179 protein-coding genes, 1 tRNA gene, 1 pseudogene and 4 other annotated features (1 of these 185 only partly in view) are annotated in these 186,514 nt (G+C 44.5%); of the genes and pseudogenes, 162 read left to right on the top strand and 19 right to left on the bottom strand.

Annotated features, from left to right (window positions below; all coding sequences use genetic code 11):
- Nucleotides 1-305, top strand: a 305-nt coding sequence (locus ATL39_RS07300) for an IS3 family transposase (RefSeq protein ID WP_147419341.1), incomplete at its 5' end; no start/stop codon positions are given.
- A 184-nt stretch (nt 306-489) separates the two neighbouring features.
- Here the strand turns inward: ATL39_RS07300 and rpsD are convergent.
- The 3 genes from rpsD to hisJ form a co-directional block, all read right to left on the bottom strand.
- Nucleotides 490-1,092 carry a 30S ribosomal protein S4 gene (rpsD, locus tag ATL39_RS07295; RefSeq protein ID WP_120192627.1) on the bottom strand — a complete coding sequence of 201 codons (603 nt, stop codon included), beginning with the start codon at nt 1,090-1,092 and terminating at the stop codon, nt 490-492.
- 247 nt (nt 1,093-1,339) lie between these two features.
- On the bottom strand, nt 1,340-1,798 hold the full coding sequence (locus ATL39_RS07290) for a GAF domain-containing protein (protein WP_245960939.1): 459 nt from the start codon (nt 1,796-1,798) through the stop codon (nt 1,340-1,342).
- A 17-nt stretch (nt 1,799-1,815) separates the two neighbouring features.
- The gene (hisJ, locus tag ATL39_RS07285; protein ID WP_120192625.1) at nt 1,816-2,631 is read right to left on the bottom strand and encodes a histidinol-phosphatase HisJ; all 816 of its coding nucleotides are present in this window, start codon (nt 2,629-2,631) and stop codon (nt 1,816-1,818) included.
- A 278-nt stretch (nt 2,632-2,909) separates the two neighbouring features.
- Between hisJ and ATL39_RS07280 the strand changes: the two genes are divergently transcribed.
- The 12 genes from ATL39_RS07280 (at nt 2,910) to argH (ending at nt 18,888) form a co-directional block, all read left to right on the top strand.
- Complete coding sequence (locus ATL39_RS07280; protein WP_120192624.1) at nt 2,910-4,598, top strand: septation ring formation regulator EzrA; 1,689 nt, start codon at nt 2,910-2,912, stop codon at nt 4,596-4,598.
- A gap of 127 nt (nt 4,599-4,725) precedes the next feature.
- Nucleotides 4,726-5,868 carry a cysteine desulfurase family protein gene (locus tag ATL39_RS07275; RefSeq protein WP_120192623.1) on the top strand — a complete coding sequence of 381 codons (1,143 nt, stop codon included), beginning with the start codon at nt 4,726-4,728 and terminating at the stop codon, nt 5,866-5,868.
- On the top strand, nt 5,869-7,074 hold the full coding sequence (gene thiI, locus ATL39_RS07270) for a tRNA uracil 4-sulfurtransferase ThiI (RefSeq protein WP_120192622.1): 1,206 nt from the start codon (nt 5,869-5,871) through the stop codon (nt 7,072-7,074).
- Between the two features lie 23 nt (nt 7,075-7,097).
- Nucleotides 7,098-8,678: an amidohydrolase gene (locus ATL39_RS07265; RefSeq protein ID WP_120192621.1), complete on the top strand. Its 1,581-nt coding sequence runs from the start codon at nt 7,098-7,100 to the stop codon at nt 8,676-8,678.
- A gap of 59 nt (nt 8,679-8,737) precedes the next feature.
- Nucleotides 8,738-9,751, top strand: a complete 1,014-nt coding sequence (gene sppA / locus ATL39_RS07260) for a signal peptide peptidase SppA (protein WP_120192620.1) — start codon at nt 8,738-8,740, stop codon at nt 9,749-9,751.
- Nucleotides 9,752-9,766: 15 nt separating this feature from the next.
- Nucleotides 9,767-10,363: an RDD family protein gene (locus ATL39_RS07255; protein ID WP_245960938.1), complete on the top strand. Its 597-nt coding sequence runs from the start codon at nt 9,767-9,769 to the stop codon at nt 10,361-10,363.
- Between the two features lie 70 nt (nt 10,364-10,433).
- Complete coding sequence (gene tpx, locus ATL39_RS07250) at nt 10,434-10,934, top strand: thiol peroxidase (protein ID WP_120192619.1); 501 nt, start codon at nt 10,434-10,436, stop codon at nt 10,932-10,934.
- Between the two features lie 174 nt (nt 10,935-11,108).
- Nucleotides 11,109-12,098 (top strand): class I SAM-dependent methyltransferase, encoded by a 990-nt coding sequence (locus ATL39_RS07245; RefSeq protein ID WP_120192618.1) that lies wholly within the window; start codon nt 11,109-11,111, stop codon nt 12,096-12,098.
- 131 nt (nt 12,099-12,229) lie between these two features.
- The gene (locus ATL39_RS07240; protein WP_120192617.1) at nt 12,230-13,423 is read left to right on the top strand and encodes an acetate kinase; all 1,194 of its coding nucleotides are present in this window, start codon (nt 12,230-12,232) and stop codon (nt 13,421-13,423) included.
- Nucleotides 13,424-13,556: 133 nt separating this feature from the next.
- Entirely contained in the window at nt 13,557-15,935 is a 2,379-nt protein-coding gene (locus ATL39_RS07235; protein WP_147419340.1) for a Lon protease family protein, read from the top strand.
- Between the two features lie 365 nt (nt 15,936-16,300).
- Nucleotides 16,301-17,515, top strand: a complete 1,215-nt coding sequence (locus tag ATL39_RS07230) for an argininosuccinate synthase (protein WP_120192615.1) — start codon at nt 16,301-16,303, stop codon at nt 17,513-17,515.
- The gene (gene argH / locus ATL39_RS07225) at nt 17,512-18,888 is read left to right on the top strand and encodes an argininosuccinate lyase (protein ID WP_120192614.1); all 1,377 of its coding nucleotides are present in this window, start codon (nt 17,512-17,514) and stop codon (nt 18,886-18,888) included. The genes ATL39_RS07230 and argH overlap by 4 nt, the downstream gene beginning before the upstream one ends.
- An 86-nt stretch (nt 18,889-18,974) precedes the next feature.
- On the opposite strand, the gene ATL39_RS07220 is transcribed toward argH, so the two are convergent.
- A complete protein-coding gene (locus tag ATL39_RS07220) occupies nt 18,975-19,436 on the bottom strand; it encodes a universal stress protein (RefSeq protein ID WP_120192613.1) in 462 nt (153 codons plus the stop codon).
- 175 nt (nt 19,437-19,611) lie between these two features.
- On the opposite strand from ATL39_RS07220, the gene ATL39_RS07215 reads away from it, so the two are divergent.
- From ATL39_RS07215 to ATL39_RS07205, 3 genes are all read left to right on the top strand, one after another.
- Nucleotides 19,612-20,370 (top strand): SDR family oxidoreductase, encoded by a 759-nt coding sequence (locus ATL39_RS07215; protein WP_120192612.1) that lies wholly within the window; start codon nt 19,612-19,614, stop codon nt 20,368-20,370.
- A 77-nt stretch (nt 20,371-20,447) separates the two neighbouring features.
- Nucleotides 20,448-21,131, top strand: a complete 684-nt coding sequence (locus ATL39_RS07210; RefSeq protein WP_120192611.1) for a metal-dependent hydrolase — start codon at nt 20,448-20,450, stop codon at nt 21,129-21,131.
- 274 nt (nt 21,132-21,405) lie between these two features.
- Entirely contained in the window at nt 21,406-22,716 is a 1,311-nt protein-coding gene (locus tag ATL39_RS07205) for a CBS domain-containing protein (RefSeq protein ID WP_120192610.1), read from the top strand.
- Between the two features lie 97 nt (nt 22,717-22,813).
- On the opposite strand, the gene ATL39_RS07200 is transcribed toward ATL39_RS07205, so the two are convergent.
- Nucleotides 22,814-23,134, bottom strand: a complete 321-nt coding sequence (locus tag ATL39_RS07200) for a YtpI family protein (RefSeq protein WP_170146864.1) — start codon at nt 23,132-23,134, stop codon at nt 22,814-22,816.
- 92 nt (nt 23,135-23,226) lie between these two features.
- On the opposite strand from ATL39_RS07200, the gene ATL39_RS07195 reads away from it, so the two are divergent.
- From ATL39_RS07195 to rplT, 27 genes are all read left to right on the top strand, one after another.
- Nucleotides 23,227-24,186 carry a DHH family phosphoesterase gene (locus ATL39_RS07195; protein ID WP_245960937.1) on the top strand — a complete coding sequence of 320 codons (960 nt, stop codon included), beginning with the start codon at nt 23,227-23,229 and terminating at the stop codon, nt 24,184-24,186.
- Nucleotides 24,187-24,319: 133 nt separating this feature from the next.
- The gene (dnaE, locus tag ATL39_RS07190; protein ID WP_120192608.1) at nt 24,320-27,628 is read left to right on the top strand and encodes a DNA polymerase III subunit alpha; all 3,309 of its coding nucleotides are present in this window, start codon (nt 24,320-24,322) and stop codon (nt 27,626-27,628) included.
- A 103-nt stretch (nt 27,629-27,731) separates the two neighbouring features.
- Nucleotides 27,732-28,970, top strand: coding sequence for an NADP-dependent malic enzyme (gene ystJ, locus ATL39_RS07185; RefSeq protein ID WP_120192607.1), 1,239 nt, complete (start codon nt 27,732-27,734; stop codon nt 28,968-28,970).
- Between the two features lie 175 nt (nt 28,971-29,145).
- Entirely contained in the window at nt 29,146-29,994 is an 849-nt protein-coding gene (gene accD / locus ATL39_RS07180) for an acetyl-CoA carboxylase, carboxyltransferase subunit beta (RefSeq protein ID WP_120192606.1), read from the top strand.
- A gap of 22 nt (nt 29,995-30,016) precedes the next feature.
- Entirely contained in the window at nt 30,017-31,006 is a 990-nt protein-coding gene (gene accA / locus ATL39_RS07175; protein ID WP_120192605.1) for an acetyl-CoA carboxylase carboxyl transferase subunit alpha, read from the top strand.
- 109 nt (nt 31,007-31,115) lie between these two features.
- Nucleotides 31,116-32,075, top strand: a complete 960-nt coding sequence (pfkA, locus tag ATL39_RS07170; protein WP_120192604.1) for a 6-phosphofructokinase — start codon at nt 31,116-31,118, stop codon at nt 32,073-32,075.
- Between the two features lie 36 nt (nt 32,076-32,111).
- On the top strand, nt 32,112-33,866 hold the full coding sequence (pyk, locus tag ATL39_RS07165) for a pyruvate kinase (RefSeq protein ID WP_120192603.1): 1,755 nt from the start codon (nt 32,112-32,114) through the stop codon (nt 33,864-33,866).
- A gap of 89 nt (nt 33,867-33,955) precedes the next feature.
- Complete coding sequence (locus ATL39_RS07160; protein WP_120192602.1) at nt 33,956-34,345, top strand: FxsA family protein; 390 nt, start codon at nt 33,956-33,958, stop codon at nt 34,343-34,345.
- A gap of 121 nt (nt 34,346-34,466) precedes the next feature.
- Nucleotides 34,467-34,943 carry a DUF441 domain-containing protein gene (locus tag ATL39_RS07155; RefSeq protein WP_120192601.1) on the top strand — a complete coding sequence of 159 codons (477 nt, stop codon included), beginning with the start codon at nt 34,467-34,469 and terminating at the stop codon, nt 34,941-34,943.
- Nucleotides 34,944-35,272: 329 nt separating this feature from the next.
- Nucleotides 35,273-36,388, top strand: coding sequence for a citrate synthase (citZ, locus tag ATL39_RS07150; protein ID WP_120192600.1), 1,116 nt, complete (start codon nt 35,273-35,275; stop codon nt 36,386-36,388).
- A 116-nt stretch (nt 36,389-36,504) separates the two neighbouring features.
- Nucleotides 36,505-37,773, top strand: a complete 1,269-nt coding sequence (gene icd / locus ATL39_RS07145; RefSeq protein WP_120192599.1) for an NADP-dependent isocitrate dehydrogenase — start codon at nt 36,505-36,507, stop codon at nt 37,771-37,773.
- A gap of 24 nt (nt 37,774-37,797) precedes the next feature.
- Nucleotides 37,798-38,742, top strand: a complete 945-nt coding sequence (mdh, locus tag ATL39_RS07140) for a malate dehydrogenase (RefSeq protein WP_120192598.1) — start codon at nt 37,798-37,800, stop codon at nt 38,740-38,742.
- A 165-nt stretch (nt 38,743-38,907) separates the two neighbouring features.
- Nucleotides 38,908-39,618: a response regulator transcription factor gene (locus ATL39_RS07135; protein WP_120192597.1), complete on the top strand. Its 711-nt coding sequence runs from the start codon at nt 38,908-38,910 to the stop codon at nt 39,616-39,618.
- Nucleotides 39,615-41,366 (top strand): two-component system histidine kinase PnpS, encoded by a 1,752-nt coding sequence (gene pnpS, locus ATL39_RS07130; RefSeq protein WP_120192596.1) that lies wholly within the window; start codon nt 39,615-39,617, stop codon nt 41,364-41,366. The genes ATL39_RS07135 and pnpS overlap by 4 nt, the downstream gene beginning before the upstream one ends.
- A gap of 289 nt (nt 41,367-41,655) precedes the next feature.
- Complete coding sequence (gene polA / locus ATL39_RS07125) at nt 41,656-44,283, top strand: DNA polymerase I (protein ID WP_120192595.1); 2,628 nt, start codon at nt 41,656-41,658, stop codon at nt 44,281-44,283.
- A 14-nt stretch (nt 44,284-44,297) separates the two neighbouring features.
- Nucleotides 44,298-45,122: a DNA-formamidopyrimidine glycosylase gene (gene mutM / locus ATL39_RS07120; RefSeq protein ID WP_120192594.1), complete on the top strand. Its 825-nt coding sequence runs from the start codon at nt 44,298-44,300 to the stop codon at nt 45,120-45,122.
- A 17-nt stretch (nt 45,123-45,139) separates the two neighbouring features.
- The gene (gene coaE / locus ATL39_RS07115) at nt 45,140-45,736 is read left to right on the top strand and encodes a dephospho-CoA kinase (RefSeq protein ID WP_120192593.1); all 597 of its coding nucleotides are present in this window, start codon (nt 45,140-45,142) and stop codon (nt 45,734-45,736) included.
- Nucleotides 45,737-45,872: 136 nt separating this feature from the next.
- Nucleotides 45,873-46,901, top strand: a complete 1,029-nt coding sequence (locus tag ATL39_RS07110) for a glyceraldehyde-3-phosphate dehydrogenase (RefSeq protein ID WP_120192592.1) — start codon at nt 45,873-45,875, stop codon at nt 46,899-46,901.
- 264 nt (nt 46,902-47,165) lie between these two features.
- Nucleotides 47,166-47,552, top strand: a complete 387-nt coding sequence (speD, locus tag ATL39_RS07105) for an adenosylmethionine decarboxylase (RefSeq protein ID WP_120192591.1) — start codon at nt 47,166-47,168, stop codon at nt 47,550-47,552.
- A 137-nt stretch (nt 47,553-47,689) separates the two neighbouring features.
- On the top strand, nt 47,690-48,154 hold the full coding sequence (gene nrdR / locus ATL39_RS07100) for a transcriptional regulator NrdR (protein WP_120192590.1): 465 nt from the start codon (nt 47,690-47,692) through the stop codon (nt 48,152-48,154).
- Nucleotides 48,155-48,223: 69 nt separating this feature from the next.
- Nucleotides 48,224-49,639, top strand: coding sequence for a replication initiation and membrane attachment family protein (locus tag ATL39_RS07095; RefSeq protein ID WP_170146863.1), 1,416 nt, complete (start codon nt 48,224-48,226; stop codon nt 49,637-49,639).
- A gap of 11 nt (nt 49,640-49,650) precedes the next feature.
- Entirely contained in the window at nt 49,651-50,583 is a 933-nt protein-coding gene (dnaI, locus tag ATL39_RS07090) for a primosomal protein DnaI (RefSeq protein WP_120192588.1), read from the top strand.
- Nucleotides 50,584-50,772: 189 nt separating this feature from the next.
- Entirely contained in the window at nt 50,773-51,882 is a 1,110-nt protein-coding gene (gene mqnC, locus ATL39_RS07085; protein ID WP_120192587.1) for a cyclic dehypoxanthinyl futalosine synthase, read from the top strand.
- 349 nt (nt 51,883-52,231) lie between these two features.
- Entirely contained in the window at nt 52,232-54,166 is a 1,935-nt protein-coding gene (thrS, locus tag ATL39_RS07080) for a threonine--tRNA ligase (protein WP_120192586.1), read from the top strand.
- A gap of 67 nt (nt 54,167-54,233) precedes the next feature.
- Nucleotides 54,234-54,369 (top strand) — a sequence feature (ribosomal protein L20 leader region).
- Nucleotides 54,370-54,435: 66 nt separating this feature from the next.
- Nucleotides 54,436-55,056, top strand: a complete 621-nt coding sequence (gene infC, locus ATL39_RS07075) for a translation initiation factor IF-3 (protein WP_245960936.1) — start codon at nt 54,436-54,438, stop codon at nt 55,054-55,056.
- 37 nt (nt 55,057-55,093) lie between these two features.
- The gene (gene rpmI / locus ATL39_RS07070; protein WP_120192585.1) at nt 55,094-55,285 is read left to right on the top strand and encodes a 50S ribosomal protein L35; all 192 of its coding nucleotides are present in this window, start codon (nt 55,094-55,096) and stop codon (nt 55,283-55,285) included.
- Nucleotides 55,286-55,340: 55 nt separating this feature from the next.
- Nucleotides 55,341-55,697 (top strand): 50S ribosomal protein L20, encoded by a 357-nt coding sequence (gene rplT / locus ATL39_RS07065; protein ID WP_120192584.1) that lies wholly within the window; start codon nt 55,341-55,343, stop codon nt 55,695-55,697.
- A gap of 75 nt (nt 55,698-55,772) precedes the next feature.
- Here the strand turns inward: rplT and ATL39_RS07060 are convergent, their stop codons facing one another.
- Nucleotides 55,773-56,165: a sigma-w pathway protein ysdB gene (locus ATL39_RS07060; protein ID WP_308215456.1), complete on the bottom strand. Its 393-nt coding sequence runs from the start codon at nt 56,163-56,165 to the stop codon at nt 55,773-55,775.
- Nucleotides 56,166-56,333: 168 nt separating this feature from the next.
- On the opposite strand from ATL39_RS07060, the gene ATL39_RS07055 reads away from it, so the two are divergent.
- The 17 genes from ATL39_RS07055 to uvrC all read left to right on the top strand — a co-directional run bounded on the left by ATL39_RS07055 (nt 56,334) and on the right by uvrC (nt 76,047).
- Entirely contained in the window at nt 56,334-56,816 is a 483-nt protein-coding gene (locus ATL39_RS07055; protein WP_120192583.1) for a dUTP diphosphatase, read from the top strand.
- 102 nt (nt 56,817-56,918) lie between these two features.
- Nucleotides 56,919-58,007, top strand: coding sequence for a M42 family metallopeptidase (locus ATL39_RS07050; protein WP_120192582.1), 1,089 nt, complete (start codon nt 56,919-56,921; stop codon nt 58,005-58,007).
- Nucleotides 58,008-58,139: 132 nt separating this feature from the next.
- Nucleotides 58,140-58,904 (top strand): TrmH family RNA methyltransferase, encoded by a 765-nt coding sequence (locus ATL39_RS07045; RefSeq protein WP_120192581.1) that lies wholly within the window; start codon nt 58,140-58,142, stop codon nt 58,902-58,904.
- 347 nt (nt 58,905-59,251) lie between these two features.
- Entirely contained in the window at nt 59,252-60,286 is a 1,035-nt protein-coding gene (gene pheS, locus ATL39_RS07040; RefSeq protein WP_120192580.1) for a phenylalanine--tRNA ligase subunit alpha, read from the top strand.
- A gap of 11 nt (nt 60,287-60,297) precedes the next feature.
- Nucleotides 60,298-62,721, top strand: coding sequence for a phenylalanine--tRNA ligase subunit beta (gene pheT / locus ATL39_RS07035; protein ID WP_120192579.1), 2,424 nt, complete (start codon nt 60,298-60,300; stop codon nt 62,719-62,721).
- 177 nt (nt 62,722-62,898) lie between these two features.
- Nucleotides 62,899-63,165 (top strand): cell division protein ZapA, encoded by a 267-nt coding sequence (zapA, locus tag ATL39_RS07030; protein ID WP_120192578.1) that lies wholly within the window; start codon nt 62,899-62,901, stop codon nt 63,163-63,165.
- A gap of 3 nt (nt 63,166-63,168) precedes the next feature.
- Entirely contained in the window at nt 63,169-63,717 is a 549-nt protein-coding gene (locus ATL39_RS07025) for a CvpA family protein (RefSeq protein ID WP_120192577.1), read from the top strand.
- An 87-nt stretch (nt 63,718-63,804) separates the two neighbouring features.
- A complete protein-coding gene (gene polX / locus ATL39_RS07020; RefSeq protein ID WP_120192576.1) occupies nt 63,805-65,538 on the top strand; it encodes a DNA polymerase/3'-5' exonuclease PolX in 1,734 nt (577 codons plus the stop codon).
- A 15-nt stretch (nt 65,539-65,553) separates the two neighbouring features.
- Entirely contained in the window at nt 65,554-67,911 is a 2,358-nt protein-coding gene (locus tag ATL39_RS07015; RefSeq protein WP_120192575.1) for an endonuclease MutS2, read from the top strand.
- A gap of 41 nt (nt 67,912-67,952) precedes the next feature.
- Nucleotides 67,953-68,363, top strand: coding sequence for a DUF350 domain-containing protein (locus tag ATL39_RS07010; protein WP_120192667.1), 411 nt, complete (start codon nt 67,953-67,955; stop codon nt 68,361-68,363).
- Between the two features lie 240 nt (nt 68,364-68,603).
- Entirely contained in the window at nt 68,604-70,307 is a 1,704-nt protein-coding gene (locus ATL39_RS07005; protein WP_120192574.1) for a long-chain-fatty-acid--CoA ligase, read from the top strand.
- A gap of 171 nt (nt 70,308-70,478) precedes the next feature.
- Nucleotides 70,479-71,081, top strand: a complete 603-nt coding sequence (locus ATL39_RS07000) for a fatty acid metabolism transcriptional regulator FadR (RefSeq protein ID WP_120192573.1) — start codon at nt 70,479-70,481, stop codon at nt 71,079-71,081.
- Between the two features lie 19 nt (nt 71,082-71,100).
- On the top strand, nt 71,101-71,874 hold the full coding sequence (locus ATL39_RS06995) for an enoyl-CoA hydratase (protein WP_120192572.1): 774 nt from the start codon (nt 71,101-71,103) through the stop codon (nt 71,872-71,874).
- Between the two features lie 21 nt (nt 71,875-71,895).
- Nucleotides 71,896-72,669 (top strand): electron transfer flavoprotein subunit beta/FixA family protein, encoded by a 774-nt coding sequence (locus ATL39_RS06990; protein WP_120192571.1) that lies wholly within the window; start codon nt 71,896-71,898, stop codon nt 72,667-72,669.
- A 13-nt stretch (nt 72,670-72,682) separates the two neighbouring features.
- Nucleotides 72,683-73,657, top strand: coding sequence for an electron transfer flavoprotein subunit alpha/FixB family protein (locus tag ATL39_RS06985; RefSeq protein WP_120192570.1), 975 nt, complete (start codon nt 72,683-72,685; stop codon nt 73,655-73,657).
- A 163-nt stretch (nt 73,658-73,820) separates the two neighbouring features.
- On the top strand, nt 73,821-74,135 hold the full coding sequence (gene trxA / locus ATL39_RS06980; protein WP_120192569.1) for a thioredoxin: 315 nt from the start codon (nt 73,821-73,823) through the stop codon (nt 74,133-74,135).
- Between the two features lie 127 nt (nt 74,136-74,262).
- Nucleotides 74,263-76,047 carry an excinuclease ABC subunit UvrC gene (uvrC, locus tag ATL39_RS06975; protein ID WP_120192568.1) on the top strand — a complete coding sequence of 595 codons (1,785 nt, stop codon included), beginning with the start codon at nt 74,263-74,265 and terminating at the stop codon, nt 76,045-76,047.
- 46 nt (nt 76,048-76,093) lie between these two features.
- On the opposite strand, the gene ATL39_RS06970 is transcribed toward uvrC, so the two are convergent.
- Nucleotides 76,094-76,474 carry a DUF2507 domain-containing protein gene (locus ATL39_RS06970; protein WP_120192567.1) on the bottom strand — a complete coding sequence of 127 codons (381 nt, stop codon included), beginning with the start codon at nt 76,472-76,474 and terminating at the stop codon, nt 76,094-76,096.
- A gap of 109 nt (nt 76,475-76,583) precedes the next feature.
- Here ATL39_RS06970 and ATL39_RS06965 point away from each other — a divergent pair, with 109 nt between their 5' ends.
- The 55 genes from ATL39_RS06965 to ATL39_RS06695 all read left to right on the top strand — a co-directional run bounded on the left by ATL39_RS06965 (nt 76,584) and on the right by ATL39_RS06695 (nt 133,300).
- Nucleotides 76,584-77,936, top strand: a complete 1,353-nt coding sequence (locus ATL39_RS06965) for a TrkH family potassium uptake protein (protein ID WP_120192566.1) — start codon at nt 76,584-76,586, stop codon at nt 77,934-77,936.
- A gap of 402 nt (nt 77,937-78,338) precedes the next feature.
- On the top strand, nt 78,339-78,947 hold the full coding sequence (locus tag ATL39_RS06960; RefSeq protein WP_120192565.1) for a succinate dehydrogenase cytochrome b558 subunit: 609 nt from the start codon (nt 78,339-78,341) through the stop codon (nt 78,945-78,947).
- A 38-nt stretch (nt 78,948-78,985) separates the two neighbouring features.
- Entirely contained in the window at nt 78,986-80,764 is a 1,779-nt protein-coding gene (gene sdhA / locus ATL39_RS06955; RefSeq protein ID WP_120192564.1) for a succinate dehydrogenase flavoprotein subunit, read from the top strand.
- On the top strand, nt 80,764-81,531 hold the full coding sequence (sdhB, locus tag ATL39_RS06950) for a succinate dehydrogenase iron-sulfur subunit (protein ID WP_120192563.1): 768 nt from the start codon (nt 80,764-80,766) through the stop codon (nt 81,529-81,531). Before sdhA ends, sdhB begins: the two co-directional genes overlap by 1 nt.
- Nucleotides 81,532-81,618: 87 nt before the next feature.
- Nucleotides 81,619-82,071, top strand: a complete 453-nt coding sequence (locus tag ATL39_RS06945; RefSeq protein WP_120192562.1) for an acyl-CoA thioesterase — start codon at nt 81,619-81,621, stop codon at nt 82,069-82,071.
- Between the two features lie 344 nt (nt 82,072-82,415).
- The gene (locus tag ATL39_RS06940; RefSeq protein ID WP_120192561.1) at nt 82,416-82,679 is read left to right on the top strand and encodes a phosphocarrier protein HPr; all 264 of its coding nucleotides are present in this window, start codon (nt 82,416-82,418) and stop codon (nt 82,677-82,679) included.
- Complete coding sequence (ptsP, locus tag ATL39_RS06935) at nt 82,679-84,406, top strand: phosphoenolpyruvate--protein phosphotransferase (protein WP_120192560.1); 1,728 nt, start codon at nt 82,679-82,681, stop codon at nt 84,404-84,406. The genes ATL39_RS06940 and ptsP overlap by 1 nt, the downstream gene beginning before the upstream one ends.
- 157 nt (nt 84,407-84,563) lie before the next feature.
- The gene (locus tag ATL39_RS06930) at nt 84,564-85,031 is read left to right on the top strand and encodes a MarR family winged helix-turn-helix transcriptional regulator (RefSeq protein ID WP_245960935.1); all 468 of its coding nucleotides are present in this window, start codon (nt 84,564-84,566) and stop codon (nt 85,029-85,031) included.
- Nucleotides 85,032-85,067: 36 nt separating this feature from the next.
- Nucleotides 85,068-85,883, top strand: coding sequence for a glutamate racemase (racE, locus tag ATL39_RS06925; protein WP_120192559.1), 816 nt, complete (start codon nt 85,068-85,070; stop codon nt 85,881-85,883).
- 23 nt (nt 85,884-85,906) lie between these two features.
- Entirely contained in the window at nt 85,907-86,665 is a 759-nt protein-coding gene (rph, locus tag ATL39_RS06920) for a ribonuclease PH (protein ID WP_120192558.1), read from the top strand.
- 1 nt (nt 86,666) lies between these two features.
- Complete coding sequence (locus ATL39_RS06915) at nt 86,667-87,260, top strand: XTP/dITP diphosphatase (RefSeq protein WP_120192557.1); 594 nt, start codon at nt 86,667-86,669, stop codon at nt 87,258-87,260.
- Between the two features lie 13 nt (nt 87,261-87,273).
- Nucleotides 87,274-87,789, top strand: coding sequence for a metallophosphoesterase family protein (locus tag ATL39_RS06910; RefSeq protein ID WP_120192556.1), 516 nt, complete (start codon nt 87,274-87,276; stop codon nt 87,787-87,789).
- 161 nt (nt 87,790-87,950) lie between these two features.
- Nucleotides 87,951-88,027, top strand: a tRNA-Arg gene (locus tag ATL39_RS06905).
- Nucleotides 88,028-88,351: 324 nt separating this feature from the next.
- Entirely contained in the window at nt 88,352-89,251 is a 900-nt protein-coding gene (gene ilvE / locus ATL39_RS06900; protein WP_120192555.1) for a branched-chain-amino-acid transaminase, read from the top strand.
- An 11-nt stretch (nt 89,252-89,262) separates the two neighbouring features.
- Nucleotides 89,263-89,523, top strand: a binding site (T-box leader).
- Between the two features lie 151 nt (nt 89,524-89,674).
- Nucleotides 89,675-91,345: an acetolactate synthase large subunit gene (ilvB, locus tag ATL39_RS06895; protein WP_245960946.1), complete on the top strand. Its 1,671-nt coding sequence runs from the start codon at nt 89,675-89,677 to the stop codon at nt 91,343-91,345.
- Nucleotides 91,342-91,863, top strand: a complete 522-nt coding sequence (gene ilvN, locus ATL39_RS06890; RefSeq protein ID WP_120192553.1) for an acetolactate synthase small subunit — start codon at nt 91,342-91,344, stop codon at nt 91,861-91,863. The genes ilvB and ilvN overlap by 4 nt, the downstream gene beginning before the upstream one ends.
- 33 nt (nt 91,864-91,896) lie before the next feature.
- Nucleotides 91,897-92,919 carry a ketol-acid reductoisomerase gene (gene ilvC / locus ATL39_RS06885; protein WP_120192552.1) on the top strand — a complete coding sequence of 341 codons (1,023 nt, stop codon included), beginning with the start codon at nt 91,897-91,899 and terminating at the stop codon, nt 92,917-92,919.
- A complete protein-coding gene (locus tag ATL39_RS06880; protein ID WP_120192551.1) occupies nt 92,906-94,453 on the top strand; it encodes a 2-isopropylmalate synthase in 1,548 nt (515 codons plus the stop codon). Before ilvC ends, ATL39_RS06880 begins: the two co-directional genes overlap by 14 nt.
- A gap of 27 nt (nt 94,454-94,480) precedes the next feature.
- Complete coding sequence (gene leuB / locus ATL39_RS06875; RefSeq protein ID WP_120192550.1) at nt 94,481-95,563, top strand: 3-isopropylmalate dehydrogenase; 1,083 nt, start codon at nt 94,481-94,483, stop codon at nt 95,561-95,563.
- A 22-nt stretch (nt 95,564-95,585) separates the two neighbouring features.
- Nucleotides 95,586-97,001 (top strand): 3-isopropylmalate dehydratase large subunit, encoded by a 1,416-nt coding sequence (gene leuC / locus ATL39_RS06870; RefSeq protein WP_120192549.1) that lies wholly within the window; start codon nt 95,586-95,588, stop codon nt 96,999-97,001.
- A gap of 15 nt (nt 97,002-97,016) precedes the next feature.
- Complete coding sequence (leuD, locus tag ATL39_RS06865) at nt 97,017-97,604, top strand: 3-isopropylmalate dehydratase small subunit (protein ID WP_120192548.1); 588 nt, start codon at nt 97,017-97,019, stop codon at nt 97,602-97,604.
- A 99-nt stretch (nt 97,605-97,703) separates the two neighbouring features.
- Entirely contained in the window at nt 97,704-98,726 is a 1,023-nt protein-coding gene (locus tag ATL39_RS06860) for a tetratricopeptide repeat protein (protein WP_120192547.1), read from the top strand.
- A 105-nt stretch (nt 98,727-98,831) separates the two neighbouring features.
- Nucleotides 98,832-100,178 (top strand): trigger factor, encoded by a 1,347-nt coding sequence (gene tig / locus ATL39_RS06855; protein ID WP_120192546.1) that lies wholly within the window; start codon nt 98,832-98,834, stop codon nt 100,176-100,178.
- Nucleotides 100,179-100,436: 258 nt separating this feature from the next.
- Entirely contained in the window at nt 100,437-101,708 is a 1,272-nt protein-coding gene (clpX, locus tag ATL39_RS06850) for an ATP-dependent protease ATP-binding subunit ClpX (protein WP_120192545.1), read from the top strand.
- Nucleotides 101,709-101,949: 241 nt separating this feature from the next.
- Complete coding sequence (lon, locus tag ATL39_RS06845) at nt 101,950-104,274, top strand: endopeptidase La (protein ID WP_120192544.1); 2,325 nt, start codon at nt 101,950-101,952, stop codon at nt 104,272-104,274.
- Nucleotides 104,271-104,858: a ribosome biogenesis GTP-binding protein YihA/YsxC gene (yihA, locus tag ATL39_RS06840; protein WP_120192543.1), complete on the top strand. Its 588-nt coding sequence runs from the start codon at nt 104,271-104,273 to the stop codon at nt 104,856-104,858. The genes lon and yihA overlap by 4 nt, the downstream gene beginning before the upstream one ends.
- A 227-nt stretch (nt 104,859-105,085) precedes the next feature.
- On the top strand, nt 105,086-106,486 hold the full coding sequence (hemA, locus tag ATL39_RS06835) for a glutamyl-tRNA reductase (RefSeq protein WP_120192542.1): 1,401 nt from the start codon (nt 105,086-105,088) through the stop codon (nt 106,484-106,486).
- A 15-nt stretch (nt 106,487-106,501) separates the two neighbouring features.
- On the top strand, nt 106,502-107,332 hold the full coding sequence (locus ATL39_RS06830; protein WP_120192541.1) for a cytochrome C assembly family protein: 831 nt from the start codon (nt 106,502-106,504) through the stop codon (nt 107,330-107,332).
- 35 nt (nt 107,333-107,367) lie between these two features.
- Complete coding sequence (gene hemC, locus ATL39_RS06825; RefSeq protein WP_120192540.1) at nt 107,368-108,300, top strand: hydroxymethylbilane synthase; 933 nt, start codon at nt 107,368-107,370, stop codon at nt 108,298-108,300.
- The gene (locus ATL39_RS06820) at nt 108,297-109,079 is read left to right on the top strand and encodes a uroporphyrinogen-III synthase (RefSeq protein WP_120192539.1); all 783 of its coding nucleotides are present in this window, start codon (nt 108,297-108,299) and stop codon (nt 109,077-109,079) included. The genes hemC and ATL39_RS06820 overlap by 4 nt, the downstream gene beginning before the upstream one ends.
- Nucleotides 109,072-110,058 (top strand): porphobilinogen synthase, encoded by a 987-nt coding sequence (hemB, locus tag ATL39_RS06815; protein ID WP_120192538.1) that lies wholly within the window; start codon nt 109,072-109,074, stop codon nt 110,056-110,058. Before ATL39_RS06820 ends, hemB begins: the two co-directional genes overlap by 8 nt.
- Before the next feature lie 114 nt (nt 110,059-110,172).
- Nucleotides 110,173-111,462 (top strand): glutamate-1-semialdehyde 2,1-aminomutase, encoded by a 1,290-nt coding sequence (gene hemL / locus ATL39_RS06810; protein WP_120192537.1) that lies wholly within the window; start codon nt 110,173-110,175, stop codon nt 111,460-111,462.
- Between the two features lie 66 nt (nt 111,463-111,528).
- Nucleotides 111,529-111,749, top strand: a binding site (T-box leader).
- A 66-nt stretch (nt 111,750-111,815) separates the two neighbouring features.
- Entirely contained in the window at nt 111,816-114,461 is a 2,646-nt protein-coding gene (locus tag ATL39_RS06805; RefSeq protein WP_120192536.1) for a valine--tRNA ligase, read from the top strand.
- Nucleotides 114,462-114,542: 81 nt separating this feature from the next.
- Nucleotides 114,543-115,838 carry a bifunctional folylpolyglutamate synthase/dihydrofolate synthase gene (locus tag ATL39_RS06800; protein WP_120192535.1) on the top strand — a complete coding sequence of 432 codons (1,296 nt, stop codon included), beginning with the start codon at nt 114,543-114,545 and terminating at the stop codon, nt 115,836-115,838.
- A 90-nt stretch (nt 115,839-115,928) separates the two neighbouring features.
- Complete coding sequence (locus tag ATL39_RS06795) at nt 115,929-116,690, top strand: prepilin peptidase (protein ID WP_120192534.1); 762 nt, start codon at nt 115,929-115,931, stop codon at nt 116,688-116,690.
- Between the two features lie 38 nt (nt 116,691-116,728).
- Nucleotides 116,729-117,421, top strand: a complete 693-nt coding sequence (radC, locus tag ATL39_RS06790; RefSeq protein ID WP_120192533.1) for a RadC family protein — start codon at nt 116,729-116,731, stop codon at nt 117,419-117,421.
- Nucleotides 117,422-117,656: 235 nt separating this feature from the next.
- Nucleotides 117,657-118,703: a rod shape-determining protein gene (locus ATL39_RS06780; protein ID WP_120192531.1), complete on the top strand. Its 1,047-nt coding sequence runs from the start codon at nt 117,657-117,659 to the stop codon at nt 118,701-118,703.
- 17 nt (nt 118,704-118,720) lie between these two features.
- Nucleotides 118,721-119,653, top strand: coding sequence for a rod shape-determining protein MreC (mreC, locus tag ATL39_RS06775; RefSeq protein WP_120192530.1), 933 nt, complete (start codon nt 118,721-118,723; stop codon nt 119,651-119,653).
- Nucleotides 119,653-120,174 (top strand): rod shape-determining protein MreD, encoded by a 522-nt coding sequence (mreD, locus tag ATL39_RS06770; protein ID WP_120192529.1) that lies wholly within the window; start codon nt 119,653-119,655, stop codon nt 120,172-120,174. The genes mreC and mreD overlap by 1 nt, the downstream gene beginning before the upstream one ends.
- A 78-nt stretch (nt 120,175-120,252) precedes the next feature.
- The gene (minC, locus tag ATL39_RS06765) at nt 120,253-120,954 is read left to right on the top strand and encodes a septum site-determining protein MinC (protein WP_170146862.1); all 702 of its coding nucleotides are present in this window, start codon (nt 120,253-120,255) and stop codon (nt 120,952-120,954) included.
- A 63-nt stretch (nt 120,955-121,017) separates the two neighbouring features.
- Complete coding sequence (gene minD / locus ATL39_RS06760) at nt 121,018-121,815, top strand: septum site-determining protein MinD (protein ID WP_120192527.1); 798 nt, start codon at nt 121,018-121,020, stop codon at nt 121,813-121,815.
- 147 nt (nt 121,816-121,962) lie between these two features.
- Nucleotides 121,963-122,121, top strand: a complete 159-nt coding sequence (locus ATL39_RS17405) for a hypothetical protein (protein WP_170146861.1) — start codon at nt 121,963-121,965, stop codon at nt 122,119-122,121.
- A gap of 67 nt (nt 122,122-122,188) precedes the next feature.
- The gene (locus ATL39_RS06755; protein ID WP_170146860.1) at nt 122,189-123,673 is read left to right on the top strand and encodes an Rne/Rng family ribonuclease; all 1,485 of its coding nucleotides are present in this window, start codon (nt 122,189-122,191) and stop codon (nt 123,671-123,673) included.
- Nucleotides 123,674-123,737: 64 nt separating this feature from the next.
- Nucleotides 123,738-123,811: a sequence feature (ribosomal protein L21 leader region), on the top strand.
- A gap of 13 nt (nt 123,812-123,824) precedes the next feature.
- On the top strand, nt 123,825-124,133 hold the full coding sequence (gene rplU, locus ATL39_RS06750; RefSeq protein ID WP_120192525.1) for a 50S ribosomal protein L21: 309 nt from the start codon (nt 123,825-123,827) through the stop codon (nt 124,131-124,133).
- A gap of 12 nt (nt 124,134-124,145) precedes the next feature.
- Nucleotides 124,146-124,475 (top strand): ribosomal-processing cysteine protease Prp, encoded by a 330-nt coding sequence (locus ATL39_RS06745; protein WP_120192524.1) that lies wholly within the window; start codon nt 124,146-124,148, stop codon nt 124,473-124,475.
- A 6-nt stretch (nt 124,476-124,481) separates the two neighbouring features.
- Nucleotides 124,482-124,766 (top strand): 50S ribosomal protein L27, encoded by a 285-nt coding sequence (gene rpmA / locus ATL39_RS06740; protein WP_120192523.1) that lies wholly within the window; start codon nt 124,482-124,484, stop codon nt 124,764-124,766.
- 65 nt (nt 124,767-124,831) lie between these two features.
- Nucleotides 124,832-125,569 (top strand): MBL fold metallo-hydrolase, encoded by a 738-nt coding sequence (locus ATL39_RS06735; protein WP_120192522.1) that lies wholly within the window; start codon nt 124,832-124,834, stop codon nt 125,567-125,569.
- A gap of 222 nt (nt 125,570-125,791) precedes the next feature.
- Nucleotides 125,792-126,778, top strand: coding sequence for a PstS family phosphate ABC transporter substrate-binding protein (locus ATL39_RS06730; protein WP_245960934.1), 987 nt, complete (start codon nt 125,792-125,794; stop codon nt 126,776-126,778).
- A 101-nt stretch (nt 126,779-126,879) separates the two neighbouring features.
- Nucleotides 126,880-127,818, top strand: coding sequence for a phosphate ABC transporter permease subunit PstC (gene pstC / locus ATL39_RS06725; protein WP_120192521.1), 939 nt, complete (start codon nt 126,880-126,882; stop codon nt 127,816-127,818).
- Nucleotides 127,819-128,727, top strand: coding sequence for a phosphate ABC transporter permease PstA (pstA, locus tag ATL39_RS06720; protein ID WP_120192520.1), 909 nt, complete (start codon nt 127,819-127,821; stop codon nt 128,725-128,727).
- Between the two features lie 39 nt (nt 128,728-128,766).
- A complete protein-coding gene (pstB, locus tag ATL39_RS06715) occupies nt 128,767-129,570 on the top strand; it encodes a phosphate ABC transporter ATP-binding protein PstB (protein ID WP_245960944.1) in 804 nt (267 codons plus the stop codon).
- Between the two features lie 17 nt (nt 129,571-129,587).
- Nucleotides 129,588-130,241 carry a phosphate signaling complex protein PhoU gene (gene phoU / locus ATL39_RS06710; protein ID WP_120192518.1) on the top strand — a complete coding sequence of 218 codons (654 nt, stop codon included), beginning with the start codon at nt 129,588-129,590 and terminating at the stop codon, nt 130,239-130,241.
- A gap of 196 nt (nt 130,242-130,437) precedes the next feature.
- Nucleotides 130,438-132,441, top strand: coding sequence for a chemotaxis protein CheA (locus ATL39_RS06705; RefSeq protein ID WP_120192517.1), 2,004 nt, complete (start codon nt 130,438-130,440; stop codon nt 132,439-132,441).
- Nucleotides 132,442-132,451: 10 nt separating this feature from the next.
- Complete coding sequence (locus tag ATL39_RS06700; protein ID WP_120192516.1) at nt 132,452-132,916, top strand: chemotaxis protein CheW; 465 nt, start codon at nt 132,452-132,454, stop codon at nt 132,914-132,916.
- Nucleotides 132,917-132,934: 18 nt separating this feature from the next.
- Nucleotides 132,935-133,300: a response regulator gene (locus ATL39_RS06695; protein ID WP_120192515.1), complete on the top strand. Its 366-nt coding sequence runs from the start codon at nt 132,935-132,937 to the stop codon at nt 133,298-133,300.
- A gap of 59 nt (nt 133,301-133,359) precedes the next feature.
- Here ATL39_RS06695 and ATL39_RS06690 read toward each other — a convergent pair whose 3' ends face one another.
- Nucleotides 133,360-134,565 (bottom strand): DUF418 domain-containing protein, encoded by a 1,206-nt coding sequence (locus ATL39_RS06690; RefSeq protein WP_120192514.1) that lies wholly within the window; start codon nt 134,563-134,565, stop codon nt 133,360-133,362.
- 269 nt (nt 134,566-134,834) lie between these two features.
- On the opposite strand from ATL39_RS06690, the gene ATL39_RS06685 reads away from it, so the two are divergent.
- The 7 genes from ATL39_RS06685 (at nt 134,835) to ATL39_RS06655 (ending at nt 141,311) form a co-directional block, all read left to right on the top strand.
- Nucleotides 134,835-136,007 (top strand): FtsW/RodA/SpoVE family cell cycle protein, encoded by a 1,173-nt coding sequence (locus tag ATL39_RS06685; RefSeq protein ID WP_120192513.1) that lies wholly within the window; start codon nt 134,835-134,837, stop codon nt 136,005-136,007.
- An 85-nt stretch (nt 136,008-136,092) separates the two neighbouring features.
- Nucleotides 136,093-136,734, top strand: coding sequence for an SDR family oxidoreductase (locus ATL39_RS06680; RefSeq protein ID WP_120192512.1), 642 nt, complete (start codon nt 136,093-136,095; stop codon nt 136,732-136,734).
- A 125-nt stretch (nt 136,735-136,859) separates the two neighbouring features.
- On the top strand, nt 136,860-137,393 hold the full coding sequence (gene resA, locus ATL39_RS06675; protein WP_120192511.1) for a thiol-disulfide oxidoreductase ResA: 534 nt from the start codon (nt 136,860-136,862) through the stop codon (nt 137,391-137,393).
- A gap of 206 nt (nt 137,394-137,599) precedes the next feature.
- Nucleotides 137,600-138,718, top strand: coding sequence for a D-alanyl-D-alanine carboxypeptidase family protein (locus ATL39_RS06670; RefSeq protein WP_170146859.1), 1,119 nt, complete (start codon nt 137,600-137,602; stop codon nt 138,716-138,718).
- Between the two features lie 13 nt (nt 138,719-138,731).
- Nucleotides 138,732-139,316 carry a CPBP family intramembrane glutamic endopeptidase gene (locus ATL39_RS06665; protein WP_120192509.1) on the top strand — a complete coding sequence of 195 codons (585 nt, stop codon included), beginning with the start codon at nt 138,732-138,734 and terminating at the stop codon, nt 139,314-139,316.
- Between the two features lie 37 nt (nt 139,317-139,353).
- On the top strand, nt 139,354-140,715 hold the full coding sequence (mgtE, locus tag ATL39_RS06660; protein WP_120192508.1) for a magnesium transporter: 1,362 nt from the start codon (nt 139,354-139,356) through the stop codon (nt 140,713-140,715).
- Nucleotides 140,716-140,774: 59 nt separating this feature from the next.
- Nucleotides 140,775-141,311: a hypothetical protein gene (locus tag ATL39_RS06655; protein ID WP_147419339.1), complete on the top strand. Its 537-nt coding sequence runs from the start codon at nt 140,775-140,777 to the stop codon at nt 141,309-141,311.
- 46 nt (nt 141,312-141,357) lie between these two features.
- Here ATL39_RS06655 and ATL39_RS06650 read toward each other — a convergent pair whose 3' ends face one another.
- Nucleotides 141,358-141,801: an RrF2 family transcriptional regulator gene (locus ATL39_RS06650; protein WP_120192506.1), complete on the bottom strand. Its 444-nt coding sequence runs from the start codon at nt 141,799-141,801 to the stop codon at nt 141,358-141,360.
- A gap of 122 nt (nt 141,802-141,923) precedes the next feature.
- Nucleotides 141,924-142,577 (bottom strand): potassium channel family protein, encoded by a 654-nt coding sequence (locus ATL39_RS06645; protein WP_120192505.1) that lies wholly within the window; start codon nt 142,575-142,577, stop codon nt 141,924-141,926.
- Nucleotides 142,578-143,005: 428 nt separating this feature from the next.
- Here ATL39_RS06645 and ATL39_RS06640 point away from each other — a divergent pair, with 428 nt between their 5' ends.
- The 6 genes from ATL39_RS06640 (at nt 143,006) to queF (ending at nt 146,439) form a co-directional block, all read left to right on the top strand.
- Nucleotides 143,006-143,305, top strand: a complete 300-nt coding sequence (locus ATL39_RS06640; protein WP_120192504.1) for an IDEAL domain-containing protein — start codon at nt 143,006-143,008, stop codon at nt 143,303-143,305.
- A 146-nt stretch (nt 143,306-143,451) separates the two neighbouring features.
- Nucleotides 143,452-143,988: a dCTP deaminase gene (gene dcd, locus ATL39_RS06635; protein WP_120192503.1), complete on the top strand. Its 537-nt coding sequence runs from the start codon at nt 143,452-143,454 to the stop codon at nt 143,986-143,988.
- Nucleotides 143,989-144,086: 98 nt separating this feature from the next.
- Nucleotides 144,087-144,755, top strand: coding sequence for a 7-cyano-7-deazaguanine synthase QueC (queC, locus tag ATL39_RS06630; protein WP_120192502.1), 669 nt, complete (start codon nt 144,087-144,089; stop codon nt 144,753-144,755).
- Nucleotides 144,755-145,198, top strand: coding sequence for a 6-carboxytetrahydropterin synthase (locus tag ATL39_RS06625; protein WP_120192501.1), 444 nt, complete (start codon nt 144,755-144,757; stop codon nt 145,196-145,198). Before queC ends, ATL39_RS06625 begins: the two co-directional genes overlap by 1 nt.
- A complete protein-coding gene (queE, locus tag ATL39_RS06620) occupies nt 145,195-145,914 on the top strand; it encodes a 7-carboxy-7-deazaguanine synthase QueE (protein WP_120192500.1) in 720 nt (239 codons plus the stop codon). Before ATL39_RS06625 ends, queE begins: the two co-directional genes overlap by 4 nt.
- Nucleotides 145,915-145,962: 48 nt before the next feature.
- Entirely contained in the window at nt 145,963-146,439 is a 477-nt protein-coding gene (gene queF / locus ATL39_RS06615) for a preQ(1) synthase (protein WP_120192662.1), read from the top strand.
- Between the two features lie 32 nt (nt 146,440-146,471).
- On the opposite strand, the gene ATL39_RS06610 is transcribed toward queF, so the two are convergent.
- The 3 genes from ATL39_RS06610 to ATL39_RS06600 form a co-directional block, all read right to left on the bottom strand.
- Nucleotides 146,472-146,936: a YtxH domain-containing protein gene (locus ATL39_RS06610; RefSeq protein WP_120192499.1), complete on the bottom strand. Its 465-nt coding sequence runs from the start codon at nt 146,934-146,936 to the stop codon at nt 146,472-146,474.
- Nucleotides 146,933-147,385: a DUF948 domain-containing protein gene (locus ATL39_RS06605; RefSeq protein ID WP_120192498.1), complete on the bottom strand. Its 453-nt coding sequence runs from the start codon at nt 147,383-147,385 to the stop codon at nt 146,933-146,935. The genes ATL39_RS06610 and ATL39_RS06605 overlap by 4 nt, the downstream gene beginning before the upstream one ends.
- A 200-nt stretch (nt 147,386-147,585) precedes the next feature.
- The gene (locus ATL39_RS06600) at nt 147,586-147,879 is read right to left on the bottom strand and encodes a 4a-hydroxytetrahydrobiopterin dehydratase (protein WP_120192497.1); all 294 of its coding nucleotides are present in this window, start codon (nt 147,877-147,879) and stop codon (nt 147,586-147,588) included.
- Between the two features lie 226 nt (nt 147,880-148,105).
- Here ATL39_RS06600 and accC point away from each other — a divergent pair, with 226 nt between their 5' ends.
- The 17 genes from accC to ATL39_RS06515 all read left to right on the top strand — a co-directional run bounded on the left by accC (nt 148,106) and on the right by ATL39_RS06515 (nt 165,561).
- A complete protein-coding gene (gene accC / locus ATL39_RS06595) occupies nt 148,106-149,455 on the top strand; it encodes an acetyl-CoA carboxylase biotin carboxylase subunit (RefSeq protein WP_120192496.1) in 1,350 nt (449 codons plus the stop codon).
- A 40-nt stretch (nt 149,456-149,495) separates the two neighbouring features.
- Nucleotides 149,496-150,125, top strand: coding sequence for a TetR/AcrR family transcriptional regulator (locus tag ATL39_RS06590; RefSeq protein WP_120192495.1), 630 nt, complete (start codon nt 149,496-149,498; stop codon nt 150,123-150,125).
- Between the two features lie 13 nt (nt 150,126-150,138).
- Nucleotides 150,139-150,657, top strand: a complete 519-nt coding sequence (gene accB / locus ATL39_RS06585) for an acetyl-CoA carboxylase biotin carboxyl carrier protein (RefSeq protein WP_120192494.1) — start codon at nt 150,139-150,141, stop codon at nt 150,655-150,657.
- An 80-nt stretch (nt 150,658-150,737) separates the two neighbouring features.
- Entirely contained in the window at nt 150,738-152,285 is a 1,548-nt protein-coding gene (locus ATL39_RS06580; RefSeq protein ID WP_120192493.1) for an acyl-CoA carboxylase subunit beta, read from the top strand.
- 14 nt (nt 152,286-152,299) lie between these two features.
- On the top strand, nt 152,300-154,342 hold the full coding sequence (locus tag ATL39_RS06575) for a methylmalonyl-CoA mutase family protein (protein WP_120192492.1): 2,043 nt from the start codon (nt 152,300-152,302) through the stop codon (nt 154,340-154,342).
- Entirely contained in the window at nt 154,332-156,482 is a 2,151-nt protein-coding gene (scpA, locus tag ATL39_RS06570; protein WP_120192491.1) for a methylmalonyl-CoA mutase, read from the top strand. The genes ATL39_RS06575 and scpA overlap by 11 nt, the downstream gene beginning before the upstream one ends.
- 13 nt (nt 156,483-156,495) lie before the next feature.
- Nucleotides 156,496-157,518 (top strand): methylmalonyl Co-A mutase-associated GTPase MeaB, encoded by a 1,023-nt coding sequence (gene meaB, locus ATL39_RS06565; RefSeq protein WP_120192490.1) that lies wholly within the window; start codon nt 156,496-156,498, stop codon nt 157,516-157,518.
- A 99-nt stretch (nt 157,519-157,617) separates the two neighbouring features.
- The gene (locus tag ATL39_RS06560; RefSeq protein ID WP_120192489.1) at nt 157,618-158,673 is read left to right on the top strand and encodes an EAL domain-containing protein; all 1,056 of its coding nucleotides are present in this window, start codon (nt 157,618-157,620) and stop codon (nt 158,671-158,673) included.
- Nucleotides 158,674-158,688: 15 nt separating this feature from the next.
- The gene (locus ATL39_RS06555; protein ID WP_170146857.1) at nt 158,689-159,300 is read left to right on the top strand and encodes an NAD(P)H-dependent oxidoreductase; all 612 of its coding nucleotides are present in this window, start codon (nt 158,689-158,691) and stop codon (nt 159,298-159,300) included.
- The gene (locus ATL39_RS06550; RefSeq protein WP_120192487.1) at nt 159,297-160,187 is read left to right on the top strand and encodes a fumarylacetoacetate hydrolase family protein; all 891 of its coding nucleotides are present in this window, start codon (nt 159,297-159,299) and stop codon (nt 160,185-160,187) included. The genes ATL39_RS06555 and ATL39_RS06550 overlap by 4 nt, the downstream gene beginning before the upstream one ends.
- Before the next feature lie 88 nt (nt 160,188-160,275).
- On the top strand, nt 160,276-161,319 hold the full coding sequence (locus ATL39_RS06545; protein ID WP_170146856.1) for a LacI family DNA-binding transcriptional regulator: 1,044 nt from the start codon (nt 160,276-160,278) through the stop codon (nt 161,317-161,319).
- Nucleotides 161,320-161,359: 40 nt separating this feature from the next.
- The gene (locus ATL39_RS06540; protein WP_120192485.1) at nt 161,360-162,484 is read left to right on the top strand and encodes an AI-2E family transporter; all 1,125 of its coding nucleotides are present in this window, start codon (nt 161,360-161,362) and stop codon (nt 162,482-162,484) included.
- Between the two features lie 18 nt (nt 162,485-162,502).
- Nucleotides 162,503-162,874 carry a rhodanese-like domain-containing protein gene (locus ATL39_RS06535; protein WP_120192484.1) on the top strand — a complete coding sequence of 124 codons (372 nt, stop codon included), beginning with the start codon at nt 162,503-162,505 and terminating at the stop codon, nt 162,872-162,874.
- 55 nt (nt 162,875-162,929) lie between these two features.
- Entirely contained in the window at nt 162,930-163,274 is a 345-nt protein-coding gene (locus ATL39_RS06530) for a hypothetical protein (RefSeq protein WP_147419338.1), read from the top strand.
- Between the two features lie 142 nt (nt 163,275-163,416).
- Complete coding sequence (locus ATL39_RS06525; RefSeq protein WP_120192482.1) at nt 163,417-164,172, top strand: serine aminopeptidase domain-containing protein; 756 nt, start codon at nt 163,417-163,419, stop codon at nt 164,170-164,172.
- Nucleotides 164,173-164,197: 25 nt separating this feature from the next.
- Nucleotides 164,198-165,043: a YitT family protein gene (locus ATL39_RS06520; RefSeq protein ID WP_120192481.1), complete on the top strand. Its 846-nt coding sequence runs from the start codon at nt 164,198-164,200 to the stop codon at nt 165,041-165,043.
- 53 nt (nt 165,044-165,096) lie between these two features.
- Nucleotides 165,097-165,561, top strand: coding sequence for a BsuPI-related putative proteinase inhibitor (locus ATL39_RS06515; RefSeq protein ID WP_120192480.1), 465 nt, complete (start codon nt 165,097-165,099; stop codon nt 165,559-165,561).
- 28 nt (nt 165,562-165,589) lie between these two features.
- On the opposite strand, the gene ATL39_RS06510 is transcribed toward ATL39_RS06515, so the two are convergent.
- Both ATL39_RS06510 and ATL39_RS06505 read right to left on the bottom strand, forming a co-directional pair.
- A complete protein-coding gene (locus ATL39_RS06510) occupies nt 165,590-165,895 on the bottom strand; it encodes an AzlD domain-containing protein (protein ID WP_120192479.1) in 306 nt (101 codons plus the stop codon).
- Nucleotides 165,888-166,607 carry an AzlC family ABC transporter permease gene (locus ATL39_RS06505; RefSeq protein WP_120192478.1) on the bottom strand — a complete coding sequence of 240 codons (720 nt, stop codon included), beginning with the start codon at nt 166,605-166,607 and terminating at the stop codon, nt 165,888-165,890. Before ATL39_RS06505 ends, ATL39_RS06510 begins: the two co-directional genes overlap by 8 nt.
- Before the next feature lie 71 nt (nt 166,608-166,678).
- Here ATL39_RS06505 and ATL39_RS06500 point away from each other — a divergent pair, with 71 nt between their 5' ends.
- Complete coding sequence (locus ATL39_RS06500) at nt 166,679-167,233, top strand: helix-turn-helix domain-containing protein (RefSeq protein ID WP_120192477.1); 555 nt, start codon at nt 166,679-166,681, stop codon at nt 167,231-167,233.
- Between the two features lie 13 nt (nt 167,234-167,246).
- Here the strand turns inward: ATL39_RS06500 and ATL39_RS06495 are convergent, their stop codons facing one another.
- The gene (locus ATL39_RS06495; RefSeq protein ID WP_120192476.1) at nt 167,247-167,699 is read right to left on the bottom strand and encodes a GNAT family N-acetyltransferase; all 453 of its coding nucleotides are present in this window, start codon (nt 167,697-167,699) and stop codon (nt 167,247-167,249) included.
- Nucleotides 167,700-167,788: 89 nt separating this feature from the next.
- Nucleotides 167,789-168,634 carry a Cof-type HAD-IIB family hydrolase gene (locus ATL39_RS06490; RefSeq protein WP_120192475.1) on the bottom strand — a complete coding sequence of 282 codons (846 nt, stop codon included), beginning with the start codon at nt 168,632-168,634 and terminating at the stop codon, nt 167,789-167,791.
- A gap of 164 nt (nt 168,635-168,798) precedes the next feature.
- On the opposite strand from ATL39_RS06490, the gene ctaG reads away from it, so the two are divergent.
- From ctaG to fabF, 15 genes and pseudogenes are all read left to right on the top strand, one after another.
- Complete coding sequence (gene ctaG / locus ATL39_RS06485) at nt 168,799-169,716, top strand: cytochrome c oxidase assembly factor CtaG (RefSeq protein WP_120192661.1); 918 nt, start codon at nt 168,799-168,801, stop codon at nt 169,714-169,716.
- 76 nt (nt 169,717-169,792) lie between these two features.
- Entirely contained in the window at nt 169,793-170,350 is a 558-nt protein-coding gene (locus ATL39_RS06480; RefSeq protein ID WP_245960932.1) for an SCO family protein, read from the top strand.
- A 16-nt stretch (nt 170,351-170,366) separates the two neighbouring features.
- Nucleotides 170,367-170,540 carry a hypothetical protein gene (locus tag ATL39_RS17400; RefSeq protein ID WP_170146855.1) on the top strand — a complete coding sequence of 58 codons (174 nt, stop codon included), beginning with the start codon at nt 170,367-170,369 and terminating at the stop codon, nt 170,538-170,540.
- Between the two features lie 12 nt (nt 170,541-170,552).
- A pseudogene (locus ATL39_RS06475) lies at nt 170,553-170,867 on the top strand (redoxin domain-containing protein); the annotation flags it as partial.
- A gap of 245 nt (nt 170,868-171,112) precedes the next feature.
- Nucleotides 171,113-172,144 (top strand): N-acetyl-gamma-glutamyl-phosphate reductase, encoded by a 1,032-nt coding sequence (gene argC, locus ATL39_RS06470; protein WP_120192473.1) that lies wholly within the window; start codon nt 171,113-171,115, stop codon nt 172,142-172,144.
- A gap of 27 nt (nt 172,145-172,171) precedes the next feature.
- On the top strand, nt 172,172-173,404 hold the full coding sequence (argJ, locus tag ATL39_RS06465; protein WP_120192472.1) for a bifunctional ornithine acetyltransferase/N-acetylglutamate synthase: 1,233 nt from the start codon (nt 172,172-172,174) through the stop codon (nt 173,402-173,404).
- A gap of 12 nt (nt 173,405-173,416) precedes the next feature.
- The gene (argB, locus tag ATL39_RS06460) at nt 173,417-174,196 is read left to right on the top strand and encodes an acetylglutamate kinase (protein ID WP_120192471.1); all 780 of its coding nucleotides are present in this window, start codon (nt 173,417-173,419) and stop codon (nt 174,194-174,196) included.
- 11 nt (nt 174,197-174,207) lie between these two features.
- The gene (locus tag ATL39_RS06455) at nt 174,208-175,383 is read left to right on the top strand and encodes an acetylornithine transaminase (protein ID WP_245960931.1); all 1,176 of its coding nucleotides are present in this window, start codon (nt 174,208-174,210) and stop codon (nt 175,381-175,383) included.
- A 23-nt stretch (nt 175,384-175,406) separates the two neighbouring features.
- Nucleotides 175,407-176,489 (top strand): carbamoyl phosphate synthase small subunit, encoded by a 1,083-nt coding sequence (locus tag ATL39_RS06450; RefSeq protein WP_120192470.1) that lies wholly within the window; start codon nt 175,407-175,409, stop codon nt 176,487-176,489.
- Nucleotides 176,482-179,655: a carbamoyl-phosphate synthase (glutamine-hydrolyzing) large subunit gene (locus ATL39_RS06445; protein ID WP_120192469.1), complete on the top strand. Its 3,174-nt coding sequence runs from the start codon at nt 176,482-176,484 to the stop codon at nt 179,653-179,655. Before ATL39_RS06450 ends, ATL39_RS06445 begins: the two co-directional genes overlap by 8 nt.
- 4 nt (nt 179,656-179,659) lie before the next feature.
- Nucleotides 179,660-180,619 carry an ornithine carbamoyltransferase gene (gene argF / locus ATL39_RS06440; RefSeq protein WP_120192468.1) on the top strand — a complete coding sequence of 320 codons (960 nt, stop codon included), beginning with the start codon at nt 179,660-179,662 and terminating at the stop codon, nt 180,617-180,619.
- A gap of 161 nt (nt 180,620-180,780) precedes the next feature.
- The gene (locus ATL39_RS17395; RefSeq protein ID WP_170146854.1) at nt 180,781-180,948 is read left to right on the top strand and encodes a hypothetical protein; all 168 of its coding nucleotides are present in this window, start codon (nt 180,781-180,783) and stop codon (nt 180,946-180,948) included.
- A gap of 19 nt (nt 180,949-180,967) precedes the next feature.
- The gene (locus tag ATL39_RS06435) at nt 180,968-181,156 is read left to right on the top strand and encodes a ComZ family protein (protein WP_120192467.1); all 189 of its coding nucleotides are present in this window, start codon (nt 180,968-180,970) and stop codon (nt 181,154-181,156) included.
- A 120-nt stretch (nt 181,157-181,276) separates the two neighbouring features.
- Nucleotides 181,277-182,212, top strand: coding sequence for a beta-ketoacyl-ACP synthase III (locus ATL39_RS06430; protein ID WP_120192466.1), 936 nt, complete (start codon nt 181,277-181,279; stop codon nt 182,210-182,212).
- Between the two features lie 32 nt (nt 182,213-182,244).
- On the top strand, nt 182,245-183,489 hold the full coding sequence (gene fabF / locus ATL39_RS06425) for a beta-ketoacyl-ACP synthase II (RefSeq protein WP_120192465.1): 1,245 nt from the start codon (nt 182,245-182,247) through the stop codon (nt 183,487-183,489).
- 36 nt (nt 183,490-183,525) lie between these two features.
- Here the strand turns inward: fabF and ATL39_RS06420 are convergent, their stop codons facing one another.
- Together ATL39_RS06420 and ATL39_RS06415 are read right to left on the bottom strand one after the other, a co-directional pair.
- Nucleotides 183,526-186,069 (bottom strand): CBS domain-containing protein, encoded by a 2,544-nt coding sequence (locus ATL39_RS06420; protein WP_120192464.1) that lies wholly within the window; start codon nt 186,067-186,069, stop codon nt 183,526-183,528.
- A gap of 11 nt (nt 186,070-186,080) precedes the next feature.
- On the bottom strand, nt 186,081-186,365 hold the full coding sequence (locus ATL39_RS06415; RefSeq protein ID WP_120192463.1) for a hypothetical protein: 285 nt from the start codon (nt 186,363-186,365) through the stop codon (nt 186,081-186,083).
- A 52-nt stretch (nt 186,366-186,417) separates the two neighbouring features.
- Between ATL39_RS06415 and ATL39_RS06410 the strand changes: the two genes are divergently transcribed.
- Nucleotides 186,418-186,514: the beginning of a hypothetical protein gene (locus tag ATL39_RS06410; protein WP_120192462.1), read on the top strand. It continues 104 nt past the right edge of the window; only the first 97 of its 201 coding nucleotides appear in the window; the start codon lies at nt 186,418-186,420; the stop codon falls past the right edge of the window.

The raw sequence follows: 186,514 nt of genomic DNA, 5'->3' as shown, positions 1-186,514 counted from the left end.
CCATTCATTCAGACCAGGGCTGGCACTATCAGCACCGGGCCTGGACCACCTTGTTGAAAACCAACCGTGTGTTTGCCAGCATGTCCCGGAAAGCGACCTGCGCAGACAACGCCCCGATAGAAAATTTCTTCGGGCTGTTAAAACAGGAAATGTACTATGGAAAAGAGCTTGTCTCCTACGAAGAGCTCAAACAAAGGTTGGAAGCCTATATTCATTACTACAATCACGATCGGATCAAATTAAAATTGGCTGGCCAAAGCCCGGTGAAGTACCGAACATCGACCAGCCAACTCGCTGCATCATAAAACTTTAACTTTTAGGGGTCACTACCGTTTGGCTGCTTTTTTGTTTAGCTGTGGAAAACCAGGGAAAGAGCGTACTTTTTCATTTACCCTATGGCTGTGCCCTTAAAGGAGCGCCTGCTGGTTATTAAATAGAGTATGGACGATATAAAATAAAAAAAAGCAGCCGGACGGCTGCTTTTCTTTATTAACGGGAATACCACTCAACAATAAGGGCTTCCGTAATTTCTGCAGGAAGTTCAGAACGCTCTGGGTAACGATCAAGCGAACCTTCCATTTTTTCTTCGTCAAAGCTGACGAAGTCAGGCTTGTAGCTGTTTACATCCAAAGCTTCTTTAATAGAAGTAAGGTTGCGTGACTTTTCGCGAAGGCCGATAACCTGGCCTGGCTTTAAGCGGTAAGAAGGAATATCTACACGCTTGCCGTCAACAGTTACGTGGCCGTGGGAAACGAGCTGGCGTGAACCACGACGCGTACGTGCAAGACCGAGGCGGTACACGATGTTGTCAAGGCGTGCTTCAAGAAGAACCATGAAGTTTTCGCCGTGAACACCCTGCATTTTGCCTGCGATTTCGAAAGTGCGGTGGAACTGACGCTCATTTAAGCCGTACATGAAACGAAGCTTCTGCTTTTCCTGAAGCTGAAGGCCGTATTCAGTAAGCTTTTTGCGTTGTGTTGGTCCGTGCTCACCTGGTGCATAAGGTCTTTTTTCTAATTCTTTTCCTGTGCCGTTAAGAGAAATTCCATAACGACGTGACTTTTTCCAAGATGGTCCTGTATAACGTGACATACAAGTAATCTCCTTTATAATAAAATAGTTGAAAAAAGAGCAACGTTGGCAATCTCCCGCTATGCCCATTTTATTTTCATGTATCTTCACCTCGACAGCTGGAGGGTACGCAATACACCTTACACTCCTAAAGAGCATAGGAATAAAATGTAGAAATATCGAACATGGCAGGCTTACCCTGGCTGTCTTTTTGCACAAAGACCATTATATCCTTTTAAAGCTGTCAAGTCAATAGAAGGAAGGGATGTTAAATATGCTTTAAAAGAACAGCAGCAAATTCTTCCAAAATCTTCTGATCTTCTTCTGAAAAACGGTTTTGTTCCGGGCTGTCCACGTCGAGTACTCCGAGAAGGACACCGTTTTTTACAAGAGGTACGACAATTTCAGAAGCGGAGGCGCTGTCACAGGCAATATGACCCGGAAAGGCATGGACATCTTCAACGCGCTGCGTTTCAAACGTCTGAGCGGCCGTGCCGCATACTCCTTTTCCTATGGCAATACGAACGCAGGCTGGAAGACCCTGGAAAGGTCCTAGAATAAGTTCATCCTCTTTTTGGGAATACAAATAAAACCCGGCCCAGTTGACTGAAGAGAAATGCTCGTACAGTAAAGCAGAAGCATTGGCCAGGTTAGCTGTTTGATCGGTCTCTCCTTCTAAAAGGGCGTCAAGCTGTTTGTTTATGAGGTGCAGCGGGGCAATATGCATATTCATATCTCCTTTATTTATAAATGAATGTTTTTATCAATATAAAGATCCGTAACGCCTTGAAACAGCTCAGCGGGCTGATGGGCATCTGACCCGTATACAAGGGGAATCTGATGCTTAAGTGCTTCTTTTATGATCCATTCAGGTGGGTAGGGCTCCCTGCAGAGAGGCTTAGCCGTGCCTGCGCCGTTATAGTCAAGCTCCATATGCTGCTCTTTAACGGCATACAGAATCTGATGGACTAAATCGGCAGGGTACTGTTTCAGCGGGAATTTACGCTGGAATTTGTGAACGAGCGTCATGTGGCCCAGCCGTCCGGGTTTGAACGGCCCAAGATCCGCTTTCACAGACAGCAGAACCGTTTCAAAGTATAAACGAGCCGCAGCATCTGCTGACCCAGTCTGAGTTACTAATGAAGAAAAAAATTCAGGACTGTAATCCATGCAGGTATATTCTCCATCAGCTAACAGAAAATGAGTAGAAAGAATGCTGTCATCCAAATGCGGCCCATACGTAGTAAGAAACTGTTCTGTCTCTTTTTCATACCTTTCAATATAATCGACTTCCAGGCCGGTGAAGATCGTGATATCGTTTTTATAGGATTTTTTAATGTTTTCCAGCTTCATCAAATAAGCTTCCAGGTCTGATAAAGACATTGCGCTGTCTTTATCAGGTACAGTGTCAGTAAATCCCTCAGGCAGAGGAGCATGTTCGGCGAAAGTTAAAGTAGTTATTCCTCCTGCCGCAGCTTTTTCAATATACTCTTCCAGAGAGTGGGACGTGCCGTGGGGACAGAATGGCGTATGGACGTGGCCATCGCGCTTTGGGTTCATAAGACTTCATCCTTCCCGGATTTATAATACCGGATAATATTTCTGAAATATTTATGTAACGAACTCTCACACGAGAGCCTTTACATGTTATCATAAAGTCATTGATTAAAAAAATAAACAAACCATGAATACATGTTTTCTGATAGAAGCTTATGTTCTTTGACAGAGAAGAAACAACAGCTGCCATATTGATTCATGTATACATATAAAAGCACGAGCAGTGCCGCATTAAAAATATAATTCAAACATATGTTGTTGAAACTGGAGTGAAAAATGGAATGGAGTTTATCCTTTTAGCTATTTTGGTGATTGTTGTAGCTGTTGTTATTTATGGAACCCTCTCAAGAAGAAAAATATACAAAGATGTAGACAGGCTGGAAAATTGGAAAATCGAACTGGGAAGCCGGCCGGTCGCAGAAGAAATTGCTAAAGTAAAAGGATTGAAAATTTCCGGAGAAACGGAAGAAAAATTTGAACTTTGGCGTAAAGACTGGGATGATATCGTCGGCACACACATTCCTGATATTGAAAAAGCTCTCTTTGATATTGAAGAGCAGGCCAATAAATATCGGTTTGGAAAAGCGAGAGAGCTGGTTACGGCGGTAGAGAACCAGCTTCAGGATATAGAAGCGCAGATAGACGTTATTTTTAAAGAAGTCGATGAGCTTGTGCACAGCGAGAAAGAAAATGAAGCAGGGATTTCTGAAACACAGGCAAAATTTGACGCGATGTCAAGGCACCTTCTGCAGCACTCTCTGTCACTTGGAAAAACAGCACCGGTTTTTGAGGAACGAAAAACGGAAATGAAGCAGGCACTGGTTTCGTTCGAAGAAGACCGGGAGGCAGGCAATTACACATCAGCCCGACAGACGCTGAAACAGGTCGATCACGATCTGGAAGTACAGAACGCCCAGATGAAGGAAATTCCCGTTTTACTAAAAGACCTGGACATGGAACTGCCTTCTGAACTCAGGGAACTGCAGCGCGGTGTAGAGAACATGGAAGGCCAGGGCTATCCGCTCGGACATCTCTCGTTATACGAGCAGATTGAAGAATATAAACAGGAACTGCCCGCTTTAAAAGAAAGCTGTGAAGAGTTTGAGCTGGAAAAAGTAAAAGACAGAATTGAAGAAATAAGAAGTTTCATGGAAGCAACCTACGAAATGCTTGAAAAAGAGGTTGATGCCCGCGGGGCCGTACAGGCAGAAATACCGCAGCTTGAAGAACAGCTGAGAAAATTAAAAGAAAAGCTGGCAGACCTTCAGCGCGAAGAAGCGAAGGTTGAAGTCAGCTACTTAATTCCAATGGAAGATAAAGAGCAGCATGACAGACTGGCAGTGAAAATGGACGATACGATTAGAAACTGGCGTTTATTCCAGGATGCTAATCTTAACCGGACCCAGACGTTTTCGGAACAGCGCAGCCAGCTTGAAAAACACCGTAAGGAATGGAGCGGCCTTACGAAAGAAATTCAGCAGCTCAAAGACAGACTGTACACGCTTCGTAAAGACGAAAAGAAAGCACTGGACACTTTTGCTTCCGTAAAGCGCCAGCTGCTGGAAGATGAAATGCTTCTGCAGCGTTCGTTTATGCCGAGAATTCCATCCCCGCTTTTAAATGACCTGGATGATGCGGATGAGAACGTAAAAGCAGCAGAACAGACATTGGATGAAGTGCCGGTGGAAATTGCCCGCGCCAATGCAGATGTCGATGAAGCAGACAAGAGTGTACGCCGCTTTCATCAGCGCCTGATCGCCACGCTTGAGCAGGTCAGAATGGCGGAGCTTGCCATTCAATATGGAAATCGTTACAGAAGCAGCGATGCTGAGCTCCATGAGCAGTTCAAAGAAGCAGAAAAGCATTTCCATAAAGGCCGTTACGATGACGCTGTTAATACAGCTGTCGGGGCAATGGAAAAGAAGAATTCAAATATACGTGAAGTGCTGCTGGAGTTTGGAAAGCAGTAGAAGAAAAAGCCGTCTCTGGCAGACGGCTTTTTTTGTTTCGCGAAAACGTACATCATGCAGGAAATGTGGTAGGATATTACGTTGAGAAGAGTATAATGAACGAAGAAAAATAGAAAGGCAGGACGCCATGATTTATTTAGACAACAGCGCAACAACAAAGCCTTGGCCGGAAGTGATGGAAACATTTATAAAAGCTTCCGGGGACTATTTCGGCAACCCCTCCTCTATGCACCAGCTGGGAAAGGATGCGGGCATTCTGCTGAGTAAAGCAAGGGACTCCGCTGCCTCTATGCTTGGCGTGGAGGCCGAAGAAGTTATATTCACGTCAGGCGGCAGCGAATCGAATGCTCTGGCAGTTCAGGGTACGATGAAGGCTCTTGCTTCCAGGGGGAAGCATGCCGTTACTACAGTAATGGAACATCCGTCCGTATTAAAGCAGTTTCAGGACCAGGAAAAACAGGGAGCTGAAGTGACGTATTTACAGCCTGGATCTGATGGTCGTATCACTGCTTCACAGGTTATACAAGCTCTGCGTAAAGATACTGTACTTGTATCTATTATAAGAGTACAAAATGAAATAGGAACCGTGCAGCCGATAGAAGAGATAGGGCGGGAGCTGGCGGCATTTCCTAAAATATATTTTCACACAGATGATGTACAGGGAGCCGGAAAGCTGCCTATTGACCTGACCTACGTCGATCTGTACTCCCTTTCTTCCCATAAATTTCACGGAGTAAGAGGAGCGGGGATTCTTGTAAAGAAAAAAGGGAAAAATCCGGCGCCGCTGATAATGGGAGGCGCCCAGGAAAACGGAATGAGAGCGGGTACGGAAAATGTTCCGGCGGCTGCGGCCATGGTGAAAGCCCTCCGTTTAAGCCGGGAAGCTTATCAGGCATCGAATGGAAGGCTGCGGGAGCTGCATAACAAGATGACGAATCATTATCAGGGGATGACAGGAGTGGAAATTAATACACCTGCATCCGGCAGCGTGCCGTATATTTTAAATATTTCTGTTAAGCACTCCAAGCCGGAAGCTATAGTAGAGGAGTTATCCGGCCGCGGAATTTATATATCATCAAAGTCTGCGTGCTCTTCTAAAGAAAAAAACACTGATTCAGTACTTGGCGCATGCGGCTATACGAAAGAGCGTGCAGAAACAGCCCTTCGAATCAGTTTAAGTGCAGAAACGACAGAACAGGATATAGATGAGCTGCTTAGAGCATGCAGCAGCATCTTTCCTGCTGTTCAATTAGTTGTAGGAGGAAAATAAATGATATTTGATCATATAATCGTGAGGTACGGGGAACTTGCTTTAAAGGGACAGAACAGAAAGTTGTTCGAAAAACAGCTTTTGCACAATATCCGCCAGGTGATAACTGCTTTTCCGGATGTGAAAGCAAAAAGAACCTATGGCAGAATTATCATTGAACTGCATGGAGAAAATGGCTCAGAAGTAGCGGAAAAAATCCGTTTTGTTTTTGGTATTTCTTCTTTAAGTCTGGCAGCAAAAGCGGAAAACAGCATCGAGTCCATACGCAGTACAGCTTTAGCTGTATTTAAAGCTTACGATGGATCAAAAAATACATTCAAAGTGAGCGCAAGAAGAGCGTACAAAAATTTCCCGGTATCTTCGCAGAAAGTAAATCCAGCCGTCGGTGGATGGATACTAGAACATACTGAAGAAACGTCGGTCGATGTCCATCAGCCGCAGGTAGAACTAACTATTGATATTAGAGAACAGGGAACGTATATCAGCTGCGGACGGATTTCCGGTGCTAAAGGTCTTCCGGTTGGATCCGGAGGCCGCGGCCTGTTAATGCTCTCCGGCGGTATCGACAGCCCGGTAGCGGGTTATCTTTCTCTAAAACGAGGCGTTACGATTGAAGCAATTCATTTTCACAGTCCGCCTTATACAACCAGCCATGCCCTTCAGAAAGTAAAAGATGCAGCCGAAGTGCTGTCGGCATACGGGGCGGATATCAGGCTGCACATTGTTCCTTTTACCAGTATTCAAACAGGCATCAGGGACCATATTCATTCAAGCTATCAAATGACGGTGACGAGAAGAATGATGCTTCGCATCGCTGAGAAAGTAGCTGGAAGAGAAAATATCCAGGCGATTATCAATGGGGAGAGTATCGGCCAGGTAGCATCCCAGACGATTGAGAGCATGTATACTATTAATGAAGTAACAACTATGCCGGTTATCCGGCCGCTGGCCGCCATGGATAAAGAAGATGTAATGGAACTGGCAGAAACCATTGGTACCTATCCTATATCAATTCGTCCATATGAAGACTGCTGCACGATTTTTCTTCCGACAGACTCTGTTACAAAGCCCCTGAGGGGGAAAGCCTCCCGCTTTGAAAACCATTTTCATTACGAACCTCTCGTGGAAGAGGCGGTGCAGCAAACAGAAACGATAACGATATCTGCTTCGGCCGCATCGGCAGGCGGCATTGATTCACTTCTTTAATTAAATACAGGGAGGAAATAGCAATGGGAACACTCTGGCACGGCGGGACAATCTATACGATGAAACAAGAAGGCGACAAGACGGAAGCGGTTTACACAGAAGCGGAAGAAATAATTATGACCGGCTCCGTAGAGGAATTGAAAAAAAAGTACGCTGGTCAAATAGACCGGGAGGAAGATCTGGAAGGTGCCGTTCTTTATCCGGGATTCACTGACAGTCATCTCCATATGATCGGCCTCGGGGAAACAATGCTCACTCTTGATTTATCCGGATGTGAAACAGCAGAGGAAATGCAGCGGCTGATCGTTGATAAAGCAGCTCTCCTGAAGGAAGGCGAATGGCTTATAGGAGAAGGCTGGAATGAAAATAAGTTTCCGGATCGTAAAATTTTTCATAAGCAGGAGCTTGATCAGCTGGCGCCGCATAACCCGATGATTCTGACACGGATCTGCCGTCATGCAGCGCTTGCTAATACCGAAGCGCTGAAGAAGGCTTCCATACATGAAGAGACACCCGATCCTCCGGGCGGAATGATCGTTAAGGATGCCAAAGGAACGCCTACCGGTTATCTGCTCGATCAGGCTGCCGATATGGTTAAAGAGGTAATGCCGCCTGTTACGAAAGAGTATTTGGAAAAGGCGCTTACGCTTGCAGTTGATCACATGCTTTCGATGGGTTTAACAGGCGGACACACGGAGGATTTAAATTATTACAACAGCTTTCAAGAAACGTATGAAACGTTTTACAAAGTGCTGGGAGAAAAAAGAGCGCTTCGTGCAAACCTGCTCGTGCACCACGAAGTAGCAGAGGAACTGTTTGCAGAAGAGCCCCCTGTACATCCGTTTGTAACGTTTGGCGCAGTGAAAATATTTTCAGACGGTGCACTGGGAGGGCGGACTGCCTGGCTGAAAAAGCCCTACAATGATGCTCCGGATACTTCTGGTATGGCTATACACAGCGAAAATGATTTTTTGGCTATTGTCAGGCGGGCAAGAGAAGCCGGAAAAGAAGTAGCGGTACATGCTATAGGTGACAGGGCACTGGAACTGGTAGTTACTGCAATGGAAAAGTATCCGGTGCCGGCCGGGAAAAGGGATCGAATTATTCACGTACAGGTAGCAGATAAGCCGCTGATTAACCGTTTGAAACAGCTGTCTGTCATTTTGGATCTGCAGCCAAGCTTTGTGCTCTCCGATTTTCCCTGGGTCGAAGAAAGACTTGGGTCCGCAAGAATGCCTTATTCGTTTGCGTGGAAAACCCTGCTGGATGAAGGTCTTATCTGTGCAGGAGGATCAGATGCTCCGATAGAATCCGCAGATCCGTTGGAAGGGATCTTTGCTGCCGTGGCGAGACGGCGTCCGGACGAATCACATGACGGCTATATGCCGGACCAGAAACTGTCTGTATTTGAGGCAGTTCGTCTATACACGAGAGGAAGCGCGGAAGCTGTCGGTCTTGAAGAAGAGCTGGGCTGTATTGCTCCCGGATATAAATCTGATTTTACCGTACTGGATCAGGACTTATTTTCCATCCCGGTAAACGCTATATTAAGCACAAACGTAATCGGCACTGTTGTAGGTGGAAGCTGGCAGTATAGAAGATAATGGAAAGACGCTGGAAATAACGAAATGCCTGTGAGAGAATAGCAAAGAGGAGGGATAGCATGAATTTTAAAAGATGGATTGCGTTGGTAATAGCAGCCATTGTTATTGTTGTTTCCATTGGATTTCAGGCAGTTTCCTCTCTTGCAAGCGCTAATTGGAGCGAATTTGCAGGAGGAGGAAGCCAGACCGGAGGAATGGAAGGAATTGAAGAAGAAGAGCTCCAGGCGGGAGATGGCTCCGGGAATACAATTGCCGTGCTCGACCTGCAGGGTGTGATCCAGGATACTGGGGAAGGCTCGCTGTTTGATGCAGGCGGCTACAATCACCAGGAGTTTTTACACATGCTGGAACAGGCAGGAAGCTCTAATGACGTGGATGGAATTATTCTAAAAGTGAATACTCCAGGCGGCGGTGTAGTGGAGAGTGCAGAAATACACGACGCAATTGTCAGCGTTCAGGAGGAACACGAGAAGCCGGTGTATATTACGATGGGAAACCAGGCAGCATCGGGCGGTTATTACATAGCAGCTCCTGCTGACAAAATTGTGGCCCACCCTGCTACAATCACAGGCTCAATAGGCGTTATTATGCAGAGCATCAACTATTCCGAGCTGGCAGATAATATTGGAATTGAAGAAAATTCCATTACCAGCGGAGAGTTCAAAGACATTATGTCTCCAGGAACAGAAATGACAGAAGAAGATGAAGCAATTCTTCAATCCATAGTAGATGACATGTACGATGATTTCGTTCAGGTTATCGTTGACGGCCGGGGTATAAACGAAGAAGAAGTCCGCGAAATCGGAGACGGACGTATTTATACCGGCGAACAGGCCCGGGATCTTAATCTCATTGATGAACTTGGCACGATGGATGATACGATAGCGTTTATGGAAGAAGAACAAGATCTGGAAGGAGCCCGCGTTGTACAGTATGGAGCTGGATTTTCCGTTAATTCATTTGTAGGAGCAGGAGCGAGAAGCCTGTTTGTTCAAGATGCGGAACTGCTTGGTATAAAAGAACTTCTGACCACATCTAATTCTCCACGGGCTATGTATTTATACACGGACTAGAGAGGAGGGGTGACAGTGGCTGATGATAAGAAACACGAGGATGAAACTCGGGAACCGGACCAGTTAAAAGATAATGAATCACATCCGGCAGAAAACACAGAAAGACATAACGATACAGCCGGCGGTGAAGAAGAACATTCGTCAAAAGACAGAACTTCTTCCAATCCGGCAGAAGGAATTAAACCGCTGCAGCGCTACGCTGGTTTTTGGATGAGATTCTGGGCTTATTCTGCAGACCTGCTGATCGTTTTTGCGGTAAATGGTATTCTGCTCAGTCCGCTTGCGTTTTTTAATGCAGGATCGGTTTCGCTTTTGGAATTCTTTACGATTCAGGGCCTGTTAAGCGGACTCGTTATGTACTTGTATTTTTTGATTATGACAAAAATAACCGGGCAGACGCTTGGAAAAATGATTTTCGGACTTAAAGTAGTGCGAAAAGATATGCTGCCTCTTCGCTGGAGTGACTTATTTTTCAGGGAAGTAGTCGGCCGTCTGATTCACCGGCTGCTCGTGTTTACTAATGTTTTGTATCTGGTGGTGGCTTTTACAGATGAAAAGCAGGGAATTCATGATATTTTCTCTGATACGAGAGTAATTCACGCTGAAAAATAAGAGCGGCCGTTTATTCATTTAGGATAACAGGGTATAGTACTAATTAGACTAACTTACAGGAGGAATTTCCATGACCAACGTTACATTTAAAGGAAGCCCGGTTACGCTTCGAGGTGCGGAAGTAAATGAAGGCGACCTCGCCCCGGACTTCAGCGTTCTTGCAAATGATTTATCCGAAGTGAAAATGTCCGATTTCGAAGGGAAAGTGCGCTTAATCAGCGTCGTACCTTCTATTGATACAGGTACATGCGACAAGCAGACCAGACGGTTTAATGAAGAAGCGGCTGAGCTTGATAATGTACAGATATTAACGATCAGCAACGATCTTCCGTTTGCGCAGAAGCGCTGGTGCGCGGCAGCGGGAATAGATAATATACAAGTAGTATCTGATCATCGTGATCTATCTTTTGGTGAAAGCTACGGCGTTGTGATCGATGAGCTGCGTCTGCTGGCACGCTCCGTATTCGTTATAGACAGCGAAGGAGTAGTTGCTTATAAGCAGATTGTACCGGAAGTATCCGAACATCCTGATTATGAAGCAGCACTAAAGCATGCTAAAAGCCTGATTTAATAAGAATTGATCATAAAGAAGCCTCTACAATGTTGTAGAGGCTTTTATGATGCGGGGATTACATTATTTTTAAACAGCCGTCGGCTTCAATGGTGGAGGATCGACTTAAGGTCTGATATACTATCACACGTTATGAAGCAAGGGTACGAGGCATGAATTATGGGAGGAAAGAAAATGGCAGAACAAACGAATACAGAAGCGTTATATGAGTGGATCGATCAAATGACCGGGGCGGTGCAGCAAAGCCTGGGCTTAACTTATTTGGAAGCATTGGCGGAAGCCGGAGAAAATCTTCTTCAGCAGGAGGTTGTTCAGTCGCTTCCCGACGAACAGAAAAAGGAGCTCCAGAAAAAGCTTGAAGCTGGCCTTCCGCCTGAAATGAAACGTGAAGAGATAAGAAAAGCCTTCCAGCTGGCCGTTATAAAGGGAATGAAAGAAAATGTGCAGCCGCATCATGCGATGACGCCGGACGCGGTAGCTATGTTTATGGGTTATCTGGCAGAAAAGCTGACAGCTAAAAAAGAAATAAAAGCTGTAATGGATCCTGCTGTAGGAACAGCCAACCTGCTTACGGCAGTGTTAAATCAGCTGAATAAAGAGGTAGTGGCATACGGGGCAGAGGTAGACGAAACCCTGCTGAATATTGCCTACGTTCTTTCCAACCTGCAGGAACACACCGTAGAACTGTTTCATCAGGACAGCATTGAAAAGCTACCGGAGATTCCGGCAGATCTCGTTGTTACCGACCTTCCTGTAGGATATTATCCTAAACAGGAAGCAGCAGCGCAGTATGAATTAAATGTAACAGGCGACCAGCCTTACGTGCATCATCTTATGATAGAAAGCACGTTAAAGGAATTAAAAGAAAATGGAGTCATGCTCCTGCTTGTGCCAAACTTTATTTTCGAGAGCGATCAGTCGGAGGATCTGCAGCGCGTCATTAAAAAATATGCATTTACTCTGGGGCTGCTGCAGCTTCCGGGTTCCATGTTTAAAGATCAGCAGTTTGCCAAAAGTATTTGGATTATACAAAAAAGAGGTCCGAATGTCAGACAGCCCGGACAGGCACTGCTTGCAGAAATGCCCTCATTTTCAAACCGCGAAGCAATGATAGAAATGATGAAAAGTATTGACAACTGGTTTAAAGAAGAAGGATTTTCTTAATGCACTGCGATAGGAACCGCTTACAAATATAAGCTTGAATGGCCTGATGCAATAGGGTTTTCTTGCTTTTTATCTGTTGAAATGTTTAAATAGAAAAGGTTTGAAAGAAAGTAGAAAAAGGGGCGCTTTACATGCCGAAAATTATGGCTATCAATGCTGGGAGTTCATCGTTGAAATTCCAGCTCCTTCATATGCCGGAAGAGAAAATTATTGCAAAAGGTTTAGTAGAACGGATTGGAATGGATGGTACAGTGATGGCGATTGAATTTGATGGGGAAGAACACACTGTTCATCCCGCTATCAATGATCATGCTGACGCTGTAAGAGAAATGCTTGCGTTTTTGACTGAAAAAGAAATTATTCAATCACTCGATGATATTAATGGAATCGGTCACCGGGTCGTCCATGGTGGCGAGAAGTTCTCCGCTTCTGCTTTAATGACCGATGACATGATAGCGGAAATTGAAAAGCTGAGTGAATTGGCTCCTCTTCATAATCCGGCGAATATTATGGGAATTAAAGCATTTAAACAGGTGCTTCCGAATGTTCCTTCTGTGGCAGTATTTGACACGGCTTTTCATCAAACGATGAAAAAGGATAAGTATTTATACAGTATTCCTTATGAGTATTATGAAAAATACGGTATCCGTAAATACGGTTTTCATGGCACGTCCCACCAGTATGTAGGAGAAAGAGCTGCGGCGATGCTTGGCAAAGACGAAAAAGATGTCAAAATTATTTCCTGCCATATTGGAAATGGTGCGAGTATTGCTGCAATAGACGGAGGAAAGTCCGTGGATACATCGATGGGCTTTACCCCGCTGGCAGGCGTAACCATGGGGACTCGGTCTGGAAACCTGGATCCTGCTCTTATTCCGTATATCATGGAAAAAGCAGGCAAAAGTGCAGAGGAAGTTATTCACGTATTGAACAAAGAGAGCGGCATGCTTGGATTGAGCGGGTTCTCAAGCGATCTTCGTGATATCGATGAAGCAGCCAAAGGTGGAAATGAACGCGCCGAGACAGCAATGAACGTATTTGCTTCACGTATCCATAAATATATCGGTGCGTATGCTGCAAGCATGAACGGGGTAGATGCTGTTGTCTTTACGGCAGGCGTCGGCGAAAACAGCATCACCGTAAGAGAAAAAGTAAGCAGAGGGCTTGGCTTCATGGGTATTCATTTCGATGAAGAACGAAACCAGACACGGGGAAAAGAAGCAGAAATCAGTGCAGAAAATTCTCCCGTTAAAATCTTTGTTATTCCAACCAATGAAGAAGTAATGATCGCACGGGACGCTCTGGCGTTCAGCGGGCAGCAGTAGAGTAATAAATATAAACCGGCACCTTTACTGGCAGTCACCTCTGCCAATAAGGGTGCCGGTTTTTTTTCAGGAATGCAGGAAATACACCCGTCGGAGAGAAAGGTATATACATACCAAAAAAGGAGTGATTGTATTGATCTGCCGTCAAGATTTAATTCTGTCTCCGGAACAGTTAGCTGCAAGGTGTGATCCGGATAGTTTCTCTTTCGAAACAACAAAGGAACTAAAAAAAACACCTATTGAACTAATTGGACAGGGGCAGGCCCAGGAGGCTATGGAATTTGGCCTGCAGATGAAGCATGACGGCCATCACATCTTTTTAGCCGGTCCGGGCGGTACCGGAAGAACGACATTTGCCCGATTAAAAACAGAGCAGGCTGCAGTAAAGCAGGCCGCTCCTGCCGATATTGTTTATATACATAATTTTGATTTTCCAAGCACTCCGGCTTTTATCGAGTTTCCGGCAGGGGAAGGGAATCTGTTTGCCGCTCATCTAGAAGAAATGATGAATGAAATCAAGGAGGAAATTAACAAAGCGCTGACTGGCGACAGCTTTGAACAGCAGAAAATGAACATGGCGCAGATACAGGAAAACGAACTTCACGATAAATGGCAGGAATTAGAAAAAAGAGCACTGGATCAGCAGTTCGCACTGGATAAAAAGCAGCAGGGAGTAGTAGCTGTACCGCTGACAAAGGAAGGGGTGCCTCATTCTGAGGAGTCTTTTCAGGAACTGGACGAAACCACGAAGCAGAAAATAATGGAGAAAAGCAAAATTCTTACGAAAGATGTGAATGCTACGTTAAGACAGCAGCAGATCATGCGCCGGTCCATTAAAAAGAAGTGGCAGGATGCAGAAGAACTGATGGTCGGCCGCGCGGTCTACGGGCCTATTGAAGAAATGATAGAGGCTTATACTGGTGTACCGAAAGCTGTTGCGTATATAGAAAATATCCGAAGTGAAATAATAAAAAAATGGAAGACATTGTTTCATGAAAAAGATGAAAAAAACAGAGGAGATATTCCAGTCATATTTTCGGTCAATGTCCTGGTCAGCCATAAAAAAGAACAGGGCGCTCCTGTGATTTATGAAACGTACCCTTCCTATGCCAACCTGTTTGGAAAAGTGGATCAGAAACCAGTGCTGCCGAGTTTGGAGACAGACTTCAGCATGCTTACAGGCGGAGCCCTTCATAGAGCAAATGGAGGCTTTCTTATTTTGGAAGCGGCTGAGCTGTTGTCCCATCCATACAGCTGGCAGGCTCTAAAGCAGATGCTGCGGTCCGGGCTGCTGAGGATGGAAGCTCTGGCTGATGAAGCGGCTGGTGTTTCCCGAAGCCTTCTAAAACCGGAACCGCTGCCGGTTAATATGAAAGTCATTTTAATCGGTACGGCTTCCTTGTTTGATTATCTTTTTCAGACGGATGAAGTATTTCGAAAGCTGTTCCGCGTCAAGGTTGAGTTTGAAACTAGTATGGATCGTACGTTCAGGCATATAGAGGAATATGCGGCTTTTATTGCCTATATCTGCCGCCGGAATCAGCTTCTGCATGTGCATAAACAGGCGCTGGCTAAAATCATCGACTACAGCACGCGCCTTGTTAATGACAAAAGAAAGCTGTCGGCACGCTTTCATCTCATCGCAGAGTTATTAATGGAGGCGGATTACTGGGCGCGTAAAGACGAAGCGGCTTTCATTAAGGCGGAACATATAAAGCGTGCCCGGAATGAAAAACAAAGCAGAACCAATCAAATGGAAAAATTAATGCAGGACGCGATTGATGAAGGTACGATTATGATATCCACAGATGGGAAGGCAGTCGGCCAGATTAATGCCCTTGTTGTCTCCAAAAGAGGAGAGCTGTCATTTGGGCTGCCTACAAGAGTTTCCGCCAGAACGTACGTCGGCCGAAACGGAATCGTTAACATAGACCGGGAATCTTTTTTAACCGGGCCGATCCATACGAAAGGGCTGCACATTCTTTCCGGCTATCTGCAGGCAGAATTTGCACAGGATGATCCACTGCCTTTGGCGGCAAGCATTACTTTTGAACAATCGTATAACATGGTAGATGGAGATAGTGCATCAAGTACGGAACTTTATGCCCTTCTGTCTTCTCTGGCACAAATCCCGCTTAGACAGGACATTGCGGTTACCGGCTCTGTTAACCAGTTTGGGGACGTGCAGCCAATCGGCGGCGTCAATGAAAAAATCGAAGGGTTTTACGCTGTATGTAAACGAAGAGGATTAAGCGGTACACATGGGGTGATAATCCCAAAGCTCAACAGCAGAAACCTGATGCTGCGTAATGAAATAATTGAAGCGGTAGAGAAGGGACTTTTTCATATTTGGGCTGTATCTTCTATAAAAGAAGGAATGGAAATTTTAACCGGTGTTCCCGGGGGAGAAAGAACGGCGGATGGATTGTATGAAAAGCAAAGTGTATACGGAATGGTGCAGCAGCGTATTACCGCAATGGTGAATAAAATGAAGAAAATAGATAGAAAATAGTAAAAAGACGATTTATATTAGCTTTTATAACATATAATGCAGTTTTTATGCATGATGGTTTATAAAGCGAAAAGATAAATAAATAAATAATCGGCATAAACCCTCTATTTATAAAGGAAATATACTGATTTTTAACAAACGCTGTAGATTCAAAAATAAATTTTTATGCTTTTTTATGAATAAGTGTTGCAAAAGCGAATAGAAGTTGTTAAAGTAATAAATAGCAAAGGACGCCGCTGAGAGCGTGCCAAAGTAAGAGGATAAAACCTCTTATATTTTTTGCAGGCGAATGTATAAAAATAATAAAGTCAGTATGAATATTCAATCACACATGGATAAGAGTTATATAAATGGAGGGAAAGAGAATGGCAAAGAAAAAAGTAGTATTAGCATATTCCGGAGGACTTGATACATCGGTGGCAATTCAATGGCTGAAAGATAACGGCTACGACGTTATTGCAGTAGGATTGGACGTAGGAGAAGGAAAAGACCTTCAGTTTGTAAAAGATAAAGCGTTGAAAGTCGGCGCAATTGAATCAATCAGCATCGACGCGAAAAAAGAATTTGCGGAAGATTTTGTACTTCCCGCTATGCAGGCACACGCAATGTATGAATTGAAATACCCGCTCGTTTCAGCTCTATCGAGACCGCTTATTTCCAAAAAGCTTGTTGAAATCGCAGAAGAATACAATGCAGATGCGGTAGCTCACGGCTGTACAGGAAAAGGGAACGACCAGGTAAGATTTGAAGTTTCCATTCAGGCACTGAACCCTAACCTGGAAGTTATTGCTCCAGTAAGAGACTGGGGATGGTCAAGAGATGAAGAAATTGACTATGCCAAGCAGCACAATATTCCAGTTCCTGTGGATCTTGACAATCCTTATTCCGTAGACCAGAACTTATGGGGAAGAAGCAACGAGTGCGGCATTCTCGAAGATCCTTGGGCTACACCGCCGGAAGGTGCTTATGATTTAACTACACCGCTTGAAAAAACGCCGGACGAAGCGGATATTATTGAAATTGAATTCAAACAGGGCAAGCCCGTCGCTATCGATGGTAAAGCGTATGAACTTGATGAGCTCATTCTTCATCTGAACGACGTAGCAGGCAAGCACGGCGTCGGCAGAATTGACCACGTGGAAAACAGAATGGTCGGCATTAAGTCCAGAGAAATTTACGAATGCCCTGGTGCTACTACGCTTTTAACTGCTCATAAAGAACTTGAAGATATTACGCTTCCTAAAGAAGTAGCACACTTCAAGCCGGTTATAGAAAAGAAAATTGCCGAGCTTATTTATGAAGGTCTCTGGTTCTCCCAGCTTAGATCAGCTCTTCTTGCTTTCCTTGAAGAAACGCAGACCAGCGTTACCGGCCTGGTAAGAGTTAAGCTGTTTAAAGGACATGCTATTGTAGAAGGAAGAAAATCCGACTTGTCCCTTTATAACGAAAATCTTGCCACCTATTCTACGGGTGACGAATTTGATCACAGTGCAGCAGTTGGATTTATCAGCCTATGGGGCCTTCCAACAAAAGTTCACAGCCAGGTTAATAAAAACGGTGTGAAGGGTGTTAATGTATGACAAAGCTTTGGAGCGGAAGATTTACGAAAACAGCAGAAGAATGGGTGGATGCCTTTGGGGCATCCATCTCTTTTGATAAAGAGCTGGTAGAAGAAGATATTGAAGGAAGCCTGGCTCACGTGGAAATGTTGAATAAAACCAGTATTCTAACAGACGAAGAAACCGGGAAGATTAAAAAAGGACTGCAGAAAGTAAGAGAAAAGGCGAGAGCCGGTGAATTGGAGTACAGCGTTCAAAACGAAGACATTCATTTGAACATTGAGAAATTCCTAACCGATGAAATCGGTCCGCTCGGCGGTAAGCTTCATACGGGCCGGAGCCGGAACGACCAGGTGGCAACCGACATGCACCTGTATTTAAACAAGCAGACAAAGGAAATTATAAAAAGTTTAAAAAATATGCAGACGGCGCTTGTAACCCAGGCGGAAGCGCATGTAGAAACAATTATTCCCGGGTACACCCATTTGCAGAGGGCCCAGCCGATATCTTTTGCCCATCATCTGATGGCGTATTTCTGGATGCTTCAGCGTGATGTTGATCGTTTTGAAGACAGCTTAAAGCGTGTGAATCTGTCACCGCTTGGAGCTGGGGCGCTGGCGGGAACGACGTTTCCTATCGACCGCCACTATTCAGCGGAGCTGCTCGGGTTTGACGGAATTTACGAAAACAGCCTCGATGCCGTAAGCGACCGGGATTTTATTATTGAGTTTATGAGTGCCTCAGCAATGAGTATTATGCATCTATCCAGACTCGCAGAAGAGATGATTCTCTGGTCCAGCCAGGAATTCCGCTTTGTGGAGCTTGATGATGCATTTGCTACCGGCAGCAGTATTATGCCGCAAAAGAAAAATCCGGATATGGCGGAGTTAATCAGAGGGAAAACGGGCAGAGTCTATGGCAATTTATTCTCTATGCTTACCCTCTTAAAAGGCCTCCCGCTTGCGTATAATAAAGACATGCAGGAAGACAAAGAGGGCATGTTTGATACGGTGCGCACAATAAAAGGGTCATTAAACATTTTTACCGGCATGATTGAATCGATGACGGTCAATACAGAAGTTATGAATAAAGAAACCCACTCTGATTTTTCCAATGCTACAGAGCTGGCTGATTACCTGGCGACCAAAGGTATGCCGTTCCGGGAAGCTCATGAAGTAGTTGGAAAACTGGTGCTGACCTGCATTCAACAGAATATTTTTCTATTGGACCTCTCTCTGGAAGAGTATAAAGCAGCAAGCTCTCTGTTCGAAGACGATATTTATGAAGTGTTAAAGCCTTCTACAGTAGTATCAAGAAGAAACAGTGCAGGCGGAACAGGATTTGACCAGGTTCGTCATGCGATTGGCCTTGCCAAAGGAAAACTGGCAGAATAATGAACTCAAAAAAAGCCTTCACCATTCAAATTGGTGAGGGCTTTTTGTGTCTTCAACATAGATTTCAGTCGGTTCTCAGGCCGTAGTTACGAAGGAGGCTGATCAGGATGATTCGCTGTACGTACGATAAGAACATCGCACTTTGCCTGTCTGGCAATAGCCTCTGATACACTCCCTATAAATATACGCTCTACGGCGTTCAGGCCTGTTGCTCCTGTAATAATTAAGTCCGTTTTTGTTTTTCGGGCAATATCTTTTGGTATTTTTACTTTTGGGGAACCAAAATCGAGCACCGTTGTTACATCGGTTAATCCTGCGTCTTTCGCTTCTGCTGCATATTTGTCCAAAAGGTCCTGGCCGTATCCTTCCGCCCGGGCAACAACTGCCCTGTCATAATGCTCGACCGTAGCGAAAGTACGGGTGTCAATAATATGAGCAATAGTTAACGCTGCCTTGTATTCGTCCGCAAGCTCCATCGCTTTTTTGAATGCAGTTTTTGCCTCCTGCGAACCGTCTACGGCTACTAGTATATGCTGGTATTTGCCCATGGTCATCCTCCTTTTGAAGAGTGTACGACAGTAGATACCTTTAGTATATCACATGGATGAAAGCGCTGAACATGAGCACAATATTTTTACGGAAGCCCGAAAGCATAGTATGATGATAAAGGATATTGAACAGGAAAGTATACATAGAAAGATCGTGTTATGAGGAGGACTAATCATGCGCCATGCACTAGTTACAGCAGGATCAAAGGGACTGGGGCGGAAAGTAACAGACATGCTGCTGGAAAAGGGCTACTCTGTTACCATCAGCTACAGAAATGACAAAAAAGCGGTGGAGAAATTAAAGGCGGACTGGGCCGGGGCAGAGGAGCGTCTGCAGTGTATAAATGCAGATATTACAAAACCTGCTGATATTAAACAGCTGGTTCAGAAAGCGAAAGAACAATTCGGCAGGATTGATCTGCTGATTAATAATGCAGGACCGTATATTTTTGAACCAAAAAAGCTGATGGATTATGAGCCGGAGGAATGGCACGAGATGATAGAAGGAAATCTGAGCTCTATGTTCTATCTTTTAAAGGAAACAGTACCGATTATGAGAGAACAGCACTATGGCAGAGTTATAGCGTATGGTTTTCAGGGAGCCGGGCAGGCGCCCGCGTGGCCCTATCGTTCGGCATACGCAGCCGCTAAATCGGGCCTTTCCTCTCTTGTGAAAACCACAGCGGTGGAAGAGGCGGAAAATGGGATAACGATAAATATGGTATGCCCGGGCGTCATTACATCGGAGTACAAAGAAGCCGGCATAGAAGATGCCAGACCGGTAAAGGACAACAGTATTCCAGTGGGACGTCCGAGTACCGGCGGGGATATAGCCCGGACGATTTTATTTTTATGTGAAGAAGACTCCGATATGATTACCGGTACGGTGATGGAAGTGACCGGCGGGGTGGACGTATTACATAAGCGCAGGTAACTTTTGTTTAAAATTCGTAGAAGAAAGGTATACAAAAGGGAGAAATAAATCGAGACAGAACAAAAGGAGTGTTGACGTTGAAAGTAACCTACCATGGACATTCAGTAGTGAAAATTCAAACGAACGGCAAAACCATTCTAATTGATCCTTTTATTACGGGAAACGGTTTAACAGATCTTGAGGCAGAGAAAGTGGAAGCAGATGTGATTCTGCTGACACATGGTCATAATGATCATCTCGGCGATACAGAAGATATTGCAAGAAGAAGCGATGCGCTGATCGTAGCGCCGTTTGAGCTGGCTACTTATTTAGGATGGAAAGGTCTTAACACCCACCCTATGCATATTGGCGGAGCCTATACGTTTGATTTTGGAAAAGTGAAATTCACCCAGGCTTTTCATGGTTCCTCCTTTATGGACGAAGAAACGCAGACCATTACGTATATGGGTATGCCGGCCGGAATCCTTTTTGAAGCTGAAGGAAAAACCATTTATCATATGGGGGATACCGGGTTGTTTTCCGATATGAAAATGATAGGTGAACGCAATAACATTGATCTGCTGTTTGTCCCAATCGGCGATAACTTTACGATGGGACCGGAAGACGCAAAACAGGCAGTAGAGTGGATAGGACCGAAATTCACGGTACCGATTCATTACAACACGATGCCGCCGATTAAGCAGGATCCGGAAGCTTTTGTTTCTTCCATTTCCCCGGCTGAGGGAGCTGCATGGAGTGCCGGCGAAGGCACCGACTTATAAAAACTGTAACAGGATGAAGCTGTTTTCCGGAGACGGAAAGCAGCTTTTTTTCGTTACATGAATAGAACAGGTTTTCCAAAGCTCCGTTTTCAGGAGCAGCTGTATTAATAATGAGTGGCGGAAAAGCCGGCTGTTTTATACAGCGGACAGAAGAAACACCTGACAGAAAGAGGTTAGTTGAATTGTATATAACAGAAACGTATAATAAGAGTAATACAGTTTGAAACGATAAAGAAAAAAGGTATAGAGGTTTGGGAAAAGAGGAGGCTTGAACATGACAACAAAGCATGAACAAATTCTCCACCATATTACGGATCTGGATGTGGGAGAGAAAATATCGGTGCGGCGGATAGCGAAAACGCTGGAGGTAAGTGAAGGTACCGCTTACCGGGCTATTAAAGAAGCAGAAAATCAAGGGCTTGTCAGCACAATCGAGCGGGTTGGGACCATACGTATTGAAAAGAAGCAAAAAGAAAACATAGAAAAACTTACCTATGCAGAAGTGGTCAATATTGTAGACGGACAGGTGCTGGGTGGACGTAATGGACTCCATAAAACGCTGAATCGATTTGTAATCGGCGCGATGAAGCTGGAAGCGATGATGCGGTACGTAGAAGCCGGGAATCTGCTGATTGTTGGAAACCGCTATCAGGTGCATAAGCTGGCCCTGGAGGCAGGAGCAGCTGTGTTGATTACGGGCGGGTTTGATACAAACGAAAATGTTATCACGCTTGCCGATGAACTCGGACTTCCGGTCATTACGACAAGCTACGATACCTTTACGGTTGCAACGATGATTAACCGGGCCATTTATGATCAGTTAATTAAAAAAGAAATTGCGATTGTGGATGATATTCTCATTCCTCTTCAGGATACGTATTACATGACAACCGACAATACGGTTGATAAATGGCATGAAATGAACGGACGTACCGGCCACAGCCGTTATCCGGTAATCAGTGAAGATATGAAAGTGCAGGGAATGGTAGCAGCCAAAGATGTTCTTGGAGCGCAGATGACAACTCCAATCGAAAAAGTAATGACTAAATCCCCCATTACCGTAAATGAGCGGACAAGTATCGCTTCTGTCGCCCACGTCATGGTATGGGAGGGGATTGAACTTCTCCCTGTTATTGATGATCACCGTCACCTCCTTGGCGTGATCAGCCGCCAGGATGTGCTCAAAGCGCTGCAGATGGTACAGAGACAGCCGCACGTAGGAGAAACGATTGAAGACCTCGTTACAAGTCGTTTTCATGAAACGGAACCGGGCTCGGAATATGTATATAAGTGTGAGCTGAGTCCGCAGATGACCAATCATCTTGGAATGATCTCCTATGGCGTTCTGACCACTCTTGTAACGGAAACAGGCAGTCGTCTGCTGAAGCAGTACAAACGCGGCGACATTTCTGTAGAGAATATTACAATCTATTTTATTAAGCCTGTACAAATTGAAAGTACAATTGATTTAAAAGGGAAAATGCTTGATGTAGGAAGAAAAAATGGGAAAATTGATGTAGAGCTTTACCATAAGGGTGCTATTGTTGGAAAAGCATTAATGATGGCACAGCTGCTAGATCGATAAGTACAGCGGGGCAGACAGAGCAGTTTTTAAGACCATAAAAAACAGGCAGCCGGTTTCTGTAAGAACGGCAGCCTGTAAATGGCGGTATACAAAATAATTAAGAAGGTTCCCGTTGATTACGCTCCTGCTCAACTTCTTTAGCAGCATAAGGCTTGTATAATTTATAAGCCCGCATGCCAAGCAGAATATTTGCTGCTCCGAGAAGGGTAAATATGCTTCCAATAATAATATCCACAAGGCCGCGGTTCGTAAACAACAGCAGCAGCCCTACTGAAGCAAGCGCTGTGCCGAGGCTGATATTTGCTTTAGTCTGCGTCCACCGTTTCAGGCCGGGAGAAGAGGCACGGAACGCTTTTACTTTTTGAAAAAGGTAGAATGCCGCAGAAACGACAATCAGAATAATAAAAAACTGGGACAAGTAAATCTCTCCTTTCTTAGCAGCTTCATTGTACCTTTTTATAAAGACCGTCCGCAATACTCACTACAGAACATTAGAAAAGGAGAATTAGTATGAGCAGTATAATGCAGCAAATATATGAAGCGATACAAAGCTATGAGAACATTGTTATTTTAAGGCATGAAAAGCCGGATCCGGACGCCCTTGGCTCACAGGGAGGTCTTGCCGCTTTAATCAAGCATAACGAACCGGCAAAGCATGTAGTCATGCAGGGGGAGGACGAGCCGGGCCTCTCTTTTCTAGTGTCTATGAGTGAAGAAACAGCAGCCCTGCTTGAAAAGTCCCTGTATATTATCTGTGATACAGCAAATAGAGAACGAATAGATGGAAGCGGATGGGATAAAGCAGGACAGATGGCTAAAATTGACCACCATCCCGAAGTGGACGTATATGGAGAGCCTTCCTGGGTGGATACCAAATCAAGCTCGACGTGCGAAATGATGATGTCTTTTGCACTGTGGCTCAAAGAAGAAAAAGCCTGGGAGATCCCGGCGGAAGCCGCCCGGCTTTTCTACGCGGGCATTATCGGCGATACGGGGCGCTTCCAGCATTCCAACACAACTCCAAAAACGCTGCAGATGGCTGCGGAAGCATTGAAGTATCCAATTGATCCGGCTTCCCTTTTTGCCGGATTCTACAGCAGTGAAGAAACGCTCGTCCGTCTTAAAGGAAAAGTGCTGTCTGACTTTGAACTATCTGCGAACGGTGTAGGAGTGATGTATTTAACGCAGTCTCTTCTCAAGGAATATAACGTAACCATAAACGGCTCCTCTGCACTGATGAATGTGTTCGCTGATGTGGAAGGCATTAAAGCGTGGGTTTTCTTCGTGGAAAATGAAGATGGCAGCTATCGGGTAAGGCTCCGCTCTAAAAGAATAGTTATCAATGAATTAGCCGCCCGTCATAACGGGGGCGGACATCCTAATGCTTCCGGGGCAAAAGCAGAGGATCTGGCAGAAACAAAAGCAATCATAGAAGAGTTAAACAGTCTCTGTCAGGAGCAGCAGACTTAATCCTTTGAAATGAAACATTTTTACTCACTGGCCGCCTTTTATAAGGCGGCTTTGTGCCATGTAGATTTCTTGTTTTTGGAAAAAAAGCGGGGCATACTAAAGAAAGAACAGTGATCAGGAAAGGAGGGTAACGATGAAGGAAGTAAGGCTTCATATACATAGCGAATACAGTCTGTTGTACAGTACGGCCCGTATAAACAAACTGGTTGAAACGGCCGGGTACCATCGTATAGAAGCTCTGGGTCTTACAGACACCAATACAATGTTTGGAGCAGTGCCATTTTATAATGCCTGCATGGAAGCAGGGATCAAGCCTGTTATTGGAATAGAGCTCACGCTCAAAGGGGTGCACCAGGACGCATTCTGCCTTTCTCTATACGCCGAAAATGACAAAGGCTATCAGGAATTGATGCGTTTGTCTTCGGAAAGCCAGCGCAGGTCCTTATCCCTGGATGATCTAGCGGGAAGAACAGATCATTTATTTGCTGTTCTTCCATGGGAAGAAAGTGAAGCGGCGTACTGGATCCGGCTTAAAGAAAAAGGCTGGGTGAAAGATACGCTGGAAAAATACAAAGATACAGTAGCAGCGGGAAGGCTTTATCTAGAGTGGCCGGAAGAAGAAGGTACAGCCGGCCTGGAAGAGTGGAAAGAAGCCGCACGCTCCTTTGATCTGCCGGTTGTTGCAGGAAACAATGTCCGAATGGCGGATCAAAAAGAATACAAAGCATTAATAGCACTCCAGGCTGTGAAACAAGGGATTCCTGTGCGGGAGATGGATCGGAGTGACATTCCGGAACATGCGCTCACGCCTTTTCCCCAGGAGTCGGAAATGCAGCGCGAAGCTGCCGCGAACGCCGTGCGGATTGCTGATGCCTGCGCTGTCACCCTCCGCCCATCGACGCCTTCACTGCCCTCTTTTCCTCTTCAATATAAAAATAATTCAGTCGAAGAATTAAATTACTTATGCCGGGAAGGTTTGAAAAAAAGGTTCAGCGTCCCTTCCGCTCAAGCGGAAGAAAGGCTGACCTATGAATTAACTATTATAGAAAACACCGGATTTGCCGATTATTTTCTAATCGTGCAGGATTTTATACAATTTGCCCGGACAGCCGGTATTGCTGTAGGGCCGGGAAGAGGATCTGCGGCAGGATCCCTTGCCGCCTATGTGCTGGAAATAACAGATGTGGATCCCTTGAAGCATGAACTTTTGTTTGAACGTTTTTTAAATCCGGACCGGATCAGTTTTCCGGATATTGATATTGATTTTCAAGATGACCGGCGCGATGAAGTGATTCGATATACGGCGGAAAAGTACGGTGTTTCCCACGTAGCACAGATCGGCACCTTCGGAACGTTTGGGGCTAGAGCGGCGATCCGTGATATCGGAAGAATACTGGAAACGCCGCAGGCGCTGATCGAAAAACTGGCCGGCTACATCCCCGCCCAGCCGGGCCGCCAGAAAACCATAGCGGAAACAATTCAGGAAAACGCAGACATGAAAGCATTTATTACACGGGAAAAAGCGGCTGCAGCTGTGATGAAACTGGCTGCTCAGATAGAGGGAATGCCCAGGCATACTTCAGTACATGCCGCCGGTGTTATTGTCAGCAGACACGAATTAACAGATCATGTTCCACTGCTTTACAAAGAGGGCAATGTGCCGGTAACTCAATATCCTATGGGAGTACTCGAAGCACAGGGATTGACGAAAATCGATTTCCTCGGCCTGAGGAATTTATCGATGCTGCAGCGTATGGAAGAATTGATAAAACGAAAAGATCATCAGTTTTCGCTTCGGAACCTGTCTCTTGATAACGCCGCGGCTTTTGCCCTGCTGGCTCAAGGAAACACAGATGGCGTCTTTCAGCTGGAGTCCGACGGAATGAAAAAAGCCCTTCAGCAGATCCGTCCGGATCGATTTGAAGATATTACAGCGGTAAACGCATTGTACCGTCCGGGTCCAATGGAGTTTATTCCTAATTATGCAGCCCGTAAACATGGGAAAGAAAAAACGGAGTTCCCCCATCCGGATCTGGAGCCGATTTTAGGCGACACCTATGGGGTTATTGTTTATCAGGAACAAATTATGCAGATAGCTGCACTGATGGCCGGATATTCCTATGGACAGGCTGATCTTCTCCGGCGGGCGGTCAGCAAGAAAAAAAGAGAAGTGCTGGAAAAAGAGAGGGAAGCGTTTATTAGCGGAGCTGTGCAGAAGGGATACAGTTCGGATACGGCTTCGAATGTGTATGATACGATCGTCCGTTTTGCCGATTACGGCTTTAATAAAAGCCACGCTGTTGCATACAGCGTTATCTCCTATCAGCTGGCTTATATAAAAGCCAACGAGCCGGCCGTTTTTTATACGGTCCTTCTGACTCTTCACGTGCACAATAAAAGCAAACTCGGTCAGTACAAAAGGGAAGCGGAAAAGAGCGGAATCACGTTTCTGCCTCCCTCTATAAACAGAAGTTATTCTACGTTCAAACTGGAAAAAGAACAGATTCTGTTTGGATTTAACATGATCAGGCAGGTTGGAAACAAAGCAGTGTATTCGCTTATAGAAGAACGGAAAAAAGGGCCGTTTAAAGACTTAATTGACTTCTGTATCCGTGTTAACATAAAAGAATTTGGACGAAGCGGTCTGGAAATGCTCATTAAATCCGGAGCCTGTGATGAATGGGGTAAAAACCGGACGGTGCTGCTTGCCTCTATTGACCGTGCTCTGGAGTTTGCCGGGTTTCAAAGAGAGCTGGGAGGTCTTATCGATTCCGGAGACGAGGATTTCCGTTATGTGGAGGCCGAACCATATACCGCCAAGGAAGCTTACGAAGCAGAAAAAGAAGCAACCGGCCTTTATTTAAGCGGACATCCTCTGGATGAATACAGCCATTTTCTGCCTTCCTATCAACTGGCAGAACTGGGAAATATTAAAGAAGGCCTGAAAAAAATATGGGTCGCAGGTATTGAAGAAGAGTGCAGGGAAATCCGGACAAAAAAGGGAGAAAAAATGGCATTTCTTACGATAACGGACGGAGATGCTTCGGCAGAAGTAGTAATATTTCCATTTGTCTACCGGAAAGTCAGGCCGCTGATCGAACAGAGAGTACCGATGCTCATCCAGGGAAGAACAGAAGCAAAGGGACGCAGCCTCCAGATTATTGCAGAAGCTGTCCTGAGTCTGCCGGAACTCCATGCCCAGAGCCGGTCTATGCTCTGGTTAAAAGTAGACGAACACCTGGAAAAACAAGGCGTAATAAAACAGGTGAAAAAAGTAGTAAACCAGTATCCTGGTCCTGTGGCTGTGAACGTTTTTTATGAACGTACAAGAGAGACAGTGCAGCTGGGCAGTCATTTGAAAGCATCGCCAAACCTCCATTTTATGAAAGAAATGGAAAAATATATTCCGAAAGAATTTATTGTTTTTAAACCCTCGGAATGATGAACTAGTTTGTTTGATCTGTTATAATTAAAGAAGTTTTGCAAGTTATCGAAAAACTTGCCCTATAGAGTAAACGCAGTTATATAAAAGGAGAGTGGATTACGTGCCAACGACAAGAGAAGAAGCCCTTCATATTCATCGAGCAAATCAGGGGAAGCTTGAATCAGGAATTAAAGTACCCGTCCGCAATTCCAGAGACTTAAGTTTAGCGTATTCACCGGGTGTGGCTGAACCGTGTAAAGCTATCTTTGAAGACAAGCAGAAAGTATTTGAATATACGATGAAGGGAAACATGGTTGCTGTTGTGACAGATGGTACTGCCGTGTTAGGTCTTGGAAACATCGGTCCCGAAGCTTCTCTTCCCGTAATGGAAGGAAAAGCTGTCCTTTTTAAATCGTTTGCAGGTGTAGATGCATTCCCAATCTGCCTTGATACAACAGATGTAGACAAAATTGTAGAAACCGTTAAGCTGATGTCACCAACTTTCGGCGGCGTTAACTTAGAAGACATAGCGGCTCCTAACTGCTTTATTATAGAAGAACGCTTAAAAAAAGAAACGAACATACCTGTATTTCATGACGATCAGCATGGAACAGCCATCGTTACAGCAGCCGGCCTGATTAACGCATTGAAGCTTAACGGCAAGCCGATTTCTGAAATCCGCGTTGTGATTAATGGAGCCGGATCTGCTGGTATTGCCATTATCAAGCTTTTGCAGCGTCTTGGCGTACGTGACGTTATTCTCTGTGATTCCAAAGGGGCTATTTATGAAGGCCGTTCTTTTGGAATGAATGACGTAAAAGCAGCGGTTGCTAAAGTAACAAATAAAGATAAGGCTTCAGGAGAACTTAAAGATATCATCAAAAATACAGACGTATTTATCGGGGTATCCGTAGCAGGCGCATTGACAAAAGAAATGGTACAGACAATGAATGCAGATCCTATTATTTTTGCAATGGCCAACCCGGATCCGGAAATCATGCCTCATGAGGCTAAAGAGGCCGGAGCCCACGTAATTGGAACAGGAAGATCAGACTTTCCTAACCAGATTAATAACGTTCTTGCATTCCCGGGTATTTTCAGAGGAGCGCTTGACGTAAACGCTACGCACATTAACGAAGAAATGAAAAAAGCAGCCGTATATGCCATCGCTGATTTAATTGCAGACAACGATCTTTCGGAAGATTACGTTATTCCGAATCCATTCGACGGAAGAGTTGCCCCTGCAGTGGCAGCAGCCGTAGCTAAAACAGCAATGGAAACAGGAGTAGCCCGTAAAGAAGTTGATCCGGAGGAAGTGGCTGAAAAAACACGCCGCCTTTCTATTATCGATAAAGATTAATTTAAAATTTATTCCCATATATAACAGGCTACGTGATAAAATAAGAGAAATGTTTACGGAAAGAAAGCGATCGTTAACGCATATCGGTCGCTTTCTATCCGTTTATTTGTGAATCTGCTTATTTCTGTTTTAAAAAAATAGACATTCTTTATAGGAAAGCAAAGAAGGTGTACGCGTGTTAAAAGATTTTTTTAATAAAAAAAGAAGATATGCTACAGTGCCTCCTGAAAGGCAGCAGCCTGCCAGTATGAATGAAGGAGTTATGACAAAATGTCCTTCATGTAAAACCATTGTTTACACGAAAGAACTGCGTAAACATCAAATGGTATGCATGAACTGCCAGCATCATATGCCGATTACTGCTCCGGAGAGAATTGAAGGCCTTTTCGACGAGGGCACTTTTTCCGAGATCAATACGTATTTGGTTTCTTCGGATCCGCTCGGTTTTCCTGACTACATGAAAAAAGTAGAACAGGATAAGAAAAAAACAGATCTGCATGAAGCGGTCGTTACCGGAAAAGGAACAATAGACAGTCATCCTGTCGTAGCCGGCGTTATGGATTCCAGGTTCCGCATGGGAAGCATGGGATCGGTAGTAGGAGAAAAAATAGCACGTGCTATTGAAGAGGCCGCAGCTGATGGCGTACCGTTTGTTATGTTTTCTTCTTCAGGCGGGGCAAGAATGCAGGAAGGTGTGCTTAGTTTAATGCAGATGGCAAAAACAAGCGCTGCTTTAAAGAAGCTGGACCGTGAAGGGCTGTTGTTTATATCTATCATGACACATCCCACTACCGGAGGAGTTTCAGCAAGCTTTGCTTCTCTAGGTGATTATAATTTTGCAGAGCCTGGCGCATTAATTGGGTTTGCGGGCCGCCGTATTATTGAACAGACGATCAGGCAGGAACTGCCGGAAGATTTTCAGACAGCTGAGTTTCTTTTGAAGCACGGCCAGCTTGATGACGTGATATCACGAACAGATATGAGAGAAAAACTGAGCGCCATTCTGGCTATTCACAGAACGTAATATAGAGAAAGGAGGAGGCTGCATGAACCATCTTCCCTTTGAGAAGCCCGTAGTGGAGCTTCGTGAGAAAATCAACGAACTAAAAGAATTTACAAAAGATAAAGAAATAGACATGAGTGGAGAAATAGATAAGCTGGAAAGCCGCCTGGAACAGCTTGAAGACGAAATATATGGTAATTTAAAGCCATGGCAGCGCGTCCAGATTGCAAGGCACGCAGAGCGGCCGACTTCGCTTGATTATATTAATGAGCTGTGCACAGGATTTATGGAAATGCATGGCGACCGGCTGTACGGAGACGATGAAGCCATTGTAGGCGGCATTGCATTTTATCACGGGCGTCCGGTAACCGTTATCGGCCACCAGCGGGGCAAAGACACGAAAGAGAATCTGCGCCGGAATTTTGGTATGCCGCATCCGGAAGGATACCGAAAAGCGCTCCGCTTAATGAAGCAGGCGGAGAAATTCAATCGGCCGATTATATGCCTGATTGATACAAAAGGCGCTTATCCCGGAAAAGCTGCAGAAGAGCGAGGCCAAAGCGAAGCAATTGCCAGAAACCTCCTGGAAATGGCTGGATTCAGCGTTCCGATCGTCAGCATCGTTATCGGTGAAGGCGGAAGCGGCGGAGCTCTTGCTCTGGGAGTAGGCAATCACATTCACATGCTGGAGAATTCTACATACTCTGTTATTTCTCCGGAGGGCGCAGCCGCATTATTATGGAAAGATTCCGCTCATGCAAAAAAAGCAGCGGAAACCATGAAAATTACAGCACCTGACCTCAAAAAAATGGAAATTATTGATGAGGTTATTCCGGAAATCAGGGGAGGCGCCCATCATAATGTAGCAGAGCAGGCGAAGCAGATAGATAAAATACTAAAAGCTTCAATAGACGAGCTGAATAAGATGAGCGGGGAAGAACTCATTGAGCAGCGCTACGAAAAGTTCAAAAATATCGGGGAATTTAACGATGACAGCGCTATCATTCCTGCAGATAACCCTAGTGCTTTCTGACTTAACAGCAGAAGGCACTTTTCCTTTTGATCTAAAAAAAAGAAAAAGCTACATTTTTCATGAATGAGATGGTAACGTATAATACGATGTGGAAGGGGATAATTTAAAAATGAAACGTATCGGAGTATTGACCAGTGGAGGAGACTCTCCCGGCATGAATGCTGCTATTAGAGCGGTCGTAAGAAAGTCGATTTTTCACGGCCTGGAAGTATATGGCGTGAAAAACGGCTATGCCGGCCTGATAAGCGGGAATATTGAACAAATGCAATTAGGTGATGTCGGTGATATTATCCAAAAAGGCGGCACGAAATTATATACAGCACGATGTGAAGAATTTAGAACACCCGAAGGCCGGGAAATTGCAGTAAATGAATTAAACAAAAAAGGAATCGAAGGCCTTGTCGTTATCGGAGGCGATGGTTCCTTCCGAGGTGCACAGAAGCTTACAGAGCTTGGTTATCCTACTATCGGAGTCCCGGGTACGATTGATAATGATATTCCAGGTACTGATTTCACAATTGGATTTGACACGGCTCTTAACACAGTCATTGATGCAATTGATAAAATACGTGATACCGCCACTTCCCATGAGCGTACGTATGTAATCGAAGTAATGGGTAGAAATGCCGGAGATCTTGCTTTATGGGCAGGTCTTGCTGACGGGGCAGAAACGATTATTATTCCTGAAGAACCTTACGATATGGAGCAGATACTCGCCCGTTTGGATCGCGGCAATCAGCGCGGCAAGAAACACAGCATTATTATCGTTGCAGAAGGAGTAGGCAGCGGTCCTGAGTTCGCTAAAAGGATTGAAGACGCTACACAGCTGGAAACAAGAGTTACTGTTCTCGGCCACATTCAGCGTGGAGGCTCGCCGACCGGCTCAGATCGTGTGCTTGCCAGTCGTCTTGGTGCCAGGGCAGTGGAGCTTCTAATCGAAGGGAAGCAGGGTGAGATGGTAGGAATCCGTGAGAATAAAATTGTATCGCAGAGCATCGAAAGCGCACTTAGTCAAACGCACACCATTGATAAAGATATATACCGTCTTTCCCAGGAATTATCTATATAATCCAGAAACAATGTATTAAATACTAGGAGGAATAAGATGAGAAAAACAAAGATAGTTTGTACTATAGGACCGGCAAGTGAAGACCCGGTGATCCTGGAAAAATTAATGAAGGCCGGCATGAATGTCGCCAGGCTGAATTTCTCTCATGGCGATTTTGCTGAACATCAGGCACGAATTGATAATCTTCGTGAGGTTTCGGCAAGGCTGGAAAAAAACGTAGCGATCCTTTTAGATACGAAAGGTCCCGAAATCCGTACCCACACAATGGCCGGCGGCGCCATTAACCTGGAAAAAGGACAAGATCTGATTGTGTCAGCTGAGGAAGTAGAAGGCACGACTGAAAAAATTTCCGTAACCTATGCAGGGCTTTCTGATGATTTGGAGCCAGGCAAGAAAATTCTTCTTGATGATGGATTAATTGAACTGGAAGTACTTGAAATACAAGGAAAAGACCTTCGTACAAGAGTGCTCAATAACGGAGAGCTGAAGAATAAAAAAGGCGTTAACCTTCCTAATGTCAGCGTAAATCTTCCGGGTATTACCGATAAAGACGCAGCTGACATTGAATTTGGTATTAAGCAGGGTGTGGACTTTATTGCTGCTTCTTTCGTCAGAAGAGCATCTGATGTACTTGAAATAAGAGAACTTCTTGAAAAGCATGGAGCAGAAGACATTCAAATTGTTCCAAAGATCGAAAATCAGGAAGGAATTGACAATATAGATTCCATTCTTGAAGTATCGGATGGTCTGATGGTAGCCCGTGGAGACCTTGGCGTAGAAATACCGCCGGAAGATGTACCGCTTGCCCAGAAAGAGCTGATCAAAAAATGTAATACGCTGGCAAAACCGGTTATTACCGCCACTCAGATGCTTGATTCGATGCAGCGCAATCCTCGTCCGACAAGAGCAGAAGCAAGTGACGTAGCGAACGCTATCTTTGACGGCACGGACGCTATTATGCTGTCCGGAGAAACAGCAGCTGGTGATTATCCAGTTGAATCTGTTCAGACGATGAGCAATATCGCCCGCAAAACGGAAACAGCATTAAAGTATAAAAACATTTTAAGCCAAAGAACGAAAGAAAGCCGGGTTTCGATTACAAACTCTATCAGCCAGGCTGTTTCCCACACGGCTTTTAATTTAAATGCTGCCGCTATTTTATCTGCTACGGAAAGCGGAAATACTGCAAGAATTGTATCTAAATACCGTCCGGAATCACCGATTATTGCGGTATCGAGCAATCCAGGCGTTGTAAGAAAACTTGCGCTCGTCTGGGGAGTTAAGGCTATTCATGGCGCTGCAGCAAAAACAACGGATGAGATGCTTGATATCACCGTAACAGAAGCGCTGAAAAGCGGCCGTGTAGAACATGGAGATCTTGTTGTCATTACCGCAGGTGTTCCTGTAGGTGAATCAGGAACGACAAACATTATGAAAGTTCACGTGATTGGTGAAGTTGCTGCTAAAGGACAGGGCATTGGCAGAAAAACGGCTTCCGGCAAAGTAGTCATTGCCAAAAACGCTGAAGAAGCAAAACAGAAGATGGTACCCGGGGCTATTCTGATAACGTATGGCACAGATAAAGATATGATGCCGGCATTCGAACAGGCCTCTTCCGTTATTACAGAAGAAGGCGGATTAACTTCGCATGCAGCCGTAGTCGGACTTACGCTCGGTATTCCTGTAATCGTTGGAGTAGACCAGGCTACAGATTTATTTGAAGACGGAGAAGAAATTACAGTGGACGGCGCACGCGGCGATATTTACCGCGGCCACGCAAGCGTCCTTTAAAGAAATGTACGGTAAAAAGCCGCCCTGCTATACGGGGCGGCTTATTCCGTATATAATAAATAAATAAGAGAAAAAAAGGAGAGAATTAAATGAAATGGCTCCTCTTGCTGCTTATCATCATTCCAGCCGCTGAAGTAGGCGTGCTCATTCTCGCAGGAAATGTTATTGGAATCTGGCCGACGATAATTCTTATTATTCTTACAGGTATTATAGGTGCATGGCTGGCTAAAAAAGAAGGTCTGCAAACGATTAGAACTGCCCAGCTGCAGATGCAGAACGGAGAAATTCCAGGCAGCCTTGCAATGGACGGGGCATGTATTCTGCTTGGGAGCGCATTTTTGCTTACTCCCGGTTTTATAACAGACTTGACCGGCTTTTTGCTTCTTCTCCCGGTAACTCGCGGTTCGGCCAAAGCTCTTTTCCAAAAGATATTGAACCGGATGCTGCGGAACGGAACAGTGGTTGTAACAAGAAGGTAAGTGAAATACGATCCGGCCCGCTTGGAAAAGTGGGCCTTTTTTTGCTTATAGAACGAAAAGAGGCGTCCGGATCTTTACATATGGATGGAAAAGAACCATTTTAGAGAGGGAAGGGATTGGAATGTTTTCATCGGGTTCACTTTTTATGCTGGTTCTGTTGGCAGTCAGCATTATTGCAAAAAACCAGACGTTGATTATTGCTATTGTTGCGTTACTGGTTATTCATTATGCAGGACTGGGTGATAAAGTATTTCCGTTTATGCAGTCTAAAGGTATCACGATAGCGGTTACTATTCTTACATTTACGGTTCTTATCCCTATCATGACCGGGGAAATCGGATTCAGCCAGCTTGGGGAGGCAGCCAGATCTTCCTACGCGTGGATCGCACTTGCCGCGGGCATAGCGGTAGCCGTTATAGCTAAAGGCGGGGTGGTGCTCCTTGCAAACGATCCGCATATTACAGCGGCCCTTGTATTTGGAACCATTCTGGCTGTTGTTTTGTTTAATGGAGTTGCTGTGGGTCCGCTTATCGGAGCAGGCATTGCCTATACAGCGATGAAAGTGGTGGAATTCTTTTCTTCGTCCGGAGCCGGATAATGAGAAGAACTTCCTGCATCAGCCCTCACAGAGAGGAATGTTATTTTTTTGTGTACTTTGATTCACAAATTCATGAAATATGGTTATAATGAGTAGGTGAAAGTCCTTCCTACATAGTTAGCTTATAATGAATCTCACCTATATCAGGAATCCGGAATGATGATGATTATGATCGAGCCTTTAAGGGAAGGGTACTCTGTGTAGTAAACAGACTAACCATTCTAGTTAAAAAAAAGAGTGGCACTTTTTACAATTCATGGAAATGTAAGCATTTTCGATTTTCAAAGAATTTGGAAATCATACTTTAAGGTAAAGGAGATGTTTTTAAAATGAGTACAACACGCGGTCTTGAAGGGGTAGTAGCAACTACCTCAAGCGTCAGTTCCATCATTGATGATGTCCTGACTTACCAGGGATTTGATATTGATGATCTTGCAGATAATGCTACATTTGAGGAAGTGATTTATTTACTTTGGAATGGACACCTGCCAAAGGAAAATGAATTAAACGAACTCACTAAAGATCTTGCTGCAAATATGGATGTTCCAAAAGAGATATTTGACTTTATGAAACAGTATCCAATCGAAAAAGTACATCCGATGGCTGCGCTTCGCACAGCTGTATCCCAGCTCGGCTTGTATGATGACGAAGCAGATGAAATGAACGAGGAAGCGAATAAGCGTAAAGCAGTAAAGATTCAGGCGCAGATTCCTGCAATCGTTACGGGCTTCTCCCGCATTCGTGAAGGAAAAGAGCCGATCGCTCCAAAGGCAGACCTTGGTTTTGCAGCTAACTTCCTTTACATGCTGAATGGGGAAGAGCCGGACGAAACGTCTATTACAGCGTTTAATAAAGCGCTCGTTCTTCATGCTGATCATGAGCTGAACGCTTCCACATTCACTGCACGTGTCTGTGTAGCAACACTCTCCGATATTTATTCCGGTGTGACATCGGCTATTGGAGCTTTAAAAGGCCCGCTGCACGGCGGTGCCAACGAAAAAGTTATGGCTATGCTTTCTGAAATCGGTGAGCCGGATAAGGCTGAAGATTACATTAAAAAAGCTATGGCGAACAAAGAAAAAATCATGGGATTTGGACACCGTGTCTACAAGCAGGGCGATCCAAGAGCGAAGCATCTGCGTGATATGTCCGAGCGCCTTACGAAAGTAACCGGCGAAACGAAGTGGTATGATATGTCCTTGAAAGTAGAAGAAGTTGTAACCAATGAAAAAGGTCTTCTTCCAAACGTGGACTTCTATTCTGCTTCTGTTTACCACAGCCTTGGCATTGATCACGATTTGTTTACCCCTATCTTTGCAACAAGCCGTGCTTCCGGCTGGCTGGCCCATATTCTGGAACAGTACAGCGATAACCGCTTAATCCGCCCACGCGCTGATTATGTAGGACCGGATAAGCAGAAGTACGTGCCGATGGATCAAAGATAATAGCGGCATTGCAATAGTAAGAGAATAAAGGATTTCCTTTATTCTCTTTACTCTGCCGCAGGACAACATTAAAATAAATAGTGGTTCACTTATTCTAAGTAGGAGGTTTTTTTGAAATGGCTAATGGACAAAAAATTACAACAAATGACGGAGTATTAAACGTACCAAATAATCCGGTAATTCCTTATATTGAAGGTGACGGTATTGGACCGGACATCTGGGCTGCAGCTGAAAAAGTATTGGATGCTGCCGTTGAGAAAGCTTACAATGGCGAAAAGAAAATCCACTGGAAAGAAATTCTCGTTGGAGAAAAAGCATATAACAAAACAGGAGAGTGGCTTCCGGAAGAGTCCCTTGAGGCAATCCGTGAATACCTTATTGCTATCAAAGGACCATTAACTACTCCAATCGGCGGAGGAATCCGTTCATTGAACGTAGCCCTGCGTCAGCGTCTGGATCTTTTCACGTGCCTTCGTCCTGTTCGTCACTTCACTAATGTACCTTCACCAGTTAAGCGTCCTGAAGACGTTAACATGGTTATTTTCCGCGAGAACACGGAAGATATTTATGCAGGAATTGAGTACAAGCAGGGAACAGATGATGCGAAGAAGGTTATTGATTTTCTTCAGAAAGAAATGGGAGTAACCGGCATCCGCTTCCCTGAAACATCCGGTATTGGAATTAAGCCTATCTCTAAAGAAGGTACAGAGCGCCTTGTCCGCTCAGCAATTGATTATGCACTTGAAGAAAATCTTAAGACAGTAACGCTTGTGCATAAAGGTAACATCATGAAGTTTACGGAAGGTGCCTTTAAGACATGGGGCTATGAGCTTGCTGAAAGAGAGTACGGCGAAAAAGTCTTCACATGGGCTCAGTATGATGAAATTGTAGAAAAAGAAGGAAAAGAAGCAGCAAATGAAGCACAGGATAAAGCAGAAAAAGACGGCAAAATCATCGTAAAAGATTCGATTGCTGATATCTTCCTTCAGCAGATTCTTACACGTCCAAAAGAATTTGATGTTGTAGCAACAATGAACCTTAACGGTGACTATGTATCTGATGCTCTTGCAGCACAGGTCGGCGGTATTGGTATTGCACCTGGTGCAAACATTAACTATGAAACAGGCCACGCGATCTTTGAAGCAACACACGGTACAGCTCCTAAGTATGCAGGACTTGATAAAGTGAATCCATCTTCTGTTATTCTTTCCGGAGAGCTTATGCTCCGCCACCTAGGCTGGAACGAAGCAGCTGATCTTGTACTTGGTTCTATGGACAAGACCATTGCAAGCAAAGTAGTAACATATGACTTTGCCCGTTTAATGGATGGCGCTACGGAAGTAAAATGCTCTGAATTTGGAGATGCTCTTATCAAAAACATGTAATTACGATACTGGGAGGAAATAAAGATGGCTATTAAACGCAGAAAAGTATCCGTTATCGGTAGTGGTTTTACAGGTGCAACAACAGCTATAATGACTGCTCAGAAAGAACTTGCAGATGTCGTTCTTGTCGACATTCCTGACATGGAAGGCCCGACTAAAGGAAAGGCTCTTGATATGCTTGAGTCGACGCCTGTTCAGGGCGCTGATGTGAACGTAACTGGAACATCAGACTATAAAGATACAGCAGGTTCTGACGTAGTAGTTATTACAGCCGGTATTGCCAGAAAGCCCGGTATGAGCAGAGATGATCTTGTAAACACCAATGCAAAAATAATGAAGTCGGTAACGCGGGAAATTGTTAAGCATTCTCCGGAGTGTTATATTATTGTTCTGACAAATCCGGCGGATGCGATGACGTACACTGTGTATAAAGAATCTGGTTTTCCTAAAAATCGTGTTATCGGGCAGTCAGGCGTATTGGATTCCGCAAGGTTCCGCACGTTTGTTTCTCAGGAGCTCGGCTATTCTGTAGAAGATGTACAGGGCTTTGTTCTTGGCGGACACGGCGATGACATGGTGCCTTTAATCCGTTATTCCAGCGTAGGAGGCGTCCCGCTTACTTCTCTTCTTTCCCAGGAAAGAATCGATGCTATCGTCGAAAGAACGAGAAAAGGCGGCGGCGAAATCGTTTCCCTTCTTGGAAACGGGAGTGCGTATTACGCACCTGGAGCTTCTATTACACAAATGGTGGAAGCTATCCTGAAAGATAAGAAGCGTATCATTCCTACTATTGCCTATCTTGAAGGCGAATACGGCTATAATGATCTTTATCTTGGTGTTCCTACCGTTCTTGGCGGCGATGGCATCGAGAAGATTATTGAGCTTGATCTCACAGAAGATGAAAAGACGGCCATGGCCAAATCGGTTGAATCAGTTAAAGCTGTTATGGAAGCCCTGCCTGCTGAATAATACAAAAAACGGTTCCCTTCAAGGGAGCCGTTTTTTTATTATTATAAAAAGATAAGAATTTGAGCAAACGGAAGAAAGTATAGTAAGATAGAAGAAAAGAAGAAGAAATTCGTTCAAAGTTATGCTTTTATAATTAGGGTATATAAAAGCGAATGGGGGAAAAAAATGGCACAGCGGTTGTTGGTTGTTGATGATGAAGAGTCAATTCTTACGTTAATTACGTATAATTTAAAGCAGGCAGGTTTTACAATCGATACGGCTTCGGATGGAAAAGAAGCCCTGCAGAAAGCGAAAAGTGAATCCTACGACTTAATTGTTCTGGATTTAATGATACCGGAGATGGATGGTCTTGAAGTCTGCAGGCAGATACGCCAGGAAAAATATCATATGCCGATCCTGATGCTTACGGCAAAAGATGATGAATTTGATAAAGTGCTGGGTCTTGAACTTGGGGCAGATGATTATATGACGAAGCCTTTCAGCCCGAGAGAGCTTGTTGCGCGGGTGAAGGCTATTCTGCGTCGTGTTGACAATACAGCAGGCACCGAAGTGAAAGAGGAAGTGAAAAAGAAAGTAATTGGGCATCTGACGATCTATCCGGATAACTATGAAGTTATCGCAGATGGCAAGGCGTTGGAACTGACTCCGAAAGAATTTGAACTGCTATTGTATTTAACAAATAATAAAGGACGGGTTCTTACAAGAGATCAGCTGTTGAATGCCGTATGGAATTATGAATTTGTCGGCGATACACGCATTGTAGATGTACATATCAGCCATCTTCGTGAAAAAATCGAACCAGCTGCCAAGAAACCAACTTTTATCAAAACGATAAGAGGACTGGGGTATAAATTTGAGGGACCTCCTTCCGCATGAAGCGATTTCGGACGAGATTGATTCTTGGCATTATAACAGCTATCTTTTTTGTACTTGTTTCATTGGGGTTTTTAATCAGTAACTTAATGCAGGGGTATTACACGGACCAGCTGGTGGAACGTTTGAGTAAAGAAGCCCGGTTTACGGCGACGGCCATAACAGAACTAAACCAGGAAGAGTGGCAGGCATTTGCAGACAGAGTGGAAGAGGATCTGGAAGTGCGCGTCACTATTTTAAACAATAACGGCGGGGTAATAGGTGATTCGACCGCAGAAGCTTCTGAAATGGAGAATCATTTAGAACGACCGGAGATCCAGAATGCGGGAGAAGCAGATGGATATCATATCAGAGTGAGCGAAACGTCCGGAGAAAGACTGCTTTACTATGCCGAGCCTTTTGAAGACGGTTATGTCCGGCTGGCATTCCCGATGGATCAGGTGGAAGCTGTAAACACGCAGTTGTATTGGATTATTACAGCCAGCTTTGCTGTCGCTTTCATTATTATCTCAACGATTGCGTTTAGAATTGCCAACCAAATGACGGCCCCCATTGACGAAGTATCCAGCGTGGCGCGGGAACTGGCAAAGGGTAATTTTAAAGCGAGAGCATACAGCAACTCGAAAGATGAAATCGGCCAGCTCACCCGGTCAATGAACATGACGGCGTATAACCTTGATCAGATTACGTCGAGCTATCAGTCCCAGCAGGAGCGGCTGGAAGCGTTAATTGACCACATGGGAAGCGGGTTGATATTTATAAGCAACCGCGGCGACATAACGCTGATTAATCAATACTGCAAAGATATTTTTGAAGTAGATACGGATGAATGGCTGGACTACTTATATTATGAAGTTATTGAAGAAAAAAACCTGATTAAATTAATCCAGGAAATCTTTTTAACAGAAGTAAAAGTCCGCGATCAGGTGCAGCTTGCCGCTGCGTCGGGAATTAAGCACTATGACGTTTACGGAGCGCCTATTTTAGGAGATCAGGATAAAATACGTGGAATTGTATTAGTCATGCACGATATTTCAGAATTGAAGAAGCTGGAAAATGTGCGCAAGGATTTTGTAGCAAATGTCTCTCATGAATTAAAAACGCCGGTTACTTCTTTAAAAGGCTTCGCCGAAACGTTATTGGATGGAGCCATGCACGACCCGGAGTTAACCAGGCAGTTTCTGGAAATAATATGGAATGAGAGCGATCGTCTTCAGGATTTAATTTCTGATCTTCTCGAGCTTTCCCGGATCGAACAGGAGCATTTTAATTTGTATATGCAGGATATTGCTCCTTTGTCATTAATCGGAGAAGCGGTCAGCCTGCTGCGCCCGAAGTTTGAATCCAAGTCTCATCATATCGATATTCAGTGCGATGAAAATATTGTTATGAGAGGGGATGCAGGACGGCTGAAGCAGGTAATGATAAATTTGGTGGACAATGCTATCAGCTATACGCCGGATCACGGCTCCATCCAAATTCTAATTACCCAGTCAGAAACAGAAACGCTTTGGAGAATCCAGGATTCAGGTATAGGGATTGCAAAGGAAGAGCAGCCCCGGATTTTTGAAAGGTTTTACCGTGTTGATAAAGCAAGAAGCAGAAATTCAGGAGGAACAGGCCTTGGCCTGGCGATCGTCAAGCATCTTGTGGAGGCTCATAAAGGAAAAATAAGAGTGGAGAGCCAAGTAGGGGAAGGGACAGCTTTTATTATTTCTTTTCCTTCCCATACCAGCAGGCAGGATTTCTAAATATTTACAAACAATTTACAATGAATCAATAAATGATTTACGTTCAGCGGTTATGATGAAATAGAACGGTTTCCTCTTCTGGAGATTTTATACCTCATCCCTTAAAATCTTTAGTGGAGCAACATCCCCTTAAAGACGAGTGCCCCCCCTTGGGCCTCGTCTTTTTCTTTGTCTTTCTGCAGCAGCGGGAATAAAAAGCGTCCGGGCATGCACTGCTTTTCCCTCTCTGGTAAAAGGAATGTATGATAAAATATAATAGGTATGAAAACGGGATGACGGAGGTTTTATCGTGAATAAACTAGTATTAATTGATGGAAATAGTATTGCCTACCGGGCTTTTTTTGCCCTGCCTCTTTTAAACAACAAAAAAGGCGTGTACACAAACGCTGTGTATGGTTTCACAACGATGCTTCTCAAAGTGCTGGAAGAAGAAAATCCTTCCCACCTTTTGGTTGCCTTTGATGCAGGTAAAACAACGTTTCGGCATGAAACGTTTAAAGAATATAAATCAGGACGGCAGAAAACGCCGGGAGAACTTTCGGAACAGCTTCCATTGATGAGAGAACTGCTGGAAGCATTTGATATTGCCTATACGGAAGTGAAAAATTACGAGGCCGATGATATTATCGGTACGCTGGCTTCCAAAGCGGAAAAAGAAGGCTGGGACGTAAAAATATATTCCGGTGATAAAGATCTGCTGCAGCTTGTCTCAGAGAAAACGAGTGTGGCGTTAACAAAAAAAGGGATCACAAATGTAGAAACGTACACACCTGAAGCGATGCAGGAACGCTATGGTTTTGAGCCGGCACGAATTGTTGACATGAAAGGATTAATGGGAGACAGCTCGGATAATATTCCCGGCGTTCCGGGAGTCGGGGAAAAAACGGCTTTAAAGCTTCTGCATGAATTTGGCACGATAGAAAAGGTGCTTGATTCTATTGACCAGATTTCCGGAAAGAAAATGAAGGAACGCCTGGAAGAAAACAAAGAACAGGCGATGATGAGTAAGCAGCTGGCTGTTATTGAAACGAATGCGCCGTTAACGGTAACTATAGAAGACGCTGCGCGAAAAGGTTACAACACGGATAAGATTATTGCTTTGTTTAAAGAGCTGGAGTTTGAATCGTTACTTAATAAATTTGATACAGAAGAAGAAGCGTCGCAGGAATTGGAGGAGATCCATTTCACAACGGTGGAAAAAGAAGTCACGCAAGAGATGCTCGCTTCTCCTTCTGCGCTGATTGTAGAAGTACCGAGTGAAAATTACCATGAAGCCGACATTTGGGGAATTTCCATTGTTAATGAATCAGGAGCCTATTATATTTCAACGGAAGCGGCTTTAGCTTCCGATGCCTTTAAAGTATGGGCTGCAGATCCAAAACAGGAAAAATATATGGCGGATACGAAACGTGCCGTAGTGGCCCTTGGATGGAAAGGCATTGAACTTGCAGGTGTTACCCACGACATTCTCATTGCCTCCTACCTGATTGATCCATCCGCCGGCTCCCATCAGGTGGCAGATATTGCTGAACGGAATGCGCAGAAGAAAATAGACAGTGATGACGCGGTTTTCGGGAAAGGTGCAAAGCGCGGCCGACCGGATGAGGATAAGCTGTCAGAGCATTTAGTGCGCAAAGGACTTGCTATATTTGAGTTGAAAAATGTCCTTGAAAAAAAACTGAAAGAAAACGAACAGTTTGAGCTGTTTAAAGATCTGGAACTGCCTCTTTCTCTCATTCTTGGAAAGATGGAGAAAACGGGTATTACGGTAGATACAGATCAGCTGAAAGCGATGGGAGAAGAACTGACGGGCCGGCTGCAGACGCTGGAAAAAGAAATACATGAACTTGCGGGAACAGAATTTAATATTAATTCGCCTAAACAGCTGGGGCCGATTTTATTTGAAAAACTGGGGCTTCCTCCCTTGAAAAAAACGAAGACAGGCTATTCCACTTCAGCTGATGTACTGGAGAAGCTGGCCGATCAGCATGAAATTATTCCTAAACTGCTATTGTACAGGCAGGTATCGAAGCTGCAGTCTACCTACGTGGAAGGTCTTTTAAAAGTAGTACATGAGGATACTCATAAAATACACACAATGTTTAACCAGGCACTGACCCAGACAGGCAGGCTGAGTTCCACCGAGCCCAATCTGCAGAATATTCCCATCCGCCTTGAGGAAGGCCGGAAAATCCGTAAAGCCTTTACTTCTTCGGATAAAGGCTGGAGCATTCTGGCCGCGGACTATTCTCAGATTGAACTGCGCGTGCTTGCCCATATTGCAGGAGATGAAGGTCTGCTGGAGGCGTTCCGCAATGAAATGGACGTCCACACGAAAACTGCCATGGACGTATTTCATGTAAAAGAAGAAGATGTAACAGGAAACATGCGCAGAAGTGCCAAAGCGGTAAATTTCGGCATCGTTTATGGTATATCCGATTACGGCCTTTCCCAGAGCCTTTCAATTCCAAGGAAAGAAGCTCAGGAATTTATCGACCGGTATTTAGCAAGCTATCCGAAAGTCCGTGACTACATGGATTCTATTAAAGAACAGGCACGAGAATATGGGTATGTAACGACTCTTTTAAATAGACGTCGGTATCTTCCGGAAATAACAAGCAGCAATTTTAATAGAAGAAGCTTTGCGGAGCGTACGGCGATGAATACCCCCATTCAGGGGACGGCTGCAGATATTATTAAAAAAGCTATGGTAGATGTAACACATGCGCTGGAAGAAAAGCAGCTGGAAAGCAGAATGCTTCTTCAGGTACACGATGAATTGATTTTTGAAGTGCCGGAGCATGAACTAAAAGAAATGGAAGCACTCGTGCCGGATGTTATGGCGAGGACTATGAAGCTGGACGTTCCATTAAAAGCAGATGTTTCCTACGGGGACACCTGGTACGATGCAAAATAAGGAGAGCATAGGAAATGCCTGAACTTCCAGAAGTAGAAACAGTGAAAGAAACATTAAATCACCTGGTAGCAGGAAAAACGCTTGAAAAAATAGAGGTCGGCTGGCCGAAAATGATCAAACGGCCGGACGATGCGGAAGCGTTCGTCATGATGCTGTCCGGCCAGAAAATCCACCGGGTGGCAAGAAGGGGCAAATTTTTATCTTTTGTTCTCGATGATTATGTGATGGTATCGCACCTTAGAATGGAAGGGCGTTACGAAATGGCCGCCGGCAGCGAGCCGGATAAACACACTCATGTGCGGTTTCATTTCACCGACGGCACAGAGCTGCGCTACCGGGACGTCCGAAAGTTTGGTACGATGCACATTTTTAACCCCGGTGAAGAACAAACAAGTCTGCCGTTGTCACAGCTGGGACCGGAGCCGGTAAACGATCCATCTTTTACACCGGCCTACCTTCAGCAGATATTCGCAAAAACGAGCCGGACGATAAAAACAGTACTGCTCGATCAACGTGCCATAGCAGGGCTGGGCAATATCTACGTCGATGAATCATTATTCCGGTCAGGCATTATGCCCAACAAAAAAGCCAGGCTGTTAAATAACGGGCAGATAGCAGGCCTTCATAAAGAAATAACAGCGACCATTGCCGAAGCTATAGCGAGCGGAGGAAGTTCCGTGCGTTCCTATGTGAACGGCCAGGGAGAAATGGGAATGTTTCAAAATCAGCTTTATGTGTATGCACGAAGGGATGAACCCTGCAAACAGTGCGGCACGCCTATAGAGAAAATGATAGAAGCAGGCAGGGGCACTCATTACTGCCCATCCTGCCAGAGATAAAGTAAAGGAGCGATTCGGTGATTATCGGGCTTACAGGGGGCATTGCTACAGGAAAAAGCAAGGTGGCCGGTTTGTTAATGAAACAGGGGCTGCCCGTAGTGGATGCAGATAAAGTAGCGAGAGAAGTAGTGGAACCCGGGGAAAAAGCGTACAGTCAAATAATAGATCATTTTGGCACTGAGGTGCTTGAAAAGGATGGATCTATTAATCGAAAAGAATTAGGAAGGATAATCTTTTCGAATCAGGAAAAACGGGAACTGCTTAATCAGATTGTTCATCCGGCAGTACGCCAGCGAATGATAGAAAAAAAAGAAATGCTGCAGAAACAGGGACACAATCATATTGTATTTGATATTCCGCTGCTGGTGGAAAGTAAACTGCAGCACATGGTAGATCTGGTCGTGTTGGTATACACTGATCCTGCTTCCCAAATAAAGCGGTTAATGGAACGAGATAACCAGGGAGCAGAAGATGCAGAAAGTCGGATAGCCTCCCAGATGCCAATAGATGAAAAGAAGCAGCACGCTGATGAAGTGATTGACAACAGCGGTTCAGAAGACGAAACTAAGGAGCAGATTCTTCAGCTCAGCCGCAAATATCAATGGATAATATAAGCAGAAACAGGAATTACATGACTCAATGTAATTCCTGTTTTTTTCGGATATGAGGTTTCATTTATTGGTTATTATGTTATACTAATCACATAAAACACCTATTAGTATATCACAATTAATGAGGAGGCCTCTCTGCATGAAAGCAAAAGTAGCGATTAACGGTTTTGGCCGCATAGGCCGCATGGTATTCCGCAAGGCAATATTGGATGATGAACTTGAAGTAGTAGCGGTGAATGCAAGCTATCCTGCGGAAACACTGGCTCACCTTATTAAGTATGACACAATACATGGTAAATTCGAAAAAGACGTAAGAGCAGAAGATGGAAAATTAATTATTGATGGGCAGACCGTGACGCTTCTTCAAGATAGAGACCCGGAAAACCTTCCATGGAAGCAGATGGAAATAGATGTAGTAATAGAAGCAACAGGCAAATTCAAAACAAGAGAAACAGCCGGGCTGCATTTAAAAGCCGGCGCAAAGAAAGTAGTTATTACAGCTCCGGCTAAAGAAGAAGACGCTACTATTGTTATGGGAGTAAACGAAGAGGAGTACAACCCGGCCGAGCATCATATTATCTCCAACGCCTCCTGTACGACGAACTGTCTTGCCCCGGTAGTAAAAGTGCTGGACCGCTCGATCGGAATTGAAAGCGGATTAATAACTACGATTCACTCGTATACAAATGACCAGAAAAATATTGATAACCCCCATAAGGATTTGAGACGCGCCAGAGCATGCGGGCAGTCTATTATTCCGACTTCCACAGGAGCGGCCCGGGCTATTTCAAAAGTACTGCCCCAGATGGAAGGTAAAATGAATGGGATGGCTCTGCGGGTGCCGACTCCAAATGTGTCTTTAATCGATATCGTTATTGATACGAAAAAAGAGGTGACCGTGGAGGAGGTAAATGAGGTGCTCCGCAGTGCTTCTGAAAATGAAATGAAAGGCATTATCGGTTTCAACTATGACCCGCTGGTTTCGATAGACTACAACGGCGATGAGAACTCTGCTATTATTGACGGTTTGTCTACGATGGTTATCAATGACAGGCAGATTAAAGTGCTTGCCTGGTACGATAACGAATGGGGCTATTCCTGCCGGGTTGTCGATCTGGTGCGTTATGTTGGGAAATCGGTACAGAAAAGCTCTATGATAAGTGCTTGATAAAATAAGAAAAAACAGGACAGCACCTGCTGCTCCTGTTTTTTTGCTGCTGAAAAAGGGTAATGGAAAATACAGCTCATCATTGCAAAATCATTCTAAAAAACGTATACTAACTTTTGTGAATATGTCTCAGGCATGCTTCATTTATATGTAGCAGTAAGGGTTAGGACCTCATTTGGACTAACTTTCCCCCAAGGTTGCAACGTTAGTATAATGAAAAGAATCCGCGGCATATGATATTTATAGTAAAGGGGGAGTCCGCCCATGGATACAATGGGAAGACACGTTATAGCTGAATTATGGGGCTGTAACATTGATAAATTAAACGACAGAGAAGCAATGGAAAATGTGTTTGTGAATGCAGCATTAGAAGCTGGAGCAGAAGTCAGAGAGGTGGCTTTTCACAAGTTTGCGCCTCAAGGCGTAAGCGGAGTAGTCATTATTTCAGAATCCCATTTGACGATTCACAGTTTTCCGGAGCATGGATATGCAAGCATCGACGTTTACACCTGTGGTGACACCATCGATCCTAACGTAGCGTCTGATTATATAGCTAAAGCTTTAGAAGCAACAGAAAAAGAAACGCTGGAGCTTCCAAGAGGAATGGGTCCGGTACAGGCAGAAAAATCAAAAGCAAAAGCAAAAGTATAATAAAAGCATAGATGAACCCCGTCTGAAGGCAGTGCCCCAGATGGGGTTTTTCGTTACTGTCCAGGCTTTTGGAAAAGTGATATGATAAGAACAACGACTATAAGCATGCGAGGCTAAGCAGATGCGGAGATGATAGAATGAAATGTCCTGCCTGTCATTCTAATAATACAAGAGTGCTGGATTCAAGGCCAAGCAATGAAGGAAAATCAATCAGAAGGCGCCGGGAGTGCGATACCTGCCAGTATAGGTTTACGACATTTGAGATGGTCGAGGAAATGCCTCTCGTCGTCGTGAAAAAGGGAGGAGCCCGGGAAGAATTCAGCCGGGAAAAAATCCTGCGCGGTCTGATCCGGGCATGTGAGAAACGTCCGGTAGCTCTTGAAACGCTGGAATCTATTGTAAATGACGTAGAGCAGCAGCTTCGAAGTGATGGGAAATCAGAAATTAAAAGCGAAGATGTAGGAGAGCTGGTAATGGAGAGACTGGCCGGGGTTGATGATGTCGCCTACGTAAGGTTTGCTTCCGTATACCGGCAGTTTAAAGATATCACCGTATTTATAAACGAGTTAAAAGAGTTAATTAGTAAGGATGAAAAAAAATAAATGGTTTCAACAGCCGGGCGTTTCATGCCCGGCCCGTTGAATTTGTTAAGAATTAGGGGGCGTTCTGTAATGGCTTTGTATTGGAAAGAGCTGTTACCGGCAGATAGTTTTACAATTCGGATCAAACAGGAAAATAAAGAGCATTCCAGTAAAGTAATTACCTCGCTGTATCAGCCTTTAATAGGCATTTATGCCGCCTCGTTATATCAGGTTCTTACAAACAGGCTGGAAAAAGATAAGTACAGCTGTGATGAAACATCCCATCGTGACTTGATGGCACAGATGCAGCTCCCGCTGCATCACATCGTGGAAGCGCGGAAAAAACTGGAGGGCATCGGTTTATTAAAAGTGTTTAAAAAAGAACAATCAGATCCGCCCTGCTTTATTTATGAAATTCAGCCGCCATTAAGTCCGGAGGAGTTTTTTAAAGACGATGTGCTCAGCGTGTTTTTATTTAACCGGCTGGGGCGCGAAAAGTATCGTCACATCAGGGAACGCTTTATTCTTCCGGCATGGGAGAGTTCTTTATATAAAGACGTTACCTCTTCTTTTGACCAGGTGTTTACGTCTCTTCACCAATCAGAAATGAAGATGACAGAAGAAATTTTCAGCGAAAACAATGAAATCGATCTTTTATCAGCCGAAGGCGGACCGGGGATTGATATTAAAGCCCAGACATTTGATATGGATCTGCTTTATGCCGATCTGCCTGCCTTTATTAATAAAGAAAAGATAAAATCAAGTGATAACATACATGCTATTAAGCGGCTGGCCTTTTTATACCGGATGGAGCCTTTGGATATGAGCAAAGAAATTCAGCGCTCTCTTGATCAGAATGAAGAACTTGATCTTGATGCCCTTCGGAAAAAAGTGCAGGAATGGTACCGCTATGAATATGGATCAGAGCCGCCGGCGCTGGGGTACCGCACACAGCCGGAGGAATACCGGATAATGAAAGACCAGGCCCCTGTAACCGGAAAAGAAAAAATGATTAAGTACTTTGAGGAAATTTCACCTATGGCTCTTCTGGAAAGTGTTTCGGAGGGAGCAAAGGTGCCTGCCGGAGATGTGAAAATTGCCGAGGCGCTGTTATTTGAATACAAGCTGCAGCCCGGGGTTGCCAATGTGCTGATTGACTACGTGCTGCGTATCAATAACATGAAGCTAAATTCTGCGTTTGTACAGAAAATTGCAGGGCAGTGGACACGTGCGAAAGTGACGACTGTAAAAGAAGCGATGGAGCTTGCCAGCAAAGAAAATAAAGCTCAGAAAGAACGCAAGGACCAGCCTCCTAAAGAGTACGGATCCAGGTTCGGGAGGTCCTCCGCCCCTAAGCCGGGTACTGTCCCAAAGTGGCTGGAAGAACAAAAAGCAGGTCATGTAAGCAAGGTGGAACAGACGCCGGAAGAAGTATCGAAATGGGAAGAAGAGAAACAGCTGTTTAAAGAACGGTTGAAACAATGGAAAGAGAAATCGGAAAGCTGAGGTGACGCTCAATGGATCCTATTAAATCATCCCTTGATAAGTGGATGAATCAAAAAGAATGGCGGAACAGGTATAATATGCTTCGTGACGAAGTATTGAAAGATCCGCGTATTCTTGAATTTAAATCAAAGCACCCGGATCTTACGAACGGTGATTTAGAGCGTAATATGATGAAGCTTTTTGAGTACAAGCGGGAGCGGGATCACTGCGATAACTGCCCGGGTCTCGATTTGTGTCCTAATATGATGCAGGGCTACCAGCCCGAGCTTACCGGAAGCGGACGGGAATGGAGCGTAGCCTACCATAAGTGCTCTTTAAAGCTGCAGTATGATGAAAAAGTAAAGCACCGCCGGCTGATAAAAAGTCTATACATTCCTTCAGAAGTGGTGGAAGCGACATTTGATGATATTGAACTGGACAACTCAAGCCGGTCGGAAGCCGCAAGAAAAGCGATTGAGTTTGTAGAAGGTGCAGAGCCGGGAAATAACGCCAAAGGCCTTTACTTTCACGGGAAGTTTGGTGTTGGAAAGTCCTTTATTATGGGGGCCGTGGCGAATGCGCTGGCAAAGCGCAGTATATCGACCATAATTGTGTACGCCCCGGATTTTTTCAGGGAAATGAAAGAAGCACTTTCAACCGGTACCACCCAGGAGAAAATAGACAGCATAAAAAAAGTGGACGTGCTTATTTTGGATGACATCGGGGCAGAAACGACGTCTGCCTGGATCCGTGATGATGTGCTAGGCGTGATCCTGCAGTATCGTATGATGGAAAAACTTCCTACTCTGTATACGTCCAACTATAATTATAAAGAATTGGAAAATCACCTGTCCTATTCACAGCGCGGTGGCACCGAAGACATGAAAGCAAGCCGGATTATGGAACGAATTAAACATTTAACGGAAGCTGTTCATGTGGATGGGGATAATAAGCGGAGTATTTAAAAAAAGCGTAAAGAACGTTTTTATTTTCGCCTTATTTGTAAAAAATGAGTGTTTATTTTGAGTGTATGGATTGGGAAAATGACTGGAAATTATGATACCATAAAATAGTAATCGAATATGGCAGTGTACAGGATAAATAAAGCTGTTGAACAAACGCGGTATAACTTGATTAATGATGGAGGTTTTACGATGAGTATAGATTCTATTCTGGACCGTGCCCTAAAAGGGGAACGCTTAACGATGGAGGATGCTGTCCGCTTGTACGAAAGCGATGAGATCGAAAAAATGGGGGCAGCAGCCAATAAAAAAATGCAGGAATGGCATCCGGAGCCTGTTACGACATTCGTAGTAGGACGAAATGTTAACTATACCAATCTCTGCGACACATACTGCAGATTCTGCGCCTTCTACCGCAGGCCGGGATCTTCAGAAGGCTATGTTCTTTCTGATGAAGAAATTTTCCAGAAAATCCAGGAAACATCTGACGTAAATGGAACAGAAATTTTGATGCAGGGTGGTACAAACCCGGACCTTCCATTCAGCTACTATACAGATTTATTAAGAAACATAAAAAAACGGTTCCCAAATATTACGATGCACTCTTTCTCTCCGGCAGAGATCTACAAAATGGTGGAAGTGTCGGGGCTTACGCTTGAAGAAGTTCTTACGGAACTGCATGAAGCCGGCCTGGATTCCCTTCCCGGCGGAGGCGCAGAAATTTTAACAGAAGAAACAAGAAAGAAAGTCAGCCGTCTGAAATCCACCTGGAAAGAATGGATTGACTGCATGAAGACAGCTAAAAAAGTAGGCATGCACGGCACGGCTACGATGGTTATAGGGCTCGGGGAATCTAATGAAGAGAGAGCGCTTCACCTGCAGAGAGTCCGTGACGCGCAGGACGAAGCCGACTGCTTTCTTGCTTTTATTTCCTGGACGTTCCAGCCGGATAATACTAACCTGAAGGGTGAAATTATTACGTCGGAAGGTTATCTTCGTAACGTTGCGATTTCGAGGCTGTTTCTGGATAACATTTCCAACTTCCAGTCCTCCTGGGTAACCATGGGACCAGTCACAGGAAAGAAATCTCTTGAATACGGCTGCAATGATTTTGGAAGCACGATGATGGAAGAAAACGTTGTATCTGCTGCAGGGACTACGCATAAAGTTAATACGAACGAAACGCTCCGCCTGATCCGCGAAGCAGGTAAAATCCCGGCCCAGCGTGATACGAAATACAATGTGATTCACCGTTTTGACGGTGAATCCAAAGCCGAAAAAGATTTTGTGATGCAGAACTAAAGCAGGAAATGGTTCTTGCTTTTCCCTGAAAGAGTTATTATAATAATCATCAGTTAAACATGAGATGCAAAGAAAAGGATATGAAAAGAATCAGGCCTCTTATACAGAGAAAAAAGCAGCAGCTGAGAGCTTTTTAACGAGACATTCTTTTTACCACCTTGGAGCAGCAGCGGGGAACAACAAGTATCCGCTGCCGGCCCCCGGACGTTACCCGGACTTGAGCTGGTTCTGCCTGTAAGGCGGAACGGGAACAAGGGTGGAACCGCGAGATGAATCGCCCCTTATCACATAGGGGGCGTTTTTTTGTGTTTACAGAGAACAAACAGTCAGTATTAAAGGAGATGGCATAATGGCAGAGCAGCTTACATTTATTTTTCCGGATGGTGCAGCAAAGGAATTTCCGTCCGGCAGTTCATTTGAAGAAATCGCATCATCGATCAGCCCGGGTCTGAAAAAACAGGCGCTGGCAGGTAAATTGGACGGGGTGCTTATTGATCTAAAGGAACCGCTCCAGCAGGGCGGTACAATTGAAATTATTACGTACCAGCAGCCGGAAGGGCTGGAAATTCTTCGTCACAGTTCCGCCCACCTTCTCGCCCAGGCAGTGAAGCGTCTGTATCCGGATGCAAAATTCGGTGTTGGTCCCGTCATCGAAAATGGTTTTTATTACGATATGGATTTATCTCATTCCTTAACGCCGGAAGATCTGCCGGTAATTGAAAAAGAAATGAAAAAAATTATTGATGAAAACCTTCCTATAGTCCGCAGAGAGGTAAGCCGGGAAGAGGCACAAAGCTTGTTTAAAGAACTTGGGGATGATCTCAAACTGGAGCTTATTGATGCTATTCCGGAAGGAGAGACCGTTTCCTTGTATGAGCAGGGGGAGTTTGTTGATTTGTGCAGAGGCGTTCACGTTCCGAGCACGAGTAAACTGAAAAAATTCAAGCTGATGAGTATTTCCGGAGCCTACTGGCGCGGAGACAGCGACAATCAAATGCTGCAGCGCATTTACGGAACGGCGTTTGTAAAACAGACAGAACTGGATGAGCATTTAAAAATGCTTGAAGAAGCCAAAGAGCGCGACCATCGTAAGATCGGCAGAGAGCTTGATATTTTTGCGCTCAATCAAAAGGTAGGACAGGGGCTTCCGATGTGGCTTCCGAAAGGAGCGACCATCCGCCGCACAATTGAACGCTATATCGTTGATCTGGAAGAAAAGCTCGGATACGATCATGTCTATACTCCTGTACTCGGAAGCTCGGAGCTCTATAAGACGTCCGGCCACTGGGATCACTATCAGGATGATATGTTTCCTCCAATGGAAATGGATAACAATGAAACTCTCGTGATCCGGCCAATGAACTGTCCGCATCACATGATGGTATATAAACAGCAGATGCACAGCTATCGGAATCTGCCGGTACGTATTGCAGAGCTTGGCACGATGCACCGCTATGAGAAATCAGGTGCCCTGTCCGGCCTGCAGCGCGTCCGTGCAATGACCCTTAATGATGCCCATATTTTTGCAAGACCGGACCAGCTGCTGGGAGAGTTCAAGCGTGTAGTAGAGCTGATCCAGAGAGTGTATGATGACTTTGGCATTAATGATTATCATTTCCGGCTTTCCTATCGCGATCCGGAAGATAAAGAGAAATATGTAGACAATGATGCTATGTGGGACAAAGCTCAGAGCATGTTAAAAGAAGCAATGGACGACATGAAGGTGGATTACGTGGAAGCAGAAGGAGAAGCGGCTTTTTATGGTCCAAAGCTTGACGTTCAGGTAAGAACGGCTCTTGGCAAAGAAGAGACGCTTGCGACTGTGCAGCTCGACTTTCACCTGCCGGAGCGGTTTGACTTAACGTATGTCGGCGAAGATGGTGCAGAGCACCGCCCGGTTGTAATACACCGCGGAATTGTATCTACGATGGAACGTTTCGTTGCTTTTCTTCTGGAAGAATACAAAGGGGCACTGCCAGTATGGCTGTCACCGGTCCAGGTGAAGGTCATTCCGGTGTCGCTGGATGCCCACATGGAATATGCCGAGCGCGTGCAGGAAGAACTCCGCCGCACCGGCGTAAGGGTAGAACTCGATGTGCGGGAGGAAAAGCTTGGCTATAAAATCCGCGAATCCCAGATGAAAAAAATTCCCTACACGCTTGTGCTGGGTGATAAAGAACAGGATGCCGATGAAGTGAATATACGAAGCTACGGCAGCCAGGATACTCACACTGCAAAGCTCGGTGCCTTTATTGCTTCGATATCAGAAGAGATAACTAAATAAATTAAACAAGGCACGTTGACACTGTATAATCCATATGGTATTCTTTCCTAGTGTCAAAAAACGAAACCAAAGCAAGAAGAAGCACCCGCTTCTCACCTGAACGGCGCAACTCGCAGCTGCCAGGTATTATGGTAAAGCAATATAACCATTTATGAGACAGATTTCAGGGTGCATGGTACGTTCATGCACCCTTTTTATATGCTTTTGTCTCATTTGAGTGATCTGGTCCCGTTTTATAGAACGGCAGACAGATATAAAGTTGCGCATAAGTGCTGAGGTTCAAAAAAATTCGGAGGTGGCTCATTATTCGTAAAGACGTTAAGCTTAATGATGGAATTCGTGCACGTGAAGTTCGGTTAATTGATGCAAATGGCGATCAGCTTGGTGTGAAATCTAAGTCTGAAGCACTTGAATTAGCCCAAAAGGCGAATCTTGATTTGGTTTTGGTTGCTCCTAATGCAAAACCTCCTGTATGCCGTATTATGGACCACGGAAAGTTCCGTTACGAACAGCAGAAGAAAGACAAAGAAGCACGTAAAAAGCAAAAAATTATCAACATCAAAGAAGTCAGGCTGAGCCCGAACATTGAAGAGCACGATTACAACACAAAGCTCCGCAATGCCAGAAAATTTCTGGATAAAGGCGATAAAGTCAAAGCTGCTATTCGTTTCCGTGGAAGAATGATTACTCATTCCGACATCGGGAAAAAAGTGCTGGATCGTCTTGCTAAAGACTGTGAAGACGTCAGTACCATTGAAACGAAGCCCAAGATGGAAGGCCGCAGCATGTTCCTCATTTTGGCACCTATATCAGATAAAGATAAGCCTGCATCTGATAAAGAAAAACCTGTATCTGATAAAGATAAAAAAGACACAAACGAAAAAGCGTAAAGCCTATCGTTTTATCACATGCTAAGGAGGAAATAACATGCCTAAAATGAAAACTCACAGAGGAGCTGCAAAGCGCTTCAAAAAGACTGGTTCTGGTCAGCTTAAGCGTGGACACGCTTATACAAGCCATATGTTCCGCAACAAATCTGAAAAGCAAAAGCGCAGATTGAGCAAACAGGGCTTGGTGCATCCAACAGACCAAAAGCGTATCCAACAGCTGCTTCCATAAACAACTAACGATTAATTGAAACGATAATAAATAGAAATTAAAGGAGGGATGGACGATGCCAAGAGTAAAAGGCGGATATGTGGCACGTCGTCGTCGTAAAAAGGTTTTAAAACTTGCAAAGGGGTATCATGGTTCCAAACACCGTTTATTTAAAACGGCTCAGGAACAGGTAATGAAATCACTTCAGTATGCATACCGGGACCGCAGACAGCGGAAGCGCGAATTCCGTAAGCTTTGGATTACGCGTATCAACGCAGCTGCACGCTTGAACGGACTGTCTTACAGCCGTTTGATGCATGGCCTCAAGCAGGCGGATATTCACATGAACCGCAAGATGCTTGCTGATCTTGCTGTAAATGACGAAAAAGCTTTCACAGCACTTGCTGATCAGGCAAAAGCTAAATTAAAATAAACTACAAAAAAGGACGGGCCTGATGGCTCGTCCTTTTTTTGTATGAAAACCGGGAAACATGCTGACTATCTGCTTTTATGGTTCGGACTTATTAATGAATTCCTTAATGGGGCTTTTCCAGATCAGTTCGGCATTGGGATAGTTGGAATGAATTTCTTTTTCCATAAATTCAAAGTCCTTGCGCTGGAGTCCCTGCAGAGCTTCACGGTCCAGCACCCATATGGATATAGAAACCACATCAAAGGAAGTAGAAGTGGATCCCAGATATTTTTCCCCTTCAAACATAACCCCTTTATACGTAATAAGAAAATTTTTCCGGACGTTTTTAACATCATCCAAAAAATAAAAATATTTTTTGCTGTGCGCCATTTCCAACTTGCGTTTGGGATTTTTAAAGTACTGCACAGCTGTATATACAATAATCACTAGAGCAATGAGAAGCAGCAGGCGCAGTAATAGTGCCATCATATAATAGTTCCTCCCTTGCTTACAGTTTGGGACAATCAACCGGCGGTTACGCCGCGGCATCTGTTCTTGTCACATTATACGTTTATTCATTCATTCTTACCAGAATATACGATAGAATAGAAAGAACGTTTCACCAGAAACCAGAATAATACGAAAGAAGGACTAACCATGCAGTCATTATATGCGATTCAAAGAGAGCTCGATGAAAAAATATTAGCCACACACGGCCTGGAAAGAAACAGAGAGACATTTTTACAAAAGCTGCTTGCATTTCAAGTAGAACTTGGAGAACTTGCCAACGAAACCCGCTGCTTTAAATTTTGGAGCCTGAAGCCTGCTTCCAGCCGCGACGTCATTCTGGAGGAATACGTTGACGGCATTCACTTTTTATTATCCATGGGTATTGACCAGCAGTGGGAGGCTGTCCCTGAAACTGGAATTTCCAAAGATTCGGCTCTGCCACAGCACTTTCAGGATGTGTACGAAGCTTCCGCAGAATTGAGCCGAAGTCTGTCCGATGACTCATTTATGCAGCTGTTTAAAGAATATCTTCTGCTCGGGGAAAAGCTGCAGTTTTCTAAAGACGAAATCGTGGAGGCCTATAAAAAGAAGAACGAAACAAATCATAGAAGACAGCAGGAAGGCTACTGAGGAAAAGACCTCCTGCTGAATAAAAGAAATTGTTTGAGTATCGAAACAATTCCTTTTATACTAAGAATGGTGAAGATACTACATATTGAGAGGGGAACAAACATGGCTGAATTAGAACCAACGCTCCAAATGCTGAAGGACTTAACAGATGCAAAAGGAATTCCCGGAGATGAAAAAGAACCAAGAGATGTTATGAAACAATATATTGAGCCTTTCGCCGATGAGGTCACAACCGACCGCCTCGGCAGCCTGATCGCCAAAAAAACAGGGAAAAAAGGCGGTCCCCGTATTATGATTACAGGGCACCTTGATGAAATCGGCTTTATGATTACAACAATTGATGATAATGGATTTTTAAAATTTCAAACGGTCGGGGGCTGGTGGAGCCAGGTTATGCTCGCCCAGCGCGTAACGGTAATGACTCGTAAAGGCAGCATTACAGGAATTATCGGATCAAAGCCGCCGCATATCCTTCCGCCGGAACAGCGTAAAAAATCGGTGGAAATTAAAGATATGTTTATTGATATCGGTGCTTCAAGCAAAGAAGAAGCTGAATCATTCGGCGTGCGCCCGGGAGACTCTGTCGTTCCGATCTGTGATTTTACAGTGATGAACAACGAGAAATTACTGATGGCAAAAGCATGGGATAACCGTATCGGATGTGCCATTGCTATTGAAGTATTAAAGCGTCTTGAAAAGATCGACCACCCAAATGAAGTTTACGGTGTAGGGGCTGTGCAGGAAGAAGTCGGCCTGCGGGGCGCTAAAACGGCAGCGAATAAAGTAAAGCCTGATATCGGATTCGCTGTAGATGTTGGCATTGCCGGAGATACACCTGGAGTGACGAGCAATGATGCAGCAGCAAAAATCGGAAAAGGCCCGCAGGTGCTGATTTATGATCATTCGATGATAGCACACAAAGGGCTTCGTGACTTCGTGACGGATATTGCCGATACGTACTCCATTCCATACCAGTTTGACGCCATGAGCGGCGGCGGAACAGATGCCGGTTCCATTCATTTGTCAGGTGAAGGGGTGCCTTCGCTTGCGATAACCGTACCTACCAGATATATTCATACCCACGCAGCGATTCTGCACCGCGATGATTTTGAGCACGCAGTTCAGCTGCTTGTAGAAATCAGCAAAGCATTGGATGAAGACAAAGTAAAAGCAATTGTATTCGATAATTAAGAAGCTGTCAGCGGCCTGCAGGGATTCCCTGCAGGCTTTTTTATAAAACATAAATAATTATGTAAAAACCGCCTGATTCAAGGTAAGATAGAGGATGAATAAAAGAAGCCGGTACAAAAGGAGAACAGCCTGTTGAAACAAATAGATTCTACAAAAAACACTACTGTTAAATTAATTAAACAGCTGACAAAACGAAAAAAACGCGAAAAAGAGCAGCTTTTTGTTATAGAAGGCCGGCATCTTGTTGAAGAAGCCCTCGTTTATGGAAATTTAATTACAGATATTTTTGTGATAGCAGATGAGCTGCTTCCACCTGAAGAAAAAAGGAAAAATATTCCTATTACTATCGTTACAGAGGCTGTTATGAAAGATATGAGTCAGACCGTGACGCCGCCCGGTATTATTGCGCTCTGTCAGATGATACCCGATGAAGCCGTTGAACCGGAAGAGAATGAGATGTATGTTCTGGTCGATAACGTGCAGGATCCCGGGAATCTAGGGACGATTATCCGAACCGCCGATGCGGTGGGAGCCAAAGCCGTCATTCTCGGTGAAGGCACGGTAGACGTGTATAACGATAAAGTGATCCGGTCCACCCAGGGGTCATTTTTTCACGTGCCTGTTCTGCAGGGGGAGCTCGAAGACTGGATAAAGCGCTGCCGCGATAATAGTATTCCGGTATTTGGTACTTCTCTTCAGGGGGGAACAACGCATACAGCAATTGAGCCGCAGCCGGGATTTGCCCTGATCATAGGCAACGAAGGGGCCGGTGTGAATGAAAAACTGCTGGAAAAAACAGACCAGAATATTTACGTGCCGATTTACGGAAAAGCCGAATCCTTGAATGTTTCGGTAGCAACCGGCATCCTTTTATACTATCTGCACAAAGTAAATTAGCAGGACGGTTGCAAACAAAAGCATTATTATCTATACTTTACTGTATTCATATAAAAAGCATTGAAGGAAACAAGTAGTCCATTAGCCGCCATACAGGGAAAGAATGCCTTAGACTGGAAGCATTCTGATGTGCAGATAATGGATGAATTCAGTCCAGAGCCGGAGCCGGAGTAGAGAAATCCAAAAGGTGTCCCGTTTGGCAGCACGTTACGCTGTATAAGTGATTCCTGCCGGCAGCGGCAGGATTAACAAGGGTGGTACCGCGAGCTTTCGTCCCTTTCCGGGAGGAAGGTTTTTTTATTTGTCCAAAACACGCGTAGAGCGATTATACGGCAGGAGGAAATAAAATGATTGAACGATTACAGGCACTTTTAAGCGAGGCGCTGGAAGAATTAAACCAGGCAGCAGATAAAAAAGATGTAGAAAAGGTGCGGGTGAAATACTTAGGAAAAAAAGGCCCCATTACAGAAGTATTAAGAGGAATGGGAAAGCTTTCGGCAGAAGAACGGCCTAAAGTCGGCCAGGCTGCGAATGATGTGCGCGGCGAAATCCAGGAAAAACTGGACGAAAAAAATCAATCCCTTGAGGCGGAGGAATTAAATAAACAGCTTGCCGGGGAAACAATTGACGTAACGCTTCCGGGTGATACGGTTAAACAGGGATCGAGGCATCCTTTGACGGCAGTAGTAGAAGAAATTGAAGATATTTTTATCGGCCTTGGTTTTTCCGTTACAGAGGGGCCGGAAATTGAGACGGATTATTATAACTTTGAAGCGCTGAACCTGCCGAAAGAGCATCCGGCACGTGATATGCAGGATTCTTTTTTCATAACGGAAGATCTGCTGCTCCGCACCCAGACGTCGCCGGTCCAGGCACGTACGATGGAAAAGCATGAGGGACGCGGCCCGGTCAAAATCATCTGCCCTGGTAAAGTGTACCGCCGCGATGATGACGACGCGACCCACTCCCATCAGTTCATGCAGATCGAGGGACTGTACGTGGATAAGAATATCCGCATGAGTGACCTGAAAGGAATCCTGGAGGCATTTGTGAAGAAATATTTTGGCGAAGAGCGGACCATCCGCCTGCGCCCGAGCTTTTTTCCTTTTACTGAACCCTCTGTAGAAGTCGATGTAACGTGCGGTATCTGTGGTGGAAGCGGCTGCCGTATGTGTAAACAGAGCGGGTGGATTGAAGTGCTTGGTGCCGGAATGGTGCATCCAAAGGTACTTGAAATGAGCGGATTTGATCCTGAGGAGTACAGCGGATTTGCTTTTGGAATGGGTGTAGAACGTTTTGCCCTTTTGAAGTACGGTATTGATGATATTCGTCATTTTTATACAAATGACATGCGTTTTTTAAATCAATGGAAGCAGATATAAGGAGGGATTAGATGTTAGTTTCATATGAATGGCTGAATGAATATGTAGACGTACGGGATGTTACCCCGGAAGAAACAGCAGAGCGTCTTACCCGCGGAGGGATTGAAGTAGACGCTGTTTATAAAAGAACCGAGCCTATTGAATCGGTTGTCGTAGGCGAAATACTCTCTGTAGAAAAGCATCCGGAAGCTGATAAGCTCAACGTCTGCCAGGTAAACACCGGTTCAGGCGAAAACCAGATTGTCTGCGGAGCTGCTAACGTAGCAGCGGGCACGAAAGTGGCTGTAGCGCTGCCCGGCGCTGTTCTGCCAGGTAATGTATCGATTTCTTCTACAGAGCTTCGGGGAGTCGCTTCAGAAGGAATGATCTGCTCCCTGCAGGAGCTTGGCATCGAGCAGAAACTGGTAGCCAAAGAATTTACAGATGGCATTTACATTTTTCCAGACGGAGTAGAAACCGGAAGTAGTGCAGTAGAAGCTCTGCAGCTTCATGACACGGTGTTGGAGCTTGATCTTACACCGAACAGGGCTGACTGCCTGAGCATGCTTGGAACGGCGTATGAGGTTGCTTCTCTTTTAGACAGAAAAGTAACGCACCCGAATACCCAGGTAGAAGAGCATGGAGAAAAAACAGAGTTACCCGTCAGCGTCAGCGTTGAAAACGAAAAGGATGCTCCTTATTATAACGCCAGGGTCATCAGCAATATTAAAATTAAACCTTCTCCCGTATGGATGCAGAACCGTTTAATTGCTGCCGGCATTCGTCCGATCAATAATGCGGTGGATATTACAAATTATATTTTGATTGAGTACGGACAGCCGCTGCACGCATTTGATCTGGATCGTTTCGGCTCCAGGGAAATCGTCGTGCGTCGTGCGGAAATGAATGAGAAAATGGTAACGCTCGATGAAACAGAACGTGAACTTTCACCCGAATACCTCGTTATTACAAACGGTACAGAGCCGACAGCCCTGGCCGGCGTCATGGGGGGAAGCTTTTCAGAAGTGCAGGAGGATACTACAACGATTCTTTTGGAAACAGCGGTGTTTGATCCGGCATTAGTCAGAAAAGCATCAAAAGATATGGGACTGCGCAGTGAATCCAGCGTTCGTTTTGAAAAAGGAATTGATCATTTACGGGCAGACGAAGCAGCTGACAGAGCGGCAGCCTTACTTGTGGAACTGGCCGGTGGAGAAGTCCAGAAAAGCGGGTCAGTTCATGATTCCAGAGACCGTTCTCCGAGGATTGTTCAGACGAGGACAGAAAAGCTTCATACTATGCTCGGCCTTCCCCTGAACACGGAAGAAATTGCAGCGGTCTTTGACCGGCTGGGCTTTCCTTATAAAGAAGCAGACGGAACTTTTGATGTGGAAATACCATCAAGAAGATGGGATATTTTTATCGAAGCGGATCTCGCAGAAGAAGTAGCACGGCTGTATGGGTATGATGAAATTCCATCTACCCTGCCCGCGGGAGCTTTAACCCCGGGGTCTCTTACAAAAGCCCAAAAGCAAAAACGAAAGGTGCGCCGTTTTCTGGAAAGTGCGGGATTAAATGAAGCGGTCACGTATTCCTTAACATCTCCGCGGATGATTGAAAGGTTTTTATCCGGAGGTCCGGGGTATCCGATCAAAGTCACGATGCCGATGAGCGAAGAAAGAAGCACCATGCGGTCGAGCCTGGTTCCTCATCTGCTTGATGTTATTCAATACAATCAAAACCGCCAAAATGCAGATACGGCTGTTTTTGAAGTAGGTTCAGTGTTCCGAAGCACTGAAGAGACACTCACAGGCCAGCCGGAGGAATTTGAATATGCTGCCGGCGCCGTCACTGGTAAATGGAGTGAGGCGGGCTGGAGAACAGCCAGACAGGAAACCAGCTTTTTCACGGTCAAAGGAATTGTTGAAAACCTGCTTGTAAAACTTGGCTGGGGACAGGATGTACGTTTTGAAAGAACCTCAATGAAGGATATGCATCCGGGACGGAGTGCAGATATTTATGCGCAGGGTACGTTCATAGGCTACGTCGGCCAGATTCATCCATTAGTGCAGAAAGAATGGGATATAAAAGAAACGTACGTATTTGAACTGCACTTGGGAAAGTTGATTGCTTCAAAAGAAGAGCCGGTCGCCTATACCCCGATCCCCCGCTTTCCTTCCATTACAAGGGACATTGCTCTTGTAGTAGATACGGAAGTAGAGGCAGGAGCGGTGCAGAAAGCGATTGAAGAAACAGGAAGTCCCCTGTTAAAACATGTTTCCCTATTTGACGTATATGACGGGGAACATATGGAAGCAGGGAAAAAATCTCTGGCATTTTCACTCATCTATTTTGATCCGGACCGCACCTTGGCTGAGGAAGAAATGCAGCAGGCCCATCAAAATGTACTCCATCATGTAGAAAAAACATTTCATGCCAATTTAAGAAAACAATAAGAAACGCCCGGGCCGGCTCTTCCGTATACAGGAAGGGCCGGTTTTTAACAGGCAGTGCATAACTGCACTGCTGTGCTGGAATATCAGGCCCCGGCAGAAAGGTGGGAAACATTTTTCATTGGTTGGCGATTCTGTTATGATTAAGTATAGGATTTGCTTAGATCAGGGGGCATGACGATGGCTGAGGAAAAAGATAAATACAAAACGACCGTAACGATATATGGACAGCAGTACACAATTGTTGGAGATGATCCACCCGAACATGTAAGAAAAGTAGCGAAAGCCCTGACAGAAAAAATGAAAGAACATAAATCTTTGAATCCGTATTTGAATACGACCAGACTGGCCGTATTAACAGCAGTCAATCTGGTGGATGAGAATTTAAAAATGAAAGACGAGTACAAAAACGAGCAGACTATCCAAGAAGAAAATGAGGACAGATAACACATGCTTATAAATATACTGATTCTTCTTTTTCTAATCGGCAGCTTTTTTTCCGGATTAAGAAAAGGATTTATCCTGCAGTTTGTTTCTTTGGTGAGTTTTCTTCTCGCTTTAGTCATTGCTTTTTATTTCTATGAAGACACGGCCGCCTGGCTCAGGCAGTGGATACCGTATCCCGGATTTCTGCAGGATTCCGGAAGCCAGAACGTGCAGTTTTTATCAGCGACTTTTGACATGCAGACGTTTTTCTATTCAGCCATTGCTTTTATAGCGCTGTTTATTGTGGCCAAAATAATCATGCAGATGCTTGGTTCTATTTTTAACGTTATATCGGGTATTCCTCTTGTGAGTATGCTTAACAAATGGCTGGGCGGACTGCTGGGAATAGTAGAGACGTATGTAGTGCTGTTTATACTCCTTGTCGCTTTTTCGCTCGTGCCGGTAGAACCAATTCAACAGGCCATAGCACAGTCAGGCATGGCTCAGTATATGATTTATGATACGCCTTATTTATCCCAGTGGCTTCAAAACCTGGGAGTGCAGGGTCTCTAAAAGAGCATATGCCGAAAGGCTTGTCGTTAATAAATGAAAAAGCTTCTCTTCAAGAGAAGTTTTTTCTACTTTTAATGGAGGAAAACAATGAATAAAAAAGAAATTATCAATCATTTAGAACGTATTGCTGTATATATGGAAATAAAGGGTGAAAATACATTTAAAATTTCTGCTTATCGGAAAGCGGCCCAGGCGCTTGAAAACGATGAACGCTCCATTAATGATATCGAGGATGTGGCGAAGCTCTCCGGCATCGGCAAAGGAACAGCCGGTTTAATAAATGAAGTAAAAGAACATGGTGATTCCGAGCTCCTCCAGACGCTGAAAAAAGAAATACCGGAAGGGCTGCTGCCGTTATTACGTCTTCCCGGACTGGGCGGGAAGAAAATAGGAAAGCTTTATCAGGAATTAGGAATTACTAATGCAGCCGACCTGAAAAAAGCCTGTGAGGAAAATCAGATCCGTGAACTTGCCGGATTTGCTGCCAAGTCAGAAGAGAAAATAATGAAAGCTTTAGAAGAAATGGGAAGCAGGCCGGAAAGACTTCCCATTCCGCTTATGCTGAAAATGGCGGATTCCTTTGAAGAAAAGCTTGCCGCTGTAGAAGGTATGCACCGCTACGCCCGTGCCGGCAGCTTAAGAAGACTGGAAGAAACCGTTAAAGATATGGATTATATCATCTCAACGGATAATCCTGCGCGTGTGAAAGAACAGATAAAAGCGTTCTCCGGTATTTCCAGCGTTATCGCGGATGGAGATACAAAGCTGTCCCTGGAGCTGGAAGGAGAAGAATATCCGGTACAGGTAGACGTGCGGATGATTGAAGACGAGGCCTTTGCGACGACCCTTCATCATTTTACCGGTTCGAAAGATCACAACGTGAAGATGAGGCAGCTCGCAAAATCAAACGGGGAACGGATCAGCGAATATGGAATCGAAAACGTGGAAAGCGGAGACGTCCAAACGTTTACAGACGAAGCAGCTTTTTTCGGATATTATGGGATGCAGTACATCCCGCCTGAAGCAAGAGCCGGCAAAGATGAGCTGGACGTTTACAGCAATCCCCGTGAAGACCTCACGCTCCCCCTTATCCGGGGAGACATGCATATGCATACAACCTGGAGTGACGGCGCCCAGTCTGTGGAGGAAATGGCAGAGGAAGCGAGAAAAAGAGGCTATGAATGGATAGCTATTACCGATCATTCCAAGTTTTTAAGAGTAGCCCACGGTCTGGATGAAGATCGTATTCTCAGACAGATTGAAGAAATAAAAACAGTGAATGAAAAATATACAGATCTGCAAATATTTGCCGGTATTGAAATGGATATTCGTCCAGACGGCATTCTTGATATCGAGGACACTGTTCTGGAACAGCTGGATATAGTAATTGCCTCTATTCATTCTTCGTTTTCCCAGGAAAGGTCTGTCATTATGGAACGGTTTGAATCTGCGCTTACTTCTCCACACGTGGACCTGATTGCCCATCCTACGGGCCGTTTAATAGGAAGAAGGCCCGGGTATGATGCAGACCTGCCTAAGCTGATTAAACGTGCAGCGGAAACGGGTACGGCACTGGAACTGAATGCCAACCCGAACCGGCTTGATCTATCGGCAGAATGGCTGAAAAAAGCGGCAGAAGCAGGAGTGGCGCTGGCAGTTAATACAGATGCCCACAATCCGGAGATGATGGACGATATGGAAATAGGCACCGGCATCGCCAGAAAAGCCATGCTCCGTCCGGGACAGGTACTCAATACATTAACAGCGGCGGAATTAACGGACTACCTGCGGGAGAAAAAAGAAAAACGCCGGCTTCAATAAGAAAGGAAGATGACAATGAACGATAGAGTCCTTCGGGTGCTCGAATACAACAAGATGAAAGATCAGCTGAAAAAACATGCTGGATCTTCATTAGGAAGAGCTGAAATTGATCAAATGAAGCCGTTGACATCGGTGGACGACATAAAGCATGCCATGACCATTACGGAGGAGACACACCGTGTTGTACGCTTAAAAGGACAGGCCCCTCTCGGCGGCATTAAAGATGTATTTGCCCATATCAAACGAGCGCAGATCGGCGGCGTATTGAACGCATGGGAGCTTCTTGAAATAGCGGATACTATTTATGCTGCAAGAAGAGTCAAATCCTTTATCGATAAAATGACAGAGGACGGCATTGAACTGCCCGGTCTCGATGAAATCACGGGAGCGATTACGGTCCTGACAGATGTAGAACGGTCTATTAAACAATCGGTGGATGATAATGGAGAGGTAATGGACAGTGCCACTCCCGCTCTGCGCAGCATACGACAGCAGATCCGGGGCCAGCAGGCGTCCATCCGTTCCAAGCTTGACCAGCTGACTAAATCGCAGGATCAGCAGAAAAAGCTATCTGATTCGATTATTACTATACGGAATGACCGGTATGTAATTCCCGTCAAACAGGAGTACCGCGGATCATTCGGCGGGATTATCCATGATCAATCGGCCTCCGGAGCGACTTTGTTTATTGAACCGCAGTCTGTCGTTACGATGAACAATATGCTTCGGGAAGCCCGTGGCAAAGAAAAGATTGAAATTGAAAAAATACTCCGGGAGCTATCCGCTGAAATCCAGGAAAATGGAGAAGAACTGCTGGAAAACACCCGGACGCTCGGCTATGTCGATTTTATTTTTGCCAAAGGGTATTACGCCCATGACTTAAAAGCGACGCAGCCGAAGGTAAACAGCACGGGCCATTTTCAATTCAAAAAAGCGAGACATCCGCTTATTGACGCAGAGGAAGTTGTACCAATTACGGTGGAACTTGGTGGAGATTTCTCCTCTCTTGTTATAACCGGACCCAACACTGGCGGTAAAACGGTCACGCTGAAAACAGCGGGGCTGCTGACGCTGATGGCGCAGTCCGGTCTGTTTCTTCCAGTAGAGGAAAATTCGGAAGCTGCTGTATTTGAGTCTATTTACGCGGATATAGGGGATGAACAGTCCATTGAACAAAACCTGAGTACTTTTTCATCCCACATGACCAACATTGTAGATATTCTTGGAAAAATTGATCACCACAGTCTGGTATTATTTGACGAAATCGGTGCCGGCACCGATCCTACGGAAGGTGCGGCTCTGGCTGTTTCGATTCTCGATTACGTTTATAATAAAGGCGCTTCCCTCATTGCCACTACCCATTACAGTGAGCTGAAAGGGTATGCCTACAATCGGGAAGGGGTTATGAACGCGAGCGTGGAATTTGACGTAAACACGCTCCGGCCGACCTACCGTCTGCTGATTGGTGTACCGGGGCGCAGTAATGCTTTTGCCATATCCAAACGCCTGGGTCTGAGTGATGACATTATTACGGCAGCCGAAGCGGAAGTGAGTACAGACAGCAGGCAGATGGAGCAGATGATAGCATCCCTTCAGGATAGGCAGCTGTCTGTAGAAGAACAGGAAAAGCAGGCGACCGCGCTTCGAAAAGAAGCCGAATCGCTGCAGAAGGAATTAGCTGAAAAAGTCCAGCGGGTGGAAGAAGAAAAAGAAACTATCTTCCAAAAAGCGCGCGATGAGGCAGAAAGCGAACTCTCTGCTTCAAAAAAACAGGCAGATGAAATTATCCGTGAGTTAAGAGAGCTTGAGAAACAAGGCCATAATGTAAAAGAACATCAGCTAATTGATGCCAAGTCGCGCATGGATAAAGCACAGCCGGCTCCTACAAAACGCATGAAGCAAATAAAAAGGCAGGCTGAAAAAACCGATACGATTAAGTCCGGAGATGAAGTAAAGGTATTAAGTTTCGGACAGAAAGGCCAGGTGCTGGAACAGCTGAATGAAAATGAATTCCAGGTTCAGCTGGGCATTATGAAAATGACGGTTAATAAAAGCAACATGGAGAAATTGAGCAGTTCTAAAGAAAAAACTCCTCTTCGCAATGTCCGCTCCGTGACGACCAGTGCCCCGGTAAAGCCCGAGCTTGACCTGCGCGGGCAGCGCTATGAAGATGCCCTGCGTCAGGTGGAGAAATATTTGGACGAAGCCGTTCTCGCAGGATATGGGCAGGTTCATATTATTCATGGAAAAGGAACAGGAGCGCTGCGCAAGGGAGTGAAAGAGTACCTGAAAAAACATCCCAGTGTAAAAAGCACCCGTGACGGGGGAATGAATGAAGGCGGTATAGGAAATACAGTTGCGGAACTAAAATAATAACTCACGCCGCCTGAGGCAGAGAAGGGAAGGTGGCAGGCCTGGAAGCCATACTGCAGACGCCATTCGGGCAGACAGCTGCCAACTACAGCGTAGCACTGCTCTCACTTATCGTATTTTTAGCTGTGTTTGAAACAATAACCCCCTATAACAATTGGGAAGAAATAAAAAAAGGTAATATTGCTGTAGCACTTGCCACCGGAGGAAAGATCTTCGGCGTTGCCAATATTCTTCACTTTTCCATCCTGCATAACGATCAGATATTAACGACTATTGTGTGGGGTTGTCTCGGATTTGTGCTGCTGATTATCAGTTATCTTGTGTTTGAATTTTTAACTCCTATGTTTAAAGTAGATGAAGAACTTGCAAATGATAATAGAGCGGTCGGCTTGATTGCATTTATTATTTCCGCGGGGCTGTCTTTTGTTATAGGAGCAGGGATACTAAGCTGATATAAAGGAGGAAGATAATGGAGCGGTTAGCAAAAATATTAATCATCTGCTGTGCCGTGTTTTTTGCAGCAGGCTGTATCTATTTATTTTCTTCATTATAGGAAAGAAATGGGCCGTCCTCAGGATAGAGCCCATTTTTTTACATTTATCTCTTTATAATTGTAAGCGTTTCCATTATAATAATTGTATAGAGTGCTTCTTTACGTATTCCTGTGTCCACATTTAAAAGGGGGATTTAAAATGGAAGAAAAGCATGCATGGCTGTCCCATTACCCAAAGGAAATACCTGTAAGTATTTCCTATGACGAAAAAACGCTGCACTCTTACCTTGAAGAAACGGCTGTTAATCAGCCGCATCGTGAAGCACTTCACTTTATGGGAAAAGATATGACATACCGGGAGGTTTATCATGAAGCCCTCAAGCTCAGCAGCCAGCTGAAAAAGCTTGGTGTAGTGAAGGGGGACAGGGTAGCGATTATGCTGGCGAATTCCCCTCAGGCAGTAATTTGTTATTATGGAGCTCTGATGACCGGGGCCATTGTGGTGCAGACGAATCCGCTGTATGTGGAACGTGAACTCGAGCATCAAATGAACGATTCCCAGGCGAAGGTTATGATCTGCCTGGATTTAGTATATCCGCGTGTACGGGCCGTCAGAAGCAGAACCTCACTTGAACACGTGCTTGTCACAAGCATTAAAGATTATCTTCCCTTCCCTAAAAAAAATCTATATCCACTCGTGCAGCGGAAAAATGCAGCTCTTGCAAAGCAGATCGAGTATGACAGCACGACGCACCGGCTGAAAAAAATTATGGCAGAGGGAAAACCGGAAAAGCCGGACATTTCTTTTAATCCTAAAGAAGATATTGCTCTTCTTCAATATACCGGAGGAACAACGGGGCCTGCAAAAGGGGTCATGCTGACACATTATAATTTAGTAGTAAACACTATGCAGAGCAGTGCATGGATGTATAATATTGATCGAAAAAAAGAAACAATTATGGCTGCACTGCCGTTCTTCCACGTTTACGGCATGACAACAGTAATGAATATCAGCATTATGCACGGAGCAAAAATGATTATCGTGCCCCGCTTTGAGCCGGTCCCTATTTTAAAAGCAATTCAAAAGCATAAAGTGACCGTTTTTCCGGGAGCGCCAACGATGTATGTTGGGCTGATTAATGAACCGACCATTAATAAATACGATCTTTCCTCTATTGAAGCCTGCCTGAGCGGATCTGCTCCGCTTCCTCTCGAAGTGCAGCAGACGTTTGAAAAGCTGACGGGAGGAAAGCTCGTAGAAGGATACGGGCTTACTGAAACGTCTCCGGTAGCTATTTCTACGCCTATCTGGGGGAAACGAAAAGAAGGAAGCATAGGTATTCCCTGGCCTGACACGGAAGCGGCTATTTATGATCCGGAAACAGAAGGTCCGGCACCGGCAGGAAAAATTGGAGAAATTATGCTGAAAGGCCCTCAGGTGATGAAAGGCTATTGGAACAGGCCCGAGGATACGGCGGCTGTGTTTCATGGGAACTGGTTTCTGACCGGTGATATGGGATACATGGACGACGAAGGCTACTTTTATATTGTCGACCGCAAAAAAGATATGATCATCGCCGGAGGCTTTAACATCTATCCAAGAGAAATCGAAGAAGTACTATATGAGCACGAAGCAATAAAAGAAGCCGCCGTTATCGGCGTACCGGATCCGTACCGTGGAGAAACGGTAAAAGCGTTCCTCGTTTTTAAAGATGGCAAAAGTGCCTCAGATGAAGAAATGGAAGCATTCTGCAGGGAGCATCTGGCTTCCTTTAAAGTGCCGAGACAGTTTGAACGAAGAGAAGAACTTCCGAAAACAATTATCGGTAAAGTATTAAGACGGGTTCTTGTTGAAGAAGAAGAAAAAAACACAAAAGCAAAAGAAATGCAGAAAGGCAGCTGATCTGTCTGATATGTGCGGAAAAGTCCGGTCCTGGAGCCGGGCTTTTTTTTCACGTGGAGAATCTACGGAATAAGGCTTGACACTCCTTTGAATATTATCTATGATGAAGCTAGACATATAATGAATGAACAGTCATTCACTATTAATACATTGTAAAAGGGGCGTTCTGCCATGGGGAAACGAAAAGGTCCCAAATATGAACAAATTATAGAAGCGGCAGTAGACGTAATAGCCGAAAACGGCTACTACAATTCCCAGGTATCCAAAATAGCAAAGCGGGCCGGTGTAGCGGACGGTACGATTTATCTTTATTTTGCAAATAAAGAAGATGTGCTGATTTCCGTCTTTGAAGAAAAAATGGGCCAGTTTATTACGAATATTAAAGACGAGCTTACGTCCCGGCTGTCAGTTGAGGAAAAGCTTCATTCACTCGTAGCCAACCACTTCCGGCAGCTTTCGTTAAGCAGAAATCTGGCTATCGTGACGCAGCTTGAATTAAGGCAGTCGAGCAGCCATCTGCGCAAGCAGATCAATGATATTTTAAAAGAATATCTTCTTATTATGGATGGGCTGATTGAAGAAGGAAAAGCAACGGGCGTTTTTTCAGATGATTTAAATGAAAAGCTGGCCCGGCAGATGATTTTCGGCACGATAGATGAAGTTGTTACGACCTGGATTATGAATGAATACAGGTATGACCTGAATGAATTAGCTGCTCCCGTAGCTTCCATGCTTCTTCAGGGGTTTGGTGCAAACGTGCGCGCAAAACAATAGATAGAAAGCAGGGATAAGGATGGATCATTTACAATGGCGGGTGGAAGATCATGTCGCCCATATCGTTTTTGAGAGGCCGCCGGCTAACGCTCTGGCTGCCTCCGTCCTTTCAGAACTAAGCGTAGTTCTGGATGAGATTGAATCAGATACACAAGTACATGCAGCCGTGCTGTATGGGGAAGGCAGATTTTTTGCAGCCGGGGCAGATATTAAAGAATTCACAAATGTGGAAACGAGCAGTGGGTTTTCAGATTTAGGCACAAACGGGCAAAAGGTATTCGATAAAATGGAAGCCCTTACAAAGCCGATTATTGCGGCTATTCATGGAGCAGCTTTGGGCGGAGGACTGGAAATGGCGATGGCATGCCACTTGAGAGTGGCTACAAAAGATGCCAAGCTCGGCCTTCCGGAAACCACATTAGGGCTCATTCCAGGCTATGCGGGAAGCCAGAGACTTCCTGAGCTGGTCGGACGGCCTAAAGCAGGCGAGATGATATTAACCGGCCTCCCCATTACCGGAGAAGAAGCAGAACGCTGGGGTCTTGTAAATAAAGCAGTGCCTGAAGGTGAACATGTGAAAGCGGCTGTTGAAATAGCCCGTCATATCGCTTCGAAAAGCCGTATAACGACAGAAATGGGACTGGAGCTTCTGCGGTATGCTATACCATCTTCGAGAGAAGAAGGCAGTAAAAAAGAAGCAGAACTGTTTGGGCGGGCTTTTGCGAGCGAAGATGCAAAAGAAGGCATCCAGGCATTTATTGAAAAGCGGAAGCCGGCTTTTAAAAACAAATAAAAAATTAGGGAGGAACACAGAATGAACATATTTGTATTAATGAAAAGAACGTTTGATACGGAAGAGAAAATAATAATTGAAAATGGACGTATTGATGAAGAAGGGGCGGAATTTATCGTTAACCCGTACGATGAATATGCGCTTGAAGAGGCTATCGTATTAAAAGAGGCACACGGGGGAGAAATTACGGTGGTGACCGTAGGGGAAGAAGAAGCAGAAAAGGAACTCCGGACAGCTCTTGCCATGGGGGCTGATAAGGCTGTGCTCCTTAATATGGAAGATATGGATGAAGCTATCGACCACTATACAATTGGAGAAGTGTTAACCGCTTATTTTAAAGACCAGGAAGCAGATATTATTCTAGGCGGCAACGTAGCTGTCGATGACGGTGCCGGACAGGTAGCTTCCAGGCTGGCGGAAGGACTGCAGATGAATCAGGTGACGACTATTACAAAGCTCGATATTGAAGGAACAAAAGTAACTATTGAACGGGATGTGGAAGGCGATGTAGAAATCGTAGAGACATCGCTGCCGTTATTAGTTACCTGCCAGCAGGGTTTGAATGATCCGAGGTATCCTTCTCTTCCGGGAATTATGAAAGCAAAGAAAAAGCCGCTGGAAACAATAGATTTTGATGATCTTGATTTGGATGAAGAAGAAATTGCAGCGAAAACAACGACTACCGACCGTTTTCTGCCTCCGGAAAAAGGAGCAGGGAAGATTCTGGAAGGTTCTACGGAATCACAGGCACAGCAGCTCGTTGAACTTCTGAAATCAGAAGCAAAAGTAATATAAAGGAGAGATCATAATGGCCAGGAAAATTCTTGTACTAGGAGAAACGAAGGAAAATGAATTAAGAAACGTATCGTTTGAAGCAATAGCAGCGGCGCATAAAGCAGCAGAAGGCGGAGAGGTAGTCGGTGTTTTATTCGGTGAAGGAGCCGCCTCGCACGCAGAAGCAATGATTCAGCACGGCGCGGACCGTGTCATCGTGTCAGAAATGGATGAATTAAAGCAGTACACGACGGACGCATATATGCAGGCAATGGAGCAGGTATGCGAGGAAGAGCAGGCGGAAGGGCTTGTTATCGGCCATACGTCCAGCGGAAAAGACCTGGCTCCCCGTCTGTCGAGAAAATTAAGCTCAGGGCTAATTACAGACTGCGTGGAAATAGAAGGGGAAGGAACAAATGCTCAGTATATCCGTCCTGTTTATTCCGGTAAGGCATTTGAGAAAATAAAGATGGAAGATGGTTTTCTATTTATAACAATCCGTCCGAACAACATCCCAGCGCTGGAAGCGGACAGCAGCAGAAGCGGAAATATCGATACGAAAACCTTTACCATTTCCAATCTGCGTACGATTATTAAAGAAGTAGTCAAAAAGAGCACGGGAGGCATCGATTTAGCTGAAGCCAACATCATTGTTGCCGGCGGAAGAGGCGTAAAAAGTGCGGAAGGCTTCAAGCCGCTAGAAGAGCTTGCCGGTGTTCTCGGCGCAGCCATCGGGGCGTCACGCGGTGCCTGTGATGCCGATTACTGCGACTATGCGCTGCAGATCGGACAGACGGGTAAAGTAGTTACACCGGATCTGTATATTGCAGCCGGCATCAGCGGAGCTATTCAGCATCTGGCAGGAATGTCCAATTCAAAAGTAATTGTGGCGATTAATAAAGATCCTGAAGCGCCTATATTTGAAGTGGCTGACTATGGCATTGTCGGGGATTTGTTTGATGTTATTCCTGCTTTGACAGAAGAGTTTAAAAAAGTCACGGCTTCTTAGAAACCAGCCTGCCGGAACCGGCAGGCTTTTCAATTGCAGCGCCCGGGTTTAGACAAATAATGAGCGGGTAAAGAAAACTCAGGCAATCTATTAGCCACAATTTATACACAATGCTATAATATGCATTAGCTTAATAAAGCTACTTAAAAGGAGGACCACACAAATGGCAATTGTAACAGCTACTGATCAAAACTTTTCAACTGAAACGTCTGAAGGCGTTGTATTGGCGGACTTCTGGGCTACTTGGTGCGGACCATGTAAAATGATCGCTCCAGTACTTGAAGAAATCGATACAGAAATGGGCGACAAAATAAAGATCGCAAAATTAGATGTTGACGAAAACCAGGAAACGGCCGGAAAGTACGGCGTAATGAGCATCCCTACTCTTCTCGTTTTTAAAGACGGCGAAGTAGTGGATCAGGTTGTAGGCTTTCAGCCGAAAGAACAGCTTGTTGAACTATTAAATAAACACATTTAATATGCCTGAAAAAGCCGCTGATCAATGATCAGCGGCTTTTTATTATACTTAAAGAAGTATTCTTTGCACACAAACATATTTTCGCTTTATACTACGAGAGAAGAATGAAGCGAAGAGGTGTTCCGGAATGAATACAATAAAAGAAAAGTTGACCGTGCTCCCGGATCAGCCGGGCTGTTACTTAATGAAAAATAAGCACGGCACTGTCATATATGTAGGAAAAGCGAAAGTCTTAAAAAACAGGGTCAGATCTTATTTTACTGGTTCCCACGATGGAAAAACCCAGCGGCTCGTTGGAGAAATAGAAGATTTTGAGTATATTATTACGTCGTCCAACCTTGAGGCACTGATTCTGGAAATGAATTTAATCAAGAAATACGAACCGAAATACAATGTACTGCTAAAAGATGATAAATCCTATCCTTACATTAAAATCACAAAAGAGGAACATCCCCGTTTAATTACAACGAGAAAAATAAAAAAGGACGGCGCCAAATATTTTGGCCCTTACCCTAATGCAGGTGCAGCCAACGAAACCAAAAAACTTCTCGACCGCCTGTATCCTATGAGGAAATGCCGGACGATGCCGGATAGAGTCTGCCTTTATTATCATATAGGACAGTGTCTTGCCCCCTGTGAATTTGATGTATCCAGGGAAACCAATCAGAAAATGGTGCAGGATATTACGAAGTTTTTAAATAACGGCCATCAGCAGGTGAAAGAAGACCTGCGTGTGAAAATGCATACGGCTTCAGATGAATTGAATTTTGAGAGGGCCAAGGAGCTCCGCGATCAGATTCACCACATTGATTCCGTCATGGAAAAACAAAAAATGAATATTAATGATACGGTCAATCGTGATATTTTTGCCTACTCTGTCGATAAAGGCTGGATGTGTGTGCAGGTTTTTTTCATCCGCAGCGGAAAAATGATCGAGCGCGACGTATCCGTTTTCCCTTACTATCAGGAACCGGAAGAAGATTTCCTGACGTTTCTGGGTCAGTTTTATCTCAGGGAAGATCATCTAAAGCCGAAGGAAGTATTTATTCCAATAGGGATCAATCAGGAAATGGCCGGCCAGCTGTTAGAGATAAAAGTAGTGCAGCCTGCCCGGGGAAAGAAAAAAGAGCTGGTGGAGCTGGCAGAGCGCAATGCAGCCCATGCTCTTAAAGAACGTTTTTCCCTTATTGAGCGTGATGAAGCAAGGACGGTAAAAGCGGTGGAAGAGCTGGCAGAAGCTATGCAGATTGATATGCCGCACCGGATAGAATCGTTTGATAACTCCAATATCCAGGGCACCGACCCAGTAGCGGCAATGGTTACATTTATGGACGGCAAGCCTTTTAAAAAAGAATACCGGAAATACAAAGTAAAAAGTGTTACCGGCCCGGATGATTATGCTTCCATGAAAGAAGTTATACGGCGCCGCTATACCCGTCTCCTGAAAGAATCACAGCCGCTCCCGGACCTGATCCTGGTGGATGGAGGCAAAGGGCAGCTGAGTGCTGCGCTGAGTGTTATAGAAGATGAACTGGGCATGAATGTGCCGGTAGCAGGGATGGCGAAGAATGACAAACACAATACGTCCGAACTCATTATGGGAGACCCGCCTGCCGTCATACCGCTGAAACGGAACAGCTCTTCGTTTTATCTTCTGCAGCGTATCCAGGACGAAGTCCACCGCTTTGCTATTACATTTCACCGGCAGACAAGAGGAAAAACAATGTTTTCTTCCGTATTGGATGACATTCCGGGTGTCGGTGAAAAACGTAAACGGGCTCTTTTGAAACATTTTGGCTCAATGAAAAATATGAAAGAAGCCACGGTAGATGATTTTCGGGCCATAGCCATACCGGACAGCGTGTCCAGGGAACTGTTGAAACGGCTTCAAGAAGCACCGGCACCTAAATAAAAAGGAACTGCTGCATTTTTATCTGCGGCGGTTCCTTTTTCCTGTGCTATTCTTTATCCCAGCGGATATAAAAAATATGATCTTCTTTTTTTTCGTCCATATATGTTTCAGCAGCAGCATTTTTTAATTCAGACAGCTGTTCGGCGAGAAATCCCGCCTCGAGTAGAAATGAATATGTATTATTGGTAGGCTGAAGCTTCAACTGCAGCTCCCGTTTTTTTTCATGAATAAGCTGAAGTTCTCCCCAGTAGGCTTTGTTAAAAAATTCCATAATTTCTTCTATAGAGTCACACGGGTATTTACGGGCAAGGGATTTCCCTGCCCAGTATAATATTTCGGGCTCGTCATGCCCCAAAAGTTCCGGCAGAAGCGTTTCTCTGAGCAGAGCATAGCCAAATTCAGGGGAAGTACTGTTAGTGTCTGACATAATGGCCTCCTTTTCTGTCTTTATTATACAGGCTTGAAGCTGAAATCTCTATAGATTATAAAAAGCATAAATGATATACTGATGTCCGAAATCCAGCGGAGGTTGAGGCATGAAAAAATTTACCAGCGCATTTATGACTCCTTTTAGAATGATCATTTTTTCATATATAGTATCCATGCTTATATTCAGTGTTCTGCTGTGGCTTCCGGTATCCCATAATCCCGGGGTGGAGCTTGGTTACCTGGACTCCTTGTTTACTTCTGTTTCGGCAGTAAGCGTAACCGGCTTGACCGTTATCAACGTACCGGAAACGCTGAGCTACACGGGAGTATTTTTTCTGGCCCTGGCCATGCAGGTGGGCGGCATCGGTATAATGTCCCTCGGAACTTTTGTATGGATGCTTTTAGGCAGAAAAATTAATTTGTCCCAGCGGCTGCTTATTATGGTGGATCAGAATCAGTACCAGTTTTCCGGTATGGTAAAGCTGATGAGAAACATTCTTCTTCTGGCCCTGGCTATTGAAGCAGTTGGGGCTTTTATTCTGGGAACTTATTATATCCAGTATTTCGACTCGATCGGCCAGGCTTATTATCAGGGGGCGTTCGGCGCTTTAACTGCCTTTACGAACGCAGGGTTTGATGTGACCGGCCAGTCCCTGATCCCGTTTGCAGATGATTACTATGTACAGCTGATAGTAGTTCTTCTTATATTTGCAGGCGCCATCGGATTTCCTGTACTGATGGAAGTTAGAGAATATCTTTCTTCCAATAATAAAGACTTCCGCTTCAGCCTGTTTACCAAAGTAACGGTTACTACTTACTTTCTCGTGTTTATTATAGGCGTGATCGGCATTCTGCTGCTCGAAGCGAATGTGTATTATCAGGGAATGGCCTGGCATCAGCAGGTATCTTCCGCTATTTTTCATTCAGCTTCTTCCAGAAGTGCGGGTTTATCAACGATGGATGTGTCGGCCTACTCTCTTCCTACGCTTTTGTTTGTCTCCTCGCTGATGATTATTGGAGCAAGCCCGTCAAGCGTGGGAGGCGGCCTGCGAACAACTACGCTGGCTGTCATGTTTTTAACAATCCGCAGCTTTGCTCTGGGTAAAGAAGAAGTAAAAGTGTTCGGCAGACAGGTTCACCCGGAGGATAAACAAAAAGCGTTCATTGTTTTGTCATTTTTTCTCGTAGGGGTATTCGCCGCCGTGCTGTGTATCAGTGCACTTGAGCAGAATAATACAAACGTAGAGCTGATTGATATTATCTTTGAAGTTAGTTCGGCATTTGGTACGTGCGGCTTAACCACAGGCATTACAGATGATTTATCAAGACCAAGCCAGTTAGTGCTGATGCTGTTGATGTTTGTCGGACGGGTAGGGATTCTTGCCTTTCTGCTCTCCGTAAAAAGAAAAGAAACGAAGTCTTATTATAAATATCCAACTGAGCGTATGATTATAGGTTAATAGATAATAAAAAAACCTCCTTTCCCTTTAAATTACCATTAGGGAACAGGGGGTTTTTGTATATTTTGTTTATAAAGCCATGTATCCGTTTTCTTGACTCACTGTAAAAGTGGGAGTACAATAAATGTGTTGAAGTACAATGCGCGCTGTGATTACGAAAAACGTAAAATGGATAAATGATTACGTATCCGGCACTGCTTTCGTTTTTCTGAATGGCAACGAACTTGAGAATGACCGCTTTGTTTTTTGTTCCATTACATAAGGTGACAACCAAACAGCTTTGTACATGGGCTGTTTTATTTTGTGGGGCATTTTCTATTCGGTCTGAAAGGGATGGTGAAAAAGCAGACGTTACATCAGGAATCACCAACAAAAATGGAATAATTTTAGGAGGATATTTGCATGGCTGAAAACCGTGAATTTTTTAACCGCAGACTTCATTCTTTGCTTGGAGTCATCCCCATCGGATTGTTTTTAATCCAGCACTTTGTCGTGAACCATTTTGCCACTCGTGGAGCCGAGGCTTTCAATCAGGCTGCGCACTTCATGGAGCAGCTGCCTTTCCGCTATTTTCTGGAAATTTTTATTATCTTTCTTCCAATTCTGTTTCATGCTATCTACGGTTTGTTTATCGTTTTTCAAGGAAAAGCGAATACAAAACGGTTTGGATATTACCGTAACTGGATGTTTCTGCTCCAGCGTATTACCGGCGTATTTTTACTTATCTTTATTACCTGGCACGTATGGGAAACGAGAATTGCGGCTATGTTTGGGGAAACAGTAAATTATGATATGATGGCTTCAATACTAAGTAACCCGTTCATGCTTGTTTTCTACATTCTTGGTGTCGTAGCAGCAACGTTCCACTTTTCCAATGGTCTATGGTCATTTATGGTTACCTGGGGCATTACAGTAACACCACGTTCCCAGCAGATTTCCACTTATGCAACAATCGGGCTGTTCGTTGTATTAACAATCGTTGGATTAAGAGCCATTTTTGCATTTGTATAAGTCCTTAGACTGTCAATTAATTAAGGAGAGGGTCAATTATGAGTAACGGCAAAATTATTGTAGTCGGTGGAGGTCTGGCCGGCCTGATGGCGACAATCAAATCAGCAGAAGCAGGCATTCAAGTGGATTTATTCTCTATTGTTCCTGTAAAGAGATCGCACTCTGTTTGTGCCCAGGGCGGAATTAACGGCGCTGTTAACACAAAAGGGGAAGGCGATTCTACGTGGGAGCACTTTGATGATACAGTTTACGGAGGCGACTTTCTTGCCAACCAGCCACCGGTAAAAGCAATGACAGAAGCGGCTCCTGGGATTATTCATTTAATGGACCGTATGGGAGTTATGTTTAACCGGACAGCTGAGGGGCTGCTTGATTTCAGAAGATTCGGCGGCACCCAGTATCACCGCACAGCATTTGCTGGGGCAACGACCGGACAGCAGCTTTTATATGCGCTGGACGAGCAGGTAAGACGCTACGAAGCAGCCGGTCTTGTTAATAAGTATGAGGGCTGGGAATTTCTTTCTGCTGTTCTTGACGATGAAGGCACCTGTAGAGGGGTAACCGTGCAGAATCTGAGCTCTCATGACGTAGAGACGTTCCGTGGAGATGCGGTTATCATGGCTACCGGCGGTCCTGGAATTATGTTCGGAAAATCAACCAACTCCATGATCAATACTGGATATGCAGCTGCAGCTCTTTACGAGCAGGGCGTTTATTATGCAAATGGAGAATTTATTCAAATTCATCCTACCGCCATTCCAGGAGATGACAAACTCCGTCTTATGAGTGAGTCAGCACGTGGAGAAGGCGGCCGTGTATGGACATACAAAGACGGAAAACCGTGGTATTTCCTTGAAGAGAAATACCCGGCATATGGTAACCTTGTTCCGCGTGATATTGCCACCCGTGAAATCTTCGATGTCTGTGTAGAGCAGAAGCTTGGCATCAACGGTGAAAACATGGTATACCTTGACTTATCTCATAAAGATCCAAAAGAACTCGATGTTAAGCTTGGCGGCATCATGGAAATTTACGAAAAGTTCATGGGTGATGATCCTCGTAAAGTGCCAATGAAAATTTTCCCTGCCGTACACTATTCAATGGGCGGCATGTGGGTCGATTATGACCAGATGACCAATATACCCGGCTTATTCGCTGCCGGCGAATGTGATTACTCTCAGCACGGTGGAAACCGTTTAGGTGCAAATTCGCTTCTCTCCGCTATTTACGGTGGAATGGTCGCAGGTCCTAAAGCGGTGGAATATATGAACGGGCTCGAGAAATCTGCTGAGGATATGAGCAGCGAAATCTTTGACCGTTCCAAGCAGAAGGAAGTAGATGAGTTTGAAAAAATTATGAACATGGACGGCAAAGAAAATGCCTATGTGATTCATAAAGAACTCGGTGAATGGATGACGGATAACGTAACGGTTGTTCGTGACAATGAAAAGCTCCTCAAAACAGATGAAAAAATCCAGGAACTTATGGACCGCTGGGAAAACATCAATATTAATGATACGTCCAGATGGAGCAACCAGGCTGCCTCTTTCACACGCCAGCTCAAAGGAATGCTTAATCTGTCCAGAGTTGTTACGATGGGTGCCTATCATAGAAACGAAAGCCGTGGAGCCCACTACAAGCCGGAATTCCCGGATCGTAATGACGAAGAGTTTTTGAAAACAACAAAAGCGAAGTACAACCCTGCGAAAAAGGGACCTGATTTTGAATACGAGGAAGTGGACGTTTCTCTTATTAAGCCTCGTAAACGCGACTACTCCCAGAAAAAAGCAGGTAAAAAGGAAGGGGCCGGAAGTTAATGAGTGAAAAGACCGAAAACAAAGTAATCCGGTTTGTTGTCACAAGACAAGAAGGACCGGATGAACCTTCATATAAACAGGAATTTGAAATTCCCTACCGACAGAACATGAACGTTATTTCGGCACTTATGGAAATCCGCAGAAACCCGGTAGATGCCCAGGGTAATCCGACATCTGCAGTTATCTGGGATATGAACTGTCTCGAAGAAGTCTGTGGAGCCTGTTCTATGGTAATCAATGGCAAACCACGCCAGTCCTGCACAGCGCTTGTCGATCAGCTTGAGCAGCCGATTCACCTGGAGCCGATGAAAACATTTCCTGTTGTCCGCGATCTTCAAATTGACCGGTCACGGATGTTTGATTCTCTTAAAAAGGTCAAAGCATGGATTCCGATTGATGGAACATATGACCTTGGACCAGGACCAAGAATGGCAGAAAACAAGCGTCAATGGGCTTATGAATTGTCGAAGTGCATGACGTGCGGTGTCTGTCTGGAAGCCTGCCCGAACGTTAACGATAATTCTGACTTTATCGGACCGGCAGCTCTTTCCCAGGTGAGATTATTTAATGCTCATCCAACCGGCGAAATGAACAAAGAAGAACGTTTAAAAGAGCTGATGGGAGATGGAGGCATATCAAGCTGCAGTAACTCACAGAACTGTGTGCAGTCCTGCCCGAAAGGTATTCCTCTTACCACTTCTATCGCTGCGCTTAACCGCGACACAAACATTCAGTCCTTTAAGAGCTTTTTCGGCAGTGACAAATAATCATTGAACCCTGGCCGGTGCGGATTATATCTGCGCCGGTTTTTTTATGCAGCAAAAATACGAGATGTACAAAAAAGGAGCAGTTATATGGGTACCCCATCTTATATCGGTGATTGGACAGAGTGGGAGAAAGATTTCTCCTTTTACAATGAAACAAAAGTAAGGTTCTCGGAGACTGATGCTTTCGGACATCTGAACAATACGAACGCATTTGTTTATTTTGAAGAGGTCAGACTTGAATTTTTTAAAAAAGCAGGCTTGATGCAGCAGTGGCTGGCCCCGGATTCCGAAAAAATGATTGTAGTAGCGGATATGCACTGTGATTATATAAAGCAGGTATACTTTGATGAATCATTGAACATTTATATGAAAATAGCCCGTATCGGCAACAGTTCCGCAGATGTGCATTATTTAGTGAAAAACAAAAACGGAGAGAACTGCTTAACAGGCAGGGGGGCGGTCGTCCAGATATCCAAGGAAACCGGGTCCTCTCTTCCGTGGAGCGATGACGATAAAGAACGAATGAACAGCCTTCAGTGAACGCCGGTATTATTTCATTTCTTTTATAATAAGTTGCTTGTCTAGAGAAATGACAAGTGTTAAAATAATTGTTGGATAAATATTCGCTCAATATGCTGGCGGTAAATAAGCGTGTAACTGATTAGATCAGGCATGAGTAGGGAAAAGCTGAAAATAGTCCCTTGTATTATCTGCAGAATACAGAGATTTTCAGCTGCATATACTCATGCTTTTTTTAATCACCTGGCGCTGCTCTGCCGGCTTTTCGTGAACAAACTATTTATCTTTTACTTGACCGCCAGGGTCAATACTTAGTATGTTTATGAAAGCGATATAAATGAAAGTAAAGAAAAGGGGAATTTGACATGAAAGAAAAAACATTCAATATTACGAACGATACTGGGATCCACGCACGCCCTGCTACACAGCTGGTAAACAAAGCAGGCCAATTTTCCTCTGATATTACATTAGAGTACAATGGCAAGTCCGTAAACCTTAAGTCCATTATGGGAGTTATGTCTCTTGGAGTCGGCAAAGGTGCTGAAGTAACAATCAAGGCGGATGGTTCTGACGAAGATGAAGCAATGAATGCTATTGAAGAAGTAGTAAAGGAAGGGCTTGGGGAGTAATGTCACAGAGCCTGACAGGAATTGCAGCTTCTAAAGGCATCGCCATGGCACCGGCCTTTATACTGGAGCAGCCTGACATGGATATTCAAAAAAAGTCCGTCTCCGACGTGGAACAGGAAGCAGCCCGTTACAAGAAAGCAGTAGCGACTGCTAAAGAAGAACTTACTTTAATTAAAGATAAGACTTTAAAAGAAATGGGCGAAGACAAAGCAGAGATTTTTTCTGCCCATCTGCTTGTTTTGGAAGATCCGGAACTGATCGATGCTGTAGAAGCAAAGATCAAAGAAGGCGTTAATGCTGAATTTGCAATGAAGGAAGTATCCGACATGTATGTTTCCATGTTTGAGAGCATGGACAATGAGTACATGAAAGAACGCGCTGCAGACATTAAAGACGTATCAAAGCGGGTACTGCTTCATCTGCTTGGCATGGAAAACACGAGTCTTGCTGAGATTGATAAAGAAACAGTTATTATTGCAGAAGACTTGACTCCTTCTGACACAGCACAGCTTAATCTGGCCTACATTAAAGGGTTCGCCACCGATATCGGTGGAAGAACTTCCCATTCGGCTATCATGGCAAGATCTATGGAAGTTGCTGCTGTCGTTGGAACAAAAGAAGCTACTTCTTCTGTTCAAACCGGCGACTTTGTCATTATTGACGGATTAGAGGGAACTGTACTTGTTAATCCTGATGAGAAGACAATTTCGGAATACAAAGAGAAAAAAGAGGCGTTCGCCCGCCAAAAAGAAGAATGGGCGAAGCTTATTAATGAAACGTCTGTAACGAAAGATGATCATCATGTAGAGCTTGCTGCTAATATCGGCACGCCTCAGGACATGGAAGGTGTTCTTGCAAACGGCGCAGAAGGCATCGGCCTTTACCGTACAGAATTTCTTTATATGGGACGCGATGAACTGCCTACAGAAGAAGAGCAGTTTGAAGCTTATAAGTCTGTTTTGGAAAAAATGGATAACAAACGTGTGGTTATCCGCACGCTTGATATAGGTGGAGATAAAGAGCTTCCGTATTTAGATCTTCCTAAGGAAATGAATCCATTTCTCGGTTTCCGTGCTATCCGTCTCTGCCTCGAAAAAACCGACATGTTCAAAACACAGCTGAGAGCTCTTCTACGTGCCAGCGCTTACGGGAAATTAAGCATTATGTTTCCTATGGTAGCTGCTATTGAAGAGGTAAGACAGGCCAAAGCTATTCTACAGGAAGTGAAAGAAGAGCTTACGGCCGGCGGCACTGAAGTCAGTGATGCCATTGAAATCGGCATCATGGTGGAAATTCCATCTACTGCTGCGGCGGCAGAAATTTTTGCCAAAGAAGTAGATTTCTTCAGCATTGGAACAAACGATTTGATTCAGTATACGATGGCTGCAGACCGGATGAGCGAAAAGGTAGCTCATTTATACCAGCCGTATCATCCGGCGATTCTCAGACTCGTAAAGAACGTTATCGATGCAGCTCACAAAGAAGGCAAATGGGCCGGAATGTGTGGAGAAATGGCTGGAGAACCAACAGCTGTACCTCTTCTGCTCGGACTTGGGCTCGATGAGTTCAGCATGAGTGCCACATCGGTACTTCCGGCAAGAAGCCAGATCCGCCAGCTTTCAAAGAAAGAAGCAGAATCATTAGTGGAAGAAGCGATGACACTGTCTACTTCTGCTGAAATTGCTGAGCTGGTTCAAAAGCGTGGATTTATTACAGAAGAAATGTAATAAAAAGCTGCCTCTTTCCGGGGGCAGCTTTTTTTCTATGTCCAATAACCGTCACATGATAGGTACAGCACGCTTGATTTTGCTTCATACGACTTGCAATAAAGAGCGAAACAAGCGAAAATATACAGAGACCCGAAAGGAAGGGAGGAAAACAGTGGTGAATCGACAGCAAGTGTCTCAAATCGAAAAGTCGCTTCGGCATGTTTCCTACATCGTAAAGCAGAAGGGAAGAGAAATTCTTAATGAATTCCCTATAACACCTCCTCAGTTTGTCGCTCTGCAGTGGCTTCAGGAAGAGGGGGATATGACGATCGGCGAACTTTCGCAGCGCATGTATTTAGCGTGCAGCACGACTACTGATTTGATTGACCGGATGGAAAAAAACGAACTGGTAGAACGTGTGAAAGACGCAAAGGACCGCCGTGTAGTAAGAATTCACCTTTTAGAAAAGGGAACCGTTATTATTAAAGACGTGATTAATGAACGCCAGATTTATTTAGAAGGCGTGTTGTCTGAAATGTCACCTGAAGAGGTATTGTCAATTGAACAGGGAATGGCAGCTCTTCAGGAAAAAATGAATCAGTTAAAAGGTACAGCAGATAAAGAACCAGCCGATACAAAATAATTATGTACAATTTCTAACAGAAAACGAGGGAAAAGTGTGGAAAGACCGATTGGAGTAATTGATTCGGGGCTGGGAGGCCTCACTGTAGCAAAAGAAATCTCAAGACAGCTTCCTAAGGAGAGGATGGTATACATAGGCGATACTGCCAGATGTCCCTACGGCCCACGTCCTGTTGAAGAAGTCAGGGCATATACATGGGAAATGATAGACCGGCTTCTTGAAGAAAACATAAAAATGCTTATTATTGCCTGTAATACAGCTACTGCGGTAGTTCTGGAGGAAGTGAAAGAATCGCTTACGATTCCGGTGATTGGCGTAGTTCAGCCGGGAGCTATTACAGCCTTAAAAGTGACGGCGAACAATCATGTAGCTGTTATCGGTACAGAGGGTACCATTGCAAGCGGGGCTTATAACGAAGCGCTGCATACGATTAATGCCAACGTAAAGGTAGACAGTATTTCCTGTCCGCCGTTTGTTCCCCTGGTGGAGAATGGCTATACGGATAAAGAAGAAGCAATTGAGGTAATTACAAATACGCTCCAGCCGTTATTATCTTCCTCTTTTGATACGATGATTCTTGGATGCACCCATTACCCTCTGCTGCAGGAATTGATTCAGGAAGTAGTAGGAGAGAACATCTCCCTAATCAGCTCGGGGGATGAAACGGCCAGAGAAGTTAGCACCATCCTGCACTACAACAACGATTTAGCCTCGGAAGAAGCACTGGAGGACAATATTTATTACACTACAGGTCCGGCAGAATCGTTTAAAGAAATGGCAGAAGAATGGCTGCAAAATGATGAACTGGCTGTATATTCAATACAATTAAGCAAAACAAGCGCGCAAAAATAGAGAGCGGCAAAAGGGGAAAAAGTATGTTCCGTATTGACCAGAGACAAGAAAATGAATTAAGACCCGTAACGATAGAAACAGATTATCTAATGCATCCGGAAGGTTCTGTACTTATTACTGTCGGTGATACAAAAGTAATCTGTACGGCAAGCATTGAAGACAGAGTGCCTCCTTTTTTAAGAAATTCAGGCAAGGGCTGGATTGCTGCGGAATATTCGATGCTTCCAAGAGCCACAGCCAAAAGAAATATTAGAGAAGCAGCAAAAGGAAAATTGACCGGAAGAACAATGGAAATTCAACGTTTAATCGGCCGGTCTCTGCGATCGGTAGTAGATTTAAGCGTATTGGGAGAACGGACAATATGGATAGACTGTGATGTTATTCAGGCAGACGGCGGCACGAGAACTGCTTCCATAACGGGTGCATATGTAGCGATGGTTATGGCGCTGCAGGGTCATGTGAAGAAAAAGAAAATTAAGTCTCTGCCAATAACCAACTACCTCTGTGCCGTATCAATCGGTATTGATAAAGAAGAGCGTGCCCTGCTGGATTTATGCTATGAAGAAGACGCCGCAGCATTGGTTGATATGAACGTTGTTATGACAGGCGACAGGGAACTTGTAGAACTGCAGGGAACCGGAGAAGAATCCACCTATTCAAGAGCCCAGCTCAACGCGATGCTCGATCTGGCTGAAAAGGGAGCGGATGAACTTTTTTTAGTTCAGGCTGAAGCACTAAAGGAGATTCTGCCTTTTAAAAAAGATGAAACAAAGGAAGTATAAAATGAAAACACTTATTATTGCTACAAAAAATAAAGGAAAAATTGCTGAATTCAACGATATGCTGCAGGATCGGTGGGATGTAAAATCACTTCTTGATTATGATATTGCAGATATCCCCGAAAATGGAAGCACATTTGAAGAAAATGCTGCAGCAAAAGCAGAAGCGGTCGCTTCGATGTTTGGATGCATGGCAGCGGCGGACGACTCGGGTCTTGAAGTGGACGCCCTCAATCAGGAGCCAGGGGTGTATTCTGCCCGGTATGCGGGTCCTCAAAAAAACGATGAAGAGAATATAAATAAGCTGCTCCAGGAACTAAAAGGTGTTCCCGAGGAAGAAAGAACGGCACGATTTGTCTGTGTAATTGCAGTAGCCGTTCCAGGGGAAAAAACAATCACGTTTAGAGGGAGCTGTGACGGAGTCATCCATCCTGTAAAAGAAGGCGCTAACGGATTCGGGTACGACCCAGTGTTTTTTCTGCCCTCCTACAATAAAACGATGGCCCAGCTCTCCAGCGTACAGAAAAATGAAATCAGCCACCGTGGCAAAGCGTTAAAGCTGGCTGCAGACTATATTTCCAACACAATGAATGAATAAAGGCGGGAATGGAATGAAAGCATTAATCGTAAGCGATACACATGGAAGCAAAAAAGAACTGCAGCGTGTATTGGATCGGCACAGGGAGGAAGTCCATACTGTAATTCACTGTGGTGACTCCGAACTCCTCAGGGATGACGAAATTCTCTCCGGCATTCATATTGTCGAAGGGAATGTGGATACGCCGGGTCAATTTCCTACGGAGGTGTCTGTTGAAGTGGAAGGCATTACAATATATGCCTCACACGGCCATCTGCTGAACGTAAAAAGCGATATTAAACCTATAGCGAAAGAGGCAGAAAAAAACGGTGCCAGCCTGGTCTGCAGCGGACACAGTCATATAGCAGCGGCCGAAGTCTACCAAAACCGTCTATTTGTAAATCCCGGCAGTTTATTAATGCCAAGGACGCGGATGGAGAAAACATATGCTCTCGTAGAATTTCCTGCCCCTACAGAGGCAAATGTGAGGTTTTATGAAGAGTATTCCGGAAAAGAAGTAGAAGAGCTGTCCGGGCATTTTTTTCTATAATAAAAATGCCTGGGTTCCGCCGTATCTAAATAGAGATACGGAAGGGACAGTTCCGCTTAAATAGTTGGATTGAACTACAAGTTTCTTTACAAACAGCATTGACTTTATGGTGAAGATATATTAATATAAATCTTGTCGTGAAAAACGACAGAACATATAATGTCTCAGTAGCTCAGCAGGATAGAGCAACGCCCTTCTAAGGCGTCGGTCGCAGGTTCGAATCCTGCCTGGGACACCAAAACTAATATTCCGAACAGCATCTGTGCAGATGCTGTTCTTTTTTGTTTGAACATATAATAAAAGCGGATACATTAGGAGCATACCGGCTAGTCTTCCCGGCTGTAATGAAAAGTAATACGAATCGTCAAAATATTTACGAAAAACGGTTGACCCTTTAGTACAAACGGAGTAATATGGATTTCAACGCACTGTTTGTATACAGGGGAAATACATTTGGCTTTTCCGTGTGTACAAATAAAAGATAGAACCGTCTAAGATGTAACTTGAAAGCAAAGTCCTGATGGTTCCTTATATTGAGTTCAAACATCAGGAGTGGTTAATGATGAAAGATCAGTGGATTTATTTAAGCGGCGAATTTGTAAAAAAAGAAGATGCCAAAATTTCCGTCTATGATCATGGTTTTCTATATGGTGATGGCGTATTTGAAGGTATCAGGGTTTACAGCGGCAATGTATACAAACTTGATGAACATTTAAAGAGGTTGTATAATTCTGCCAAGTCGATTATGCTGGACATTCCCCATTCTTCTGAAGAGATGACAGAAATTATATTGGAAACCCTTCGTAAGAATGACCTTCAGGATGCTTATATTAGACTGGTTGTATCCAGGGGAGTCGGAAATCTAGGGCTGGATCCTGCATCATGTTCTTCTCCGCAGATTATAGCGATTGCAGAAGAACTGGCTATTTATCCAAAAGAATTTTATGAAAATGGGCTTGATATTGTAACAGTGGCCACCCGGAGAAACAGCCCGGATGTGCTCAGTCCGAAAGTGAAATCATTAAATTATTTAAATAATATACTTGTTAAGATAGAGGCAGGACTTGCAGGAGTCAGCGAAGCCCTTATGCTAAACAGCGAAGGCTATGTAGCAGAAGGTTCTGCAGACAATATTTTTATTATTAGAAACAATACGCTGTACACGCCTCCCGGCTATATTGGTGCGCTGGAAGGAATAACCAGAGCTGCGATTATGGAATTATCTGAAGAATTAGGTTATACTCTTAAAGAAGAACCTTTTACCAGACATGATGTATATACAGCAGATGAGGTATTTCTAACCGGAACGGCTGCAGAAGTTATTGCAGTTGTTAAAGTGGACGGCCGAATAATCGGTGACGGAAAGCCCGGATATCATACGAATGTGCTGCTGGACGGCTTCCGCCGGAAAGTTGTACAGGACGGTGTGAAAATTTACTCTGCAAATGAAGTTAAAGCCTAATAATTATATATAGAAATGCGTTGAGAAGGATAAGTAGTTGTCAGACCGTATTACTACAGAGAACCGTTGATTGCTGAGAAACGGTGTAAACGCTGAGAATGAACTCCCCTTTGAGCGCCTGGATGAACGTTTATACTATTAATCCGGGCCGTGTGAAGCACACACTTCACATGTTATCAAATGAGTGATCCGTAAAAGGATTACTGCTGAGGCGGTAAAGATTTACCGCGAAATAAGGGTGGTACCGTGAAAAGAATCTTTTCGCCCCTTTGGCCTATATAACTATAGGCTGATTGGAGTGGAGAGATTTTTTTGTGTATAAAAATTCCGGGCGATAGAGCGATAGGCTAATAAGGAGGGCTAGCAGTGAATACAAAAGTAAAAGAAGAAAATGGTCGTGAATTGAAGGTGGAAAATCAGCAGATGTCAGGATCGAGCATGCTGATCCAAGCATTAGCGAGAGAGAAAGTAGACGTCATTTTCGGATATCCCGGCGGAGCTATTCTGCCAACCTATGACGAAATTTACCGCACAGGGATCAGACACATTCTTGCCCGGCACGAACAGGGAGCTATTCACGCTGCAGAAGGATATGCAAGAGTGTCCGGAAAACCAGGCGTATGCGTTGTTACTTCCGGCCCGGGAGCCACAAATGTGATCACGGGTATCGCGGACGCCATGATTGATTCGCTGCCGCTTGTCGTTATTACAGGCCAGGTAGCTACTTCGGTTATTGGAACAGATGCTTTTCAGGAAGCCGACATTATCGGAGTAACAATGCCTATTACGAAACACAATTTTCAGGTAAGAAACGTAAATGACCTTCCAAATATTATTAAAGAATCTTTTCACATTGCCACCTCCGGACGACCGGGACCTGTGCTGATTGACCTGCCTAAAGATGTGTCTATTGCGATTGGTGAATTTAATTATGATGAACCACTCGATCTTCCAGGATATCAGCCGACAAAAATTCCGAACAGGCTGCAGATTCGTAAGCTGGCTGAGGCGGTAGCAAAGGCTAAAAAACCGGTTATCTTAACAGGGGCGGGTATTCTCCATGCCGGCGGCTCGGAAGAAGTACTTGAATTTGCGGAGAATCAGCAGATACCGGTAGCGAGCACGCTGCTTGGACTAGGAGCATTCCCGGGGGATCATGAACAATTTCTTGGAATGGGCGGTATGCACGGAACGTATTCAGCTAATATGGCACTGCATGAAGCCGATCTATTAATTAATATTGGTGCCAGGTTTGACGACCGGCTTACAGGCAGGCTTGATGCTTTTGCACCATATGCCACCATTGCCCACATTGATATCGATCCGGCAGAAATCGGTAAAAACGTGGAAACGCATATTCCTATTGTAGGAGACGCTAAAGAAGCGATGCGAATGCTCAATGAAGAAGCGAAGACGAACTGTGAATGCGGTGATTGGAAAGAGACGATTAAAGAGTGGAAGGCGGAATATCCGCTCTGGTATACAGAGGATGACGAGCTGTTGAAGCCGCAGCGCCTGATTGAGATGATTTACGAAGAAACGAACGGCGATGCGATCATTACAACAGATGTGGGCCAGCACCAGATGTGGTCTGCCCAGTTCTACAAATTTCCTAAGCCGAATCAGTGGGTTACTTCCGGTGGTCTCGGAACGATGGGATTTGGTTTCCCATCAGCAATCGGAGCCCAGTTTGCAGAGCCTGACAAAACGGTCGTTGCCGTTGTCGGGGATGCAGGCTTCCAAATGACTGCGCAGGAGTTGTCGATTCTGCAGGAATTAAACCTTCCGGTAAAAATCATCATTGTAAACAACGCATCTCTTGGAATGGTAAGACAATGGCAGCAGCTTTTCTACGAAGAGCGCTATTCCAACTCACTATTCCCTATTCAGCCGGACTTCGTAAAGCTGGCGGATGCTTACAATGTTAAGGGATGGAAAATCGAAGACCCCGCGGAAATGCAGGATATTCTAAAAGAAGCTCTTGCGTACGACGGTCCGGTTCTGCTTGACTGCAGAGTCCATAAAGTAGAAAACGTATATCCAATGATTGCTCCAGGAAAAGGCCACCATGAGATGGAGGGAATCAAACCATGAGAAAAACAATCGTTGCAACCGTAAATAATACGTCCGGAGTAATGAACCGAATAACGGGACTGTTTGCCCGGCGTAATTTTAATATTGAAAGCATTACTGTGGGCATGACTGAAAACCCACGGGTCTCCCGGATGACTTTTGTTATGAATGTTGACGATCAGCGGGGGCTCGACCAGGTTATTAAACAGCTTAATAAGCAGGTCGACGTGCTGAAAGTAAGGGATCTAACCGATGAAGCGATTGTTGCGAGAGAACTTGCCTTAATCAAGGTGCTTTCTCCCCCGCAGCAGCGTGGAGAATTAACAGATCTTATTCAGCCGTTCCGCGCCTCGATTATTGATGTGAGCCGCGAAAGCATTACGATTCAGGTTACCGGCGATAACGACAAGGTAGAAGCACTGATTGACTTGGTGAAACCTTATGGAATTAAAGAATTGGCAAGAACCGGGATTACCGCCTTTAAGCGTGACACTAAAAAAGGCGTTATAGATAGTCCAAAGTATTCTGTTATCAACTAAAAAATTGCAAACACTAAAGGAGAGAATGTAAAAATGGCTAAAGTATTTTATAACGGGGATGTAAATGAAGGGGTACTTCAGAATAAGACAGTAGCAGTAGTAGGTTATGGTTCACAAGGACACGCACACGCACAGAATCTTCGTGAGAGCGGTGTAGATGTCGTAATCGGCCTGCGCCAGGGAAAATCCTGGGATAAAGCGAAAGAAGACGGGTTTACTGTCCTTTCTGTAAAAGACGCTTCCGAGAAAGCGGATGTTATCATGATCCTTCTTCCGGATGAATACCAGCCAACCATTTATAAAAACGAAATTGAACCACAGCTGAAAGAAGGCAAGGCGCTTGTATTCGCGCACGGTTTTAACATTCACTTTAACCAGATCGTTCCACCATCAAATGTGGACGTATTTATGGTAGCTCCTAAAGGACCGGGCCACATTGTCCGCCGTACGTATGAAGATGGAGCAGGCGTTCCTGCATTAATCGCTGTATATCAGGATGCAACAGGATCTGCAAAAGATACAGCCCTTGCTTATGCAAAACAGATCGGTGCAGCCAGAGCAGGCGTTCTGGAAACAACGTTCCAGGAAGAAACGGAAACAGATTTATTCGGTGAGCAGGCTGTCCTTTGCGGAGGAACTTCTGCATTGGTAAAAGCCGGTTTTGAAACACTGGTTGAAGCCGGATACCAGCCTGAAGTAGCTTACTTCGAGTGTCTGCATGAACTGAAGCTTATCGTTGATTTAATGTACGAAGGCGGTTTAGCCGGAATGCGCTATTCTATCTCTGACACAGCTCAGTGGGGAGATTTCCAGGCAGGCCCGCGTATCGTAACAGAAGATACAAAACAGGCTATGCGTGACGTTCTTACCGATATTCAAACCGGCCGTTTCGCTAAAGGATGGATTCTTGAAAACCAGGCAAACCGTCCAGAATTTAATGCTACAAACGATAGAGAAAACAACCATTTGATTGAAGAAGTCGGTAAGGAACTCCGCGGCATGATGCCGTTTGTGAACAAACAATCTAAGGGAGTGGTGGGCAGTGCGAAAAATTAACGTCTTTGACACGACGCTGCGAGATGGAGAACAATCACCGGGCGTGAACTTGAACTTTGAAGAAAAAATGCAGATAGCCACCCAGCTTGAAAGGCTCGGAGTGGATATTATGGAAGCTGGTTTTCCAGGAGCTTCTGAAGGCGATTTTAAATCGGTTCAGGCCATTGCCAACACGATTAAAAACAGTTCAGTAACCGGACTCTCCAGATCCATCAAAAAAGAAATTGATACGTCGTGGGAAGCGTTAAAAGGAGGAGCGGAGCCAAGAATTCATTTATTCTTGGCAACCTCGCCTATTCATATGGAGCATAAGCTCCGCATGAGCCCCCAGCAGGTGATAGACACAGCTGTAGATTCTGTTAAATATGCAAAAGAACGTTTTGCAAAAGTACAGTGGTCTGCAGAGGATGCCTGTCGCTCAGATATTCATTTTCTTGCAGAAATTATTGAACAGGTGATTGATGCAGGCGCAGAGGTAATTAACCTTCCGGATACCGTCGGCTATATTACACCAAAAGAAATTTTTGAAATGTTCAGCTACCTGAAAAAAACAGTACCGAACATTGATAAAGCAAATCTTTCCGCACACTGCCATGATGACCTGGGATTAGCTGTAGCCAACTCTCTTGCTGCCATTGAAGCAGGTGCAGATCAGGTGGAATGTACGATTAACGGCATCGGCGAGCGGGCCGGTAACGCTTCTTTAGAAGAAATTGCCGTGGCGCTTCGAATCCGTCAGGATTATTATAATGCGGAGACGGGATTAACGCTCAAAGAAATTAAGCGCAGCAGTACGATTGTAAGTTCCTTAACCGGAATGGCCGTACCTAACAACAAAGCTGTTGTAGGAGACAATGCCTTTGCCCACGAAGCAGGCATACATCAGGACGGTGTTCTAAAGGAAAAAACAACGTATGAAATTATTACTCCTGAACTCGTTGGTGTACATGCCAATAGAATGGTGCTTGGAAAGCATTCCGGACGTCATGCCTTTAAAGAAAAAATTACTGATCTTGGGTATAACACAAGTGAAGATGAGTTAAACAAAGTATTCAAAGCATTTAAGTCGTTGGCGGATAAGAAAAAAGAAATCACTGATGAAGATATCTTTGCCTTGATGACAGAGGAAAAAGCCGGCGAAGCTGTAAAATATTATGAAGTAGAAACACTTCAGGTGAATTATGGAACAAACAATATACCAACTTCCACTGTAACTATGAAAATACCGGACGGCTCTATTGTAGAAGAAGCAGCCACCGGCTCAGGAAGCGTAGAAGCGCTCTACAATACGCTTGAACGTATAATTGATAGAAAAATCAAGCTGAAAGACTACCGGATCCAGTCTATTACCGGAGGCCGGGACGCGCTGGCAGAAGTATTTGTACGGGTTGAATTCGACGGTGAAGAAACTACCGGAAGAGGCACGGCAAATGACGTTCTTGAAGCTTCTGCAAAGGCTTATATTAACGCAGTAAATAGAATTATGAATCGTTCAAGCCGGGACAAAACGAAAATGGAAACCATCCACGTTTAACGGCTGTCACTAAGGAGAGAGCCTGTTATGAAAAAAAATATTACAGTACTTCCCGGAGATGGAATCGGCCTGGAGGTCGTGCAGTCGGCTGTGGAAGTGCTTGAAACAATCGGCACGATATACGGGCATGACTTTGCCTTTGACTATGCAGATATTGGGGGAAGCGCCATTGACAAGCACAATGATCCGCTTCCTGCTTCTACTATTAAAGCCTGCAAAGCAGGAGATGCAGTTCTTCTAGGCGCAGTCGGCGGCCCGAAGTGGGATCAGCTGAGCGGCGATATGAGGCCGGAAAAAGGTCTTCTTCGTATTCGGAAAGAACTGGATCTTTTCGCCAATCTTCGACCTGTTATCGGATTTGACAGTCTGTCTGATTCTTCCACTCTTCGTAAAGAAGTGATTACCGGGATCGACTTAATGATCGTGCGTGAACTGACAGGCGGCCTGTATTTTGGGGAGCCTCGGGAACGCCGCGAAGAAAATGGTGAAACGATAGCTGTGGATACGTTAATATACAGCCGTTCTGAAATAGAAAGAATCATCCGCAAAGGCTTTGAGCTTGCTCAGGTACGAAGCAGAAGAGTAACATCTGTGGATAAAGCCAATGTATTGGAAACAAGCAGGCTCTGGAGAGAAATTGCAGAGGAAATAAGCACAGAATACCCGGATGTTGCATTAGAGCATATGCTGGTTGATAATGCTGCTATGCAGTTGATTAGAGATCCACAGTATTTTGATGTTATTGTTACAGAAAACCTGTTTGGAGATATATTAAGTGATGAAGCGTCTATGCTTACAGGTTCTCTTGGAATGCTACCTTCTGCAAGCATGAGTGCTGAAGGACCCGGTTTGTATGAACCGGTTCATGGTTCAGCACCTGATATTGCAGGACAGGATAAGGCGAATCCGCTGGCAGCGATTTCGTCTGCTTCCATGATGCTGAAATATGCGTTTGGTTTGTCAGAAGAAGCACTTGCTGTCGATAAAGCGATAGATCAGGTGCTCAATGAAGGCTTTCGTACCGGCGATATTGCCAGAGAAGGCGAAGCAGTGAAAACAACTTCGGAAATAACGCAGAAAGTTATAGAAACTCTGCGTTCTAAATTATAAAAGATAGAGAGGGTGTAGTTCGATGCAGCCAAAAACGATAATAGAAAAAATTTGGGATACGCACGCAGTGATGTCCGAAAAAGGTAAACCGAACCTTATGTTTATTGACTTGCACATGGTTCATGAAGTAACGTCACCCCAGGCTTTTGAAGGACTTCGTTTAGCTGGTCGAAAAGTACGCCGTCCTGATCTAACATTTGCAACAATGGATCATAATGTACCGACCCAGAACCGAATGTCCATTACAGATTCGATTGCAAAAAAACAAATGGAAACTCTTGCCAACAATTGTGAAGAGTTTGGTATTGATATTGCGGATCTTAACAGCCCGAACAATGGTATTGTCCATATTATTGGACCGCAGATGGGGCTGACCCAGCCTGGAAAAACAATAGTATGCGGAGACAGCCATACGTCCACTCACGGAGCCTTCGGTGCGCTTGCGTTTGGAATCGGAACGAGTGAAGTGGAGCACGTACTTGCCACCCAGACGATCTGGCAGTCAAAGCCTAAAACAATGGAGGTTCGTGTAAACGGACGCCTTAATCCCGGTGCTACTGCAAAAGATATTATTTTAAGCATTATTGCAAAGCACGGTGTTGACTTTGGTACCGGCCACGTTCTTGAATTTACCGGCGAAGCGATCCGCGGATTGACTATGGAAGAGCGTATGACTATATGCAACATGTCGATTGAAGCAGGTGCTAAAGCTGGTTTGATTAGTCCGGATCAGGTAACGATTGACTATTTGAAAGGCCGTGAAAAAGTACCGGACGGAGAAGCTTTTGAAAAGCTCGCTCAGGAGTGGAGAGACACGGCTTCCGACGAAGGTGCTGTATACGATGCGGTCGTAGAGATGGATAGTGAAGAAATCGAGCCTATGGTTACATGGGGAACAAATCCTTCCCAGGGAATCGGCATTCATAAGCAGATTCCTGACCCTGCCAATGCTGAGTCGGATCACGACCGCAGAGCAATCCAGCAGTCGCTTGACTATATGGATTTAAAACCGGGAATGAAAATGACTGAGGTAGAAATACAGCATGTATTTATCGGTTCCTGTACAAATTCAAGAATAAGCGATTTAAGAGCCGCTGCGAAAATAGCAGAAGGCAGAAAAGTAGCAGATGGCGTCCGCGCTCTGGTTGTGCCGGGTTCACAGGCAGTGAAAATGCAGGCGGAATCAGAAGGATTGGATAAAGTATTTCTTGAAGCCGGCTTTGAATGGAGAGAATCTGGATGCAGCATGTGCTTAAGCATGAATCCGGATTTTGTGCCTGAAGGAGAACGCTGTGCCTCTACGTCCAACCGTAACTTTGAAGGCCGTCAGGGTAAAGGCGCCCGCACCCATTTGGTCAGCCCTGCTATGGCAGCAGCTGCCGCAGTGGCCGGCAGGTTTGTAGATATCCGTGATTTAAAAAAACCATCGCTTCAATAAAGGAGGGTAATAAAAATGGAACCAATTATTGTGCATGAGGGTAACACAGCGGTACTGCCGCGTGTAAACGTTGATACAGACCAGATCATTCCGAAACAATTTTTAAAAAGAGTAGAACGCACAGGATTTGGACAGTTTCTGTTTTTTGACTGGCGCTTTTTAGCTGACGGAACGCCGGATCCTTCGTTTGAATTAAATAAGCCGGAAGCAGAAGAAGCAAGTGTCCTGCTGGCAGATCACAATTTTGGATGTGGTTCTTCAAGAGAGCATGCGCCGTGGGCTCTGCAGGATTATGGTTTTCGTGTTATTATTGCTCCAAGCTTTGCGGATATTTTTTATAACAACTGTTTTAAGAATGGCATATTAACAATAAGACTTCCGGAAAAACAGGTTTACGAACTGATGGATAATGGGAAAGAAGAGTATTATAAACTCAAAGTAGATCTGGAGCATCAAACGATTCAGGACAGCAAAGGTTTTGAAGCTGGTTTTGAAATTGATCCATACTGGAAAGAAATGCTTTTAAAAGGCTGGGACGAAATCAGCCTGACGCTTCAGTATGCAGATCATATTGATGCTTATGAAAAGCAAAGAGGGATTTAAGCGGCGGCCTACAAGGCCGTCTTCCTTTTTGTATGGCTGCTGACGGGTATTATGATTTTCAGATAGAGACCGATAGAAGAGAGAAGGGAGGGGAAATGAGTGGATGCATTTAAAGAAAAAGGAAATATTGTTCCATTTCCAGGGGCTGTTGATAAATTAATTACAGATGGGCTGCATGCATTAAAGCAGGCTGACAAGTCGGAGGCAGAGTCTTTTTTTCAAGAGGCATTAATGCACGATCCTGAGCATGAAGAAGCTGCCTATGGACTGCTCCTTGCCTATGCAGAAACCAACCAGCTTACAAAAGCCAGGCTTCTGGCTGAAGAAATGATGAAAAAAGACAGCGGGGATTATTACGAAATTCTCCAGGTTTATGTTTCTGTGCTGGCTCAGCTGGAGCAGTATGAAGAAGTAATTATAACGCTTGAAGCGGTCATGACTGAAGAAGATATTCCGTCCAAGTTAAAAAAAGAACTTGAACATCTGCTGACGGTTTCTAAAAATATGCAGCGTACTATAATAGAAGCGAATGAAGAAAGCCGACTTCCTATTACATATGAAGCAAATGAGCCGGAATGGGTACCGATGCTTAGAAGCGGCTCTCCTGAAGAGAAAATGGCTGTGCTTCAGGAATTAAAGCAGCAGCGTTCGCTTCAGTCTCTTCCTTACATACAGACCCTTTTGACAAGTGAACATACTTCCCCTCTTTTAAAGAGTTTTCTAGTACTGTTATTAAAGGACTGGGAAGTAGAAAGAACGATAGAAGTAAATAAATTAAACCGGCAGGGGGAGTTTGCTCCTGAAACGCTTCCGGATATTAACAGCAGTACGTCCTATCTGGAGGCCACGGCTGCGCTGGAGCAGGTTATAGGAGAAAAAGATCCGACGTTAATGCAGCATATTATTCATCTGCTTCAGCAGATGCTGCTGTATTATTATCCTTTTCCACCATCCGTGCAGATTTCAGCTCTTTCTGCTATGCTTCATTATGAAGCTGCTGTTCAGTCCGGATATGACATGCAGGTGGAAGCAATATGCCAAAGCTATGATGTCAGCGTTCATGATTTTCAGGCTGTGCATCGGGATTATGAAAGAATTCAAAAGCAATTAACAACAATATAGCCGTATCAGCGCCTGAATTGGCTTTTATGATTGAAAAGACTAAGTGATATGTTATAATGTAGTGGTTGTCAAAAACGGATATAAGAATGTTGGAGGGACAAATAAATGAGTGTCAATTGGGAAAAATTAGAAGGAAATCAAGGTGTACTGACAATTGATGTAGCGTCAGAGAAATTTGACGAAGCATTGGATCAGGCTTTTACAAAAGTAAGAAAACAGGTGAACGTTCCTGGATTTAGAAAAGGGAAAATTCCACGCAAAATTTTTGAACAGCGTTTCGGCGTTGAATCATTATACCAGGATGCCCTGGATATCGTTCTTCCTGATGCTTATGCATCTGCTGTTGACGAAGCAGGAATTGAGCCGGTCGACAGACCGGAAATTGATGTGGATCAGGTAGAGCAGGGCAAAGACGTTATTTTTAAAGCAACTGTTACCGTGAAGCCTGAAGTGAAGCTTGGCACATACAAAGGACTTGAAGTTGAAAAGTTCGATGTAACTGTCACAGAAGACGAAGTACAGGCAGAGCTTGACCAGCTTCGTGAGAAGCAGGCAGATCTTGCTGTTGTAGAAGATGGAGAAGTACAGGAAGGCGATACTGCTATTCTTGACTTTGAAGGATTCGTTGATGGAGAGCCATTTGAAGGCGGACAGGCGGAGAACCATTCACTTGAAATTGGTTCCGGCCAGTTTATTCCTGGATTTGAAGAACAGTTAATCGGATTAAAGCCGGGTGCTGAACAGGACGTAGAAGTAACGTTCCCTGAAGAGTACCATGCAGAAGATCTTGCAGGTAAAAAAGCCGTATTTAAAGTTAAGCTGCATGATATTAAGCGCAAAGAACTTCCTGAGCTTGATGATGACTTTGCTAAAGATCTGGAAGAGCACGAAGCAGAAACAATTGATGAATTAAAAAGCAGCGTAGCGCACAAGCTTGAGCACGATAAAGAGCACTCCAAAGAACATCACGATAGAGATACAGTAGTAGAGCTTGCTGCTGAGAATGCTTCTGTTGATATTCCAGAGGCAATGGTAAGCACAGAAGCAGACCGTATGCTTCAGGAATTCAGCCAGCGTCTTCAGTCCCAGGGCATGTCCATGGATATGTACTACCAGGTGACGGGATCTGATGAAGAAGGCATGAAAGAACAGTTCAAAGAAGAAGCTGAAAAGCGTGTGAAAATGAACCTTACGCTTGAAGCTGTAGCCGATGAAGAGAAGCTTGAAGCATCTGATGAAGATGTGGAAGCGGAACTTGATAAAATGGCGGAAATGTACAAGCGCTCTAAAGACGAAATTAGAAATCTTCTTGCTATGCAGGGCGGAGACGACGCTATTAAAGGCGACCTTCGCATTCAAAAAGCGATCGACTTTCTTGTTGAACACAGTGTAACTGTGGAAAAGAAGGAAGAAGAAGCGTCTGAAGCTGAAGAAGCAGAAGAGAAAGAATAATAAAGAAATGCTGTCCTGTAAGTATCGATTACTTTCAGGGCAGTTTTCTACATAAGTACTAAAAAAGAGATACACATAGAAGAACGTATTGTTTTATATTCATGCTCATTTTATGATACAATGCAGTCCATGATATAAATTCATAAATTAGCCATAAATCAAAGATAAATGGCAGCTGATAGATAAGCTGCTCTCTTTTATGACTAACATATAATAAGTATAATAATGAGCTTTAAAAACATGTAAGGGGTGAACGAATTGTTTAAATTCAATGAAGAAAAAGGTCAGCTTAAATGCTCCTTTTGCGGAAAAACACAGGACCAGGTCAGAAAGCTTGTAGCAGGCCCTGGTGTTTATATATGCGATGAGTGCATTGAACTATGTACGGAGATTGTAGAAGAAGAACTGGGTACAGATGAAGAAGTGGAATTTGAAGAAATTCCTAAGCCTTCTGAAATTAACGAAATTCTGGATGATTATGTTATTGGACAGGAACGAGCCAAACGTTCGCTTTCAGTAGCTGTATACAATCACTACAAACGGGTTAATTCTGTTAAGAAAACCGATGATGTAGAGCTTGCGAAAAGTAACATCTGCCTTATCGGTCCTACGGGAAGCGGTAAAACCCTTCTTGCACAGACGCTTGCCAGAGTTTTAAACGTACCATTTGCGATTGCAGATGCGACATCTCTGACAGAAGCCGGCTATGTAGGGGAAGATGTGGAAAACATCCTCCTTAAACTAATCCAGGCAGCGGATTATGACGTGGAAAAAGCAGAAAAAGGCATTATTTATATCGATGAAATCGATAAAGTAGCCAGAAAATCTGAAAACCCATCTATTACAAGAGACGTTTCAGGTGAAGGTGTGCAGCAGGCTCTTCTAAAGATTCTCGAAGGTACGACGGCAAGTGTTCCTCCACAGGGCGGACGCAAGCATCCACACCAGGAATTTATCCAGATTGATACAAGCAACGTATTGTTTATCTGCGGTGGTGCTTTTGACGGTATCGATCAAATCGTAAAACAGCGTTTAGGTAAAAAAGTAATCGGCTTTGGTTCTGATTCGGAAAAAGAAGAGCTTGCAAAAGAAGAGTACATGAGCAGAATTCTTCCGGAAGACTTGTTAAGATACGGTCTTATTCCTGAATTTATCGGACGTCTTCCTGTTATCTCCAGCCTTTCTACATTGGATGAGCAGGCGCTGATTGAAATTTTGACACAGCCTAAGAATGCGCTTGTTAAACAATTCCAAAAGCTGCTTGAACTTGATGACGTAGAACTTGAATTTACTGATGATGCGCTTCGGGAAATTTCGATTAAAGCAATTGAAAGAAAAACGGGCGCACGTGGACTTCGTTCTATTATTGAAGGAATTATGCTGGACGTTATGTATGATCTGCCTTCTAAAGAAGAAGTGGTCAAGTGTGAAATTACAGCTGAATGTGTGACCGGAGATGCTACGCCAATTTTAAAAACTAAAGACGGCGAAATAGTGCCTCTCAAAGGTGAACCAAAAGAAAGCGCGTAATACTACAAATGAAAGTCAAACCGCTTTGGGTTTTAGTGAATCCCAAAGCGGTTTTTCCTATATAATGCCAAATTCTATAAATGAGAGCATTCTTACTCAATACGCCGGCTTCATTAGACAACCGTGCAGGAGTGGGATAAAATAAAGGTACTGTGCATATACTGCAGCAGGGTAGTTATCCTGCTGTTTCATTACATAGAATGACAGCTTATATAGAGATAGAGACCGGAGGTGCTGACAATTGACAGAATCAAACAATAGAACGATACCACTTTTACCACTAAGAGGACTTTTAGTTTTCCCAACGATGGTGCTGCATTTGGACGTAGGAAGAGACAAATCCGTCCAGGCATTAGAGCAGGCTATGGTGGAAGACAGCGAAATACTACTCACGAGCCAGGTGGATTTATCAGTAGATGAGCCTGGTGCAGATGATATGTACCAGGTAGGTACGATGGCAAAGGTAAAGCAGATGCTTAAGCTCCCCAACGGCACTATCCGTGTGCTGGTCGAAGGACTGGAGCGGGCAAAAATTGAAAGATTTACGCAAAAGGAAGAGTATTTTCAGGTGGAAATGTCGATTTTATCGAATGTGGAGGAAAGCAATCCTTCTGAAGAACTCGCATTAATGCGCAATGCCCTGGAGCAGTTTGAAGAATATATCCGTTTATCCAAAAAAGTATCAAAAGAAACTCTTCAATCCGTTCAGGACATAGCAGAACCGGGCCGATTCGCGGATATCGTCAGTTCCCACCTTCCGTTGAAAGTCGCTGAAAAGCAGGAACTTCTGGAAACGGTTTCCGTTAAGAAAAGACTGCAGCGTATTCTGGATATCTTAAATAATGAAAAAGAAGTTCTCGGTCTGGAACAAAAAATCGGCCAGACGGTAAAGAAATCAATGGAAAAAACACAGAAAGAATATTATCTCCGCGAACAGATGAAAGCCATTCAAAAAGAACTGGGCGACAAAGATGGTAAAGACGGCGAAGTTGGAGAACTCCGTGAAAAAATTGAACAGTCCGATATGCCCGATCAGGTACTGACTAAAGCCTATAAAGAGCTGGACCGCTACGAAAAGATGCCGTCCACAGCGGCGGAAAGTTCCGTTATCCGTACGTATATAGAGTGGCTGACTTCCATTCCATGGAAAGAAGAAACGCCGGACCGCCTGGACGTGAACCATGCCCAGAAAATTCTTGACGAGGACCATTACGGTCTTGAGAAAGTAAAAGAACGGGTGCTGGAGCATTTAGCTGTTCAGGAGCTTACCAACTCGCTGAAGGGGCCTATTCTCTGTCTGAGCGGCCCGCCGGGAGTCGGTAAAACATCACTGGCTAAATCGATTGCGCGCGCACTAGAGCGTAAGTTTGTCCGTGTTTCCCTTGGCGGAGTGCGTGATGAAGCGGAAATTAGAGGTCACAGACGCACGTATGTAGGAGCGATGCCGGGACGTATCATTCAGGGCATGAATAAAGCCGGCTCCACCAACCCGGTATTCCTGCTGGATGAAATTGATAAAATGGCAAGTGATTTTAGAGGAGATCCGTCTTCCGCCATGCTTGAAGTGCTTGATCCTGAGCAGAATAATTCATTCAGCGATCATTATATTGAAGAAACGTATGATCTGTCGAAAGTGCTTTTTATTACGACAGCAAACAATATTTCTGCTATACCGGGTCCTCTTCTGGACCGTATGGAAATTATCCCGATTGCCGGTTACACGGAGCTTGAAAAAGAGCGTATTGCCATCGATTATTTATTTCCAAAGCAGCTGGAAGCCCATGGCCTCACAAAGAGCAAACTGCAGATCAAAGACGATTCCATGATGAAATTAATCCGTTATTATACAAGGGAAGCAGGAGTCCGGAGTCTGGAAAGAGAAATAGCTAAAGTGTGCCGGAAAGCCGCGAAGAAAATAGTAGCAGGCGAGAAGAAGCGTGTCGTGGTTACGGAAAATACGATTGAAGAGATGCTCGGACGTCCTAAATTCCGGTACGGCCAGGCAGAGATAGAAAACCAGGTAGGAACGGCTATGGGACTTGCCTACACTACAGCCGGCGGCACCGTTCTTTCCATTGAAGTGTCGCTTGCAAAAGGAAAAGGCGATTTAAGCCTGACCGGTAAACTCGGAGACGTAATGAAAGAATCCGCACGTGCTGCTTTCAGCTATACGAGAGCCAACGCGGAACAATTAGGTATTTCTCCGGATTTTTACAAAGAGTATGATATTCATATTCATGTTCCCGAAGGCGCTACGCCAAAGGATGGCCCATCGGCGGGAATCACGATTGCTACTGCTTTGATTTCTGCTTTCACCGGCAAACCCGTTAAGAAAGAAGTGGGAATGACCGGAGAGATAACGCTGAGAGGAAGAGTGCTTCCGATAGGCGGGCTTAAAGAAAAAGCAATGAGCGCTCATAGAGCCGGGTTAACAACAATTATTATTCCAAAGGACAACGAAAAAGATTTGGAAGATATACCGGAAAGCGTTAGAAAAGGACTTACCTTTATACCGGTTTCCCAGTTAGATGAAGTATTAGAACACGCGTTGGAGGAAAAAGAATGAAAGCCAATCAAGCAGAGCTTGTAATTAGTGCAGTAGCTGAAGAACAGTATCCCACAATGGATCTTCCGGAGATTGCCATGGCCGGAAGGTCCAATGTAGGGAAATCTTCTTTTATCAATACCCTGCTCAATAGAAAAAACCTGGCAAGAACGTCGTCTAAGCCGGGAAAAACGAGAACCCTTAATTTTTATTTGATTAATGAAATCCTGATGCTTGTGGACGTTCCTGGATACGGCTACGCAAAAGTTTCCAAAACAGAACGAGCAGCATGGGGGAAAATGATTGAAACGTATTTAGGAGAGCGTGACCAGCTCTGCGGAGTTACGCTTATTTTGGATGTAAGGCATGCACCAAGCGGTGAAGATGTGAGAATGTATCAATATTTAAAGCATTTTGAACTGCCTGTTGTCATAATTGCTACAAAAGCGGACAAAGTCACTAAAAATAAACGGCCCAAGCACGTGAAGCAGATAAAAGAAACGCTTGGTCTGCATAAAGAGGATTCGGTCGTATTGTTTTCCTCGGAAACCGGCCAGGGAAAAGAAGAAGCATGGGGTGCTATTAACAGGCTTAGAGCAAAATAATTATGCAGCGAGATGTCGTTTGCTGTTCACATTTCTTTTTTTCGTTTATAATAAATCATGTTATAATAGAATTATTCTAAATAAGAAAAGCGTTCAGCTTCTTTAATATGAACGAAAAAAATGGTATAACTATAAGAGTATGAAAGCGTATGTAAAAAGTAAAATGCTGTTACATACTTACATTCTCTGTGAAATAGTGCAGCTTATTTATTAGGGGTGAACAATACATGCATATTCTCGTTGCAGGATTAGATTATAAAACAACCCCCGTTGAGATCAGAGAGCAGCTTGCTTTCCAGGATGGAACGCTGCCGGAAGCTCTTCACAGCCTTAGTGGAATGAAGAGTATTCTGGAATGCACTATTATTTCCACCTGTAACCGTACGGAAGTATACGCTGTTGTTGATCAGCTTCACACGGGACGCCAATATATTAAACAATTTCTTTCCCAGTGGTTCGATCTTCCAAAAGAAGAGTTCGGCCCTTATTTAACAATACGTGAAAATGATGCTGCGATTCAGCATTTATTTAAGGTAGCAACCGGTCTTGATTCCATGATTCTGGGAGAAACACAGATTCTCGGCCAGGTGAAAAACAGCTTTTTCACTGCCCAGGACTCAGAAGCAACAGGGACTATTTTTAACGAATTATTTAAGCAGGCTATTACGTTCGCGAAAAAAGCCCATAATGAAACGGAAATTAATGATAACGCCGTGTCGGTAAGTTACGCAGCAGTAGAACTGGGACATAAAATTTTTGGAGATTTTTCGAATAAGAACGTCCTGATTCTCGGTGCGGGAAAAATGAGTGAACTAACGGCCCGTCATTTGTATTCCAGTGGTGCAGCGGAAGTAACCGTTTTAAACAGAACGTTTTCCAAAGCGGCAGAGCTGGCAGACCGGATTTTCGGCCGGGCGCTGGAAATGGATCACCTCCAGCAGACGCTGGAGAGCGCGGATATTGTGATTTCCTCGACGGGTTCAAAGGAATACGTGATCGATCGTAAAATGATGGAAACGGCTCTGAAAAAACGCAGAGGCCGGCCGCTGTTTATGATCGATATCGCCGTTCCAAGAGATTTGGATCCGGAGCTGAACGATCTTGATAATATTTTTCTTTATGATATTGATGATCTTCAGGGAATTGTGGAGTCTAATCTTTCCGAGCGGAAAGTCGCGGCAGCTAAAATAGAAGACATGATGCAGGACCAGCTTCTACAGTTTAAAGAATGGGTGGATACTCTGGGCGTCGTGCCTATTATTTCAGCTCTGCGGAGCAAAGCTGTCTCTATTCAGGCTGACACAATGGACAGCATCGAGCGAAAGCTTCCCGACTTAACGGAAAGAGAGCGTAAAATTCTTCGTAAGCACACTAAAAGCATTGTCAATCAAATGCTGCGTGATCCTATCATGCGTGCAAAAGAGCTGGCAGCTGAACCTGACGCTGAGCAGTCTCTTGCTTTGTTTACAGAAATATTTGCTCTTGAAGAGGAAATTGCCTCTGCTAAAGAAGTAGAAAGCATCCAGCATAAACAGAATTTACAAATAGAAGAAGATAGACAAATAGCACAAAAAAAACCGCCTTTGCTGCCGTACGCCTATGCAAAGGATGTTACTCTCCGAGTATGAGAGGAGTTATCGTAGATGGTTGCAGCAGCTAATACTATTTATGTCGTAACCATTGTTCTTTATAGTTTGAGCCTGCTTGGCTATTTTTTCGATTTTCTACAGACGAACCGGAAGGCAAATCGCATTGCCTTCTGGCTTCTAACTGTTGTCTGGCTGCTGCAGACCTCATTTTTTATTATAAGAGCTGTGCAATACGACAGACTTCCCGTTATTACACCCTTTGAAGGGTTATTTTTTTATGCATGGCTTTTAGTTACCTTTTCTTTAATTATTAATCGATTGTTCCGTGTAGATTTCCTCGTTTTTTTTGCCAATGTGATTGGCTTTGCGATGCTTGCTTTCAGCTTGTTTGCTCCCGACGGAGATATACCTAATGAGTTAAATGAACTTTTAATTTCTGAGCTGTTGATTATTCACGTTACGTTAATTATTATTTCCTATGCTGCCTTTACCCTTGGCTTTGCATTTTCCAGCCTTTATCTGCTGCAGCATAAGCTTCTAAAAAGAAAAAAATGGGGAAATCGGCTTCTCCGGCTTGAAAATCTGCCAAAAATGGAAACTCTTACTTTTTACTCGACCGTGGCCGGTGTACCATTGTTAATGCTCGGTATTATTTTAGGATTTATATGGGCAAGTATTCAATTTCAAACCCTGCCATGGACGGATGCCAAAGTAATTGCTTCTGCTGTTCTGCTGCTCGTGTACAGCTGGTATTTATATCTTTGGGCTGTAAAGGACCAAAGAGGTTATAACATGGCCGTGTTAAATATCATTGGGTTTTTACTGCTGTTGACTAACTATTTTCTTTCAAGTGAACTGACCGAATTTCATATGTGGTATTTGTGAAATAGGAAGATACTATAGACGTTGTGGAGGATGACATGAGAAAAATTATTGTAGGTACAAGAAAAAGTAATCTTGCGATAAAGCAGGCAGAGTGGGTAATCGACGCGTTAAAGCGTGCCGGAGCCCCGTATGAATTTGAAATGAAAAAAATTGTTACAAAAGGCGACAAAATTCTGGACGTTACTCTCTCTAAAGTAGGGGGAAAAGGCCTGTTTGTAAAAGAAATTGAACAGGCAATGACGGATGGGGAAATTGATTTTGCCGTACACAGTATGAAAGATATGCCCGGTGAGCTTCAGGATGAGTTCACGTTAGGTGCTATCACGAACCGGGTGGACCCAAGAGACGTGTACATTGCCAATGACCATGTGCCGTTTTTGGAGCTTCCGGAAGGAGCGGTCGTCGGAACAAGCAGTCTCCGTCGTTCTTCTCAGATTCTCGCGAAACGTCCTGATTTAAAGATTCAGTGGATCCGTGGAAACATTGAAACGAGACTCCGCAAACTGAGGGAAGAAAATTATGATGCGATTATTTTAGCGGCGGCCGGCCTGGAACGAATGGGCTGGGACCCGGAAATGGTTACAGAATTTCTTGATCCCGATCTTTGTCTGCCGGCGGTAGGACAGGGGGCGCTCGGTATTGAGTGCCGTGCCAACGACGATGAGGTAATCTCTCTTCTGCAGAGTATCCATGAAACAGAAGTAGCTCAGAGAGTACGCGCCGAGAGAGCTTTTCTGAAAGCAGTAGAAGGTGGATGTTCCGTACCCATAGCCGGCTATGCCACGATGGAAAAGGAACAGATTCACCTTACCGCTTTAGTAGGAACACCTGATGGCAGAATTATTCTTCAGGAAAAAAGAGAAGGTACTGATCCTGAAAAAATTGGCAGAGACGCAGCGGAAACGCTGCTTGCACGAGGAGCAAAGGATATTCTTGATGACGTGAGAGCAGAGCTGGATAATCAGTGAGCCTTTCCTTAAACGGAAGCAGAATTTTGATTACAAGGCCTTCTCATCAAAGCAGCCTGTTGGCGCAGCCGATAGAGCGCAGCGGCGGCAGGCCGGTAGTTATACCGCTGATTGGAGTGGAACGGCTGCCGCTGTCTGCAGATGATCGGGAAAAAATTAAAAAAATGTATATGTACGAATGGTTTGTTTTTACGAGCGTAAATGCGGTACATTATTTTATGGAAACATTAAAACAAGAAGGTCATTCTTTTCCAAGTCATGCAAAAATAGCTGCGGTCGGATCCAAAACAGCCCGTTCACTTACGGATGCGGGTTTATCGGTGGAGCTGATGCCGGAATCCTACACGGCGGAAGCCCTGTCAGAGACGCTGGCTTCCAGTTTAAAAAAGGGAAGCCGTATTCTTTTTCCGAAAAGCCGGATCAGCCGCGATACGATTACAGCACGTCTGCAGGCGGAAGAAAAACCAGTTGACGCGATCGATGTGTATACAACGGCACCGGTAACTGGAAATATAGAACCCCTGCAGCACGTCATTCTTCATAATGAAATTGACTTTATTACGTTTACAAGCCCTTCCGCCGTCAGAGCATTTCTGGATGGGGTAAGCGGCCTGCCTCTTGAAAACTGGTCTCCTATTCCGGTTATATCGATTGGCCCGGTGACGTCTGCCGAAGCAGAAAAGCATGCATTTAAACAAATATATACCGCCGATCCTCATACGATTGAAGGAATGATGGATCTGCTTTTGAAACTTTCGAAGGAGGATTTTGATGAGTGATTTACAGTTTCGGAGACACCGCCGTCTCCGCTCGACACCTGGTATTCGAAAAATGGTTCGGGAAAACGAAGTGAAAAAAGAAGACTTGATTTTTCCTATTTTTGTAGTGGAAGGGGAAAAAGTAAAAAACGAAGTCCCATCCATGCCGGGAATTTATCAGGTATCTCTTGATATTCTGGCGCAGGAAACCAATAAGCTGGAACGCCACGGTGTGCCGGCAGTAATGGTCTTCGGCGTTCCCAATGAAAAAGACGAATATGGATCTCAGGCATATGCAGAAGAAGGCATCGTACAGCGGGCTATCGGCGTTATTAAAGAAAATAATCCCACGTTAACGGTTATCGCCGATACATGTCTCTGCCAGTATACCGACCACGGACACTGCGGTGTGATTAGAGATGGAGAAATTCTTAACGATGAATCCCTTCAGTTACTAACGGAAACGGCCGTCTCCCAGGCGAAAGCCGGAGCAGATATTATTGCGCCTTCCAATATGATGGACGGATTTACGGCAGCGATCCGCCGCGGTCTAGATAATGCAGGTTTTGTGCACACGCCGATTATGTCCTATTCGGTTAAATATGCTTCTGCATTTTATGGTCCTTTCCGGGATGCTGCCCACAGCACGCCTTCCTTTGGTGACCGGAAAACCTATCAGATGGACCCGGCGAACCGCGAGGAAGCACTGCGGGAAGCCCGTTCTGATGTGGAAGAAGGTGCCGATTTTCTTATTGTAAAGCCGGCTCTTTCCTATCTTGATATTATAAGAGAAGTGAAGGATGCTACAGGATATCCAGTAGTAGCCTACAACGTATCCGGGGAGTTTGCGATGCTTAAAGCAGCGGCTCAAAACGGATGGATTGATGAAAAAGCAGTCGTGATGGAAAAGCTTGTCAGCATGAAGCGGGCAGGTGCGGATCTGATCGTTACGTATTTTGCATTGGACGTAGCCAAGTGGATCGATGAAGAACTATATTAGAATATACTGCCTGACTGCGCTGCAGCAGGCAGTTTTTCCTTATTAAAGAAAAGTCGCAGAAGAAAACGGCTTTTGTTATTCTGGTAGTAGATTATAAAAAGGGAAGTGACAGCAATGAAATCCTATGAAAAATCCTCAGCTGCTTTTGAGCAGGCAAAACCGTTAATGCCGGGCGGCGTGAACAGCCCTGTGCGTACATACAATTCGGTGGGGCATCCTGCTGTGTATATGCAGAGCGGTAAAGGTTCTAAAATAACCGATCTGGATGGAAATGAGTACATTGATTATGTTCTATCGTGGGGCCCGCTCATTTTAGGGCACGCCCAGGACCATGTCGTGGAGCAGTTAAAGGCAGTGACTGAAAAAGGCACAAGCTTTGGTGCATCCCATGTGATGGAAATAAAGCTTGCCGAACTGGTTATTGATAGAGTGCCTTCCATCGAAGTGGTACGAATGGTCAATTCCGGCACAGAGGCCACCATGAGCGCTCTCCGTCTTGCGCGCGGTTTTACCGGTCGTGACAAGATTCTTAAAATGGAAGGCTGTTACCATGGCCACGGCGATTCTCTTCTAATCAAAGCCGGATCCGGCGTAGCTACTTTAGGCCTTCCGGACAGCCCGGGAGTTCCGGCATCGGTTGCATCCAACACGCTGACCGTGCCGTATAATGATCTGGCCAGCCTGCAGAAGGCATTTGATGAATACGGTGATGAGATTGCTGCCGTGATATTGGAGCCGGTCACAGGCAATATGGGGGTAGTGCTTCCGGAAGAAGGATTTTTGGAAGGCGTCAGAGATATTACTAATCAACATGGCAGCCTGCTGATCTTCGATGAAGTAATGACTGGCTTTAGAGTCGGCTATCACTGCGCTCAGGGTGTTTATAACGTAACGCCGGACATAACGTGTCTCGGGAAAGTTATTGGCGGAGGACTTCCTGTAGCGGCTTACGGCGGCAGACGCGATATTATGGAGCAGATAGCACCGAGCGGGCCGATTTATCAGGCCGGCACGCTGTCTGGAAATCCGCTTGCTATGACAGCGGGATTCGAAACATTAAATCAGCTGAAGCCGGAAGATTACGATACATTTGACCGTCTTGGCACGCTTCTGGCCGACGGCCTGCATGAAGCAGCCCAAAAGCACGGTATTCCCCACCATATTAATAAAGCCGGATCGATGGTTGGGTTTTTCTTTACGGATGAAAAAGTCGTTGATTTTAAAACGGCCAAAACCTCAGACCTGGAAATGTTTGCGGCATACTTTAGAGAAATGATGGCCCAGGGAGTTTCGCTTCCTCCTTCTCAATTTGAAGGCATGTTTCTTTCAACTGCCCATACAGAAGAAGATATTGAAAATACGGTAAAAGCCGCCGAAAAAGCTTTTTCCGTGATTAAAAAATAAAATTAATTTGCATTGACTGGCAGGCAGGGCTCTGCTTAAAATAGAAGCATACCAATCAGCATAAATAAGAAAGCATAGATAGGGAAGAGTAAGGATCCCGCGCTTGCACAGAGAGAAGGCAGCCCAGCTGAAATGCCTTTCCTGCGCGGATCCTGAAGGTCGCCCCGGAGCTTTTCCTTTGAATAAAGTAGGAGGAAACGGCAGGTACCGTTATACCTAAGTGTGTGAAGCTGGCAGACAGCGTCACAAATAAAGGTGGTACCGCGTAAACTCTTTTCGTCCTTTGCAGACGAGAAGAGTTTTTTTATTTGGGCAAAAAGCACGGTGACTTTCTAATAAAGGAGAACGATAAGATGGATAAGGTAAACCAGACAGATATGCCGACTAAGTATGACCCGCAGGCTACTGAAGCGAAATGGTATCCCTACTGGACAGAGGGAGAATTTTTTAAGGCGGAAGGAAAAGGGGATAAAGAACCCTACACCATTGTTATTCCACCTCCTAACGTAACAGGAAGGCTTCATTTGGGCCACGCCTGGGACACAACGCTGCAGGATATTATTTCCCGCTTAAAGCGTATGCAGGGCTATGATATGCTCTGGCTGCCGGGCATGGACCATGCCGGTATTGCCACGCAGGCTAAAGTGGAAGGAAAACTGAAAGAAGAAGGAACAAACCGTTATGAAATGGGACGGGAAGCCTTTCTTGAGAAGTCCTGGGAATGGAAAGAAGAGTATGCAGATTTTATCCGGGAGCAGTGGTCCAAGATTGGTCTTTCCCTCGATTATTCGAGAGAGCGGTTTACTTTGGATAAAGGACTGTCCGATGCGGTGCGTAAAGTCTTTGTTACTCTTTATAATAAAGGGCTGATCTACCGCGGAGAATATATTATTAACTGGGATCCGGATACGAAAACAGCTCTCTCTGATATAGAAGTTATCTACAAAGATGTGCAGGGCTCTTTTTATCACATGGCCTATCCATTGGCGGACGGAAGCGGATCGATTGAAGTAGCGACCACGCGTCCGGAAACGATGCTCGGTGATACGGCCGTTGCCGTTCATCCAAAAGATGAACGCTATGCCCATCTAATCGGAAAAAAAGTAAAGCTGCCGATCGTCGGCCGCGAGATAGAAATTATTGCAGATGATTATGTAGAAATGGACTTCGGGTCCGGTGCTGTTAAAATTACGCCGGCGCATGATCCGAATGACTTTGAAATGGGAAACAGACATAATCTGGAGCGGGTACTCGTCATGGATGAGTCTGGAAAAATGAATGAAAATGCTGCGAAATATGAAGGAATGGACCGTTTTGAATGCCGCCGCCAGATTACAGCAGATCTGCAGGAGCAGGGCGTGCTGTTTAAAGTGGAAGATCACATGCATTCGGTCGGCCATTCGGAACGAAGCGGTGCTGTCGTAGAACCGTATCTATCCACGCAGTGGTTCGTGGATATGAAGCCGCTCGCTGCAAACGCAATCGCTCTCCAGCAAAAAGAAGAAAAAGTACATTTCGTGCCGGAGCGCTTTGAAAAAACGTACCTGCACTGGCTCGATAATATTAGGGACTGGTGCATATCCAGGCAGCTCTGGTGGGGCCATCGCATTCCTGCCTGGTACCATAAAGAGACCGGCGAAATGTATATCGGCATGGAAGAACCGGCGGACGCGGAAAACTGGGAACAGGATGAAGACGTACTGGACACCTGGTTCAGCTCAGCGCTTTGGCCTTTTTCCACGATGGGATGGCCGGACGAGCAGTCGGAGGATTTTAAAAGATTCTATCCGACTAATGCGCTCGTAACCGGATATGACATTATCTTTTTCTGGATTTCCCGGATGATTTTTCAGGGACTGGAATTTACCGGACAGCGTCCGTTTGAGGACGTGCTGATTCACGGACTGGTTCGGGACAGTGAAGGCCGGAAGATGAGTAAATCACTTGGCAACGGCGTTGATCCAATGGACGTCATTGAAAAGTATGGTGCTGATGCACTGCGTTTCTTCCTTGCTACCGGCACGACACCGGGCAACGACCTGCGTTTTCAGTGGGAGAAGGTAGAGGCCAACTGGAACTTTGCCAATAAAATCTGGAATGCCTCCCGTTTTGCACTGATGAACATGGACGGCCTCGCTTATGACGAAATCAGCCTCGAAGGCGAAAAGACAATGGCCGACCGCTGGATTCTGACAAAGCTTCAGGATACGGTCCAAAGCGTAACCCGACTAATGGATCAGTATGAATTTGGAGAAGTAGGCCGCCTGCTGTATAACTTTATCTGGGAAGACGTATGTGACTGGTATATTGAAATGGCTAAGCTGCCGCTTTACGGAGAAGATGACGTTCAGAAGCGCATGGCCCGTTCGGTACTGGCCCACGTACTTGACCAGACGATGAGGCTGCTGCACCCGATCATGCCGTTTATAACCGAAGAAATCTGGCAGCACCTTCCTCATCAAGGGGACTCTATTACGGTAGCAGCATGGCCTGTCGTAAACCATGACCTGATCGATGCTCAGTCCGTTGAAGATATGGAGCTGATCAAGCGCATCATCCGCTCGGTACGAAATACTCGTGCAGAAATGAACGTAGCACCGAGCAAGGAAATTGAACTGCTTATTAATGCCGCTTCCGAAAAAGAACTGCAGCAGCTCCTGCGCGGACAGGAATATCTGGAGCGCTTCTGTAATCCGGAAAAACTGACGATTGATACAGGCCTGCAGGCACCGGAAAAATCGGTGTCCCACGCACTGACCGGAGCAGATCTTTATATGCCGCTCGCCGGGCTGATACAGCTGGATGAGGAAATTGCCAGGCTTCAAAAGGAAAAAGAAAAGCTGGATAAAGAAGTAGAACGGGTGCAGAAAAAGCTTGCCAATGAAGGTTTTACGAGCAAGGCACCGGCACATGTAGTTGAAGAAGAAAAGCAGAAACAGCAGGATTATGCGGATAAACGCGATAAAGTGGTGGCCCGCATGGAAGAACTGCAGCAGTAAATAAAAACAGGAAAGGGAGGCGTGAAACCCTCTCTTTTTTTCTTTCATATATGAACAGCCTGAATAGAAAAGAGGGATAGCATGAAGACGTATAAAGAAGCAAGAGCATGGCTGGAGGACAGAAAAAAATTCGGCATACACCCGGGGCTGGAGCGGATGACTATGCTGATGGAAGGCCTGGGCAATCCTGAACGGAAAATGAAAAGCGTCCATATTGGAGGCACGAATGGAAAAGGATCCACGACTGCTTTTCTAAGAAATATCCTGGAGGAGTCAGGCATGGAAGTAGGTACGTTTACTTCCCCCTATATAGAAACATTCAGAGAGCGGATCGCGGTGAACGGGGAACCAATAAGTGAAGAAGCTTTTCTGGAAGCTGCCAATGTAGTGCGTCCCATTGTAGAATCGGTGGAAAAGTCGTTGTTCGGCCCGCCGACCGAATTTGAAGTAGTTACAGCGATTGCCGCCCGCTACTTTTCTTCCAAAGCCTTTCCGGATGTAGTGATATGGGAGGTAGGACTGGGCGGAAGGCTTGACTCTACTAATGTCATGCTGCCGCTTATAAGCGTAATTACCAATATCGGACACGATCATCAGCATATTCTTGGGGATACAGTAGAAGAAATCACCAGAGAAAAAGCCGGCATCGTTAAATCGGGAGTCCCATTGATCACATGTGAAGAAAAGCCGGAAAGTCTGGAGATTCTGGAGGAGTCTGTATCGGAAAAATTCACGAAAATGTATCAGCTCGGCAGAGATTTTCATATCGAGAGTATAGTGCCACATCAAACGGGAATAACGTTTTCGTTTCAATCTGTATTTTTAAAAAAGCTCGACGAGGTCCAGCTTTCCATGCTGGGACCACATCAAGCTAAAAATGCTGCCGCTGCTGTGATGGCGGCGAGATATCTTAAAATGTATTATGCGTTCCCGGCAGAGGATGATAACATTCTCCGCGGGCTGCAGAAAACGAGCTGGCCGGGAAGGCTTGAAGTGGATCAGGAAAGAAAAATAATTATCGACGGTGCTCATAATAAAGAAGGAATGGCAAGCCTGACAGAGGCACTGCGTGCTCATTTTTCAAAAGATACTTTTCACTTTATTATTGGTACAACAAAAGAAAAAAACGTGGAGGATTTTCTGCATCCCCTTGAAAGCATGAACGCAGCAACGGTATCTTTAGCCGGCTTTGATTTTGAACGGGCCGCCGAGCCGGAAAATCTGAAAACGGAAAGTCTTTCCGGGACGCCGACTGCATATGATACCTGGCAGACTGCAGCAGCAGAAGTGGAAAAACTGCGCCGGCCTGGAGAATGGCTTGTGATGACCGGTTCTTTGTATTTTATATCCGCTGTGCGGAAAGAATGGAAGCTCTGATAAAGAGCTTCTTTTTTCGTGGAAAAAAGCTTAAAATAGTTCTTTAGTTATGGTATTATATAATCATTAAAAGAAAGGAGAACAAAATATGTGATTGTGATTTGGTACAGTTTAGTTATTGGCAGCGTGATGGGCTCATTTACGAATGTAGTCGGCCTCCGTCTTCCAAAAAAAGAGTCGCTTCTTTATCCTGCTTCCCACTGTCCTTCATGCAGACGTTCTATCGCAAAAAAGGATTTAGTTCCTGTTCTTTCTTATTTACTGCTGAAAGGAAAATGCCGGTACTGCAGGGAAGGCATTTCTTTTCTTTATCCGTTTATGGAACTGGCAGCCGGTATACTGTTTGCGGCAGCCTTTATCCGATTCGGCTGGGAATGGGAACTCGCGCTCATACTTATTGTTGTGCTGGTTTTATGCGCCGCAGTCGTGAGTGACCTCGTGTATATGATTATTCCGGATCGACTGCTTCTTGCAGGAACAGGAGCGGCGGCGGCTGTTAAGCTGGCCTCCGGGACATTCAGTGAACTGGCATCTTCTGCGGGAAATGGTCTGCTTGTATTTTTACTGCTGTATATTTTTGCTGTGTTGACTAAAGGCGGGCTGGGCGGCGGCGATATAAAGCTGTTTGCTTTTATTGCTTTTGCCGTCGGCCTGCCGGCAGCGGTGCTTACTGTATTTCTAGCAGCAATCACTGGAACGGCCTGGGGACTATTCAGGCTCTGCACGAAAAAAATGAACCGCAGACAGTTATTTCCATTTGCTCCTTTTATCGCTTCGGCCTGCTTAACCGCTGTTTATGCCGGCACCCCTTTTTATACATGGTACAGTCACTGGATTGGCCTCTCCCCTTAATTACCACCTCTTATTAACTTTACGAAAAGGAGACATGCATGACTTCCCCCCTTATTTTTAAAGACATTCCCAAAACAGAGCGTCCAAGAGAAAAAATACTCAAAAATGGTGCAAGATCCCTCTCCAACCAGGAACTGCTTGCTCTTATGCTGCGGACCGGTACAAAAGAAGAATCCGTTATGGTACTGGCTCAAAGGCTGCTTTATACGTTCGATGATTTATCTTTTCTAAAAGAAGCTACGCTTGAAGAACTTCAGACGGTTAAAGGAATAGGAAAGGGGAAAGCGGCGGAATTAAAAGCCGCTTTGGAACTGGGCCGCCGCTTATACACTTATAAAGCGGAAGAGAAATACACGATTCGTTCTCCTGAGGATGTCGCCGATTTTGTCATGGAAGACATGCGGTTTCTAAAACAGGAGCATTTTGTTGTCCTTGCCCTGAATACGAAAAATCAGGTCCTGCACAAACAGACATTGTTTATTGGCAGCCTTAATTCCAGTATCGTTCATCCCAGGGAGGTGTTTAAAGAAGCGCTGCGCCGTTCTGCCGCCTCGATTATCTGCCTGCACAACCATCCTTCCGGTGATCCCTCGCCAAGCAGGGAAGATATTGATGTAACCAAGCGTCTGGCAGAATGCGGGAGGCTGCTTGGCATGGAAGTTCTCGATCACGTTATTATTGGAGATGAAACGTTTACCAGCCTCAAAGAAAAGGGACATATTACACAATAATAAATAAAAAATGCCCCAGCCGCTTGATAGGCCGGGGTATTTTTATTACGATAACAGGAAGAAAAATAGGCAGATCTTCTCCTAAAAAAACAAGAGGCGGGTCTATGTTTTTGAGTTCATTTTGCGTATAATGAAGAATAGTGGTTAAGACGGTGAAAAAAATCCGAAATACATCCGGATGCCGGACTGCCACATCGGCGGTGCAGATTTACAGGAGTTGAAGGGAGATACATAGATGTTTGGTGGTTTTACAAAGGATTTAGCAGTAGATTTAGGAACGGCAAACACATTAGTATTTGTTAAAGGTAAGGGAGTTATTGTCCGTGAACCTTCGGTTGTAGCGATCCGGAAGGATACGAATACAATAGAGGCGGTGGGGACGGCTGCTAAGAATATGATAGGCAGAACACCAGATAACATTGTCACTCTCCGCCCAATGAGAGATGGGGTCATCGCCGATTTTGACACGACCACCACGATGATGAGGCACTTTATAAATCAGGCACAGAAGACAAAAAGCTTTTTCAGCAGGAAGCCTAATGTGATGGTGTGTGTTCCCTCAGGGATTACTTCAGTGGAAAAAAGAGCGGTGGAAGATGCAACCAGACAGGCCGGGGCAAAAGAGGCGTACACGATAGAGGAGCCTTTTGCAGCTGCCATTGGTGCGGATCTCCCCGTTTGGGAGCCTACCGGAAGCATGGTAGTGGATATTGGCGGCGGAACGACAGAAGTTGCCGTTATTTCGCTTGGGGGCATTGTTACGAGCCAGTCTATCCGGACTGCTGGAGATCAGATGGACAGCGATATCATCCAGCATGTTAAAAAAACGTACAATGTGCTGATAGGCGATCGTACAGCGGAATGGGTGAAAATGGAACTGGCTGCAGCGTCCAGACAATCGGAAGAGGAGCCTGCTGAAATTAATGTCCGCGGCCGGGATTTATTAACCGGATTTCCAAAGACAATCACCTTAACATCAGGAGAAATTACGGAAGCGATGAAAGAAACCATCGGTGCTATCGTCAATGCCGTGAAGAGCACCCTGGAAAACACACCGCCTGAACTTGCAGCAGATATTATGGATCATGGTATACTGTTGACCGGCGGAGGCGCCCTTTTGAAAAACATGGATAAGATATTAAGCGAGGAAACCAATATGCCTGTGCATGTGGCAGAAAATCCGCTGGACTGTGTAGCTCTGGGTACCGGCAAAGCGCTGGATAACATAGAGCTGTTCCGTACAAAAGACAATTCCTCGTTTAGTTCTTATCGAAACAAGTAGCAAAGCAGGTGGGCAGGATGCCACAATTTATTAACAACAAACGGTTAATTGTACTAATGGTCAGTATTATTATTTTAGTTGCGGTCATCGGTTTTTCGATGAGGGACCGGGACAATATTTCTCTGCCCGAACAGCTTTTCCGGGACGGGGCAGGTTTTGCCCAGTCGGTATTAAGCAAACCGGCTTATATTGCAGTTGATTTTTTCACTGACGCAAGTTTTCTGCTGAATGTATACCAGGAAAACCAGACATTAAAAGCCAGAGTAGATGAAGCAGCTTCTATCTCAGCTGAATTAGCCGGTGTGCGCCAGGAAAATGAAACACTCCGGGAAATGGTGGACCAGGAAGAAAGCCTCACAGATTATTCGATTCGGGCAGCGCAGGTTATTCACAGATCACCCGATCACTGGACGGAAACCATCGGTATTGATAAAGGGTCCCAGAACGGGATAGAGCCGGATATGGCGGTTATGACGCCTGAAGGCCTGATCGGACGTGTGCAGTCGACATCGCAGTTTACTTCTACGGTACAGCTTTTGTCTGACGGTGATGACAATAATCGGGTATCTGCCATGGTAACGACAGATGGCGACCCCGTGTATGCATTTATCGAAGGCTGGGATGAAGAACGTGAAGGGCTTATGCTGCGGAAGATAGAATCGGATGCAGAGATTGAAGAAGGCCAGCTGGTCAGCACATCCGGTCTTGGAGGTATCTTTCCAAGAGGCCTCGCTGTTGGTGAAGTAGTAAGCGTTGAGCCCGATGAGTACGGCTTAACATATAACGCACTCGTGGAGCCCGCAGCCGGTTTTTATAACATTGAACAGGTTACGGTAATTGAGCGGAGCAGCGAAAGCCTGGATGAAGGTCTTGAAGAAGAAGCAGAAACATCAGAAGAAGAGGAAGAGGAAGAAGAGCCTGTAGATGGAACAGAAGAGGGTGGAGGCTGATGGTTAGATATCTCCTTCCCTTCCTTGTGTTTTTTTCCTTCCTCATAGAAGGCACATGGTTTCAAATATTTGTGAACACATCCGCCGGGGGAGTTGAGTGGGTACCCCGTATTACGCTTCTGCTGGTCATATTTACATCCATTTACAGGGGGCCGGGAGCTGGAATTATACTTGGATTATTTGCCGGCGCCCTGTATGATCTTACTTATACGGATTTATTGGGATTGTATATTTTCAGTTTTGGACTTGTGGCTTACTTATGTTCCTATCCCTTCCGCGGCATAAAGAGCAGTCTGCTGCTTCAGCTTTCCGTTGTGGTAGGAGCCCTCGTTATTTTTGAATGGATGACATATGGCATTTATTATGTTGCTGACTATACGGATGTGATATTTGCCGACTTTTTTGTATGGCGTCTTATGCCTTCCCTTCTTTTGAACACAGCAGCAGCAGCGCTTTTGTACCTGCCATTACAGAAGCTGTTCATTTACATTGAAAAAAGCGAAAAGATATGGCAGAGATAAAACTTACGTAACGATTAAAATAAGGCGGTCGACAGGGGAAACCCGGAAAATCGACAGCTTAGGATGAGGGGTGAAAAAATGGAACAAAGCTCCGGAAGCCAGTATATTACAATTAAAGGCACGAAGCAGGGCTTAACAATCTTTCTGGATGATCAATGCGACTTTAATGAATTGATGAAAGGATTGGAAGAAAAAATCAGCAATGAACAGCAGCTGGTTAATGACGGTCCTAAAGTAGCAGTGAAAGTGAACGCCGGTTACCGGTATATTAAAGAAGAGCAGGAAAGAGACATAGCAAAAGTCCTTTCCAAAACAGCCACGATTGAAATGAAAGAGCTTGAATCCTATGTAATGACAAAAGAGGAAGCCAAACGCATCAGGGAAGAGGCCTCCATTACGTCATTTTCAAGCATTGTCCGTTCCGGACAGGTGCTCCGTGCAAAAGGGGACATTGTTCTTCTGGGGGACATTAACCCCGGAGGCACCGTAGAAGCCACCGGTGATATTTATGTACTTGGTGCCTTAAAAGGAATTGCACGCGCCGGGATTGACGGAAAGAAAGATGCAGTAATCTGTGCCTCTATTATGAGACCGAAGCAGCTTTCAATTTCCGATAAGTATTATCATGCCCCGGAACGTCATGAACAGCAGGAGGACCTGCTTTCCGAACCGCTTTATGCATATTATGAGCAGGAAAAAGATGAAATTCTTTTTGAGAAAATGAAAGTATTGACGTATTATACGTCTCGAAGAGATAAGAAAACTGCAGATGTAAAGTAATAGTCAGCAGCAAAAATCGTACCATAACAAATTTCATGTTTTTGCATGAAAGGAGGAATTACAGTGGGAGAGGCTTACGTTATTACATCAGGAAAAGGCGGAGTTGGTAAAACAACAACTTCCGCAAATATAGGAGCTGCTCTGGCTCTGCAGGGCAAAAAGGTTTGTATGCTCGATACCGATATCGGCCTGCGCAACCTTGACGTTGTGATGGGGCTGGAAAACCGGATTATTTATGATCTGGTTGATGTAGCAGAAGGCCGCTGCCGTGTGCAGCAGGCTTTAATTAAAGATAAGCGGTTTGACTGCCTGCATTTAATTCCTGCCGCCCAGACAAAAGACAAGTCAGCGGTCAGCCCGGAACAAATGAAGGAAATTATTGATTCTCTTCGGGAAGATTATGATTTTATTCTGATTGACTGTCCTGCCGGAATCGAACAGGGATACAAAAACGCTGTGGCAGGAGCAGACCATGCTATTGTCGTTACGACACCTGATACAGCAGCGGTTAGAGACGCGGACCGCATTGTAGGACTGCTTGAACAAGAAGGCATCACGCCGCCCAGACTGGTTATTAACCGTGTAAGGCAGCACTTATCTGATTCCGGCGAGATGCTGGATGTGGATGATGTGACGTCAACACTTGCTATTGATCTGCTGGGAGTTATCGTAGATGAAGACGACGTGCTGAAAGCAGCTCACAAAGGCGAGCCGATTGCGATGAACCCTAACAGCAGGGCGTCTATCGGCTATCGGAATATTGCGAGGCGCATGATGGGTGAATCAGTTCCGTTGATGTCATTAGAAGAGAAAAAAGGCTTTTTCTCCAAAATGAAAAAATTATTCGGCATGAAAGCATAATGGAGAGAGTCCCCCTGAAAGGGACTCTTTTTTATGGCGCCTGCTCCTGTAAAGCAGACTATTCTATACTTATGCCGGGTTATGGTATACTAAAAGAAGAAAGTACACTAAAGTCCTGCGAATGAATCAACAAAGGAGACGTTACCTATGGCTGTTATTGATCTGCTTTCTCCTGATGAAAAAAAGAAAGCAAGCCAGCTTACAGAAAAAATATACCAATCCGGTTCGATTGAAAATGATGACTGGAAAAAATACACTACTCAGCTTACGCTTTTGTACGAAAAAGCTAAAAATAGAAAGCTGTAGACAGGCTCCCGTCATAACGGGGGTTTTTTTGTTGAAAAACCTCAGCTGCAAAAGGAGGAACGATACGATGAAAGAATTGATTTTTAATACGGCTACTTCGGAAAAAAGAGCGGTTCTTCTGGAAGATGGAGAGCTGGCAGAAGTACATATCGAACAACCGGATGAAACAAAAACGGCTGGGGATATTTATATTGGACGTGTGAAAAATGTGGTACAGGGAATGCAGGCAGCTTTTGTAGATATCGGCCGGGAAAAAAATGGATTTCTCTATAGGGATGAGCTTCTCTCCTACCGCCGCCTGGACGAACCTTATGCCAGAAAAGAAAAACGCAGTATCAATGAATTTATTACGCAGGGCCAGCTTGTGGCAGTTCAGGTGGAAAAAGAAGAGTTTGGAGAAAAAGGGGCAAGGTTAACTGAAAATCTCTCTTTTGCCGGAAAGTACAGTGTGTTTATGCCTAACGGTAACTATATCGCTGTTTCCAAAAAAATTCATCCGGAAACCGAAAGAGAGGCATGGCGTACGAAAGCTGCAGAAGTATTAGAACAGCAGGAGGGAGCAGTTATCCGTACGAATGCAGGCGATAGCAGGTGGGAAGTGGTTAAAGCGGATATTATGCTGCTTAAAGAAGAGTGGAGCGAACTGGAAAAAGCGGCAGGTAAAATGAAACAGCCGGGTCTATTAAAAAAAGGAAGCGGGCTTGCAGAAAAGCTGTTGAAAGATTATCCGGCTGTCCAGCTGAGCCGGATTGTAGTAGATAACGCAGAAGAAGCAGAGCGGATCCGCCGTCTGCTCCGCTATGAAGAAAAAGATACGAACAAAATGGTAACATACCGCGGACGTGAAAATGTATTCAGCCATGAAAAGCTTGATAAGCCGCTGGAACGGCTGCTGCTTGACCACGTATGGCTGAAAAACGGCGCCTCCCTGAAAATTGATAAAACAGAAGCAATGACCGTAATCGACGTGAATACTGCACGATTTACGGGGAAAACGAATGTAGCGGAAACAATAAAACAGACAAATGTAGAGGCGGCAAAAGTAATTGCGAAGGAGCTAAGGCTTCGTGATATAGCAGGAATAATCGTTATCGATTTTATTGATATGAAACGAACGGAAGACAAAGAAGAAGTAACCGACTGCTTGAAGCAGGCTTTAAAAAAAGACCGGGCGCTGACAAATGTACTTGGTATCAGCCGGATCGGTCTTCTTGAAATGACAAGAAAAAAAACGGCCCGCAGCCTGCACGACCGGCTGTTTGAACCGTGCCGGCCCTGCTCTGGAAGCGGGAAGATAAAAAAAGCACAGACTATCGTTTACGAAGCAGAGCGCCTCCTGTACGAATACCGAGAAGTCGAATCAGAGGCGGTTCTGCTGACGCTGCCGTTCCATGCCGCGGAATGGCTTGAGAAAGACGGACAGCATCTGCTTGACTTCTGGAAACAGCTCTTTCCATTCTCCATATCAATTTCCAGTGCGCAGAGCCTGCGTCCGGAAATAAGTTTTGCCGGAACCGCAGAAGAGGTGTCAAAACGGCAACAAGAAAGATAAAGGAAGAATTGACACTCCCTCTGCCAATATGGTATTATTTCATAGTTAGTCGTTTGGATTAGCACCCAAACTACAACCGCACATGACTAGGTTTTCAAGTCCTTTCAGGCACCTAAAGTGGCGAGTCTTAGTAAAACAGGAGGTGCAAAGTATGTACGCAATTATTGAAACAGGCGGAAAGCAGATCAAAGTAGAAGAAGGACAGGAAGTCTACATTGAAAAGCTGGATGCGGAAGCTGGAAATTCTGTAACATTTGAAAATGTAGTATTTGTCAGCGGTGATGATGCAAAAGTAGGAGCTCCATTTATTGAGGGCGCTACAGTAACAGGCAAGGTCGAAAAGCATGGCCGCGCCAAAAAAATCATCGTCTATAAGTTCAAGAAAAGAAAGAACTATCGTCGTAAGCAGGGTCATCGTCAGCCTTACACTAAAGTAATTATCGACAAAATCGATCTTTAGGATAGGAACGATATGATAAAAGTAACGATTAATAGAAGAAATGATCAATCCATCTATTCTTTTTTAATGTCAGGCCATGCCGAATCGGGTCCGTACGGATACGATTTAGTATGTGCAGGAGCATCAGCTGTTTCTTTTGGAGCAGTGAATGCTGTTACGGCTTTATGCGAAGCCGAGCTTGAAATTGATTTAGGAGACAACGGCGGATTTTTACAGTGCATTCTTCCGGAGGATGAAAGTTCACCGGAAGCACAGATCCTGCTCGAAGGCATGATTGTTTCTCTTCAAACGATTGCCGCTGATTACAGCGAGCACATCAGCATTTCCGATCACGGGAGGTGAAGACATATGTTGAGATTAGATCTTCAGTTTTTTGCATCGAAAAAAGGTGTAGGTAGTACGAAGAACGGTCGTGATTCCAAATCAAAGCGCCTTGGTACGAAGCGTGGAGACGGGCAGTACGTAACAGGTGGTTCTATCCTTGTTCGTCAGCGCGGAACCCGTATCTATCCAGGTACGAATGTAGGAATCGGCGGCGACGATACATTGTTTGCCAAGATCGACGGCGTAGTGAAATTTGAGCGCCTCGGGAAAAAACGCAAGCAGGTAAGCATCGTAGCAAAAGAAGCATAGTAGTATAAGCACTGTCTCTATCGTTATAGAGGCAGTGCTTTTTTACATAGAATGGAGGGAAAGAAATGAAAATAACAGTAGTGGGGTTCTGGCATGCGTATCCGGAGGCAGGGGAGGCGGCTTCCGGCTATCTCATAGAAGAAAACGGCTTCAGCGTATTAATAGACTGCGGCAGCGGAGTGGTTTCCAACGTCCAGCGCTATATAAAATTAGAACATATTGATGCGGTGGTAGTTTCTCATTATCATAATGATCATGTAAGCGATATTGGAGCTTTTCATTACTTCCGTCTTCTGCAGCCTTATATTCAAACTGCCCCGGCAAAGCCTGTGCGGGTTTTCGGTCATAGGGACGATCGCAATGGTTTTTCCGGACTTTCTTATAAAAACATTGTAGAAGCAGAAGCATATGATGAAAATACCCCGCTTCAGATTGGACCGTTTGTTTTTCAGTTTTATCCTGTTCAGCACGCGGTTCCCTGTTTTGCTATGAGAATCCAGGGAAACAGCGGCTGCCTGTTTTATACAGCCGATACGTCCTATTTTGAAAAAATGGCGGAGTGGGCAGAAGGCGCTGATTTGTTAATAGCAGAAGCCAGCCTTTACAGCGGCCAGGATGGTTCAGGACCCGGCCACATGAACAGTGTTGAAGCCGGCCGGCTTGCAGCGCATGCTGAAGTAAAAGAACTGCTTCTTACTCACCTTCCGCATTTTGGAAACCATCAGCAGCTCGTGAAAGAAGCTGCTTCTGTATATGACGGGATGATTCATTTAGCCGCTTCCGGATGGAATAAAACGATATAAAAATTTTCCCTTCCAATAAAAGTTGGATGGGATTTTTTTATTTAAACCTTGTTCTGACGGGGAATAATCGTTGGATGAACTTTGCATTTACATAATCTTTACAATACGCCTATTTTGGCTTAACAATTCTCTTCTATACTAGCAATTGTGAGCAGGAGAGATAATTTACTCCGCACTCAGCAACACTACTTAGACAATGAGAGAAAAAGGGGAGAAAACATTATGCGTATGAAAAAAGGTTGGATGGCTCTATCACTTGCAGGACTTATGGCAGTTTCCGCATGCGGAGGCGGCGGAGAAGAAACAGAAGAGGAAGCATCCGGTTCCGGAGAAGGCTCTGGGGAAGAAGCTGCTTCAGGTGAAGGAGAGAACGAAATCGCTATTGACGGATCTTCAACCGTTTTTCCAATAATGGAAGCTGTCTCTGAAGAATATCAAGCCGAAAATCCGGATATACGGGCGCCAATCGGTGTTTCGGGCTCCGGTGGTGGATTTGAACGGTTTATCGGTGGAGAAACCGATTTAAGTAACGCGTCCAGAGACATTGAAGATGAAGAAGTGGAACAGCTTGAAGAAGCTGGTATTGATTATATTGAACTGCCGTTAGCCTACGACGGATTATCCGTTGTTGTAAGCCAGGAAAATGATTTTATTGACTCGCTTACAGTAGAAGAGCTTCAAACCATTTTCATGGATGGAGAAGCTGAAACATGGAGCGATGTTAACTCTGAATGGCCTGATGAGCCAATTGAGCGTTTCAGCCCTGGTACCGATTCAGGAACGTTTGATTACTTCGTTGAAGAAGTGCTCGAAGATGGAGATATTTCCCGTGACGCCCAGTTGTCAGAAGATGATAACGTACTGGTTACTGGAGTGCAGAGCAATCCAAACGCAATTGCCTACTTCGGATACGCTTATTACGCAGAAAACCAGGATTCCTTAAAAATTGTACCGATTGATAATGGAGACGGCCCAATTGAGCCGACAGAAGAAACAATTAATGATGGCACCTATGAGCCGTTGTCCCGTCCCCTTTTCACTTATGTAAAAACGGAATCCCTGCAGGAAGAACACATTTTGGACTACGTGAACTTTACCAATGAAAATGCAGGAGAACTTGCTTTGGAAGTTGGCTATATTAACCTGACAGACGAAGAGTATGAAGAGAATGCACAAATGATTGAAGAAGCTGCAGCGGACGCCGAGTAACCGTAGATAAATTAACAGGTGAAAGCGAGACGAACCCAGTCTTGCTTTTCTCCTTTTTATAAAGACTAACTAAGTATATATGGGGATCAAGGGGGATCATAATGGAAAACCGTCCAAAAAAGTCGATAAGCCAGCAGATTGAAGAAAAGTCCTCAAACCGTGGGCTGACAAATGCAGCAGAAAAAATTATGCCAAAGTTATTTCTAACATGTGCTGTTATATCGATTTTAACTACTATTGGTATTGTCGTTACACTTATGGCAGAAACATTTACTTTTTTCTCAACCGTTTCTATTGTAGAGTTTGTTACAAGTCCGGACTGGTATCCGGTATTTTCGGAACCGGATTTTGGTATCAGGCCGCTGATTATAGGAACACTGATGATTGCAGTTATTGCGATGGTTATAGCTATTCCTATAGGACTCGCAGCCGCCATTTTTCTGAGTGAATATGCAAGTGATAAAACACGGAGAACGATTAAACCTATTTTGGAAGTATTAGCTGGAATTCCAACGATCGTATACGGATTCTTTGCTTTAACTTTTGTTACACCGGTTCTGCAGAATGTTATCCCAGGACTGGGAGTATACAATGCACTCAGCCCGGGTCTGGTAGTAGGCATTATGATTATCCCTATGGTGGCCAGCCTTTCTGAAGATGCGATGAGTGCGGTTCCCGGATCGATGAGAGAAGGCGCCTACGCGCTCGGTTCCACAAGATTAGAAGTGGCAATGAAAGTGGTCGTACCGGCAGCTCTTTCCGGTATTCTGGCATCTTTCGTACTCGCTATCTCAAGAGCGATTGGGGAAACGATGATTGTTACAGTGGCAGGCGGTGCAAATCCAACAACCGATATGGATATTACGAATGCCGTACAGACAATGACTGCTTATATTGTGCAGGTAAGCCTCGGAGACGTAGGATACGGTACGACAACGTACTACAGTATTTACGCTGTCGGCATGACATTGTTCCTTTTCACCCTGCTGATGAACGTCATTGCCTATTTTATATCGAAGCGATTCAGGGAGGTTTATTAAATGGCTCTACCAGAACAGGATGCAGCAACTGTAGCGGATTATCCTGAAGTAGAAGATAATTCAAATGAAAAAAAACGTCAATTAAAAAATAAAATATTCAAAGGTATATTTTTCGGAGCCGTCCTATTCAGCCTGCTTATGCTGTTGATATTATTAGTACGGATATTCACTCAGGGAATTGGTTTTTTAAACTGGGAATTTATGACTTCCTTTGCTTCAAGAAACGCAGATGAAGCAGGAATTCAAGCTGCTATTGTCGGTACGTTCTGGATGATGGTCGTTACCGCGCCGGTTGCTTTCGTACTCGGTGTCGGTACGGCAGTCTATTTGGAAGAATATGCACCTACAAACAAATTTACTGCTTTGATCCAAATGAATATTTCCAATCTGGCAGGCGTTCCTTCTATTGTATTTGGACTGCTCGGCCTGACTATTTTTGTAAGAGAACTTTCCATGGGACGAAGCGTGCTGGCCGGTGGACTTACGATGGCGCTTCTTATTCTGCCCATTATCGTAGTTGCTTCCCAGGAAGCGATCCGTTCCGTTCCTTCAGAAATGAGAGAAGCATCTTTTGGTATGGGAGCAACAAAGTGGCAGACAATGTTCCGTATTATTTTTCCAGCGGCTCTGCCCGGTATATTAACAGGGAACATACTTGCCCTGTCCCGTGCTATAGGAGAAACAGCTCCATTAATTATGATAGGTGCATTAACCTACATCGCATTTTTGCCGGATAATGTATTTTCACAGTTTACGGTTATGCCTATTCAAATATTCAACTGGACGAGCAGACCACAGGAAGAGTTTCACTTTATTGCAGCAGCAGGAATTATTGTTCTGCTTGCTATGCTTTTACTAATGAATTCCATCGCCGTGTGGATTCGAAATAAATTCCAACAAAGATTCTAAGGGGGATCCACAATGCAATCTGAAAAAAAGAGGGATACTATGCTGCAGACGGAGGATAATCGTTCAACCAATCAGGTGAAAAAAGAAACAAGCAATGTTTATAAAGTTGATAAGTTAAATCTCTGGTATGGAAAAGATCAGGCGCTGAAAGATATCACACTCGACATTCCCGAAAAAACAGTAACGGCTATTATCGGACCTTCCGGCTGCGGAAAATCAACATTTATTAAAACGTTGAACCGTCTGACAGAAATGGTTCCGATTGTAAAAACATCAGGTGAAGTCTACTATCGTGATAACAATATTTTTAATAAGAAATTCAGCGTCGAAAAATTAAGAACCAAAGTAGGGATGGTATTTCAAAAGCCGAATCCATTTCCAAAATCCATCTATGAAAATGTGGTATACGGCCCGAGAATCCACGGGATTAAAGACAAGAAAGTCCTTGATGAAATCGTAGAGAGAAGTTTAAAAGACGCGGCTTTATGGGATGAAGTAAAAGACAGGCTGAAAGAGAATGCGTTTGGTCTTTCAGGCGGACAGCAGCAGAGACTCTGCATCGCACGCTGCCTGGCAATTGAACCAGACGTGTTGTTAATGGACGAACCGACTTCTGCTCTGGACCCTATTTCTACATTAAAAATAGAAGAGCTGGTTCAGGAATTAAAGAAGAAGTACAGCATCATTATTGTAACTCACAATATGCAGCAGGCAGGTAGAATCTCTGACCGGACCGCCTTTTTCTTAAATGGGGAAGTCGTGGAGTATGATGACACATCCAATATTTTCTCTTCGCCGCAGGATCAGCGGACCGAAGACTATGTATCCGGACGTTTCGGTTAAGAACGGAGGTACAGCAGATGAATGTACGAAGTACGTATGAACAAGAATTGGCTTCGCTGCAGGATGAAGTATTCAATCTGGGTAAGGAAGTCATCCAAACGTTTGAACGTGCTATGGAACTTCTTGATAAAGGAAAAGGACATCTGCTGCAGGACATTATAGACTATGATAAAGTAATCAATAAAAAAGAGCTTGAAATCCATGATAAAGCGACATTAATGATTGCGAAGCAGCAGCCGGTAGCTACTGATCTTCGAACTACCATTGTAGCTTTGAAGATATCGAGCGACCTGGAGCGTGTGGGAGATCTTTCCATTGATATTATAAAAGCTTCCAGGCGGATGACTGCTTTTCAGCCCGAGCATAAAATAGAAGAAATGCGGGAAATGGCTTCTATCGCAGTTTCTATGCTGGATCGGGCGCTGTCGGCCTATAAGCATAAAGATTTAATGACAGCTCAGCAGATTGCGGTTCTGGACGATAAAGTTGATGCAAAATATAAAATGTTTGTACGTGGACTATTCGCTATGTCTATTGAGCAGAATGAAATAGAAAACATCGCCCAGCTTGCTTTTATCGGGCGGTATATTGAACGGATTGCAGATTATGCTACCAACCTGGCGGAATGGATTGTTTATGAACAGAACGGCCAGCATTTTGATCTGAATTAAAACACTGTAAAACGTATCTTCATTAGAAGATACGTTTTTTCTATTTTCAAATCTATTTTATTACATAAGGTTTTATAGTAAATTTCTATGGTCAAGGAAACAGAAATACTTAAATAATCATAAGAGAATGCCGATAGTTAGTAGGAAGGACTCCATAAGCAGCAAAGAAATAGAGGACGTGGAGAAGGGAGAAACCGTGGATAATAAAGAATATTTGACATTGTTTATTGAAGAAAGCCAGGAGCATCTGCAGGCTGTAAATACACACCTGCTGGAGCTTGAGAAAAATAACGGCAGTAAAGACATTATCAGTGAAATCTTCAGGTCTGCCCATACGCTGAAAGGAATGGCAGCTACGATGGGCTTTGAAGATCTGGCACATTTAACCCATCATATGGAGAATGTGCTCGACCAGATTAGAAACGATCAGCTGACAGTGACGCCGGCTGTTCTGGATGTTGTTTTTGAATCGGTGGATGATCTGGAATATATGATCAATGATATATCCAGCGGAGGAAGCGGGAAAAAAGATGTACAGGGGGCAGCTTCGAAGCTTGAAGCTCTTCTTGCTGGAGACAAAGCAGCAGAAACTGCATCAGCTTCAAATGTTTCTCCTGAAAAGCACTCAGTGATACCGGAGTATGATCAGTACGAATGGGCAGTAATACAGGAATCAGAAGAGCAGGGATACCATGCACTCTGCCTGAACGTTACGCTGGACGAGCAGACGATGCTGAAAGCAGCCCGGGTATTTATGGTATTTGGCGTAGTAGAAAAAGCCGGGGAAGTAATCAACTGCCAGCCGGCAATGGCTGATCTGGAAGCGGAAGCGTTTGAAAATGAATTCACTGTTACGCTTATCACAAAAGAAGAGCCTGAAAACCTGCAGGCACAGATTGCCGGAATTTCGGAAGTAACAGATGTTCATGTTCATGTTGTGAAAAAAGAAACAGTCCAGACGAAACATGAGGAGCAGAGTATAACAGAAGAAAAAAATCAGGAGCTTTCGCCGCCTTCCAATAAAGCGGAAATGCCGCAGCGGCAGACAGAAGCTGTGAAAACCGTGCGGGTTAACACAGATCGCCTTGATAAGCTGATGAATTTATTTGAAGAGCTTGTCATCGACAGAGGCAGGCTTGAGCAGCTATCTGCAGAACTTAAACACAGTGAACTAACTGATACAGTAGAACACATGTCCCGTATATCCGGTGATTTGCAGACGATTATACTTACGATGAGAATGATGCCGGTCGAAAATGTATTCAACCGTTTTCCGCGCATGGTTCGTTCGCTGTCAAAAGAACTTGGTAAAAAAATTGAACTCGATATTGTTGGTGCGGATACAGAGCTTGACCGTACAATAATTGACGAAATTGGAGATCCTCTCGTACACCTGCTGCGTAATTCACTAGATCATGGAATTGAAACGCCGGAGGTACGAAAACAGGCAGGAAAGCCGGAAACCGGCACGGTAACTCTTCGTGCCTACCACAGCGGCAACCATGTTATGATCGAAATGGAAGATGACGGGGCAGGTATTAATAAAGAAAAAGTCATAGATATTGCATTGTCAAAAGGAATCATCGCTGCAGAAGATGTAGAGAAAAAGACGGATCAGGATATTTACGGCCTTTTATTTGCTTCCGGTTTCAGTACGGCAGCCGAAGTTACAGATATTTCAGGACGCGGAGTAGGGCTTGATGTGGTAAGAAACACATTCGAGTCGCTGGGAGGAATCGTATCGGTTGATTCAGAGCCCGGTAAAGGTTCTATTTTTTCGATTCAGCTTCCGCTGACGCTTTCTATTCTGGATGTCATGCTCGTAGAGGCCGGAGAGGAAAAATATGCAGTTCCGATTTCATCTATTGTAGAAACAGCCATTATTACCAAAGATAATATTTTCCATTCACATGGCCAGCGTGTTATTGACTTCCGCGGCAGAATTATTCCGCTGCTTTCGCTGCATCAAGTGTTTGCTATTCCAGGTTCCCAGGAAGAACGCAGCCAGCATTCTATCGTTGTTATTAACAAAGGCGGTAAAATCGCGGCTTTGATGGTTGATCATTTAGTAGGCAAGCAGGATATCGTTCTGAAATCACTGGGACCTTTTCTTCCGGATATAGCGTCCATTTCAGGTGCAACTATTTTGGGAGATGGAAACGTAGCGTTAATAGTGGATGTAAATACGCTGATAGCGTAAGGAGGAGAAAATGGAACCAGAACAGTTGGAGCATACCGAGGAAGCTGTATTAACAAAAGTTATTGTATTTCAACTCAATGAAGAAGAATTTGCTATTGATGTGCGGAGAATCCAGTCTATAGAAAAAGTGAAAAGTATTACCCGTATTCCCGGATCTGCAGCTGCTATAGTTGGAGTAATGAACCTGCGCGGTATTATTACTCCCGTTATTGAAGTAAGAACCCTTTTTCAGATACAGGGCAGGGAAATGGACGAACATACGAGAATTCTTGTACTCGTCCGGGAAGAGTACGAAGCAGGGCTTATTGTAGACGGGGCAAATGACGTCATGGATATCGATTTAAACCGAATGGAAGCCCCGCCGGAATCTTCGGGACACAGAAAGAATGAATATGTGGATGGCGTTATTATGGTAGACGGACGCCTTATTACCGTATTGGATTTGGATAAGCTGATCACCCCACTAATAAAATAAAAGAAAGCAGGGATATATGTGTCTTCAGTATTAGTTGTAGATGATGCCGCCTTTATGAGAATGATGATAAAGGACATTTTAGTAAAAAATCAGTTTAACGTAGTTGGAGAAGCAGCCAATGGCCAGGAAGCCGTTGATATGTATGAAGAGCTGAAACCGGATCTGGTAACCATGGATATTACGATGCCCGAAAAAGATGGGATTACGGCTCTAAAAGAAATTAAAAGCAAACACGGCGATGCCAATATTATCATGTGCTCTGCCATGGGACAGCAGTCCATGGTTATCGATGCCATTCAGGCCGGTGCTAAAGATTTTATCGTTAAGCCTTTCCAGGCCGATCGTGTAATGGAAGCCATTCAAAAGGTAGTCGGAGTAAAATAAAAAATGCAATAAAAAAGCGGAAGCCTATTTTAGAGGGCTTCCGTTTTAAATTAGCTGACTTAACGATAAGTCCAGCGTCTCCATAAGTTTTCAAGCGGCCCCTGGCTGAAAGCCAGAAACCAGAAAAATGTTAAAATAACCTGGGCTGCATAAATAATTAAAGCGATAAGAACCCCTGTCGATACACTGACGGTTCCAAATAGTTCCAATCCAAATCCGTAAAAGATAAAGGCACACACAATAGACTGCAGCAGGTAATTGGTCAGTGCCATCCGGCCGACCAGCGCTATTGGGAAAAGCAGTCGCTTAAACCGTTCGTGCCGGACAATCAGTACAATACTTGCTACGTAGCCAAGCATCAGAAGAGGGCCTCCAATATAATTTATTCCTTCTCCAATAGATGCTGCCGTCCAGGCCGGAAAAGAAGAATAAGAGCTATTAAGGTAGGCATACATAAAAGATAAAGGCAGTCCGGCTCCCAGGCCGGTCAACTGCAATTTTCTCCAAAATCCGGAGGTGGCTGACGGCCGGCGGAACAATTCTTTTTTACCGAAGTAAAATCCAATTAGAAACAGACCGAGAATGGAAGGCACGGTAAAAAAGATATTACTCAGGATGAGGGGAAGCTCATTACTGAGGCGGAATCCCAGCAGTTCCAAATAACTGCCGCTGCTGTATACTGATTCCGCACTGGAAATATCGGCCTGTGCCTGTTCCGCTGCAGCATCACTTGAAAAATAGTCCGCGGAAACGGCATAGCTGAGGGTGAGGAGGCCGGTTAAAAATACAGCAGAAACAGCGATCAGGGAAACACCCCAGACCAGAACGGTTTTAGCAGGAGCCCGCAGGAAATAAAGAAGCAGAAATCCGGCAGCGGCATAAGTATGTAGAATATCACCGGACCAGATAAACAAAAGGTGAATGAGGCCAAGCCCGAGCAGAAAACTGAACCGTCTAAGAAAATAAACTTTAGGCTCTCGTCCTTTTTCTGCTAAACGGGTATAAAAAATATAAGCGCCGAGCCCGAATAAAAAGGAAAACATAGGATAAAATTTGCCGACGACCAGCCAGTTTATAAGAAATTGAAACCATTCATCCATTTGGCTTAAAGAAAGCAGAGGCTCTGCTCCGGGATAGCTTTGCAGCTGCAGAGCAGGAGATTTAAAAAAAGCCATATTAGCTAAAAGGATACCCAAAAGGGCAAAGCCGCGGATAATGTCGAGCGACACAATTCTTTCATTGGAGCGGGGAGTTAAAGAAGTCATAAAGTTCCTCCTGATTGCGTATAGCGTTTCTCATTTTTATATTACACGGTAATAATGTACAGGACAATCACATTCCTTCCATTTTCATACAAGTTTTATCCGAGAGATAAACGACGGCTTAACTGGTACGGATGCAGCCGGCCTTCTTTACTGAATCATTTATTTTAAAAGGAAAAGGTTGTACTGTTAGTATAGAGAAGAGTATATTATATATCAGCGGCTTTAATTTAAGTGTTACGACTATTTTTAAAAGGATATGGTGATGTAGATTGAACGGAAATTATCCTTCAACCGAAAAGCAGTATGATATCAATATGTTTTTTGTACTGTTTTTATTTGCGGTTATCAGTTGTTTTTATATTTACTTTGCCCAGCAGATGGGCCAGTATGACACCAATTTTTATATCAGGCAGGGTATATTTTTTGTGCTGGCCTTTGCGGTGGCTTTCGTGACTGTCCATTTTGATTATGAATATTATCTGAACATGCATTGGGTACTTTATGGATTTGGACTCTTTCTGCTTTTGGCTCTGGATATCATCGGTCCTAATGAAATGATAGCGCCGCTGACGAACGGAGCTGTCAGCTGGTTTACGCTGCCTATTATTGGGTCGGTTCAGCCGTCTGAGCTAATGAGAATTATATTGATTATTACGCTGAGTGCCATCATCTATCGGCACAATCAGCGCTACAAAGAAAATGCGACTTTGAAGACAGACTTTCAGCTGCTTGGAAAAATGGCGCTTCCGATTCTTCCTGTCGTCCTTTTACTGGCAAGGCAGCCGGATATGGGAAGTGTCATGCTCATTGGGGCTGTATTTGTAGCATTGATGGTCGTATCAGGTATATCCTACAAAATTGTCAGTGTACTGATCGGTGTTCCTCTTTTGGCATTTGCCGTATTTATTTTCTTGTTTTTCCAAATACCAGCTGTACTGGACGCTACTATATTTGCATTAATGGATCAATACCAGGTAAATCGTATTAATGGGTGGCTCAATCCTTTTGAGTATGCAGATGAAGGCTTCCAGACAGTAAGAGCACTTACTGCAATCGGTGCAGGACAGCTGCTCGGAACAACCGACGATTCCATCTATATCCCGGAAGCCCATACCGATTTTATTTTTGCTGTTATCAGCTCGATGCACGGTTTCCTGGGCGGTGCGATGGTGATTACGTTATATTTTGTGCTTTTGTATCAGATATTAATGATAGCTTTCCGCTCCAATCATGCGTTTGGTAAGTACTTGTGCGCCGGATTTATCGGAATGCTGGCTTTCCAGATTTTCCAAAACATAGGAATGAGCCTCGGTCTGCTTCCAGTTACGGGCTTTACCCTTCCTCTGTTGAGTTACGGAGGTACCTCCGTTATCGCAACGATGTTTGCCCTTGGCATGATAATGAGCATCCGCTACCATTCAAAATCGTATATGTTTGATTAAAGAAGCGGCCTTTTAAAAGGCCGCTTCTTTATCTGTACAGAATCTGAGGATCGCTCTATACTAAAAAGAAAAGGGGCGAAGCCGCATGAACATCCTGATTGTAGGAGCCAACGGCAAAATTGCAAGGCAGTTGATCAAGATACTGGCAGAAGAAAAAGACTACCACATCACGGCCATGATCAGAAAAGAAGAACAGGCAGCTGAGCTGAAGGAACTGGGGGCGGATGAAACCATTGTATCCAATCTCGAAGGAGACATATCCTCAGTGTTTGAAGCCCAGGAAGCTGTCGTTTTTGCGGCAGGATCAGGAGGGCATACGGGCGCCGATAAAACGATATTAATTGATCTGTGGGGAGCAAGGAAAGCGGTGGATGCTGCTAAAGAACATGGCGCCCGGCGTTTTCTGATGGTGGGCTCTATGCGTTCGAGCAATCCTGATGAGGGGCCTGACAGCATGAAACACTATTTTGTAGCCAAGAAGCTGGCAGATGAATATTTACAGCACAGCGGCCTTAATTATACGATTGTAAGACCAGGCCGGCTTACGGACCACACGCCTTCCGGAAAGGTCCGTATCGCACCAGCTCTTGGAGAACTCGGAGAAGTAACAAGAACAGATATAGCTGAAGTGCTCGCCCGAAGCATAAAAGCTGAAACAACTTTTTTTAAAGCATTTGATGTAATTGACGGAGACATAGATATTGAAAAGGCTGTTCAGTCTATGTAAGAAGCCGGTAATTTCCGGCTTCTTTTTAAAACGGTTTCAATAAAAAAACAGCAGTACTTGAATAACCTTGTTCTTTCATGAGAAACTAATTAAAAGAGAAGCACGTCTAAATGGGGGAGATACATATGAATAAAAAAAAGCGCCGTTTTATTATGCGGCTTTCTATCCTTAGTATTCTTGCTGTAGTGCTGGGTTACGTATTTTATACCAACTTTATAAGTGGTGAGCAGATGGCTGTAACAGAAGGGGAGACTGCTCCTAATTTTCAGCTTACCAATATGGAAGGAGAGCAGGTACAGCTGGAAGATTATAGAGGCAAAGGCGTCTTTTTGAACTTCTGGGGCACCTACTGTCCGCCGTGTGAAAAAGAAATGCCTTACATGGAGAGCCAGCATCAGGCTTTTGAAAATCGTGGAGTGGAAGTTCTGGCAGTCAACGTAGCAGAAACAGAGCTGGTTGTGTCCAGGTTTTCAGATAGACATCAATTGAGCTTTCCCATTGTTCTTGATAAGAACAGAAATGTAGTCGACAGCTACGGAATAGGCCCGCTCCCTTCCACGTTTCTGATAGATGAAAATGGAGTTGTCCAGGATATTATTACAGGCTCCATGACAGAAGAGACAATTAGAGAATACATGGAACAAATTGAACCAGCCTGACGGATATTTTCCGGCAGGTTTTTTTGTGCAGAATAACCGGACAGGCGACAGAGAAAGCAGAAAAACCGTTATGATGGTATATTAGAAAGTAGCTTTTAAAATAATATATGCTAACGATGTGAAATACTGGCTGAAGGGAGCGGGAACTAATTAATAAACAAAAAAAACCGCTGGAACAATTATGTATAATCATGACAGCTTTTTTCGTGTTATTTTATTTTCCCAGTCAGGCCGCAGCTGAAGACCGGATCAACCAGCTTAACAGTGAAACCGCTGTGCTGATGGATGGAGAGACCGGCCAGATTTTATTTGAAAAAGAAGCAGATAAACGTATGTATCCAGCTTCGATCACAAAGATAGCATCTGCTATAATGACGCTGGAAACCGGCAATTTAGAGGATGAAACCACTATCAGCAGAGAAACGACAGAAGTAGAAGGAACCTCGGTATATCTGGTGGAAGGAGAAACGCTTTCCATCGATCAACTGGTAAAAGGTATGCTTATCAATTCCGGAAATGATGCAGGTTCCGCGATCGCTGAACATTATTCCGGCTCGGATGAAAAATTTGCCGGGGAAATGACGGCTTACCTTAAAGATAAAACAGGAATTGAAGACACTTCTTTCAAAAATCCACATGGTCTTCATGATCCTGAGCATTATACTACCGCTTCGGATATGGCGGAAATCACAAGATATGCAATGGAAAATGAAGAATTCCGGGAGCTCTCTGCGACAGAGAAATTTGATTGGAACAGTAAAGGGTGGGAAACGACGATCGTAAACCACCACCGTCTGCTTTTCAGTAACGAAAACGTAACGGGCGGCAAAAACGGCTTTGTAAAAGCAGCCGGCAATACCCTGGTAACGACAGCTGAAAAAGACGGCCGGGAATTAATTGCTGTCGTCCTAAAGGCTGAAAACAGTGCAAGTGCGGATGCAGACACGACTGCTCTATTAAATGAAGGGTTTACAGCGTATGAAGAGCGTGAAATAGAAGAAGGAGTAATGGAATCAGAAGACGGGATAGAATATGACATTCCAAACCTCGTCTATCTGGCAGGAAAAGATGCTCTTGTAGAAGTCACAGTGGAAGAAGGCGGATATTTAACCGTGACGGACGAAGAAAATAACGAGCTGTTCGTTCAAAAAGTAGAAGCGCTTCCGGGTCAGGAGCAGCCGGAAGAAGAAAATACGGTCGCTGCGGAAGCAGCGGGGGAAACGTTTGTTGATTTCTTCCTGGAACGCCGCGGCGAAACCTCACCAACTTTTGCAGAAGTAATTCCGGAAATGCTGCAGTATCAATTTAATTATTTCACACCATAAAGGACAGGGGCCTATGTCAAATGATATTACGTTAAAAGATGTATGGATCAGCTTTCTGCTGTTTGTGCTGGTGGGGGCTGCGATAGTATTTTTTGTCTTTGGCTTTTCTTCTGCCGGCTATATTGCAGCTCTATTTGATACAGGCAGTATTATCCGTGAAACTGCGGTGGGTGCGGGGGCTGGTTTACTCAGCGCCGGCGTTCTTCTTGCCCTGTACAAATGGACCTCTCTCGAATTTCCTGATAATCAGTATACAGCGCTTATTTATTCGCTGCTTCAAAAAAAATACGGAGTAGTAACGATTGCGGCCGGCGCAGGAATATCAGAAGAGTTTCTATTCCGCGGTGTACTTCTTGGTGTACTGGCTTATTACATAGAAAGCCTGCCGGCACTGATGATCGTGTCGGTTATATTTATGCTTGTACATGTTCCTCAGTACAAAGGAAGCCTCACGGCCCATGGCGTTGTACTATGTATTGGTTTAATGCTGGGATGGCTGTTTCTCCTATTCGGAACACTATGGGCGCCTATCGTGGCTCACGCGCTGTACAATGGCCTTCTCGGGTCTGCGATGAAACATGCGCTTTTAGAAAAATAACAAAAAGGTAATATTCTGCAGGAGAGGAGGAGACTCCGTGATTGAATTAAATGATGAAACAAAAGAAGATTATGTAAAAAAAATCATTGAAGCATTGGAAAAGGAAGATATCAGCGTATTCCGGGATATATTTCTGGACTTTCATCCTACCGACCAGGCTGAAATTTTTAATAACCTGGAGCCGGAACAGCGCGGACTTGTTTATAAATATTTAAGTCCGGAAGAATTCTCCGAAATATTTGAGAGCCTGGATATCGATGAGCAAAAAGAAGCGGCTCCCGAGCTGAGTAAAGATTATGCGGCGGACGTGTACAACAATATGTCTGCCGATGATGTTGCAGACTTCCTTGGTGAGCTTCAGCAGCCAAATGTACGGGAAATCCTCGGCTCGATGGATAAAGAAGAGGCCAGAGAAGTGCAGGAACTGCTGCTCTATGATGAAGAAACAGCCGGAGCCATTATGACAAAAGAATTTATTTCCTTGAAATCGTCTTCTACAGTGGCTGAAGTTATTGAGCTCCTTCGTAAAGAAGGACCTGAAGCGGAGACGATTTACTACTTATATGTAGTGGATGAAGACGGACGGCTTGCCGGCGTCGTATCAATCCGGGATTTAATTACCGCCTCCTCCGAAGAACAGGTTGAAAATATTATGAGCACCAGAGTGGTTTCCATTCATGTTAAAACGGATCAGGAAGAAGCTGCTCAGCTGATTCAGAAATATGATTTTCTGGCAGCCCCGGTTATTACGGATGATAATACACTGGTAGGGATTATTACGGTCGATGATGCACTGGATGTTCTCGAAGAGGAAGCGACGGAGGATTTTGGTGAGATAACGGCATCCAGAGGTTCCACAGATGTAAATATTACTTCCTATCAAGCAGCTAAACTTCGGACACCATGGATTATTCTGCTCATGTTTTTTGGACTGGGAACGGCTGAAGTCATCAATCGTTTCGAGAGTACCCTGGAAACGGTTGTCCTGCTTGCAGCGTTCATTCCACTCATTATGGGATCCGCAGGAAACACGGGAACACAATCACTTGCTGTTTCTGTAAGGTCTCTTGCTACAGGGGCCTCTTATAAAAAAGGACTGGCCCGTACGATTTGGAGGGAGTTTGCTACAGGCCTTCTAATTGGCAGTATTTCAGGCCTGGTTATTTTTCTGCTGCTCGGCACGTTTTATAATGATTTTACGCTCGGCTTAATCGTCGGCGGTTCGATTGTACTCTCGCTGGGAGCTGCCAGCGTCATTGGAATGACGATTCCTCTTATTATTAACAAAATGAACCTGGATCCGGCTATTGCCTCCGGACCGTTTATCACAACATTAAATGATATTATAAGTCTGTTGATTTATTTCACGATAGCCACATCTTTTCTTCAATATATGTAGAAATGACAGTGGGATATGCGTTAAAATAGTGTATAAAATCAGGAGATGATGGAGAAAGGATGAACAGGATGGAAGGACCATTTGGTTACTCATACGAGCAGAATCAGCCGGATGCAGTGCTGCACATTGAACCCTGGAAATATACGGTACAGGAAATGATGAACGAAATGATCGTCTCCTCCTTGTCTGCATCCGCTCAGGAAAGAACACCATCCTATTTATTGGGCCAATACAAAGGATTCTGGCAGCAGATGGTGTCTCCGCAGTGGTTTCATTATCATGCTTCTTATTATTTGTGGCTTGCCCATACATCGGGCACTCTGCTCCCGCTTCTTGAAAAAGAACAGGGCAGACTCGATGGCTGGCTGTTATATAGTAAAACAGGAAGCAGCCGGCCGGAAAAAAGTTTTTCAATTCCTATTATACAATGCGCACACGAACGGACGCTGTATGTATTTGAAAACGATTATACAGAACTCGGGCGTATTGCCCGTGCAGCGGAAGCTATGATGACAGCTTCCGGGGAAAAACGCGGGGTAGTGAATGTTCATTCTGTTGAAAATGGCAAAAGCCTGCGATATAAAAGATATGCTTAAAAACGCTCCGCCAATGAAGGCGGAGCGTTTGTTTTTCCACATTAGTTTACGTTTGAAGGGCAGTTTGGAATAAAGAAAAAAGACGGGCGTTATTTGCCGTAACGTCTTCAAGCGTATATTGGTCAAGCACAGCCAGATAAGCATTGAGCGCTTCACGTAAAGCAGACTGAAGCTCGCAGCCGCCGGCAAGCAGGCAGGTATTTTCAGAAGAAAAACACTCCACCATGTGAAAATTATCTTCCGTCTGTCTGACTACCCAGCCAATGTTAATGTCTTTCGGTTCTGCCGATAAGCGAATACCGCCGTTTCGTCCTTTTACTGATTCAATTAAATGCAGCTTTGATAATTCATGGCCTACTTTGGTTAAATGGTTATAAGAAATAGAATATGCATTGGAGATTTCTTTAATGCTTGTCAGCTTTTCTCTATCAACCGTAGCCAAATACATTAGAGTGCGCAGAGAGTAGTCTGTATAAGAAGTTAAGCGCATGAGAATCCTCCGTTCTTTTTTCCTGGTAACTCCAATAGTACCATAAAGTAAGCAACAGAAAAATCTTTTTGCCTGAGTAATAAAGATCGGCCGTTTGTGTACGTGGATTCGATCTGCAGCTGTTAGTTGGTATCTTCGAAACGCTTTAAATCATTTTTCTGGCCGATAACAATAAGAATGTCTCCAACTAAAACCCTGTCTTCGGCAAGCGGTGAAATATTGATTTGTTTTTTTCGTTTAATGCCTAAAATAGTGACGCCGAATTTGGCACGGATATCCAGATCAAAAAGCGTCTTGTTGTGCATGGATTTTGGAGCTGTAATTTCTACAATGGAATAATCTGCAGAAAGTTCAATATAATCGATTACTTTATCTGATACGAGATGCTGGGCTATGCGCTGCCCCATATCATGTTCCGGGTGGATAATTTTATCAGCGCCGATTTTATCGAGTACTTTATGATGATAATAATTTTGTGCTTTAGCCCATACTGATTTGATGCCTATTTCTTTTAGCAGCAAGGTACAAAGAATGCTTGCCTGAATATTATCTCCAATAGCAACAATAACATGATCGAAATTGGCAATACCAAGTTTACGAAGCGCTTTTTCATCAGTACCGTCCGCGACCGCACTATGAGTGGAAAAGTTTGTAATTTCTTTTACTTTGGAAGGGTTGATATCGACAGCCAGCACTTCATGGCCGAGCTGGAATAACTCTGTGCTGACGCTTACACCAAATCTTCCCAGTCCAATAATGGCGAATTGTTTCTTCAATGTTGTTTCTCTCCCCTGTTTATGCTGATAGGTATCTATTAAACAGCAGCCGCTGACGGCCTGCGTCAATTCTATATGTAATGTACTCTTGCCATATTCCTTTGTCAATAAACAGTGTTCATTTTTCATCTTATAGAAGCAGGTGTACAATAATCTGATGGATCTTATTGATATTAGAAAAATCAAAATAAATAATCTTCTACCCCTTTTGAGTTTTAACGTTATCATGTATAATGTAGGAAAGCGCATACAAAATGTTTTTCAATCCATTTTCTTTTCAAAAGAAAGCGGGAGCAAACGTTTATTCTATCGAAAAGGTGGGTATAAATGAGTAACATCAACTGCTGCTTAACTCACGATGGAAACCAGCCTTTTTTATTATATAAGAAGCCGATAATCCAGATAAAAGGATAGGGGGTTTGGGAAAGATGTTACATCCAACTCACGAACAGCATTTTATGAAAAAAGTGAAATCTGCAAAATATGGCAGAAGGCCATCAAGGCAGGTGCTTCAATCACTATATGCGCAAATGACACTTGAATATGCTTTGTTTGACTCCAATTATGAAAGATTACGCAGGTTAATTGACCATTCGCTTGATAATAAAGATGCCGGACAGTTTAAAATACTCACCGACCAATATAATGAATTAATTCACGAGTATGAACATGGAAAGATTATTCAGGAGCAGGGATACGAGCTGGAACTGGATTTTAAATTTAATTAGAAAAAGCTGCTTCTTGCGAAGCGGCTTTTTTTTGTAGTGCCGGCAAATTACATTTCTTTTCAGCAGGTTCAGGAATTATGCTGGCAATAGGCTTCTAGTTTTACTATACTCAATAAAGAAGAGCAAATAAAAAGGTGGCGTATGAATTGATATTATCCGATATAACGATCCGCGAAATGATGAAAAATAATGAATTGACGATAGAGCCCTGCAGCGAAGAGCAGATTCAGCCGGCCTCTGTTGATATCCGTCTTGGCCATCACTATTTAAAAATTGATGAGAATGCTATTGCTTCCATCAATTTAAATGAACCTGCTAAATATGTAGAATTTGAAAGCGATGAAGTCATTATTCCGCCTCATTCCTTCTTACTGGCTACAACGAACGAATACATAAAACTTCCAAACCATTTAACGGCTTTTGTAGAAGGCAGGAGCTCTATTGGAAGAATGGGCTTGTTTATTCAGAACGCAGGCTGGGTGGATCCGGGATTTGAAGGAGAAATTACCCTGGAATTATATAATGCCAACCGTCTTCCCATCATCCTCCAGTCCGGACGCAGAATAGCCCAGCTTGTATTTGCATCTATGGATCAGGAAGCAGGCGTCCCGTATAATGGGAAATACCAGGGTCAGCGCAAGGCCGTGGGGAGCCAGGTTTATTTGGATAAGGAAAAAAAATAACTTCAAGGTTTTGATATCCCTTCCCGGTGTCTGTATAGGGAAGCCGTGATATACTAGATAAAAAAATCAGCTTAAAACAAACGGGAAGTGAAAAGACATTGAGTTTAAAAAATGAAAAAGCTATTATTGTCTTCAGCGGCGGCCAGGACAGCACTACCTGTCTTTTTTGGGCCCTGGAACAATTTAAAGAAGTGATTGCGGTCACGTTTGATTACGGCCAGCGCCATTCAGAAGAATTAAAAGTAGCTTCTGATATTGCAGAGGATTTGAATATCGAACATCATATACTGGATATGACATTGTTAAACCAGCTTGCGCCAAACGCTCTTACTAGAGATTCTATAGAAGTGGAGGAAGGAAAGGATGGGGAACTTCCGTCTACCTTTGTAGAAGGGAGAAACCTGCTTTTCTTTTCTTTTGCGGCTATTGCAGCTTCTCAAAAAGGAGCCAAACATATAGTGACCGGCGTATGTGAAACAGATTACAGCGGGTATCCTGACTGCCGGGATGCATTTGTAAAGTCCTTAAACGTTTCCCTGAATTTAGGGATCGGGAAAGACTTTGTTATCCACACGCCGCTTATGTGGCTGGATAAAAAAGAAACCTGGAAGCTCGCGGATGACCTGGGGCAGTTAAATTATGTGCGCGATTATACATTGACGTGTTATCATGGCATACGTGGACAAGGGTGTGGAGAATGCCCTGCCTGTAAACTTCGGCGAGCAGGACTCGACCAATATAGGAGAGAAAAGGAACGGGAGTTATAATGCTTCATCAATTTTATCCGCAGGTGCCTCATGAGTACCGCTATGAACTGAATAAAGATATGCATTTGGCCGCCGCTCACTTTATTCCAAGTGAGGCTGCCGGCAAATGCCAGGATATACATGGACATACCTATGTAATAAACATCACCGTTGCTGGAGATCAACTAGACAGCAGCGGATTTTTGATTGATTTTAAAATACTAAAATCATTAATTCATCGTCCGTTTGACCATACACTTCTCAATGATCATGAATTATTTTCGAATGAAGAAGACAGCTGGTCTTTCCCAACTACTGAAGTGATCGCCGGGAAATTTTGGAAGCTTATTCAATCAGAATTAAACGAGCTTGCCCATCAGCCTAAGTGTGTCCAGCTGCTTGTCAGAGAGACACCTACCAGCTATGTGGTGTTCCGCCCGAAGAAAGAAGATTTTGCCATATGAAAAAAATACCGGTATTGGAAATATTCGGCCCTACTATTCAGGGGGAAGGTATGGTTATCGGCCAAAAAACGATGTTTGTCCGGACTGGCGGCTGTGATTACAGATGCAGCTGGTGCGATTCAGCTTTTACCTGGGATGGTTCACAGAAAGCGGCGGTAATGGATGCGGCCTCCATTGTTGAAAAGCTGTATGAGAAGGGTACGAACTTGTTTTCCCACGTCACCATTTCCGGCGGCAACCCCGCTATTCATCCGGGAATTCATTCCCTTATTGAGGAGCTGCGGAATCAAGGAATCCAGACTGCTGTGGAGACCCAGGGAAGCATCTGGGCAGAATGGATGATCGATATCGATGAAGTAACGATATCACCTAAGCCGCCCAGCTCTTTAATGAAAACAGATTGGGAAAAGCTTGATTATTATATAAACAGGCTGGAAAGAAGACCAAATAAAGCATTCAGCTTAAAAATTGTCATATTCAATAAAGAAGACCTGGAATACGCTGCTGAAGTGCATACGCGTTATCCCAATGCCCCGATGTTTCTTCAGGTAGGAAATGATGACCTGACGGAAAAGGAAGCTGGAATGCTTCGGGATCACCTGTTGGAACGATATGAGTGGCTGATCAGCGAAACAATGGACGACGCCAGGTGGAACGATGTGAAAATCCTGCCGCAGCTGCATACGCTTTTATGGGGAAACAAACAGGGTGTATAAACTATTAGATAAAAAGGAGCGGTTAATTTGTCTGAACGAAAGACAGGAATGGATGATTTAACATTGCTGGGAAACCAGCAGCAGGAGGGGCAGCAGTTTGAATATGATCCCGCTCTGCTGGAGAGCTTTGACAACAACCACCCCGGTACAGATTATTTTGTTAAATTTAACTGCCCGGAATTCACTACTCTCTGCCCGATGACCGGACAGCCTGACTTTGCAACGCTTTATATCAGCTATGTGCCTGACGTGAAGATGGTGGAAAGTAAATCATTGAAGCTTTATTTATTCAGCTACCGAAATCACGGAGGATTTCATGAAGACGCGATAAACACAATTGTTAATGATCTTGTCGAACTGATGGATCCCCGATATTTAGAAATCTGGGGAAAATTCACGCCCCGGGGCGGTATTTCTATTGATCCATATGTGAATTATGGAAAAAAAGGCACAAAGTTCGAAGAGATGGCCTACCATCGCTTAATGAATCATGACATGAATCCAGAAACAATTACTAATAGATAAAAAGCATCTGCCCGCAGGGGCAGATGCTTTTTTTAGATGTGTTCAGCGAAATTCTTATTTTTAGCATCCCGGTTGGCAACTTTTTCTGCCTCTTCTTTCAATCCATTCATCTCACCGCGGATTAATTCATAGCGGATTTGGCCGGATTGATAGAATTTATCACGTTTTGCCTGTTTTTCTGCCTGCTTTGCTGCTTTTTTCTTCTCGGCGTCCAGCTTTTTTTGTTCTTTTTTCTGCTGAAACGCTTCAAGCTTTTCCGTTTTTGCTTCCTGGAAACTTGCTTTTTTCTTCTGAAGCTCTTCAAGCTTTTCTGTTTTTGTTTCCTGCAGGCTTGTTTTTTTCTGCTGTGCCTTTTCCGCTGTCTGTGCGCGGAATTCTTTTCCCTGCACAGGAGCGGTCAAAAGGGTGAGAGCGAAAGATAAAAGAAAGCCGACGGTTAAGCCGGTTGCGAAATCGGGTTCATCGGAACGATTTTCCTTTACTCCGGCGCTGGTCATACAGAAGCATTCCCTTGCTGGGTTCCTTCTTTTAGTGCTTTACGCTTTTGGAAAAGATAATAGCCCAGCGCTGCTGCGCCATACACGCCTCCTAAATCTTTCTGCTTCGTCGTTTCGTTTCCTTCTGTCGTGTTTTTCTTCATAGAAGCTGTAACATCTACGAGAGAGGAAGAAACCTTTCTTGTCGCTTCACCAGCATCTCCAATGATATAGAAAAGCGGGCTTAATGCTCCAATTTTTTCATTCAGGTCATCAAGAGTCGTGTTGCTGCTGTTAAGAATACTCTCTGTATTTTTCATTACATCGTCAAGCTGGGAGGGAAGTTTTTCCACTGTTTTGTCCACATTGCCCAGTACGCTGGTTAAGTTGCGTAGAACGATAATAAGAAAAATAACTAAAATTGCAAAAGCAATACCGAAAACCAAAACTCCAATTCCTATTAAATCCATGTCTATGACCTCCTGAATATAAATTATTACCATCATAGCTTTTTCCTAAAATAATAGGGAAGAGCTATTATGTATACCTCTATACGTACCCCTGCCTGCCCTGCCTTAAACTACAAGAACAATTCATAAATAAAAAAGCTGCTTATTTATAAGGAGAGCAGGCTGCATACAAATAGAGGTATAATGTATTGTATCACAACTTAAAACGACTGCTGATCAAAGATTTTGTTGTATGCTTCCGCTGATTCAATGTCTTTCATGGTAATCCCTCCGGCATCGTGTGTGCAGAGACGGATAGATATATTTGTATAATTAATGATTATTTCCGGATGATGCTGGACATTTTCGGCATGTTCAGCCAGCTGATCCACAAAACGAATCCCCGTTGGAAAAGCATCGAACTGAAAACGGCGCTCCAGTGTCTTTGCATCTTTGCGTTCCCAGCCATTGAGCGTCTGCAGATAGTTTTCAATTTCCTCATTATTTAATGTCATTGTTTTCTCCTTTCCCAATAATAATGCTGCCCGCTGTAAAGGGCTGTGTTACTATGGATATTTCCTAAACAGCTTATATATAAACATGCAGAATAACCTGCGGAAAAAAAACCTTGTAGATAGAGAGCGGATTCATTAAAATAAGAGAAGAAGGAATGTATTTAACTGGGGGAGACGGACCAGTCGGTCTAGTATATAAAGATAGTAATGAGAGGAGTGGCTTGGATTGTTTAAACGAATTTTGGTAGCAAACAGAGGGGAAATAGCGGTTCGTGTTATTCGTGCCTGTAAAGAAATGGGCATTGAAACCGTTGCGATTTATTCGGAAGCCGACCGTGAAGCCCTGCATGTCATGATGGCAGACGAAGCTTATTGTGTCGGTCCCTATTCATCAGCAGAGAGCTATTTGAAAAAGACGAACATTATTTCAGCAGCATTAATGACGGGGTCGGAAGCGATTCATCCTGGTTACGGATTTCTGGCTGAAAACGCGGAATTTGCTGAAATCTGTAAGGATCACGATATTACTTTTATAGGCCCTTCATCGGAAGCCATAAATAAAATGGGAGCCAAATCGAGCGCCAGGGAAACAATGAAGTCTGCCGGAGTCCCAATTGTACCCGGAACGGAAGGACTTATTGAAGATGAAAAGAAAGCGTTAAAGGTTGCAAATGAAATCGGTTACCCGGTTATCGTGAAAGCTTCAGCCGGCGGCGGCGGCAAGGGCATGAGAGTTGCGGGAAGTGAAGAAGAGCTCGCAAAAGCTATCAGTATGGCCAAGCAGGAGGCACAAACCTCATTTGGCGATGCAAGTGTCTACTTAGAGAAATATATTGAAGAACCACGTCACGTCGAGATCCAGGTAATGGCTGACAGTAAAGGAAATGCGGTTCATTTTGGAGAGAGAGACTGCTCGATTCAACGGCGCCACCAGAAGCTGGTGGAGGAAGCACCATCTCCTGCTTTGGATCAGAAAACACGTAAGCAGATGGGAGACGCAGCCGTTAAAGCAGCCAAAGCAGTAGATTACTGCGGCGCCGGCACGGTCGAGTTTCTCCTGGATAAACACAAAAACTTCTATTTTATGGAGATGAATACGAGAATTCAGGTAGAACATCCCGTGACCGAAGAGGTGACGAATACAGACTTAATAAAAGAACAGATTTCTGTTGCATTTGGGAACCCGCTTTCTATGAAGCAGCGTGACATAAAGGTAGAGGGATGGGCTATCGAATGCAGAATTAATGCTGAAAATCCGATGAAGAAATTCATGCCGTCCCCGGGTAAAATTGAGACATATCTTCCGCCGGGCGGCTTCGGAGTAAGAGTTGACAGCGCCGTCTATCCAGGCTATACAATTACGCCCCACTACGATTCAATGGTTGCTAAAGTTATCGTACGCGGCAAAACGCGGGAGGAAGCTATTGCGAGAATGCAGCGTGCCTTGTCCGAATTTGTAGTCGAAGGCGTGTATACGACAATTCCTTTCCATCTAAGACTTTTAAACCACCCTGCTTTTAAGGATGGAGATTTTAATACAGGGTTTTTGGAACAGTACAACATAATGGAGGATTAGGTTCATCTGCCGTCCTTCTAGAAAGAGCAGGTGGGTTAACTTGCCTTCAAGATCAACGAAACAGCGAATAACAGACTCAGCATTAAAGCTGTTTGAAGAATTTGGCTTTCATGCGGTTACCGTAGATACGATAGTTAAAGACAGCAGTACCTCCAAGGGAGGCTTTTACCATAACTTTCGTTCCAAAGATGAACTTCTCTACACTATTCATGATTCGTTTATAACCTACGTTATAGATAAAGCCGTAGAAGCCCATGATGTTAACGAAACCCCTGCTGAAAAATTATACGAGACGGTTCGTTCATTTGTAAAAATGTTTGAAGTCTACCGCCCCCATGTTACTGTTTTTTATCAGGAGAGCGTATATTTATCCCCGGAGTTTTATGAGAACATCAAAAAGAAGCGTAAAAAGTACAAAGATCTTATGTTTAAAGTTGTGCAGGAAGGTAAAGAAGCAGGTGAATTCCGTGAAGAACTGCCGATCCCCATTACGTCTATGGCTATTTTTGGAATGATTAACTGGACGTATAAATGGTATAAAGCAGAGGGGGAATATTCCATACAGGAAATTGCGGATATCTATGCAGATTTAATTATGCACTCCGTCCTGACGGAAGAAGCCAGAAAAAATCCGGATTATCAGTGTTTTTTTTATCGTTCATCTAACTAAAGGAGTGAGCAGAATGTATAAAGTAAATGAAATCAAGGAACTTATTAGAGCATTGGACAATTCTTCTCTGGAAGAGCTTGAAATAAGAGGAGAAAATAAAACAAAACTGCTATTAAAAAAGACCGCTTCTTCAGCGTCCGCGCCTGTCAGTCAGAAGCAGGACACAGCTCAGGCAGAAAACAGAGAAGAACAGGCGCCGGCACCAGTTTTCGAACAGCAGCAGGAGCAGGCAAAAGACCCTGCATCCGCAGAAAAAGAAACGGAAACGAAAAGTAAAGCAGATACAAGCCATTTAGGCGAAATTACGTCTCCAATGGTAGGAACGTTCTACAGTGCTCCTTCTCCAGAGGAAGGTCCCTATGTTAAAACAGGAGACAATGTGAAAAAAGATTCTATTGTCTGTATTGTAGAGGCAATGAAGCTGATGAACGAACTCGAAGCGGAAATCGACGGCGAGATTGTTGAAATTCTCGTAGAAAATGGAGAATTGGTTGAGTATGGACAGCCGCTTTTCCTTGTTAAAGAATCATAAGATAATAAAAAAGAGTCTCTCGAATAGCGGGAGATTTCTTTTTTAAAATAAATGTAAGCGTTTTATAAGGAGATGGGTATATGAGCCGGGACATGATTGATTATATCGATGAAATGGAAAAAAGGCGCGAGAAAGTCAAAATGGGTGGTGGAGAGATCCGCATGGAAGCCCAGCACGACCGGGGAAAAGGAACGGCAAGAGAAAGAATAGATCTGCTTGTAGATGAAGGCAGCTTTGTAGAGCTGAACCCATTTATCGAAGGAAGGACAGGGGAAGGTGACCTGGAAGCCCCTGGAGAGGGTGTCGTCACGGGATACGCAAAAATCGATGGCAGGCAGATTTTTCTTTTCTCCCAGGATTTCACCGTGTACGGGGGAGCTCTTGGAGAAATGCATGCGCTGAAAATTGCCAAAGTGATGGATCTCGCAGCAGAAAATGGTTCTCCTATTATTGGATTAAATGATTCCGGGGGGGCGCGTATCCAGGAAGGGGTATTGTCTCTGGACGGCTATGGCCACGTTTTTTACCGCAATTCCATTTATTCCGGCGTGATTCCGCAGATTTCTGTGATCCTCGGTCCCTGTGCGGGCGGGGCAGTTTATTCCCCGGCCATTACAGATTTTGTTTTCATGGTGGAAAAAACGAGCCAGATGTTTATTACCGGTCCTAAAGTAATTGAAAGTGTAACCGGAGCAACCATTAATTCTGAAGAACTCGGCGGGGCAAAAGTTCACGCCAAAAAAAGCGGGAATGCCCATTTTACTGCTCCAACGGAAGAAGAAGTACTTCATCAGGTCAGACAGCTGGTAAGCTATCTGCCTTCAAGCTTTCAGGAAAAAGCTCCTATTTTAAAATCAGCAGAAAAGCAGAACGACCGCATTGATGAAATGCTGGATATTGTTCCGGTGGAAACGACTAAAGTATACGACGTGCGAAACGTTGTTAAGAGTATATTGGATAACGGTGAGTTTCTAGAAGTGCAGGAAGACTTTGCTAAAAATATTGTTATCGGCTTTGGAAGAATTAAAGGAGAAAGCATAGGAATTGTAGCTAATAACCCCAAAATGATGGCAGGCGGGCTGGATATTGACTCTTCCGATAAATGTTCACGCTTTATCCGCTTCTGTGATTGCTTCAATATACCTATTATCACGCTCGAAGACGTAAGCGGCTTTATTCCCGGTATTCAGCAGGAGCATGGAGGTATTATACGACATGGGGCAAAAATACTCTACGCCTATTCGGAAGCTACTGTACCTAAGATTACCGTCATTTTAAGAAAAGCATTTGGAGGCGCCTATGTGGCGCTAAACAGTAAAGCTATCGGCGCTGATCTGGTTTTTTCCTGGCCCAATGCAGAAATAGCGGTCATGGGACCGGGAGGCGCAGCCAACATAATTTTTTCAAAAGAGATTAAAGAAAGCAGCAATCCGGATGAAACGAGAAAACAAAAGATCGAAGAATACCGCAGCCGTTTTGCAAATCCCTATATTGCAGCAGGGAACGGGATGATTGATGATGTAATAGATCCCAGAGATACAAGAACGGTTATAGCGGGCTCCCTTGAAATGCTTCGCAAAAAAAAGCAGCAGAAGCCTGCTAAAAAGCACGGCAATATTCCCCTATAAAAAAGGAGGACGGCATGATGGCCGATAACGAAAACCACCGGCAGGCACTCAGCGATATCTGCGTTTTTCCTGCGCCATCGCTGGAGGAGTGGGAAGAGGCAGTAAAAAAGACACTCAAAGGAAAAACAGCGGCAGAACTGCATCACGTATCGGAAGAAGGTCTGGACATAAAGCCGCTGTACACGAATAAAGACCGGCCGGCCGGACTGAACACTATGCTTTCGGGCGACTTTCCTTATACAAGAGGCAGCCGGGCGTTTCAGAACCAGAAGAAACCCTGGGAAATTGTACAGCGGACATTTGAAAGACTGCCGGAGAAAGTAAATGAAGAAATGAAAGAAGGCATGAAAAAGGGACAGGACGGTTCTGACATTGGTATAAATAGAGGTTTTCAAAGACAGGAAAAAGCGGTATCAGCCACCGGGGTATGCGTATCTTCTACACAAGAAGCCTCAGCGGTGCTGGAAGGAATAGATGTGGGTAAGTATACTATTGCACTCCATGCGGAAGGACCTGTTCTGCCGTTTTTTTCAATTTGGATCAGTGCATTACGACAAAACGAAGGCTGGAAGCAGTTTAAAGGAAGCATTACGGTCGATCCCCTGAGTGAGCTGGCTGAAACCGGCAGCCTTGCAACTTCCCTGGATACTGCTATGGATCAGACAGTGGAAATACTCAAATGGCAGGACCAAGAGGAGATGGATTTTCCTGTGATCCGTGTCTCCAGTGAAACATGGCATAATAACGGAGCGGACATGGCACAGGAGCTGGCCGCTCTAACAGCCTCAGGTGTTTATTATGTAAATGAACTGCTTGACCGGGGCGTAAGTCTGCAGAAGGTACTGCGGTCTCTTGTATTTCATATGCCGGCAGGAGGAAGATACTTTCCGGAAATGGCAAAGCTTCGCGCGGCCAGGTTATTGTGGGCCAACGCAGCTAAAGCATTCGGTGCAGCAAATGAAGAGTGCCGGATAGAGCTTAGAGGCTCTACGTCAAAGCGCACAAAAACGGTGTATGATCCGTTTAATAATATGCTGAGGGGATCGATTGAAGGATTTGCCGCAGCGGCGGGGGGAGTGGATGTTCTTCATATTGCCCCTTTTGATGAAGTTATTCAAAAACCCTCCTCCTTTGCTTCACGTATTGCAAGAAACACTCAGATTATTTTACAGGAAGAAGCACATATCGGAAAAACAATGGATGCTCCTGGAGGCTCCTTCTATGTAGAGACGTTAACGGAAGAATTGGCAGAAAAAGCGTGGACTCTCTTTCAGGAGATTGAAAAAGAAGGCGGAATCGCTTCGGCTCTCGCATCCGGATTTATCCAGAAGCAGACCGAAGCCAGCCGCGAAGTACGTTTAAAGCAAATTGAAGAGCGGAAAAAAGGAATTATCGGCGTAAATATGTATCCAAATGATAAAGAGAAAACCATATCGGCCGGATACGATGACGAAAAGGAAATAAACAAATATAACGATCAAATGCACAATAGTTCAAAAAGGCGAAAAGAAGCCGTTTCGTTTAAGGAAGCCGTCCAGCTGGCAGAACAAGGATTTTCATTATGGGAAATAGCCGGCAGCGATCTTTCTGAAAATGAAGGCCTGCAGGTTACAGCAATGCCGTTGGTTCGTGATGCAGAGCGGTTCGAAAACCTGCGCACGGAAATAGAAGCATACAGCGCGGAAAAAGAGAGTCTTTCTCTTCTTGTACTCGGAATCGGCCCGCTTGCCTCCTGCAAACCGCGCATGGATTTTGCGGCGGGTTTTCTAAAAACGGGTGGCTATTCGATCATTACTATTCAGGCAGATACGATACAAGAGGCGGAAAAATCGGCAGAGGAGCATAACATTCCTGTCGTTTTGTGCGGGTCGGATGAGCAGTATAAGCTGCTTAAAGAAGAAAACCTGCAGGCAATAAAAAAGAATGCGGGTACACTTATGCTCGCCGGGGAAGACAGCCGGGACATTATAGATCTCTGCCTGAACAAAAAGAAAAATGTGTACCAAAGCCTGGCGTGGCTCCGTGAAAAAATGGGAGGTAAAGCGTATGCCGACTAAACCGGATTTTTCAAAAATAAAGTTGACCACTTCGTCTTCAGCAGTAAAGGGAAATAAGAAACAGGACGCCGGCAGTTTTTCTACGGTAGAAGGCATTGATGTGCAGCCATCCTATTCAAAAGAAGATATCCAGGGACTGCCTCATATTGATTATTTATCCGGTATTGCTCCGTTTTTACGAGGTCCCTATCCTGCAATGTATATTACCAGGCCCTGGACAATCAGGCAGTATGCCGGATACTCCACGGCAGAGGAGTCCAATGCTTTTTACCGGAAAAATTTAGAAGCAGGTCAAAAAGGTCTTTCAGTCGCTTTTGATCTGGCTACGCACCGCGGCTATGACTCAGACCATCCCCGTGTGGAAGAAGACGTTGGAAAAGCGGGAGTGGCAATTGATTCTATTCTGGATATGAAAATACTTTTTGATGGCATCCCCCTTGATAAAATGTCAGTTTCCATGACGATGAACGGGGCCGTTCTTCCAACGCTTGCGTTTTATATTGTGGCGGCAGAAGAACAGGGAGTGGACAGAGAACAGTTAACGGGAACGATTCAAAACGATATTTTAAAGGAATACATGGTACGGAACACGTATATTTACCCTCCTGAAATGTCTATGAAGATCATAGCGGATATTTTTGCTTATACATCAGAGCATATGCCTAAATTCAACAGCATATCCATTTCCGGCTACCATATGCAGGAAGCCGGGGCGACCGCCGATCTGGAGCTTGGATATACGCTGGCTGACGGCCTGGAATATCTGCGCACGGGCCTTGGAGCTGGAATGAGTATTGATGAATTTGCTCCGCGTTTGTCATTTTTCTGGGCAGTAGGCATGAATCATTATATGGAAATAGCAAAAATGAGAGCAGCCCGGGTGCTTTGGGCGAGAATTCTAAAGCCATTTGCGCCGCAGAATGAAAAGTCATCAGCGCTGCGCACACACTCGCAGACATCGGGATGGAGCCTGACAGAGCAGGATCCGTATAATAACGCAGCCAGAACAAGTATCGAAGCACTGGCGGCAGCCATGGGAGGCACCCAGTCCCTTCATACGAATGCGCTGGATGAAGCTATTGCCCTGCCTACCGATTTTTCGGCAAGAATTGCGAGGAATACCCAGCTTTATCTGCAGGAAGAGACAGAAATTACAGACGTGGTCGATCCGTGGGGAGGCTCCTATTACGTAGAAACACTAACAGCAGAGCTGATCAGTAAAGCCTGGGCGCATATTCAGGAAGTAGAAGAGGCAGGCGGTATGACCAAGGCTATTGAAGCGGGGCTTCCTAAAATGAGAATTGAAGAAGCCGCCGCAAAAAGACAGGCCCATATTGATTCCGGACGTGAAACGATCGTAGGGATCAATAAATATAAACCGGATGAGGAAGAGCCGCTTGAAATCAGGGATATTGATAATACAACGGTACGGCAGTCCCAGCTGCAGCGGTTGGATAAACTCAAAGCTGATAGAGACAGTGCTGCAGTAGAAGCTGCATTACATGCGCTGACTGAAGCGGCGCGTTCCGGTGAAGGTAATCTGCTTGAAAAGGCGGTGGATGCAGCTCGGGCCCGTGCAAGCCTTGGTGAAATATCCTCAGCGCTGGAGAAAGTGGCCGGCCGGCACCAGGCGGTGATCCGTTCCATCAGCGGCGTGTACAGTGCCGAATTCGGGGAGGGGGAAATAGTGGATGAGGTCAGGAAACTAACCGACTCATTTGCAGAAGAAGAAGGGCGCAGGCCGAGGATTATGATTGCTAAAATGGGACAGGATGGACATGACAGAGGAGCTAAAGTTATTTCAACAGCTTTTGCAGATCTGGGTTTTGATGTAGATATCGGTCCATTATTTCAAACCCCGGAAGAAGCGGTGCGGCAGGCCATTGAAAATGATGTGCATGTTCTTGGTATGAGTTCATTAGCCGGCGGTCATAAAACAATTCTTCCTAAAGTAATGAAGGAATTAAAAAAAGAGGGAAGAGAAGATATTGTGGTAATTGTAGGAGGCGTTATTCCCTCCCAGGATTATAAAGGCCTGAAGGAAGCAGGAGCAGCCGCTGTATTTGGTCCGGGAACCGTTATTCCGGCAGCGGCAAAGCAGGTGGTAGAGGAAGTGCAGTCCAGGCTTAGGGAAGCATAGTCCGAAAGGAAGGATGAGGATGGGCAGTACACAAAAGAAGAAATTAACTCCCTTCCAGCATGTTGAAGGAGTCAGGAAGGGGCACAGGGCTTCGATAGCACAAACTATTACGCTTATTGAAAGCAGCGCAGCGAAGCATTTTGAAGATGCCCAGAGTGTACTTGAACAGCTGATGCCCTATACTGGAAAGTCGGTTCGTATCGGTATTACCGGAGTACCCGGAGCCGGAAAAAGCACGCTGATTGAAGAGCTGGGAATGCAGCTGTGCGAAAGCGGGTTTAAGGTAGCCGTTCTGGCTGTGGATCCATCATCAAGTGTGAACAGGGGCAGCATTCTTGGAGATAAAACAAGAATGGGCAGGCTTTCTAAGCATCCCGATGCCTACGTGCGACCTTCTCCTACAGGAGGAAATCTAGGCGGGGTGGCTAAAAAAACACGCGAAACGATGCTCGTATGTGAGGCTGCCGGGTATGATGTGATTATTATCGAAACCGTCGGCGTAGGTCAAAGTGAATTAACAGTACGCTCCCTCGTGGATTTCTTTATGGTGTTAATGCTCACAGGAGGCGGAGATGAGCTGCAGGGCATCAAAAAGGGCTTAATGGAAATAGCGGATGCCGTTTTTATTAATAAAGCGGACGGAAGCAATAAGCAGCCGGCTGAACTGGCTAAAGCTGAATATAACCGCCTGCTTCATTTTCTGCAGCCGGCTTCACCGGGCTGGGAGACCAAAGCCTATACCGTTTCGGCCTTAACCGGGGAAGGTATGGACAATATTTGGAACGTTATCCAGTCTTTTAAACAAACAATGAAAGGGAACGGTCATTTTGACCAGCGTCGCCGGGAACAGGTGTCAGAATGGATGGAGCGGTTGATGATAGATGAATTAACTTCTTCTTTTTATCAAAACGAACAACTGCAGGAGCATTTTGCCCAAAACAAAAAACTAGTACAGGATGGGGAAAAACCGCTGCGTAAAGCAATTCAAGAGCTGATGGAAGAGTATAGGCAGATTCAGCAGAAAAAGGAAAAATAATTAGATCTAAAGAACTGGTTCTTTAGTTTCACTTATTCATTTTTTCGATGTATAATAAATAATATTACTTAAATAAAAAGACGGTTGGGAGGCACTAATATGACAAGTTGTTCAAAATGCGGCATGATTCCTTCTCTGGAAGAAACCGGCACTTTTTTATTTACAGCAGCAGAGGCCGGCGGCAGGGATTTAATTATAAAACATTTAAAAGATAGAGGCGCAGAGCCTGAGCAGGAAGGAAGAACAATACATGTTCCTTTTTACAGCTTGGAAGAAGCGGTCCGTATGGTCGACGGCCTTGAAGCTGATTTAAAAGAAAGCGGCGTTTCCGTAAAAGGGACCTGGAAAAACAGCGCCTCCGTATTTGGGCATATGCTTGATCTCGCTGTACTTAAAGTGAGAATATCAAAACCTTCATATTTGAAGATTATTAACGAAGGATTGTTTACGCATCACATGCAGCCGATTATTAATTTACATAGCTCAGAAGTAATGGGCCAGGAATTTCTAATGAGGCCTGACAGCAGCACGTACTCTTTCTACCCTGGAGAGTTGTTTGACTATGCCCAAAAAGCAGACCTTCAGTCTGTACTCGACAGTCAGGCAAGAATGTCTTCCATTGAACATAGCGCTCGCCACCTTGACCAGGGGACGAAACGATTTATTAATTTTCTTCCGTCGTCTATTTATGATCCTAATCACTGTTTGAAATCAACATTCAAAGTGGTAAAGGAACATGGAGTCGATCCGTCCGACCTGGTTTTTGAAGTAGTGGAAACAGAAAAAATTCATAATGTGGCCCACCTGCAGAACATTTTCAAAACATACCAGCAGTATGGAGTTAATGTAGCACTCGACGATTTAGGTTCAGGGTTTGCTACGGTGGAAATGCTTGAACAATTAAAGCCCGATTACGGCAAAGTAGACCGCAGCCTGATTTCTTACTGTGACCAGGATGAAGAAAAGCAGGAAAAGCTCAAGCAGATGCTGAAAAGAGCGGAAATTCATAACATAAAAATGCTCGCAGAAGGTATAGAAAGAAAAGAAGAACTTGAAGTAGTAAAGCAGCTTGGTTTTGATCTGGCTCAGGGGTATTATATTGGCAGGCCTTCAGATTATCCAATGGGTAAATCATTCACGACAGCGGGAAAATAGAAAGGAAGGATATATGTGGCTTCCATTCTTATCTGGTATTTTCATCCGGATACAGATAGTTTTAATGGATCTCTTGTAAACCGAATAAAAAAGGAACTGATCGAAGCGGGTCATAGTATAGAAATCCGGCGTCCGGAAGAAGACCTGTCCGTTTTTTCTCTATCCAAAAAGGAGTATAAAGCATCGATCGAGGGGAAATACTCTATCGATATTCAAAGAGAACATCAGCACATAAGAAAAGCTGATGGCATTATTACCTTGTTTCCATTATGGTGGGGGAGCTTCCCGGCAGCCGGCAAAGGATTTCTGGACAGGGTTTTGTCCTATAAATTTGCATATGAACTGGAAGGAGAAGAACCTGTCCCGTTAATGAATGAAAAGCCGATTACTTTTATTTATACGACCGGCACACCTGAAGAAGAGTTTCGTCAATCCGGTTTAAAAAAACTAACGGAAGATAACTGGCAGCAGCATATCCTCTCTTTCTGCGGATTCCAGAGTCTTCCTTTTTTTCATCTGGGAAATGTAATTGACTGTTCTGACCAGGATAGAGAAAAGAAACGTAGTTCAGCGTCTGCCCACGCTGTCCAATTTGCAGAAGATATAACGAGGAGGGCAAACTTGTGAAACTGATATCCTATAAAAAAAATGAGTCCCCGGCACTGGGGTTCATTATCGAAGAGCATATAGCCGGCCTGGAAGAGATAATATCACGATCGGCTCTTTCCGGACCGCTTACGATGGAAGAAGCTATAGAATGGCATGAACGCCGCCCGAATGAACTGGAAGAGTTGGAAAAGTGGGCACACGCTAATAAAGCAGCGCTTGATATGATGCCTTTAAAGTTTTCTTCTATCCTTCCGCCTATTTATCCGAAAAGAAATATTATGTGTGTAGGAAAAAATTATGCGGAGCACGCCGTTGAAATGGGAAGTTCAGCGGATATTCCAGAGTATCCGATTATCTTTACAAAGCCGCCCACCTCTATTATTGGGATGAATGAAGCCGTAGAAGCAGATGAAGAAATAACACAGGAACTTGACTATGAAGGAGAAATTGCTGTTATTATCGGAAAAAAGGGAAAAAAGATTTCTGAAAACGAGGCGTTGGGTCACGTTTTTGGCTTCACTCTTTTAAATGACATAACAGCCAGGGATATTCAGGCCAGGCATAAACAATTTTTTTTAGGCAAAAGCATGGATACGTTCTGCCCGCTCGGGCCGTTTGTTCTGCTGAACAAGGACTGGGAAACATTCTCTCCCACTCTTAGAACATACGTAAATGGCGGGCTTCGTCAGGAATCCTCGATGAATAAAATGATTTTTTCTGTTAAAGATTTAATTTCTACGCTTTCAGCCGGAATGACGTTATATCCGGGAGACATCATTGCAACCGGAACACCGTCGGGCGTAGGGAAAGGTTTTAAGCCCCCGAGATTTCTAAAACACGGGGATGAAATTACAGTATCAGCTGATGAGCTCGGGAAACTAACGAATAAAGTTACCATATACTGATAATGGGGTATGAGAATAGATAGAGGCAAAAGACAAAGTGCACATACTTTGTCTTTTTATGTTGAGATTTATAAAAAAGGAGAACATCATGGGAGTTACGATAAAGGATGTAGCGGAAAAAGCAGGCGTTGCGCCTTCTACTGTATCAAGAGTACTATCCAGTCATCCGAGCATTAGTGATAAAACAAAAGCAAAAGTGCGCCGGGCAATGACAGAAATGGGTTACGTACCCAACCTCCACGCGAGACGTCTGGCGGGGAGGAAAACGAATACGATTGGAATTGTCATGCCTAATGATGCGGGCTCCTCTTTTGAAAATTTGTTTTTTCCGGAAATCTTAAAAGCAGTAAGTACATATGCTTCAAAAAAAGGAGAGGGTCTTTATATAACAACCAGCCAGACTGAAGAAGAAAAGCTGGCGGAAATAAAAAAAATGGTGGAAAACCGTATGGTGGATGGAGTTATTATTTTGTATTCGCAGAAAGAAGACAGGCTGCGCAGCTATCTCGAAAAAGTGAAATTTCCCTACACGGTAGTTGGCAGCCCGGCTCCTTTTCCGAAAGCATCTTTTGTAAATAACGATAATGAAAAAGCCGGATATGAAGCTGCATCCTATCTGTGTTCTCTTGGACACCGCCGTATCGCGTTTATAGGCGGCAGAGAAGATTATGAGGTTACGGCTGACCATGAAAAAGGATACAAAGCTGCGCTATATAAAGCCGGTCTCCCTGTAGATCAGGAGCTTGCATTAAAAAATGCAGGCAGGAAAAACGGCGGAAGGACAGCCGTCCAGTCTTTATTGAATATGAAAGAACAGCCTACAGCTGTAATAGCAGCGGACGACATGATGGCGTTGGAAATCATTCATTTCCTTCAGGAGCAGAATGTTGACGTACCGGATCAGATATCTATTATCAGTTTTAATAATGTACTTATTGCCTCTTTAGCGTCTCCTCCGTTAACAACTGTGGATATTGATATTGCGGAATTAGGAAGACAGGCAGTAAGAGCAATTTGTTTTGAAATGGAAAACACCAGCGGCCCTTCTTTCCAAAAAATTGTAGGCCATAAAATAATTACAAGAAAATCCTGTGCGGTTCGTGAAGCAGGCCGGAATTCTGAAAGATTATGATACAATAAAGTAATAAAAATCTTAGAATAGTGGTGGTACAATGCCTAAAGGCAAGTATTTTAATATCGGTTATGGAATTTTGCTTGCATTTTTAATTATTTTTCTGGGAACGTTGATTGATTTTATCTTCGCACCTATTGTTATTTTAGTATCTACATTATTTGCTCCTATATTAATAGCAGGAGTACTGTTTTATATTTTCCGTCCTATTGTTAATTTATTATCAAAAAAACTGCCCCGGGGTCTGTCTATACTTATTTTGTATTTGGTTTTTGCAGGCATTCTTACGGGTCTCGTGTACTTCGTTGGGCCCATCATTCAAAATCAGGTTGCAAGCCTGATTGAAGGAATCCCTACATTTGTAGACGAAGCTCAGCAGCTGCTGAATACTGTCTCGCAGCAGCCGTGGTTTCAAAGTGCCCTTGATCAGGCAGGCTACTCTTCGCTTGATGGACTGCTTTCCGACTTGTCGACTTATCTAACGGACTTTATAAGCGGCATAGGCGGAAATATTATTGGTATTATCACTTCCATTGCAGGCGCTTTAGTAGTTGCTGTCGTTATTCCATTTGTGCTGTATTACATGCTCAAAGAAGGGAAAGGCGCTCCGGCAATGATACTCAAACTTCTGCCGAAAAAACAGGAAGAAGAAGGATTTCGCATTCTGCGTGACATGGACCGGGCCTTAGGCTCATACATCGTAGGGCAGGTGTTGGTAAGTATCTGCGTCGGAATTTTAATTTATATTGGCTACATCATTATCGGTCTCGAATATGCGCTGATTCTCGCTCTTATTGCTATGGTGACAAACGTTATTCCATTTGTCGGACCATGGATCGGTACGTTTCCAGGCTTTATTGTCGGCCTTTTCCAGGATCCTTTAATGGGACTGCTGGTTATAGTAGTAGCCGTTGCTGTGCAGATGGTTGAAAGCAATTTAATATCCCCGCAGATTATGGGGAAAAGGCTGCATATTCACCCCGTCACGATTATTCTGCTTCTGCTTGTTGCCAGCGAGTTTGCCGGCCTGTTAGGATTAATTCTTGCTGTACCGGCGTATGCAGTAGGTAAAGTAATTGTGACGCATACGTTCAGGCTGATCAAACTTCGTAATCGAAAAGCTTCCATGGAAGAATACGAAGCGCAGCAGGGGATAAAAAATTAATAAAGTGGAGGAGATAAAATGAGAGAAGAGATAGAAGGAATTGAACAGATAGATGTTCAGGAATTGAAACAACTATATAAAGACAGTCAGGCTGCCCCAATTCTAATTGATATCAGGGAACCTTCCGAATATATAGAAGGACACATTCCGGGTGTTCCACTTCTGCCAATGCAGCAGATTCCGGAAGCGGCCGAATCAATGAAAAAAGAGGAGTCTTATGTGTTAATCTGCCGAAGCGGCAGCAGAAGTCAGCATGCGGCTCACTATTTAAAGGAAAATGGATTCAACCAGGTGAAAAATTTTGCCGGAGGCATGCTTACGTGGGATGAAGAAGTAAATAAAGGTATGGAAAATCCACTTGAAAATGTTGGGGACCTTTATCAAAAATAAGAAGTACGCAGAGAAGGAAGCGTTTTATCTTTCTTTAATAAGGGAAGGGATTTAAATGAAGCAAAGAACAATGAAGGAGGACGATACGATGTGTAAAAAAAGTTTATTTATTCTAATTATCGCAGGGATTACCGCTGCAGCAACTATTCTGTTAAAGAGTGAATCCGCCCGCAGCCAGGTTAGAGATAATGTGAACCGCGGCATGGCTGCAGCGAAAAATAAAACAAAGCAGGATGAGGATAAGTACCTCAACGAAAAAACCGGATATTCTGATCCACAGGATATTGATGATAACAAAATGGTGTCCGAAGGAGCAGTCAATTCTGTCCAGTATTTTAACAATACGCAGGAATCCGGCGAAGAGCCTGTAAAAAGTACGCACAAAGATTCCAGCAAATAAACCGACAGCAAAACTGCCCTTTTAAAAGGGCAGTTTTGCTGTTTTATATGGAAAAGAACGTTTCAGACAGGTCCTTCTCTTTTAATCCCATGAAGGATAAAGTACAATGATATAGGATTATATAAATAAAAAGGCGGTTATTATGTACATCATAGAGAAAGAAACGATTAACCAGATCCCCATGTTACATATTCATAAACAGTCACTTGCAGGACGGCCGGCTCCTGTTGTTATTTTCTGGCATGGTTTTTCCAGTGCCAAGGAACACAATCTGCCTATTGCCTATCAACTCGCAGAGAAAAATATACGCGTACTGCTGCCGGAAGCTGTTCTGCACGGTGAACGCTCTGAGAACGTATCAGAAAAAGAACAAATGTCAAAATTCTGGAAGATAGTTGTTCAATCTGTAAAAGATACAGAAACCATTTATGAGGAAATTAAAAATAGAAATTGGATACTGGATAATCGTTTATTTGTCGGGGGAACGTCAATGGGGGCGATCTTAACGTTTGGAGCTCTTAAAGTCTATCCCTGGATTAAAGGCGGCATCAGCCTGATGGGAGACCCGGCCTGGGGGAATCTGGCACAGGCTCAGCTGGATGGCCTTAAACGCAACAACCTATGGGAAGAATCCGAAGAAAAGACTCAGGAGATTTTACGGGGACTCCATCCTTTTGATCTTTCGACTATGCCGGAAGCTGTAGCAGACCGGCCTTTATTTTTCTGGCACGGCCAGGAAGACGAAGTGGTGCCTTATCAGTCCGCCTATTCTTTATACAAAACGCTCGAGCAGCAATCAGGCGGTCCGATGGAGTATCATTTAGATCCCAAAGCCGGACATAAAGTTCCAAGACTGGGAATGCTGCAGATGACTTCATGGGTAGCTGAACATATTTAAGCTGCCACTGTAAGGGAGGAATACTATGATAACAACACATACAACGTTATCTCAAGAATTAAAAAAGGTCGGTGTCATTATTATTGGGGCGCTGATCATGGCCGTCGGACTGAACATGTTTTTGATTCCGGCGAATGTTTTTTCAAGCGGTGCTACCGGTATCGCACAGATATTATCGACCCTGCTGCCATTATCAACAGGGATGCTGTTATTTATATTAAATATACCTATCGCAGTTTTGGGGTGGATCCGTGTAGGAAAGCTGTTTACCTTCTACAGCTTCCTTCATGTTGCTCTCACTACTTTTTTTCTGGAAATTATTCCGATCACGGAGTTATCTTCCGATATTTTATTAAACGGGGTATTTGGCGGCGTTATTACAGCTATTGGAGCAGCGATTGCCCTAAAATGGGGAGCTTCTGCCGGAGGACTTGATATTGTAGCGCTTGTTCTGGCCCAGTCGAGTGACCGTCCCGTAGGCACATACTTCTTTATGCTTAACGGCGTTATTGTTATTGCAGCCGGACTGCTGTTTAACTGGGAAAGTGCTCTTTATACGCTTGTTACATTATACGTAGGATCAAGAGTTATTGATGCTATACACACCCGTCACGTAAAGCTGACAGCGTTTATTGTTACGAAAAAGCCGGACCTGCTGCGTGATGCCATTCACCAGAATATCACGAGAGGTATTACGAGGCTGCCTGCCAAGGGTGGGTTTGATGCAAGTGAGAAAGAAGTGCTTATGATTGTTATCACCCGCTATGAACTGTATGCTCTGCAGCAGGTTATTCAAGATGTAGATGAACAGGCCTTTACGAATATCGTAAACACAGCCGGTATTTATGGCATATTCCGGAAAGACAAATAAACTCCGTTCTGTTTGTATGAAATCCAGTCGATTTTACAAAGGGATGTGAATCTATGAGGTGGCTTGCAGCAGGATTCATGGTAATAATGCTTTTTACAGGCTGCGGTGCAGCAGAAGTAGAAGAGGTAGAAAGCGGGGAATCATCTATGCATACAGAGGAGTGGGAGCTCTCCGGAGGATTCGATGAAGAAGAATATACCTGGGAGTTCGACTTTAATAACATTTCCGGAGAACCGCTGGACCTTGCTTTTAACAGCGGCCAGGAAATCAACGTTTCTATTTATAAAGAGGGAGAGTCTGAGCCCGTCTATAATTATGCAGATGAAAAGGTTTTTACCCAATCTCTAAAAGAAATAACAATACGTGATGGCAATACCCGTAAATGGGAAGAAGATGTAGATTTTGATCTAATGGAGCCTGGAAATTATACAATATCCTTTGAACTGCTCGTTTCTGAAATTAACGGAACGACACCGGAGCAGCCGATTGAACTGGAAGATCATTTTTCTATAGAATAAAAAAAGCATCCGCTGAGCTGGCGGATGCTTAAAATATAGGCAAAAGCAGTGAAAGGATAAAAATAGAGCCAAGCACAATAAAAACCATGTTTTCATTTACATAGCTTAAGATAACTGCAGAGGCGGCTCCAACGATCCCAAAAAATAAAGAATCATGCACAAACAGAAGACCGGGGAAGATCAAAGCTCCCAGCGCAGCGAATGGAACATTTCGAAGCGCTCCTTCCACCCAGGAAGGAAGTCTTTTTCCGTTCAAAACAACAAAAGGAAGCATTCGGGGAATATAAGTAACAACTGCCATACCGGCAATAATCCATAATAATGAACTATTCATGTGCTGGCTGCTCCTCTCGGTTACTATTCGGGGCTGCCCATTCTATAAGAATAGAAGCTGCCGCTGCCGCTGTGATGATAGCCCATCCTTCAGGCAGAAAGGGATACAATATGCCATGAAACAGGGCTGCTGTTCCAGCGAGAACCAGCACTTTCCTGCTCTTTTTCAACGGTGGCAGCAGGAGTGCCAGAAACAGGGCATAGATCGCAAAGGAAAGGCTGGTCTGTAGAAAAGCGGGAAGCAGGTCGCCCGCACTATGGCCGGCTGCGGTAAAGGCCACCCAGCTAACGTAAGCGGTTAAAAATACACTATATATGTAGCTGCTGGGAATGGGCCCGTTATTTGTTGAAGTTACAGCAAATACTTCATCCGTAATACCAAAAGCATAACCGGCTTTTATAACAGGGTGGGACGCCTCTGCTTTTTCATTCAAAGAAGCACTCATTAAAAGGTGACGTATATTCAGTACAAATGTTGTAATAATAATCTCGAGTGCGCCTGTGCCTGCACTGATAAGGCCAAGAGCAGTATACTGGGCAGCACCGGCAAACACGAAGGTACTCATCATAACTGCTTCCATGAACGTTAAGCCGGTACTCTGGGCAAGAAAGCCAAATGTAACGGCAGCGGGCATGTAACCAATGGCGATGGCACCGCCATGCTTTAATCCAGTATACTTATCCGGGACCTGGTATAAAGAATGAGTATTCATCACTGCCTCCCGATTGTATTTTATATTAAACTATTTGTATGTTATAATATACCATCGAAAGGAGAAGTGCAATGAAAAAAGATATTAACAGGGAAATCGGCAAAAGACTCCGGGAGATCCGCAGTCAAAAAGGATGGAGCCTGCAGACGCTGGCTGAGCAGACGAATGTCAGCAAGCCGATGCTCGGACAGATTGAAAGAGGAGAATCAAATCCGACGGTGGGGACACTTTGGAAGATAGCGGATGGGCTTGGCGTTGCCTTTACATCATTTATTGAAGAAAACGCAGAGGAAGCCAGTGTAATCAGGGGGGCAGAAGTGCAGGCACTGGAAAGCGGAGACAGCAGATTTAAAGTAAAACCTGTCTTTTGGAAAGAAAAAAAAGCCCCTATAGAGGCTTATCTGGTGGAAATGGACCCCAACTGTGATTATCAGTCAAAAGCGCATCAAAAAGGGGTGGAGGAATATATATTTGTCCAGGCCGGGAGCGTATGCATTGAAGTGCAGGAAGAAGTACATGAACTGCATCCCATGGACTCTATTCGTTTTACCGCAGACCAGCCGCATCGATACTGCAGCTCCGGCGATGGAAAAGCAGTATTTACAATGATAATTTTATACAAATGATAATAAAAGTTCGTTAAAAGCGGAAACCGTAGCGTTTGGATACTACGTCGTAAAAGCCTAAAGAATTGTAAAGCGCTTTGGTCGCCTCATTGTTAATTCCTGTTTCAAGTTCAATTCCTTTTAATTCATTGTTTTCGGCCCAGTAAATGATTTTTAAAAGCATTTTTTTGGCGATTCCTCTGTTCCGGTGATTTTTATCAACAAATAGGTCGTTCAGCCAAATATACTTGCCGCCTTTATCGAGTGAAATAGAAATATTCATAAATGCAGCGCCCAATATTGCGCCATCTACGTCAGCGACAAATAAATGAGCATTGGAGCCTTCTTCCAATGTCAGGTGGATTGAATCAATCAGCAGGTCATACGCGTTATCCAGACCGATGGATTCCATCTGCCCCATAAGAAGATCTGCAACGTCCTTAATCATTTCCTCGGAGGCGTCTTTAGGAACTTCGTATACTTTCATGTGCCGGCTCCTTTCTTAACTGTTTACTTTTTCCTTCATTATTTTACCACAGGAAAATGCTTTTCTCTGCAGAAAATAACAGCCGAGGATCAGCCCTGCCTGTCTGCCTGGGCGGATATACTTGATAGACCGAGCTTTTTGTTCAGGTAAACAGCGATACCGTCCTCTTCGTTACTTAGTGTTACTTCATTGGCGGTATCTTTCAGATCATCGATCGCATTTCCCATTGCCACACCGAAGCCGGCTTCGCTCAGCATTTCTAAATCATTATCTTCGTCCCCGAAGGCTATTACGTTCTCCATTGGAATGTTGTAATGAGAAGTTAGTTTCCTAAGTCCCTCAGCTTTGTTATTTCCGGTATTAATAATTTCGATCATATGATGCGGTGCCCCCCATGAGCGCTGTTCAATGGCCTGGGAATGATTTCCGGACAGAAGCTCTTTTAATTCTGCTGCATGATTTTCTTTAGGGTAAACCAAAAGGGAAGTTGGATCCTTCTGAAGCAGACTGCCCAGATCACCAAACGCTGCAGGCACACCTCCCAATGCAAATAAATCTATGAACTGTTCATCATAATCATCAAGAAATACATCATCGGCAACTTCCGCCATCATATTGTTTACTTTAAAATAACGGCAGGTCTCGATAATTTTTCGTGCTGTTTCAAGCTCAAGCGGCGAATGATGTGTAGCGAATCCACTGTTGCCCGGGTGATGGACATAGGCACCGTTAAAATTAACGATTGGTGATTTTAAACCGAGCTGCTGATAGTACATTTTGCTGGCGCGATAAGGACGCCCTGTAGCAATAGCTACTTCATGTCCTGCCTTTAAGGCTTCTTTAATAGCAAAGTAGGTTTTAGTGGAAATCGTTTTATCATCTTTAAGCATCGTGCCGTCCAAGTCGATTGCAATTAAATATTTTTCACTTGTCATGTTAATCCCATCTTTCTTCTATAAAACTAGTAATTAATTTCCCTGCTTTTCTGTGCTAAAATGTAATGGAAACGTTTTATTGGGTTATAAACTGCATAGAATTTAAACCACTGTTTTCTATTTTACTGCAGGAAGGCCAGAAAGAAAAGAAAGGCGGGATAGAGTTGCAGGATTACTTCTCCATGTTCTCCTTCCGGGCTGTATGGACACCAGAACTGCTTGTCATACTTATTTTATTTATCTTTTTATATTACCGGCTTGTCTATTCCAAAGCCCGGACAGAACACATAGAATCCCCGAAAACAAAAAGACTGGTATATTTCGGAGCTGCCCTGGCGGCTGTGTATTTTGGCTGGGGAGGACCGCTGTACACAGCAGGCCATTCGATTATGACATTTCACATGGCGCAGATGGTGCTCGTTTATTTTATTGCGGTTCCATTGTTTATCCTGTCTATTCCTCCTGAGGTCTGGGAAAAAATTCTTCAGCGTTTTCAAGGCCGGCCGGCCCGGGTAGCGGCTCACGTTTTCCATCCGGTTACAGCGCTGCTTTTGTTTAATGCCTTCTTTTCTATTTATCATCTGCCGGCTGTGTTCGATTACTTAATGCAGGCTCCGCTGTATCATGATTTATATCAGTGGCTGCTTTTTGGCTCTGCTTTTCTAATGTGGTGGTATATGCTGGCTCCTGTACCGACAACGAATCAGCTGTCTGAACTAAAGCGGATCGCTTATATTTTTGGAAATGGTATTCTTATTACGCCGGCCTGTGCATTAATTATTTTTGCGGGGTCCCCAATGTATGAAACGTATACGAACGCCGCAGTATGGTCTAACGTTATGGCTTATTGTCTTCCGGCAGGGAGCGAACTGCCGGCCGGGCTTTCGGGCACAGCCGGTGGAGGGCTCCAATTTATGCAGCCTCATACGGATCAGCAGCTGGCTGGCGTTATGATGAAAGTACTGCAGGAATTTGTTTACGTATCCACCATAGGATTTGTATTTAAGCAGTGGCTCAGCAGAGAAAAACAGCAGGATGGAGAACTGACCATCAGTGATATTCCTGTCCATCCGCAGAAATAAAAGCATAAAAAATACTGGAGTGAAAAGTGTGCGGCGAATGTTAGTAACATGTGTGTATTCAGCAGGGATTTTGTTTATGGGAGGATGCAGTTTCTTATTCTCCGGCCCGGAACCTGAAAATGGAACGGATTTAACCGAAGCAGATATGATGATAGAAGATTTTGCGTACACAAATCAGGATAACGAAACGGTGACAAATGAAGATCTGGAGGGAAGCTACTGGGTAACAAACATGATTTTCACCAGCTGTCCTACAGTGTGCAATTTAATGACTCCCAATATGCTGAGCCTGCAGGGGCAGCTTGAAGAAGCCGATGCCGGCGTTCCGCTCGTGTCTTTTACGGTTGACCCTTCCAATGACGATCCGGAAACATTAAAAGCGTACGGAGAAGAATATGGGGCTGACTTTTCGAGCTGGCATTTTCTGACGGGATACAGTGATGAAGAAATGAAAGCTTTGGCCGGTGATTCTTTTTTAAGCACCGTAGAGAAAGATGAAGAAAATGACGATATTATCCACCCAACAAGCTTTTATCTGGTGAATCCAGACGGTCAGATTATTCGCAGCTATGACGGGCTCGATAATGATACGGACTTAATTGCAGAAGACGTTAAGGCGTTAGTTAATGAATAAAAAGGAGAAACGATCCATGCATAACATAAAAAAGAAATCATTTCTTTATCTTTTGTTTTCTGCTGTCCTGCTGCTGGCAGCGTGCGGAGGAGGCGGGGATATCGTTCTGGAGGATCAATCCGGAGAAGAAGTATCCGTTTTTAGTAGTGAAAGACCGGTAGTATTTTTTCATTTTACAGGCGTTGACTGAGGAACCTGCCAACAGCAGCTCGTGCAGCTGCAATCACATCAGGAAACCCTTCAGGAGCTTGATGCAGACGTTTATGCATTAAGTAACGACTCTCCTGCTGACCACGCTTCTTTCCAATCAGCTGCGGGTCTCTCGTACTCCCTCCTTTCCGATCCGGACATGGAGATAATTGAAAAAGCAGAAATGCAGAATGGTAACACATCTCTTCGGGGCTATTCAGTCTTTGGAGAAGACGGAGAGCTGCTCTATTCTGAAGAAAATGATTTATTCGGCCAGCAGGCCCCGGCTATTAAAGACCAGATAGAAACAGTACTAGCAGAACAATAAAAGGATCCCGACAGGGGGTTCTTTTTTTTATGAATAAGTCAATTCTGTATATTTTAATGCATATATGTATAAGGAAGTTAAGAGAAATAAATGAAAAACACTTGAAAAAACTCTATGAAACCGAGAATTTCAAGAGAAATCAATAAACAAGCTGTTAATATAAAAATACAGTTGCATTAATATATATTCACATCTATAATAAAAGATACAAGAAAATGTATAAAGATAAAATGAGGTGCAAATTTATGAAAACTGCTATTATTGGCGCTACCGGCTATGGCGGTATTGAATTAATCCGCCTGCTTTCCAATCATCCTTCTGTTGAACAAATAGCTGTTTTTTCTTCTTCCCAGCAGGGAGTGAAAATGACAGACAGCTATCCCCATATAAGTGAACGTTTTTTTGAAAGCCTGCAGGACATATCTATAGAGGCGCTTCAGGGATTTGATGTGATCTTTCTATCGACTCCTCCTGGAGTATCAGCCGAATGGAGCAGCAAGTTATCTGCTGCAGCAAAAGTAATTGATCTGTCCGGTGATCTACGTATAAATGATCCCGCTGAATACGAAAAATGGTACGGCCGGGAGACGGCTTCCAAAGAAATACTCAACAAAGCCGTCTACGGTTTAAGTGAGTGGAACCGGGAGCAAATTAAAGAAGCGCAGATTATTGCCAATCCCGGCTGTTATCCAACGGCTGTGCTGCTTGGGATGATCCCGCTGGTCAAGTCGGGAGCCGTTGATGCGGCCACTATTATTATTGACGCCAAGTCCGGTACAACGGGAGCTGGCCGTTCCGCTTCAGCTATGACACACTACAGTGAAATGAATGATAACTTAAAAATATACAAAGTCAATGAGCACAAGCACATCCCGGAGATTGAGCAGGAGCTTGCCGGTTTTTTGAATGATACGGTGACGATTACCCTGAGCACTCATTTAGTACCAATGACAAGAGGCATGATGGCTACAATGTATGCATCCGTACCGGAAGGATTTGACGAACAAAAAATAAAAGAAATACTGGAGTCTTCGTATAAAAACACTCCATTTGTCCGGGTCCGGCCGCATAAACAAATGCCTTCGACAAGAGAAGTGAACGCCAGCAACTTCTGCGACATTGGCTGGGTCTATGATGAAAGAACAAAACGCCTGACTCTCGTATCGGTCATCGATAACTTGGTGAAGGGCGCGTCGGGACAGGCGGTTCAGAATATGAATATTATGTTCGGCCTGGAAGAGACAGCAGGTTTAAATGGCCTGCCGGTCTTTCCGTAAGCAATGAACAGAAAAGGAGAGAACAACATGGATACGGCTTCTTCAACAGAAAAAATCGTAAAAATAGACGAAGGAAGTATCGTCTCACCTAAAGGCTTTAAAGCAGACGGGCTGCACAGCGGTGTTAAGAAGAAGCGTCGGGATCTGGGAGTCATTTACTGCGACGGCCCGGCCTCTAGTGCCGGTGTTTATACGCTGAATAAAATACAGGCAGCCCCTCTTTACGTCACAAAAGAAAGTATCGCTGAAGAAGGCATACTACAGGCCATTATCGTGAATAGTGGAAATGCGAACTCCTGTACAGGAGAAGAAGGTATGCGCGATGCCTATAAAATGAGAGAAGAAGGCGCTTCAGCCCTTAATATTCCAGCAAACCGTGTAGCCGTTACGTCAACAGGAGTTATTGGGGAAAAGCTGAATATGGATAAAATTATTCCCGGTATTCATCAGTTGAAGCCGCAGGGGACGTTTTCCTCCGCAGATGAATTTAATGAAGCCATTATGACAACCGATATTGTTAAAAAACACAGCTGTTATCAAACAGAAATTGATGGAAAGCTTGTTACATTCGGCGGAGTAGCTAAAGGTTCGGGCATGATCAATCCCAATATGGCAACGATGCTTGGCTTTGTAACTACAGATGCCAGCATTGAGCCCCAATACCTCCAGCAGGCGCTTTCAGAAGTGACAGATCGGACCTTTAACCGGATTACGGTAGACGGAGACACCTCTACCAACGACATGGTAGTCGTAATGGCAAGCGGGCAGGCGCAGAATGAGGCGCTGCATCCCGGCCACAGCCAGTGGAACACTTTTATAGAAGCGTTGTGCAGAACAAGCGAAGACCTCTCCAAGAAAATTGCAAGAGACGGAGAGGGTGCCACGAAATTAATTGAAGTAAATGTGCGTGGCGCAAAGAACGAAGAGGAAGCAGGGAAAGCCGCTAAACAAATTGCGGGATCAGATCTGGTGAAAACGGCCGTTTACGGCACAGATGCAAACTGGGGAAGAATTATCGTAGCTTTGGGCTACAGCGAAATCGAATTAAATCCGGACACAATAGATATTTCATTAGGTGCGATCCAAACACTTAAAAATAGTACACCCGTTGTGTTTTCGGAAGAAAATGCCAAGCGTTATCTTGAACAGGATACCGTACAGATATTTGTAGATCTTCATGTAGGTTCTGCTGAAGGGAAAGCCTGGGGATGCGACCTCACTTATGAGTACGTGAGAATTAACGCAGGATACCGAACATAAAGGAGTAAAAACATGAGAGAAGTAGTTATCGTTAAATGTGGAGGGTCGACAGCAGAACAGCTGACACCGGCTTTTTTCGAATCTTTAAAAGCGATGAAAGACAGCGGTCTGTATCCCATTGTTGTACACGGCGGCGGTCCCGCTATTAATACGATGCTGGAAAAGCTGGATATTCAATCGGAATTTGTAGACGGGCTCCGCAGAACTACGAAACCGGTTCTGGATACGGCAGAAATGATATTGTCAGGAAAAATGAATAAATATATAGTCTCGGAAATCCAGAAACAAGGACAGAAGGCTGTAGGTCTCTCAGGAGTAGATGGAGAACTGCTTCAGGCGGAGTGTATAAATGAAGAAAAGCTTGGTCTTGTAGGAGAAATAAACAAAGTGGAAACATCACTTTTAAATGTATTGATGGAGTGGGGTGCTATTCCTGTTATTGCTCCGATTGCCACAGACGAAAGCGGAGGACGTTTGAACGTAAATGCGGACAGTGCCGCTTCCTCCATAGCAACAGCCATGAACGCAACGCGGCTTTTGTTTATCACAGACGTAAATGGTATTTATGCCAACAACGAAATGATCAGCCAAATTAACGAAGAAAAGATAGAAGAATTAATACAGAGCGGCGTTATATACGGAGGAATGGTTCCGAAAGTGAAAGCGGCGCTGGCAGGTTTAAAAGGAAATATAAAAGAAGTAGTTATTGCCGGTGCCCACGGCGAACGCACCACATCTGAAGGATTTATAGACGGCACAACTATTGTAAAAAACAGCTGGATAAATAGCTGAGGAGGCTTATGATGAACTCGCAGCAGATGAAGCATATAAATGAAGACAGCACTCTGTTCCCGACGTACAAAAAATGGGAGCTTACCTTTGAATCAGCAGAAGGATCATATATTACAGCGGCTGACGGGAAGACGTATTTAGACTGTATGGCAGGAATTGGCGTAGTGAATTTAGGCCATAAGCATCCTGCTGTTTTAAAAAGCGTGGAACAGCAGCTGCACAAGGGATGGCACGCTTCCAATTTCTTTCAGTATGACGGCCAGGAAAAAACAGCCCAGCTTCTGACAGAACATTCATCCGGGGATATTGTGTTTTTTGCAAACAGCGGGACAGAAGCCAATGAAGCAGCGATTAAGCTGTCCAGAAAATATACAGGACGTACGAAAATCATCAGCTTTGTCCAGTCTTTTCACGGCCGCACGTTAGGAAGTATGGCAGCTACCGGACAGGAGAGCATTCATCAAGGCTTTGGTCCAATGCTCCAGGGGTTTGAATATCTGCCATTTAACGATGTGAATGAACTGGAGAGTGCCATCGATGAGGATACTGCGGCAGTCATGGTAGAGCCTGTGCAGGGGGAAGGCGGCGTCGTTCCTGCTTCCCCGGAATTTCTGAAAGCTGTAGAGTCGCTTTGTAAAAAGAACGGAGCCTTGTTTGTAGTAGACGAAGTTCAAACAGGAATCGGGAGAACAGGGGCTTTCTTCGCTTACGAACATGCAGAAGTTTCCCCCGATATTATAGTAGCGGCTAAAGGGCTGGGAAATGGTTTTCCGGTAGGAGCAATTATTGGTAAAAAACATTTAGCCTCGGCTTTTGGGCCGGGATCCCACGGTACGACCTTCGGAGGAAATCCGTTAGCGATGGCTGCTGCCCAGGCTACACTTGAAACGGTCATTTCAGAGGACATGGCCGGTCAGGCAGCCGAAAAAGGCGCCTTTCTGATGGAAGAGCTGGAGAAGAAAATCGGCCATTCCAGCAAAGTAAAAGAAATTCGGGGAAAAGGACTGATGATTGGAATTGAACTCCATGAACCAGCCGCCGACTATATTATGAGCATTCAAAAGCAGGGTGTTCTTATGATTGGGGCAGGACCCAACGTCATCAGGCTGCTTCCACCGCTTACGATAACGAAAGAAGAATTACAGCATGCGGTAAATACAATCGCATCCGTATTAAATACTAATTAAAAGAAAAAAGGAGGATGGAGAGCATGCAGGGACATATTACATTGGAAAACGGAGAAATATTTGAAGGTGAGCTGCCGAAAGGCTTCAATGGCAGAACGTATGGAGAAATTGTCTTTTTTACAGGAATGACCGGATATCAGGAGGTGCTGACCGATCCTTCCTTCTATGGGCAGATTGTTGTGTTTACGTATCCGCTGATTGGAAATTACGGCATAAATAAATCAGATAATGAAAGCATCCATCCTCAGCCGGCCGGTATTGTCGTTAGCACAGCTGCCGGAGAAGCAACACATTATGAATCGAAAATGACATTTGCAAAGGCTGCAGAAGAAGCAGGCATTCCTGTTATAAGCGGAGTGGATACGAGGGCGCTTGTGCAGAGTATCCGTGAAAAAGGGGATATGGGTGCCGTACTGGCAGAGAACCCTGTGAAAATCCAGGAAATGACGTATGAACCGCTTGGTGAAAAAATGGTAATGGATGAGGTGTCGGTCAATCATCCGGAGACATTTGGAGAAGGAAATCATCATGTAGTATTAGTTGATTTCGGGTATAAGCGTTCCATGGTTAAGCGTCTAAATGAAAGAGGGTGCCGGGTAACCGTCGTTCCTTTTGATACATCAGCCGAAGACATTAAAAAGCTTGCCCCGGACGGCCTGTTGTTTTCCAACGGTCCCGGGAATCCTAAACAAATGGCAGAATACCTTCCTCACTATAAAGTGCTGGCGGAAACGTACCCGACGCTTGGCATCTGCCTCGGCCACCAGCTGATTGCCCTTGCTTTTGGTGCAGATACGGAAAAGCTCCGCTTTGGACACCGGGGAGCAAATCAGCCTGTGCAGGATATGGACTCAATGAAAGTGTTTATGACCTCACAGAACCACAGCTACGTGGTCAAGGAAGATACGATTGATACGAATGAATTTCTTGTAAAATATAAAAACATTAACGATGGGTCTATTGAAGGGCTGTCCCACAAATCGCAGACAATCATTACCGCACAGTTTCATCCGGAAGCACATCCAGGACCGGCAGACAGTGAAGAGATTTTTGATGAATTTGTGGAAGTTCTTCAGACTAAAGGGAGCGAAAAATCCTATGCCTAAGCAGAAAAACATCAAGAAGGTCGTAGTAATCGGGTCCGGCCCGATTATTATCGGCCAGGCAGCAGAATTTGATTATTCAGGCACACAGGCCTGTCTTGCTTTGAAAGAAGAAGGAATTGAAGTTATTTTAATTAACAACAATCCGGCTACCGTTATGACAGACGATTTCTGCGCGGATAAAGTATATTTTGAACCATTGACCGTGGAATCTGTAGAGAGGATTATCCAGAAGGAAAAGCCTGACGGCTTTCTTGCAACTCTCGGCGGCCAGACGGGGCTCAACCTGGCACTTGCTCTTAACGATCAATCTATTCTGGAAAAATACGATGTAAAAATGCTCGGGACCTCGATTGCTTCAATTAAACAGGGGGAGGACAGAGAGGAATTCCGCTCCCTGATGCATAAACTCAACGAGCCCGTACCTGAGAGCACCATCGTTTCTTCAGTGCAGGAAGCTCTGGACTTTGCTGAAGAGATCGGCTATCCAATTATTGTACGTCCAGCCTATACGCTTGGCGGAGGCGGAGGCGGTATTGCCTCTAATAAAGAAGAGCTTGCTTATATTTCATCCGGCGGCCTGGAAGCAAGCCCCATTCACCAGTGTCTCGTAGAAAAAAGCATTGCCGGTTTTAAAGAAGTCGAATATGAAGTAATGCGTGACGCCAACGATACGTGCATTACGGTATGCAACATGGAAAATATTGACCCGGTCGGAGTTCATACGGGAGACTCTATCGTAGTGGCTCCATCCCAGACGCTGACTGATGTAGAGTACCAAATGCTTAGAGCTTCCTCACTGAAAGTAATACGGGCCCTTGGCATTGTCGGCGGCTGTAATATTCAATTTGCTCTGGATCCGGAAAGCAGACAGTACTATCTGATAGAAGTGAATCCAAGAGTAAGCCGATCGTCGGCGCTGGCCTCCAAGGCAACGGGATATCCAATTGCTAGAATGGCTGCCAAAATCAGTGTAGGCTATCACCTGCATGAATTAATCAATCCAGTTACAGGACATACGTATGCAAGTTTTGAACCGGCTCTGGACTATGTAGTAGTGAAGTTCCCACGCTGGCCGTTTGACAAGTTCTCATATGCCGACCGCAGCCTGGGAACCCAGATGAAAGCCACGGGAGAAGTAATGGCAATTGAACGAAATCTCGAAGCTGCCCTTCAGAAAGCGGTTCGTTCCCTTGAAATTAAACTGGATGGTCTTTCCATGCCGGGTCTGCAGCTGCTAAACACAGAATCCTTATATACAAAACTGGGAGAACAGACAGATGAACGTTTCTTTATTATTATGGAACTGCTCCGTCACGGGGAAACAATAGAGGCAATTCACGACAAGACGAACATCGATCTATTTTTCCTGCGTTCGTTTAAACAGCTGATTGATCTGGAAACAGAGATTAAACAGAGCGCTTGGCAGAAAATCGATAAAAAGCAGCTGTTGTCCTATAAGAAAAAAGGCTTTACTGACAGCTGGATGAGCCGCCAGTGGAACTGTGACCCGCTCGATATTTACGAGCAGCGTAAGGTCTGGGGAGTACTGCCCACCTATCATATGGTAGATACATGTGCTGCAGAGTTTACAGCGGAAACGCCATATTATTACTCCAGCTGGTACACCCGCAGTGACAGGCAGACTGAAAAAAAGGATAATAAAGTGATTATTCTGGGCTCGGGGCCGATTCGTATCGGTCAGGGTATTGAATTCGATTACTGCTCCGTCCACGGGGCAAGAGCTTTAAAAGAAGCCGGCTACGAAGCAGTGATTATTAATAATAATCCTGAAACTGTCAGCACCGATTTCGAAATGGCGGATCATCTTTATTTTGAGCCTATTTCACTGGAAGACGTCCTGCATGTGGCAGCCGAAGAACAGACAGATAAAATTATTGTGCAGCTGGGCGGCCAGACCGGCATCTCATTAACTGAAGAGCTGGAGAAAGCGGGAATGAGTATTCTCGGCACGTCATTTGATACCATTGACAAGCTTGAAGACAGAGGACGCTTTTATGAACTGATGCAGGAGGCAGGGGTCCCCCATATACCCGGGGTAACAGGAGAAAGTAGAAAAGACGTTATAGAAAAAGCAGAGGCTGTCGGCTTTCCGGTTCTTCTGCGCCCATCTTACGTAATTGGCGGGCAGGGTATGACCATTTTGACCAAAGCGGAGGAACTAACCTCCTATTTACACGAAGAAGAACAGACGATTGAGTATCCCATTCTGATTGATTCGTACCTTCCGGGTACCGAGCTTGAAGTAGATGTGCTGACGGATGGAAACGATATATACATTCCGGGAATATTTGAACATGTAGAGGAAGCGGGTATTCATTCCGGGGATTCCATGGCAGTTACGCCACCCTTTACCATTGGGGAAGAAGTAAAAAAATTAGTAGTGGAACATGCCCAGAAAATTGCCCGTTCGATTGATTTTAAAGGGATCTTTAACATTCAATTTGTGTATGATAAAAATACGCTCTATGTAATAGAGATTAATCCGCGTGCTTCAAGAACTGTTCCTGTGTTTTCAAAAGTGACCGGAGTGGAAATGATCGACGGCGCTGTGCACCTGCTGCTTGGCGATACGCTGCAGGAGTGGACAGGTGGAAAAACCGGGCTTGAGCAGGAAACATCCTACTATACAGTGAAGGCTCCTGTGTTTTCGAATGACAAGCTTCCCGGTCTCGATCCTATTTTGGAAGCGGACATGAAGTCTACGGGCGAATTGATCAGCATTGCCCCAACGGTAAAAGAAGCCTGCAACAAAGCGTTTGCGTGGTCGGAAAGCCAGATTCCGCTGTTATTTAAACAAAAAGGCAGCGTCTACTGCTCTATAGAAGACAGCCAGCTGCCAGCCTGCATTGCCTCTCTGGAGAAGCTGAAAGATAAAGGGTACAGTCTGGTTTTTGAGGAAGAAGCATCTTCTTTTTCCAGCTGGGTTCAGCAGGAAGATGCCGTAGCATTTATCAGCCTGCCGAAAACCGGATTTAAAAATGGAAAAGAAAAGCGCCGGGAAGCCATGAAGCAGAGAAAAACAATTATTACGAATGCAAGAACCCTGGAAGTAATGGTAGAAGCAATGGGCCACGCGGCGCAGGAACCATTGTCCATACAGGAGCTCCTGGCAGGAGAAACGAAGCCGATTGGAAAAGGGGTATAATATAATGAACACAGAGGCCGCAGCTTCAATAGCTGCCACATTAAAGAACAAAGACCTTCTGACATTGTTTGACTTCTCGTCAGATGAAATAAAATATCTGCTGGAAAGAGCAGAGACGATGAAAACGGAACAAAAACAGGGTAAGCTGTCTACTGCGCTGGCAGGAAAGTCCCTCGGTATGATATTTGAAAATGCATCTACACGCACGCGGGTATCGTTTGAAGTAGGCATGACCCAGCTGGGCGGCCATGCGTTATTTTTAAGTCCGAGAGACCTGCAGATCGGCCGCGGGGAATCGCTTCGCGATACGGCAAAAGTATTATCGCGTTATGTGGATGCTATTATGATCCGTACTAATTCCCACGAAAAAGTAGAAGAACTTGCAGAATATGCAGACATTCCTATTATTAATGCACTGACAGACTTGTACCATCCATGCCAGGCACTGGCAGATCTGCTGACGGTAAAAGAGCATAAAGGCACGTGGGACGGGCTGAAAGCATGTTTCATTGGGGATGGGAATAACGTAGCCCATTCCTGGATCATTGCCTGCACGAAACTTGGCATGGACGCTTCCCTGGCAGTACCGAAAGGCTATGAGCCGGATGCGGAAGTGTGGCGGAAGATTGAGGAGCTCGCTTTAGAAATGGGCACCAAGGTGACCTGTACAAATGATCCGGCAGAGGCCGCTTTCAAAGCTGATGTCGTATATACGGATGTATGGACCAGCATGGGCAGTGAAGCGGAGCAGGATAAACGCTTAAATGACTTTAAAGGATTTCAGATAAACGAAGAATTAATGAGCCATGCAGCAGATGACTACATTTTTTTACACTGCCTTCCGGCTCATAGAGGAGAAGAAGTATCGGCAGAAGTCATCGACGGATCCCATTCGGTTATCTATGACGAAGCCGAAAATCGACTTCATGCACAGAAGGCCGTTTTGGAAGCAGTTATCAGCTGATGCGTATAAAAAGAGCCCATTTTCAAAATGAGGCTCTTTTTATTTCGTTTTCAAAAAGGAAAGAAAGCCGGTAACTGAAAATGGTGCTTTGCTTTCCGAACGGGATTCGCTAAAATGGAAGAGTACAGGATGAAGAGTCCGATACAGAAGCAGGTGAAACAATGGTTGTACGAAAGGTTATTACAGGAGCTTTCCTTTTCTGCGTTGTTACCTTTGGTGCTTTTATCCTTTTTGACGCAGCATTGGGAATAAATGAAGGGCTTTCCGTTATATTGGCCATTGCCCTGGGTCTTAGTACAGAATTTCTTTACCGAAAATTCACAGCGTAACTACATTAGGAGGAATAGTATGGATCAGGAATTGAATATGCGTTTTATGGAAGTAGCAATGAGGCATGTGCAGGAGGGGCAGTCTTTTTTGAATAACAAAGGGATTGAACTGGATATGCATGATTTGCAGCCGGCTCTTGAAATGCTGATGCAGGTAATGAGTGAAGCATACGAGATGGGCTACGAGGACGCTAAAGAAAATAAATAAGCGTTCCTGCTTTCGAAAAATAGACAGATCTTTAAAAATGAATTAAAATTAGAACCAGGTACTATAATTAAGTATAACCTGCAGGCATTTACTTAGCTGCCTGCCGAGGAGAGATAATACATGAGAAATGCAGGAATATTAGGTATTGGAAGTTTTACGGAAGGCCGGAAAGTGACCAACTTTGACTTCGAAAAAACACTGGATACAAGCGATGAGTGGATTCGAACGAGAACAGGAATAGAGAGTAGAATATTTGCAGAGGATGATGTCGACACGTCTGATATGGCGTATCATTCAGCGAAAGAGGCAATGGACGATGCCGGATTGTCCGGAGAAGATATTGACCTTATTCTTGTAGCCACCGTAACCCCGGACTACCCTTTTCCTTCTGTTTCAGCATTAATTCAAACAAGGCTCGGAGCCGTTAATGCGGCGGCTATGGACATCAGCGCTGCCTGTGCAGGTTTTATTTACGGAATGTCCGTAGCGGAGCAGTATATCAAAACAGAGACTTATAAAAATGTACTTGTAGTCGGAGTGGAAAAACTTACAAAGATTACGGACATGACTGACCGCAACACAGCCGTGCTGTTTGGAGATGGTGCTGGAGCTGTAGTGATGGGACCGGTAGCCGATGATAAAGGTGTTCTTGCTATTGAGCTTGGAGCAGATGGAGCAGGAGCAATGCATATCCGTCAGGACCCACAGATGATTATGAACGGACGGGAAGTGTTTAAATTTGCCGTGCGCCAGATGGGGGAATCCTCCCTGAGCGTTCTGAAAAAAGCCGGTCTCACAAAAGACGATGTCGACTTTTTGGTTCCGCATCAGGCTAACATTCGTATTATGGAAGCAGCCCGTGAACGTCTGGATCTGCCAAAAGAAAAAATGGCAGTAACCGTTAATAAATACGGCAATACCTCCTCTTCCTCTATACCTATTGCGATGGTTGAAGAGTTGAAGAATGGAAAAATTAAAGACGGCGACGTAGTAGTTCTTGTCGGATTTGGATCGGGTCTGGTTTGGGGAGCTGCAGCTATACGCTGGGGAAAATAATAAGCTGATAAAAGTATGAAGGGGAGATGAATATGAGCGGCGAACACCGGGTAGTAGTAACAGGTCTGGGCACGGTTAATCCACTGGGAAACGATGTGGAAACAGCGTGGAACAACGTTGTAAATGGTGTTTCCGGTATTGGAGAACTGACACGTGTAAATAAAGACGAATTTCCAATGAAAACGGCTGCAGAAGTTCAAAATTTTGATATGGATGCTTATGTTGAAAAAAAAGAAAGCCGTAAAATGGACCGATTCACGCAATTTGCAGTAGCTTCTGCAAAAATGGCGCTCGAGGACGCCAACTACGAAATTACGGAAGAAAATGCACCTCGTATTGGTGTATGGATTGGATCAGGCATTGGAGGAATGGAAACGTATGAACAGCAGTTTTTAAACTTCCAGAAAAAAGGCTATAAGCGGGTCAGCCCTTTCTTTGTGCCAATGATGATTCCGGATATGGCAGCCGGGCAGGTTTCCATTTTTACCGGAGCAAAAGGATTGAATTCCTGCACAGTAACAGCATGTGCCTCCGGAACAAACTCCATTGGTGATGCTTTTAAAGTAATTCAGCGCGGAGATGCTGATGCGATGATCACGGGTGGAGCAGAAGCACCGATTACGAATATGGCAGTAGCAGGATTCTGCTCTGCTAAAGCAGTCTCAACGAATGAAGATCCGTCCCGCGCATCACGGCCGTTCGATAAAAACCGTAATGGATTTGTAATGGGAGAAGGTGCCGGCGTTTTAATACTGGAATCCCTGGAGTCGGCTCAAAAACGGAATGCGCCGATTTACGGTGAAATCGTCGGCTATGCAGGTACAGGAGATGCTTATCATCTTACCGCCCCTGCGCCGGAAGGGGAAGGAGCTGTCCGGGCAATGACGCAGGCTATAGCCGATGCCGGTCTCGCGCCGGAGGATATAACCTATGTAAATGCCCACGGTACAAGTACAGCCTATAACGATAAGTTTGAAACACAGGCTCTCAAAACCGTATTTAAAGATCATGCCTATGATCTGCTCGTAAGTTCTACTAAATCAATGACGGGTCATCTGCTTGGAGCTGCCGGAGGAATCGAGGCAATTTTCTCTTTAAAAGCAATGCAGACGAATACAGCACCGCCGACTATTAATTACGAAGAACCTGATCCGGACTGTGATCTTAACTACGTGCCAAATAAAGCACAGGAAAAAGAAATAAAAGCCGTTCTCAGTAACTCTCTTGGTTTTGGCGGCCACAATGCTACCATCGTATTTAAAGAATTTACAGAATAAAAAGAAGGAAGGCCCTCGTCGGGCTTTCCTTCTTTTTTACGTCTGCAGCCGTCCGGTAACAAATTGAAGGGCTTCCTGCTTTGTAGTCATTTCCCCATTAAGAGCTGCTTTCTCCACTTCAAATAAATAATGCCGGAAGTCACGGGAAGGCGTCATCCCGGCTGCAATTAAATCGGTGCCCCGGAGCAGAGGAAGCTGCTGCCGCTTTGTTTGATAATCCAGCAGAGCTTCACTGACAGCGTAATCGGACAAAGCATATTTGAAATAAGCGCTGACAGCCTCCAGGTCTTCGCTGCGGCAGGAAGATAGGGCATCATGTATCGTGCCGAGTCTCTGCATATAAAAAGATCTTGGAAGCCCCGATAGATAAATAAAAGACTCTAAAAATCGTTTCTGCTCTTTAGATACGGCTAAAAAGCGCGCTTTTGCGAGAAGGTCGGGTTTTTCCATGTAAAGGCAGAGCAGATAGTGAAACCAGGATTCCCGGTAAAGCGGCACTGCCCAGTGTTCAAGCATTTCTTTAGCACGGAAGCCCCAATAAGCATGGGGGAGAAAATCATCCAGCACGTCCAGCTCATAAAGACGCTCCAGGCTGAAATATGGATCGGTCTCCTTAAAAAGAAGTTTCATTTCGTTAATCGTCCTGCTGTTGGAGAGCGTTTTAATGGAACTGCCTGCTTCTTTAGCAAGGCGCTCGGCTCGTTCATCCATTCGAAAAGACAGGCGGTATTCGAACCTGAGGCCGCGCAGAATACGGGTGGGATCTTCGACATAGCTGAGATTATGAAGCACCCGGAGTGTTTTTTCTTTTATATCTTCCCAGCCTTTAAAGAAGTCCAGGAGGTCTCCAAAGGTGCCCGGGCATATAGAAGCGGCCATTGCATTAATTGTAAAATCCCGGCGGTATAAATCTTCTCTAATATTTGAATGACGAACCGTAGGCAGGGAAGCAGGCCGTTCATAATATTCGGTTCTGGCGCTGGAAAAATCAACTTTTATCTGGTCGGGAAGGGTCACAGTAGCTGTGCCAAACGATTCATGAATATGCACGGTTCCCATTTTTTCTTCTGCATAAGCGGCAGCAAATGATGGCGCATCCCCTTCAATAATAATATCCATATCTTCGCTGGGGCGCTCCATAATTAAATCGCGGATCATTCCACCGGTAATGTAGGCGTGCAGACCTTCTTTTTCAGCTTTAATTCCGATTTCTTCAAGCAGAAACGCAATGGGCGGCTGCAGGTACTGCTTAATATAAGTAGCAATATTTTTCTTCTTTTGTACAGCATAGGCGGTATCCTGCTGCATCCAGTCAATCATGTCGGTTCTGGAAATAATACCGGTAATGGTACCGGAATCGCCGAATACAGGTACTCTGCCGATGTTATGCTGAATCATTAATTTCTGGACGTATTCGATGGAATCTGTCTCAGCAGCATAGTATGGGTTGGAGCTCATATATCCTTTGACTGGAGCGTGGGCCAGCTTATGCTGCATCGCTTTGTCGAGATCTCTTCTGGAAATGATACCTTCCAATTCGTCGTTTTCGTTTACAACGGGAAAACCATTGTGGCCGAATCGAAGCATTAAATTGTAGGCATCTTCTACACTCGTATCCGACGTAACGGTTTTAACAGGGCGGGACATAATCGTACGTGCAGAAGTACTGGGCTCCATACATTCCGGTATGACCGCACACAGCTGTTCATATACAGCGTCAGGCTCGCCGCGCAGGGAAAGTCCGGCCGCACCAAGGTGTCCGCTGCCTCCGAATGGTTTTACGAGCGAAAGGATAGAAAAACGGCGGGTACGGGAGCGGCCTACGATAAATGATTTATTTCTTGTGTGGACAAGCGTAATTACCGCATCTGTATTGATCATTTCCAGTAATTTTTCTGTTACGGTATTAAGCTGGCCTTCCAGCTGAGGTACTGTAATACGGCATAAGGTAATGCGGACGCCGTTTTTTTCCATTGTTTCCTGTTTAGATAACAGCTGGTGGAATAGCTTCTGTTGTTTTTTATTTAAGGTTTCCTCATTAAATTGACGGATAATTTCCAGGTTCATACCGTAATCCATTAAATAAAGCACAGCCTCCATATCTTTTTTTGATGTGTGGGAGAACATAAAGGAGCCTGTATCCGCGTAAATACCAAGGCCGAAAAGAGTTGCTTCTTCACTGGTAATATCGAGCTGCTTTTCTTTTATTCGGTTCACAAGAATAGAAGTCGCAGATCCTGTCGGCTCCATAATGTATACGTAATTTTTCAGTTTCTTTTTTGGAGGAGGATGATGATCATAAATCACAACAGCCGCCTGCTCCGGCAGCATATCGGTTTCTTCAGCAGCGGAAGCGGGGGAGCCCGTATCTGTTAAAATACAGGTGGTTACATGGCGCCAATCTACATCAGATCGTTTAATAAAAGAAAAATGATCCCGGTATATAGCCAGGTAATGGCGCACGTTTTCCTGAATATCGTCATGAAGAATAACAAGAGCTTCCGGATGAAGTTTTTTTGCAGCAACGGAAGATGCCAGGGCATCAAAATCGCTTTTATTGTGAGTTAAGATTACCTCCATCAGATACCCTCCTATCTTCTTGTGCCTTTAATATTCATTAGTGATTTATGAAGTTCAAGAAGCCCCAGGGAAAGAATGGATTCAGCCGAATTTTTTTCCGGCTGCATGCCGACTCTATCAAAGTAGGACATAATATCTTCTATCTGGTCTTTTTGCTCCTTATATAACCGCAAATGAGTCAGCAGGGTTTCATTGCCGAGCTCTCTGGAAAGCTGATTAATTTCTGTTACGAGTTCATCGTATTCGGATAATTTCCGGTAATAATATTCCTGTTTTCGTTCCCGGCTCGTTTCCATAACCTCACCTGTATGGTATGACATACCTATAGTATAGGATGAATAGCGGCAAATGGAAACTAATCATAAAGAATGCGTTTACAACGTAAAGGAGCTCGATTATACTGAAATTAGGTACATACGGGAAAGGGGCTGGACAATGGAAGGTT

The organism is Sinobaca qinghaiensis, assembly GCF_003610495.1.
Classification (GTDB): Bacteria; Bacillota; Bacilli; order Bacillales; family Marinococcaceae; genus Sinobaca; species Sinobaca qinghaiensis.
This window is presented reverse-complemented; position numbering and strand designations above follow the sequence as displayed.

Coding starts and splice junctions, on each gene's coding strand:
- rpsD (WP_120192627.1), bottom strand. CDS start 1,092: ATGTCACGTTATACAGGACCATCTTGGAAAAAGTCACGTCGTTATGGA.
- ATL39_RS07290 (WP_245960939.1), bottom strand. CDS start 1,798: ATGCATATTGCCCCGCTGCACCTCATAAACAAACAGCTTGACGCCCTT.
- hisJ (WP_120192625.1), bottom strand. CDS start 2,631: ATGAACCCAAAGCGCGATGGCCACGTCCATACGCCATTCTGTCCCCAC.
- ATL39_RS07280 (WP_120192624.1), top strand. CDS start 2,910: ATGGAGTTTATCCTTTTAGCTATTTTGGTGATTGTTGTAGCTGTTGTT.
- ATL39_RS07275 (WP_120192623.1), top strand. CDS start 4,726: ATGATTTATTTAGACAACAGCGCAACAACAAAGCCTTGGCCGGAAGTG.
- thiI (WP_120192622.1), top strand. CDS start 5,869: ATGATATTTGATCATATAATCGTGAGGTACGGGGAACTTGCTTTAAAG.
- ATL39_RS07265 (WP_120192621.1), top strand. CDS start 7,098: ATGGGAACACTCTGGCACGGCGGGACAATCTATACGATGAAACAAGAA.
- sppA (WP_120192620.1), top strand. CDS start 8,738: ATGAATTTTAAAAGATGGATTGCGTTGGTAATAGCAGCCATTGTTATT.
- tpx (WP_120192619.1), top strand. CDS start 10,434: ATGACCAACGTTACATTTAAAGGAAGCCCGGTTACGCTTCGAGGTGCG.
- ATL39_RS07245 (WP_120192618.1), top strand. CDS start 11,109: ATGGCAGAACAAACGAATACAGAAGCGTTATATGAGTGGATCGATCAA.
- ATL39_RS07240 (WP_120192617.1), top strand. CDS start 12,230: ATGCCGAAAATTATGGCTATCAATGCTGGGAGTTCATCGTTGAAATTC.
- ATL39_RS07230 (WP_120192615.1), top strand. CDS start 16,301: ATGGCAAAGAAAAAAGTAGTATTAGCATATTCCGGAGGACTTGATACA.
- argH (WP_120192614.1), top strand. CDS start 17,512: ATGACAAAGCTTTGGAGCGGAAGATTTACGAAAACAGCAGAAGAATGG.
- ATL39_RS07220 (WP_120192613.1), bottom strand. CDS start 19,436: ATGGGCAAATACCAGCATATACTAGTAGCCGTAGACGGTTCGCAGGAG.
- ATL39_RS07215 (WP_120192612.1), top strand. CDS start 19,612: ATGCGCCATGCACTAGTTACAGCAGGATCAAAGGGACTGGGGCGGAAA.
- ATL39_RS07205 (WP_120192610.1), top strand. CDS start 21,406: ATGACAACAAAGCATGAACAAATTCTCCACCATATTACGGATCTGGAT.
- ATL39_RS07195 (WP_245960937.1), top strand. CDS start 23,227: ATGAGCAGTATAATGCAGCAAATATATGAAGCGATACAAAGCTATGAG.
- dnaE (WP_120192608.1), top strand. CDS start 24,320: ATGAAGGAAGTAAGGCTTCATATACATAGCGAATACAGTCTGTTGTAC.
- accA (WP_120192605.1), top strand. CDS start 30,017: ATGAACCATCTTCCCTTTGAGAAGCCCGTAGTGGAGCTTCGTGAGAAA.
- pfkA (WP_120192604.1), top strand. CDS start 31,116: ATGAAACGTATCGGAGTATTGACCAGTGGAGGAGACTCTCCCGGCATG.
- pyk (WP_120192603.1), top strand. CDS start 32,112: ATGAGAAAAACAAAGATAGTTTGTACTATAGGACCGGCAAGTGAAGAC.
- ATL39_RS07160 (WP_120192602.1), top strand. CDS start 33,956: ATGAAATGGCTCCTCTTGCTGCTTATCATCATTCCAGCCGCTGAAGTA.
- ATL39_RS07155 (WP_120192601.1), top strand. CDS start 34,467: ATGTTTTCATCGGGTTCACTTTTTATGCTGGTTCTGTTGGCAGTCAGC.
- citZ (WP_120192600.1), top strand. CDS start 35,273: ATGAGTACAACACGCGGTCTTGAAGGGGTAGTAGCAACTACCTCAAGC.
- icd (WP_120192599.1), top strand. CDS start 36,505: ATGGCTAATGGACAAAAAATTACAACAAATGACGGAGTATTAAACGTA.
- mdh (WP_120192598.1), top strand. CDS start 37,798: ATGGCTATTAAACGCAGAAAAGTATCCGTTATCGGTAGTGGTTTTACA.
- ATL39_RS07135 (WP_120192597.1), top strand. CDS start 38,908: ATGGCACAGCGGTTGTTGGTTGTTGATGATGAAGAGTCAATTCTTACG.
- pnpS (WP_120192596.1), top strand. CDS start 39,615: ATGAAGCGATTTCGGACGAGATTGATTCTTGGCATTATAACAGCTATC.
- mutM (WP_120192594.1), top strand. CDS start 44,298: ATGCCTGAACTTCCAGAAGTAGAAACAGTGAAAGAAACATTAAATCAC.
- ATL39_RS07110 (WP_120192592.1), top strand. CDS start 45,873: ATGAAAGCAAAAGTAGCGATTAACGGTTTTGGCCGCATAGGCCGCATG.
- speD (WP_120192591.1), top strand. CDS start 47,166: ATGGATACAATGGGAAGACACGTTATAGCTGAATTATGGGGCTGTAAC.
- nrdR (WP_120192590.1), top strand. CDS start 47,690: ATGAAATGTCCTGCCTGTCATTCTAATAATACAAGAGTGCTGGATTCA.
- ATL39_RS07095 (WP_170146863.1), top strand. CDS start 48,224: ATGGCTTTGTATTGGAAAGAGCTGTTACCGGCAGATAGTTTTACAATT.
- dnaI (WP_120192588.1), top strand. CDS start 49,651: ATGGATCCTATTAAATCATCCCTTGATAAGTGGATGAATCAAAAAGAA.
- mqnC (WP_120192587.1), top strand. CDS start 50,773: ATGAGTATAGATTCTATTCTGGACCGTGCCCTAAAAGGGGAACGCTTA.
- thrS (WP_120192586.1), top strand. CDS start 52,232: ATGGCAGAGCAGCTTACATTTATTTTTCCGGATGGTGCAGCAAAGGAA.
- rpmI (WP_120192585.1), top strand. CDS start 55,094: ATGCCTAAAATGAAAACTCACAGAGGAGCTGCAAAGCGCTTCAAAAAG.
- rplT (WP_120192584.1), top strand. CDS start 55,341: ATGCCAAGAGTAAAAGGCGGATATGTGGCACGTCGTCGTCGTAAAAAG.
- ATL39_RS07060 (WP_308215456.1), bottom strand. CDS start 56,165: ATGATGGCACTATTACTGCGCCTGCTGCTTCTCATTGCTCTAGTGATT.
- ATL39_RS07055 (WP_120192583.1), top strand. CDS start 56,334: ATGCAGTCATTATATGCGATTCAAAGAGAGCTCGATGAAAAAATATTA.
- ATL39_RS07050 (WP_120192582.1), top strand. CDS start 56,919: ATGGCTGAATTAGAACCAACGCTCCAAATGCTGAAGGACTTAACAGAT.
- pheS (WP_120192580.1), top strand. CDS start 59,252: ATGATTGAACGATTACAGGCACTTTTAAGCGAGGCGCTGGAAGAATTA.
- pheT (WP_120192579.1), top strand. CDS start 60,298: ATGTTAGTTTCATATGAATGGCTGAATGAATATGTAGACGTACGGGAT.
- zapA (WP_120192578.1), top strand. CDS start 62,899: ATGGCTGAGGAAAAAGATAAATACAAAACGACCGTAACGATATATGGA.
- ATL39_RS07025 (WP_120192577.1), top strand. CDS start 63,169: ATGCTTATAAATATACTGATTCTTCTTTTTCTAATCGGCAGCTTTTTT.
- polX (WP_120192576.1), top strand. CDS start 63,805: ATGAATAAAAAAGAAATTATCAATCATTTAGAACGTATTGCTGTATAT.
- ATL39_RS07015 (WP_120192575.1), top strand. CDS start 65,554: ATGAACGATAGAGTCCTTCGGGTGCTCGAATACAACAAGATGAAAGAT.
- ATL39_RS07005 (WP_120192574.1), top strand. CDS start 68,604: ATGGAAGAAAAGCATGCATGGCTGTCCCATTACCCAAAGGAAATACCT.
- ATL39_RS07000 (WP_120192573.1), top strand. CDS start 70,479: ATGGGGAAACGAAAAGGTCCCAAATATGAACAAATTATAGAAGCGGCA.
- ATL39_RS06995 (WP_120192572.1), top strand. CDS start 71,101: ATGGATCATTTACAATGGCGGGTGGAAGATCATGTCGCCCATATCGTT.
- ATL39_RS06990 (WP_120192571.1), top strand. CDS start 71,896: ATGAACATATTTGTATTAATGAAAAGAACGTTTGATACGGAAGAGAAA.
- ATL39_RS06985 (WP_120192570.1), top strand. CDS start 72,683: ATGGCCAGGAAAATTCTTGTACTAGGAGAAACGAAGGAAAATGAATTA.
- trxA (WP_120192569.1), top strand. CDS start 73,821: ATGGCAATTGTAACAGCTACTGATCAAAACTTTTCAACTGAAACGTCT.
- uvrC (WP_120192568.1), top strand. CDS start 74,263: ATGAATACAATAAAAGAAAAGTTGACCGTGCTCCCGGATCAGCCGGGC.
- ATL39_RS06970 (WP_120192567.1), bottom strand. CDS start 76,474: ATGTCAGACACTAACAGTACTTCCCCTGAATTTGGCTATGCTCTGCTC.
- ATL39_RS06965 (WP_120192566.1), top strand. CDS start 76,584: ATGAAAAAATTTACCAGCGCATTTATGACTCCTTTTAGAATGATCATT.
- ATL39_RS06960 (WP_120192565.1), top strand. CDS start 78,339: ATGGCTGAAAACCGTGAATTTTTTAACCGCAGACTTCATTCTTTGCTT.
- sdhA (WP_120192564.1), top strand. CDS start 78,986: ATGAGTAACGGCAAAATTATTGTAGTCGGTGGAGGTCTGGCCGGCCTG.
- sdhB (WP_120192563.1), top strand. CDS start 80,764: ATGAGTGAAAAGACCGAAAACAAAGTAATCCGGTTTGTTGTCACAAGA.
- ATL39_RS06945 (WP_120192562.1), top strand. CDS start 81,619: ATGGGTACCCCATCTTATATCGGTGATTGGACAGAGTGGGAGAAAGAT.
- ATL39_RS06940 (WP_120192561.1), top strand. CDS start 82,416: ATGAAAGAAAAAACATTCAATATTACGAACGATACTGGGATCCACGCA.
- ptsP (WP_120192560.1), top strand. CDS start 82,679: ATGTCACAGAGCCTGACAGGAATTGCAGCTTCTAAAGGCATCGCCATG.
- rph (WP_120192558.1), top strand. CDS start 85,907: ATGTTCCGTATTGACCAGAGACAAGAAAATGAATTAAGACCCGTAACG.
- ATL39_RS06915 (WP_120192557.1), top strand. CDS start 86,667: ATGAAAACACTTATTATTGCTACAAAAAATAAAGGAAAAATTGCTGAA.
- ATL39_RS06910 (WP_120192556.1), top strand. CDS start 87,274: ATGAAAGCATTAATCGTAAGCGATACACATGGAAGCAAAAAAGAACTG.
- ilvE (WP_120192555.1), top strand. CDS start 88,352: ATGAAAGATCAGTGGATTTATTTAAGCGGCGAATTTGTAAAAAAAGAA.
- ilvB (WP_245960946.1), top strand. CDS start 89,675: ATGTCAGGATCGAGCATGCTGATCCAAGCATTAGCGAGAGAGAAAGTA.
- ilvN (WP_120192553.1), top strand. CDS start 91,342: ATGAGAAAAACAATCGTTGCAACCGTAAATAATACGTCCGGAGTAATG.
- ilvC (WP_120192552.1), top strand. CDS start 91,897: ATGGCTAAAGTATTTTATAACGGGGATGTAAATGAAGGGGTACTTCAG.
- leuB (WP_120192550.1), top strand. CDS start 94,481: ATGAAAAAAAATATTACAGTACTTCCCGGAGATGGAATCGGCCTGGAG.
- leuC (WP_120192549.1), top strand. CDS start 95,586: ATGCAGCCAAAAACGATAATAGAAAAAATTTGGGATACGCACGCAGTG.
- leuD (WP_120192548.1), top strand. CDS start 97,017: ATGGAACCAATTATTGTGCATGAGGGTAACACAGCGGTACTGCCGCGT.
- tig (WP_120192546.1), top strand. CDS start 98,832: ATGAGTGTCAATTGGGAAAAATTAGAAGGAAATCAAGGTGTACTGACA.
- yihA (WP_120192543.1), top strand. CDS start 104,271: ATGAAAGCCAATCAAGCAGAGCTTGTAATTAGTGCAGTAGCTGAAGAA.
- hemA (WP_120192542.1), top strand. CDS start 105,086: ATGCATATTCTCGTTGCAGGATTAGATTATAAAACAACCCCCGTTGAG.
- ATL39_RS06830 (WP_120192541.1), top strand. CDS start 106,502: ATGGTTGCAGCAGCTAATACTATTTATGTCGTAACCATTGTTCTTTAT.
- hemC (WP_120192540.1), top strand. CDS start 107,368: ATGAGAAAAATTATTGTAGGTACAAGAAAAAGTAATCTTGCGATAAAG.
- hemB (WP_120192538.1), top strand. CDS start 109,072: ATGAGTGATTTACAGTTTCGGAGACACCGCCGTCTCCGCTCGACACCT.
- hemL (WP_120192537.1), top strand. CDS start 110,173: ATGAAATCCTATGAAAAATCCTCAGCTGCTTTTGAGCAGGCAAAACCG.
- ATL39_RS06805 (WP_120192536.1), top strand. CDS start 111,816: ATGGATAAGGTAAACCAGACAGATATGCCGACTAAGTATGACCCGCAG.
- ATL39_RS06800 (WP_120192535.1), top strand. CDS start 114,543: ATGAAGACGTATAAAGAAGCAAGAGCATGGCTGGAGGACAGAAAAAAA.
- radC (WP_120192533.1), top strand. CDS start 116,729: ATGACTTCCCCCCTTATTTTTAAAGACATTCCCAAAACAGAGCGTCCA.
- ATL39_RS06780 (WP_120192531.1), top strand. CDS start 117,657: ATGTTTGGTGGTTTTACAAAGGATTTAGCAGTAGATTTAGGAACGGCA.
- mreC (WP_120192530.1), top strand. CDS start 118,721: ATGCCACAATTTATTAACAACAAACGGTTAATTGTACTAATGGTCAGT.
- mreD (WP_120192529.1), top strand. CDS start 119,653: ATGGTTAGATATCTCCTTCCCTTCCTTGTGTTTTTTTCCTTCCTCATA.
- minC (WP_170146862.1), top strand. CDS start 120,253: ATGGAACAAAGCTCCGGAAGCCAGTATATTACAATTAAAGGCACGAAG.
- ATL39_RS17405 (WP_170146861.1), top strand. CDS start 121,963: ATGGCTGTTATTGATCTGCTTTCTCCTGATGAAAAAAAGAAAGCAAGC.
- ATL39_RS06755 (WP_170146860.1), top strand. CDS start 122,189: ATGAAAGAATTGATTTTTAATACGGCTACTTCGGAAAAAAGAGCGGTT.
- rplU (WP_120192525.1), top strand. CDS start 123,825: ATGTACGCAATTATTGAAACAGGCGGAAAGCAGATCAAAGTAGAAGAA.
- ATL39_RS06745 (WP_120192524.1), top strand. CDS start 124,146: ATGATAAAAGTAACGATTAATAGAAGAAATGATCAATCCATCTATTCT.
- rpmA (WP_120192523.1), top strand. CDS start 124,482: ATGTTGAGATTAGATCTTCAGTTTTTTGCATCGAAAAAAGGTGTAGGT.
- ATL39_RS06735 (WP_120192522.1), top strand. CDS start 124,832: ATGAAAATAACAGTAGTGGGGTTCTGGCATGCGTATCCGGAGGCAGGG.
- ATL39_RS06730 (WP_245960934.1), top strand. CDS start 125,792: ATGCGTATGAAAAAAGGTTGGATGGCTCTATCACTTGCAGGACTTATG.
- pstC (WP_120192521.1), top strand. CDS start 126,880: ATGGAAAACCGTCCAAAAAAGTCGATAAGCCAGCAGATTGAAGAAAAG.
- pstA (WP_120192520.1), top strand. CDS start 127,819: ATGGCTCTACCAGAACAGGATGCAGCAACTGTAGCGGATTATCCTGAA.
- pstB (WP_245960944.1), top strand. CDS start 128,767: ATGCTGCAGACGGAGGATAATCGTTCAACCAATCAGGTGAAAAAAGAA.
- phoU (WP_120192518.1), top strand. CDS start 129,588: ATGAATGTACGAAGTACGTATGAACAAGAATTGGCTTCGCTGCAGGAT.
- ATL39_RS06700 (WP_120192516.1), top strand. CDS start 132,452: ATGGAACCAGAACAGTTGGAGCATACCGAGGAAGCTGTATTAACAAAA.
- ATL39_RS06690 (WP_120192514.1), bottom strand. CDS start 134,565: ATGACTTCTTTAACTCCCCGCTCCAATGAAAGAATTGTGTCGCTCGAC.
- ATL39_RS06680 (WP_120192512.1), top strand. CDS start 136,093: ATGAACATCCTGATTGTAGGAGCCAACGGCAAAATTGCAAGGCAGTTG.
- resA (WP_120192511.1), top strand. CDS start 136,860: ATGAATAAAAAAAAGCGCCGTTTTATTATGCGGCTTTCTATCCTTAGT.
- ATL39_RS06665 (WP_120192509.1), top strand. CDS start 138,732: ATGTCAAATGATATTACGTTAAAAGATGTATGGATCAGCTTTCTGCTG.
- ATL39_RS06655 (WP_147419339.1), top strand. CDS start 140,775: ATGAACAGGATGGAAGGACCATTTGGTTACTCATACGAGCAGAATCAG.
- ATL39_RS06650 (WP_120192506.1), bottom strand. CDS start 141,801: ATGCGCTTAACTTCTTATACAGACTACTCTCTGCGCACTCTAATGTAT.
- ATL39_RS06640 (WP_120192504.1), top strand. CDS start 143,006: ATGTTACATCCAACTCACGAACAGCATTTTATGAAAAAAGTGAAATCT.
- ATL39_RS06625 (WP_120192501.1), top strand. CDS start 144,755: ATGCTTCATCAATTTTATCCGCAGGTGCCTCATGAGTACCGCTATGAA.
- queE (WP_120192500.1), top strand. CDS start 145,195: ATGAAAAAAATACCGGTATTGGAAATATTCGGCCCTACTATTCAGGGG.
- queF (WP_120192662.1), top strand. CDS start 145,963: ATGGATGATTTAACATTGCTGGGAAACCAGCAGCAGGAGGGGCAGCAG.
- ATL39_RS06610 (WP_120192499.1), bottom strand. CDS start 146,936: ATGACCAGCGCCGGAGTAAAGGAAAATCGTTCCGATGAACCCGATTTC.
- ATL39_RS06605 (WP_120192498.1), bottom strand. CDS start 147,385: ATGGATTTAATAGGAATTGGAGTTTTGGTTTTCGGTATTGCTTTTGCA.
- ATL39_RS06600 (WP_120192497.1), bottom strand. CDS start 147,879: ATGACATTAAATAATGAGGAAATTGAAAACTATCTGCAGACGCTCAAT.
- accB (WP_120192494.1), top strand. CDS start 150,139: ATGTATAAAGTAAATGAAATCAAGGAACTTATTAGAGCATTGGACAAT.
- ATL39_RS06580 (WP_120192493.1), top strand. CDS start 150,738: ATGAGCCGGGACATGATTGATTATATCGATGAAATGGAAAAAAGGCGC.
- ATL39_RS06575 (WP_120192492.1), top strand. CDS start 152,300: ATGATGGCCGATAACGAAAACCACCGGCAGGCACTCAGCGATATCTGC.
- scpA (WP_120192491.1), top strand. CDS start 154,332: ATGCCGACTAAACCGGATTTTTCAAAAATAAAGTTGACCACTTCGTCT.
- meaB (WP_120192490.1), top strand. CDS start 156,496: ATGAGGATGGGCAGTACACAAAAGAAGAAATTAACTCCCTTCCAGCAT.
- ATL39_RS06560 (WP_120192489.1), top strand. CDS start 157,618: ATGACAAGTTGTTCAAAATGCGGCATGATTCCTTCTCTGGAAGAAACC.
- ATL39_RS06545 (WP_170146856.1), top strand. CDS start 160,276: ATGGGAGTTACGATAAAGGATGTAGCGGAAAAAGCAGGCGTTGCGCCT.
- ATL39_RS06540 (WP_120192485.1), top strand. CDS start 161,360: ATGCCTAAAGGCAAGTATTTTAATATCGGTTATGGAATTTTGCTTGCA.
- ATL39_RS06535 (WP_120192484.1), top strand. CDS start 162,503: ATGAGAGAAGAGATAGAAGGAATTGAACAGATAGATGTTCAGGAATTG.
- ATL39_RS06530 (WP_147419338.1), top strand. CDS start 162,930: ATGAAGCAAAGAACAATGAAGGAGGACGATACGATGTGTAAAAAAAGT.
- ATL39_RS06525 (WP_120192482.1), top strand. CDS start 163,417: ATGTACATCATAGAGAAAGAAACGATTAACCAGATCCCCATGTTACAT.
- ATL39_RS06520 (WP_120192481.1), top strand. CDS start 164,198: ATGATAACAACACATACAACGTTATCTCAAGAATTAAAAAAGGTCGGT.
- ATL39_RS06515 (WP_120192480.1), top strand. CDS start 165,097: ATGAGGTGGCTTGCAGCAGGATTCATGGTAATAATGCTTTTTACAGGC.
- ATL39_RS06510 (WP_120192479.1), bottom strand. CDS start 165,895: ATGAATAGTTCATTATTATGGATTATTGCCGGTATGGCAGTTGTTACT.
- ATL39_RS06505 (WP_120192478.1), bottom strand. CDS start 166,607: ATGAATACTCATTCTTTATACCAGGTCCCGGATAAGTATACTGGATTA.
- ATL39_RS06500 (WP_120192477.1), top strand. CDS start 166,679: ATGAAAAAAGATATTAACAGGGAAATCGGCAAAAGACTCCGGGAGATC.
- ATL39_RS06495 (WP_120192476.1), bottom strand. CDS start 167,699: ATGAAAGTATACGAAGTTCCTAAAGACGCCTCCGAGGAAATGATTAAG.
- ATL39_RS06490 (WP_120192475.1), bottom strand. CDS start 168,634: ATGACAAGTGAAAAATATTTAATTGCAATCGACTTGGACGGCACGATG.
- ATL39_RS06480 (WP_245960932.1), top strand. CDS start 169,793: ATGGGAGGATGCAGTTTCTTATTCTCCGGCCCGGAACCTGAAAATGGA.
- ATL39_RS17400 (WP_170146855.1), top strand. CDS start 170,367: ATGCATAACATAAAAAAGAAATCATTTCTTTATCTTTTGTTTTCTGCT.
- argC (WP_120192473.1), top strand. CDS start 171,113: ATGAAAACTGCTATTATTGGCGCTACCGGCTATGGCGGTATTGAATTA.
- argJ (WP_120192472.1), top strand. CDS start 172,172: ATGGATACGGCTTCTTCAACAGAAAAAATCGTAAAAATAGACGAAGGA.
- argB (WP_120192471.1), top strand. CDS start 173,417: ATGAGAGAAGTAGTTATCGTTAAATGTGGAGGGTCGACAGCAGAACAG.
- ATL39_RS06455 (WP_245960931.1), top strand. CDS start 174,208: ATGAACTCGCAGCAGATGAAGCATATAAATGAAGACAGCACTCTGTTC.
- ATL39_RS06450 (WP_120192470.1), top strand. CDS start 175,407: ATGCAGGGACATATTACATTGGAAAACGGAGAAATATTTGAAGGTGAG.
- ATL39_RS06445 (WP_120192469.1), top strand. CDS start 176,482: ATGCCTAAGCAGAAAAACATCAAGAAGGTCGTAGTAATCGGGTCCGGC.
- argF (WP_120192468.1), top strand. CDS start 179,660: ATGAACACAGAGGCCGCAGCTTCAATAGCTGCCACATTAAAGAACAAA.
- ATL39_RS17395 (WP_170146854.1), top strand. CDS start 180,781: ATGGTTGTACGAAAGGTTATTACAGGAGCTTTCCTTTTCTGCGTTGTT.
- ATL39_RS06435 (WP_120192467.1), top strand. CDS start 180,968: ATGGATCAGGAATTGAATATGCGTTTTATGGAAGTAGCAATGAGGCAT.
- ATL39_RS06430 (WP_120192466.1), top strand. CDS start 181,277: ATGAGAAATGCAGGAATATTAGGTATTGGAAGTTTTACGGAAGGCCGG.
- fabF (WP_120192465.1), top strand. CDS start 182,245: ATGAGCGGCGAACACCGGGTAGTAGTAACAGGTCTGGGCACGGTTAAT.
- ATL39_RS06420 (WP_120192464.1), bottom strand. CDS start 186,069: ATGGAGGTAATCTTAACTCACAATAAAAGCGATTTTGATGCCCTGGCA.
- ATL39_RS06415 (WP_120192463.1), bottom strand. CDS start 186,365: ATGGAAACGAGCCGGGAACGAAAACAGGAATATTATTACCGGAAATTA.